Here is a 230,686-nt window from a genome sequence, read left to right on the forward strand (position 1 = left end):
GTGCACTTCTACAAAAGGAATTGCGGTTCCTAAAAGCGCATCTCGTAGCGCAACACTCGTATGGGTATATGCAGCTGGATTAATCACTATTCCATCTACGTCGTTAGCACTGTTGTGTATTTTTTCGATTAATGCGCCTTCAGAATTTGACTGAAAGGCCGATACCTTTACATCGATGGTATTGCCAAGCTCAATTAAATTTTGCTCTATGTCCTGTAAGGTGTGACTACCATAAACGGTTGGTTCTCGCGTACCGAGCAAATTGAGATTTGGGCCGTTTAACAATAATATATGCATTAATGTCCTATTTTGTATCGATTTGTACGGTATTGTGACGCTAAAATGCAGTGAACGTTCAAAATGTGTATTTTTCACCGCTAGCGAACGTCAAAATCCCTTGATTTTTTTCTTCTCTATTAAAATAACACACTTGTATGCACGTTTTCAGCATTTTACTGGTCTAATCAGCGAAGATGGCGTGTTTTTAGTTCTGTAAGGCTTTAACAACTTTAGTATAGTTTTTGCTTAAACTAGTTAAATTACATGATAAATATCAAATATTTTGCCAAATAGGCCGATACCATAATATCACTAGTAGATAATGACTAAGCGCGGAGCTAATTAATGTGTTTACCCGACGGGTATGAGGCCAAATATAAACAAGCCTTGATTGAGCTACGGAAAACTTGGGCTAAATCAAGAAAAAACCAACGAGTAGGGGACATCGATGTATTTAAGTCCTACTGCGAAGACATGTTGGTTGATGCTAAAGACCTATCATTAGACGTATTGGTGAACGTACTTACGAGTATTCTAAAAACTTGCGAACAGTTTAATTATAAGCAAAAGTCTAACAAAGAAGTGATCATTGAAATTGATTGGCTAATGAATCAGATGATCAAAGAAGACGGTGCTCAAGGCAATGTGTTCTTACAAGAATCAAATTCAAAAGAATTATCTGAACAAGCTAGTGCCTACTCCAGTAAGATATCTAGAAATGTCAAACCTCACATAGCTATTATTGATGATCAATTGTCGATGGCGCAATCACTCGCCATGACGTTAAAAGAGTTTTCATTGACCACTAGTTATTTTACCAGTATCGATGCATTCAAAGAGGTTGAAGATAAAGTCTCACCAGATTTAGTTTTACTCGATATCGTTATGCCCGATATTACACAAGAAGGAGTATTTGGTTTTGCTAAGGAGCTAGTGGATAAAGGTATAAAAGTCATAAGTTGTTCAAGTAAGTTTACCTTTGATACACGTCTGCTAGCCGTGCGCGCCAACGTTGCTGACTATGTCGTAAAACCGATTAATACTTATGTATTGGTAGAAAAAATTGGCAGAGTGCTTGGGTTACAAAAACGCAACAACTATCAGTTAGTTATCTTAGATGACCATCCCACTATGGGCTCGTTTTATAAAACAATGCTTGAGCAATTAGGCTGTGATGTAGCTTACTTTAGCTCGGCAAAAGAACTGTTTGAGAATTTATCCGACATTAATCCCGACATGTTTTTTTTAGATTTGATCATGCCTGATGTCGACGGGTTTGAAGTGGCTAAAATGTTGCGCCAAGAGTCAAAATTTGAGTTTTCACCTATTTTATTTGTCACTGCCGATGAGAAAGTTGAAACCCGACTCAAAGCAATCGAAGTAGGGGCTGATGATGTGATAAATAAATCAGCCTCATTAAAAACCATTTCGCATCAAGTAATGACGCGACTTGATAGGGCCTCTGCAATTAAATCCTTTGTAGCAAAAGATCCTCTTACAGGTGTGTTGAACCATGGGCAAATCATTGAAAGTGCCAATCAAGCTATCCGCAACGGTAATCGAAAGAACATTGCGACATCGCTTGTGATCATTGATGTTGACCATTTCAAACGTGTTAACGATGAATACGGTCATGTAATGGGAGATAGAGTGTTGTCAGCACTTGGGCAACTATTTGTAAGCTCGGTACGTGAAACTGATCATGTTGGGCGCTATGGTGGTGAAGAGTTTGTCATTGTATTTGAAGATTGTACTTTGACCGATGCTGCCAATAAAGTACAACTTATCAAAGATTCATTTGGGAAAATGCGCTTTAACCATAAAGGTAATAACTTTGGTGTTACGTTCAGTGCAGGTGTCATTGATTTAAGTGGTTATAAAAGCGTACAGCCTGCGATGGTCAATGCAGATAGAGCGCTTTATAATGCTAAAGAGACAGGGCGTAATAAAGTCGTAAAATTCATATCAAAAGAGCCTAAAAAATAACTATTTAGCTTTTCAGCAACTCGCTACATTCGAGTCCCGCTTCCTCTTTTTTCTATCGCTTGTATGAGTGCTGCAGCCATCTTCTCAAGTGGAATGCTATGCACAGTAGCACCTATTTCCATTGCGGCTTTGGGCATTCCGTAAACGACACAGGTTTTTTCATCTTGTGACATTGTGATGGCGCCAGATTCTTTTAAAGCGAGCATGCCTTTTGCGCCATCTTTTCCCATGCCTGTCAAAATGGTTGTAACCGTGTTTTTGCCGACCGTTTTTGCTAAAGAGTCAAACATGACGTCTACAGAGGGTTTATGGCCACTGACCAATGGCCCATCATCTAATTTCACGCGATAGTCTGCACCATGACGAACAATCGTTAAGTGTTGATCACCAGGAGCAATATAGGCGTTGCCAAGTAATATGCGCTCACCATCAACTGCTTCTTTGACGTTTATTTGGCAAGTGCCGTCAAGTCGTTTGGCAAACGATTTAGTAAATGCAACGGGCATATGTTGTGTGATAACCGTTGCAGGAAACGCGGGCGGCAAAGACTGTAGCACTTCTTTAATTGCTTCTGTTCCACCTGTTGACGCACCAATTGCAACGATTGTTTCAGTGCCAGAGTACTGAATTGGCCTTGTTCGAGCGGCAATTCTTGCCATTGAATTGGGGCGAGGCTTGGATTTCGCAGCAATCCGGATTTTTGCCAAAATCTCGCTTTCATAATCGGCAATATTGTTTGCAACATTGATTTTAGGTTTAGCAATAAAATCTATAGCGCCTAATTCTAATGAACGAATAGTAGCGTCAGCGCCACGCTCAGTTAAGGTCGATATCATCACGACGGGAGTTGGCTTCGCTTTCATTAATTTTTCTAGAAATGTTAAGCCATCAACCTTGGGCATCTCGATATCAAGTGTAATAACGTCTGGATGATGGGCCATGACCATTTCTTTGGCAACATAAGCATCAGGTGCTGCGCCCACTAATGTCATATCGGGCGCATTTTCGATGATTTGAGAAAGCAAGCTTCTGATAAGTGCGGAATCATCAACGACTAATACTCTAATATTCATTCATTACTCATTATGTTTAATGTTTTGATTAGCATTAATCAAACAAGTCAACATCACCTGTGGCAGGTGCTTGACTAACCTTGCTACTGTATTCACTTTCACGTTCCAGAATCGTTTTATTGTGCAGAGATTTCAGCTTTCGTACTTTGACTTCGCCCGTTTCAGGGAAGAAGTACACTTTACGTGGGTAAATTCCAAGCAAGTCTTCTGCGACGACTTCGATGTTTTCGGCCTTTAGATATTCTTTAACAAAGGCTGAATTTTTTTCGCCTACGCTTGTTGATTTGATTTGTTGTAATACGTTACCCCCACCAAACACTTTTGCTTGCAAACGCTGTCTACCGCCACCTATTTTCATTAAGTGGTTAATCAAAAGCTCCATTGCATAAATGCCGTAGCGAGCCGATTCAGAATTAAAGTTTAATTCATCTTTATTGGCTGGCAGTAAAAAGTGATTCATACCAGCAACACGTGTAATTGGGTCACGCAAGCAAACAGAAACGCATGAGCCTAAAACAGTCACTATCATGGTTGAATCATTAGTAGCAAAATACTCACTATAGGCAATATTTTGACAGCATCACTATTGAAATTTTTGTCAAAATAGCGATTAGACGCTAAGTGCTCATCAAATAAAACACTCATGTATTGTCTACCAAGGGACGGTAAATAGTTTTACCTAACGGATGGAGTAACGACTTAATATGCCCAAAATTTTCTGAGTGACCTGCAAAGTACAGACTGTTTTTGTGCATATGGGTCACGATTTTTGCCAAGATATTAAGTTGGGTCTCTTTGTCAAAATAAATCATGACATTACGGCAAAAGACAATATCAAAGCCTTTTGGTAGGTTCCATTTATCATCCATTAGATTGATTTTTTTAAATTCAATTAATGCCCGAAGCTCAGGCACAACTTTTACAAATCCACTATTGCTGCCTTTGCCTCTATGAAAATAACGTTGTTTCATACTGCTTGAAAACTCATCTAGCTGAGCAATTTTGTATATTCCTTTGCTTGCGGTTTCAAGTACGTTTGAATCAATATCAGAGGCAATAATCTTTACCGGAACATTAAATTTACCTAATGCTTCTACCACTGAAATCGCAATAGAATATGGCTCTTCACCAGTTGAAGATGCAGCGCACCATATTTTTAAGGGGCGCTTGGCTTGTGCAACATAGCTCTCAAGCTCAGCAAAGTGGTGTTTTTCTCTAAAAAACGAGGTTAGATTGGTTGTAAGTGCATTAACAAATTCTTGATGCTCGGCCGAGGTATTGTCGACATAGCGAAGATACTCGGCAAAGCTAGCCATTTTAAGTGAACGTATGCGTCTAGAAAGTCGGCTGTAAACCATCGAATCTTTGCTATCGGCAAGGTTAATCCCCGCGATTTTTTTAAGGCGTCTTCGCACTGCTTCAAAATCGGCAGTGACGAAGACAAATTCCTTATTCGATTTATCCTTAGCAGCATCTAAAGGCATTCTTAAAAGCTTTCCCACTCATCATCGTCTGACAAAGCAGGCGCTGCTTTGGTTGTCTTTTTAGGAGACGGCGAGCTTGAAACAGAAGGTAGTTCGTCAAATTGTTGCGATAAAGCATCAACTTTCGGCTTATGTGCTTTTGCAACGACTTCATGTTCATCCAAGGTGAAAGTACCCACACGAGTGCTTAAGTCAGAAGCTTGTCCTCGCATACTCTCGGCAGCTGCCGCTGACTCTTCAACCAATGCAGCGTTTTGTTGAGTCATTTCATCCATTTGCGTGACTGCTTTGCTCACTTCATCAATGCCGCTTGCTTGCTCGGCAGACGCGGCTGCAATCTCACTCATAATGTCGTTTACACGTTGAATAGCGACTACGATTTCTTGCATCGTATCACCTGACTGATTCACCAGATTGTTGCCACTTTCAACTTTTGACACCGAGTCAGAAATCAAGTCTTTAATATCTTTTGCGGCATTTGCCGAGCGCTGCGCAAGAGTACGAACCTCAGATGCTACTACAGCAAATCCTCGTCCTTGTTCACCGGCTCTTGCCGCCTCTACCGCTGCATTTAGAGCCAGTATATTGGTTTGGAAGGCAATACCATCAATCACCCCAATAATATCTGAGATCTTATTAGATGATTCGTTAATCGAGGCCATAGTATCGACAACTTGGCTAATGAGCTCGCCACCACTACCTGCCACTTGTGACGCTTGTGATGCAAGTCCATTGGCTTGGTTGGCATTTTCTGCATTTAAGCGAACCGTACTGGTTAACTCTTCCATACTAGAGGCGGTTTCTTCAAGACTTGACGCTTGTTGTTCGGTACGGGTTGATAAATCAGAATTACCTTGGGCAATTTCAGAAGAGGCATTGTTTATCGTATCGCTCGCTTCACGGATATTGCTGATAATATTAGCTAGGTTTTCTGTTGTGCTGTTTGTGTAGTTTTTCAGATCGTTAAAGGTACCTTGATAGTCACTGGTAACACGCTTGGTTAAGTCACCTTCGCTTAAGGCAAGCATAACGTTACTCACTTCATTTAGACCAGACTCGGTTGTTTTAATGAGCTGGTTTAGGCCTTGTGCTAAAGCAAGTAAGAAATCTTCTTTGCCTTCTTCTTTCGCACGTTTTGTAAAGTCGCCTTTAAGGCTAGCTTCCACGATTTCGGCAATCTCACGCTCTGCTAATACCTCTTTTGTTCTATCTAACCATTCAACAACGGTGCCGATGCGTTTGTTTTGCACATCCATAATTGGGCTGGCAGTGAGTCTGAAAATGCGTGCGCCGATTGTAATTTGTGATACAAACTTGTCGTTTAAGCGTTCAAGCAAAGCTTTTTGATGGCTTGGGTCCTTATGGAAGACATCCATATTTTTACCAATGACATCTTTGGCATTAAAGTGAGGCAATACCTTACGCAAGTCTGCCTCTGAATCGTCAAGCATATCTTGAACAGCGCGATTCAAGTAAATGATTTCGCGATCCGCATTGGCAATCATGACATTTGTCGAAGCAGAATCAAGAGCCTCTAACACACGTGCTACTCGGCGCTCTTCTTCATATATTTCTGTCATATCATACCATTCGACCGAATTACCCAAGTCTTTGCCGTTTTCGTCTCTTATTGGGTTAATCATCAGTTTAAATGAGAAGGCCCCTAAGTCTAACTTGGCTTCATGAACTGTTTTAAGGCCATCAAGTACTGCATGCTGATGTGCAGGATTAGTATGGAAACTATCAATACGGGTGCCAATTAGTGTTTCGACATTAAATTGCGGTAAGTCTTTACGAATCTCAGATTCGCATTTTTTCAGTAGATTATATACCGCATCATTCATATAACGAATGGTGCGATCGTTATCTGACATCATGAACGGTGTTGAACAATTATCCAAGGCTTGTTTAACTTTTGAGGCTTCAAGGGACACCTGAGCACCTTGCTCTAGTTGCTGTGATAATTCAGATAAGCGCGACTCCAAAACACCCATTTCATCTTTACGCGTAGTCGTAAAATCAACTTGAAAGTTTCCTTTGGCTAAGCTAGAAAAGACACCAATCAATTTATTGGCAGAGCTGGTGACCGAACTGACAATAATAAAGCCAATGACACCGCTTATTGCTAAAAGTGCGATAACGAAAAATAGCGTGCGGGTTCGCTCAGCAGCATTGCTGTCAACGCGTTCTTCAATAACACTGTAAAGTAAACCAACACTGCCCTCATGAACAGTGTATAGGGTATTGATAAGAGCGCTATATTCATTGAAAAACTGGTCAGAACCATAACTTGTTGAGGTTTTGTCGAGAATTTCAGCTCTTACCAGTCTTGAAAGTTGTTCTGCTTTATCGTTAAGAGCTCGAACATCATTTGCAAGGGAGTCGAATCGTTTATCAGCGTCAGCAGCTGATTGCATGTTGTATGTTAAATCTTGAAGTGGCGATACGATAGTATTTAAGTAGCCGCTAATAGCTGCTTTTTGGGCGGCTGAAGGTGCACCTGAGGCTAACGCCCCTGCACCTGAGCCGCGCACTTTACCTAATGCATCTGAAAGGCGAGGTAAGTTTTGGAAATTAGCAATAATCACATGATAACTGGCTGCTGATGGGTCATAACTTAATAAGTAGTGCTTTGAAATTTCAGACACCAGTAAATCAGCTTGCTGTATAAGGCCTGAGTGACTTGCAAATGACTCACTAGCAGGTATTTGTTGACTGGGTACACGGTTTTTGATGCCATCCCACTGTGATTTGATGTTGTTAAGTTGAGATTTCAGGCTACCGGTATCTTCGCCTTTGATCAGCCTGCTAACGACATTAAATTGTTCATCTACGGACCGTGATTTATCACCTAATGAAAGCCGAGCATTATCATTACCATTTAGATAAGATGCCGATAGCCCTCTGTGCTCTGCCATGACCTTCTTCAACATTACAACCGCAGAGGCCGGTTCAATGCCTTGTAACTCTATTTTTGATGAGGACTCATTGTCATACGACAACTGAGTATAATAGTAAGTAGGCAAAGCTAGACCGGCAATTGCCAGTACAGCAATCAGACCCATCTTAATGGGTAGTTTGATATTATCGAATATATTAAACACTTTCATTTTACTCTTGCTCCGATTTCATGCTGTTATCAAGTAATCCAAGCTCATCACTTGAAATCAACTTTTGAATATTGACTAAAATAATCATTTGTTCGTTTATTGTGGTTAAGCCATGCAAATAAGCACTATCAAAGGCTACACCAAACTCAGGCGGCGCTTTGATGTCTGATTCATTAACTTTTATGACATCGCTAACCTCATCTACCACAATGCCGACAATGCGTTCTTTGACCATCAACATTATGACGATTGTAAACTCGTCGTAGCTTGCTGTACCTACGTTAAACTTGAGTCTTAAATCAACAATTGGCACTATGTCGCCTCGTAGATTTAACACGCCTTTAATGTAGTCAGGTGCATTGGCTATTTTAGTCACATCTTCATAGCCTCTAATTTCTTTCACTGTCATAATATCCAGTGCATAGTTTTCGTCGCCTAACACAAAGGTCAAGAACTCTTGCTGAGTTTCATTGGTATTGTGTAAATCATGTTGTTGATTTTGGTGTTGTGCGCTAGCTTGCAATGGACACCTCCTGAGGAGTTAAAGATTTTACTTCTGTAGCGATGGATTCAACGTCTAGTATCATCGCGACGCTACCGTCCCCCATAATCGTAGCGCCAGCTACACCAGGGACTCGTTTATAATGTTGTTCAAGGCTTTTAATGACGACTTGTTGTTGGCCCTCAAGGGCATCGACTAAAACACCAAAGCGTTTACGGCTTGTTTCTACTAGCACAACAATCGCTTTGGTGGGCTCACTTATTGCCTTGTCAATCCCCATTAATTTATGCAATGCAACAAGTGGCCAGTATTCACCTCGTACCCACAACAAATGGTCATTTTGTAGTGTTTTGATTTGCTCAGTACTTGGTTGCATCGATTCAATAATATTGGTTAAGGGGATGACGAAGGTTTGATTGGCAACTGAAACACACATACCATCAACAATGGCCAGTGTAAGGGGGAGTCGAATTCTAAATACGCTTCCTTCTCCTTGCGTGCTTTCAATTTCAACCATACCGCCGATTGATTCTATGTTTCGGCGAACTACATCCATACCCACGCCTCTTCCTGAGACATCGGTCACCGCTTCTGCTGTTGAAAAACCCGCTTCAAAAATTAATGGCCAGACTTTTTCATCAGGCATATCAGGTGATACATCCAAACCATTGGTAATTGCTTTATCAAGTATTCGTTCTCGGTTTAATCCAGCACCGTCATCTGTGATAGTGATGATAATGCTACCGCCGCGCTGCTCTGCGCCTAAAATAACAGTACCTTTTTCGGTTTTTCCAGCTGCTTTTCTTACTTCTGGCATTTCAATGCCATGGTCGATACTATTTCTAATTAGGTGAGTGAGGGGATCAACAAGCTTTTCAATCATGCCTTTATCGATTTCAGTTGCGCCACCATCAATCACTAATTCGACTTGTTTATCAAGCTTATCAGCTAAATCTCGTATCACGCGAGGGAAGCGATTAAAGGCAAATGACATCGGTAGCATACGCATTGACATAACGGCTTCTTGGATTTCTCGAATATTGCGAGAAAGCTCGTTTATCGCGCCGTCTAGCTTTTCTTCAGCTTCCCCATGAACATCTTTGCCGACGATCTTTATCATTGATTGGGTGATAACTAATTCACCCACTAAATTGACTAAAGAGTCTATTTTAAGCGTATCGACTCGAATTGATGTAGATTCTTTGGTTTCACTTTTTGGTTTATTTTTAGCGGGAGCTTTTGAGGGTTTACTCGCTGCCGTTGCTTGTGGAGCGGATGCTTTTTTCGCAGATGCCGTTTCGGTCTTAGAAGCTGTTTTGCTAGCTTCTTTTGGTGAAGATTCGGCTTCTAGTGGCTCAAAAAAACCAAAATCTTCTTCTATGTCTTCACTTGCTGCATCTGTCGCGTTTACTGGGCTTTGTTCATTTTCTGAGCTTAGGTCATCTTCAAAAAATCCAAAACTATCTTCTTGCTGAAGCGGTACTTCAACTGCTTCAAAGAAGCCAAAATCTTCGTCTTGGGTATCAATAACAGGGTCTTCAAATAAACCAAAGCCTTGCTCTTGTTCATCAGCATCCGAATGAGCGTCTTGTTCGTCGTTTTTTAACAGTTGCTCAAGTGCTTGGGTTCCTTTTTCGATTGCGTCCCAATCAATGTCATCTTCGTTTTGATAACACTCTAATATTTGCTTTAGAATATCGACAGTAATCAGCAGCCTGTCGACAATCTCTTTTGTCATAACTATTTCTTGGTTTCGTGCTAAATCTAGGATGTTTTCCATCACATGAGTAAGGCCCGTTAGAGCGTCAAAACCAAACACACCGCTACCACCTTTTATCGAGTGTGCGGCTCTAAAAATGCTATTAAGCTCCTCGATGTCAGGATCGTCTAAAGACAGCTCCATAAGGAGATGTTCCATATTGTCGAGGTGCTCTTGGCTTTCTTCAAAAAAGACACCGTAGAATTGACTCATATCTACAGACATCAAATTATCCTTCTAGTGTAGAGCCTAAGTATGAAAGCTCTCTAGTACGTTATAATTACGATAATACTTTGGAAGCAACTGTGAGCAGTTTTTGCGGGTCGAAGGGTTTCACCATCCAGCCGGTTGCGCCGGCTGCTCGACCTTTTGCTTTCATCGCATCGCTTGCCTCTGTGGTCAATACCACTATAGGTGTTGCCCTGTATGAGGGTAAGCCGCGCAAGGATTTGATTAGTGTCAAACCGTCCATTCTAGGCATATTCTGATCGGTAATAACAAAGTCGTATCTCATCCTTTTGCATAAATCTAATGCGACCTGACCATCTTCAGCCGTCGAGACTTCATATTTTGCTGATTTAAGTGTGACTTGTACCATTTGACGGATAGACGGAGAGTCATCTACAACCAATATATGCTTATTCATGAACTATGCTTCTCGCTGTATTGTAATGTTTGTCTTATTACCAGGGCTGACTATTTCGACCTGTTTACATAATTTATTGATTAAGGTCATGCCTCTTCCAGACAACGCACCTTCATTTAATTGTTTAACGGCATCTGCTTCATAACCTGAACCACTATCTTTTATTTTAAATTTTATTTGTTCAGATGCAGGAAAGTATTCCATGCTCATTTCTAGTTTATCGCTATCTTGCAATGAACCTAATCGAGTCTCTTTTTGCTCAACATATTCTGCAAAGCCTGCGATGTCGTCTTTAAGCGCAGAGTCTAAATCTAGAATGCCATGGTCAAGCGCATTACTAATAAGCTCTGCAAACACTGTAAATGCGCGCTGTCGTAAATCACCTACAACATCAGCGGTTTGCATTAAACAATCGAAACTGCCAATGATGTCAGTCACGCCAAGTAATTGACCTTCGATTTCAATTGAAGCAAATAACCTGCCAGTTATTTTATTAGCGCGTATTGGTTTGTTCTCTTTATTGTCTTTGACCAGCATTTCAATTTGTAAATCACAAATAGACAAATCATCATGAAGCTCATTGAGTTCGTTAAATACTGTGAAGTGATTAACCACACGACTTATAAGGGGTTCTTTTGAAGACCAGTCAGATAAAATACTAATGGTGCGATCCATTCCAAAAGCTTCACCAGCGTTGTTTTGCTGTTCTATTAGCCCATCACTAAAGAAAAAGATATTTTGATAAAGACTGGTCGGTATAGTGATAATGCCCGCGTCAAAGTCTTCAGGGTCCATAATCCCCAAAGCCATAGAAGTACTAGATATTTGTTCGCATGCATTATCGTGAGTTAGGCAAATAATATCTGGCATACCACCATTAAAAACGGCCATTTCTTGCCGTAAAAAATTTACTTCAACCCCAATTAAGGCAACAAATTTATCATCAGGGAGCTCACGACAAAGCTTTTTGTTTGCTTCATGAACAATATGCGACAACGATAAGCCTTTACGAATCATCGCTTTGATAGTGCCTACCAGCGGTAAAATACTAATAGCTGCTGACAAACCGTGGCCGGTTGCATCGGCTAACAAAATAAATTTGTTACCGTTAGGGGCAGAGTCACAAATAAACACATCGCCATTAAATGCGCTAGATGCTTGTAAATAAGTATCTACATAATTTGTTGGCACAATTAAATTAGATGCAACATGCTCGTATACATAACGAGCCAATTGTTCTTCTTGCTCTTGTTTATTAAGTAGCTTGGTCAAATCTTTGGTTTGATCAATTAGCTTTTTACCCGATGCATATACTTGTAATGTGCGTTGAATTTTTTGCCACAATAAATCTAATGACAAAGGCTTGGTAAGATAATCATCACAGCCTTCTTTGTATGCTTTGAGCATATCATTTTGATTATCATCACCGGTGATCATGATAACGGGTAGAGGCGTTTTATAAGTTGATTTAAACTCACTGATATGATGCATACCATCGCCATCGGGTAGATGGTTGTCTAGTAAGACCATATCAAAATGGTCTGCGCTTAATTGCTCAAGCGCGCCACGAATCGTTGAACTGATCCAAGATGTGCATTCCATGTCACTTAAAAAGGTTTGCAGGATTTCTGCAAAAAGAGCGTCGTCTTCAACAATAAGAATGCGCATAGGTTGGGTATCTTAACTAAGAAATATCAAACAATCTGTCGAAGTTTGCTATTTGTAAAATCTCTTTAGCGCTTTGTTTAGCGCCGCGTATACGTACTTTAATATTTTTGGCTTTTGCTTTTTTCTGAAACAACACCATCATGCCTAAAGCACTACTATCTAGGTAGTTGACCTTACTAAAATCCAAGGCAATGGCATCGCTTGAATTGTTTTCTAAAATCTTTTGATATTGGTCAGTAAATTCTTTGTGGTAACTAAAATCAAAACGCTCTGGAATTTGAAGTGCACGTTCGGCCATTAGATGTTTCCTTTATAAATTAAAATAATTCTATCTCGCCGGCATCTATCGAATTGGCAGATACTGGATTATGGCTGTCACGTTTGCGCTGTTGAAGTTTTTCAACATGTTCGTGCAATTGTTCGACCACATGCTCAAGATTGTCTATGGACAGCGATTGCGCCTGAGCTTTAATAAAGCTCAAAGCTTCAAGCGTAAATTGTAAGTTTTGTCCATTTATGTCGCCAAATTGCAGGGCTCTAATCGCGTCACTAAGCGCATCGTCTAGTTCAAGTGCGGTTTTTTCAAGTCCCGCGGTTACCTCAGAATCAGCTTCTGCTTTTTCGATAATACTTTTAAGCGCTACATTAATATCTTTTTTGGCATCAATAACATAACTTACATCATAGCTTGCTAATTCACCAACTTCTGAAGTTAAGCCTTCAATTTGAGAAGACATCACTTTGAGTTTTGTTTGTATTTGCTCACTAAATTGTGAAGAACGGTTGGATAACGAACGTACTTCATCAGCGACAACCGCAAAGCCTCTGCCGTGTTCACCCGCGCGCGCAGCCTCTATCGCAGCGTTTAACGCTAGTAAATTTGTTTGATCAGCAATAGAGTCGATGTCTTTAACGGCTTTTAATACTTCTGGGACAGACTCATAGATGCCGGTGACTTGGTCAAGTAGCGCCATTGACGATGCTGACATGTCAACCGTTGATTTAATGAATTTATCTAATGTTTCGCCAGTACTATCAGCAAAAGTCTTCATTTTTTCACTGTACATAACATCATCCTCACCTTCTAAGTGAATCAAATTGTGGATGATTTTTGATTGCACACTAACCAAACCTTGCAAGGTATCAAAGCTATGACTTAGGGTAGCTACTGCATCATCTTGCGTACTTTTGATGTCTGCTATATTGTTTTCACACTCACTAAAGGCAGGCAGAAACTCCTTGCGAAGTTTTTCAAAGGCGGCTTTTTTTTGTTCTAGAGCATGTTGTTTTTGATAATCGTCTTGCGCATGTGTGCTGTTAGTTGCATTGTTATCTGTTTTAAATGCACCTAAATAAACGCTAAAAGATAAGCCAGATATCGCAATGAGCAGACTCATAGACGAATATCCAAGTGCCATGATTATAATGGACAATAAAATGCTACTTACGCTAACAACAAGTATTGGTATTTTTGCGGTGTTCATACGCTACTCTTTACACTGTGAAAACCTTGCTTATTGTTAATTCAAATCAGCTCAGCGTGTCACTGACCTGATTTAACGTAAAAAGCAATTTTGATAAGTAATAAAGGTATCGTATAGATTTTAGAAAAGTTTAATTTTTTGGTAAGGCGCCTCTTGCGTGGGCAGCAAATGCATCAGCTTTCATAAAACCAGTCACTCTAGAGCGGCTAAGTTCTTGTCCTTGTTCGTTAAAAAACATAATCGTGGGTAAACCTACGATATTGTATGCTTCTTGGAATTCAATGTTTTCTGGCGTGTTATCGGTAAGGTCTATCTGCATCCATACAGTTTCCGATAATGCATCAACGACAGCAGGGTCGGGAAAGGTGTATTTCTCAAACTCCTTACATGCCACGCACCAATCGGCGTACAAATCCATCATCACAGTTTTGCCTTGGGTATTGGCTTGCGCTAGTTTTTGTTCAAAGTCGCTTAAGCTTTTTACAACCATAAACTCTGGATGTTCTGAATGTTCCTGCCCGCTTATAGTGGTATTGCCTAGACCGATGTCAACGAGATCTAATTTTTGCAAAGTATGTAAACCATAAATGATGGAAAAAACTAGCCCTATCATCGCTATTAAGGTTCTAACGCCTTTACCTAAACTGGTTTGAGTGCTTTGGTTCATCGTGTACCAGTAAGTAAATAGCGCCATACCTAACAGTGCCCATAATAGCTCGGTCCACTGAGCAACAACAAAGCGCTCGATAAATAAAATAGCGACGGTTAGCATCATAAAGCCAAAGGTGACTTTGATGACGTTCATCCAATTGCCTGCTTTAGGTAGTAATTTACCCCCTGTAACGCCAAACATAATTAACGGAATGCCCATGCCGATGCTCAAAGCATAAAGTGCAAAAAAGCCAAAGACTAAGCTATCACTTTGGGCGACTACAATTAGTATTGCGGTAAGAGGCGCGGTAGTGCATGGCGAGGCAATTAAGCCTGAGATAGCACCCATAACAAATACGCCAAAATAATTACCTTGTTTTTGTTCATTACTTAAATTGTTTAGTTTTTCTTGCCATGTAGCAGGTAGGCGTATTTCGTATAAACCAAACATTGCAGCGGCAAGTAACACAAACAAAATGACAAATACGCTTAATAGGATTTCGTTTTGCAAGGCTGCTTGAAATTGCACACCAGCATATGCTGCAATTAGACCGATGATCGAATACGTAATTGCCATACCCTGTACATACATAAATGATAGGGAAAAGGCGTGTGATGCTTTAATTTCTTTTTTACCTTTGCCAATAACAATGCTCGATAAGATCGGATACATCGGGTACACACAAGGTGTAAATGCAAGCAAGAGGCCAAGGACAATTAAGGTCCCCATGCTGACGAACATATTTCCGGTCAGTAAGGTATCGGCCAAAGAAAATTGCTGTGATACAGGAGATGAATTATCAGCAAGTGTGCTACTGGAGCTGCTGGTGTCTTGGCCTACAATAGGAGCCGATAAATCGACTTTTGTGCTAACAGTTTGGTAGCATAATTCGCTGGTCGCACAACCTTGATGATAAATATCCACCATTGGCGGTGCACCTGACTCGCTATCAATTGAGATAATAGGAAAGTCTACGCGCACATCACCGGTAAATATGTTGACATTCGCACCAGTGGAATCGCTTGCGATTTCAGGCGTTTTTGAGAATGTAGGCTCATCAAGCTCATGGATAAGAGGGTCGGCTTTAAACCCTGACTCAAGTAAATAATACCCGTCGGTAATACGGTAACTTACGGATATTTGACCTCGCCCATTGGCATTTTCAGTTTCTTCAACAGAAACAACGCTAAAGGCCTCTTCAGCACTTAATTTGCCGCTATCAAAGGCATTTAGAAAGACTACTTTGGTGGTCGGTGGATAACACAACCCAGCTTCAGCACATCCTTGATAACGAATTTTGACAGAACCATCTTGTTTAGCCCTGATTAAAGGATAGGACATTTCCATGTCTTCAAAAAACACATCTGATAGACCAAAAAATTCATCCTCTATTTGTTCATGGGCGGGGTAACTAGGCTCACCAACGGCTGCATCTTTGGTTGTTGCTCTAAATTGTTTTTTGTATAGGTAATAGCCTTAGTTCAATATCCCACTTGATAATAAGTTTATCGCCACGCTGCTCATAATCAAAACCAAAAGCTTCATCTACTTTTAAAAATTTAGGGGCATCTGAAAATAAGGACTCAGGTGTGACTTGGGCTTGCCCAGTAATTGACAAAAAAAATGTGCTTATTACTAGTGTTAACGCAAGGCTCAATCGAGCCATAAAGTGTTTAGTTTTAAATGTATTGCATGCGCCATGAGCGAATTTTTTCACGCTAGGTTTCCTTATTTCACAACAAATGTGCGTTGATGTTTATCTACCTGTTTCTAGACCCACTTTTGCAAAGAAAAATTTCACTATGCTCTTTTCTATAGTGAAAATAATCTAGCCACAGCATTTAGCACGGTCAATTTTATACGATATCATACTTTAAGTTGTCATATTTAGATTGAAAAACTCACAAGGTGTCCCAAGGTATACCTTATTGCAACGCTCAATATGTGTTTGCTTTTTTCATCCCGGAGAATTTATGCCTTTTCTTTTTTTGTTGTTTGTTGTTTTACCTATTTCCGAAATCATGTTGATTATTAATGTTTCACAAAACATTGGCGGCGTGAATACCTTCGTTGTGGTGCTTATCACAGCATTTTTTGGTGCTTTTTTTGTTAAACAACAAGGTTTTGCCTTAATAGAGCAGCTAAAACTCAAAACGGCTAAAGGTGAAGCGCCTGGAAGCGAACTTGCACAGGGGATTTTGTTGCTAATTGCCGGCGTGCTTTTGATTACCCCGGGATTTATTACGGATATTGTTGGTTTTCTATTTACACTACCATTTAGTCGTGCACCTATTGCTGCATTTGTAATGTCAAAAATCAAAATAAACGGCGTTATCGGAGGTGATTTTAACTCAACTACATTCCACCAAAACCAGCAAGCTGATTTTGGGCAGCGAGCTAACAGAAGTGCCGATGATGATGTCATTGATGGCGAATACACTGATAAAACCAAAAATGATGAAAAAAATCGTTTAAATTAAGTTTTTTTTCATTTCTCCCCTTGAGTTTATATACCTTATCCCCCATTTACCTATCAACTTTATAATCGCTATGGCATTAACATAGCAAATCCACTTAGTTTGGTTTTATGCTAAAACTAAGCGGTTAACCTTAAACTGATGTGTTTAATTAAATTTTCAGGAGATTTGAAAATGGCAATTCGTCCCTTACACGATCGCGTAATCATTAAGCGTGAAGAAGTAGAAAGCAAGTCAGCCGGTGGCATTGTTCTTACTGGTTCGGCAGCTGAAAAATCAACCCGCGGTAAAGTAATTGCGGTCGGCAATGGCCGTGTTCTAGACAACGGTGATGTACAACCATTAGACGTTAAAGTTGGCGATAGCGTTATCTTCAGTGAAGGCTATGGCGTAAAAACAGAAAAGCTTGATGGCGAAGAAGTCTTAATCTTAAGCGAAACCGATATATTAGCGGTTGTTGAATAATTAACTTATCAAATATTGTCACGTATCAAAATTTGTTTGACGTAAAAATTTAGAGGAAAATAATCATGGCAGCTAAAGAAGTATATTTTGGCGATGACGCACGCACTAAGATGCTTAAAGGCGTTAATGTATTAGCAAATGCAGTAAAAGTAACACTTGGTCCAAAAGGTCGAAATGTTGTTCTAGAAAAATCATTTGGTGCACCTACCATCACAAAAGACGGTGTATCGGTTGCAAAAGAAATTGAATTAGAAGACAAATTTGAGAACATGGGTGCTCAAATGGTTAAAGAAGTCGCTTCTAAAGCAAATGATGAAGCTGGCGATGGCACAACAACAGCTACAGTACTTGCTCAGGCAATCGTAACAGAAGGCTTAAAATCAGTTGCTGCGGGCATGAATCCAATGGATCTAAAGCGTGGAATTGACAAAGCAGTTGCCGCAGCAGTAGAAGAGCTAAAATCGTTATCGACCGATTGTGCTGATAGCAAATCAATTGCTCAGGTCGGTACTATCTCTGCAAACTCTGACACCGTTGTAGGTGAAATCATTGCCGAAGCGATGGAAAAGGTTGGTAAAGAAGGTGTTATAACCGTTGAGGAAGGTCAAGCATTACAAAATGAGCTTGATGTTGTAGAAGGTATGCAATTTGACCGTGGGTATTTATCACCATATTTTATCAACAACCAAGAAAATGGCACGGTTGAGCTTGATAGCCCATTTATTTTATTAGTAGACAAAAAAGTATCGAATATACGTGAGTTGCTTCCTACTTTAGAAGCCGTTGCAAAATCATCCAAACCACTTCTTATCATTGCTGAAGATGTTGAAGGTGAAGCACTAGCGACATTGGTTGTAAATAACATGCGCGGTATCGTAAAAGTAGCTGCGGTTAAAGCGCTAGGCTTTGGCGATCGCCGTAAAGCGATGTTACAAGATATCGCTACCTTAACTGGCGGTACGGTCATCTCTGAAGAGATTGGTCTTGAGCTAGAAAAAGTGCAATTAGAAGACTTAGGTACAGCGAAACGTGTTGTTATCAACAAAGATAATACAACTGTTGTTGATGGTGCGGGTGACCAAGATGCAATCGAAGGTCGTTGTAACCAAATTCGAGCACAAGTTGAAGAATCATCTTCAGACTATGACAAAGAAAAACTTCAAGAACGTTTGGCTAAATTGGCTGGTGGTGTTGCAGTTATTAAAGTAGGCGCAGCAACTGAAGTTGAAATGAAAGAGAAAAAAGCACGAGTAGAAGATGCGCTTCACGCAACTCGCGCCGCGGTTGAAGAAGGTGTTGTACCTATGGTGGTGGTGTTGCGCTTGTTCGTGCAGCAGCGAAAATTGCTGACTTAACAGGTGATAATGAAGAGCAAACACTTGGTATCAAGCTTGCCCTACGTGCAATGGAATCTCCGTTACGTCAAATCGCATCAAACGCCGGTGCTGAAGCATCTGTTGTAACCAATGCCGTTAAAAACGGTGAAGGCAACTTTGGTTATAATGCGGGTAATGATACCTATGGTGATATGCTTGAAATGGGGATCTTAGACCCTACAAAAGTAACGCGTTCAGCATTACAGTTTGCGGCATCAATCGCTAGTTTGATGATCACTACCGAAGCAATGGTGGCTGACGCACCAGCTGATGATGCAGCAGCACCTGCAATGCCTGATATGGGCGGCATGGGTGGAATGGGCGGCATGATGTAAGCTGTCAGTTGTTAAACGAAAAACCGCAAACAGTTTGTTTGCGGTTTTTTTGTGTCTGTTTATCCTTAAAATACCAATATTGGTCGGTATACCATGTCTAATGAACAGCCTCATTTAGTAGACTATAAAACGTCTTTATCATCGTACTACGGTCTATCGGTTTGGCCATATATGCATCCATTCCCGCGTCAATACATTTCTCTTTGTCGCCGACCATAGCATTTGCCGTTAGAGCAGCAATAGGGGTGTTTGAAATATGCTTAAGAGCAGGGTAAGAACGAATGGCCTTAGTTGTTTCATAGCCATCCATTCTTGGCATTTGACAATCCATTAAGATCAAATCGAAATGTGTGTCGTTTTGATCTTTTAATACGTTAAGTGCTTCAAGGCCATCTTTTGCTAAGGTATATTGCATATTCAAATCGTCCAAAATATTAGTAATAATCAAAGTGTTAATTTCGTTATCTTCTGCTACTAATACATGCTTGTTATGCAAGGTATTTTCCATTTGACTTGTTCGTTTTTCATCTTTGTGGTCAATAGTGATGGATTCTTTTTCTTGTAAGGTAAATGGTAAGTTAATTACAAAGCGTGAACCTTTGTTTAGCTCACTACTAAGCTCAATCTTGCCTCCCATAAGTTGAGCAAGCTCATTTGATATAGCTAGGCCTAGTCCTGTCCCCTCTGCTTGCTTACTTGAGCTTGAGTCAAGCTGTTCAAATGGGTTAAACAATTGGGCAATTTTTTGCTCATCAATTCCGCACCCCGTATCGCTAACCGAGCAGACTAAAATAGCAGATGAATCGGATTGTGTTTTTAAACGTGCTTTTAGCTTAACACTGCCCTTTTGTGTGAATTTAAAGGCATTACTCAGCAGATTATATAAAATCTGTTTGAGACGGATAGCATCGCCAAGTACAAAATATTTGTCGGTATCGCGTGTTTCGAAGGACAGCGTTAAGCCCTTTTCTTTAGCTTGAAGTTGATAGCTATCTGACAAGTCATCAAACACGGTTTGCAGCATAAATACTTCATTATGTATGGCGATTTTTCCGGCTTCTATTTTTGAGAAATCAAGAGTATCGCCTATCACCTTTGACAGGTGTATTGATGTTTTTTTCGCAATGTTTAAGTACTCATCGATTTGCTTTTTACTAAATTGTTGCTGTGAACGGCCATCGATTAGAATATCCAATAAGCCAATAATTCCTGAGATAGGGGTTCGAATTTCATGACTCATATTGGCTAAAAAAGCACTTTTTTGCACATCGGCTGCTCGCGCTCGCGTAGCCATTTCTTGGGCTAACAAAGCATTTGATTTCGCTTTATTGATAGCCTCTTGAAGTGCTTTTTTAGTTTTTTCTGATTCAGTTAAATCAATATTAACTCCTGTGGTTTTAATAGGCTTACCATGTTTATCATAACTAGTAGATGCCATTCCTAGCACATATCGGACTTCACCAGAAGGCCTTACGACCCTAAAAGTATGATTAAAGTAGTCATTTTTTTCTACCGATTGTTGAAAGGCCGCTTCTGCAGCGTCTACATCATCTGGGTGTACTGACTTGCGCCAGTCCGCGTAGCTTTGGTCGAAATCCTCTGCTTCAATACCATGAATGTCTAATAGGCGCTTGTCCCAAATAAGGAGGTCGTTGGCGAAATTGTAATCCCATACACCGATTTTAGCTGCCTCAAGGGCAAGGACTACTCGCTCTTCCAAAGATTGCCTTTGCTGCTCATCTTCTTTTATTTGGGTTAAGTCTTTGAATGTACCGAAGTTACGAACCACTCTGCCATTGATTGACTCAGAAAAGCCCCTTGCATTGACAATTAAGCGACGATCTTTATTTGAGCGAAAAAATAATTCTGCATCATAAGGTTTACCAGTTGCTCCTAATTCTTCTAACGCTTCGGTTAATGTAGGTAAAGACTCAGGCTCGTAAAATTTCAGGCCATCTTCTAGTTTTGGCTTATAAGTGTGCTTATCAGTGTCATGAATTTCATGTATTTTGTCAGACCAAAAAAGGACGCCTGTATCAAGATCAATTTCCCAATAACCAGTATCAGTAACTTCCTCCAACGCTTTAAACGCGGATTCGATTCGTTTTGCTTCAGAAACATCTTCACCCATGAAGTAAATAGCAGCGTCATCCGGCGCGATTACTAGCTGCCATTTACACCAAATAAAGCTACCATCTTGTTTTGCGACTCGATGAGTAAATTGTTGGTTTGTTTTTTTATCACTTAAGACTTTTTGTAGATCTGTTTTATCATCACGGTGAAACAAGTCAAGAAGGGTCTTGGTCTGCAATTGCTCATGGGTAAAGCCAGTTAAATCAAGTATAAATTGATTGCTCGTTTGAATATTCCCACTTAACGAGCAACGCATATATAAATACGGCAAGTGTTCAAAAAAGTCTGAAGTAGGCAACATCGAAGATCCAATTTATCTGGTTTACGTTATTGTATCGGCCATGTGTGTGTGAAGATGATTAAAATTAATAAGTCCGTATACCAATATGTAAGTATTGTTCTAGCGGAACCAAATCTGCAATTAATGTGTCACAGCTAACAAGTCTATACAATAGAGAAGATAATGATAAAAAATCTAAAAGCGTTCTTTGATAAAAACAATGACAAAGATACTTCTGTAGATTCTCAAAAAGACCTACAACAGGCGTGCGCCTTGTTATTATTGGAAGTTGCACACGCTGATTTTGATAAAAATATTGATGAAAAGAATGCTATCAATGCCTTATTGCGAGAAAATTTCCAACTAAGTGAAGATGATGTCAAAACATTAGTTGCATTTAGTGAGCAACAAAGTCAAGACACAATATCGGTGCATCCATTTACTACCCTAATGAATGAACACTATGACTATGAGCAACGTTTAAATGTGATTAGTTTAATGTGGAAAGTCGCCTACGCTGACGGCAAATTAGATAAGTTTGAAGACAGTATTATTAGAAAAGTCGCAGACTTACTGTATATAAGACACAGCGACTTTATCAAAACAAAGCTAAGCGAAAATGGTCAGATTTAATTAACTTGCCTGCTCACCAGCAATGCCATCAACGCCCAAAATCTCTGGGCTTTGATAGATAAGGCCCACTCCTCGTTGATTTGCTTCAAACAACAGGTCATCAGCAATCTGGAATAGTTTGTGAGGCTTACCCCCTCCTGCTGGCGCGCCTACAGCACATGCTATAGTGCACGATAAGCCTCGTGCGTTTAATTGCTGATTGACTGCAAAATTTGGACTACGAAACTTATCCATGACTTGATTGGCTTTAAGCAACGATCCGTCTGTGCTGCAATCGGATAGCAAAAGCCCAAAGGTGTCATTTCCCAAAGAAGCAAATAAATCCCCGGGACGGCCACCAATTTGGGAAAAGTCATCTGCAATACTAGCGGTTAAGCTGTAATATTCATCTGAACCATTTTCTTGTTTATATTGCGCCATGTTGTCAATTCGTATCAACAACATTGAAATATGATGCCAGTACCGAGCGCATCTTGACCACTCTTGTTCAAGTACTTCTTTGAATTTGCTTGCATTTGGTAGGTGAGTTAACGGATCAATATAAATTAACGATTCTAAGCGCTTGGTTTTACGGTAAACCTCGATATGACGCCTAATACGGGCAATAAGTTCGGTTACCATTGGCGGTTTTGTTACAAAGTCAGCGCCACCAATCTCAAACGCTTGCGATTTTATAGTAGGACCGGTTAGTGCGGAAATAAAGATAATTGGAATGTCTTTGGTAAACTGGTTCTCTTTTATTCGGTCACATAAAGCTAAGCCATCTTCATTGGGCATCATAATGTCAAGAATAATTGCATCAGGAGGAGGTTGTCTGTTTAATAAATCCCATGCGTCACTGGCCGATTTTGCAAATATCATTGTAAAATGTTTAGCCAAGCCACTAGCATAGAGTTTCAGCTCTAATTCGTTGTCGTCAACTACCATTACCCGGTAAGCTTTGTCTCTTTGTTGTTCACCGCGCGCTAAATCCACTGCTTGCATTAGTTGTGCCTCAAAAGGTTTTTGCCGTAGTTACCGGCAAGGGTAATAACCAAACGTCATTTACCTACTATCACTTATAGCGAAGTAAGCACTGCAAATCAACTAGCTATAAGTACACTATTTACGTAGATTTAACATATTGACTACATTATGGGTAAAACGCTGAGATAAAGCGGATAGAATCGCGTTGAGTTGCTGTTAGCATCTTTTTTATTTGCGGCTTTAGCATGCGAAGATATACTAAACAGCTATTAGTTAATTAAACAGTAATGCGATTGCTGTTAATAAGTAGATCTTGTAAATATGCAAAAAAACAATAAACACAACCCATTGGGCTTTGATGAATGGTCAATAGCCCATGCTGAAAGAACCTATGGCGTTTCGAGCTGGGGCGGCGGTTATTTTAAGATTGGCCAAAGCGGCAATGTTCAAGTTATCCCTGACAATAATAAACCTGATATGAAAATAGATTTTGCTTCCTTGATAAGCGAAATACAAAGTGAAGGTATTCAATTTCCGATAGTGCTTAGGTTCCACGATGTGCTTCGCTCGCAAGTCATTAATCTAAATGAAACATTTGACGAGGTAATAAAAGAAGCAGCATTCACTGGTCAATATAATGGTGTTTACCCCATAAAAGTAAATCAAATGCGTGAAGTCGTTGAAGAAATAATTGATGCAGGCGCGCCTTATGATTTTGGTTTAGAAGCAGGCTCGAAACCAGAATTATTAGCCGTTTTAGCATTTAATACTAATGCTAATGCCTTGACGATTTTAAATGGCTACAAAGATGAAGAGTTCATGCGCTTAGCCTTACTTGGGCGAAAATTGGGGCGCAAGGTCGTTATTGTCATTGAGAAATATAGCGAATTAACCATGCTAATTGAGGTGAGTAAAGCACTAAATATAGAGCCAATCGTTGGTTTGCGCAGTAAAATGCGAGCCAAAGGTCAAGGAAGATGGCAAGGCTCTAGTGGTGATAGAGCAAAGTTTGGTTTGACCATATCAGAAATTATCAAAGCCGCTCGATATTTAGAAGAAAACGATATGGGGCATACTCTTCAGTTGTTGCATTTTCATATTGGTAGTCAGCTACCTGATATCAGAGCGATTAAAGACGCGGTGAGTGAAAGCGGACGTATTTATACTGAGCTACATAAGCTTGGTTTTAATATGAAATATGTGGATGTTGGTGGAGGGCTTGGTATTGACTATGATGGGAGTCAATCCACTAATGATTCTTCACGTAATTATAGCTTGCGCGAGTATGTGGCAGATGTTGTTTATGGCTTACGAGAAATCTGTGACCTAGAAGGGATACCTCATCCAAATATTGTAACGGAAAGTGGCCGAGCAATTACTGCACACCATTCTTGTGTAATTACTGAAGTGGTAGGTGAAATAAAACCTGAAGGCTTAGATATTGATACATCGCCCACGGCAAATGAGCATATTCTGCTTAAGAATATGCGCGAACTACACCAAAGCATTGACGATGAAATGAACTTTCAAGAAGTGTTCAATGATGCCTCACAGTGGAAAGAACAAGCATCCCAAGCATTTACTTTACGTGTAATCGGCATTGAGGAATTGGCAAAAATCGAAACCCTATACTGGCAAATCATGAGAGCTGTGCAATTACGCTATGCCAAGGCAGATTTTGTACCAGAAGAACTACAGGCTTTGGATTTCTCACTTTCTTCGCAGTATTTATGTAATTTTTCAGTTTTTCAATCTGCTGTAGATAGCTGGGCAATAGGTCAACTGTTGCCAGTAGTGCCCGTAGTAGGTTTACATAAGGCGCCTGTTAAGAATTGTTCTTTGGTAGATATTACTTGCGATAGTGACGGCAAAATCGATCAATTTGTCATCGACCATGCCATTTCAAATGTATTGCCTATGCCTGAGTTGGCGCCCCAAGAGAAAACTTATTTAGGCCTATTTTTAACAGGGGCATATCAAGATGTGATGGGAGATATGCACAACTTATTTGGTCGATTAAATGAAGTGCATATTTTTAGCTATGATGATGATCCTGAAGATTTTTACATTGAAGAGGTGATCAAAGGCTCAACGGTAGAGCAAGTATTAGGCATTATGCAATATCATCCTAGCGCAATGGCAATTGACGTTAAACGCATGATAGATAAACAAGTGAGCGTAGGTAATTTAAAGCCCAGAGAAGGTGTTAAATGGACGGATTTCTATGAAGCGTGTTTAGCAGGTTACACTTATCTGAATACGCCTGACTAAGCTAAACTAATTATTGATAAAGCCAGTGTTTTCGAAATGATATACTCTATTTCTGCCTTGTCGTTTAGCTTCATATAAGGCTGAGTCTGCGGCAGAAATAAGTTCTTTATTAGGTACCTTTTTAAAGGGCACCAAATTGGTCACACCCACACTAATAGTAATGCGCTTAAGTGATGTTAGTTTGGTACTTAGATGCTCAATTTTTGTATCTTGAATACTTTGTTGCAGCTTGTTGGCAAACGCCACTGCCCCTTCTAATTCTATGTTAGGTAAAATAATAGCAAATTCTTCGCCGCCGTACCTGCAGCGACTAAATCACCTTTTCGGCTGGCAAGTCGCTGGGCGATGTCAGCCACTTTGCTCAAACACTCGTCACCTGCAACATGACCGTATTTGTCGTTGTATTCTTTGAAACAGTCTACATCAAACATGAGCAAACATAGGGACTGATGATTTCTATTCGCTCTTCCAATTTCGATTTCTAGTACTTCTTCAAAATAACGACGATTAAATAAACCAGTTAAACCATCACGTCTGGAAATATCTTGAAGTTGTTTTTCGACTAATTTTCTTTTCTCTATTTCTTCTTTGTGCTGATAGCTAAGTGTAAGAGCATTTTTATAGGCTTGAGTAACAGGCCTGATTAACAAGAAAACGACAATAGTATAAGCGGCCATTGATAAGGCGATTAGCTTTCCTGTTTGATTACCCATCACGGCTAAAAAAACGGTTGAAGGGATCACCAAGGGAAGAAAAAAGCACATGATGGCATATCGACTAACACCAAAGGCAATCACACACGCAGCGCTAATTGCCACTACAAAAACAGCGATACCAACAAGGTATTCAGGCTGTGCTAAAGGGGAAAAGTAAATAATACCTGCGCAATACAAGCCACCGGAGATAACAGAATTCAAGCCCCATAAGTGAAGCCATATTTTTTGTTCATTTATTCGGTCTTTTTTGACAAAAAAATGATTCAAAACTAAACGAGAAACTACGAAAATCGCAATGCAGGTGCTCCATACTGCCAGTTCAACCTTGTTGGCAACACTGGCAAACCAAAGGCACATGATAACTGTTACGGTTATGTGACTCAAAGTAACACGCAGTGTTTGCGCGTATAGCGTGGCGACGGTATCTCGTTTTACTAATTGTGCAATACTTGCCTGCATATTATTGATTTGCCTTGCTACCTATTAAAAATTACGCGAACGATAGTATATACGATTTACTAAAAACACGAATGGGTTTGTATTTATACAAAGGTCTTAATGTTTAATCGTTAGGATTATTTTCATGGGCAAGTCGCCAAAAAGTGGCGTTCATTTCACTAATTATGCTACTTTCCGCGTTCATTAGTACCGCGATTCCAAGGTCTAAATCAGGTGAAAATGATACGCTGGCCCTGTATCCTTGTACCCAGCCTCCGTGATAATTTACCGTATTACCATCAAAGTTGTAAACGCGCCACCCAAGGCCATAATGAGCAGAGCGTAAATGGGCTCGCCAATGTTTACGGCGCATTTCACCTTTTGTTTGAACGCGCGCTTGCGTCATTTGATCTATCATTTGTTGATTGATAACGTCTGGATACTCTAAAAGTAATGCCCTTATCCATGTTTCCATATCTTTTATACTGGCATTGATGCCAGCAGCAGGGGCAAAACGATAATAGTCTTCTTTGACTGGGACTTTACGCCATCTGTCTCGAGCTAGGGCTGCATGTGGCCTCGCAAAATTTTTATTTTGTTCTAAGGATGCTTTGCCAACGTTAGCTTGTAAGTTCAGTGGGTCAAATAATTCTGTCTGTAGTTGCTGTGCGTACGAGGTGTTTTGGCTTACATAAAACTCCTCTAATACACCAAACAAGGCATTTTGATAAGTGTAACAATATCCTGGTTTGCATAAGCTATCTAAGTTTTCCAAGGCCGCGAGCACGCGTTTTCTATCATAATTTGCCTCAATCAAATTATCATAAGCATTTGGCGTAAAACCAGCAGATTGTCCAATAATGTGACGCAATAAAATGGGCTTTTCTGTATGATTGCTGATATTAAATTCAGGTGTCATGATTTCAACAGGGGTTTGCCAATCAAGTGTCTGATTAGCATGCTGTTTGGATACCAAAGCTGCGGTGAATGTTTTTGAGACTGACGCCAGCCGAAACAATGTGTCTTGATCAATACGTTGCCCATTTTTATATGTGCGACCGTAATAAACAAACATCGCCGGCTTACCTTTTTGCACCACTACCATGGTTAGTCCTGGTACGTTCATTTTCCTAGCATGGTCTGTCACTTCATCAAAGTAGTTTTGCACCCACAAAGAGGTTTCAACTTTCGCATAGCATAGATGATTTACAGTCAAACTTAATAAGGCTACAGATGCAATTTTGCTAAAGGTTGCTATAAAAATTATGATTATTTTTTTCAATACGCTCTCTTGGTAAATCAGTTCTGAAAACAACGTGTTTTAATATCAACATAGGCTATTATAACGCCAGATTATTAGTTTATCACTGTAGGCAAAAAAATGTTATCGCACTCACAATGTCAACAAGCAAGGTTTTCAAAAGATCCTCGTTTTGACGGTATGTTTTTTGTTTTAGTTAAAACAACGGGCATTTTTTGTCGAAACGTATGCAAGGTGCGTGCGCCGCTTGAAAAAAACGTGAGTTATTGTAGCACTTCTCAACAAGCGCTTCTTAAAGGCTATCGACCGTGTCTAAGATGCAGGCCTGACGCAGCACCAAGTTCACCAGCTTGGCAAGGCATTAATACAACGGTTAAGCGTGCTATGAATATATTGTCTTCAGATTTAGGCACTGATCTTAGCAATATTGCTGAGCGTTTGGGGATTTCAAGCCGCTATCTACACAAATTATTTGTTGAGCATTTGCATGTGGCCCCCAAACAGTTTGTATTGTTTCAACAACTGTTAGAAGCCAAAAGTCTGTTGCAACAAAGTCGTTTAAGTATAGAAGAGATTGCACAAGCTGTGGGGTTTAGTTCAAGTCGTCAACTCCAAGTGCATACAAAAAAAGTCTTAAAGTTAACACCAAGCCAAATACGAGCTAAGCAAGTAAAAAAAGCCAATGCTGAAGAGGGCTTAATGCAAAAAATGAATATAAGTCTGCATTACCGCCCTCCATATGACTGGGAAAATGTACGAGATTTTTTCTCAAGACGACAAATTAAGGGAAATGAATATATTTATGATACTGGCATACACAAATATGTGAATATTGATGGTAAGGTCATTTTAATTGAGATTGAGCATTTGCCTGAGCAACATGCATTTATGCTTCGCTTTGATGTTGCTTATTCAAAATATACACTGTTGATAAAGAAAATATGCGCAGACTGGCTTGACTTGCATGCTGACCCAAGCCTGATTGAACGAGCTTTGCTCAAAGCAGGGTTAAAAGCCGAAGAATTAGTAAAAGGGATCAGGTTGCCTTGGTGTAGTGGGTGACTTTGAAGCCGGGTGTCGTGCAATTTTAGGTCAACAAATATCAGTGACTGCAGCGGTAAATAAAGTCAATGAGTTTTATCAAGGGTTTGCAGAGCAAAGTAAACAAGCTTTTCCCCAGCCTTCTTTAGTGCTTAATTCTGATTTACAGTTTTTGAAAGTCCCTCAGGCTAGGCGTGATAGTATACTGGCTTTAGCTAGGCACTTGGTGGCAGTTGAAAAAGCACAAGGTGAAAATGTTAACGTGTGTCAATTTGCATTAAGTGAATGGTTACGCATAAAAGGCATAGGTCCATGGACAGTCAACTATGTAGACTTACGCGCTCGCAATAATACCGATATATTTTTAGAAACAGATTTGGTAATTAAAAAGCAAATGAAGGCAAAATTGGAAAGTGGACAGGTAATTCAGCCTGATAATGCTTCGCCTTGGCGTAGTTATTTGAGTTTAAATATGTGGAGTATAAGCGGATGACATTTGTGAGCGAAGTATCAAGTCCGGTTGGGTTTATCAGAGTATATGCCGATGAGCTTGGGCTGACACAGATTAGATTTTTTGATGAACCTTTGTCAGGCAAGCAATTGAGTAATGAGCATTGCGAACGCGCCAAAATACAATTGAATGAATACTTGCAGGGGAGCAGAAAATCCTTTGATTTACCCTTAGCGCCCAAAGGCACACAATTTCAAAAACAAGTATGGCAAGCGCTGCTAAACGTCAAATACGGTGAAACTTGTGCTTATATCGATATTGCAAAACAAATAGGTAAGCCTACTGGCTCACGAGCAGTTGGCGCAGCAAACGGCAAAAATCCTCTTTCTATTGTGGTACCCTGCCACCGTATTATTGGGGCCAACGGCAAACTAACGGGTTACGCTGGTGGTTTGTCCCGTAAATCCTTCCTTTTATCTTTAGAGCAAACACATTGAGTTTACTACATTTTATTGAGTTGTTATTACTTGGCGCGATTTGGGGCGCTTCGTTTATGCTAATGCAGTGGGCGGTGCCAGAAATTGGTATTTTTGCACTTGTTGAAATAAGGGCAATAGGCGCATTTATATTATTAATGCCTATTGTATATTTTAAACGACAACACAAAGATCTGTTTGTTTATTGGAAGCAATTGCTATTAGTTGGCTTGCTCAATACGGCCATTCCATTTTGTCTATTTAATTATGGTTCATTGCATCTGCAAGCAGGCCTTTTGGCTATTTTAAATGCGACCGCACCAATGTTCGGTGTATTGGTAGCTTATTTGTATTTAAAAGAGTCCATTGGCAAGGCTGGTTTGCTAGGTATTTTATTAGGTTTTATGGGTGTTATGTTAATTAGCTATCAGCAGTCCAATGTAGGAGACAACACGATTTTACCCATATTATGTATTTTGCTTGCGACACTTTGTTATGGCTTATCTGCCAGTTATCTCAAAGCTAAGCTATCTCAAGTCAAGTCCTTTGCTTTAGCCGGTGGCAGTCAATTGTTTGCAGCACTGGCCTTATTACCTATTGCCCTATTAAACCTACCAGATACATTTCCTAGTGCAAAAGCTATCTCCAGTGCGCTTGTTTTATCCTTTATTTGTACCGGACTAGCTTACGTTTTATATTTTGATTTAATTGCAAAGGTGGGTGCATCTAGAGCAATGACTGTTGGCTACTTAGTCCCTTTGTTTGGCATTCTTTGGGGGTATCTCATCTTGAATGAGCATCTATCTTCATTAGTGTTAATGGGGGGCAGTTTGATTTTGTTGGGCGTCATGTTAGCAACAAATGTGCTTAGTGTTTTTCAACGCAAGAAACGCAATGTAGTCTAATTAGAAATGTCATTTTGCTAATAGCAATTGAATATGGCCAAAAGCACGAAAGTAACTGACAAAAAGTCCAATTATTTGTACACTATTGCGCACTGAATTATTGAGGCTGACTTATGTCATTATCCGTTATCATTTTAGCTGCAGGGAAAGGCACTAGAATGAAATCTAAGCTTCCCAAAGTCTTACACAAAATTGCGCATAAACCCATGGTCGAGCACATAATCGACAATGTCTATCCGCTTGGTGCAAATAACATAAATTTGGTTTATGGGCATGGTAAAGATATGCTCAAAGAAGCCTTGAGCTCACATAATGTGAATTGGTGCTTGCAAGCCGAGCAACTTGGCACTGGTCATGCAGTGATGCAAGCAGTCGATAACATCAACGATAGTGATGATGTATTGATTTTGGTTGGGGATGCGCCATTAATATCAACACAAACGCTAGCGCGCTTAGTAAAAGCTAAACAAGATTCGGATTTAGCGCTATTAACCGTGAACTTAGACGACCCTACTGGTATGGGGCGAATTGTCAGAGACCCAACAAATAATATTACCGCAATCGTTGAGCACAAAGACGCTAATACAGAGCAATTAGCCATTAGTGAAATAAACACGGGTATGATGATTATGGCTGGCGCTGACCTTAAGCGCTGGTTAGATAATCTTTCAAGTGACAATGCACAAAACGAGTATTACCTCACTGATGTCATTGAAATGGCAGCAAAAGAAGGTAAGAGAATCAGTTCTGCTCAACCTGATTGGCACCGCGAAGTGGAAGGGGTAAATAACCGAGCACAGCTGGCATCTCTTGAATGCGCATATCAATTGCGTATTGCTCACGATTTAATGGCACAAGGCGTGTCATTAGCTGACCCTCATCGCATCGATGTACGCGGCCAGATAAGTGTAGGTGAAGATGTCTTTATTGATATCAATGCCGTTATCGAGGGTAAAGTCGTACTTGGTAACAACGTCAGCATTGGCCCAAATTGTGTGCTGCGCGACTGCGTCGTTGGCGACAATACGCATATCGATGCCTACTCCTTACTTGAAGACGCAAAGGTAGCCGACGCATGCACAATTGGCCCTTATGCTCGACTTCGTCCTTAGTGCTGATTTAAAAGAGGGCGTTAAAGTAGGTAATTTTGTAGAAATTAAAAAGTCCACTATTGGCAAAGGGGCAAAAGTCAATCACCTAAGTTATATAGGTGATGCCGAAATAGGTGCAGCAAGCAATATTGGTGCAGGTACCATCACTTGTAATTATGACGGTAAAAACAAATTTAAAACTACCATCGGCGATAATGTATTTATTGGGTCTAATTCGTCATTAGTGGCTCCAGTACATATCAGCGATGATGCTACAGTCGGTGCTGGCAGCACAATTACAAAAGACGTTGAAGCAGATGTCTTAGCAGTAGCGCGTGGTAAACAACGAAATATCTCTGGTTGGCAAAAGCCAGTCAAAAAAGACAAATAAAGGAAAACGCATATGTGCGGAATTGTAGGAGCGGTTGCTGAGCGCAACGTCACTAATATTTTATTGGAAGGTTTGCGTAGATTAGAGTATCGAGGCTACGACTCATCAGGCGTCGCTTTATTAGAAGGTTCTAAGTTATCGGTTGTTAGGCGAATAGGTAAGGTCAAGGCCTTATCTGATGCATTAGAGCAAATGACAGATGCCAACAAAGGCAGCACGGGTATTGCACATACGCGCTGGGCAACTCACGGTGGTGTAACTGAAGCAAATGCGCATCCGCATACAAGTGAATCACGTTTTGCGGTTGTTCATAATGGTATTATTGAAAACCATAATAGCTTACGAGCAAGTTTAAAAGCGTCGGGTTATGACTGTGTGTCTGACACAGATACTGAAACAATTGCCCATAGTATTGCGCTAAAAATGCAAGGTACCGATGATTTGTTTAAAGCTGTGCAGCAAGCGGTTAAAACATTTGAAGGTGCTTATGGCACTGTTGTTATGGATAAAAACACGCCTGATAAATTAGTTGTCGCCCGTTCTGGAAGTCCACTGGTTATTGGCTTGGGCATTGATGAGAACTTTTTAGCTTCAGATCAAATGGCGCTTTTACCTGTGACTCGCCGATTTATCTTCTTAGAAGAAGGCGATGTCGCGCAGATTACGCGCACCAGTGTTGAAATTGTCGATGCAAACGGCAATAACGTGGAGCGTGAAATTGTTGAGTCAAATGTAGAACATGACGCTGGTGATAAAGCTGGATACCGTCATTACATGTTAAAAGAGATTTACGAGCAACCTGTAGTGCTGCGCAATACATTAAAAGATAGAGTGACAGCAAACGGCCTAGCGCCCGGTATCTTTGGGGAAGGCGCAGATGAAATCTTTGCAAATACTCAATATGTTAAAATCATCGCCTGTGGTACCAGCTATCATGCAGGTGTGACGGCAAAATACTGGCTTGAGCAATACGCTGGTGTTCAATGTGATGTCGAAATAGCATCTGAATTCCGCTACCGCAAGTCTTTTGTACCAGCAAATAGTTTGTTAGTGACTATTTCACAATCAGGCGAAACTGCAGACACGCTAGCGGCCTTAAAACTAGCAAAGCAAAGTGGCTATATGTCGAGCTTGAGCGTGTGTAATGTTGATGGTTCATCATTAGTACGAGAATCTGCCCTTAAGTTTTTAACACGCGCAGGTGCCGAGATAGGCGTTGCTTCGACCAAAGCGTTTACGACGCAATTAGCCGCTTTGTTAATGCTAACAGTCTCTATTGGCAAACATAAAGATATGTCTGCCCAAACTATTGATAATATTCTTGACGCACTTGTTAGCTTGCCTGCGAAGCTTGAAGAAACCATGAGCTTAGCGGATGAAATTGAAGACTTGGCAGAAGAGTTTTCTGATAAACATCATAGTTTGTTCTTGGGCCGAGGCGACCAATATCCTATTGCGATGGAGGGTGCGCTTAAGCTTAAAGAGATCTCATATATTCACGCGGAGGCTTATGCTTCAGGTGAACTTAAACATGGCCCATTAGCATTGATTGACGCTGATATGCCCGTGATTGTCGTTGCACCGAATAACGAACTGCTTGAAAAGCTAAAATCCAATGTTGAAGAAGTGCGAGCAAGAGGCGGTATAATGTATGTATTTGCTGATAAAGATGCTCACTTTGAAAGTGATGAAACCATGAGAGTTGTGCAAGTCCCTCATTGTATGGAGTCTGTCGCGCCAATTGTATACACCATTCCACTACAATTGCTTTCATATTATGTTGCGCTAATCAAAGGTACGGATGTTGATCAGCCCCGTAATTTGGCTAAATCGGTAACTGTTGAATAATAATATGGCGGTGCGATGGCACCGCTGTTTGCTCATGCTCAAATAATAGTCTTATTAACTGAAACTTATAAATGTTTATATCAAACATGGAATAAGTTAATCATTTGCTCTCAATTTTAAATTGTCCGACGATATTTTGAAGATTTGAACTCAAACGAGTTAAATCGTGACTTGCTTCTGTGGACTGAGCAGAAGACAGTTTGGTTTGTGTAGTAACCGTTTTTATTTTTTCTAGACCGGATGAAACAATACCGAACGATTCTTGCTGCTCATCAGTCGCCTTAGATATATCGATATTACAGTCTTTTATCATTGCAATCTTGGTATTAATTTCGTCTATGCGCTGCTTAGCAATTTTGGCGGAATCGACAGTAGCAAATGCCTCGTTTTTATTTTTAACAATTGAATCTGAAGCAAGTCCAACATATTGATTAAGACTAGATATAGAACTTACAATCTCTTCGGTAGAATCTTTTGTCCTTTTAGCTAAAGTTCTTACTTCATCCGCTACTACTGCAAATCCTCTTCCTGCTTCACCCGCTCGGGCAGCCTCGATTGCAGCATTTAAGGCAAGTAAGTTAATTTGTTCGGTGATGCCATTAATGAGTTCTAAGACGCGCCCAATATTTTCATTCTCCTTTTGAAGCTCTTCAAACACTTTACTTGAATTCTCAAGGTCTGTGGCTAACGAACTAATATGGTTAAATGTTGAGTTCATCGTATTAGATACGTCACTAGCATCTTGAGATGTATCAACTGCGGTTTTAGATGCAACACCTGCTTGACTAGCAACATAGTTAACGCTTTCTACGACAGCATCTTTGGAATTTACAATATCGATTAACGCTGTTTCTTGGTCGATAAGGCCATTGTTGGTTGTTTTTGCCACTGTTGATAGTTCCTCCGCTGCGGAACTAAGTTGTAAGGTAGCGTTAGAAACTTCAAGCATTATATTCTGTATATTAGAAATGAACGCATTGAAATGATTACAAAGCTCACCAAGTTCGTCTTTACTCGAGTACTCAAGCCGCATCGTTAAATCGCCATTACCGCTCGCTATCTCTTGTAGCATTTTGCTTGTTTGTGTAATTGGTTTATTAATAGAACGAGCAACCACAAGCGCCACAAATATACAAATGATCAAAGATAAAACACTCAATATGATAAGTGTTACCTCGTTTTTTGTTACAACTTGACTTATTGCATTGGATTTCTCATCTATAGATAAAAGAGAAGAGGATGCCATTTTGCGTGCAATGGTTGCTACTTCAGGCCCTATCTTATCAAGTCTGTCTATCGCTTCCTTGCGCTCATTTAATGCATCAGCTATGTCGATAATTCCTTGTCGGTACTGGTTAATTAAGTCTGAGGCTTTACTTAGGTAAGAACGACGAGTCGGATTTTGTAATTCACCGTTTAGAATTAAAATTGCTTCAATTGCGATGTCAATCTCTTTTGTCGCGCGCGCTACAGAATCATCGTCTTCAGTAACGATGAACTTGCTGACATAAATGCGAGATAGTAGCAAATGTTGTTGGACAATTGCGGCATAATAAGCTGCCGCAGGGTCGTTATCTTGATATGCGCTTTCCATAATTGCGCTTAAATGCTGCCTTGCCGCTCTCCCCATTTCTGTAATTTTTGTCTCGAATAATTTGTCTTCTTTTTGTTTGTTAGGTAAAACGATGGTGTTAAAAAGTGCCGTATACTCTTTATTTTTTTCGAAAGCACTAGATAGCAGGTCACTTTGTTCAAGTGACATGTCTCTTGCACGAGCGTCCGTAATGGTAGCTTTCATTTCACTGGACATATCATTAAATACATCTGCGTATTTGATGTTAGATGTTTGAACGAAATTCTTCATACTCATTCGTTTGCGATACATTTGGTCTAGAAGCGTGTTTGAAGAAAAAGCGTTAGCAGATAATTTATTTGCGACAATATCAACATCATTGCCAATGTTCACTAAATTAACAAAAGTCACCACACAAATGGCGACCAGAAAAAAGAACGAAATGATAGGAGAAACAAAAGTTTTGCTTTTTATTTTTAGATGACTCAAAGGATTCATGGTGTTCCCTAGGTAAAATTTAATAAAAGACGCGTTAAAGATTAATGCTAATTATCGACTAAGCACCTTAATTCTGCAGAGACTTGTGATTTTAAAAAGTGGGGGACTATATACTCACATAAATCAACTTACATACCCAAGGCAGAGTCTTATATCTTCATAAGCATATGATTTATGATTATTTTTATTTCTAAAGTTAGATGGCGAGAAACTGTCTAAAATAGACAGTGCGACTGCGGGATATTTTCACTTTTTAGTTAGATTAAAAAAATTTAATAAACAAATAAGATAAATACTTTTGGCGTTTTGATATTTATTTATAATACCCAAGGATGAATTTCGCTATAACGCGCCATGGTCCTTGCCAGAAGGGATGATGCGACATAGCTTTAATTAATGATTTTATTCCTTTTTGTTTCCTTTTTTTACCGAATTCATAAACCGCTTTGCGGGTATAAAAGGCACTAAAGCCTCTTCTCCATTGCAGTGTTGATACGGCGTTTGGAAAGCGTTTTCGAAAATTTCGAAGTATATTTTCATTGGACAAAAAACGTTTGTCCTTGTCACTCGAGATTTGATTTTTCATGACCCTGTAATAAGCAATAAACTCATTTATGTATAAAAATTTGTATTGCGTTGACATCCTGAGCCACAAATCATAATCGTCCGCAACTGGAATGCTTGAATCAAGACCGCCCATAACATCAAAACACTTCTTTTTTACCATTGCAGTATTCATTGTAATGTAGTTATCTCGAAGTAAATATTGGGTTATCTGCCCTGAATATCTTGCCATACTTCGTTCTTTGCTAATTTCATTTCCTTGTTCATCAATGGTAACAAATTCCGCGTATACTATATCTATGCTAGGATCACTTTCAAACGCTTTAAGGGTAGTTTCAAGTTTGTGAGGCATCCACTTGTTGTCAGAATCTAAAAAGCAAACGTAATCGCCAGTGCAGATGTCTAGCGCAACATTTCTGGCAGTGCTTTGTCCCTAGTTTTCTTGATAGCGATAAATAATTCGGTCGTCTTTGTACGCATCGATTACTAACTTAGTATCATCGCTTGAACCGTCGTCAATGATAATGAGTTCCCAATTATCATATGTTTGCTCAAGCACACTATCTATGGCTTCTTGAATTAGCTGTGCTCTATTATAGGTAGGTACGATTATCGATACTTTAGCGTTCGCTTTCATGTTGATTTTCATCTGCTTCTGGATGGTTAAAATTTGTATTTATTTAGAGTGTTGATTATTTATTAAAATCACTCCTTACTTATATGTTACGCCATTGGCTTATTAAGCACTAGAGTGTAGCTAATTTATTGTGGGTATTATTTTCCAGCTTATTAGGGTACTTTTGAACAATATTATTTTGCAAGAGAGCAAGAAGTTGCACAAAGCTAGCCCATTAGTATCGATAATCACTGCTACATACAATAGAGCAGACTATTTGCTACTGACTTTACAAAGCGTTTTAAATCAAGATTATCAAAATATCGAGTACATTATTATTGACGATGGCTCGACTGATATGACAAAACATGTCATTTCACCATTTTTAGCCGATACAAGAATTACTTATCGTTATCAAGAAAATCAGGGGCAAGGTGCTGCTAGAAACCGAGGCATCGAAATGGCTAGCGGTGAATACTTGGCCATCCTTGACTCTGACGATTTAATTGAGCCTACTAAAATTAGTGAACAGGTAGCATATTTAGAAGCCCATAAACAATACGATGTTATTCATGCTGACGAAAAATTAATAGACGAAACAGGGGCATTTGTAAGTGATAAAAATATGCGACGTTATTCAGGGATGATTACCGAGCATCTGTTAAAAGATAACTCTGTCAGCATAACAACCGCCTTAATGCGGACGGATGCAGTAAAAGCAATAGTTGGGTTTGATGAAAGAATTAGATATGCGGATGACTATGATTTGTGGTTGAGGCTGTCGGTAGATCATCAATTTGTTTATCAAGCAAAAATAGTTGCCAGTTATCGTGTTATGAGGACACAAATTTCAAGCGATAAAATAGAGCGATTTATTTCTAATGAACAAATTTTAAGAAATTTTAGGGCTAAATATCCAAATGCAGTTTCATTCATAAAATGGAGAAGAGGGTTTAGTGCTTTTTATTCTCGAAAATCGGCGTATGAGTTTAGCCAAAGGTCATACAAAAGCGCTTTGGTAGCGCTGTTAAGAGCACTAGTATATCATCCATTTTGGCAAGGTCCTTGGCGCATAGTCGCAAAGGTAATCCTAGGTCACTTTAGATAGTCGTTAAAGGGATTGATGAAACTAATCCCTTTTGGCCAACGCTCCCAATCGGCCTTGCAAGCCGTCGACTAGATTTCCGTAGCGCTTCCATCGGCCGATAGAGCCTGAATATAATGGTTGTCGAACTTGGACAGAGCTTGCGGTTGACACTGCTGCTGTGTTTTCGTGAAAGCGTAAACAAGCCTCATCCCAATCAAGCCCGCAAAACGACAAGATTTTTCTTGTTTCAGTTTCTTGATTGGCAACGATATCCTCATAATATACTTCCATGAATCTATCATTTGGTAGGCTTTGTCTAAAATATGTCATCAGGCCGTCGAATTCTTTATAGAAGTCGGCTGTATTATCTAAGCTATATGTATAATCATAATAGGCGTGCTCAGTAGTAAGCAATTGCCGATAATTGCTTAAGCAGCTATCCATTGCTCCACGCCTCAAAGCAATGACTTTTGCATTAGGTAATGCTTGTAAAATTAGTCCAGCATAGAAGAAATTTAATGGCATTTTGTCGGTAAAAACCTCTGCATTTGCCCGTAAAGGAAGCGTAGAGGCCATATACTGCTGCCCAACCTTGGCTAAGTCGGTATTGATCGCTGATTCAAGGGTTTGTGCATCTAACACCAAATTCGATGAAGTCTGTGCTATCTTTTTTGTGAGTTCTGCAAAGGTATTAAGCTCACCGCACGATGTTGCATGCTGATGACTAGAAATAATTCTATCAACCAGTGTCGTGCCGGTGCGAGGCAGCCCTACAATAAAAATTGGACGATTATGACTAGGTTTGTCGTCAGAAATATTCTCAATATTGATACCTGTTCGTTTAGCCGCACGACAGATATTATTGTAGTCAAGCGTGCATGAATGTCCTAGTTTTGCCTTTTTTGCTTCTTGTAGATACTTAAAACTAGTTTTATAGTCGCCGAAATCTTCGTATGTTTTAGCAATAGCATGTCCTAAATACAATGTTGCATTTGCGTCATTTTTTATCTTCTGCTTAGCTGCTAATAAAGAATCTAAATGGTTTTGCTCTTTTGTTTGTTTCTTCAGACCCACTAATGACGATAAGGCTTTATAGGCATCTGGATTTTTCTTAAGAGTATTAAGATACGATTGTTCAGCAGCTGTAAAATCACCTAAGAATTGAAGTGAAACTGCCAAGTTATAATGATAGTTGGCAGGTTTTGAATCTATGCTGACGGCTTTTTCAAAAAAGACAACCGCCTTTTTATGATTGCCTGCCCGACTAAATATCACGCCTAAGGTATCAGCAAGATGAGCTTTTGAAAGGGATTGTTTTGCTGCTTTTTCGGCGGTAATGCGCGATTTATCATTTTGCCCAATATGTGAAAGCATTTGAGCAAAATAGATAAGCGTATAGACATTGGTCGGTTCTAATGATAAGGATTTCTCAAAAAGACCAATAGATTTTTCATAATTTTTATGATCAAAACAAAGTTTAGCTAATAAAAAATATGGTACCGGGTTATGAATATTGTCATGAATAAGCTTAATCGCGCTTTGGTGAACTTTTTCATAGTCCCCAATCGACATAAGGTATAAGTTGTTTTCAATAAGTGCTTCAGTTGACAAGGACATTGGATAATTAGTCGCGTTTTTATTATTGACGTTTTGCCAAAACACTATCATAGAGCTTTAGCAATTTGAATTAATAAGGGCCTTATTACACTAACAATGCCATTTGACTCATTTGTGATGTATACAGTAGACTCGATACAACTGCCTAGTTAATGCACACTAAGCTTGGTAGTGAAAGTTCTTACACGTTAGATCTCTACAATAATAATAAAAGCATTACGTGTTAATCAATATATCAACTAGAGACGCTTACATCATGAAAACCCTGAGTTTTACACCCAATATAGTTGCGCAAGCGGTTGCCATTACGCTTGCTAGCAGTGCATTAGTTGTTCCTGCTTTTGCACAGACAGACGAAGACGAAAAAGTTTCACAAATTGAACAAATCACCGTCACGGCTACTCGTCGTGCAGGTTCTGTGCAAGATGTGCCGATTAACATTGCAGCACTTGATGGCAAATTACTAGAACAACAAGGCATTGGTGATATCTCTGAGGCACTTAGGCTGGTGCCCGGTATCATAGCGTTAGACCAAGGCGGTCGAAACGGCAACCCAATTATCGTCAGAGGTATAAATGCTAACCCCCTTGGACAAGGTGATGGCAATACACAAGGCGGCACAGTAGCCACCTATTTAGGTGAGATACCATTAGCGGTAGATTTGCGAATTAACGACCTTGAACGTATCGAAGTATTGCTTGGTCCTCAAGGTACATTATATGGCGCTGGCACGCTCAGTGGCGCGATTCGTTATATACCAGTTAAACCAAAGTTTGATAGCGACGAGTTAGAAGTACGTACAGACTTGTTTAGCACTAACGAAAGTGATGACTTGGGCACGGATATTGGTTTTACTGTGAATACAGCATTAAGCGAAACCTTTGCATTTCGTGCTTCTTTAGACCGATATGACGACCCTGGTTTCATTGACCAGCCTTTTATTGTAAGGGAAATTGGGGTTTCTGAACCCGATTCACCACGGGGCAGTGACCAACTTGCCCCGCAAGAAGACGTTAACGGACAAGAATCATATACGGGTAAAATTGCGCTTCGCTGGCAACCAAATGAGTATGTTGATTCGACGTTGACTTACTACTTCCAAGAGGAAGAAAATGAAGGCAGAACTATTTCGAGCCATCGAGGTGAATTGCCTACTGGTTTGTATGAAAATGCTCAACGTGTGCTCGAGCCAAACGATGAAAGCACCAGTTTACTAGCGTTGGAAATTACAGCCGATTTGGGTTTTGCTGAATTAACCTCTGCTACTGGCATATCAGAATATGAAGAAGTGGGTCAGCGTGATCAAACTGATCTTTTGATCAGCCTTGAATATTCGTATGAAACCTTTCCGACTTTTACGGCTTTTACACTTGAAGAAGAGCGAGAAGAGGTCTTTAACCAAGAAGTAAGACTAGTTTCGACTTATGAATCTGATTTTTCATGGATTGTAGGAGCGTTCTACAACAAATTGGAAAACGTTTCTTCATCATCAGAGTTTACGCCAGGTTACGCGCAGTTTGCAGGCTTTGATCGTCCTGATAATTTAGAGTATTTCTCGGCAGGAGCGACAGATATTACCGAGCAAGCCATTTATGGTGAAGTTGCCTATCAAATTAATGAGCAGTGGCAAGTAACTTTAGGTGGGCGGTACTATGAATATGATATTGAAAGTCAATCAACGGTCGATTTCCCTTTATTTGACCCTGACTTTGTTGCAGCTGATCTTGACACTATCGCCGCGAGAGATTTTGACCCTACTTTGGCAGAAGATGATAGCGGTAGCTTGTTTAAAGTGAATACTTCATATGCGCTTAGTGATGATGTCAATGTATATGTAACAATTAGTGAAGGCTTTAGGATTGGTGGAAGCAATGGCGGTGGTCCATGCCCAGACTTTGACCCAAATGCGAGTCAAGGTAACTGTAATTTAGCCCTATAGCCAGCAATTTGGACCAGGTCCAAATGATTTTGCACAGTTCGACGAAAGAGCTTATGGGCCTGATAAAACTAGAAACCACGAGTTAGGAGTCAAGAGTCAATTGCTTGATGGTACCCTAACCTTAAATGGTGCCGTTTACTATATTGAGTGGGAAGATAACCAACTTTCTTCTGCTACAGTGAATGCATCTATTCCAATTACGATCAATGCAAATGGCGCAGAATCAACAGGGATTGAGGCAACATTTAACTGGCTGGCAACAGACAGTTGGCGTATCAATGGGTCTTTTAGTCGCGCTAAAAGTGAGCTTTCAGCAGATGTCCCATCGTTGATTAGAACAATTGATCCACCTGGTTTTGGTTCTTTGTTTATTGATGGTAGCTCTGGCGATAGGCTTCCGGGTTCGCCTGAAACGCAGATTTCACTGTCTACTACATACTTTCAAGATCTCGACCATGGAGCAGAGTTAAACTACTCGGCTGATTTTGCATGGCAAAGTGATATTTTATCTAGAACTGGTGCTCTTGGTGGCGCTTATACCTTACCTAGCTTTGGTGTGGCGAACGCAAGGGTTGCTTATACATTAGATAATTGGAATGTGACACTTTATGTGAATAATGTGTTTGATAAGTTTGCTGAGACGGGGGTGCAATCCACACCTTTAATCAATCAAACGGTTGAAGGGGCAACGGTCAGAAGCTTTGTTACTAATGTCCTAAGACCAAGAACCATAGGTGTTCGATTCAATTATTTGTTTGAATAAAGCAATTAAGTAAGACGCGTACCATGGTGTTAAGATGGTACGAATTTGGAGCCTCTTTGTCTTGGACCAAGAGGCTTCTTATTACCAAGTTAAAGGGAATTGATTGATGATACAAAAAATAACATCAAACGAGCAGGACAGTTCTGATCCCGTAGCGCCAAAAAAACGTGCTTCATTAAGCAAATATTTTATTCAAAAATATCACGCGATTAGGCGCTTAAATAAAGAAAAATTTTCACAAACGATATTTAAATATAACACTTCTCAAAAGTGCTATTTTATCGCCGCATTCTTATTTTTGATGATCGCTATTTTTTCATCGGTTAGTAGTACTGATATTTGGTTGATTGGCATAATTGCATTTGTAGGGCTCTTTAGAGAAATGCTCAACATGTTCCAGCGTTTGTGGGAGCATAATATTGGTAAAGCTATTGTATTAGTAACATATGCTGGTACCGCTAATTTTGCACTTGCCTTTGCCGCAGTAAAAATAAATGCCATTACTGGCATCGAACCAACTCCGTTTATATTCACCTTAGGTTTCACTACGCTTGTGATGTTACCTTTTTGGATGCTCCTCTCGAACGTCTTTTTTCTTTTGCTTGCTTTGATTTTGGCAAACTTACTTTTGTTTATTAGTATTCCATTTAAACTTGTTGGCATTACGCTTCCTGTCCATTGGGAAGATAAACATCGTGCTGGCACAACAATGGTGCTTAGAATCTGCTTGATCCCAGTGGTTATCTACCTTTTATTCACATTAACATCGCCTTATTTTAAGCAAATAAACATGAATTATGGCAACTCAATAGTCACCATAAATGCAGAGCACGAACAGGCAGCGCAAGAAATCCAAGAAAACAGCAATGAGCCTAGTCTTGGAACAGCATCTGAGGAACCTCATGATTCTGCGTTGTTTGGCCCTCATCGTACATTTGTTGAATCGTTAGAGATGCTCAGTCAAACAATAGAGGAAGCTGAGGCGAGCCAAAAAGAGATAGGAAACACATCACAACCGGAACAGGATGCTGAGCAGACAATACCTGAAGCTCAAAGCAATGCTAATCATATCGCGCAGCTTATTGCTGATTTTATTTTCCATTTTGAGTCTTATAAATTCTCAAGTTGCCACAAACAGGCGCATCAACATTCGGTCATTATTGACGATTTTTCGGTGTTATTAATCACGCCAAATGATGAAGAGCTATTAGGATATACTTATGAAGTCAAAGCGTGTGTTCCTGTTTATAAACAAGTTGAAGAGTAATAATCTTGATATTATCTAACGCCGTCTAATCGTTCAATCAGTGGAGCGAGGTAGGCTTCATAATGCTTCCATTGTTCGACACTTGTTTTAAAAATAGGTTGACGAACTTGTTCTGAGCTAGGTGTTTTGATTACTCGTTTGGTTTTATGAAAATCAACACAATTTTGCTCAAAGGGCAGGCCACAAAAATCCAAAATTCGGCTTACTTGTCCTTCAAGATCATCAATTACGTCTTCGTGTTGAACTTTGAGTACAAACTCAGGTAAAACACTATCCCAATGTGCCATCAATGAAACATAATCCTTATAATATTGGGCAATATCTTCTAATTGGTATGTAAAGTCTTGTCCCTCACCAAATAACTGCTTAAAACCACTAAAACAGCAGGCCATGGGTTCTCGTCTGGCGTCTATTATTTTTGCATTTGGTAGAATTAATTTAATTAGCCCCACGTGCATAAAATTGTTGGGCATCTTATCAATAAAATAAGGCGCCTTGTCACGGTAAACCATAGTATCTTTGATGTACTGCTCGCCAAAGCGCTTATAGTAAGTATCAGGCAAGGTATTTAATAGATCAGGATAAGGCGGATTGTTACCTCGCATGCGGGCAGCTAAGGCCATGATATTGTGTAGCTCCATTGTGCCGTCAACTTGCGAATGAGATGCAAGTATTTGCTCTAATAATGTAGAGCCCGCGCGTGGTAAACCGACAATAAAGATAGGATCGGAGGCGCTGTGTCCAAGTGTTTCATCTGCGTTGAGTTTTTCAAAGAAGCTTTGTGTAAAAATACGCTTTTGGTTAGCGACTTGCTCGCTGATAAATTCACTTTGGTAGCCATTCATGGCATGTTTAATATTATTCCCTTCGGCATAGTGATTGAACGACGACTTAAACGCTTTGTTATCTTCATACGCTTTACCTAAGGCAAAATGCAAGTGAATACGATCATCATCAGTGATGTTAGTATGTTTGAGCTGTGATTGCATGGCTTGTATTTCATCATCAGAAAACGAATATGTTTTGGTATTAGCAAGACTCCAATATGCATCTCCAAAATCAGGTTTCAGGGCGTATGCCTTTTGGTATGAACTAATCGCTTGTTTAACTTTACCTGCCGCTTTGTATGCGTGCCCTAGTAAAAGTGACACGCCCGCTTGTTCGGGGGCTAGGGCAAGTATTTCATTGTAAATTGATATAGCAGTATCAAGCTCTCCAAGTCCTACTAAGGCATTAGCTTTAGCAGTCATTATCTGAGTGTGTTTAGGTGAGTGCTCAAGTAATTTGTTGGCGCACTGATTAGCATCATGAAAGCGACCCATCTTTGCAAGAAGCTTCAAGTACTCTAGTCCAGCAGCTTGATGCTCGGGGTAAAGAGATAGCAAACTTTCCAGTATGAAGTCAGCCTCGTTATATACTTTCAGTGCTATGCCTATCTCTGCAAGTAGTAACATTGCCTCAGGGTGATGTTTATCTTTTTGAAGATAGGAGCGGCATACCTTATCAGCGTCTAATAATTTGCCGTCATACATCAAATCACGTGCTTGTAGCACGGCCTTAGGTAGCCCTGACAAATGTTTAATTTGAGCAGAAGCTATTTTTATTGCGTTTTGATTTTTAGTGTCTTGATAAAACTGTATCAGTGCTTTCCAGCTTGAAATAAGTGCAGGGTTGAGCTGTGTTGCGCTATAAAAGTACTTGGCTGCTTTTAAATTGTTACGCTGTGCTACATAGATGTATCCAAGTTCTTGATGAGCCCTAGCATGCTTGGCTTGCCTTTGAATGATTTGTTCGTTAATCGCGATTGCATCATTGAAATCACCGTTTAATCGATAAGACACAGCTTGCATGTACAATAGCTCAATTTGCTTGTCATGCTTCGATTCCTTGCTCAATGCTTTTTGGGATAAAGCAATCGCATCAACAAAGTTAGCTTGTGATATTGCGTGTCTAATTTGTTGTTCAATCACTAAACTTTGTATCATTTTTACCTATTAATCCTTTTGTATTCAGATGACATTTTACCGTTGATAGCCAATTTTAGATACAAAAAAAGGCAAGCATATAGCTTGCCTTTCATAAGTTAAATCCTAAAAGAAATCGTAAGACAATCGTAAACCGATTGTTCTAGGACGATTAGTCACGACTTTTGGCGTAAATTGCTGAGTATCAATATATAACACTGCGCTTTCGTCAAACACGTTGTCAATATAAAGCTCCGCTTTCCATTCATCATTAGTTACACCAAAAGATACGTTTGAAATAACGTAACTTTCTTGTACGTAACGGCCGCCTTGGAATGGGTTACCATTGGCATCGGTATAGGTTACGCCATCAAATACAGCAGCTTCTTGCTGAATAGGAAGGCCTGAACCTGTGCCATAAATTAGTCGAGTTGCATCCTCTACGACAAAGGCATCCATGTTCATGCCTGCAAGTCTGTCACCCGTATATGACATCGACGCATTTACATAACCTGTTAAACCGCCCGATAACTCATAAAAGTATTGTGCGCGAAGGTTACCAGAAAAACTTGCAGAATAAGGAAGCTCTGCACCAACAGGTAGGGCAATACCGTCTAGCTCTGGGTTAATCGAAGTAAGTTCAGTATCTAAAACGCTAAATGCTCCTGATATTACTAAGTTGTCAGTTGCTAGCCATGTAATATCGGCATCTAAGCCTGTAATTTCAGCATCACCCACATTATCGGTAAATACTAAGAAACTGATATTGGTTGGGTCAAACCTTGATGTTTGTAAATCTGTAATTTCAGAATAAAACGCCGTAGCATTTACGCGCAATATACCTTCTAAGAAATCACCCTTCATGCCCAACTCATAGTTTTTGAGTGTATCGGTTAAGGAGTACACGGGTATTCTGAAGTTCTCAAATGCGCCGCTTTGGTTAGTGGCTAATCCACCGCCTACACGATTGGTAACTGGTGGTCTGAAACCTTCAGAGTAAGTCCCAAAAAACAGGACATCATCTGATGCTTTCCAGTCTAATGAAAACTTAAATATTGTATCATCAACCGTCAGTACGCCATTATCATCTAACAAATCGACTTCTAGTTGACCACTAGCAACCGCAGCATTAACCGCCGCTGGATCAAGTCCAACTGCGCTTAGTTCGTTTGGATCTAAGGTACCAAATGCACGTAAACGTCGGCTAACATCAACCGTACTTGTTGAGCCTTTATATATATCATCGATTTGATACCAGCGAGCGCCAAAGCTTGCCGTTAACGTATCGCTAATGTCATATTCTAACTGTCCAAATAGAGCAATTTGCTCAATGCCATGCCTTACATCATTAATAAAGCTAATCTCAGATGGGAAAGGTCCGCCATCACTATTGATACCTTCGGTACCAACAAGTGTTCTTTGTAAGTCAGTGAAAAAACCTAACTCGGTATTAGCAATGTTAAACAAGCCAATGGTATTAACGTCTTGATCATCATAGAAAATACCAGCTGTAATACGCCAGTCTTTTTCAAGATCGGTGTTTAAACGTAGCTCATGAGTGACGCGCTTAGTTGAAGTATCTTCTTTGTAGAACTTAGTTGGGTCTAGGCAGCGTTCATCGGCAGGTGTAGCCGCTTCATAATGATTACATACGTAATAGGCTGAAAATAAGCCACCATTAGTGTAGCCTGTATAGTCTATTGTTGAATCTATATCTCGATTCAAATAACCACCGGTATACACTACATCTAACTTGGCAAGTCGTCCTTCCAATGTCCAAGTGGTTAAGCCAAACTCATCGTCGTTATCTTCTGGCGTGAAGCGATTTGTTGAGCTGTCGCCTGACAAGTTAGGATCGTATGAGAACACACCTTCTGTTTCTAAGGTTTGTTGAGTGTGTTGAACTAGTAAGGTCCAATCATCATTAATTAAATAAGATAGACTAAAACGCGCACCTGCATATATTGCGTCATTAATATCATCTTCAACCAATAAATCATTGTTTGGTGGGGTGACAGGCGTATTCGCTGGGTCGCTTAGTACACCACCAGAGATGCGATCAATAACAATTGCACTGCCGTTATAACCTCCTTCACTAAGGTCGATTTTGAATATTGTCAATCCAACCGCCTTGTCTAGAATTATATGCAGCCACACGTACAGCTAAATCATTAGTAAGTGCAAAATTCATAAAAGCTTCTACTGTACTGCTGTCTTCACCACCACTGGTAAATGCAAAGTCGGTATCAACGCCGGCTGAAAAACCAAAATGATCTGGTTTTTTAGTAATAAGTCTAACGGTCCCTGATTGTGAACTTGCGCCAAATAGCGTGCCTTGTGGCCCAGGGAGTACTTCAATACGTTCCATATCAGTAGCAAACACATCAAGGTTTCTACCTTGCATGGAGATCGGTTGTTCATCTAAATATAAAGCAACGGAGGGTTGTAGTGCTTGAACTGAAGATACTGATATGTTGGTTTGTGTTGTCGCAGCACCACGAATATAGATCTCATTTTGCCCTGGACCTGTTCCTTGGAATGTCACGTTTGGTAAGAACTCGACATAGTCACCAAAGTTATCAATTCCCAAGTTTTCCAGTGCCTCACCATTTAAGGCGGTTACTGATACAGGTACATCCTGAATTGATTCAGTTCGTTTAGTTGCAGTAACATCGATAGTTTCTATTTTTGCTTTTGCACTTTCATTTGCTTCTTGTGCGTATATCGAAGAACTTGCTAGCGCGGCAATCACGGCTAGACTGATTCTTGATTTAATCATGTGTGTGGACCCTTTTTAGGTTTCGTTATAAGTATTACAATGCAGAGTATTAAACTCAATCTTGCTTGTTGAGTTGATAACTTTCTACAAATTACGTTGTATTCTAACTAAATTTAAGTCCTTTTATTACCTTTATTTCTATTTTTAGCCCATTAAACTGACTTTTGCCATAATAATTGTAATAAAAACTACTTTGATATCTAAAAATTAGTACTGATGTGAATAGCAATTGTTTATAGAGTAAGATAATCTTCTCTTGTTTTTAATTTGTGGGACAAAACGTGCTTTCAACATCTACTTCATCACCTCTAAACAAGATGGTTTTTATCCCATCCTCTATCGCAATTGTATTGATATTGCTGTTTGCGGTCATTGCCCCAAAAACAGCTGACCAATTATTTCAAACGATGCAAGCAAGCATTGTCGTTAATGGCAGTTGGTTTTATGTACTAAGTGTGGCGATTATTCTTGTATCCGTAATATTTTTAGGTGTATCGCGTTATGGCAGTATCCGTTTAGGGCCAGATCACGCTGTCCCTGATTATTCTTTATTAACATGGTTATCGATGCTATTTGCGGCAGGAATGGGTATAGGGCTCATGTTCTTTGGCGTCGCTGAGCCGGTTATGCATTATCTATCGCCTCCAAGTGCAGCACTTAGCTCGACAGAAGCGGTACGAGAAGCGATGAGAACAACATTTTTCCATTGGGGGCTGCATGCATGGGCTATTTATGCAGTGGTTGCACTTATTTTGGCGTATTTTTGTTTTCGACATCAATTACCATTAACTTTGCGCTCTTCTTTGTATCCGCTAATTGGCGATAAAATATATGGTTGGCCTGGACATATGGTCGATACATTTGCCGTTATCAGCACTATCTTTGGTGTTGCAACATCCTTAGGTTTAGGGGCTGCACAAATCAATAGTGGCTTAAGCTATTTGCTAGGACTTGAAGTCAGTGCAACAAATCAAATATTACTCATGATTGGCATAATCGCGATTGCGATTGTGTCGGTTGTTTCTGGTCTAGACAAAGGCATTCGACGCTTGTCTGAAGCCAATATGATTTTAGCTGTCGCCTTACTTGTTTTTATCTTAATTCTAGGACCAACCGTATTTTTGCTACAGGCATATTTGCAAAATACCGGTGCATATTTGTCTGACATTGTTCGAAATACCTTTAACCTATTCACTTATGAAAAAACAGATTGGATAGGAGGTTGGACTATCTTTTATTGGGGGTGGTGGCTTGCGTGGGCGCCTTTTGTTGGGCTATTTATCGCACGTATTTCTCGTGGTAGAACAATACGCGAATTTGTCTTTGGTGTGCTGCTTATTCCCACCGCGTTTACTCTGCTTTGGATGACTGTTTTTGGCAATTCTGCAATCGAGTTCATTATTAATGAAGGCCGAACGGGTCTAAGTAGCATGGTAAACGATGATGCACCGTCTGCATTATTTTTGTTTCTAGCGTATTTCCCCTATTCAGAGTTACTATCGGGAATTGCGATTTTAATGGTCGTTATTTTCTTTGTAACTTCTTGCGATTCTGGCGCAATGGTAGTAGATATGTTGTGTTCACATGGGCGTAACGACACACCTGTTTGGCAACGTATTTATTGGGCATTAGGTGTAGGAATAGTAGCGGCAATATTACTTGCAGCAGGGGGCTTAACTGCATTGCAAACGATGACAATTGCTTCAGCCTTACCCTTTGCATTAATTTTACTAGTCTCGCTTATTGGCTTAATGAAAGCTTTGCGTGTGGATGAATTCAAACGAGAATCACAGCTAATGAATGTCATGACTGCTTATCCTTCTGACAACAAACAAGCATGGCAGGAACGTTTGGGTAACATTGTGGAGTTTCCAAATAAGACGACAGTTCAAAATTACCTTAATAATGTTGTTTGTCCTGCATTTGAAAGTGTCAAAGAGGAATTTATAAAATATGATATACACACCACCATCGAAGTGAACGATGGCGGGGTAGAAATTGTTGTGCATCATGGAGATGAGCAAAGGTTTGTTTATGCTGTGTGGAGGCGTATGCACGTACAACCAGATTTTGCCACAAATGACCAAGATAGTATGCATGATGATGACAATATGTATTATCGTGCTGAGGTGCATTTGAGCGAAGGCGGCCAAGATTACGATATAATGGGATGGTCAAAGCTTGCGGTAATAAACGATGTAATAGACCAATACCATAAGCATCAGCACTTTTTACACTTGTTGAGATAAACCTTGGGGTAAAATATAAGGCAAAGGAATGAAGGTGATAAACCAATGAAAAAAGACGAAGAATTGCTAATAGCAATACGCCGAGTAATACGTGCCATTGATCTACGTTCACGGCAGTTGAACAAAGAAGCCGGCTTGACCGGCCCGCAACTTATTGTCATGCGCAATGTTGGCGCTCAACCAGAGTATTATGATCAAGCAACTTGCTGAAAATATTAATCTATCACCTGCAACCGTCACTAGTATTCTTGATAGACTTGTCGCGAAAGGATTGGCGCAACGAGTAAGAAGCACAGAAGACAAACGAAAAGTTGGGGTGTTTTTAAGCAAAGAGGGCCAAGAAATGCTAACAAAAGCGCCTTTGCCTTTCCAAGAGCACTTTATCAATCGATTTGCACAGTTAGCTGAATGGGAGCAGAGTCAAATGGTTGCTACCATGCAGCGAATTGCTTTAATGATGGATGCTGAAAACATCGATGCCGCGCCTGTTTTAGAAATTGGTAATTTAAAATCAAAAGAAATAGAAGATATAAATTAAACCCAACAGACATACGAAGCCAGTTTTCTATTTTGAGTACTTTGTCATAATTTCACGATACGTTTCGCTTTTTTTGAACTTAGCCATTGACTGGTTAAAAGAGGCCACAAATTGCTCATCGACAGAGTTTTGGCTAAACATGACAAAAATATCACCCGTTTTGATTGTATGTCCATGCATAATTATGAGTTCACTTAAGCCTTTACGCCTTATGATTGATGCACCGACAAAGCTATCTTCTAAAAATCCATCAATATCCATATCAAGCAATCGAGCAATATTTAACTCGCCCATAATGGCAAACTCAAAGTATTTTGAACTTTGTTCATCATCTAACAATATTGAGATATCCTGACCATAAAAATAGTCCTCAACCACACCAATTTTACTTTGTGATTGGATGAAATCTGCAATGTTGGTTTTAGCTAAACTTTTAGTATCATCAGCTCTAATATACAACGCAAATTCTTCGCTTCGGTATGGCAAACTAAAATAAGCAAACTCTTCACGTGAAGGGGTTTTTGATGCGCCTAGCAGCATGTCTACCTCGCCTAAGCGAAGAGATTCTAATAACGATACCCAAGAATCTTGAACATACACTATGGTACAGTCAGTATCTTCAACTACTTTCGATATCAATTCAATATCCAAGCCTCTTGCTTGGCCATCAATATCTAAATATTGATAAGGCTCCCATGTATCAAAACCAAGTGTTAAAGAGCATACAGGAGATGTAGGTAGCGAGGAATTTTCCTCAGAGATGGGGACATTTTGATTGGAAGAAGAAGTCTCTTGTCCACATGATGCTAGGGCAAAAGACAACACTATGACTAACAGGCTATTGAGCGTTTTCATAATATTCGTCCTTATTGTGCTGTCCAGATTGTACAATAAATAAACAAATATTGCGAATAGGTTAACCAAATGTAAATATAATTAACATTTGGTTGTCGTTTCAAAGTTCTATCTTGGTCTGGCATAACTGGATAAAAGAGCCAAGATAAACTATTCTTTTTGTTAAGATTCATCTTTATTTAACGTTTACCATATTCACTAATTTGGAGTGCTACTGCATGCGTATTTGGATATTGCTATGTTTATTAATTACGGTAAGTCACCAATGCTTTGCTAGCACGGTAATTGTTGCTGACGCTTATATTGACGTCTTGAAAGGTCAATACGTTAAACATGCTCGCATCGAAATTGTCGATGAACGAATTGTAAGTGTTGAAAGTTCATCTGAACTCAATACTAAAGAGGGTGATACACTTATTGACCTTCGGGGCCATACTTTGCTTCCTAGCCTAATTGATACGCATACACATTTAACTTCCGACGCAAATGAACATGGTTTGCGTCGGCTAACAACATCACAAGCAAGAAAAGCATTTCGGGGTGTTAAATACGCCAAACAAACTTTGTTAGCCGGTGTTACCACAGTGAGAAACCTTGGCGCGGGCGCTTTTATTGACGTCGCCATGAGAGATGCTATAGCCGCTGAAGATTTTATCGGCCCACGGATGTTTGTCTCAGGGCCTTCACTTCAAATAACAGGTGGTCATGGTGACAATAATTTATTACCTCATGATATGCCTACCTCTACCTTGGGCGTTGTAGACGGGCCATGGTCAGCGATACAACAAGTGCGTGAAAATGTAAAATATGGCGCTGATTTAATAAAAATAAAAGCAACTGGTGGCGTGTTGTCGAAAGGTACAAAGGTTGGTGCACAAGAGTTTTCATTAGAAGAGATGAAGGCGATAGTCAGCGAAGCACATCGCAGAGGTGTCACTGTAGCTGCCCACGCACATGGTACACAAGGCATCTATGATGCTATTGCAGCAGGTGTTGATTCAGTCGAGCATGCAAGCTTTATTGATGATAAAGGAATTGCGCTAGCTAAAGAAAAAGGCACCTATTTATCTATGGATATTTATGTGACCGAATATATATTAGGTGAAGGAGAAGCTGCAGGTATTTCACAAGAGAGTCTAGATAAAGAACGCACAGTGGGACGTATTCAACGTGAAAACTTTACAAAAGCGCTTGAAGCAGGTGTGAATATGGTGATGGGGACAGATGCCGGTGTTTATCCTCATGGCGATAATCTAAAGCAATTATCAAGAATGGTAGAATTTGGTATGACGCCTATCGAAGCAATACAGGCGGCATCTATAAATGCTGCAACATTGCTCAAGCAAGAGGCAAATATAGGCGCTATTTCTTCGGGGAAATTTGCCGATATTATTGCGGTTAAAGGTAACCCTTTAGAAGACATTACCTTACTAGAAAACGTGTCTTTTGTGATGAAAGGCGGAGTTGTGTTTACACAATAAATATTTCAATTTACTACAGTCATACACAAGGATAGGGATGGCTGTATAGACTTAGGGTATATATGACTCAAGAGCAAGATACAGGGCGCTTGGTGACTACTCAAGAGAAGGACTTTCTCCAGCAGATAAGGCGATATCGCCTTATGCAAATCTGTGGTATTACCTCAATAGGTCTTATTGCATCTATATTTGTCGCGCGTGGTCTATCGATTTATGTATTTAGCGCCGGCATTGTTTTCTTACTCATCTCATTTTGTTTTGCATTTGTAAGACATGTCACGATTTCAGCCTACATATTACTAATATCAATGTCAGCGATGCTTTTCGTATTTAGTTTAATTGGTGCAGGTTTATTTGACCTCGCAGTATTGGGTTATCCTGGCATTTTAATTTTTGCAGCCTTATTAGGAGGAGTGGGTTTATTTTCATCGACTCTTGGTTTTGTTATTGCTCAGTGCATAATTATCGCTTGGTTGACCTTAAGCCAGACGATTGAACCAAATGTGCCAAGTTTAAGTTGGTCTCATTTGATTTTCGTTGTAGTCATATTCGTGATTACGGGTTTTAGCGTATATATTTTAGTTAGCGATATCAAAAGGCTCATGTTGTCTTTACATGATGAAAATATCAAAGTACAAAACAGTCGGGCTGAAATTCAACACCTTGCTCATCATGATTCTTTAACGGGCTTGCCCAATCGCTTATACGGACAGAGTCTCTATGATAGCGTTCTCAAACAATGTTTAGCACAGCAACAAGCATTAGCGATATTTTTCATTGATCTTGATAACTTTAAGCCGATCAACGATGTATTGGGCCATGAAGCAGGAGATGAGTTACTGATAAAGCTGACAACGCGGCTCAAATCTGCGATGGGAGCAAATTCTCATATTATACGATTTGGTGGAGATGAATTTTTAATACTTAATCCAACGCTTGGGTCAAAAGAGCAGCTAGATACAGTTGCTCATTCTTTAATTGCACAGTGTGCTTCGTTATTTGAGATACTTGAGACGCAAGTCTTAGTATCCGCATCACTAGGCATTGCCATTGCACCTGAGCATGGCACTGATTTTAAGCAGTTATGCCGCAAAGCAGATCTTGCAATGTATCAAGCAAAAGAAGCTGGTCGTAATACCTATCGCTACTACAACGATACCCTAGATAAAGCTAGTGAGGATAAGTTTGCTATTTTACAACTTATGAGACCTGCACTTGATAACAATGCGTTTAGGGTTTTTTATCAACCTATGGTCGATTTACTTAGTGATGAGATGATCATGATTGAAGCATTATTGAGATGGCCTCAAAGCGATGGATCACTGATCCCACCCGATAAATTTATCCCAGTAGCCGAACAAGGTGGACTTATTAATGAATTAGGACGTTGGGCAATAGAGCAGGCTTGCATAGATTGTCAAAGCATCAGGCAAAAAACATATCCAAACTTGCGTGTTTCAGTAAATTTATCGGTTGTACAATTTAAAGATGGTAAATTATGTACGACAATTAAGCATGCACTTGAAAAGTCAGGGTTACCCCCTCATGCACTGGAAGTTGAACTTACTGAGTCTATGCTATTAGATGAAGCAGAAGCGATTAGACAACAGTTGGCCCAACTGCGTGAATGGGGGTTGACAGTTGCTATTGATGATTTTGGAACGGGATATTCAAACTTAGGTTACTTACATAAATTTAACGCGACAAAATTAAAAATTGACCGCTCATTTGTGAGTGAGTTAGATGGCACAAAACAAAACAAACGACTAGTAAAGGCTATAATTAAAATGGCAGATAGTTTGGGTTTAAAAAGCGTTGCAGAAGGCATAGAGCATGAAGCCACTAGAGACCAACTTCGAAACCTCGGCTGTGATATTGGGCAAGGTTTCTATTGGTCGAAGCCTGTACCAATTGAGATTATCGGTAAGGCCTAATGACCCTACCTGTTTATCATTTTTAATCTTTTATAATAAGTGGTTTAACTTCATCAAACACATTTTCAATTTCAAATTGAATTTGGTAATTACCTTCGGCAAGCGCCTCATTTCGTGCCATTACGAATTCAATTTTATTTTCTATTCGTCCAGCCACTGATTTTTGTGCAATGATATCACCTCGCGGGTCAATTAGGCTCACAGCCATTTGTGCATTTGGGTTGTAATTAAACGTTGCATCGACGTTGATTGACACTATACATGCGAAATTACGCTCAACACGCAAGTCGCAGTATTCAGGTGTTAACGCGAAGTTTGCAAAAGCCAATGGGCCAAGTCTGTCTTTTTCTTCCTGAAGTGCTAGGCTGAGGCTTGTTACTTGTAAGGATAAGGCTTCATTTTCCGCATAAATGCTTTCTAATTCTGCCTCTAAGTCGCCTACTTTTATATCCAAGGAATCAAGGTCGCTTGATGCGCTCTCTAAAGTTCTATTTTGACTTGTTAATGCTGAAACCTTCGCTTTTTCTTCAGCTAAAGATGTGGTACACGCTATGTATTGAGTTTGAGTGTCAATTAGGTTCTTTTGTACACCTAAGACTTCTTCAGATGCTGGGACAACTGGACAATTGCCAGTCGCATCTATTTGGCCGCTTTCGCTGCCTAACAATGCGCTAGTTTCAGCAGCTTGTGCTTGAAGCTGAGCAACCGTCGCTACAAATTCTTCGTTTTCAATTTCGAGCTCTTTGACATTCAGCTCTAGCGCTTTGTTTTCGTCAATTAAACCAAGCACATATTCCTTTTCAAACGCTTGGTCATCACCAGATAGCACAAAAAAATATAATGCGGTGGTAAGCAAAAATACAACAACGCCAACAAGATAAAGCTTGGCGGAACTTTGAGATGCATTATCCATAATAGAAAATCAATCCATACTGTAGTGTTTAAAAACGCTCATAATTGCAATCTCCAATGTAAAAAGAAGGCAATATGCACTTAAAATTTGATTCGCTATACTAGGCTTTTCAATGACAATTTTCCATAGTAATCACCATAAAAGTAGGTAAAAACTGAAAAACATCCAAATCCTTGTAAATTAAGCGGATGTTTTTTACCACTTTAGTATGTTTTTTTGTACCTATACGATATACAAAACCGTTGTCATAGCTTGTGTTAGCTGGCTTTAAGATAGCTATGCACAACTCTATCAAGTTACGACTCCCATGCTAATCGCCTTTTACCTATTTTCCTTAGTAAATTACTACAGTATACTAATAAAGATTTTTGGTGTTATATTATTTTGCTTTGATTCATCTTCCCTAATTTTAAAGTATTGAGCTACTTCAAGCTTAAACTTGTACTGATTTGAGCCGTTACATTATTGTTGTCGGTAAATTCTCAAGTTCTTGTACGGTGGATCGTTTTATTTTTGTTTTTAACCACAATTAATGGTGTCGTAATAAATGGAATTTCAAGCTCGTTTTAGTAAATTTATTTTTGGGTTTATTGCCTTGTATCTGTTGCCAGCTGCGAGCGCCAATGCCTTTATCAGTAACTTGGTGAATACAAAAAGTCCTGATCAGGTAATCAACTTCATTTATTTTTTATTTGGAATACTGACACTCATATTAATTGTTCCCTTGGTTCAGTTCTATTTTGGCTCAGTTCGAGAAAACAATTTCAAAGAAGCACATAAGCAAAATGAAAGTATTTTAGCCCGTGTATCTGTGGGTATCGTACACGTTGCCTTTAATGGCAAGGTCACCTACGCAGACAAAACAGCCATAAATTTATTAGATACACAGAAATCAAAGCTTGTAAATGTCGACTTCATATCACATTTTGACGAGGCCTTGCATGATGAAATTAAAACGCAGTTAGGCTCAAAAAAGCTAGGTGACAAGATTGATGCACCGGCACAAGATTTGACTATCTTGGTTGGCGATTCAATCATCAAAGACGACAAAACAGTCAAAATTGTGACTTTACAGCCATATACCATAGATCCACTAGATGAAGTCGATCAAGATACCTCAAATAGTGTGGATTCAAATAAAGGTATTATTGGTCACGCATACTTAGATGCTCACAAAGATGTTTTTATTTTTAGTCATTTGTTTGATGCCCTGTTAGGCTTAAAGCAAGTAAAAGAAGAAAACTCACTAAGTGGTGCAAAGTCAATTTTAGATTTAGAAAAACTGATCCACTCTGATGACCAAGACGCGTGGACTCAACTACTTGCACAAGCTAAGCAAGGCGGTAAAGCCAGTACAAAATTGCGTTTATCTTCGAAGGCCGAGGGGGCAAGCGAAGAATTCTCTGAATTTGATATCGAGCTTTTAAGCAACCAGTTAGACAGAGCCGAAGCTGCTACCAGTTACGAGCAATTTACCCTTCTTTTAAAAGCGCATATAGATTTTCAAATATTTGCTCCTAGTGAACAATTGCTTATTGAACAAGAAGCCGCGCAGCGTGCTAACGAAGCTTTGGAGAAATCAAATCAGCGCCTAAGCAAAGTATTAGATTTAGCACCAGTTGCTATTGCAACGATGGGACCAGATGATAAAATCATTAGTGCTAACAAAGCAATGTTAGAGCGCCTTAAGTATGACCAAAAATCTCTCAAGAAGGGAAATATTTATAAACTATTCAGTGAGCCAGAAGAAGCTGGTGTTACTGCCAGAAATCTTAATAATAGCGGTTATATACACGACTTCCACGTTCAGCTTGAAGGCAAAGATGGCAACATATATCCAGGCGAGCTAACGATTGATTTAATTGACGAAGATAGTCAAGAGTATTTATGTTGGGTTATTGATCGCTCTGATGAAAAAGTCCAGCGTGATCGCTTTAATAATATTCTGGAAAATAGCGCAAATCCAATGGCGATTATGACCAAGGATGGATTTAGTAGTCTAAATGATGCCGCTTGCAGTTTCTTTGACATCGAAGACGAAGATGAGATGTTAGGGCAATTCATGCACTCCCCTTCTTTAAACATTAATGCTGATGAGGCCTTAAAGTTAGAAAGTTTTTTCAATGATGTGAAAGAAGGCGGCAGAGCAGAATCGACACCTTGGATATTTGCAGTAAATAACGAACAATTTACTTGTGACTTAACTCTAGTTCCAGTTTTTAAAGACCACATGTTTGATTCGTTTATTTGTATGTGGACAGATACTACTGAACTGTTTAAAACAAGTTTAGCTTTGACTAAAGAGCAAGAAACGCGTCAAGAGTTAGAAGCGCACGCGAAAGATACCTCAAGCCGTCTAAATGAAAGTGAGGCTCAAGCCGGAGAACTAAGTGCTGAGCTAACAAAAGCAAAACAAGCTTTGGAAGAAGCGCGCACTGAGCTTAGTGACAATCAAACAGAACTTACCTTGGTTCAGACAGATTTTAATAAGCTAAGTGCAAAATTAGCGGACACTGAACAAACCCTTGAAAAAACGGGTGTTCAATTAAATGATGTTGAATCTCAAAGAGAGACCTTGAATTCTGACAATGCAGCGCTAAACGATGAGATTTCTGCACTTAAGGGACAGCTTGAAGAATCATCTTCAGACTTGACTTCAAAATTTGAAGAAGCGTCCAGTCAACTTAATGACATGAAAGAAAAATACGCAAGGCTTGAAGACTCAGTTAATGAGAAACAGAGTAAAGTAGATGAGGCCAAGGCGACTATTAAAGAGAAACAAGCAGCCATAGACGCCTTAGAAAAGGCAAAAGCAGAACAAGATACTTCACAATCACAAGTAACAGCCTCACTTGAAGCGGTTAACTCTGAATTAGCACAAAAGAACGAGCAGTTAGAAGCTAATGCTAATAAGCTTAGCGAGCTAGAGCTGGCACTTAAAGACGCGAATGAAAAACTAGACAAACATCGTCAAGAGCTAGATGGTCAAAGCGAACAAAATAGCGAAGCACAAGAAGTGTTGACGGCTAAACAATCAGTAATTGATAAGCTTGAAAAAGATCTTTCTGAGCAACTGGCAGCAAATAAAGAGGCCACACAAGCGCTAATGGCAAGTGAAGCCTTAGTCGCCAAAAACGATGAAGCAAGTCAAAAAGCGTCTAGTCAACTTACGCAGCTTGAAGAGTCACTACAAAAAGCTAAGCAAGAGTTAGATGAACATCGTAAAGCCCTTGAAGGCCAGAATAAAGAAAGCAGCGAAGCACAAAAACAACTTGAAACACTTCAAGCCGAGCATAAAAAGGTCAGTGACGATTACTCTGCAAAATCTGAAGAAGCCGACAAGTTGGCAAAAGAGCTAAAACAAATTCAAGAAAGCTTAAGTGAAGGCAATAAGGATGCTCAAGCTCAGAATGCTGCTGTCCAAAAAGAACTAGATCAAACCAATAAAGATTTAGCAAAAGTAAATACCTTATTAGACAAAACCAGTGCAGAGCTTGATAGTGCTAATACTCAACTTAGTGAAGCCCAAAAAGCGCTTGAACAAGCGAATAAAGTTGCCGAACAAGAAAAACTGGGTAAAGAAGGTAATAGCCAACTAATCGAAAAACTGACAGCTGAATTAGCAAGCTTGAAGTCTGAGGCAGAAGCTCAACAAGACTCTTTAAGTCAAAGTGATGAAAAATGGAATAAGCAAAAAGAAGCGCTTGAAGCTGAGAAATCTGCTCTTGAAACTTCACTTGCCGAGGTAAACAAGAAAAATGAATCACTTGAAAAGCAGATTGCTGAAAAGTTAAAAGATTTAGAAAATGCTAAGAAAAATGTAGAGTCCAAAGCTTCAGAGGAATCTCAACTAGCGCAAGAGCTTGAACAAGCTCAGCTAGTGGTGAGCTCTTTGCAACAGAATGTTGCTGATTTAGAAGAAAAAGAAAAGCATTTAGCACAAGAGCTCGAAAAGCAAAAAGAAATGGTTGCTAGTCAAGAATCTGCCATTATCGAAAGCGCACAACAGCAGCAAACTATTTTTGCTGATAAATTAGCGCGAGTTGAAGAAGACTACTCGGTTAGTAAGAGTTCGCTAGAAGAGCAAAGTGCGGCTTTATCAAAGTTAGAGACTCAGCAAAAAGCGCTTTCATGGTCATTGTCGATGAGTCAGCAAAGGTTAGCTGAAAAAACAGGTGCCTTAGAAGAAGTGTCTGAAGAGTTACAAAGCACTAAAACAGAAGTCGAGAAAAAAGAAGAAGAGCTTAAAGCGGCTTCAAATAAATCGGGTTACAACCGCCCTGATATCGAAAAACTGCCTCTGCCGGACAAGCCTGACCTTTGGTTTAACCTAGCGATGTATTCAAAAGCACAAGCGCCTATTGCTTCTTTACCGCCTAAATTAATTAAGTTAATTGAGGACTTGGAGGAGCAAACAAATAAAGCGGAACATGCTATCGAGTCTAATAACATACAGGCAATCCATGCGGTTACTACCGAGCTTTATGTCTTATCAGAGACGATTAATTCAGAACCGCTAATCGACCTGATGAAAAGTGTTAAAAAAGACTGTAGAGCTGGCTTAATTGATAACGTATCTATTAGATGGCCAGTGCTCAAAGTGGCCTTGCAAAGAAGTCTGCGCTCAATATATGCGCATTTAGAAAACTAATACTAATTAAAGGCTAAATCGCTCACGTAAAAAGTGAGCGATACCGTCTTCATGATGATGCCCAATTACCGCTGTTGCTCTATCCTTTATTTCGGTTTTTGCGTTTTGTGGTGCATAAGCCTCGTCAGATAATTCAAACATACTGATATCATTATCGCTGTCCCCAAAGCAAATTACTTTACTGACATTTAGATGAGTTTTTAATTTTTTAATTGCACTACCTTTAGTCGCTTTTTGGTGATGTACGTCCATCCAACTAAACTCTTTTCCTTCAATCGCAGCTCCCGAATAAGCAACGATATTAGAATAGGTATTCAATACTTGCCACATTTGATGAATTACGCTTGCTTCACCAATCATACTAATATTTGTAATCTGTGCATCTTTTGTTAGTGACGAGATTGGCTGTATCGAAGCTTTAGTGCGCGCAAGATAGGTTGAAATAAGTCGTTGTTCAATTTCATGTCGAGGCTCCGGATGGAAAATACTATGCCTATGGGAGTCAATCGTATTGATAAATGGACAAATCCCCTTACTCAAAGCAAGTGCTATAACGCTATCGCTTTCTTCTCGACTAAGGATATTATCAAGGCTAAGAGTATTATCCTGCGGATCCCAAATTGTGACACCATTATTGTAGATATGTGGTAAGTCAAAAACATGTCCGTCTAAGAGTTTTTGCGCCGATAACATTGTCCTACCCGTGGCAACAGTGTACGCAATATTATTATGGCGTAACAATTTCAATGTATCAGCGGTAAATGCTGATATTTGTGAGTCAGCATTGAGCAATGTACCGTCTAAATCAAAGCAAATTAGTTCCATATTAATAACTTAACCTTTGTTAGTGCTATTTTTTAAATACCAAGCTAAATGCGTTATCTAAATCCGCAATTAAATCTTCAGGGTGCTCAAGACCAATAGATAAACGAATTAGTCCATCACTGACGCCAAATTTTTCGCGCAAGTCTTTTGGTACACCTGAATGAGTGGTGCTGCTAAGTGTGGCAGACCAGGCTCTCGCTTCCGCCTAGACTAACAGCAGATTTGAAAATAGACAGATTGTTAATTAGTTCAAAGGCTTGTGTCTTTGTAATATCAAGGACAAATGCGAAGGTAGAGCTTGGTCCGCTGCATTGCTTTTGATATACACGTTGATAGGCGCTATCGGTCACAAAATCAGGATGAAGTACATGAGCTTTCATATACGGATTATCAGATAGCCATTGCGCGACTTTCTTGCCGCTATCTGCCGCTCTGTGCATGCGTATACTTAATGTCTCAAGAGAGCGAGAAATCATCCAACTGGTGTGTGGGTCCAAGTTTAAGCCTATTGCCCCGCGTGTAGAGCGCACGGCACTTAAGACTTCCCGGCTACCACACACAGCGCCTGCCACTAAATCACTATGACCACCGACGTATTTAGTCAACGAATACATGGCCATATCGATGCCTTGCGGGACAACTTGCTGAAATACGGGCCCCATGAGTGTGTTGTCACAAACCGTGAGTGGCCTATGGCCTGTTTTTGTTTCAATCTTGTCTAGTACGCGAGTCAGTGCTTCAAAGTCGACTAAGGCGTTAGTGGGATTTGCAGGAGACTCAATAAATACCATTGCTAGTCGTCCCATTTCTGTGGCTTTTAACGCAGCATCGAGTATAGCTTGCTCATCTAGGCCATCTTGAAACTCAGTGGTTTGAATATCAAATTGTGGTAAGAACTTTCGGATTAAGGTTTCTGTGCCACCGTATAAGGGGGCGCTTTGTACAATGACATCCCCAGGGCGAAGATATGCAAGTAATATAGCACTAATTGCGCCCATGCCACTTGAACATATTACACAACTCTCAGAGCCTTCATAAAGCGATAAGCGATCTTCAATAATTTCAACATTGGGATGGTTGAACCGGCTATAAATTAACCCCCCTACATGACCACTTGGTGCAGGTTTTCGGCCGGCCATAATATCAAAAAATTCCTCTCCTTCTTCAGGCGTCTGATAGGCAAAAGTTGATGTTAAAAATACGGGAGGTTTGACGGAGCCTTCTGAAAACTGGGGGTCATAGCCATAGGACATCATCATGGTTTCAGGTTTAAGTTTATGCTTGCCGATACTATTTTTCTTATAATTGTTGTTATTTGCCATTTGTGAATATTCTATATTTATGAGACCACACATAGTGTAGTCTGAAGCGGCAGATAAAGAAACGATTCAATAATATTGATACGTGTTATGCGCTGATACAATCAGATAAAAATAAGGGTTCATTGGACTTGGCAAGTGCGACAAAGTTATCCAAGCTCAGTGAGCGGGAAAAACCAAACCCCTGCATTGAATTGCATCCACAAGCTTTTAAATATTTCTCTTGCGCGTGGGTCTCTACTCCTTCTGCGACTACTTTGTAACCAAGATTGCTGCCTAGTTTAATCATGGCATCTGTAATGACAGATACATTTGTGTCAGTGCACAGATTCTGAATAAAAGACTGATCAATTTTGATGATATGAATATCGTACTCTGCCAATCTAGATAGAGATGAATACTCGGTACCAAAATCATCAATCGCGAATTTGAATCCCATTTTCACCAATTTTGCTACCATATTTTCACTAATGGTTGTGTTGAGTACTGATTCGGTAATTTCAAAAACGATAGTATCAGGCGATATTTGGTATTGTTTTAGTTGGTTTTCGATAAATTGGGGTAGTTCTAAGTCACATAATTGTAAGCCAGATAAATTGATATTTAATACCAAATTAACGCCATTATTCATGAGCACTCTTTGTGCTTCAAACGCTTTTTGCAATATAAGTTGCCCCAGCTTTCCTATCAAGCGGCTATCTTCTGCAACAGGTATAAATTGATTAGGCGAAATAAAACCAGCGTCTTTGTCATACCAACGACACAAGACTTCTGCGTTTACAATTTTATGTTCATGATCCACTATAGGTTGCAGTTCTATACTGATAATGCTCTCATCAATCGCTCGCTTTAAACCATGATTGATGAAAAGCCGGTGTTCAGTTTGTTTTGACATCATCTCGTTATAAAAGCAGTAATTGTGTTTACCGCCTTGTTTTGCTTGATACATGGCAATGTCTGCTTGTTTTAACAATACATCACCTAATGCTTTTTCTAGTGGGGATGTGCTTATACCGATACTGCAACCTAAATCTAATACAATGTCGTTTATTCGTATGGGGGCTTTAATCGCGTTGAGTAGTTTAACAGCGATACTAGATAAGTCTTTGCGAGGTAAATGACCATTTAGCACGATGACAAATTCATCACCACCTTGCCTAATGATAGGGTCACTCTCTCGGCAAGCTTTGCGTAGGCGATTCGCAAACTCTTGCAAAATTGCATCGCCAATATCGTGACCGAAATTATCATTAACTTGTTTAAAACCATCTATGTCGATGAACAATAAAGCAACTATGTCATTTTTGTTGCTTCCTACATGCTGCTCCATCTTTTGCAAAATAGATGACAAATAGCTTCGATTTCCCAAACCTGTTAAACCATCAGCAAGAGCTTTATATTTCATTTCTTTTTCTGCTTGCGCAATTTCACTGACATCGGTAATTGTCACCAAAATCACTTTTGTATCTTGATTAGCTGCTAGGGTAGTAGCGTTTAAAATAACATTAAAGCCTTCAAGTGAAGGGGATTTCAGCATAATACTCGTGTTCGGGTCATCAGACATTGATAATGCAAATAAGTCAAAACTAGGAACATCCATTTTGCGTGAATGTAAATAGAACTCATCAAAAAACCGACCAATGAGTTGCCCATGCCCACAATTAAATAATTGACATAGTGCGTCATTAGCAAGCGCTATTTTGTATTGATCGTCTAGCACCAAAGCACTCATACGCATCGTTTCTACAAGACGCACAACATTTTTGGGAATATTGTTCTTCATGCCATTGCTAACAGGGAGTTGAGTATTAGCAATGTTAAGTGCTTGATTTATCGTGACCTTGTCATTCACTTTTACATTGATGCTTGCCGGCTTATGATCTAATAGTTTTGGGGTAAGCGAGCACTTACACTTTATAGATTTTAAGTCAGCTGAAGTTGATACGAGTTCTTGATAACGCTGACTACCGAGCAACATGCCTAAATCTGATTTCCCCAAGGTTTTGTTTAAACCATATGTACCACAATGAAAATTTATATGTTGCTCGTCTCGCGTTTCAAAGTTTGAGATATGGTTTTCGATACTAATTTGGCCTTGGCTATCTGTATCAGAAGCATCAAAATTACACGTACGTAAGCTAGTTAACGCCTCTATTACGCTTTTAAGCTCTTGAGCAACAAAGGGAATGGGTAAATGCTTTATTTTACTTGTGTCTGGTACACCACCGGGTATGTATTTTTGTGAAGCAGCAAATAGCACGGGTACTTGTAGCTCTTTATGAATTAAAGAAGCTGAATCTGAGATTGATAACTCTTGTTTTGTATCAAATACAGTGATTAATACTTCATAGTTTTTAACTTCGTCAAGCGCTAAGTGTGACAAAGGTGAAGGCTCAAAAGTGCACAGCTTATAACTGTGATTAATCACCTCAGTAATCTGCTGTTGTAGCTTTTTGTTGCTACATAATATTACCAGTTGTAACTCTGCACTAGCTGCCAATTCATTCGCCTCAATACACAAAGACCAAATCAAACAATAGACTTGGTAAGTTATTAAGTAATAGTACATAAGTCATGATAAGTACAATTTATGCACAGTTATAAAATTGATTAATCTTCATAAGTTTATTTACATCTGTAGCAAACAATTCGGTATCGTTGCAGTTAATGAGTACTTACAGTGATGGTATTCTTTTTGAAGAAGCACTATTGGTTAACACAAAGAAGGCTTCTTAGCGTTTACCTTCTTTACACTTTTGATTATGCTAAAGGTACAACACACATACCCATCACACTATGAAACTATCTTTAAAGTATTTATTCATTTCATGCACCTCAGTATTGCTATTGGGCGCATGCATGCAAACAACATTAGAACCACCAAAGCTTCAAAGCCCAATTCAGCAGCAAATGGCACAAGTCGCACTTGCTAGTGGTAACAGTCAATTGTCTTATGACATTGTCGAATCACTGACAGTTGAAGTTGGCCCTCGTATCCCTGGTTCTAAAGGGGACAAAAGAGCGGTTGCTTGGGCAGAAGCAAAGTTTGCTGAGCTTGGATTTGATAAAGTTTACAAACAGCCAGTAAGAGTTAGAAACTGGGAGCGAGGCTTTGCCGATGCGACTATTGTAAGTCCATATGAACAAAAATTGTCTATTACTGCTTTAGGCGGCAGTGTCGCCACGCCTAAAGAAGGTCTAAAAGCTAAAGTGCTTATGTTTGAATCTTTAGCGGCATTGCAAAGCGCAGATGCTGACACCATAAACGGCAATATCGTTTTTTTGAACAGCAAAATGCAAAGGGATAGAGCGGGCAGGTTTTATGGGCAAGTAGTATCCAATCGAGTTGATGGAGCAGTAGCAGCTGCAAAATTAGGTGCCACTGCAGTCATCATTCGCTCGGTGGGTACAGATAACTCTCGCTTTGCTCATACCGGTATAATGAGGTATAGCGACGATGTAGATAAGATACCTGCTGGCGCCATTTCAAATGCGGACGCCAATACGCTAGAAGTCATGATGGCCAAAGAATCAGATGTGATACTTAATATCAATATGCAAGCCAAAGATGCCGGATGGCAAACGTCCTATAACGTTATTGGCGAATTCACAGGCTCTGAAAAGCCCGATGAGGTAGTGTTAGTTTCAGCTCATCTTGATTCGTGGGATGAGGGTACCGGCGCATTGGATGATGGTGCCGGGGTAGGTATAGTGATGGCGGCAGCTAAGTTGGTAAAAGAAACTATTGGACAGCCCAAGCGGACCATTAGAGTAATTTTGTATGCTGCTGAAGAAGTTGGCTTAGTCGGCGCTTATCAATATGTTCGAGCGAATAAAGATGACTTACCAAATATCATTATGGCTGCGGAATCAGATTTTGGCGCAGGTCAGATTTATCAGCTTGATACGCGCTTTAACAATGATGTTAGAGATAATGCCAGTGACTTATATGACACCTTACAAACTTACGGTATAAACTTAGGCAACAATACAACAAGAGGTGGTCCCGATGTGTCTATGTTACCAAATCATGGGGTGCCCGTAATTGCTTTAAAACAAGATGGTACATACTATTTCGATTATCACCATAGTCCAAATGATACGCTCGACAAAATAAAGCTTGAGGATATTAAGCAAAACCAAGATATTTGGTCAATCGTTATTACCTACATGGCAAACACTAATTTTGACCCTCGACCCGCGCCTTAATTAAATTAACGTGGTAATTTGGAGAATCCCATGGAAGAAAAGAATATTGTCTCAGCAAGTTTTGACCCTAAAGTAAAAATGTATTGGTTGGTATTTTGGGTTTTATTGAGTGTTGTTACGCTCTTTATGATCCCATTAATTCCATTGACGGTGTTGTTGGTATTAATATTTTCTAATGCGATATTAAAAGCGATGTCGGCAGAGTTATTTGAGCGTAAGTTGGTAGTAAAGCGTGGGATAATGTTTAAAGTCGAAAAGTCTATACCGCTTGAAAAAATAACGGATGTGGGGATGACACAAGGCCCCCTTATGCGCGCGTTTGGCCTATACCGTTTGGATTTTGAAACCGCTGGTCAGTCGGGTGCTGGTGCATTAGTTTCTCTTTTGGGTATTATTGATGCTAAGGACTTCAGAGAAGAAATACTGCAACAAAAAGACAAGCTGCAAGGGGTTAGCGAGGCAAAGCCAGCCGATGAAGCATCTTTAACAAGTCCAGCAAATGCGATAAGCGACTTAGTTGACAGCGTTAAACGAATTGAAGCTTTGTTAGTTGAAATTAAGGATAATGCGAAGCAAAAGTAGTTAACATGGATTGAATCTTGCTTAAAAAAAGTACATTTGATTTATAGACTTGTTCCTGACACATGATTAACACTGGTGTTCACAAATCGATTTTTTTGACTTTGTTAGCGGTCATGTGCATTTCGTTTGCACATGCTCAAACAACCCTGACTGGCTTATCTACGGCCGATAATGAATTTGACGTTTATTTATCAACCGATGATGCTGTCGCTGGTACTTATTTGGGTACCGGTAATGATCGTTTCACGACCTATCAATATTCACTTCCATTAAACCAAGGACAAGATTATTTCTTGCATATAATAGGGCGTGATACGGGCAGTGTCGCTGCATTTATTGGTGAATTTAGTCTTAGTACCAGCAATCATACCTTTCTAAATGGCCTTACTACAACAACAACTAACACCTCGGACTGGCGTGTTTCGACATCAGCATGGACGAACTATCAAACCCCTACTTCTTATGGTCCTAATGGCTCAGCTCCGTGGGGAAACTCAACTCCTTTAATCGATGCTAATGCTCAATGGATTTGGACAGACGACAATCAAAATGACAATCTTATTTATTTATCACTGCCCATAAGGGCCGCACAACCTCAAGTCATGGCTGAATATCGATTTGATGAACTAAGTTGGCAAGGTACAGCGGATGAAGTGGTCGATAGTTCAGGCAATAATCATGATGGTGTCGCAATTGGTATGACGACTATCGATACCGGCCAAATTTGTTCAGCGGGTGATTTTAGCTTAATTGGTACAACAGATTACGTCAGTTTAGCAAATACCGCTGTGGATGGATTGACAGATTTTACTGTATCAGTATGGGTGAGGACAGATGATATTGATGTTGCCACGATACTTTCGGGTGCAAATGCTAGTGAAGCAAATGAAATGCTCATGTTCTTCAATAATAGTACAAACTTTAACCCATTCATTGAAGGAAGAGCGGTAGCGTTAAATAATGGTTCAGTAGGCGATAACATCTGGCGTCACCTTTCATGGACCCGTTCAGGTACAACAAACTGCTACTATGTAGACGGTGCGTTAGTGCAATGTGGCACCATCAATAGCACAGGTGAAATCAATATTGATGCCGGTGGTTTAATCATAGGACAAGAGCAAGATTCTGTAGGTGGAAGTTTCGCAAGTCAACAAGCATGGGAGGGATTACTTGATGAGCTCATCATATTTGATCAAGCGCTTACGCAAGCTCAAATCAATACTATTTATAGCAATCAAGATAATGGGCTAAATTTTGATGGTAGCGCCAGAACTTGCCCTGTTCCTCCCCCGCTATTCCAATTGCAGAATACCGATTTGATGAGTGCGAATACACAACAGGTACTAATCAAGTCATTGACCAACAAGGCAGTTTTACTGCCGATGCTGTGGGCACTCAAACTACTAATGATGAAGTGGTCATAAACCGGTCTTTAGATTTAAGTGAGAGTAGTATCAATGATTATTTATCGCTTCCCAATACAGCGATAGATGGCCTTGATGATTTTTCAATTGCGCTGTGGTTTAAAACCGGAGTGACTAAGGCACAACAAGAAATATTTCAAGCCATTGGAACAAGTCAAAGCGATGATCAATTAGAGATTTACTTAGAAAATGCTAACACGGTTGTGGTGAAAGTCAGAGATAATTCTCAAGACCTAATTAGTAGTGTTGCCCTAACTGATGATATATGGCGCCATTTGACTGTCACTAGAATAGGCCAAAACATATGTCTATATATAAATGGTATACAAGAGGATTGCATTACCTCATCATCTGCCGGTGTGCTTTCTGTTCCCAATGCAAATAGTGTCATAATTGGACAAGAGCAAGACAGTTTTGGAGGTAGTTTTAATGCCGCCCAAGGCTTTGAAGGATTGATTGATGAGTTTAAAGTTTATGACCAACGTTTAAGCGCTTCTCAGGTGTTGGAGCTTTATCAAAATGAACTAGCGGGTAACAACTTTGATGAAAGCACACGCGATAGAGTAATCTGCCTTGACGACTGCGGTGAGATTGGCCTGTTTAATGCCGTAGGTTTAAAAATTGGTAGTGGTGGCAGTGATACAAGAATTAACACAACGACTGAGGCTATTGCGATATACGAAGCGTGGCTTGATGCCAACGAGCCTGCCACGGGCTTAGTTGATAGTGGTAATTATGAGATCAGCGCATCTGGCACTAGTCAAGTGGATAGAATTGATTTTGGAGGCAGCAATAATGACTTTAATGGCACCTTACCTTATCCAGGTGCAAGTAACGGCGTAGGTGGGAATGATTTTTTAGTAGCCACTACTGGCCAACTTACATTGCCAGCAGGTGATTACACCATTCATGTAGAGTCAGGCGATGGTTTCAGCCTCACACTTGATACTATTGTGGGGGATTCAATCAACTTTAACAAATTTGGATCGTCTAATGCGGGCAGTGCAAATGAGCTGAGATTTGAAAACCCAAGCTCTAACACCAATACTGGCGGCTCATTTACATTAAGTCAAATGTCAACATTTTCAGTCACGGGCATTTTTTTTGAACGAGGCGGGCAAGACTTTTTTGAAGTGGCCATTTCAAATAGTATTCGCACTAATCGACCAACAAACGGGTATGAAGTTTTAAGTAACGGCGCTTTGGGAGGCCAAGTCGAATTAGGTTGTCCAGCGCCCGCCGCACAAGTCAATCACTATCAAATTATTCACGATGGGCAAGGTCTTACCTGCGATGCAAAGAATGTTACTATTAATGCTTGTACAAATGACTACGATGGCACTTGTACCTTAAGCGACCAGCTAATATCTGTTGAGGTAAATGCAACAGGTTCACAAATAGTAGCCGATACTATCAGTTTTACTGGTAGCGGCAGCGCGTCGTTGCCATACACTGTGGCTGAAACGGCTACACTTTCGCTAACAAATCCTTCTATTTTGCCCACTAACCCAACGGTTTGTGAAGATGGTATGGGTAACAGTTGTAATATTGTGTTTGCTGATGCTGGTTTTCGCTTTCTTAATGCAAGCACTGGAGTTGATACCGCTATTTCAAATCAAGTTGCCGCAGTAAGCTTCCCTATTCGTATCCAAGCAGTAGAAAACAACAACGGTGTGTGTCAGGGGATATTTTCGGGTGATACTGCGATTGATATAGCTCAAGAGAATGTGAATCCAGGCACAAGTGGTGGTTTGAGTTTTGAAATTGATGGTAATGATATTGCTAAATTTCCTTCCCAAACGAACATAACACTTAATTTCGGGGTAGATAGTATTGCACCATTACCCAATGCGCTTTACCTTGATGCGGGGCAAATACGCTTGCGCGCCAACTATAATGTTGGCGGTATTAGTTTAACAGGCAGTAGTAATGCTTTTTGGGTTGCCCCTGCACAATTATCGTTATCAGCACAAAGCGGTTCACTGCAGTTAAATGGTTCCTCAGCTAATGCAAGTGTCACTAAAGATGCAGGCGATGATTTTCAGTTGACGGTGACGGCGCTCAACAATCTTGGCGTGATTACACCAAACTATAATCCGGGCCAAATCCAATTTAGTCTTGCTAGAACAGCTCCTACATTAGCATCTAGTGTAGATGGAGAATTTACCTTTAATACTGCAAATAGTATTACTTCGAGCGTGACTCCTAGTTTTCAAGACGTATCAATTGCTGATTTCGTTGCTGGCGTATCTGATTTTTCTCAAGCTAGATATTCTGAGGTGGGATTGCTCAATTTAGATGCTCAAGACAGTAACTATGGTAATGCAAGTATCGTGGTGTCGGCTGATGCAATAGACATCGGTCGATTTACACCTGATTACTTTGAACAAACAATCGCGCAAGACGGTGTGTTGCAGGCTACCTGCGGATCATCGATTGTATTTTCAGCATTTAGTGGACAACGAGATGCAACAAATGACACTTTAGGAGCAATCACTTATCTAAGTAACCCAGTTTTGGCAATCACTGCTTATAACGCGCAAGGTGGTATTACGCGCAATTACTATCAAGATACTCAAGGTAGTAGCAACGATTTTATGAAACTAGATGAATCAGGTATTCAAATTACCGCGCCTTCGTCAGACGCCTCATCAGCGGGCGTTGATGGCAATAACTTAGCACTTGTTTCTAATATTAATACAGGTAATTTGTCGCAGAATGATTTAGTTAACGGTGGAGTGAGCCCTCTACCTCGGGGCACACTTCACTATCAATTATCATCAGTTGATAACTATTATTATGAACGTTCAGCTAATGCGTTAGTTGCGCCGTTTACCTCTGATATACAAATTGTGCTTGCCAGTATATTTGATACAGATGGTACAGCTGTGACAAGTACAATAAATGCTCAACCTACTGGTGTAGATATAGTATTTGGTCGTATGGTGCTTGAAAACACATTTGGCCCAGAGACAGTCAACCTTGCACAACCACTAAGGTTAGAGGAATTTAATGGCTCTGCGTTTGTGCAATCACTTGATACTTGCTCGAGCTTTGATGCAAGTCTTATGTCGATAAATAATATTAGTTTAGACCCAGCGTTAAGCTCGGTAGTGGGAACAACAGGAGATTTTGTAAACGGCACTACCTTGGGTCTTGAGTTATCTGCACCTAGTAATGGAACACAGGGTCAGTTAGGAGTAATTTACAATGCGCCGCAGTGGTTAAAGTTTGATTGGGATAACGATGGAAACTTTGATGACAATCCAAATGCAATTGCTAGTTTTGGTATATATCAAGGTGACGACCGTACACTTCATTGGCGTGAAATATTTCAAAATGAGTAAGCTAATTGTTTACCTTACTCATTTGACCATAAATCCTTAAATATCAGCAATGCTCATATCATTGTGTAAGGTGATTGCTTGAGTCGCTAAACCATATTTTTGTAGATATTTTGCAATACTGGTAAAGGTAGCCGTTTTAATCTTACCTTTGTGATCTGCGATGCTGATATCTTCTTTTAATGCACTACCTAACATAAGCTTTAGTCGATTAATTTTCACTCGTTGAGGAGTGAAATGTGCAGCTGCATTTACTTTAAGTTGAGCAACATCAGTGGTGTTGTATATAGCTGCATTAATCATATCTAAAGTATGTTCAGTACAATTTTGAAACATGCTATTAAATGGATTGGCAAGCACTGTATATTTAGGGTTATGTAGTGTCGAATTTGCTCCAGTGCTAACCAGTTCAATAAGCTTCGTTTGTATCTGGGGTGTTGGAATAATAATACCGGCTTTTAAATCATGAGCCCCCCAAAAGAAGTCAACAGGGTAGTCCGTGATTAATGCGCTTTTACTCGGTTGCTTGGCATCTTGATATAGATTATGAATTGCATATCCATTGACCTTCTCTCCTGTACTTAAAACAATCTGCGAATATACTGCAATGGCCGTATGAGTGTAATGAATCCCCTTAGGAAGATCACTACTTGGTCTGCCCACTCTGGCAATAATGAATGCTCTAGCGCCTTGAGACGCTGCATAGCGCTCAACATTTTTAGCAAAAAGAGCAATATCTTCAGGCTCATGATTTGCTTGCGTAGTTTGTTGACTACCGGCGTTTACTTGCTGAACGTTAAACAATAGGCCAACTACAAATAACACAATTGTGATCAATGGGGATTTCATAATACTACTCCTTTAAGTATATTTTTACTGCTGCTTTTCTACAGTAGTAGTTGTTACTGTTTTGGTTTGAGTATACGAGCGCTCTATTGTGCTATTCACCTCTTGTTTAGTTGGTATTTGATTTGGTGCGGGGTCTGCTGTGATGGTAATGTCAGTAATAACCAACTCAGCATTATGATGGGCTGTTGAACCTGAGGCATTGGTCGCAATTGAGTCGCCTGCTTCCATTACTACACTGCCTGCAGCAATGCTTACTCCACCTGAAACTATTAATGGGACGGCGACGACACCACTGATAACTTTTGTACTTGTTTGCAACCCAGCTTGAGATGCTAAAGCACTATGTTTACTTGCTTGACTCGTATGATGAGCAGAACCACCTTCCGCTAGAACAGGTAATGCGAAAACAGATAACATGGTACTTACTAAGACAGTTTTGATGTTCATTGTGTTTTTCCTCTTTGTTGTAAACACCCTTACACCTTAATTCAGGTAGCTTATTTGTAAACCGATTAAAAATATGTATTAATAAATGCAACCTTTAGTATATTTTATCGATACCATATAGCCTATGAGTCAAATTTCTCTTGTCAGCAAAACCTTAAAGCAATTGCTTAAACAACATCAACTCACTTATAAAAATGTGGCTCAAGCCTTATCAATGAGTGAAGCAAACATTAAGCGTATTTTTGCCAATAATAGTTTTTCACTGGAGCGTTTGGAGCAAATTTGTGATGTGCTAGAGATATCACTAGCTGATTTATTTAGTCTTACACAAGATCAGGTTGAAAAAATCAGCCAGTTAACTCAAGAGCAAGAAGCTGAATTGCTCAATAACCCTAAACTTTTGTTGATTGCTGTTTGCGTTCGTGATGGATGGCGATTTGAAGAGATTATTGACTATTATGATATTGATCAGCATGAATGTGTGATGTTGATGGCGAAACTCGATAAGCTCAAAATCATAGAGCTGCTGCCTAATAATCTATATCGCTCATTAATAGCGCAGGATTTTAGATGGATACCCGGTGGTAAACTTGAGCAATTTATGCAACAAGAAGTAATGGTGAAATTTATGGCACCAAAACAAAACGAGCCATGGACGTTTCGTTTTTATTTAAGAGGGCGCTATTCTCAGAGTTCTATTGAAATTATCCAACGTAAACTCAATCAGTTAACAAAAGAAGCAGCGCAGCTAAATTTAGAAGACCAAGCGCTACCTCTAGACAAACGTCAACAAATGGGAATGCTTTTAGCCATGAGGCCTTGGGAACCATCTTTATTTGAAAACATGAAAAGGTAAGACCATTTGCAATAGGTAAGACCAATTTTCAAGTGTTTAATAAAATGCTTTGTATAAAAAAGACTTTGTACACTGATTACTGTCAGCAATTAGTTATTCGGGCTTTCTACACTTAGCGTATCTTGTGTGACATGTAGTTTTGATATGCAAATCTGATTTCCACCCGATTCCTTGGCCTGTTTGAGCGCCAAGTCAGCTTGTCTGCACAATTCAGGTATGTCGATTGGCTTGCCATTCACAAACTGTGAAACGCCAAAACTTAATGTGATGTGATCTACCTTGCTAACTTGTGTAGTGGGGTGGGCGATTGATTCTTCGTTAATGTGGTTTTGTAATTTTGTAACAAATTTCATTGCTTGCTGTGCATCTACATTGGGTAAAATAATGGCAAAGGTATCGCCACTAAATCGTGCCAGATATTCGCCTCCACGATGAATTAATGAGGCGATAAGTTGCGCAACTTCCTTTAATACTATATTGCCTGCTTCAAACGAATTATGTTCATTGTATTGCGCTAGATTATCAATATCAGCGAACACAAGCGATAGGTTGTTGCCTGCGCGCTTTGAACGATGCACTTCATTTAAAATAGCATAATCAAAGAAGCGACGATTAAATATACCTAAATCAATATCGTCCATTGCTCTGTTGGCAAGTTCAGCGTTTCGCTCAGATAGCGTAAGCATCTTTTTTTCTAATTCATTAATTTTTATGCGAGCTTGATTAACGATAGCTGCGTTTTTTTGAATATAGAATTTACACAGTGCCATAAACGCAAATAGAACAAGTGCAGTGATGACACTACTTAGGGTAATGTGGACGACAAGTGTAGCAATAGTGGTGCCAAAAACTGGCAAGGCAAAGTAAGCAAAGGCATTTGCCTGACGAGCAAAAACTAATGCATGAAAAGCACCTAATAGCGCGGCAATAAGCGCAATATTAGATAATGAATAAGTATTGGCGTCGACCATCAGTATGGCTAGGGCAATCGCAAAAAGCACCCCTTGAATAAATACAAGTAGATGAGAGTATTTGGCTAGCGTTTCTTTTGAATCATGTGAAAGTATTGGGTTATTTTTGAGCCATACAGATATCATTAATTGGCTTAATGCACTTAAACCAAGAACTGCAAGCCAAATTAAACTGATTGACGATACAATAGGTTGTGCATAGAGCATAATCATAACCAAAGCGATTAGCATCAAGCCAAAGACGTGAATAACTTGATGTCTTAGACCTTCAAACAAAAGGTAATCATTCGTTTGTGTTGGGTTTTTTATTTTTAGTAATCGTTTCATGCACTACTCTGTTATTCGCTCTAAAGTATAGAGTTATATTGCTTATTTATTCAACATCTATTTTATTTTCTGCCTGATACCTATAAATAGTGCGCAGCGGCTTTGGTAAGCAATAAAAGTGTCTGTATACTGTTACATCACGCTATTAATTGTTCATGAAAAGTCGATAGCTTCTTTACACTATCGGAAACACTATGAGGTTACGTCATTGGATACTGTTGAGTTTATTCGTACGCGTAAATTTATTGTCAAACTTGGCAAAATGCTCCACAAGTATGGAACGCCTGCGTTCAGGCTTGAAGCTCATTTAAATGAAGTGGCCACGTATTTAGACGTTAATGCGAGTTTTATTTCTACCCCTACATCTTTAACTTTCGTGATTTGGTCTGACAAACGAGAGGATGAATATAATCATGCCGCTCGTGTTGAGCCTTATGATTTAGATTTAGGTTCATTGGCTAGAACAGATGAACTTGTTAGTTCCTTAATTGCCGGTGAGACAACCTTAATTGAAGCAGACGCTCGTTTAAGCGAAATTGAGGCACAGGTTAAGTTTCTGCATCCTTTAGGCATGATGGTGGCCTATAGTTTTTCTACTGGTGCCTTTGCTGTGCTAATGGGAGCTTCATTGCTAGATGCGATTGCATCTGGGATGATTGGCATCATAATGTATTTGTTTGTGTTTTGGTCTGAGCGCTCAAAACGTGTCCGTTACATGTTAGAGCCAGCAGTTGCTCTGGCTGCAGGGTTGACGGCTTGTGCAATTGCACACTATTTAGAACCTGGGATAAATATACGGCTTGTTACCCTGTCTTCTATTATTATTTTTATCCCAGGATTGGCGCTTGCGATTGGATTAGCAGAACTGTCGTCGCGCAATGTCGTAAGCGGTACTGCGCGGGTCATGGATGCGGTAATGCAGCTGTTTAAGCTATATTTTGGCGCGTTTTTAGGGATATCACTAGGTTTTGCTATATTTAGCGAGGTAGAGCACAATCCACTTATTAAGTTACCCGAGTGGTCGTTATTTGTTGCGGTATTAGTTTTGTGTTCAGCACTTGTCCCTATTTTTAATCTGCGCTTAAAACATGCACCATGGGCAATATCTTGCGGTTTTGTTGGTTATTTTGCTACTTATTGGGCGTCAAAGTATCTTGAGTTCGGTCTTGGTACTTTTGTAGGCGCATTTTTAGTTGGTATATTTGCCAATTTATTTACCCGAATTGCTAAAGCCCCAGCAACCATTGTTCTTATGCAAGGATTAATTGTGTTGGTACCCGGTTCAAAAACGTATATAGGCTTGAATTCTTTTGTTTCTGGGCAAGATTTTGTTCAAGCAGAACACATTGGGCAAGAAACCTTTGTTATTTTCATGTCCTTGGTAGCCGGCTTAATATTTGCTAACGTGGTTATGCCCACGCGAAAAGCGCTATAACTATGTAACTATAACCATATAAACAAAGGATTGTGTATGCCAGAGGCATTTAAGCTTAAACTAAATTCTTCACTTGTGAAGCACTTATCTACCACAATCCAGATGCATTATATTGAATTTGATAAAGTTAGCTTTGATGATGAAGTGTTAGCGAGTTTAGAACAATTAGAGCTTAAAGCTCGTTCTAATTTAATCGTTGCGCATCTTGTTAAATTTATGCCACAAGATCTGCACCAAGTAGATAGGATTATCAGAGCTTCACTTGCTCCCATACAAGATTCGGTGCAGGACAACGAAACCATCATGTTTGAATCGACACAATCTGGTTTAGCAGGTTGGGTGCTAATGCCGGTTGGTGATTATATTGCTAAGGTTTTTTTGGCCAGTGCACAAGAAAATGAATTACATCAATCTCATACTATGGGTATGGCATTATTATTTGAGCTAACACAGCGGTTTTCTGCTGAGTTTGCCATACGCCCATTTTTACTGACTCATCCTCAATTAACCCTAAACCAATTAGACGAATGGACTAATGCGCAAAGTCCGCATGTTAGAAGACTAGTTAGTGAAGGCACAAGACCTTACCTTCCATGGGGGATGCAACTGAAAAAGTTTGCCGAAGAGCCCTCATTTACCTTGCCGCTTTTAGAAAAACTAAAAAATGATCGCTCAGAATATGTAAGGCGCTCGGTTGCTAATCACCTAAATGATTTGGCTAAAGATCATCCAGACTACATAGCAGATATTGCTACCCGATGGTGGAGTGAGCACGATATCAATATGACTAAGCTACTTAAACATGCCTGTAGGACTTTAATAAAAGATGGGCACCCTAAAGTGCTTAAACTGCTTGGTTTTGCGCCAAGCAAACAACTCATGGTTGAACTTAGTATTAACAATCACCTTGTGCGAGTAGGTGAGTCGCTTACAATTGATGTTAGCTTGAAAACCAACCACATAGGTTCCCAAGCACTTTTGATTGATTATGTGATTTATTATCAAAAAGCAAATGGAAGCCTTAGCCCCAAAGTATTTAAGTGGACCAAGCGAGATATTGACGCAGATAAAACCATAAATTTATCAAAACGTCACAGCTTTAAAGTCGTGACGACTCGTCGCTACCATCTTGGTTTACATAGGGTAGAGTTGTTAATTAATGGTCAAGCCATGGCCCAAACGGATTTTGAATTAGGTGAAGCATGACATCAAGAGCAGACTTTATAAATCAACAACTATGTTTGATAGACGGCGCATACGCCGCACAAGGTATCGCTAAGCATAAAAAAATGAGTATTAGCCCGTTTGTATTCTTTAGAGGCAGTTCACAGCTTTTTTACGCCGATTTAGCGGTAAATCATCTTCCAACACTCCCTGCTTTTGATAAGGTGCCGCTAACAACCATCATGGGAGATTGCCATGTATCAAACTTTGGTTTTTTTACTGAAGAAGGATCTCATGGCGATAATATTGTTTTTTCAATAAACGATTTTGATGATGCCTGCATAGGCAAAGCATATTGGGATATATTGCGTTATCTTGTTAGCTTAATTTTGTGTGTTGATCATTGTGCGGGCATAAAAAATCAAACCTATCAATCAGATAAAGATTATCAAGGTAAGGCACTTGTAAGTGATAAACAGCTCACAAGGGCAATGTCGACATTTACCCAATCATATATGGAAGTGCTTAATGATGGATTGACAAAAAAGCCCCTTGATGAAAATTTTTTACAAAAAGGGTTTGATGATTTTATTACGCCCTCTGTGCTTAAAAAACGCTATGCAAAAGCAAAATCAGTTGCCATTGGTGGCGAGCATTTTTTGCATAAAAGCGCACTTGCTAAAGCTGTTGACTTAAGTCACTTTCCACTGCGTTTTGCAAATAGACCTGACAAATTTGTCCGCATCGATAACAAAAAGGCGCAAATTATTGAACACTTACAAGCGTATTTTTTTGAAGATATCCTAGATATTGTTGCGCGGGTAAATTCTGGAACTGGTTCGGTCAATATGGAAAGGCTTTATGTGTTGATAGGCCCTAAAAATATAAAAGATGTATCACAAATACCTCTTTGTCATGTGGTCGAGATAAAACAGCAGCGTACTGCTGCTCCTTTGCACTATTTCGCCAACATGCATCACCAGAACAAGCTTAATCCAGCCCATTTGACCGTTAAATGCCAAAGACGAATGCAAAAACAGCAAGATCACTGTCTAGACGAAGCGTATTTTGATGATGCTCACTGGTTGGTGCGCTCTAGGCATCACGCAAAAGTCGGTATTGATCCTCAACATATTGGCTTAGGTAATATTGCTGCTCATCAAGAGGGATTATCTTTTTATGCAAGTGCATGTGGGCAAGAACTTGCTCGCGCTCATGCAAGGGGAGATAAACGGTCTTTGAACTTCGAAACGGCTATGTTGAGCGCACTAGAGTTGGCAATATCAGGACATGACACGTCAATATTTGATGTTGCACGGCGATACGCTAAACAGGTGATTAAAGATTGGCATTGGTTATGTCAAGAGCAAAAAGTGTAGCTTTGTCACTTATTGTTCATAAGGTATTTTTACAGTCTTCTTTTCCCAACACTTTCTTTTTCAAAACTTCTTTTCGCAAACTAGCGCCCCTGTTTTAACAGAGGCCTTTTGCTGGATGTCAGATGAACCTAGGTCTTATCTTGCTCTGATTTTTCGTGCGCTTTGGTGTCTCTTGTTTGCTGCAATACGCTATTATCTTGTGGATTGTTTGCTTCTTCGATGGCTTGCACGTCGCGCACGTTTTTTTGAACGGTGATTGCTGCGAATAAACTCAATGTAAACGCCATGCCAAAAAAGCCTTTTTCACTTAGTAATAATTCTGCGTTATACAAACCTACGCACAACAGTACTATTGCACTGGTAACGGCTACAATTGAGATCGTATGGTAAATACCAGATGTTTTGATGCCTTCTGCTTTATCTCGAACTGACTTTTGAACTGATACCGCTGAAAACAAACCAAACAAGATCACTGCAAGGTAATAGCCTTTTTCATTTAAGGCCATCTGGGCATTATATAAGCCTATGGCGTAAGATAAACCACCCACAATAAGCGCTGCTATAGCCGCTAGTCTAAATGCTTTGGTTGGACCTTGTTTTTGCGATGTTATGGTATTCATATTTTCTTCCTGTTAACCTGTTTTTTTGGCATCGGTGATGCTTAATAGTATGACTTTACTTTAGAATCTGGTATCAAAATTGTAAACCAAATTATCATATGTATACGATAAGTAGTCTATTGGTTTATTAATCAAATACCAATCGACCTACAATCCATCTGGGCGAGGTAATACAAAGTGACGGTTAGTATGTGTGGGGCGACCAGTTTTTATTGCTTTTGCCATGTGTTCAATACACGGACTTATCACATCTGCTGTGCCAATAAAGTAACTATGTCCTTTGGGTTTATCTAGGCTGTTATTAAAATTGTCACAGTCAACTTCAATGACATTACGCGGGGTTTTACTTAAGTCTTCAGGTCCAGTCATTCCGAGTCTTCTTGAAACACTTTTATGACGCAGGTTAGCGATTTTTGAAGCTGGCATAGCTAAATCATCATTTGCATAATATACAATAAGATTTCTTGTCATATAGGGAACACATTCACCGATTTGATTTGCCTCTAATGTGTGGTTTTCGACATCTGCAGCAAGCATAAAAATATTGTGAAACAAACGTTCAACCTGTTTGCCCCTAGTTCCTGCATAAGTGTTAATCGCATACTGAAGCACATTATTGCCCATACTATGTGCAATAATGCTGATTCGTTTATAACAAATATTGTTAGCAAGCCTACTCTTTGTGTTGTTTTTTTGTGCGTATTCACCGGTCCCCTTTCGCCAGCTATCAAATTTCTCTAATAAACGAGATAATACTAATCCGGTAGCAGTACTTGCTTTTACATCATCCCAGTAGTCATCTGCAAAGTGCAATACGCTGTCATCATCACATGGCCAGATAATGGGCACAACTTGACAGATATCCCCGTATTGCGTTTGATTTAGTCGTGTATCAAGGGCTTGAGCACTCGGAAAAATATCGGACTCGGGGAGGTTATTGAATCCATGCAAATAAAATAATATTTGGGGTTCATGGCTAGGGTTTTGACAATCAGGAGAAAGCGCTTGAAGTTTTGTGAAAAAAGCTTTGGAGCCAATCTCTTGATAAGTCTCTTTACCTGTGCGTTCGCAAAAATAGATTCTTGAGGAAACATCTGTATTTTTGGGATTAAATGAGACTTTGCGAGTTTTACTAAAAGTAGCAGCTGCGCCTTGCTCTGGTATTCGAGAGGTAATAAATAGCATGCTTGTATCCTTACACTGATAAGATGATTGAGTAAACATCGCACTGACTACTTTTTAGCATGACGTCAAAAGTAACTACATTTTTATCATAGCCAAATAAAAAAGCCACTTAAACTAGTAAGTGGCTTTTTATTAATTCTAAGCGAATTACACTGATTTTTTGACCGTTTGGGAAATTTGCCCAAATATCGATTCGCCTTTATCATCAAACATTTCGATTGCAATATGATCACCAAACTTCATAAAAGGCGTAGTTGGAGAGCCATTTTGGATCGTTTCAATCATTCTGATTTCCGCAATACAGCTATATCCAACACCACCTTGCCCTACGGGTTTGCTAAGGACCATCGTCTAGTTTATTTGATACAGTGCCTGACCCAATAATGGTACCGGCACATAAGGGGCGTGTTTTAGCAGCATGAGCTACTAACTGACCAAAATCAAAGGTCATGTCTACACCAGCCTGAGGTTCTCCAAATTTGTTACCGTTTAGATGTGATACCAACGGTAAGTGCAATTTGCCTTGCTTATAATGTTCGCCAAGTGCCTCTGGCGTGACACACACTGGACTAAACGCACTAGATGGCTTGGATTGAAAAAAACCAAAGCCTTTGGCAAGCTCTCCAGGAATCAGGCCTCGTAAAGATACGTCATTGACGATCATAATCAACTGAATATGGTTTAAGGCATCTTGAGCGCTAACACCCATTGGCACGTCATCGGTGATAACCGCGACTTCTGCTTCAAAGTCGATACCAAAACCCTCGTCTTGCGGCATTACAATATCGTCTTTGGGTGCTAAGAACGCATCAGAACCGCCTTGATACATTAAAGGATCCGTCCAAAAGCTAGCAGGAACTTCAGCATTTCGTGCTTTGCGAACTAATTCAACATGATTTACATATGCGCTACCATCAGCCCACTGATATGCACGTGGTAAAGGAGAATGGCATTGTTGTTGGTCAAAATCTAACGCAGATAAACCTTCATTTAATGTATTGTTTTCAAGTTGTTCGAAACGTGTTTGTAATTGCGGCTTTATTGCGCTCCAATTATCAAGTGCATCTTGCATCGTCGCTGCAATATCACTTGCATCAACCATATGCGTCAATGCTGTATTAACGATAACGAGTTGACCATCACGACCATTACGTAGGCTAGCTAATTTCATAAAAATACCTTTTTACTTCGCGTTGTTAAGTAATTTGCACTTATTGAGGAACGTTTTCCCCGGTGTGCAACCAAGCTGCATGCTTGGGCGCTTTCTTAGTTTGTGACCATTCTTCTAGCATCTGTGGCGCGACTCTTTTCAGCTCAGCCACCATTGCATCAGTGCCAGTGTTAACCGCTAATTCGATGCGGTGTCCATTGGGATCAAAGAAGTATATTGATTGAAAAATACCATGATCGGTAGGTCCTAAGACATCAATATTGTTAGCTTGTAATTTATCTTTTGCAGCTAGAAGGTCATCCATGCTAGCGACTTCAAATGCAATATGTTGCACCCATTGTGGCGTATTACCATCATGCCCCATTTCTGGAGAGTTAGGTAACTCAAAAAACGCAAGCACGTTTTGATTCCCTGCATCTAAAAATACATGCATATATGGATCAGGTGCTTGAGTCGAGGGCACTTTGTCTTCAGCAATCGCTAACTGGAAGTCCATGTTGAGCATAGACTGGTAAAACTCAACGGTTTCTTTGGCATCAATACAGCGATATGCGACGTGATGTATGCGTGACAGTTTCATGGCTAATCTCCTATTGCAACAACATCAAGACGCTTAAGCATCTTGGCCAGAAATCACACCTCTAGAGACTTGATCTCTTTCGATGGACTCAAATAAGGCTTTGAAGTTACCCTCACCAAAACCTTCATCTTCTTTACGCTGTATAAACTCAAAAAATACAGGACCAAGTTGTGGCGCAGAGAAAATTTGTAAAAGTAGTCTAGGTGTACCGCCTTCAGTGGTGCCGTCAAGCAAAATACCGCGAGACTGAAACTCTTCGACAGGTTCTCCATGTCCTGAAGCCTCTCTTCTAACATTTCATAATAGGTAGCTGGTGGAGCAGTCATAAACTCCATGCCAAGTGCTTTTAGTTTATCCCAGCAAGCTGGTAAATCATCACATGCAAACGCAATATGTTGGATACCTTCACCATTATACTGCATCAAAAATTCTTCTATTTGACCGCCGCCGCCACCACCGGCTTCTTCGTTAAGTGGGATGCGTATTTTCCCATCAGGCGCAGTCATTGCTTTTGATAGTAGGCCAGTATATTCACCTTTAATATCAAAATATCTAATTTCACGGAAATTAAATAAACTTTCGTAAAAGTTCGCCCAATAATCCATTCTGCCACGATATACATTGTGCGTAAGATGATCTAGGGTGTGGAAGCCGCATCCCTCAGGATGCTTATCAACGCCCTCTATCCATTCAAAATCGATGTCATAGATGGTCTCGCCTTCTTTATAACGATCAATAAGATATAAGGCTGCACCGCCGATGCCTTTAATGGCAGGCAATTTCAATTCCATAGCGCCAGTTTGCATATCCATTGGCTGTGCGCCATTTTCTAATGCTAGTTTGTATGCGTGCTTGCTATTTTTAACTCTAAAGGCCATACCGCATGCAGAAGGACCATGTTCTTGAGCATAGTAAAATGCAGGACTATTTGGGGTGTAATTGGTAATGAAATTGATATCACCCTGCCGCCAAAGCGCCACTTCTTTAGATTTGTGATTAGCGACATGAGTGAAGCCCATCGCAGTGAATACGGTTTCTAAAATACCTTTTTGTGGTGCAGTGAACTCAACAAATTCAAATCCATCTAGCCCCATTGGGTTTTCAAACAAATCAGCCATATCTATATCCTCTATAAATGCATATGCAATTGTGACAATTAATACACGCTGAACGAGTATTTGGGTCAGCATTAGTTGTAAGTGCAACTAAATTAGTTGTTAAAACAACTAATGTCAAGTTAAACTAATGCATATGTATTTGAAAATTGGCAATGAAAAGGTAGAACGTAGTGGATGAGTCAAACAATAATGTCGATAAGCATGATCAATATGCCTTGCTGCAACTTGAAAAGTTTGTGCCTTACCGTTTGTCAGTGTTATCAAATAAAATAAGCTCTTTAGTAGCACAAGCTTATAAAGACAAATTTGCGTTATCTATCACTGAGTGGAGGATAATGGCTGTATTAGGCGAGTACCCCGGCGCATCTGCCGATGAAGTATCCGCAAAAACGCAAATTGAGAAATCCTTAATCAGCCGAGCGATTAGTAAACTGCTTAATCGTAAACTCATTGAGCGAGAGCTTTCAAAAGAAGATAAACGTCGTTCACAGATCCAGTTATCAAGCACCGGCTATGCTGTGTATAGCGAGATTGTGCCTTTGTCATACGAATATGAGCGTAAAATATTAAGTTGCTTAGATGAGCAGGAGCAAGCAAACTTGGCTGAGCTAATCAGTAAATTGCAAGGCCATGCAGATACACTTCGCTTGTAGTTATGTTTTACTTTTGTATATGTGCTATTAAAAACCAACCCATACTTTCGATATAAGCTGATACAAGATACGCTAGGGCTGGTTCAGATTCTATCTCAATTAGTTTGGTGTTATGGTTTGAATCAATCAAGCTATTGAAGGTTATTTTGGGAAATAAATCTTGTAAGTTGGTGTTTCCCGCAGTTTTGGGGTCAGCATGCACCTGAACTTTCCCATCGCTATCGACAATATATAACGAAACACTTTTTCCTAAATCGGATTTAGCAAGGTCTGAATCATTTATTTGTGAAAGCACTGAGTCAAATGATGTTGCAATACCTGATAAACCAGCTCCGTCAGTTTGTTGGTAATTGACGTAAATATCGACGCGTTTTTTATTTTTGTCATGATATACGCTGATCAGGTCTTGTTGTTCACTTGCTAAATAAGCAAAATACCAAGTGTCAATTTCAGGCTCTAATACACGTAAGAAACCTTCGTGATTCCAATATTGATTACTCGGTTTATGTGCATATGATGCGCTGGTCAAGTCATATTCTTGAACAAGAAAATTCAGTTTTTCTAATAACAATTGCTCTTTTGATTGCGCAAAGCCAGTTGTTGCCCACTCTTGGATAAAGCTATCATTAGCAATTGATTTAGCAATAAGCTTCATATTCGATACGCGGTTGTTTATGCTCAGCGCTAAATTTTCGGCTTGTGCGCTTAATAATTGATGTTCAATTGGCGGTTTATTGCCGGGCTCATAGGCAAGTGCATATTGTAAAAGCATAAAACATGCTACTGCACTTAACAAAAATCGCTTAACGATGGGACGTGATATTTCCAAAGAGGTGATCATCTTATTCACTGCAAAAATAAATAGTAAAAGTTAAACGCATCTTAAACATTTTTAGATGTTAATTCATTGCAAAAATCTTAATTACTCTCCCCAATCGTTTATTTAGATTAAAACAATCGCAAAAATCCATTTTTAACGATTAAGCCTTCATAGTATGTTTGTGCTCTGGATAACACTTATTTAAGATAAAGGTGAACAAAGACATGAAATTACTTAGCTTGCTACACATCAAACATTGGGTTGTGATGAAAGACTCAGATAAAACGCGTATTTGTAATTATGGGGATGACTATTATGGCGACCAAAGATGCTTGGATATTGCACGCAAACCTGCGCGCCGAGCAGTAAAATAGCACGTGAAGTTAGTGTATACCTTGCTCTAGTAGGTCAGTAAATTTTTGCGGGTTGACGGCATGGCTGTATAAGAACCCTTGAAACAATTCGCAATTCATTTCGAGCAAGGCTTGACTGTGTGCTTTAGTCTCAACGCCTTCTGCTATTAGCGATAAATTAAGTTTTGAGGCCAAACTAATAATGGTTTCGATGATAGCTTTATTGATATTTTCATCAAGCATTTGTTTGACGAAGCTTTGGTCAATTTTAAGCACATCTAATGGAAAGTCTTTAATATATGATAAGCTTGAATAACCTGTACCAAAGTCATCTAGGCACAGCTTAACCCCAAGTCCTCTGAGGGCATTAAACGTCGTTTTGGCGTCGCGCTTATTAATCAGTACGGTTTCTGTGATTTCCAATTCAAGCAAATCTGGCCGTATTTGCGTTTCAACCAAGACATTTTTGACTTCAGCAACTAAGTCTGCGACAAAGCGAAGACCAGAAATATTCACAGCCATGGTGAGTTCGGGATTAATTTGGTGCCACTTCTTTGCTTGTTTGCAAGCTTCTTCAAGCACATTTTTACCTAAAATTCCGATAAGCCCAGTTTCCTCAGCTAATGGGATAAACTGATCAGGATAGATAACGGTACCGTCTTGTTTTACCCAACGAACAAGGGCTTCACAACCATAGATAGCTTTTGTTGTCCCGCACACTTGTGGTTGATAGAAAACCTTTATTTCATTATCGATAATCGCCTGTTTTAATTCGCTAATATCTTTATAGCGAGTGTTTATTTGTTCTTCGATTGCGCTTGAGAAAAATCGAAAACTATTTTTCCCGCAGGCTTTTAGCTTGATGTAAAGCAGTATCCGCTCGTCTAAATAAGGTCTCGACGTCTTGTCCGTCGTAGGGGAATATGGCAATACCCATGCTACTTTGAACATGATCCTTTGCCGTTTCATGAGGCATTATTTGTGTTAGGCATTTTTGAATGCCCCGACAAATATGCGTAATGTGAGAGTGAGAATCGATATTGGTTAATAATATTGCAAATTCATCACCCGAATATCGTGCAAGCGTGTCTTGTTGTCCGATAAGCGTACTTAAGGTTTTGGATATATTAAATAATAGTTTATCGCCTGCATCATAACCATAGGAGCGATTCACTTCCCGAAAATTGTCAATGTTAACGATGATTAACGCACTTTGTTTTGCATCGACTTCATTTGCCTGAACAATCTCACGTTTTACTCTATCGATAATCAGATTTCGATTAGGTAGCCCCGTCAAATGGTCAAAGTCAGTATTTTTTGTATTTTGCAGTAAGCGACGGGTTCGCGCGATTATACTTAGATGATGCTCAACACGCTTTGCTAATACAGCAGGGTCGATAGGCTTTGAGATAAAATCCAAAGCGCCATAGTTAAAGGCATTTAACTGAAGTTCCGGCTCGTTTAAGGCGCTGACAATAATAACTTCGCTTTTCAAGTGATTAGCGCGTGATTTTAAATATTGGCATACTTCTAAACCGCTGATGCCCGGCATGGCGATATCTAGCAATATTAAATCAGGTTCTTGGGTTTGAGCTATTGAAATGGCCGTTTTGCCATCGGTTGCAATCAGTACCGTGCCAAGCGAGGCAACGGCTTGACTCATAATGCCGACATTTGTAGGGATGTCATCAACCACAAGTATTGTATACTTGGTATTAGAGAGGGTCTCACCAGACATTACTTCCATTACTTGGCTCTTTTGACAACAAAGTCGACTCACCGATAACAATATGCCGGATATAGCGATAAAGCAATTAGATCAAAGTATTAAATTTTTGTTACTTAAGCTTGTTTAGCTACTTTTTTGATGCAATCATGCAAGAAATAACACAAAAAGAATACATCATGCTTAATTGGGGCATCATTGGCTGTGGGCATATTGCTCATGAATTCATGCGATCTATTTCGCCGCTGGAGAATGCACAAGTCATTGCATGTGCAGCAAGCAATGACAAAAGGTCCAAAGATTTCGCGCTGAAATATGCGATTAATGCGAATTTTGATAATTATCAATCCATGCTAAACCAACGCAACATTCACGCAGTGTACATTGCGACCACTCATAACTTTCATTTTGACCATATCATGATGAGCTTAAGAAGTGGCAAGCATGTGCTATGTGAAAAGCCACTTACCTTAAATGCCGATCAGGCTCGCCAAGCATTTGCGCTGGCTAAACAAAACCGCTTATTACTTATGGAAGCTGTTTGGACAAGGTTTTTACCAGCTATATTGGATATATCGGCACAAATCAAACAGGGTGTTATTGGTAATGTAAGAGCAATTCAAGCAAATTTTAGTTTAGCTCGTGATTTTGATGATACCCATCGTTTGCGCAATAAACAGTTGGCCGGTGGTGCTCTTTTAGATCTTGGAATTTATCCTATAACGCTTGCTGATATTATCATGGATGATGTGCCTGAATCAGTTCATGGGCACGCCGCAATGACAAAAACAGGTGTCGATGAAAGCTCTTTTTATACGCTGATATATAAAGATAAAGTAATCGCCCAATTGTCTTCCAGTATTGATATGTGTGGCCCCATTTTTGCAAATATAATGGGAGATAAAGGCAGCATATATGTAGAACACTTTTTAGGTGCTAAGGAGTATCAACTTAAACTGAAGGACCAAGAAATGCGATTGTGCCAATTTGGTGAAATAGACGGTGGTAACTTCACACCAGAAATCAATCATTTTTGTGAGCTACTGGATAGGCATTATGCCAGTGGTGGCCACAATATCGAATTTAGCCAAATCATGCCGCCAGAAGCTAGCTTGCGAGTGTTAGATATCATGGATCAACTACGTGGACAGTGGGGCTTAGTATACCCTGGTGAAATTACCGACACCCTGAACTAGCTTACTATTTTGTTTGTGGAATTTCTTGTTTCAAGTATTGAAATAACTCTCTAGCAGCGGCAGGCGGTTTATTCTCACTTTCTTGTTTTTGTATCGCTCTTAGCAGTTGCCTAAGTTTTTGCCTTTCAAGCTGCGGATATAGTCCGACTACTTCATTTACGCCATCGTTTGTTTTTTCAATAATCAGATCGCGCAAACGCTCTAGGTTATGAAAATGACGATTAGCCATTGTGTCTGATGTTTTAAGCTGATTGAGCGCAGTCTCGATAGGTTCTACGTCCCTTACTCTAAGTTTTTTGCCAATCAGTTGGAGTTGACGTCTAAAGCCGTCTTTTTTACGATTAATTTTGGTACACAATTCAATGATTGTTAATAGCTCTTCATCTAAGGGAATTTTATCTCGCTCACCTTTGCTAAGGTCAACCAAGGCTAGGCCAATTTTTTTTAGCCGCTCTGCTTCTTGTTTTAGCTGAGTTTTACTGACGTAATGTTCGTCTTCGTTATTCATTTCAGGCGCTTTTTCAGCCTTGTTTCTACTCATCTGCAGTTTTTCATTTAATTAGTGTTAAACTAGGCTAATTGTAATCCCATCATCATCATAATCATAGTGAAACTTATTATATGCAAGTAGACCAGCACTTAAGCGAAATTCAAAATATTGTTGACGATACTCTTAACTTTGCAAAATCTAAAGGCGCCACTGCTGCAGAAGCAAGCATGTCTAAAGTCCAAGGTTTAGCGGTTAGTACACGGCTAAAGGAAGTCGAAAATATTGAATTTACAAATGATGGGGGCCTTGGCATTGTCGTTTACGTCGGAAAAAAGAAGGGCAGTGCATCTACCTCAGATTTATCTAAGGATGCTTTGGCGTTAACAGTGACAAAGGCGATTGAAATAGCTAAGTACACAAGTGAAGACGAGTGTTCAGGTGTTGCTGATGCTGATCTGATTGCTACCGACTTTCCCGATTTAGACTTATATCACCCTGAGAAACTAGACGCACAATATGGGCTAGAGCAAGCGCTTGAATGTGAAAGTGCGGGTCTTGAATATTCTGACTTACTAAGCAATTCAGATGGCGCGTCTTATAATGCTAATTTGGGTGTGCGTGTCTATGGCAATACGCATGGCATAAACGCAGGCTATCCAAGCAGTCGTTACAGTTTGAGTTGTGTATTAATTGCCCAAAAAGAAGAGGACATGCAACGTGACTATGCGTATTCAGTATCACGAATCGCTTCGCAGCTTGATAGCCCTCAAACGATTGGCATTGAAGCTGCAAAACAGACACTTTCAAGATTAGGTGCCCAAAAGCTTGGCACGCTTAAAACCCCGGTTATTTTTCACCGCGATATCGCATCTAGTTTATTTGGCCACTTAATTGGAGCAATCAGTGGTGGTAGCTTATATCGTAAATCCAGTTTTTTACTGGATAGTTTGGGAGAACAGCTATTTCCAGATTGGTTCAATTTGCAAGAGCGTCCATTGATTAAGCAAGGTTTAGCTAGCTCATCTTTTGACAATGAAGGCGTACGCACCAGTGATATGGATATTATTCAAGATGGGGCTTTGTGCCACTACTTGTTAACAAGCTATTCAGGTCGAAAGTTAGGTTTGCGTTCAAATGGGCATGCTGGCGGTATTCACAATTGTATTGTAAGTCATACTGGGCATTCAGAAGAGGCATTGTTAAAAGAAATGGGCACCGGACTATTGGTCACCGAATTAATGGGACAAGGTGTCAATATTGTAAATGGCGATTATTCACGAGGTGCTGCAGGTTTTTGGGTTGAGAATGGGGTGATTCAATACCCAGTTCACGAAATCACGATTGCGGGTAACTTAAAAGAGATGTTCTCAAATATTATCGCCATTGGTCAAGAGCGAGAAGTTAAAGGGGCATTGCAAACAGGTTCTGTGTTAATCGACAGCATGCAAGTCGCTGGTAGCTAAGGACTATTTACGCCAAGATTATTATTTCTATGTAACAACTAAATTTTAATATAAAAAAAGAGAGCCTAGGCTCTCTTCTTTTTGAGGGTTTATTGTTAATCGACTGCGCCACAAAAGCGATAGCCTTCCCCATGAATGGTGACAATTAACTCTTCTTCGTTAGGTTCTGATTCGAAGTGTTTACGGATACGCCTGATGGTAACGTCAACTGTACGGTCGTTAGGTCGTAATTCGCGTCCGGTCATTTCCATTATTAGCTGTTCGCGAGTCAGTATTTTGCTAGGGTTACTTAGAAACAAATGCAAGGCTCTAAACTCGCTACGAGGCAATCTAAACTCTTTACCTTCTGGTGAGATGAGGCTGCGACTATCGCCATCAAGCGTCCAACCATTGAAGGTTACTTTGCTTGGTAAATCGTCATCTTCAGCTGAATTGCTTGTGCGAGATAAAAGATTGCGCGCACGGATGGTTAACTCACGTGGATTAAAGGGTTTGGTAAGATAATCATCTGCACCAATTTCTAAACCAAGGATACGGTCAACGTCGTTATCTCGGCCAGTTAAAAATATAAGACCAACGTTTTTGCGATCTCTGACTTCACGGGCAAGAATCAACCCGTTTTTGCCAAGGCAAATTTATATCCATGATCACAAGATTAATATTATGGTTTGCAAAAAAGGTATGCATTTCTTCGCCATTTTCGGCTTCAAACACATTATAGCCTTCGGCTTCAAATAAGCTCTTAAGCGTGGTTCTGGTAACTATTTCGTCTTCGACGATTAATATATTGGGCGTTTGCATAGGTCTCTACACTTTCATAAGCTAATAAGGGCTTGCATAATAGGTATTGCAGAGTTTGAGTGAATGGTCACGTAAGACGTTTTTATTAGGTGACCATAATTGATAAAAGCAAACCCGCTACCACAATAGAGTATTTCAAAAAAACGCGCAGTTTGAAAGTAAATTTTATGTGAACACGACCAAAAGTGTATATTTATCAGTGTTTTTGATTTTATATATAGTTTGAGATGTGGAATCTAACATATTTATCACGATTTAACGTTTTTATCACAAGTGAAATAAGGTGAAAGGGACAAAGGTCAATATGTACGAATTACAATTGATAAAGGTGTTTGAATAACATGCGTAACATACACATACAAAATCGAGTCTCACAGTTTCCACAAGCGTTTTTCATACTGGTAGTAATCACATTAGGAGGCTGCGCATCAGCAAATTCTCGAATTGAAGGCGCTCAAGCACATGTAAATAAAGATATTCAATGTGAACATGCTCATCATGACGTGGCTATTTTAGAGAGTGAAAAAGCAAAAGACGGTGAACAGTTCGTTAATTCTGTTGCGAGTATTTTGCCAACTTCAATTGTCTACAACCTTTTGATTGGAGAACTTGGGGCAAGGCGTGAAATTGCCTTTGGTCAGCACAATGATACTTTGCAGATGAAAATTGATGATATCAATGAAACATGCGCATTGAATAAAGACGAAGCAGCAAACTTACCAAAAGAAGCAACCGACACTTGAGGCCTTAATGTTGATAAATTTGCTCGTAAGAGTCTGCAGCTTGTTCCCATGTGAAGCGTGTTTTCATTCCTGCCAAGCGCATCAATTGAATGGTTTTCGGAGATTCGTTATAGGTCAATAATGCGCCTCTGACGCAACTTAATAGTGCATCACTAGAAGGCGTCGTGAAAGTAAATCCTGTAGCGCCCTTGTCACTAATATCTATCACTGTATCAGCAAGTCCCCCCACTTTTCTTACAATAGGAATAGTGCCATAAGCAAGGCTATACATTTGATTTAAGCCGCAAGGCTCGAATTCAGATGGCATCAAAAAGAAATCAGCGCCAGCTTCAATCAGATGCGCAAATTCAGGCCTAAATGCTTCTAAAAAACAAAATTTCTTTGGGTGTAGCTTAGCTATTTCGTGAAGTTTCTCGGTAATATATTGCTCGCCGGTTCCCATTATTACTACTTGCACTTTATGCATAAGCAATTCATTTAATACTGGAAGCAAATAATCAAAGCCTTTTTGACGAGTTGCGCGGCACACCATTCCAATTAACGGGCTTGATTTAAGTGATGGCAACTTAGCAGTTTGCTGTAATGTTTTTTTGCATACGGCTTTGCCACTTAAATCTTGCAACGAATAATGGGCTGGTAAATATTCGTCGTTTTCAGGGTTCCATTGACTATAGTCGCAGCCATTTAGCACGCCAATTACTTTTTCAGGATGCTGATTGATGACATCACACACACCATGGCTACCAATAGGATCTTTTATCTCGTTTGCATAGGTGGGACTAACTGGGCAAATTTTGTGGCTAAAGTGCAGACCTGTTTTCAACATATTCACATGATAATTATCGACAAAGATTTGGTGATAATCGATTTGGTCTAACAAAGGAATATTGGTGATATTTTCAATTCCTTGAAATGCTGCATTATGCACAGTAATAACGCTTTTGGATTGTGCAAAGAAATCGTTTTGAGTCAGTAATTTATGACGCTGCATAAAGTCACTATGCAAAAAATATGGCGCCATGGCGGTATGCCAATCATTGCAATGCACTATATCTGGCGCGAAATCAATATTTTCAGCTAAATGAAGTGCAGCAACACAAAAAAATGAAAACTTTTGCGCATTACTAAATCTACTTTCATCCCCATAGGGAGTGTCAGATTGAGTAAAATAATCATGTTCAATGAGCAAGGTTTTCATGCCATGAAAGGCTAATTCTTTCACTTGATAATGGTAGGTTCGTTTATTTATCTCAAATCGCTGCGCGGGTATTGCATCAATTAGATTCATTTTAGCCGCGATGTCTTTGTAATGGGGTAAGACAATAACAACTTCGTGTCCCTTTGCTTGAAGCGCAATAGGTAGGGCTTTACCGACGTCAGCTAGCCCGCCGGTCTTGATGATGTCTTCCACTTCTGAAACGATAAATAGTATTTTCATTTGTTATCAACGCTTACTAGTACGATTAACAGCTTGGTAGACTTTATACTTTGTGCTGCTGCTAAGTTCTTCAAAACCTTTGTATACATCTTTTAGAACCGCCTCATAAGGCAAGAATTTGTTTGCTACCAACATGATAATCGCAAAGGGGTTTGACGCATTTTGCGTCTTTCTTATAAAGCTTTGTGTAATGCTGTAGTCATTTTTTAAGCCGTCATGAAAAGGAGGGTTAGTAATGATTGCGTCAAAAGGCTCATCGATATTTTGATCACTACCGGCAAGACCATCGCATGCAACAACGCGCGCATTGTTTAGTAAATCGGATAATTTGTCTTGATTATTTAACGATATTGTTTGCTTGCTTGAATAAACAGCCAATGCTGAAACGTCACTAAAACTTAATTGAGTGCGTTTTTTTCACCCAATGCCAAGCCAATATAGCATCCGATTACACCACTTCCACATGCAAAATCATATATATGACCTTTTAAAAAGTCGAGTTTTTGTGGGGTAAATTGCTCAAGTAAGAGCGCGGTGCCTGGGTCTAGTTGCTTGTGACCAAAGACGCCCTGGCAGCGAATATACCTTTAGGTCAATTCCATTAATTGTATAACTTCGAGTCTGAGCAAAATCATCAATGTTAAACTGCTTTAAGGGCTCAGCAATTGTCACCGCAATCAATCCGCAATGCTTGGCACTATCGAGTTTGTTTACATTGTTGCCTACTTTTTCAAGCAATTTTGGCACACTCTTGATACCACCTTTGTTTTCACCTACAACAAGAACGACGCCATTTGGCTTCATCAAATAACTTGTATTTGCAATGAGCATTTCAAGCTGTTGTTTTGATTTGGGCATATAAATAACAGCCCCATCTAAGGCTTGGTTGTCAATATGCGCGTGTTTAAAACTTGCGTCAAACCGATGATGGTGCGAAGAAGCCCTGCGTATGCACTCTTGGTAATGGTGATAATACTGATGCAGGCTTATTAGGTTTTTGTTGCGTATTTGGCTAAATAAATCCGCATCTACTGGGTTAATAAGCGCCCACTTACCTGTTTCTAAATAGTCAAGGTTGCGCATAAGAAGCTGCGTTTGAGGACTTGCCATTACGCGATTCGCTTGTAGATAATATCCCAGACACCATGGCCTAGCTTTTGACCGCGAACCTCAAACTTAGTAATAGGTCTATAATCGGGTCTAGGCACATAGTCACCGCTTTGCGCAATGTTTTCATATCCACTTGCATTATTCATAACTTCTAGCATGTGCACGGCGTATTCTTCCCAATCTGTGGCCATGTGAAATTCACCGCCTATTTTAAGCTTTGTTCTTATTTTTTGAACAAATTCTGCTTGAACAATTCGACGCTTATGATGGCGTTTTTTATGCCAAGGGTCAGGAAAAAACAACTGTAATCTGTCCAAGCTTTCATCATTAAAACATTTGTCTAGCACTTCTACTGCGTCATGTTCAAACACCCGCAAATTGTCCACATTTGCTTCTTGCGCAGACGCTAAACAAGCACCAACACCTGGTCTGTGGACTTCAATGCCAATATAGTCAATATCTGGTTCATTTGCTGCCATTTCCACTAACGACTTACCCATACCAAAACCGATTTCTAGCACGCGTTTTGATGTCCGTCCAAATACAGCATCTAAATCAAGTAAACCTTGAGCAATATCTAAACCCTTATGCGGCCAGTTTTCTTCAATGGCGCGTGCTTGTGCGTTTGTTAGACGACCCTCGCGTTTGACAAAACTTTTGACTTTAGACACGTATACACCGGCTGCGCGGGCTTCGTCGGCAGAATTAAAACGACTCATTTTACTATGAATTCCATAAAGGGATTGATGCTGTATTGATGCGCATTATCCTACGCCTATCGTTAATTGCAAACTTACATTCGTATTCATTGGCGATTAATCATGGCGCATATGGCATCAGCGATTTGTTTTGCGCGAGTTAAAGGGGTCATATGTCCGGTATTTGCCAATGTAACACATTGACTGCTAGCTTGATTTTTAGCGAATGTTTCAATCTCGTGGCATGATGCGATTTGATCATCTTGACCTGCAATCCATAATTGTTTGCAAGTTAATTGACGAAGCGCACTTGTAAGGTTTTGCCTTGGGGTAGTTGCTTGAATTTGATGCATTAGAACGCTATTGCCCAAATCGTTTTCCATATCGATAACTGGGCTTGTTAGAGTCGCGTTAGCGATTTCTTGTTCGTTAAAATAGCGCTTAAGACGAATCTTGCTTAAACTTGCGGTTTTATTGGATTTTAGTAATTTAAGTACTTGTTGTCTGCTAGATTGCTCTTGTTGTGATAATCCATTAGGGCTATAGGCAATCAATGAAATACTCGCAATTTTATTAAATATAGATTTATGTTTGTGATTTTTTGCAGCTTCTATCGCTGCAAGTGAAGCAATATAAGCGCCCATCGAAAACCCAATTAAGTGCACTTTTTCATCGCTTGGCTTGCTTGAACTTTCATGTATGACTGCGTTTAATGCATCTTCAATTGCGCAATAAGTAAGCGCTAGCATTTGATCTAAATCTTCCGCCCATTGCAAGGGCACATAGCTTTTGTTGTGAAAATCACAGCTATCCCAAATGGGTAACCAAATTCTTTCGTCACAAAGAGTGCTAAGGCAAAAAAATGCAAGGTTCGGTAATGATTGGGCGGTCTACTTTTGTCATGGGTATACAACTTATTTAAAAATCTGGCCTTAACGAATTATTATGGTCTATGTCCATAGTATTTGGGTATCATACACGTGTTTATATTCTGATGAGATTTTTGTGCATGGTTAAGATGGCTGATACGGGCTTTGATTTTAGTCGACACTTGCTGTCATGGTATGACGAGCATGGTCGTATAGATCTGCCATGGCAGCAAAACAAAACACGCTATAGTGTTTGGGTCTCTGAGATCATGTTGCAACAAACTCAAGTAGCAACAGTCATACCTTACTTTCAGCGCTTCATGAGCACATTTCCTAGCATTACAGATTTAGCCAATGCGCCTCAAGACCAAGTACTTCACCTATGGACGGGCTTAGGGTATTACGCACGTGCACGCAATTTACACAAAGCTGCAATTAAAGTGCGTGACGATTTTGCTGGAATATTCCCAAACGCATTTGATGATGTTGTTGCGTTACCCGGTATTGGCCGTTCTACCGCCGCTGCAATTTTATCCTTGGCTGATAACCAAGCTTACGTAATTCTTGATGGCAATGTTAAGCGAGTATTAGCTAGATACTTTGCCATTGAAGGGTGGCCGGGCAATAAAAAAATAGAAGATAAAATGTGGGAGTATGCAAATAGCCTCAGGCCAGAGTCTCGATATAATGCATACACACAGGGTATCATGGATTTGGGGGCAACCCTATGTACGCGTAGCAAACCAAAATGTGAGCAATGCCCGATACAAGCGCATTGCTTAGCATATGTACAAGGTCGACAAACAGAGCTACCACACAAAAAACCAAAAAAACAAATACCAACGAAATATACACAAATGTTTATCCCTATGCGCCACACTAGTGTTTTAATGCATAAACGCCCCTCTAGTGGCATTTGGGGAGGATTATTTGGTTTTTATGAAACGCCATATTTTGAAAACGAACAACTCATCAACCTTGATGATGAACTTGTTCCACAAACGCTCAGGACTATATTGGCAAATTGTGATTATCAATTGATTGAGTTGCCTGAATTCACTCATACTTTTAGTCATTTTAACTTGCATATAAAACCATTGCTTATTGACTTTAATCCTCAGTCAAAGGTGAGTGAGCCATCAATAATGAATAAGAACGAGCAGGCACAAATCTGGCTAGATATTCATCAGCCTAGTGAGGTAGGTTTGTCAACACCGACTACCAAAATACTAAAAGAGCTTAAAAGCAGGTTTTGATAGTGCGAAGCTTGATATTTCCATTATAATGTAAATATTACAGTGATTTGATGTGGCGCATAAGTCACTATCAACAATTATCCAAGAGGCATTAATGAGTAGAACTGTACAGTGTGAGTATTTAAAAAAGAAGAGCCTGGATTGGATTTTCAATTATATCCAGGCGAAGTAGGCAAACGAATTTTTGATAACATATCAAAAGAAGCATTTGGTATGTGGCAGAAAAAACAGACAATGTTAATTAATGAAAACAAACTAAATATGATGGAGCCAAACGATCGTAAATTCTTAGAAGAAAAAATGATCGCATACTTGTTTGAAGGAATAGAGCCTACGATTGAAGGATATGTTCCGCCCACAAAATAAACAGATTCTGCTTTTTTGTAAGACAAACTTATAAAAACAGCAAAAATCAGTTGACTTAAGGGCTCAAAATCCGTTTAATACGCACCCACAGCGAAATACCGTGCTTGCAAAAGCCACATTTCCTGCCTCGATAGCTCAGTTGGTAGAGCAGCGGATTGAAAATCCGCGTGTCCCTGGTTCGATCCCGGGTCGAGGCACCATTTATACCTAAGCCCTGCAAGAGATTGCGGGGCTTTTTAATTCTACGCCCCAATTCACATTTCCAAATAAAACCATTTTTTCCAAAAACTAAGCTTTGCTGCCAAATGGGTTTACTCTATCTGCAAGCATACAATAATGTAGCTTGGTTACCAACGGATTTGTGTGTCCAACCGTTTTGCTGGCCGTTTCTAAGTCAGATGCATCGGTTACCGCTTTGTTTCTGAGATACCTTTCTGCAAATGGTTTTTCAAGCTCATGCTCAGTCGCTTTTTTCATAGCACGCTGCCACGCGCTTTTGAATGAACTGGCGTTGTGTGGCTGACCAGTTTCGCTAACGAACAGATACTCTGATTCAGAATTGGATAATTGACATATTTTTGACAGAACGGCTTTCAAATCGTCAGTCCACGAAAATGTAAGCGCACCACCATTCTTTGATATGTCTTTCACATAGAAACCATCTTCTATGATCATCGATTTTTTCAATTTCAGCATGGCAGATTGTCGCAAACCAAGTATAAGTTTTAATTCTACGTATAGAGCCATCCAGTTCTAAGCATACGTTTTAAAAATTTCGACCTGCTCATCTGTAATGTACCTTTCTAGTTTCTTTGCAGCTTTTGCAGGTAATTCACTTTTTCGGCGTATGCTGGAAGTTGGGTTTACGATTGGCACACCCCAGAACGGTGCTTGCTTGAAGATGACCGACAACAGACTCATTTCTCGATTAACTCTAACAGGAGCTTCGGCGTGCCTGAGATTGTAATACTCGGCAACATCCACAGAAGTGACCTCTGTCGCATATAAATGACCCAGCCTATGACGAAGTTGCCTTGCAGACTTAAGCTCGTCATCGTGTGTTGTGGACGCCTTTTTAGGTGATTCTTCAATCATGTAGCGGTCAATTAAATCTGCCAATGTCATCATTCTCTTCTGTTCAGGCATTAACTTGTAATAATTGGCCATTGCTAAGCTAAGTTCTCGCCCTAATTGATGATACTTATTGTCGATATCGACAAAATAAAACATGTTCGATTTTTTGTCTTGGTATACCTTCGGTGGGAGATGATTGTTTGAAGTACGTGGTCTACCCATTTTGATTCTCCTTAATTTTATTGAGCGGAGTGAGGTTTACTCGAACTTGCCTTTTCGATGTCGTCGGTGCAGTTATCGTTGACGCTGAAATTGAATTGACCAGAACCTGTGGGTAGCCATTTCGATCTTGTTTGAATGGGATGTTGGATTTTACTAAATGTTCGATTTGAAGCTTTCTGATTTTTGTACCAGTAAGTTTTTCGATATCGTGCTTTTCGATAAAAATTGAAGTTTGCATAACATTTCCTAAGTTAACGTATTCCAAAAAGTAATTAAACTTCCCACGTTAACTTCAATAAGGCCGGGAAATGCCGCGATTCCATTTAAAAGCTAGGCTAAACGAGCAAAAGATGCAATAGCTTGAGCTATTCAAAGTATCGAATAAACATTTATCACGGTCTCTAAAAAAGCCTATTTTCTGTACCAATTTGGCCCACCCTCAGCCCAATAAAAACAAGGGAAAAGCCAAATAGTGTATGGATTCCTACACACGTTTTTTGTATGCACTCAATACCAATTTGACCCACCTTGAGGCCACGCCGTTGCTGGATTGTGGTAAGAAAAGATGGCATCCATCGGGTGTACAATAAAAAAGGACATGATAAAAAAGTTGAAAATAAATTAAATTAATTTTGAAAAGTAGCAAAATTGGTGTGCTTTGAGCGCTGAAAAGCGAATTTATCCACCCATATTAGGTGGATAAATTATATGAAACATGTCGATTTTTAAATTATGAAGTATATCGCTGCGACTAATATTGATGAGTAAACGAGTGCCAAAATCCATTCATCGCGGCTTTCTTTTTTTGCTTTTTGCTTGTAGTCATTCCAAGTTTTCATCGATTTCACCATTTCAATTTGTCTGTGGGTCAGTAAAGCCTTATATTTATTCCATACTTCATAACTCTGACGGGATATACGGTTCGATGTGACCGATAGTCGTCGTGACTTCTGTTAAAAAGCGAGCTGCTTAAATAATACTATATGACTAACTTTATACAAGAGAACAGTAATCAGATTCCATGGTTTACAAGCCTTGTGGATGTCTTTGATTGGCTAGAAATAAAAGCTGAAAATTTCGATTGGCATTTTTCAGACATTGACGGTGGTTGGGCAGAATTAGATGATCCAGCTTGGGTTACAGGGACAGATTTAGCAAAAAAGCTAAAGGAACATGATTACCAATTCGTGTGGGCAGTAATTTCGGCATATCCAAAAGGTACGTTTCCGTTCACAAATCATAGGCCTTTTTCAGATGGAAATCGCGAATTGTGGACAGGTATTCCCAAGAAGCAATTAAGTGATTCACTGTTTGAAGTGATATGCTGGGACAGCAGCGCTACGCTGTTTATTGATTTACCCAAAGAGCTTGGCCATAGCTTATTAAATAATGCCCCTGGCATAAAAGATTTGAATGAAGAAAACAAACGTAGGAATTAGTAATCAAAATTTGAAAGATGTCGAATTAATTTATTTCAAGCTAGTTTCTCGTGAAATCGAATTACACGAATTTGAGGATTGGGTTTATTCGGAACAACAGCTCGAAGAATTATTAAATTCAGACGATTATCTAGAATTAATTTCAATAAACTTTAAAACGCCCCACAGGTTTATACGAAGCAGAGAAAATACTTTCTAGTTATTTTTCTATTGCCAAATATCATGAATGGAATATTCGCAATGTACTTCAAAAAATAGTCGAAAAACCTGATGAGGTTCATAAGTATATTAAACAGTGTTATGACCTGTATTGTGACGGTTTTCACTTTATGGATAACCTTGGTTTAGGTTATGGTCTAGTGCTCACTTGCCCCGATGACTTTAACGAAAATGTTGATGATTACTACCCACAAATATTAGATGAAGTTGATAAGTTATTGAGTTGGTTAGACACTGGCAAAATAGTTATTACGGGGTCTAGTGGCGAGTATCAGGGGATACAGTTTGATGACAATCGTAGTCCTAATGAGAAGCAGCCGACAGGTTATAAAAATCTGAAAAAGAAAAAATGGTGGCAATTCTGGTTGTGAATCTAGTCCCTTGAAACCAGAAGTTAGTACTCTTTTCACTTTTTCGATAATGATACTAAATTGGAATATATACTGTATGTAAATACAGTTCATATTGACTATTCCCCATTAGTGTGCAACATTAATTAGGAAATAAAAAAAGCGCCTACTGCAGGGAGAGTTATAAGGAATGTTATGAATAAGCTCAAAAAAAGTATTACCGTGAGGTTTTTCTCTATTGACGCGCAAGGTTCTTTTTTCAATGAGTTTGTTTCAAACTATCAGGCTAATCAGATCACTGAAAATCGAAATAGAGTAGTTAATATTCGCAACAAAAAACACTTAATAAAAGCTTCAGAAAGCTTTGAAATTTCTGGTGTGGAGGTGTTTCAGCTAACAGTAGTTCGGGAAAGAAATACTTGGCAAACAAAAGCTACTAGCGATGGAAAAATTTCATCAATTGCTGTGAATCAAGGGATCATTGGAGACCCATATTTTTTCTTGGTATTACCAGAGGCTAAAGTGATACTTGGTTTTACTTCAGGCCCTAGTGTCAGTTTGAAAAGTGTAGGCACATCTCTTTTAGAACAATTTTGTAATGACCGTGCTAATCAAATTAAACTTGACCTTATACCTAAAGAAGAAGAGTTTTCGCGTTTATCAGAAGTTGAAGATTACAGCAGTCTCCACTTTAAGATTGGAACCTCCTCACTGTCAGACGTGTCGGAGCATGCACCTCAATTAATTAAAGATTTGAGCAGTGCACCATACTTAGCAAATAACATGCAACTTGCGTTGGACTTCGACATAGATGAGAAAAATAGCTTAGGCCTTTCAAAAGAAAACGTTATTGAAATTGTGAGTTATTTATCAAACCATGATGATTGTACAGTGCTAAAAGTGAAAGGTAAAAAAGAGGACGGCTCTAGTTTCCATCTGGATTTTGGCAATGCATTCTTGAACTTTAAAACAGATATCACAACACGACAAAAGTTTATAGAGGAGTCAGTAGCTAAAAAAGTACTAGCACAAGCTACTGTTAGTTACTTTGGAGAGAATTGACGTTTTCTTTCAACATTTATTCATTTAGATTTAATGAATTTATAATCAAATTTGTTTTAATTGTTTATTTTGTTGGCCATAAACAGTAATTCTTTCCTAGTTATTGAATGAACATTTTCTAAACTTCCGTTTTCATACAACTCTATTAAATTTTGTAACGAATCAATTGTAATATTACTAGCAATTTTGTCGTTTAACTCTTTTGCGGATTCTCTAGTTAGCCCAATGTTAATTAGATTTATCATTCTTTCGTCACTAGCCCCTATTTCCATGTACGTATGTAGCTTTGTAGTAGAGATATCAAGCTTTTTTAACGCGATAACGTTAGACATAAGAACATGATAGCACTTGAGGGCGTTAGCCATTCTAAAGCGTATATCGTTGTTGATAACCTTTATAACGTCTCTAACTGCTTTGTTAGGATTTACTTCAACTTCCATGGTCGTTTTTGTTACGTTCCATCCATGCAATTTGCTCAGTTATAATACTCTTTAAGCTATCACCCTGAATCCATTTGGCGGCAATCACGCACATATATTGAGTAAAATATTCACCGGTTGGTGTATAAACACCAAACAGCTCAAGCTTATCGCAGACTGTTACTAAAGTTTGATAAAGTTGTGTTGATTTTGGGTGCGGTAACGCCCACACCTCAAGATTTTTGGTACTAGTTAAAAAGTTAAAAAGTTTGTTCTGCTGTATGTAACCGATCGTAGGACTCGCTTCTAATGTAAAGGGAGCTACTTTTAATCCCTGATGAGCAGTTTGTGCTGCTTCAGCTAACAAAGATTTTTCTGTATCCGTTAAATCCAATTCAGGCGCTGAAAGTGTCTTTGCTAAATTGCCCTCAGCAATTTCCTTTATCAATTTATTCGCGATAGTGTAAAATTTATATTGGTTTTCTCCGTCATGCGCATAAACGCCCTCTAATGCTTCTAAAACTATGAGTAAGTCTTCGTTCAAAGCTTTAAAATATGTAGGGATTTTTTCTTCCTCATCGTCCTTTTCATCAAAGTAATCTTGAATTTGCCAGTCTTCCGGCTCAAAAATAAAAACGTTACCAGCAAAGTGCTCGAGCATTCTTCCTGCTCTACCTGTTATATTGTTGAGTTTTACATCTTCTAGCCTTTCTGGCGCTTCTCTTCCCTTTGATTGCATAGGTTTATGAAGAAATAGATTTTTTGCAGGTAAGTTTACTCCTTCAGCTAGTGTACTAGTGCAAGCAATAAAGCTAACTAAACCTTCCTTTACTAGGTTTTCAATCATTACTCTCAATGAGCTTGGTAACGGTCCATAATGGAAAGCAACTCCTTTCCGCAAGTTAGAAGCTAGAGTGAAATCTTCGTGAATGAACTCTTCAACATAGCTTGCTGCCTCTTCTAGCTCTGCGGTAGGTTCAAAGTCAATTATCTTATTTGCTATTGCCTGCGCCATATTTTCACAGTAATTAGTCTGATTCCTGTAGATAATATTGCTACTTCCTTGCCCGAGTTTATATGCGACGTCCGACAAATGCTTTCCTGTAAATCCTTTCGTGATTATTGCCTGATTGTTTGTATTAAGTCTTTTTAAAACAAGTTCTTTCTTAACAGCTCTCACTTCGATTAATATTTTTGCTACTGGTGATAAAGTCGTAATTGCTTTTTTAAATTCAATGTTCTTAAATACAGTAGAGAAGGAGTCTTGATAGCTTGGAGAAGGCATGCTGATTATTACTTGAGGTAGACTATCTTCTAATAACTTTTCTATTGTTAGATGCAGCAGAACGCCTCTACTTTCGTCCGCAATATTATGTGCTTCATCGATAAATAAATAGTTAAACGTTAAGTCACCAATCTGCAGTGCATCAAACAATCGCTCTTGTGTCATGACAAAAAATGTCATATCGGCGTACCCAGTATCCTTAGGGACAGTGCAGATCTCTATTTCTTTCTCGTAGTTTTGTTCTTTAGCAATTTCATATAATTTGTTTGCGACTTCGCTAATTAAAGCTCTGGTTGGCACCACAATAGCGGTAAATGCACCATCTGATTCAATCATTTCTCTAATTAAATAACTTAAGATTATATGAGTTTTACCTGCTGAAGTAGGTGCGACAGTTATAACATCTTCTTCCGATGTCAAGTCCTCCCAAAGTGTTCTTTGAAAATTAGTCAGTGGAAAACTTAAATGTTCAACGGTATTAAGTTCTTGCCTAAATTCTGCTTCTGCCTCAGCCACAAAACTGTATCTAAAATTCAGCTCAGGATATGCATTCCCCAGTAGCTTGAGGTTTGGAAAGTCGCCAGCTACTGAGAAAACTTTGTTAGCTATCACTAATATTTCTGGGTAACTGTTACCGCATACATCCAGAAGCATTGAGAGGATTGTTGCGCCTTCTATTCGGAATTTTGCGTTATTAACTCGATAAAGGTACTGCGCTATCAAAGCAATTTGAACAGCATGCTTACGATCTAGAGATATTTCGCTTCCAACCATCTTATGAATATAAGATTGAAATAAGGCTCCGCTAGCTTGTTTATAATCATCACTTAAAACCGCCTTGCTGGAAAGCTTTTCAATAAAATTGCTCATGGTTGAATATTCATATAGTCAACAAATTGTTGTACAAGGTCATCAACACAATTAAACGGTAATATCATCAATATAGTTTTATTGATATCTAAGCCTTGTTTTTCTATCTTTGTATAAAAGTCTCCAACGTATTCGTTAGCAATATCTATATACATTTCTTCAAAATTTTCAGATGGACACTGGACTAGATCGGGTTGGGTAAAACCTATAAAACATGAATTATTTAAAACTTGATCGATATCATTGTTTATCAACGGGTTTAGTATATCTAACAATTGGTCTTCCAAATGTGGCTCTAAATTAGGGAAATCCATATCACTTTCAATCAGATCAAATTCTATCTGATATTTATCGGTTGCAGATTTAATAGATTTGGCTGCATCTGATGCAGCGCCTTTGAAATTTTTATAAAGCTTTGATTCACCAAGGAATAATTTAAATTTGTTGTTGTAGAACTGGCCATGCACAGCATCAGCACCGAAAACAGGAATTCTTGGTGCTTGATTGCTCGAAAGTTTGCTGATTAATTTGGGAGCTTCTAAATAAATATCAATCAGTGTAAATAAAATTAACTCCCCCAATTCACCTTTAGCAGTGTGTTGACTTAGCTTACGAATTGCTTTTTCAAATAGTCGCTCGGCTGCTCCTTCCTTTTTGCGACCTAGTTGTTTCTCAATTTCAGAGCACTTTAAGACAAAGTTAACCATTATTTCGCTTTTGATAGCTTCAAAAAATTGAATTAAAGGTTCTGGATTTGTTTCTAAAGGTAAATATATTAAAAGAGTTTCGACATCTCTATTGTCTGCCAATTGATAGCTTACGTTGATTTTCCGAAGTACTTTTTTTAAAGCTTCGCCGTTTGTCAATTGAGGTTGAAGTCTGATGTCCATAAAAACTCTTTTCCATGTCTTGTTAAAGATAGTACCAAAACCCTCATAACTTTCAACGTATAGAAACACTTAACAGTTGGAAGCTATAGATGATAATCCAATCTTGTTTAGGATAGAAAAAATATGATTTCAAATTCGCGCTGTCACGAGAAGGTTTGAAGATACATAAAACGGCCAAAAGCTTTTTTCTAGGCTCCGCCCTCCTGCCGAATTCACCATAAAAACTGATGTTCTAAGCAAGATAGGCGAAACCAGTACTGGGCTTAAAGATCCACCGTCTTTCGTTGGTGTCGCTCCCATCTGCGCGCCCCAGCATCCTGTCGTATCCTATGTGTTCCTCTTCGCTGTTATTGGCCGCGTTTTCTCATACCACGCCTGAAACTCCACTCAACCTTAGACAGTTCGCTCCACGCTGCGCCCTATGCAAACACTCCCCGTTAGGCGCAACATCTAGAACTATTTTGCAACAAACACATGCTTCCAATCAAAATAGCTACGCTAATGCGAAAATCTAGATGCATTTTACGAAGCGCATGATTAATTGCGAAGTGATAGGTTTTGCTAGACACGAGTTTGCCCCTCAGTTAATAATTAACTGATTTTTAGAGATTAGTTATAGTCTGGCAACTACGACTGGTGAGGCGTTATTGGTTCGTTTACCTGTAACTTCACAATCAACATTAATCCGAGTTCATAGCTCGGTTTTTTGCTTTATGCGCTTCGTGAACGTGATTTTTCGATAAAACCTCCTTAAAAATGATTTCCAAATACGCAAGTCTGGTTGAACCAAAACATGCGGTCTGCAAGTCAGTTTTTGGAAGTTCTATTTGGAAGGGTTTTCAGTGTAACGCACTGAAAGTTATGTGAATTGTCGATTTGGGTTGGCGGATTGAAAATCCGCGTGTCCCTGGTTCGATCCCGGGTCGAGGCACCATTTATTCTAAAAGCCCTGCAGGAGATTGCGGGGCTTTTTATTATCCGTTTGGGACACGCGATGCGTGTCCCTGCCCATCCGGTGAGTCACGATCCCGGGTCGAGGAACAATTATTTTAAGAGCCCTGAACAGAAAAGTACGGTTTTTGTCGTAAAGTAATAAAATTAATACTAAAGGACCAAATTAGTCATTTTGGCGTGTTAATCACCTACCATCTTTGCACTTGTCAAATCACGCAAATCACCAAATACGCGATTCAAATGCACATTTTTACTAACGAAAATTACACAAATGACGAATTGCTCCTTATAAAAAGTGAGCATAGGTCTTCATATCTCAAACTATTCAAAAGCACCTTGGTAGTGCAGTTTTTCTTTCCCATTGCGTTATTTTTAGTCTTTTATGAGTATGTCTCAAAGGAAGTATTATTAACCTTAGTTAGCGTTACTTTTGTGTATCACAATACTCAGAGGTTTGCTTACTTTTGGTTGGTATAATAAAGGGCGCGACCAAAAGGAAACCTTTGTATTTGAATTAAGCTCCCAGATATTAACATTTTGTGCGGCGATACTGTGGGGGAGTACAGTCTTTATTGTAGATTTTACAGCCTATCCAGAAGCATCGGTTCTCTTAAACATAGTTATAGTAGGATTATCAGCCGGCTCTGTTGGGATCGGTAGTTATTGGTTTGGATATTTTCTTGTTTACAACATTACCGTTATATCAATTTACATTGCTGGCTACTTGTTTTCATTGGCCGAGTCATATGTGCTATTGCCAGTATCATTTGTCATGTTCTTTATATTCTTAGTACAAATAGCGCTAGAGTTTCATCGGGGTAATGCACAAAATATTTGGCTAAGGAAGAAAACGGAGAAACTCGCAAACAGTTTAGATTTGAAAAAACAAGAAGCCGAAAAGTATGCTTCGTCAAGAGCTAGATTTTTATCTTCTGCAAGCCATGATTTAAGACAACCGCTTCAAGCCTTAAGTTTTTTGCTTTCGGCTTTACTACCGCACCTAAAAACCCAAAAATCACTTAATCTATATGGTCAATTAGAAAAATGTTCAGAAAGTATGAACGAACTTTTAAATTCGATACTTGATGTTTCAAAACTCGACGCAAATATAATACCAGTTGATAAAACACCAGTGTGCATAAATAGCTTACTTAAAGATCTTTATCAACAATTTCTTATACAAACGAATAAAAAAGGCCTAATACTTTCGTTCGATAGTAGCGAATATTATGTATATACTGACAGCCTTCTTCTAAGGCGGATTTTAAGTAATTTGTTGGCAAATGCGATCACGTATACTAATAATGGAAAGGTAGAAGTTAATTTAACATTAAGACACGATAACCAACTTGATATCAGTATTAAGGATAATGGCTTAGGTCTTACGGATGAAGAACAGATAAGAGTCTTTGAAGAATTTTATCAAGTTGACAACCCCGAGCGCGACAAACAAAAAGGTTTGGGGTTAGGTTTGTCAATTGTTAAGCGACTTTGCGATATGCTTGATATCTCGCTTTGTGTTCAATCAATCAAAGGACTTGGCAGCAGCTTCACCTTAACATTACCAATTATCGACAAACCAAATGAAGGTTTCGCCCCTGCAACAACATGTTCTACTCAATTCTCGACTTCGCGCAGTATCGGAAAACGAATTTTTATAATTGAAGATGATATTTCAATAAGAGAAAGCCTAAGTCATCTGCTAGCGCAATGGGGTTGTAAAGTAATGACTTCAGCTTCATCAGAGGAAGCTTGCAAAACTATACAACAGTTCACATTTTATCCGGATTTAATTATTTCGGACTATCGTTTACGTGACAACAAAAATGGTATTACGGCGATACAAAGCGTGAAAAATTTCCTTGATAATCCAAATATCCCAGCGTTTATTATCTCTGGCGACACTGCGCCTGATCGATTAAAAGAGGTTTTATCGAGCGGTTATCATTTTATGCATAAGCCAGTTAAGCCAGCAAACTTGCGAAGCGCCATCCAAAAGGCATTCGGTATTTCATAATTACACTGTATCGCTTTGTATCGATATTTAATTCGTTCGGTCAAAAAAGCTCTTTCTTTACTACATAGCTATTAAGAGCTGCTCTTAACTTGGATGGCTTAAGTGGCTTTGTTAACAGGCTATATCCACTATTTGAAATGAGGTTGATTAGCTGTGAACCGGTGTCGCCTGACAATATTACACCTAGTATTTCTCGATTTAATTGAGCGTTAATTTGCTTTATTGTTTCGATTCCGTTTTCTTGATTTTGTAATCGGTAGTCTGAGATGATGATATCCGGTTTAAATTCACTATGAACAAGGATGTAGTCAATTGCTTTGTTAGCACTGGAAAAGCTTTTTACATTACAACCCCACGAATTAACAGATAACGTTAGGCTATTTCTAATTTCATCATCATCATCAATAAATAATATTTCTAAACCAGACAATATTGATAGTTCAGGCGCTGTAAAAGAACTTTGTACTAGTTCAGGGTTGCCTTTTGGAACCTGTATACTAAAAGTAACTCCCTTATCTTTATTGTTCGAGATATCAATATCCCAGTTTTGTAAGTCACATAATTTTTTTACAATAGCTAAGCCTAGACCTAGACCTTTCTTTTGTTGTCTTTCAGGGTTATTCAATTGATAAAAAGGCTTAAAGATATTATCTAATTCATTATCAGGAATACCCACTCCACTATCACTGACCCCGATAATGACTGTATCTTCGTTTTGTGAGGCACTTATGTTGATCTTTCCTTGGCTTGTATAACGCAAAGCATTACTTAAAAAATTGCTGAGCACTTGCTTAAGCAAAACCTTGTCAGCAAAGACAGTATTGGTATTGTAAATAGTAGAAAATCGCAATCCTTTTTGCTTGAATAGTGGATCAAATTCTTTCGTTAATTCGGTAAAAAAGGGAGCAATCAAGATATGTTCAGGCAATGGTTTTACCTGTTGTGCCTCTAGTTTAGAAATATCCAATAAGCTTTCCAATATACTAGACATACTCAAGGCACTTTTTTCAAGCTGAGCAACTATTTGCGTATCCAATGTTTGCTGAACGGGGTGTTTGAGTGTGTCGATATAAAAAAATATCGATTGAAGAGGTTGTCGCATATCATGACTAGCAGCAGCGATAAAATGGGATTTTTCAAGATTAGCTTGCTCTGATTCTAATCTAGCTTCTTCTTGCTGTTGCTTAAATATTAAGGTGTTTAACAAGTCTCTATTGATAGTAAATGAAAAAATAAATGATGAAAGCCAAAGGAACATAATAATAAAAATTAGTATTACGAAATCGTCTGGTTGAACATAATATAGTTTGATCACGAGCGAAAGCATAGGTAGTGTCAAAAACATTGTTTGACGGGACAAATAATAACTCAAACCATAAGCCGTGGTGCCGGTTAGTGAGATCAGGCAAACTAACATGGTATAGATAGGTAAAGGGCCATTGTTTTGAATAAATATCCATGGCGCAATTGTCAACGCAATAATATAAAACGCTAATGGAGTGTAACTAATCTGAAACCAAGTTCTGGAAGAAAATAAACTGGGTTGTCTGTTTATTAGTGTATATATAATCAGCGTACTGATACCCATCAAACTGCTTAGGGTAAACCATAAGGTGGTTTCCTGCAGATTCGCACTTTGTCGGAGTAAATAATAAATAAATGGTGTTGCCGTGAATACCCCCCAATGTAATTAGGCAACATTGCTTTATTGTATGCTTCAAAAACTTTCTCATTCGCAAGTTCTGACGAGTCGTTAGTAAACAGGCTTTTTAGTCTAGTTTTATTAGAATAATTACGGCGTGGATTATGATTTTCAATCGTCATTTGATACAAGTTGGAGTTCAAAAATAATTAAGGTTACAGTTTACACAATATAGGGAGTCTTGTTTTGCTACTAAGGAACTATTTATCAAATGTTGATACATTTTTGTGTAAGTATGTTACATATCATTTTATCTTTAACAAAGTCTGATACCTTAAAAAGTGAACTCAAATTTTAATATAGTCAGTATTGATGATCATCCAATGTTTGGATTTGGCTTAAGGCAATCTCTAGAAACGATAAATGAAGATTTCAGAGTAAAGACTATTTCAGATCCACAAAAAGCTCTCGACTATGTGGTAAACAATCACAATATCGATCTGATATTGTTAGATTTATCTATGCCTAGATTTGACGGTACCGCCTTTCTTCGGGCCATGCATTCAAATGGAATTCAGGCACCGGTTGCGATTTTGTCTGCGCAAGAAGATATCGATTTGTTAAGAGATGCATTGAGCTTGGGCGTACTAGGAATCATATCTAAGAATAGAAGAGTGGATGAAATTTCATTGGATATTAGAAGAATATTGACGGGTGAAATTGTCATTCCAGATCATTTATCGAGGTCAATCAGTGCCATCTCAAAATTTGCACAAGAAAATACGCAAACTGTATTGAGCAAACGTCAATTTGAAATTTTAAAAATGGTTCAGGCGGGGTTAACTAATAATGGTATTGGGTCAGTCTTGTACATTAGTGAATTAACGGTTAAGTCGCACTTAAGGACTATTTTTAAAATATTAGGTGCTACAAATCGTATTGATTGTGTGCGTAAAGCTGAAAATCTTAATATATTAAAAAAAACGACTATCAGGCGCTGAGACATATTTTGCTCAGCGCTTGATAACGTTAGCTAATTTCAACTAGCTGTTTTTCTTCTAAATAGTATAAAAAGCGCTACGCCTAGAATACTAAACACTGCTGGCGACGATACGTGGTCGATAACGTTAGAGCGTGTGTTAGTAAATGAAAAACTTAAATCATTATATAGAAATGGACCTTCAAACAGATCTTCAAAACTAACAAGTGTCTTTCCTGGTTGCCAATTCTGTTCAACTCTTGCATGAGTAGCTAAATCGGGATTTCGTGACGCTGCTCCTGTGAAATAATTTCTTCGTTCATTTTGCACGTACAGTCTGAAAATCAGTTCTGTATTTGGTGCAAAAGATCCTAAGTTAAATGTACTTCCTACCGCAGATGCTTTGTTATTGAAGATAAAAATATCATTTGAAAAATCCCCGTCATCTCCAGGATTCCCGAATGCATCAACTATTAAATAAAGATCGTTTACAAAACTGGCAGTGTTTCCTTCGTATGTTGCAATAACGTCAGAACTACTATTAACTCTTACTTGCAATCCTTCTGTTCCCGATACAGCAATGGGAATACTGTGTGATTTAAAAGATACTATGACAAGAATAAGTACCGTTAATATTGTTAAGCGCATGATTTTACTTCCTTTTATAGTTTGATTTTTAGACCACTTTGAGTCGACCGTTTGTTAATTAACGATTTTCCATCCAGTAGCCAAGTGGTAGCCTGAGATATTAGATCTCAGGCCAAAAGTTTAGTTTGTAGATTAGTTTAAGCAGGAGGTAGGCGATTCTTAAGAACAATCACAAACCCACTAGCTGCAACACCAAGTCGATCGGTTTTAGGTATGGCAAGGATATGGTGCGAATTACCAATGGGCGTCACTGAAATATCCTGATTATTTAATATAGTATCTGCGTCACCTTCAAAACTTTGCAATACAGTCCCATCAACACCACTATATACATCAGCTCTGCCAGCACTGGTAACACCATTTTCATCACTCCTAGTATCTACAACGACATAAAGGTTATTTGGTAGGGGAAAGACGCCGTCAATACCCAAAGTGCCATTGATCTTGTTAGAAGTAAGTGGGCTGCCTATTGCTGCTCCTGTTGTGCCATCAAATAAACGCACTGAACCATCGTTGACTTGGTTTACATCATCAAGAGGTGAAATAACTACATAGTTATTATTATTGAGGACAAGGCTTGGTTGACTTGCTGTATCTGAATCTTCAGAACCTACGAAAGTACTAATTGTCGCGCCAGAGTCGCCATTTACAAGCGCGACTGCGCCCCGGTCTCGATTAAAACGAGGTGAGTTAATGATATAATTATTGTTAGGTAAAGCATAAACTCCCGCACGACTAATACTATCTTGGTCTTGACTACCAACTATAGCATCACCAATAGTTCCAAAGGTTGTTCCCGAAAAAAGCTGAGAAAATCCAGCATTGGTGATACCTTGAATTTCGGTCAGCGCCGCGCTTACTACAAAGTTACTATTAGCAAGGGGAACAATACTGCTACGAGAGCCACTAACAGAAGAGCCTAGCTGTGAGTCATCAGATGGACCATCAAACTTAGAGATGACTAAACCTGTAATTCCGTCTACCAGTGTAACAAGGCCGTTATCTTGTAATCCTTCTGTGCTAGCTAATCTCGAACCAATTACGAAATTACCGTTGGCTAGTAGCTTGCCACCATCTAAGCCAAAGTTGTTTTGCGCATCACCAAAAATCGTTTGTATAGGTTGTCCGCTGCTACCGTTTACCATCGTGACCGAACCACCATTATTGACATTTGGAGCAGAAGCATCAGGTGAAAAATAAACGAAATTATTGTTAAGTAGCGCCAATAAACCTGCAGAACCAATACGGTCTTGAGCATTTCCTGTCAAACTAGTACCGATTAAAGCCCCCGTAGACCCATCATGCAAGTTAACTATTCCTGCGTTTATCCCTGCGCCATTTGGAAGATCAGCAATTGGAGAAGCGACTGCATAATTACTATTGTCTAAGGCTAAAACCCCTCCACTTGACAAAAAGTCTTGGGCGACAATTCCTGTTTGCCTAGTGCCAATCAGCGCACCACTTGTTCCATTTCTTAATTGATAAGCACCCAGATTAAGATTGGTCCCGTCTGTATAATCTGGAGAACTTATAACAAAATTACCATTAGCTAATGGATAAATACCCCCGCTACCTAGACGCTCTTCTCTAACAGTACCTTGTATCGTAGGCTGAATTATTTGTCCAGTTTCGCTATTGATAAGCATAACTAAACCAACATTATCGACTCTAGATCCACCCAAAGGCCCCTGACTTAACTTATCTGCAGCTGGAGAGCTAATTACTACATTGTCGTTACTGAGGACTTTAATATTTTGCTCAGCATTAGACCCAAGCCTTTCGTTTGATGTCGCTCCATAGAAACTGGTAATTATGTTCAGTGTCTTCCCATCATATAAATGTACTGCGCCTGCTCTGGTTCCATTAGTTGAGTCAAGTGGCGAAGTAACAATGATGTTATTATTTGGCAGCACTATAACGCTTTGTCCAAAATTACCGTTGTTAAATGGACTTGGATTAATTAATTCGCCTTCAGCTATACCAACGTCAATAGTATAACTTTGCGTGTCTGATACTGTTATTTCACCAAGACTATTGCCTGTAGTAGTAGTCGCACTAACATCGATGGTAGAGTCTTCATCGTCTACTAGATCTGATACGGGCACCAAAAAAGTAAATGCATTATTCGCAATGGAAGTTTGCAAGTTTGTGTTGTTGACTGATAGTACTGCTGTATCGCCGTCTCTAAGGTCACCACTGGTAGTGCCACTAACCGTTATTGGATTGCCTGTATCTATTTCAGATTGGTCTATAACGTTATCATCTGTAATCGATGAGTCTAGAAAAATCTGCGCTTCTACTTCAGGTTCCAGCGTGTAGCTCAAGGAAACATTTGCTGTTTGTTCTCCACCGGTATTCCCTGTCGAGGTGGTCACACTGGCTTCAATTGTCAAATCCGCATCATCTTCAAGCTCATTGCCCAATACGTCAAAAGTAAAGATGCCGCCGCTTGAGGTACTTGTTAATGTCGAACCATTTACCATTAGATTGATAACATCACTATCAATGACGTCACCACCTACTGTTCCGGTGATAACAAATTCTTTATTATCATCTAGCTCTTTTCGAGTGAGAAAGTTATCTGAGGTGACATTCTCTAGACTAATTTGTGCCGAAATAGCTGGTTCAACAGTATATGACTCTGAGTCGTTAGCAGTAGCTTCTCCATTAACATTCCCAGTACTGGTAGTAACGGACGCTTCTATTGTTGTGTCGGAGTCGTTTTCTAACGCGTCCACAGGCACGTCAATACTAAACGTATTTGTATCGACACTTCCCGTATAGGTCTGTGCATTTACAGTCAAGGTAACAACATCTCCGTTTGCTACGTCACCCCCGGGTGGTTCCGCTAATCGAAATAGGAGTGCCAGTATTTATTTCGGCACGTGAGACGATATCATCATCGGTAATATTATCGTTAAGACTAATTGATGCTGTTGCAGGTGGAATAGGGTCGGGTTTTGGTGGCTCGGGCTCGCTACTACTTCCTCCGCAAGCTGATAAAATAGTTACCGCGCTTAAGCCGGCAAAACAAACACGTAGACATGACGTTCTAAAGATTCTCTTCATTTTGTATCTCTTTTCATTACACTCTAAAATAATGCTTGAGTATATTGATTAGAGCTGACAAGTGAGCGTAATTCCTTCTAATGAACTAGTAGCTGGTACTATTGTGTTTCGCGCCTTTGATACATCCCTCAACAGTGTTGAAAACTTTTAGATAATTTAAGTCTCATTTTTTATTATTGAAAGTCGTCAAAAAGCAGAGGTATTTAACTCAATCAAAAATAGGTTTTAAAGCCTAGTTCAACGGTTTGTTGTGAAACAAGATCAAATGGCAATCTGCCCGAGGAATATGACGCAAAAATTCCCGATGGCGTCGATACACTAAAGGTGCGCAAGTGATATTTATCTAAGTTAGCCGTTTGCACGATGGCTGATGGACTAAGTTCTTGATGGGTTTGATAGCTAAAACCAAGAAAGTATGGCTTTTTTGTGAGTTGCGCAATTGGCATCCATAACGATACTTCTCCTGATAATCTAGAATACGATGAGCTGTCTCCTGCTATTGCACGCGGGGTTTCTGAATTTGGATTAACCTCATCAATAGCGATGCGCACGGAAGGAACGACACCTAAGGACCCTATGAATGAAGTGTTGTCCCAAGACTCGTATCTAGCAAAAGCAAAGGCAGAAATAATACTATTTTGTGCATCAAGTGCTTGGTCGCTTTCAAAGCTTGCATCTATTCCATATTTATAAAAGGTAAAGCCTCCTAGAGGTTTTGTAACATCATCCATGACCGCCCAAAATTCGTCCCGAAGTGCTTGATTATCGATATCTTGTGCAAAACGATAAGCTGCTTGGGTGACAAAATCAGGTTGGATAGGCACTTTGGTGTACGAGCCTCCTAAAAAGCTTAATTTAGCTTCTATTAGGTTTCTAGGATTGCTTTTGGCATCTTGTGTAATAAATCCCTTTGAATTAAACGAAAGAGACCAATATTTAACCATGTCACTGTTTTCGTCATCGGCCAAATAATTTCTATTAAACTCTTTGTCATAGTTAAAACTTAAACCGACAACAGAGTCTGCGTCTTTAACATCAACTACTTTAAGTTCTAGCAATAATGACTCATCTAGCTTCGATTGTAACAAGCCAGAAGCGTTTATTAGCTCTACCCACATATCTTTTGACTTCAAATTTTCTTGTAAATTTTCAACCAAGATACTTTCAAATTCAGCCAGTCTTGATTCACTTTCTGCTTGTTCAATTGAATCAAAAAAGGTCTCAACAAAGCTTTCACATAAGATAGTCGGTAAGCGATAGTTTTCACATGTTTCTAATGCTTTATTTTTTACGTTCTCGATAGTAGGAAAGGCTGGATTCTGCGCATTGACTTGCAAGCAAAAAAGCATACCAACAAAGCATGACAAATATGCAAAGCGTTTCATTATGCAAGCTCCCCTTTAAACAAGTAATGCGAGTCTACGATGTCACCGGCACTTTTTAGTTTTTCATCCGCATTAGCCAAAATATTGGTAAGTGCTTCAATGGCATTTGCTTTGGCTTGTTCTTTGTTTATGTCTTCGCTTATTTGCTCGTAAGTTGTTTTGTAAATGCCAACAAAAAACATATCTAGTTGCATAGCAACCGCTTCGGCATTACCTTTACGCATAGTTTGTGATGACCATAGGTGCAGTTTTCGTGACAACATCCATATCCCAGTCACCACCTTGTGCAAATTTTACAAAAGGTGCATGTTGCAAGGTGTCTTTATGCAGAAAGGTGATAAGTGCCCATAAAGATGTATGGGCGATATTATTTTTGCTCCAACTCATTTTGTTCTCCCTGTTTAAACGCAAAAATCCTGTAAATTTTGGTGACAAGCCGGCTAAACCACGAACAGCTAATGTGAAATTAGCCTGTCAAATCTATGGTTTCATTCTCTTGGCGTGAAGTCACAATAGAATAAATTTTATACAGTGTAAAGGATGTTAAATAGATGAGAATTAAATGATAGATTTGACAGGGTTTCACATTTGTGTCAAATCTACTTTTGGTGCGTTTATTAAATAGAGATAATCATGAATAAGGAAATCAAGGCTCCGGCCTTAAGCGATGATTTAGCTTCGGCTGTAGTGACGGTAAAGGTAGAGCAAGACACCGTCTTTAAAGCGCATCAAGTACTTTTTGAAATCGAAACTGACAAGGTTGTATTGGAAGTTGCTGAACCCTATGAAGGCCAGATACAAACGTTATTGGTTAAATCCGGCGACCAAGTTGCCAGTGAACAAGTGATGGCTATTGTTAAACTTGATGAAAGCACATATCAGCCTCAGCAAGACCGCCTAGCGCCGCCGACGGATAATAAGTCCTCCACAATGATGGGCTTTGTAGCTGGTGGGATTGCGCTAATGATGTTGATAGCGCTTATTGTAACGACTATAAAGTCTTAGCGCTTACACCTAAACAGATTGAAGTAAAGCCTTACATTGCAAGCGCTTAACATCACTGACTATGAACAGTTTTCATTGAATACTTGATCAAGAGAAGGCATAGTCGATGCTTAACTTAAATTCTCTTTATACTTGTGGTTGCGTGCATGTCCTTACCTGTTTATCAAAACTTCATTGATGGTCAATATTTGTCTAATCAAAGTGGTCAGTGCTTTGATGTTGTAAATCCTGCTACGGCGAAGGTTATCTATCAAGCTGAAATAGCAGATGAATTTGTCAAAAATCAGGCAATGAAAAGTGCGCAAAAAGGCTTTGCGCAGTGGTCTGCGATGACGGGTATTCAGCGAAGTCGAATTTTACTACAAGCCGTATCTATTTTACGTAAGCGCAACGATGAACTAGCTGCGATTGAAGTCAATGATACAGGTAAGCCTTGGCAAGAGGCTTGCGTTGTTGATGTGCACTCTGGTGCTGACGCAATTGAGTTTTTTGCAGGTCTAGCCCCTTCAATTGAGGGCAATCAACAGCAATTGGGTTCGGATTTTTACTACACTCGACCAGAGCCTTTGGGAATTTGTGCAGGTATTGGTGCTTGGAATTACCCTTTACAAATAGCGTGTTGGAAAGCGGCTCCCGCGCTGGCCTGCGGCAATGCCATGATTTTTAAAGCTTCTGAAGAAACGCCGCTTGGGGCGCTTAAGCTTGCTGAAATACTCCATGAAGCTGGTGTTCCAGCAGGCGTTTTTAATGTTGTTCAAGGTGATGGGGAGCTAGGTGAATGGCTAAGTCATCATCCAGATATTGCTAAAGTATCTTTTACCGGAGAGGTAGAGACAGGTAAAAAAGTGATGAAAGGAGCGGCCTCTAATCTTAAGGAAGTCACGATGGAGTTGGGCGGTAAGTCACCTTTAATTGTGTTTGAAGATGCAGATATCGAAAATGCTATATCAGCGGCAATGTTGGGAAATTTTTATACACAAGGTGAAATATGTACAAATGCAACCAGAGTATTTGTGCATGACTCTATTCATGACCGCTTTGTTAGTGAGCTGCTAAGCCGAGTTAAACGCAATATAATTGCAGGCGATCCGATGAATCCAAAGACCAATTTTGGCGCCTTAATATCAGCTAAACATCAAGCAAAAGTGTTATCAGATGTCACAAAAGCAAGCAGCGAGGGTGCAAAGCTTATTTGCGGAGGTGACACAATGAAGCCCGATGGCGCGCGCAATGGCTTTTTCTTTGCGCCAACCGTGTTTATTGATTGCCATGATGACATGAGTCTCTGCAAGCAAGAAATATTCGGGCCCGTTATGGCTGTATTGCGTTTTAATCACGAAGATGAAGTTATCCGTCGAGCAAATGACACTCATATGGGCTTAGCTGCAGGCGTTTTTACAAAAGATATTACAAGAGCACACCGAGTTATACATCAATTACAAGCAGGTATATGCTGGATAAATAGTTATGGTTTATCACCCGTTGAAATGCCGGTGGGAGGCTATAAACAAAGTGGTATTGGCCGAGAAAACGGTATGGCAACACTTCGTCAATACACGCAGTTAAAATCAGTCTATGTTGGGCTACAAGCTTTAGACAGTCCATTTTAAGCGATGGTTTCTTCATTTGACTACATAATTGTTGGTGCCGGTTCTGCAGGTTGTGTAATGGCAAATCGGCTTAGCGAGGATAGCCATACTCGCGTGTTATTGGTTGAAACAGGGGGTAGCGATAAAAGTATATTTATCCAAATGCCCACTGCCTTATCTATTCCCATGAATACCAGTAAGTACGCTTATCAATTTGAGACACAAGCTGAACCTTTTTTGAACAAGCGAAAGATGCACTGCCCTAGAGGTAAAGTGCTAGGTGGTTCATCGTCTATAAATGGAATGGTATATGTAAGAGGGCATGCAAAAGACTTTGAACAATGGGAAGCATCTGGTGCCAAAAATTGGGGATATGCTCACTGCTTACCCTATTTTAAAAAAGCGGAAAACTGGGCTTTTGGTGGCGATGATTATCGCGGGGATCAAGGTCCATTGGGCGTAAATAATGGAAATCAGATGCAAAACCCTTTGTATCAAGCATTCATTGACGCCGGTTATCAAGCTGGCTATAGCATCACACAAGACTACAATGGTAAAGAACAAGCTGGGTTTGGTGCGATGCACATGACGATAAGAAATGGACGACGCTGTTCCACGTCAAATGCTTATTTACGACCCGCTATGAAACGCAAAAATTTAACTGTATTGACTCGTACAATTGTTCATAAAGTGTTGATGAAAGATAAAAAAGCAATGGGAATTCGAGTACAAAAAGGTCGCAAATACCAAGACATCTATGCTAACAAAGAAGTCATTTTATGCGCAGGTTCAATAGGTTCTCCTCAGTTGTTACAACTATCTGGAATAGGCCCTAAAAAGGTGCTCGAACACGCTGGTATCGCCTGCGTCCATGAGCTTGCTGGTGTGGGAGAAAATTTGCAAGATCATCTTGAGTTTTACTTTCAGTTTAGATGCAAAAAGCCTATTACACTTAACGCAAAACTAGACTGGTGGAGCAAGTTTAAAATTGGACTGAGGTGGATACTGACAAAACAAGGCTTAGGTGCGACCAACCATTTTGAGTCTTGTGGTTTTATCTGCTCTAACAAAGATATCCAATGGCCTGATTTACAATACCATTTCTTACCAGCCGCGATAAGGTATGACGGCAAAGAAGCATTCAGTGGGCATGGGTTTCAAGTCCATATCGGACACAATAAACCTACAAGCCGCGGTGTAGTAAGAGTAAAGTCTTCATCAATACATGACAAACCAGTAATACAGTTTAATTACTTATCGACAACAGAAGATATCAAAGCATTTAGAGCTTGCGTTAGACTAACTCGAAATATCATCCACCAAGAAGCACTAGGTGACTATCGTGGAGATGAGATTCAACCCGGTAGTAATATTGTAAGTGATGAGCAAATTGATGCCTTTGTTAGGCAAAATGTAGAAAGTGCTTATCATCCAAGTTGTTCCTGTAAAATGGGGGATGACGAAATGTCTGTTGTGGATCACGAAACAAAAGTACATGGTATTGAGAGTTTGAGGGTGGTGGATGCATCTATTTTTCCAACGATTCCTAATGGTAATCTCAATGCACCAACAATCATGGTTGCTGAGCGCGCAGCAGATATCATTAAAGAGCAAGTGCTTGCGCCCCTTGGCACACCATAAAGGGTAAAAGAATGAAATATATAATACTATTGAGCGTGCTGATATTAGGCGGATGTAAGGCCACTGAAGGGATTTCAGTATATTCCTTAAATAATAATGATCTAGAGTCTGTACTCGCTCGACAGGTCCCTAAGTTCAACAATGATTTGAGCTTAATGGGCTTGCCAGTAGAGTTTGCAGTCACAACATTGAATGTTGAAATAGGGCCACAGCAACGCGATGTCGTTATGCTGGATATTGCAGCAAATGCAAACATATCTGCACTGGTCTTTAAATATCCAATCACAATGGCATTAAAAGTTGAGGGGAGCCCTTTTTTTGATAGCAAAGAAGACGCTATATATTTGCGTAATATGAAGCTAATTAATGCTCAACTTGATGCTGGGAATTATAAGGGTAATCTAGCGGCCCTTAATGAGCAAGCGCTTGCATTTATTGATGAATTCTTGAGCCAAAATCCTGTTTACCGTTTAGACAAAAACAATCCTACGATGGCTGTGTTAACTGCGATACCTTTAGACTTACAAATAAACGAAGGCGCATTGAGGCTTGTACCAAGGCTATAGGAAAGTGCAAGGTTTGGTGTATAAAAAAGGCTTCTGGATAAGAAGCCTTTTGACTTGGTCTAGGGAGTTATTAAATTAGGTAAGTAGGTACTAAGTGGTGCATACATTGCCACCATAAATAGCACAATGATCATGCTGACATATAACGGCAGCATTGGTTTAACCATCTTTTCAATCTTTGTTTTAGACACTGCACAGCTTACAAATAAGATAGCGCCCACTGGCGGAGTACATAGGCCAATACATAAGTTAAGTATCATCATAATGCCAAATTGTAAGGGGTCGATACCTAGTGAAACTGCAATGGGTAAAAAGATAGGGGTGAAAATCAACACAGCAGGTGTCATATCCATAAATGCGCCAATTAACAGCAGTATTAAATTAATGATAAGCAGTATCATTAATGGATTTTCGCTGATAGTTAATAGGGCATTTGTCAGGTCTTGTGGGATGCTTTCATACGATAACACCCACGATAAGGCCGATGAAGTAGCAATTAGAAAAAGCACAATTGCTGTGGTTTCAATCGTTTTACTTAAAATCTCACTGAATTTTGTTAAGTCTATCTCGCGATATACACCAGCGGCCAAGATAAATGCATAAATAACGGCTATTGCGCCTGCTTCTGTTGGTGTAAATACACCTGAGATAATGCCACCCATGACAATAAAGATTAGCGCTAAGCTTGGTACTGCTTGCCATACATAAGTCAAAACGGTTTTAATCGGTAAGCGTTGTGAGCTAGTAAAGCCTTTGCGTTTTGCATAAATTACACAGCACACCATTAAGGCAAGCGCTAACAGTAATCCAGGAATATACCCAGCTAAAAACAAAGCAGATATTGAAACGCCGCCACTGGCAATAGCATAAATAATTAAAATATTACTAGGGGGTATCAACAAGCCTGTTGTGGATGCCGCTGCGGTAACAGATGCAGAAAATTCTGGACTATACCCCGCTTTTTTCATTTGCGGCACCATAAAACTCCCTATTGCAGATGTCGCAGCAACGGCAGAGCCAGAAATAGCGCCAAACAGTGTACAAGATAGCACGTTTACTAGCGCTAATCCGCCAGGGAAAGCGCCTAACAGAGCCATCGCGCAATTGATTAAACGTTTCGCAATCCCACCTTGTGCCATGATTTGACCAGACAAAATAAAAAACGGAATTGCCATTAAGGCGAAGCTATTTACCCCGTTAGTCATCCTTTGCGCAACGGTTGCGGCTGCAGGGAAAAAGTCGATGGAGCTTACCATGAATATAAAGGTAGATAGACCAAGCGCAAATGAAATTGGCACGTTGATAAAAAGTAGTAGAAAAAATAGACATAAAAGAAAAAGAACGGTCATTACTGCTGTCCCTCTTGAGTAGACGCTTGTATATCATTTGATGGTTGTGCTTCAAATGGCGTTACAATTCCAATGATTGAGTAGAATAAAATCAGCACTCCGCTGACAGGTACAACCGAATATATCAAACTGATATCGATACCCATAACAGGAGATGATTGGCCAAGTTGCTCAGTCATATTCATGAGCAAGTACCCTCCAATAATCATCACACATAGTGCAAAAAAGCCTACACATAGATGAATAAATTTATACATCCACCTTTGATAAGTCTCACTTGCTTGGGAATACACCATATCTAAACCAAGGTGGCTATTATGGCGATATGCATATACACATCCCAATAAGGTGATCCAAATAAGCAAGAATCTAGCGAGCTCTTCGGTAAATGAGCTAGGATCATTGAGCACATAACGAGAAACCACCTGCCATGTAACAACAACAGTGACAAGCAACAACAGAGCTTGTAAAAAGCGAATTAGGCATAGATCAAGGACCTTAAGCGCTGCATTAAGTTTGTTCATCGTTTGGCCTCAATTTTATCCAAAATCTCACCAACAGGAGTACCAGTAAAGCTATTCTTGAATTCTTGTACACTGTTTTGGAAAGGTGTTTTATCTGGGTATATGATATTAATACCAGCCGCATCCAGTGCGTCTAGTGCCACTTGTGTTTCTGACTTCCACAAAGCACGTTGATAAACTGTTGTGGTCTTCATTGCCGTTTCAATCCACTGTTTTTCTTGTTCGCTTAGTTTGCCCCACACTTTTTCACTAAACATGACAATACTCAGGAATAGTATTGTGCTCATCTAGCGTGAAGTTTTTACATATTTCGTAGTGTCTTGCTTTGTAGTAAGTAATAGGACTATTTTCTGCGCCATCAACAACGCCTTGTTGCAATGCTGTATACAGTTCACCAAAAGAAATTGGCGTGGCAGAGGCTCCTAATGCTCGCATCAAAGACACCGCCGATTGGCTTTTCATCGTTCTAATCTTCATGCCTTCTAAATCAGTTGGCGATGAAATGGGTTTAGGGCATGTATAAAAGCTTCGGCTGCCGGCATCAAAGAATGCTATTCCTCGTAAATCTACCGCCAATGGAGATAGTAGTAATTCTTTACCTAAGTCGCTTTCAATTGTGCGCCAAAAATGAGCTTCGTCATCAAAAACATAAGGTAGGCTAAATACTTGCATTTGAGGAACAAATGCTTCTAATGGGCCAACTGATACTTTGGCCATCGCTAAGCTTCCAATTTGCAGCAGTTCTATTAAGTCGCGTTCAGTTCCTAATTGACCACTAGGGTATATTTCAAGATCTAACTTACCTTGTGACACCTTAGAAAGTTCATCTTTAAAATACACAAGTGATTTGTGAACAGCGTGTTCTAAATCAACTGCATGACCAAGTCTAAGAATTCTTTTTTCATCAGTTTGCGCCTTTGAAAACACTAGTATTCCAGTGGCAAATGCACCTAAAAAAAGAAACACTAAGAGGATTTTATAGCGAGCCAACATGGGCATTATCCTTACAATAAGCAAAATTCAGTGCAAAGACTGAATCGTATAAATAAAAGCTCAAAAACAACAGAGCATCGTTTTATCTATGAAAACAATAAGCCGCCATTAATGTCGATATTGGTACCCGTCATATATGATGAATCATCACTGACTAAGAAACTTACAAGCTTAGCCACTTCTTCTGAGCTGCCTTCTCGTTTTAAAACAGTAGAAGCAGCTACATTCACGCGGACCTCATCTTTTGTAAAGGTATCGTGAAAACCTGTGCTGATCATTCCTGGGCAGACACTATTGACTCGAATATCAGGTCCAAGTTCTTTTGCTAAGCTTCTTGTAAATGTTGTAACGGCACCTTTTGATGTTGCATATGCAACCGCTCCCGGCCCCCCGCCATCCCTGGCAGCTTGGGATGAAAACGTAACAATACTACTACCTTTATTTAAATAAGGTATTACGGCTTTAGACATTAAAAATAATGATGTTAAATTAACGTCCATTACTTTAGTCCAGTGTGAAACATCCATATCACTTACCGTATAGCGTCCGACTAATCCACCTGATACATGCACTAAAGCGTCAATTTTGCCAAAGCATTCAAGAGCAGTGTTCACAGTTCTATTGACATCGTCTAATTGAGTTAGGTCTGCTTGTAGCATCTGTGCGTCAACACCTAAGCCCTCAATAATACCCAACACCTTGTTAGCTTCAGATTCGCTTGAGTGATAAGTAAATACAATTTTTGCACCTTGTCGGGCTAAGTCTATGGCACAGGCTGCACCGATATCACGACCGCCTCCCGCTACAATTACTACTTTATCTTTCAATGACATATTGGTCTCCTACAAGAATCAGACCAAGCAAGATTAGAATCTTACTTGGATACCAGCAAACACTCTTGGTCCATAGACATTAATTTCAGAAAAATTATCGCGAGCTGGATTAGATTGCTTTCTTGGCTCGTCAAATAGGTTTATTGCTTCAAGTGATACCTTAACATTTCGATTTACACGATAAGACATACGTGCTTCAAATACTTCAGTGTCATCGATATATCGCAAATTACCTTAGTGTGGATATGAACTGTTGAAAGTACTCGTCTCTATACTTATAGTTCAATGAAGCATTGAATCCACCGTCTGAGTAATATAACTGCGCAAACATTACGTGCTTGGATAATCCAAACAATTCAGCTGGGTCAACAATACCAACACGCTCTATTGCAATGCCGTCATTTACAATGGTAGAAGCACCAAACTGTGCATCTTCAAACTCAAAGTCAGACTCAGCATAGTTATAGCTGATTTTGACTCCTAAATTATTGAAGTACTCTGGCAAGTATGTGAATGCATGAGTGGCAGTAATTTCAGCGCCATATATTGCACTGGTCTCGTTAGTGGTTTGAGTGGTTGTCACAATCGTATCAATTGCTTGACCATCTACGGTAAAGGTTTCTGTTTGAGAGGTATTTTCAAAGCCACCTTCAAAGCTCTTGTAATAGGTACTAAGTGCTAACAAGGTATCTTCATTAGCATACCATTCTATCGCCAAATCGGCATTCCAAGCAGTTAGTGGTTGTAGATTTGGGTTGCCGTTAGCATTCGCTAAACCAATAGCGGTAATTAAAGTATCACCAGAGGCTTCTTCATCAAGACCTGAAAAAGAGCGACCAAAACCTAAGTCTGATGGGTCTGGACGAGAAAGCGTTCTGTATAAAGCGCCTCTTAGCAAGACGTCATCTGACAAATCGACGATAACATTTACACTAGGCAATATTTCAGAATAGTCACTGCCACCAGTTACTTCAACTAGCTCACTATTGTCAGGGACGATGTTTGTTAACGCCCCTTCAGTATCAAACACTGCAGTTAGTGTGCCTCTTAGGCCAACTGAAGTGACTTTGGTATCTACAAAACGCACACCAAAGTTGCCTCGTACGCCATAGTCACCGACAAAAGTGTCATAATCTGCTTGTAAGTAAAATGCGGTTGTTTCTTCTTCTACGTTAACATTTGAAATCTGTTGATTGGGCTGAGGAATGACAATATCACCACCAATGACTCCTTGGGCTAAACACGCCGCATCAAAGGTCGCGTAAGTATTGCCTGTACCAGCAGAAATAACGTTTCCGTTATCATCAACATTGGTAATCAAAGGTTGGCCACCTGAAACGGATGATAAAAAGTTAGCTTCTGGGAAAACATTATTACGACATTCTTGACTGATTGCAGCAATGTCCGCATCAGCAATGGTGTACTCGTCGCGAACCCTTGGCACACTGTCAAATTCAAGCTTAGATACGCGAACCCCCGCTTTAATCTGGGTAATTACCTGCATCTGTGGGATGTATTCTAAGTCAGTTCTAAACGCATCTATTTTGTTATTTCTAAATTGGTTTAAGTCGACGCGTGTTCTTGCTGCATCAGCATATAAATCGTGATTATTTACATCAAAATTTTGTACAGTAAAGATAGGAATATGAGAGCCGTTCTGGCCTATTTCAATCGCTGTTTCTACTCGGCCATTATTTGCGGCGCTAAGGCACATCGTTTCCGTTAATGTCTACCGGTTCAGACTGTAAACGCGTTTGGAATATGTTTTCTCTACGATTAGTTTCAGAGCTTGATATATCAGCGCTTATTTTTAAGCTTTCATTTATGTCGTAAGCAAATGAGAGGCCACCGCCTGTATATTCTTCAATTCTTTCTTGGAAAATAGAATGAGTTTCAATTCGTTGTTCATTTGTTTTTGATAACACAGCGCCGCTTTGGGTGACGATCAAATCGCCGGGTAAACGGTCGCTTAATGGTACGTCTGGTGAATCTATGCGTCTGTTTTCTGCAAATACAAGATCGTTTCGATTCTCCTGGAATGTTCTATCAGAACTTTGGTAATCCAAGTTAAATTCCATATCTTGATTTGGCTGCCATTGCAAAGCAACAAATATTGATTCTCTGTCATCATCAGTAATGTTCTGGCGATATGAATATGAGCTTGGCACAAATACTACTGGCGTGTTTGCATCTGGTGCTACACCAGAATCAGGATTGACGCGTAAATCAAGTCCATTAGAGTCACAATTGCCAGTTGAGTATACGCCTCTGCCAGGTTGTGAAGGGTCATTTGCACAATCTCTCCAACCACTAGTTGTTCTGGCTTCTTGTTCTGGGTTGGTCGCTTTGTTCGATTGAATGCCGATAGAAATACCGATTTCACCTAACTTGTCTGTTTCAAATTGATCAATGTAACTTGCAGTAAGACGAGACCCCAAGTCTCTGGCTGGATTCTCTAAGTTGTCAGAGTCAGGGTTCCAGTTACCTTTAAATTCCGCTTGAATTCTGCGCTTACCGAAATCTAAAGGCTTAACCGTTTCAAGTTGTATTTGCCCAGACACGCCACCTTCAATAAGGCTAGCTTCTTGAGTTTTATATATCGCAATTTTGTTGAATAACTCAGATGGAAATTGTGAAAAGTTGACAGAGCGGTCACCACTACCATTAGCGGCCTCTCGACCATTCATCACTGTGCTACCAAGATAAGGGCCTAAACCACGAATTGAGATTTCTGTCGCGCCGCCTTGTTCTCTATGAGATGAAGCACCAGTAATGGATTCGATCGCTTCACCAATTGATAAAGCAGGCAGTTCGCCTATATCGTCAACCGATAGTCCATCTACGATGGTAGTTGACTCTCGCTTTATATCGATGGCTTTTTGAATAGTACGACGCGCTCCGGTAACCTCAATGACTTCGGTTGTTGCATCATCAGCTTCTTGTGCAGTGTTATTTGTTTCTTGTGCATAAACAGCACTGACTGACAGCAATGCACTTGCGCATAGGCCTGAGCTAAGTAAAGGTTTCATTTTTGATGATCTAATTGCTTGATAGAGTTTGCTCACGGGCGTGTGTATTTTCATTATTTTCCTCGTCCTAGTCCTTGTAAACAACTTGCTATCAGTATGTAAACAATCATTGCGACAATTGTCAACCTTTAAAAAGACCAATAGTTAAATTAATTATTACCAAATGTTAAAATATTGGTAATACAAAATTTTTTATGGCATATTGATTTTGGTCTAAATGGTGTCTCAAAAGGAGAAAGGCTCTCATGAACTTGGAAGTGAAAAAAGATTGTCTGGCGTGCAGCAAGATATTTGTTAATAAAGTTTTTACATTTACGCCAATCCGAGGTCTTATTTTAAGTGCATTTTTAGTCTTAATTTCAACAGCAACGTTTGCAAGTGTTGATGTGGTAGACAATGATTTAAAAGATGGCGTTTTACTAGGCGATATCGATGCATTAGATCCAAGCTTAAAGCCTTCAGAAAATTTCGATTTACTTGAATGGCATCTTACACTTCCCATCGACTCAAACAAAGATGACAAAGCCGACACTATACATGAGCCCTATCTTGCCAATGGTTTCGAATTAAAGCCGCTTTTCTTTACCGCTGAAGATGGTGGTTTGGTATTTGTCGCGCCAAATTATGGCGCCAAGACGTCAAAAAATACTAAGTACACTCGAACGGAATTGCGAGAGATGTTGCGCAGAGGCAATACACGCATAAAAACTCAAGGCGTAAATAAGAACAATTGGGTGTTTAGTTCGATGCACCGTAAAGGGCAAAAAAAGCAGGGGGAGTCGACGGTACGCTAGATGTCACTTTATCGGTAAATAGGGTATCAACCACCGGTGACATTAAAAAAGTTGGTCGCGTTATTATTGGCCAAATCCACGCAATTAAAGATGAGCCTGTGCGCTTGTATTATCGCAAGCTGCCTGATAATGAGTTAGGTTCGATTTACTTTGCCCATGAAATTAATGGGGGAGACGACCAATGGGTGAATCTTGTTGGTTCTCGTTCACACACACTTGAAAACCCAATCGATGGTATTGCTTTAAACGAGCTGTTTAGCTACCGCATAAAAGTAGAGGGTGATTTGTTATCCGTCACATTGATAAGGCAAGGAAAACCAAATGTGACTCAGACATATGATATGAGTGACAGTGGCTATCACCGCTCAAATCAGTACATGTACTTTAAGGCTGGCGTATACAACCAAAACAATACCGGGGATAAAAATGATTTCGTTCAAGCTACTTTTTATCACATTGAAAACAAACATCATGGCTATGAATTTTAACACGCTTATTCGTAAACAAAGAGCGTTTAACCAGTTTCAGAATTAAGTACAAGTAAATAAATGTTAATAAAATGTATTTTTTTCTGGTAATAATTTAAATGACATGTTTACATACCAATTATTAACAAAATCTCGTTTTTGGTAATAATTAAAATTAATATTTGGTAAGTTTATAATTTAAGTTTACCCACTATTTGCTAAAGATACCTCATGGAGAACATTATGAAGAAGGTAAGCACACTGACTTTATGTGCATTAAGTTTCGCGCTAACTGCCTGTGGAGGCAGTGATTCAGAAGAAAACCGAAGAGGCAGCATCAGTATTTCTGGTACTGCTTTGGAAGGTGAAACACTCACTGCTAGAGCAAGTGATCCAGATGGTATCCAACAATCAACCCTCGTATATAGGTGGCTTGTAAATGGGCAGCAAATAGAAGATGCACAAGGGGAAACCTTCGTCCTAACTGCAGCACAAGCAGGCGAGCAAGTTTATGCTTCTGCGGTATATACCGACACCAAAGGATTACAAGAGTCACATACGTCAGCCTTAAGTGACGTTGTAGAAGCATTAGCAGTAAATTCGCCTAAGTGTGCTTAGTATTCAAGGTGCTCCGACGGTCGACCAGACCTTAAGTGCACAATTAACAGATGGAAACAACATATCTGGTGACATCAGCTACCAGTGGGCTGCAGATGGCAATGACATTGATGGCGAAACATCAAGTACCCTAGTCTTAACAAGTACGCTTGAAGGTGCACAAATTACTTTAACGGTTAGCTACATTGATGATGATGAATTTAGTGAAACAATTACCTCAGACCCAGTTGGCCCAGTTGTTAGTGCAGCAGTAAATACGCCGGCGACCTTAAGTATTGCAAATTCAGATGTGCTAACAGTTGGCGCGCAAATAGACCTTGATTTAGTTGATCCCAATGGCAGCAGTACTGCGGTTTACGTATGGATGGCAGACGGTGAAGTTATTGCTGATGCTGTTTCATCAAGCTTTACGCCAACGGCAGATCAATTAGGTAAAGTATTGTCGGTATCAACAACATACACTGATGACGACGGTTTTAGCGAAGATGTATCGTTTGAAGCACAGGGTATAGTATTTTCTACTGTTGTGAACAATCTTGCTGAGCTCATCTCTACCAGTGCATCTGCTCAGGATGGCGATATTATTGGGCTAAATAGCGGTGACTATGATAGTAGCGATGATGTTGCTAATGAAATTACGTTAGCGGCGAATAACAGTTCAGTAGTGTTAGTGAACGATAGCACAGCTAGCCTGTCTGGGAACTTGTGCTTACACGTCTCAGGTGATGACATAACACTTGATGGTTTGTCATTTTCAGGAATTTCTTTACTCGACTCTTCTACTTGCTCAAGCAACGGCCCAAGCGCCATATATTTGTCTGGTAGCAATATTGTTTTTCAAAACAACAGTATTATTGATGAAGCAGCAGCTAACGGGCTTAGTGATTTTGTTTGGATTGGCGTAAAAGGGGTCAATAACTTGATCACTCGCAACCTTTTTTCTGACACAACACAACAACGTGACAAAGAGAAAGGTGCCGTAATCTCTATCTACAATAATGATGATGCAGATAGTCAAGAAAACCATGTTGTAAGTTATAATTTGTTTAAAGACTTTGGGTTTGCGGGCTCCGATAGTGACGGTTCAAGAAGCAGCAGTTCATATATGATACAGGTGGGTCGCTCAACAGGTTCTTCTTCTCAAGCTGATGGTTTAAACACGGTTGAATTTAATTTATTCACTAACGTTAATCTTGACCGTCGATATATGCGCGTCCAGTCGGGTAACAATGTCATCTCTAATAATACCTTCTTAGATGGCTCCGGAATGATTGCCTTAGAAGACGGTAACAATAATACAGTGAGCAATAATATTATTATTAATACCGGTGAAAATTCTGACGATGGTGGCATCAGCTATGGTCCATATGGACATACTATTACCAACAATTACATTGCAGGCTTGCGCACAACATCGGGTGACCGTGGTGGTATTTTTGCCAATAGTGACATATTAGATGGCTCAGGTAATAGAACTGCAACCCCAGCGGTCGTTACTATTGCCAACAATACAATTCTTAACAGCCGTGAAGCGATTGAATTTGCCTCTAAAGAATGTCTTGATTCACAAAACCCAGTTGCCTTTCTTGTCGACTTTGATGACAACCTAGTGGCAAATGGCGAAACGGGTGCGCTTACCGGTAATGAAAATAACGGTGTGGGTCGTGAAGCGTTTCAAGATGACTGTGATATAGACCCTGCGTCTGATTTTGATGGAAATAATATCTACTCTTCTGTTTACACAAACAGCGGCAACAATTTTATGGAATCATTTACAGGTAGCAGCAACAACGTTGTTGGTGCTGAGGGCGGCGCAGATATCGTGGCTGCTAGCAATGGTTTATGGGTTGGACAAAATGCTGATGCAGGCAAAGGTGCTGATGCAAGCGAGTTGATTTTGCTCAGCGAAGATGATGTTGGTCCATATTCTCAAGACTAAGGTTCATACTGTGCAGCTACAGCAATTGCTGTAGCTCATTTTTACCCAAAGGATAAACAATGCGCAGTCTGATTAGCCCATTGATAATCATTAGTTGCTTGTTAAGTGCTTGTGGCGGTTCAAGTGATGAGCTTGAACCACCACCAGCAATACAACCAGATCCTCCAGTATCTGTTGAGGTGCCTACCGCCGAGCAATGCTCTGCAATGCCTCTTAGCATATCTAGTGTAAGTGATGAAGGTGATTTTACTCCTCCATATGTTCCGTCAAACGTTATTGACGGTGACACAGGCGCAAGCTCACGCTGGTCATCACGGGGGATGAATAAATCGCTAACTTTAGATCTTGGTGAAATAAAGCAAGTCGGAGCATTACAAGTCAAGTGGTATCAAGGGAGTACACGACAAGCGAAATTCATCATTGAGGTTTCTGATGATCAAACAAGCTGGGAAAATACAACAAATGATGCCTTATCTAGCGGCAGGCATAGCGGGTTTGAGCTGGTGTCCTTTGAGCAAACTGATGCAAGATATATACGTATTGTTGGTTTGGGTAATACTGATAATGATGTGAACAGTATAGTAGAAGTTGAGGTGTTTAATTGTGTTCAGGGCAATGGTTTAATTTCTCAAACCTTTCCTAATGAATTAGGCATTGATTTACAAGATTGGTATTTGAGTGTGCCTAGTGATGATGATAACTCGGGCACCGCCGACAATATTTTTGAAGATGAATTGGCAAACGGTTATACCAATTCTGAATATTTTTATGCTACCGATGACGGTGGTATTGCAATGCGCTCACCCACTCAAGGCTTTAAAACATCGCAAAATACAAGCTATGTTAGAGTCGAGCTAAGAGAAATGCTTAGAAGAGGTGACAATAGCATCCGTACGCAAGGAGTGAATCCAAATAACTGGGTTTTTGGCAGTGCTCCTGCTCAAGCTCAGAATTCAGCAGGGGGTGTTAACGGTAAACTCAGCGTAACGCTTGCCGTGAACGAAGTTACGCAAACAGGTGAAAGGTTTCAGGTTGGTCGATTGGTCATTGGACAAATTCATGCAAATGATGATGAGCCAATCAGACTTTATTACCGAAAATTACTAAGGCAATGATCTCGGTGCTATCTATTTTTCTCATGAAAGCAGACAAACCGATGGCAGTGGCGACAGTATTGAAACATGGGTAGAGATGATTGGGTCTAGAAGCAGCAGCGCGTCTAATCCTCAAGATGGAATCGCACTTGATGAAAAGTTTACCTACCACATAGAAGTCGTCGCAAATACGCTAGGCGTCACTATTTCAAGGGAAGGAAAGCCGGATGTGACGTCGGATTTTGATATGTCTGAAAGTTTGTATGATGAGGATGATCAGTACATGTACTTCAAAGTAGGTGTTTACCACTTAAACAATTCGGCAGTCGGCGAGTTCGCAAAAGCGACCTTTTATGAGATAAAAAATAGTCACAATGGTTATGCCGATAGTGAATAATAATTCACACATAGCAAAATGGTTAACTAATTTTATATAATTGGTTGACAAATTGGATAGTAACAAATACTGTTAAGAAACAATAAATGTCGAGATCATCGTAGCTTATGCTCATCTGTGTTTTAAATGCCGGTTGACTGATGTTAGAAACGATTTCACAAAAACACACTTAAAGACGTTAATTATTTTTATAAAAAAGACTACCTAAGCGTCTAGACGAACACATCGAGGAACTAAATATGTCAAAACCAACAATCGGGTTTATCGGATTAGGATTAATGGGTGGAAATATGGTTGAAAATCTCCAAAACAGGGGATTTCAGCTTACCGTTATGGATTTAAACAAAGAAGCGGTCGATGCGTGTATTGCGCGCGGAGCAACTACAGCAAATACGCCCAAAGAGTTAGCACAAGGCGTCGATATCGTCATGTTATGTCTAACAACCTCCGCTATTGTCGAAAAGCTAGTGTATGGCGCACAGGGTATATTGGAAGGTATCAAACCTGGCAGCGTATTGATTGATTTTGGCACTTCAATACCCGCTTCTACCTGCAAAATTGGTAAAGACCTTGCTGAAAAAGGTGCTGGAATGATTGATGCGCCTTTAGGTCGGACACCAGCGCATGCTAAAGATGGTTTGCTCAACATTATGGCTGCTGGCGATAAAGATACTTTTGAGAAAGTCTTACCTATTTTGGAGCAGCAAGGCGAAAATGTTTTTCACCTAGGTAAGCTTGGTGCTGGTCATACGACCAAACTGATTAATAACTTCATGGGGATGACAACAGTTTGTACCATGTCTCAAGCATTTGCAGTGGCCAAACGCGCAGGCGTTGATGGTCAACAGCTCTTCGATATTATGTCTACTGGCCCTTCTACATCGCCATTTATGCAGTTTTGTAAAAACTATGCTGTAGACAACGTTAGTGATCTTGGGTTTTCGATTGCTAACGCAAATAAGGACTTAGCGTACTTTTTAGAAATGGTAAATGATCTGGGAACGCAATCACAAATAGCTGAAGGTTCATCTGCTAATCTCAAAGCCGCATTTGATGCAGGCATGGGAAACGGTAACGTACCAGAGATTTTTGATTATTTTCTTGAATTAGATAAATAGACCACTTCGTACTGACCAATAAAAGAGAGCGTGAAAGATGTGCCTAAAACAAACAATTTCATTTTGTATACTTTCGCTGATATTTGCGTCAAGCCAAGCATTTGCCAAGCAGCATTTTGTAGACTCAGTAGAGGCATATCAACAAATCGCAGGTTCTCTTGAGGCTGGTGATACGATAACGCTTCAAAATGGCGAATGGCAAAATTTTGAAATTTTACTAAGCGGAACAGGAACCAAAGAGCAACCAATTACACTACAAGCTCAAGATAAAGGACAGGTTATTATTACTGGCCAATCAAACCTTCGGTTAGCGGGTAAGCATCTTATCGTTTCAGGTTTGGTCTTTAAAGATGGTTACACGCCAAGTAGCTCGGTAATTGAATTTAGGCAAAATAAAAACAACTTAGCGTTTCACTCTCGCGTGACAGAAGTTGTTATTGATAACTTTAACAATCCTGACAAGCAAGAGTCAGACTATTGGGTTGCTTTTTATGGTCAATATAACCGCTTAGACAATAGTAGTTTGATTGGTAAACGCAATAAGGGCGTAACAGTTGCTGTTCGCCTTAATGACGAACGAAGCCAACAAAATTATCATAAAATAGATAGTAATTATTTTGGATACAGACCGGTTTTTGGCTCCAATGGTGGAGAAACACTAAGGATTGGAACAAGTCATTACTCGCTTACCGATTCATTTACCTTGGTTGAAAATAATTTATTTGAGAAAACCAATGGTGAAGTTGAAATTATTTCAGTCAAGTCAGGTAAGAATACTGTTAGAGGCAACCTTTTTTACGAAGCGCGCGGCACACTAACAATGCGTCATGGTAATGGCAATATCATTGAAAACAATATTTTTCTTGGCAACGGTAAGGCACATACCGGCGGTATACGGGTGATTAACGAAGACCAAGTTATTCGAAATAATTACCTTCAAGATTTAACTGGTTATCGTTTTGGTAGCGGTTTTACAGTCTTAAATGGCGTGCCAAATTCACCTATTAATCGCTACCATCAGGTGAAAAATGCAAACGTTACGAACAACTCATTTATTAATATCCAGCACATACAATTAGCCGCAGGTAGCGACGCAGAGAGAAGCGCAGTGCCTATCGATAGCATCATGAAAAACAACTTGTTTTATAATGACAACGGTCAACATCCGTTTACGACTTTTGATGATGTCTCTGGGATCAAATTTGTTGGTAATGTCGCTAATAACAAGCCTCTTGAAGAGCTTTCGTACGGGATAAAAGTAAGCGATGTTGTTTTAGAGCAAGCGCAAAACGGCCTTAATTACCCTCAATCCCAATACAGTAATGTAGGTGCAAAAGGCTCGCTAAAACTCGTTGATAGAGATTCGGTAGGTGCTAGTTGGTACCCTAAGAAGCCCGCAGTTATAGAGTTTGACTCAGGTAAAATGATTGCTGTTGAAGCATCCGCAGATAGTTTATTAGCTGCGATTGAATCAGCAAATGATGGCGATGTTTTATCGCTAGCCGATGGTGAATATATAGTGCCAAAAATAGCAAAGATAAATAAGACACTTACTATCAAATCTGCAAATGCCGGCGGCGCAAAATTAAGTTATGAAAGAACAACACTTTTTGAAATTCAGAACGCTGGCAGCTTAAAGCTAGAGAGTCTTGTTATCTCTGGACAAGCGAGTCCAGATGGCGCAGGCAATAGCGTAGTTCGTACTCAAAAGTGGGGAATGATTGAGAACTACCGTTTTGTTATGCAAGACACAACGATTCAAGACTTAGATGTTAATCACAGTTTTCACTTTTTTGTGACAGGTAAAGGTGCTTTTGCAGATGAAATAACCCTGACCAATAATAGCTTTAGCACAGTGACCGGCGATATTCTATCTTTGAGCGCTGAAATTGAAGATTTAGGTATCTATAACGCTGAATATATTAACCTTGAACAAAATACTTTTAGCGATGTTCAAGGTGCTTTAGTCAAACTATATCGTGGTGGCACTGACGAAAGTACCTTCGGGCCCCATCTTTTAGTAGCAAATAATACATTTACTAATATTGGCTTGGGAAAACGTAACAAGACAAGTGCGAGTTTTTATCTTCACGGTGTTCAAGTAACAGATATTAGCAATAATGTGTTTACATCATCTGCTCCTATTATCGTTGAGCATACGGTAGGTGAACCCCAAAGCCAGATAACGAACAACGATTTTATGATGACAAATGCCCCACTGGTAACAGAGTTACGAGTAGAAGGGCCACACACTGCGGTACTAGAAAATAATCGAATAATCATGAGTAATTAATAGGGTAAATTTATGTCATTTTTAGTTAATACATTTGCGCGTAGTCTATTAATCATCACATTCTTACTTGCACTTGTTGCCTGCAGTGTAAAAGCCCAATCGCCTAATTTGGTTATCACCCAAAGTGCTGTTGAGTCGATGCGTGCGGCTATTTCGCAAGAAGGCCGGTTCAAGGATGCATTTTTGCGTTTACAATCTCAGGTAGACACACAAATGCAAAGTGATATAGATGTGCCTGTTCCTGCAGATGGTGGTGGTGGATACACCCATGAAAGGCATAAAAAGAACTATCAACTAATGTACGACGCTGCTTTAGTGTTTCAGCTTACCCAAGACCAAAAATATGCCGACTTTGTTAGTGGCCTATTAGTTGAATATGCAAATCTTTATCCAAGCTTACCCGTGCACCCAAAGCGGAAAGTCAAATCTCAAAATCCAGGGAAGCTATTTTGGCAAAGTTTAAATGAAGCCGTATGGTTGGTTTACACAATTCAAGCATATGACTTGGTCAAGGCCTCGTTAGATAGTGATACTGCTACTAAAATTGAAAACCAACTACTCAAGCCTGTTGTATTATTTTTATCTGAGGGACAGCCTTCTACATTTAATAAGGTTCATAACCATGGTACTTGGGCAACCGCTGGTGTGGGCATGGCCGGTTATGTATTAGACGAACCCGAGTGGGTTGAAAAAGCGCTCTATGATCTAGAAAAATCTGGGAAAGGGGGATTTTTAAAGCAACTTGACGTATTGTTTTCGCCGCAAGGTTATTACAACGAAGGCCCTTATTACCAGCGTTATGCACTGATGCCTTTTGTTACTTTCGCAGCAGCAATTGAGAATAATGAACCACACCGCAAAATCTTTGAGCACCGAGATGGCATTATGCTCAAAGCCATCGATACGACTATCCAATTGAGCTATGCAGGTCTATTTTTTCCTATTAATGATGCGATAAAAAGTAAAGGTATCGATACAATTGAATTGGTGCATGGTGTAACAGTTGCCTATGGACTGACTGGCGATGCTGGATATTTAGATATTGCTCAGCAACAAGGTCAAATTATCCTATCAGGGGATGGCCTAAAAGTGGCACAAGCTTTAGACGCAGGAAAAGCCGAATCATATCAGTTTAAATCCGTTGCCTATGGTGATGGTAGCGAGGGTCAAGACGGTGCCTTAGTCATTAAACGAAGCCAGTTGGATGGCGATCAGACTGTTTTATTTAAACCTGCAGCACAGGGCTTAGGGCATGGACATTTTGATAAACTGACGTGGCAATTTTACGATCTAGGTGAAGAAATAATCAGCGACTATGGCGCTGCTAGATTTCTAAATGTTGAAGCCAAATTCGGTGGAAGATATTTGCCTGAAAATGAAACATATGCAAAGCAGACTGTTGCTCATAACACCGTCGTTGTTGATGAAACTAGCCATTTTAATAGTGATGTAAAAATAGGGAATCAACACTCCCCAACCTTACATTATTTTGAGCACAATGAGTCTGGGACGATTTCTAGTGCTAGCATTGATACAGCATATGACTCAGTAGTACTAAAACGTACATTAGCATTAATTAACCTACCTGAGATTGAAAGTACCGTCACACTTGATATTTTCGATGTCCAAGGGGCATCTGAACATCAGTTTGATTTACCACTACATTATTTGGGTCAGTTAATTGATACCAATTTTGAGATCAATAGTGCCACTGAGACCTTAAGCGCCCTAGGTCGTGAAAATGGATACCAACATTTATGGTTAAAAGGCACAGCTACGCCTGAACAAGGGCTAGCAAGGGTGACTTGGTTGAATGATAACGGACGCTTTTATTCTCAGACTTCACTGGTTGATGGTGACGAGTCATTTTTGTTTACGCAAATAGGGGCAAATGACCCCAATTTCAATCTGCGTAACGAACAAGGATTTATCAGAAGGGTTTCCAGTGCTGCTACGCATAGTTTTATTTCCGTACTTGAACCTCACGGAGAATACAATCCAAGCAAAGAGTTCACGTTAGAAGCAACTAGTAGAATTAGAAATGTTGAGTCTATTAAACAAGACGAATTGCATATTGTTCGCTTAGACATTGCTGAACAATCGTACTTAATTGTGATTAATCAAACATCAGATATGTCATCCATTGAAGGTGCCCAGTTCACTTATCAAGATATGACCTTTAAAACAGATAGTCGACTAGCTGTTTTTTTATTAGAACAAAATTAGGAGCGCCTTTAGACAATGAACAAACAAAGTGAACACTTTTTATTTGGTGATAAAACACCTATTGAAGACCTCGGTGGAGGTTTAAAAAGGCAAATGCTGGGTTTCAATGATGAACTAATGGCAGTAAAGGTATGGTTTGATAAAGGTGCTGAAGGTTATGTACATAAACATCGACATTCCCAAGTGACCTATGTGGAAAGCGGCGAATTTAAATTTAATATAGGCGGAGCCGTCACCTTGCTTAAAGCAGGGGATAGCTGTTTGATTCCGCCTAATGTTGAACACGGCGCTATTTCGCCAACAGGTGGTGTGTTAATCGATACATTTAGTCCTGCTCGAGAAGATTTTGTTTAAGCTACTTTATGATATGCCAAGACTACTAACTATGAGCAAATGTATATGAATCATATTGTGTTTGCAGGCGAATGCATGGCTGAACTTAGGCAGCGAGATACTAATACGCTTAATCGCGCCTATGCCGGAGATATTTACAATTCAGCTTGTTATTTAAAACGATGTTTTAATGGTATTACCTCATCTGTCTTTAGTGCAGCTGGTAGTGACCTCCTTAGCACTCAAATGCTTGAATGTTTCAAATCAGAGCTGGTCGATATTGATTTTGTTTTTACCGATGAATCAAAATCAATTGGCATGTATTTAGTTGAAAATGACGATACCGGTGAACGCAAATTTACTTATTGGCGAAATGATTCAGCTGCTCGAAAAATGATGCAGTTTGCAAGTGACGAAGTCGTTGAACAGCTTTGCTAAGGCTGATGTATTTTTCTTTTCTGGAATTACCTTAGCGGTAATTGAAGAAACATCCAAAGAACAGTTTTGGAATATGATTGAAACACTTAAACACAAGGGTGTGAAGATAGTATTTGATCCCAATTTTAGACTTAGACTTTGGCAAGATAAAGCGCAAGCAAAGCAGGCTTTTGACAAAGCCTTTACTCTTTGTGATATTGCAATGCCAGGCGTTGAAGACTTTGACAATCTATATGGTATCAATAGCGCTCAAAAAACAATTGAGTTTTGCATGGCATACTCAATGACTGAGCTGGTAGTCAAAAATGGCCCTGAGTCAGTTGTCACTGTGTATAAAAATATTACTCAAGAGCATAAAATTATTCCTGTTACCAATGTGGTTGATACTACTTCAGCAGGAGACGCTTTCAATGGCGCATACTTAGGGGCAAGAATGTCAAATTATTCACTGGAAGATGCTGTTGCACTTGGCGCAAAAGCCGCTGCCACGGTTATACAGCATCCTGAGTGCGATTACCCCTAAGCATATATTTTTAGAAGCAATGGAGCGTTAATGAACGCCTTTTTGAGCAATATAGTGGAAATTGATTGAAAATCTGAAGCATCGCTAGTTTTTTTATTACCAATTTTGTGTATATTGGTAATAGAATCAAGATTTGCATAGTTACTTGTAGGTCCACACAAGAACCATCAACGTGCTTTCATATTTGCACTATAATATTTTTAAAATGGTGCATTTATGCTTTTAAGGAACGAGAAATGAAAAGTCGTCGCATGTTTTGGCATATAGCCGAAAAAATTGAAGCCTTAATTGAATCGGGTTTATATCCACTAAGGCAGTCGTTTACCACCTGAGCGCGAATTAGCTGAGACATTTAGTGTTAGTAGGCCAACAATCCGAGAAGCCATTATTGCGCTAGAAGTTATGCACTTGGTTGAAGTTAAAACAAGCTCTGGTGTTTATGTGCTTGAGAAAAACCAAGAAGTCGATGAAACAAGTGGCACTAATATTAGCGCATTTGAATTGACTCAGGCACGTGCTTTAGTAGAAGGTGAAGCAGCTGCACTTGCAGCTGTTTCGATTTCAAGTGTGGAGCTAGAAGCATTAGCCGCTACCTTATCTGCAATGGAATCAGGCATCGAAGCTGAAAAGGCTGATAGGGAATTTCATCTGATCATTTCTAAGGCAACTAAGAATAATGCTATTTTGTTATCAGTGAAAAAGTTTTGGGCTCTACGGGACTCACTGCCTCATATCAAATTGGCATATTCAAGCGTTTGTAGCCAATCTGATACCGACCGTTTAAATGAACATAAGGCAATCTATCAAGCGTTATTGGACGGTAATGCTCCGGCTGCTCGTTCAGCAATGCATGCGCATTTCAATCGCTTGATAAATGCGCTATTTGCAATGAGCGAAGCTGAAGCACTTGAAGAGGTGCGCAAGAAGACAAGCCAGACTCGAGATTTGTATTCGTTAAACCATTTAGTTGGGTAGTCTGTTAGATAAGTCTTAACGCGCCCTTTTGTTGCTTTATCGATACTCAAACAAGTCAGTGCTGTAATAGCGCTCTGCAGTGTCAGCAAAAATAGTCACTATTTGTTTTGCTTTATTTTGATTTCTCTTTGCTACTTGCATACATGCATACATAGCGGCTCCGCAACTAATGCCGACCGCTAGACTCTCTTTTCTGGCTAATAAACGCGCATATTCGAAAGCATGCTCATCACTGACACTGAGTATTTCATCAATCAAATCTACATCAAGTGTATCAGGTACATGCCCGGAGCTTAATCCTTGTATTGCGTGAACACCTTTTTTGCCTTTTGATAATACAGGACAATTAGCAGGCTCTACCGCGATGATTTTGACATCGGGTTTAAACGCTTTTAGTGCTCTACCGACTCCGCTTAACGTGCCGCCCGTACCTACACCAGCAATAAATATATCGATGTTACCTTGGGTGTCTTTAATAATTTCTTGTGCGGTGGTCGCCGCATGTTGCTCGGGGTTTGCGAGGTTTGAAAATTGATCTAGCATAACGGCGTGCGGTGTTTGTGCCAAGAGCACTTTTGCATGATCAATTGCACCTTTTGTGCCTAATTCTTTTGGTGTTGTCACAAGTTTTGCCCCGTAGTGATGAATCATTTTACGGCGCTCAATAGACATATGTTCAGGAATCACAATGGTTAATGGGATCCCAAAATAAGCGCAAATCCAAGCACAACTGACTCCATTATTCCCAGACGTAGCATCTATCACTTGGGTGTGTTCGTTAAATGCATCACTTTGCATCAATTTGTTGATCATCGCGAAGGCTGGTCTGTCCTTTATTGACCCTGCTGGATTAAAATATTCAATTTTAGCCATTACATCTGCCTTCAATGACAAGTGTTTTGCCATTTGCTCAAGACGTACCAATGGGGTATTACCAATAGTCTGCAAAATATTGTTATATATTTTTGCTTCTGTTGTAGGCGTAGCACCATCGTTGTTGGCTTCTATGTGGCGAGATTCAATCATCATGTTCATCGTGGGGTGTCCTATCAATAATATGTGTCAATCTTGACATAGAGGATATGAAAAAAGTTTCATTAAATTTATATAAGGGCTAATATATTGGAAATAAAAACCGCTGAAACCAAATATGACAAAAAATATTACTATCGATAAGTTAGATAAAAGAATATTGGCCTTGTTGCAAGATGATGCTACACAGTCAATTGCCGAGATTGCTAACGAAGTTGGTCTAAGTGTTTCTCCTTGTTGGAGAAGAATACAAGTACTGGAAGAAAAAGGCGTTATTGATAAAAAAGTCACCTTGCTTAATCCAGCTGCTTTGGGGCTTTTTATGACGGTTTTTGTCCAGGTAAAAGCAGCAAAACATGATAAAGCTTGGTTAGACAAATTTGCTGCTCACGCGAGTGCGTTTTCACAGGTCAGCGAGTTTTATCGCATGAGTGGCGCTTATGATTATTTGTTGAAAGTACAAGTAGCCGATATGACAAGTTTTGATCACTTTTATAAACGTTTTATTGCAGGCATAGATTTACTCGATGTCACTTCAAGTTTTGCAATGGAGAATATTAAGTATTCAACAGCTATGCCGCTTGATCACCTCTAATCTGACATAATCCAATCTGTTTGAAAGGGCGTATAAACACCCATTAAATCTTTTGTTTAGGGCTTTTATGTCAATGTTTAAAAGACTTCTTTTCGTCACCTTCATCAGCCTTTTACTAAGTGCTTGTGCATCGTATCACTACATCGGTACTTTAAGCGTAGGAGATACTATGATATCGGTAGACGGAGAGAGTCTCGACGGCAAATCCGTGAGTATCCCTGAAGACTTTGCCGGTAATAAAACCCTATTGTTGTTTGGATTTATACATAAATCGCAATTTGATATTGATAGGTGGCTCATCAGCTTAGACATGACATCTACTCAAGTGGCGGTATACGAAATCCCTACTTTGCAAGGTATGGCCGCTCAAATGTTTAATACCCAAATTGATAATGCAATGCGTGAAGGTATTCCACAAGAGATGTGGAAAGGCGTCATAACTGTTTATGCTGATGGTGACGATATTCAACAATTCACTGGGAACCAACAACCTAAAAACGCGAGAGTTGTTTTGTTAGATGAGGATGGGACGATTCTGCATTTTTATGACAGAGGTTTTTCGGTTGATGCACTTAACCAGCTTAGAGGCGTTTTAGCACGGAGCCAGCAATGAAAAACAAGGTAATGATTTATTTAGGGCTTTTTTTCGTTTCGTTTTTTAGCATTGCTGAGGAGCTAATCATGCCTAGTCTTGATTTTGCCAATGGGGAAGAACATAAAAACTGGGTCATTGTTAACGACACGGTGATGGGCGGGCGATCTCGTGCGCAAACTGTTGATGCTGGTCAGCATATGGTATTTGAAGGTTACCTGTCACTTGAAAATAACGGCGGTTTTGCCTCTACTCGCAGAATATACGAACCTGTATCTTGGCAACCTGGTAAAGCACTTAAAGTCCAAGTGGTGGGCGACGGACGCCCATATCAATTTAGACTACGAACAAACAAAGGCTTTGACGGCGTTGCTTATTCGGTTAGCTTTCCAACCAAAAAGGGAGAATTAACCAGTTATGAGTTTGTAGAACAAGATTTTAAGCCTGTTTTTAGAGGTAGACTTGTCCGCAATGCGCCTAGTCTATCGTTTGATAACATTACACAGTTAGGCTTTATGCTAGCAGATTATCAAACCGGTAATTTTTCATTACAAATCCATAATATTGAACAAATTAATAACGATAACTAGACAATTGATATAAGTATGAAATAGATGAAAATATACGCCCTCAAACGCCACAAAATAATGAAGCACACCAAGCAATGTTATCACGCCTTTTTAGTTGGTTTTTTACTTATTTTTACACTGTCATGTGCGCAACAAACCACAAGCCCCACGGAAGCTAATAACATGTCAAAAAGTGTTCGCTTTGCGCAATTTAATGTTTCATTTGCTCATGATGGCGACCCACAAGAACGCTATGAACGCTGGGTAAAATTTATGTCTTTTTCTGCAAAGCAGCAAGACGAATTAATACAAAAGTGGAAAGCGGGTCAACTTGATAGCGATAACGTTAAGTTAGCTGAACGCATCATTCAAATACGCAATATTGCAGCGATTATCCAAGTTGTTAGGCCAGATGTATTGCTGTTAAATGAATTTAATAATGATGGATTTGGTAAAGATTATCGAGCACTTGAGGGTTTTCAAACGAATTATTTAGCACACTCACAAAATTTAGGCAGTGTTGATGGCGGACAAAGCTTATCACCAATTCATTACCCATTTGTCCAAAACTATGCCACAAATACGGGACTAAATTCCGGCATGGATTTAAACAATAATGGCTTTAGCGAAACTGATCCTAATGATGCATATGGTTTTGGTTTTTATCACGGACATTACGCATTTGCTTTAATGTCTATGTATGAAATTGACACAGACAATACTCGAACTTTTCAAGCGTTTAAACGAAAAGACTTACCCGACGCTGTTATACCTATGGTAAACGTATGTGAAAGTGAACGCACTATGCCGGAAAATCGGCAATGTGGTGATACTTGGTTTGACCAAAAGCAGTGGAATGAATTGCGTTTATCATCAAAAAATCATGTCGATGCACCTATTATGATCCCCACATCTAACGGGACCAAAACTATTCATGCGCTTCTTTCTCACCCAACACCACCAGCGTTTGACACAGTCAGCGATAATAACAAGTATAGAAATAGCGAAGAAAATGCATTTTGGTTGCATTATATTCAAAAAGAAGCATTTATATATGATGACAAAGGCCAAAAAGGAGGGTTGTCTGGAGAGCATTTTGTCATTATGGGGGATTTAAATGCTGATGCTCAAATCAGAACTGGGGCAGACCCTCGCTTCAATGGCATTGCCCGATTAATGTCAAACCCTTTAGTTAATCAATCTGTTTCACAGGCTAATGGTGAATTTGCACCGATATCAATTGGCGCGGCGCAAGCAGATACAAGACGGCCTCATCCAATGCCTTCTATACGCACATCAACCTTTGGTGCGCGTGCGGACTACAGCGTGCCCTCAGCGACGCTTTCAGTTGTAGATTCGGGTGTCTACTGGCAGGCGCAAAATGAGCCTGGTCGTTTACTATTTAATGATGAGCGAATTGGTGAACGAGGAACAGATAAAGAAGTTTCATCGGACCATCGCCTAGTATGGGTCACCGTTGAAATTGATTAAAAAGTACTGACTTGCTAAGTCATTTCAACATGGCATACTTTAGTTTAACTTTACTACAAGACTGATAAATTTTATGTCCAAATTATTACCTGTTTTGCTACTGTGTTTTTCATTTATTGTGCCTGCCCAAGAGTTTACTCAAGGCAGAGTTATCGATGAATTACCCGACGTTTTGTCATTTAAAGACCGTGTTGAGCCAATCAACGATATGGTCGTTGATCGTTTGGATAATTTGCTGCCTTTATTAATGAATGAAGCTGATTTAGATATGTGGTTAGTGATTAACCGTGAATATGGTGAAGACAGATTGTTTTACACGCTTGTTCCTCAACCTACGTTTGCTGCACGACGCACAACGTTATTGGTGTTTTCAAAGCAAGCAGACGGAAGCGTTGAGCGATTTAGTGTCAGTCGTTACCCAATAGGAGATGTATACCCAACGGTTTGGGAAGGCGGTACAAAAGATGAGCAATGGGACAGACTAGCACAAGTGATCGCTGAGCGTGACCCTAAACGAATTGGTATTAATATTAGTCAGGATTGGGCTTTAGCTGATGGCTTAAGTGTCGGTTTACATAAAAAATTACTTACACATCTACCAAAGAAGTATCAAGAACGCCTTGTTAGTGCGCAAGATTTGGTTATTCGTTGGCTAGAAACACGCAGTGAAAAGGAAATGCATGTGTATCCTCAAGTGGTGACCCTTGCAAGGGGTGTTATCGCAGAAGCGTTTTCGAATAAAGTTATTACACCAGGTGTGACAACCACTGATGATATAGCATGGTATTTGCGAGAACGTTTTGAAGCGCTGCAACTGCGCCCTTGGTTCCAACCTTACGTCAATATTCAACGTAAGGGGGATAAGACAAGTAAGGAAGATGTGTTCATGGGGAAAGATGGGCGCACCGTTTTACCTGGCGATATACTGCATACAGATGTTGGGATTTGCTACCTTAACCAGTGCACTGATACCCAAGAAATGGCCTATGTGCTTAAAATGGGTGAAACTGATGCGCCTCAAGGTTTAAAAGAAGCGTTAGCGGTTGGTAATAGGTGGCAAGATATTCTAACGGGCAATTTTGTGACAGGCTTAACGGGCAATCAGATCTTAGCAAACACCATCAAACAAAGTGAAGATGAAGACATTTTAAGTAGTACCTATACACATCCCTTAGGATTTGTGGGACATGCTAGTGGCCCGACAATTGGCATGTGGGATAACCAAGGTGCAACGCCAGTTCAAGGTGATTGGAAACTATATCCAAATACAGGCTATGCAATTGAAGGGAATATTAGTACTCAATTACCAGAATGGGACAATCAATGGATACAAATAAAGCTTGAACAAAGTGCAATATTTGATGGTAAAAAAGTGTGGTATTTAGCCGGTAGACAGACCAAATGGCACTTAATTCATTAAGATTGTTATAAGGTGAGCAAGATAGTTCTTAACGACTATCTTGCATTAGGGCATTTAGCGTAACTTGTGCTTGTTTGGGCTTTGACATATCGCTTAGTTCAATCATTTCACAACCATCAGTAATCATTTCTGATACTAAACTGGGATAGTGTCGACAATCCTCAGGGCGATTTTGGTAAATACCACAAGTGTACCTTAAGGGCGTGTTTGGCTTAGTTTGCGAGACGACTTCTAAAAACGGACAAGTCGTTAATCTAACACCTGTTTGAGGATCGAACCAAATCTCTTTCCCTTTTACGTATTGATGTATTTCAGGATTGAATAAAGCCCACATCTCGATGTCATCTTGACTGGCTGATAAGCCACCATCGCCATATTTAATACAGCATTTTCCGCATTGATTACACTGTTTCATCGTGCACTTAAATTGTGAGTGAAGTGACCATGATAACATTATTAGGTATTTTAAGTTTCGTTTAAGGCGAAGTCGTTCTATTATATGTCTCTGATTTGTTAACAAGTAACGTTTATTTTGTCATCGATTATTCGCCAGATTATTGCTTATGATATTCTCATGCAAGAGCTAGAGGACTTGCTTATTGATGAATTATCAAGTGATAGTATAAGCGAGCAACAAAGCGATTTACTTGAACAATGCGTGGTGGCAGGAAATGCATTGATAAAAGATTTAGCTGTATTTTCAGAGTATGATTTTACAAAGTTATTGCTAGAGCTTGAGTTAGACGCAAAGCTCTCTAGTAAAAAATTATTCAAAATTCATATCAAACTGATTAAGTGGGTAATAGACTACTTTAACGCTAAAGACAAAGTAGCCAGCATCATGTCAGTAGACTTTTCCGAGCAGGCAGAAGTGCGTCTTGATTTATGGCAAACCAAAGCGGCTAAAGCGAAAAATCAAATTAAAACTCTTGCCAACGCTTTAGGTCAGCAAGAGTACAGGGACTTTCTTAATATTTATCGTTTAGCACATTCTGATTTAAATATTTATTAACCATGCACAGCAGCAAAGCCTAGTTCATCATCAAAATTATAAAGATTTTCTGTTTTTACAACATCGTATCCCGCATCATGCAATCGAGTTTGTAAGGCTAACAACTCAGCAAAATCTAAGTTGTTGTTAGGTGAAACAAAGCGACAGCGCCAATGGTCAACACAAAAAGTCTCAGGAAAACCTTGAGGCCAGACTTTCACACCTCTGTTGGTAATTAATTGCAACTTGATATTTTCACGTGATAATTGGTTAAGTTTTTCGCCAAGTTCGTTTGCTGTTCCATCTCGCCATTGTAAAAATATGTCTATTCCCACAAGTTCTTTGCTTTCAGCTTCTTTACGCTCAACTCTAGGCAATTTAAGTGGCTCAGAATTTTTATAACTTGGCGCATTGAGTGTCACAGGCGTCTTGCCAATGCGCGCAATCAGCGCATCCGTAAACTCATCAGTATTTACAAGTTGTTGGCTGTTTTGGGGCGTAAATATATCAGCAGTATGCAGACCATCTTCAAGCGTACATAACCATGCTCGGTGAATTTTTTCGGCAACCTCAGCTTGACCGATATGTACTAACATTTGAATAGCACCGTGTAATAAGCCTGATGGATTAGCAATGTTTTTACCCGCTAAATCCGGCGCTGAACCATGAATAGCTTCAAACATTGCACATTGGTCGCCAATATTTGCAGAGCCGGCCATGCCTACCGAACCTGCAATTTGTGCCGCAACATCAGATATAATATCGCCATATAAATTTGGCATAACGATCATATCAAAATCTTCGGGAGTATCGGCAACTCGTGCCGCACCGATATCTACAATCATGCTATCGCTTTGAATATCAGGGTATTGAGCAGCGATTTCATCAAAGACCGTATGAAACAGCCCATCAGTAAGCTTCATGATGTTATCTTTTACAAAGCATGTAATGCGCTTGCGGCCTTGTTGTTTGGCATATTCAAACGCATAACGGACTATTCGTTCGCAATCAGGACGCGTGATCAATTTTAAACATTGATATACTTCTTGAGTTTGTCGATGCTCAATGCCTGCGTATAAGTCTTCTTCGTTTTCGCGGATAATAACAATATCCATGTGTGGGTGTTTTGTTTCGACAAACGGTGAATAAGCAATACAAGGTCGTACATTGGCGTATAAGCCAAGTGCTTTTCGCATGCTGACATTTAAGCTTTTATAACCCCCGCCTTGAGGTGTGGTAATAGGTGCTTTTAGGAAAACTTGAGTGCGTCTTAAGGATTCCCATGCACTTTCGTCAATACCATTAGTTTGGCCACTTAGATAAACCTTCTCTCCTATTTCGATAGTTTCTGGCGCAATTTTGGCACCCGCAGCGTCCAATATCTTTAAAGTAGACGCCATAATAGACGGGCCTATACCATCCCCATAGGCAACCGTAATGGGTACATTAGTTTGTGTCATTTAAACTCCAAAATATTAGATAAAATTATGGAGGGAAATTGTAGAGAAAAACCTTTAGAGTAAAATGCGAAATAAACAAAGCTAATCATCGAAAAAAATTGCGGTTTCTTTCAAAGGCATCGAAATAACTGTAAATTGGTCTTGTGAGCAGACCAGTGGTTTTTCTTGCATCATAGTGTATCTAATTCGGCACACTAGCAGGACAAGTGAAGATTGCTCGTGTATCATCCGTTTCGGACTAATTAAGTACAGTGAAATATGCCCAACGCTAACCATACTTTCCTAAAACTGTTTTTTTTATTCATTATCACCTGCTCATCGTTGGTGTCACTCTCAAACCAAGCTTTTGCAACTGCAATTGATGTCCCCAGTTTACAAAATGAAGTCATTATTGATGGCATCATTGACGAAGCCGAATGGGAAGGCGCCAACGAGCTTGATTTAAACTACATCAGCCGCCCATTTGAAAACCTTCCTGTACCAGTAAACACTCAAGTTAAAGTGTTTGAAAATGGGACAGAGCTGCTTGTTTTATTTATGGCTGAAGATGACCCCTCTCAAATAAGAGCATTTTTAAGAGACCGAGATGGTAGCCGCGGTGAAGATTTAGTGGGCGTCAAAATAGATACCTTTAATGATGGACGTCTTGCATATCAATATTTTGTGAATCCTTTGGGTGTGCAGACTGATGCGATTGAAAACGAAATGACGGGGTCTGAAAGTGCCAGTTGGAATGGCATTTGGGAGTCGGCAGGGAGTATCACAGACAGTGGTTATGTAGTCGAGATGCGTATTCCATTGCGTTTAATGAATTTTGAAGAAACAGATGGTGTTAAGAATTGGGGCATAGAATTTGTTCGTTTTTATCCACGTGTGGATAATTACCGCCTGTCGCATGTACCATTTGATCGCGATAATTCGTGCGGTTTGTGTCAAATGGGGCAGGCTAATGGTTTTGCTGATGCCAAGCAGTTACAAAATATTTCTGTTGTTCCCACTTTAGTGCTTGGTAGCGCAAGGAATCGAGATCCCCAAAGCTCATTAGATTGGGACTACGAACAAAACCAAGAACTCGGACTTGATTTGAATTGGGGGATCACACCTGAGATAGGCTTAGCGGTCACGCTTAACCCTGACTTTTCACAAGTAGAGTCAGATGCAGGGCAGTTAAACATTAACAATACATTTGCCTTGTTTTTTGATGAGCAGCGTCCGTTTTTTGTTGAAAACGCAGAATACTTTAGTTCTGTTGCTAATCTGGTTTACACACGTAACGTCAATGCACCTGATTACGGCGGTAAAATAACAGGCCGAGTTGATGAGCATTCATTTGGTATGTTTGTGGCAAATGATGAGACAACGCAATTTTTGGTGCTAAGGAAATCGTGGGTCTCAAGTAGCATTTATTGAAGAAGAGTCAACTAATGCCGCTGGACGGTATCGCTACGATTATTCTGACGACTTATCATTAGGGATACTAAGTACATTTAGGGAATCCGATTCTTATTCTAATTTTGTTACCGCAGTTGATACACGATACAGGATTAGTGATAAAGATACTGTAAGAGCTCAATTCATGCGCTCGCAGACCCAATATCCTGAATTTCTACAAGCCACGTTTTGTGATGACGAGCGTTGTGAGCAGCGCCAAGATTTTAGTGAAGCTGCGCTTCGTACTCAAAACACAGAAAGCTTCAGCGGTAAGGCCTATCGGATTAACTACAATCGTAATACCGATGAATACTTTATTAATGCGAGTCGCAGCGTAACTGAGTCTGATTTTAGAGCAGATTTGGGTTTCATCTCTAATGTTGATCATCAACGTTATGTATTTGGCGGTGGATATAATTGGCGTAATGAAAATTACTGGTGGAATCGTATTCGAATTAATGGCGATTGGGATATTACGCACAATGATAATGATGAACTCATTGAAAAAGAGCTTGAAGCCTATATAAGCATCAGGGGCGACTATCAAACCTTTGCTAGACTTGGTTCAGATAAGCGCACTCGAGTTGGCCTTAGGTTTGACCCCTCAAGTTTGGACATCGAGGGCAATACAAGTCGCTTTGAAGAGACCTCGGATTCATTCTATTTTGAAACAACACCTAACCAATTGTTTGATTATGAATTTTTTATTCGTCAGGGTGATAGAGTCGATTTAGCAAATAATCGATTAGGCGAACAATTACTTGTTGAACATGAGTTAAGCCTTAATGTAGGTACTCATTTAAGGGTTGATGTAGACTACGTCAGAAATAAACTTGACGTAGCTCAGCAGGCACTCTTTTTAGCTAATCTAGTTGATTTTAGAGCAACATATCAGTTTGATCCGCGTCAATTCATTAGGCTAATCGTGACGTATTCTGATATCGAGCGTAATCAAAGTAATTATACGTTTGATGTAGATGCACAATCACAAGATATAGGTTTACAATTTTTGTATTCATATAAACTGAATCCTTTGACAAAGTTTTTCGTGGGATATTCTCAAAGTGCCTTTGATAATGATGCTTTACAAAGCATAAGAGCTAATAATCAGTCGGTATTTATGAAGTTTAGCTATGCTTGGTTGCCTGAGGTGTAAGGCATTGAAATCAAACCACTATAACGCTATAAAAATTTAGCATAATCGTGGCCTTCGTTTAAAATAAGCGTGGTGGTTGGTTCATCTTCAATGTATGCAAAGTCTAGGAAATCAAACCCAGGTGCAACACTACATCCAACAAAAGAGTAGTCACCGGTTGACTCTGCTGCTTGGTAGTGGTGTGCTGTGATTACTTTGCAATAATCATTACCGCCTTCACCATTGCCAATTTCTTGTTCACGCACGCATTCGTCCCTTAACTCTAAGATGCGTAAGGGGGCTCCTTCATACACGTTCCAAATTTCATCGTGACTAACGCGGTGCCAACGACTTAGCTGCCCTTTACATAGTAAAAAGTAGATATGGGTAAGACTAGGTCTTATTTGGCCATTTTCAGGAGACCTTAATGTTGATGAACTGCGATATACCTCAGTATAAAAACCGCCCTCTGGATGCGGTTTCATATTAAAAGCTTTAATAAGGTAATCAACTCGTTTTTTACTTGTTGCAAGCATTGCTTTTTCCTAGTGGTTTTTATACGCCTATGCTAACCTAACCACTAGTCATTAATAAAACAAGGAAGTCTAATTTTGAATGTATTATTCGATTATATTTTTACTGTAGAAGTTGCTTTTATCGTTTTAGTCTTAGTGCTATTGCGAAGCAGTATTAAATTTGTTCCCCAAAATAGAGCCTTTATCATTGAGCGTTTTGGTAAGTTTCAATCCACTAAAGAAGCTGGTCTAAATTTCATTATGCCTTTTATCGACCGTGTTTCAGCTAATCGGTCATTAAAAGAACAAGCAGTTGATGTTCCAGAACAAAGCGCAATCACCAAAGACAACATTTCATTAATGGTTGATGGTGTTCTATATTTTCGTGTGCTTGACCCTTATAAAGCAACTTATGGTGTTGAAGACTACGTATTTGCTGTAACGCAACTTGCACAAACAACAATGCGTTCTGAACTGGGTAAAATGGAGCTAGACAAAACCTTTGAAGAGCGTGACATGCTTAACGCAAACATAGTTGGTGCCATCAATATTGCGGCTGGTCCGTGGGGTATTCAAGTGATGCGTTATGAAATTAAGGATATTATCCCGCCTAGTTCTGTCATGGAAGCGATGGAAGCGCAGATGAAAGCCGAGCGTGTCAAGCGTGCACAAATATTAGAATCTGAAGGGGACAGGCAAGCCGCAATTAACCGAGCAGAAGGTGAAAAAGCATCTGTTGTCCTAGCGGCTGAAGCTGATAAATCTGAACAAATTTTGCGAGCTCAAGGTGAAGCCTCCGCGATTGTGTCAGTTGCTGAAGCACAAGCAGAGGCATTGAAAAAAGTTGGTGAAGCGGCCAATACAGACGAAGGTCAAAAAGCAATAGAACTTGATCTGGCCACAAAAGCTATTGAAGCAAAACAAGCCATAGCAAAAGACTCGTCAGTCGTCTTATTACCAGACTCCGGTACTGAAGCCGCTTCTGTTGTTGCTCAAGCGACCAGTATTATTAGTGCGTTGACAAAGTCAAAAGGAGCATAAAAATGAATTGGTTTGCAAATAACTTATTAGAAACGATATTAATTTTAGGCATAGTTTTACTCATTATTGAAGTACTTGTGTTGGGATTTAGTACCTTCTTTTTGTTTTTTGCAGGCCTTGCTGCTGTTGGCACTGCTGTACTGATGTGGGTTGGACTAGTCCCCGAGACATTTTTATATGGTGTGTTTTCAATTTCAATTCTTACAGCTGTTTTTGCAGCATTATTGTGGAAGCGCCTTTCAAATTTGCAGCAAGATGTTGATACAACGCGGGCATCAAGTGATTTAATTGGTCACACATTTGTACTACCTGAAGACCTCGACGCTGCAGCACAACTTGCCAATAAGCCCGACTACGATTTTTCAGGTATTACCTCGAAGCTCAATGCTCACACCAGTCTTGTCAAGGGCACGGTAGTAGAAGTAGTACAAACTGATGTTGGTGTATTGCTCGTAAAAGCAAAATAGCAAAACGAAAAAACACAGTAAATTCTTAAAAGCCACTCATTGAGTGGCTTTTTACTTGCACTGGCATGGTAAGTTCTGTATTATTCGCGCCCTTGCAGCTAACACCCAAACTCCTTGTCTTTATGATAGACAGCTGCACTATCCGAGACTACAACCGTAGGGAGCAGTAATGCGTCATTACGAAATCGTATTTATGGTTCACCCTGATCAGAGTGAACAAGTACCTGGTATGATAGAAAAATACAAAGGTATTCTAGAAACTGACGGCGGAACTATCCACCGTTTAGAAGATTGGGGTCGCCGCCAGTTGGCTTATCCAATCGAGAAACTTCACAAAGCACACTATGTTCTTATCAATGCTGAAGCAACTGCTGAAGCGGTTGAAGAGCTAGAAACAGCTTTCCGTTTTAACGACATCATTTTGCGTAACCTTGTTATGCGTACCAAAGGCGCTGTCACTGAACAGTCTCCTATGGCAAAAGAAGAACGTCGTGAAGAGCGTCGTGAAAGACCTGCTCCGGCAGCTGCTCCAGAAGCACCTGAAGCTGTTGAAGCACCAACTGAAGAACAAGGAGACAACTAATGGCTCGATTTTTTAGACGTCGTAAATTTTGTCGTTTTTCAGCTGAAGGCGTAAGCCAAATAGATTACAAAGATATTGCTTTGTTGAAAAACTACATCACTGAGAGTGGCAAGATTGTACCTAGCCGCATCACCGGAACTAGTGCTAAGTATCAGCGTCAGTTGTCAACTGCCATCAAGCGTGCGCGCTTTTTAGCATTGCTTCCATACACTGATTCACACAAGTAAGATTGGCCATTTAAAGAGGTAGCAAAGATGAATATCATTCTACTAGACAAAATCGCCAATTTAGGCGGATTAGGTGACAAAGTCACAGTTAAGTCTGGTTATGCTCGTAACTTCTTATTCCCACAAGGAAAAGCAGTTCCAGCAACCAAAGCTAATGTAGAGAAATTTGAAGCGCGCAGAGCTGAGCTTGAAGCAAAAATTGCTGAACAGCTTAAAGCTGCTCAAGCACGTGCAGAAAAACTTGACGCGCTAGAAAACGTTACTATCGCAGCTCCAGCGGGCGACGAAGGTAAGTTATTTGGTTCTGTTGGCACGCGTGACATTGCAGAAGCAATCACAGCAGCAGGCGTTGAAGTGACAAAAGCCGAAGTTAAATTACCTGACGGTACGTTAAGAGATACAGGCGAATATCAAATTGATATTCAAATCCACTCTGATGTAACGGCTAATGTAACATTGGTAATTATTGCTGAAGCATAAGTTTCAACAATACTAATACGTAAAATACCGCCAGCAAGGCGGTATTTTTTTGCCTGCTTTTTGGCAAGCTTAACCTTGAATGACTAATAATTGTAAATAAGTATTAAAAAGTATCAAATTACTCACTATTCACTATTATATAAAATAGACAAACGTTACTGTTAAAAGAGGTCATTCATGAAAGAAGCTGTAATCGTATCAACCGCTAGAACCCCTATTGGTAGAGCCTTTAAAGGCGCATTTAATAATACAAAGTCGCCCACAATGACTGCTCATGCTATTAAGCATGCGGTTGAAAGAGCGGGTGTTGAAGGTGCCGAAATAGATGATGTGATCATAGGTTCGGTACTCAATGCAGGTAGCGCAGGCGGTAACATAGCTCGCCTTGGAAGCTTGGCTGCGGGTTTACCTTATTCGGTTTCAGGGCAGACAATTGATCGCCAATGTAGCTCAGGGGTAATGGCGATTGCAACAGCAGCAAAACAAGTCATGGTAGATGGAATGAAAGTTGTTGTCGCTGGTGGTCAAGACAACATATCAGAAGTCCAACAAAAATATTTTGAATGGGCAAGTAAAAGTATGGATGAGAATGTCACTAAGTTGGCACCACATGCATATATGCCAATGTTGTATACGGCTGAAAATGTTGCAAAAAAATTCAATATATCTAGAGATTCACAAGATGAATATGGTTATCAGTCTCAGATGCGCACTGCAAAAGCACAGGCCGATGGCAAATTTGATGATGAAATAGTACCGATCAGCACCACAAAAGCAAACTTCAACAAAGAAACCAAAGAAATAACATTTGAAGATGTTACCTTGTCAAAAGATGAGGGTAATAGACCATCTACTACGCTAGAAAGTTTACAAGGTCTAAAGCCTGTAATTGAAGGCGGCTGCATTACAGCAGGTAATGCAAGCCAATTATCTGATGGTGCTTCAGCTTGCGTTGTAATGGATAGGCAATTAGCTGAACAGCGTGGGCTTGATATCCTTGGTACATATCGTGGCATGGCTGTAGCGGGCAACGAACCAGAAGAGATGGGCATTGGTCCGATATATGCGATTCCTAAACTATTAAAGCTACATGGTTTATCAATAAACGATATTGGTCTTTGGGAGCTTAATGAAGCATTTGCTTGCCAAGCGTTATATTGTCGCGACCATCTTGGAATTGATCCTCAGATATACAATGTAAATGGAGGTGCTATTTCTATAGGACATCCTTACGGGATGACTGGTGCAAGAACAGTCGGACACGCATTGATTGAAGGCAAGCGCCGAGGCGTGAAATATGTCGTAGTTACTATGTGTGTTGGTGGCGGAATGGGTGCAGCTGGGCTATTTGAAATCAACAATTAGTCTACAAAACTCAAATATTGTCACACAAAAAAATAAGCGCACTGTGCGCTTATTTTTTTGTGTTAAATAAGAGACCTGCTAAGCTAAAAGATGTAAAATAATGCACTTAAAAATGATTCACAAACATACATACTTTACTTACATATTACATAATAGATAGCACATAAAAACACGGAGTCAGTTTTTGTGCTAGAGGCAATAAATGCAAGCAAATCTTGAGACTTCCTCAATCGACATCACGTCAGCCCAACTAAAGGGTATGTACATGTTACCAGAAGAGTCGACTCCAATTTTTACTACTCATATGGAAATGTTATCTGCGCTTTGCCAAACTGACAATGCCTTTGTATATTTGCGGTCTTCTAATATCACATTGCATCATGGTGAAGACGCTACTCATGCAAAAGCAGACTATTTAGCTATTGTTAATTACTTACAAAGCAAATCAAAAAAGTTACATCTGATTGAGCAATCAATGGATGGTATTGTGTCGTTAGATAAATACAAACTACTGATATTGTCAGCAACCAACGCAGATGGTCAAATCGAGGCCTTGTTGGGATGTTTTATCGATGTGCTTTCAAACGCTTATAAAGATTCTGAATCGTTATTAATTTTATTACTAAATGAATTTGAAACGCAGTTAAGGCTCAGAGTAAAGGTGCAAGACGCCCAAGAGCTTAGAGCACGACATTTACAAATATCTGAATTAAATCAAGACTATATTTGCGTAAAAGATGCTCATCAAACAGTTGTATACGCAAATAGTGCCTTACTCAATACCTTTCCCATTGGTTTGCGTCATCAAGTTATTGGTCAAACTAGCGATTATTTTTATGATGATCAAACTTCTGCAACGTTAAATGAAACAGATCTTGCTGCCTTTACCGACGAAATAAGTCTTACGACTAACAAGGTAGTAATGGCAAATGGAGAAGAAAAAATACTCCATTTAACTAAAAAGTCCTTCGTGGGTTCTGATGGCAAAACGTATCTTCTGATCGTGGGAAGAGATGTAACTGAAAAAGAAATTCTAATAAATGACTTACGTCGTTCAAATGCTGATTTGGATAATTTTGCATATGTTGCTTCACATGATTTGCGCTCACCGTTAAATGTAATTAAACGCCTTGTTAGTTGGGTAAGCGAAGACTGCGAATCGATTTTGCCACAAGATAGTAAAGAAAATTTATCCTTAGCGCTAAACAGAGTGACGCGCATGGAAAAATTGTTAGTGGATTTATTGTCATACTCAAGACTGGGTAAGGAGTATCAGGAGGCAAGTGATGTCAATTTGCGCGAGCAAGTAGTTGAGCTTCTGTCTTTGATCGATTTACCCATGGGATTTGTGGTGAATTGCGATGATATTGATATTTGTGTCCCTTCAGTACCATTTAATATAGTCATGCTAAACCTTATATCAAATGCGATAAAACATCATGATTCTGGTAATGCAAAAATTCAAATCAAAGGCAAACGAAGCCTAAAGGGAGCCACTATCACTGTCCAAGATAATGGACTAAGGTATTGAAGAAAAGAATCGACACAAAATTTTCCAGTTATTTGAAACACTTAAGCCTCGTGATGAGGTAGAGGGAAGTGGAATGGGACTAAGTGTTGTGAAAAAAATTGTTGAACATTACGGTGGAAGTATTAAGGTGAAAGATAATGAACCACGAGGCACAAAGTTTATTGTGTCTTGGCCCATTACTAATATTGCTCGAACCGTATTGGCAAATCTGCACAAAGAAGCGTAACGAAATGCTCATTGCAAGCGAGAATGCTCTATGGAATTAAGAAGAAGTCTAAGTGTCTTACTGGTGGATGATGATATCGCTGATAGAAAAATCATCAAACGAACACTTGCTCAAAATACAGCCCAAATAAAAGTGGTTGAAGCAAGCTCTGTGCCTGAGGGGCTTGGTATTCTTCAAAGTCAAAGTTTTGATGTTATTTTATTGGACTATCGGATGCCTGACGTTAGCGGCATTGAGATGGTTCAAGCACTGCGCGCAAGGCCTGATCTTGGCAGCGTCGCTATTGTAATGATGAGTGCGTCAGAAAATGAATCTCTAGCGGTAAAATGTATTGAAGCCGGGGCGCAGGATTTTATTCAAAAATCAGACCTGCAGCGGCTTAATTTACATAGAGCGATTGTACATGCGCAAAAACGTTTTGAACTTGAACATAAGCTTCATCAAAATTATCTTAGCGTAAAACATCTTGCTGAAAAAGACCCTTTAACTGGCTTGTCTAATCGTCATCACTTTAACGAGATCATGGATATGATGGTGGCGGGAAATGACAAGTCAAATACTGATGCAGCATTGCTTGTCATGGATTTAGATGACTTCAAACACATCAATGACACTTTGGGTCATGATGCCGGCGATCGTTTACTAATAGAATTTGCAACGCGCATAAAGAAGCTGTTGCGCCGCCATGAAAGTTTCGCACGATTAGGTGGTGACGAGTTTGCTATTATCTTAACGGGTATACGATCAAGTCAACAAGTACGGCTAGTTTGCCAACGGATTCAAGATGCTTTATCGGTCCCAGTAATGATTGGCGACAATGAAGTGGTTTGCAAATCAAGTATTGGAGCGGCTATTTATCCATCTCAGGCTAGCTCAAAAGAATCGCTTATTAAGTGCGCTGATATCGCTATGTATCAAGCCAAGGAAGATGGCAAAGGCCAAATTCGTCTTTATGATGAAAGTATGAGTACCAAGTTTGCGCGTTTGTCGAAGATACAATCTGGACTCAAACAGCACCTAAAAGCATCCGCATTTGATATTTTCTTTCAACCAGTGATTGATTTGGTGAGCGACCAAAAAATTGGTTTTGAAGCACTAATTAGATGGCCGACAGCAGAAGAGCAATTTGTACCTGATGAGTTCATCCCCATCGCTGAGAAAAAAGGGGATATTCACGCTATTGGTGAGTGGGTAATCGATGAGGCAATTAAACAGATTTCAGTGTGGCAAAAGACTTATGCCCAAGAACGTTTTATTGCGATCAATATATCCCCTGTTCAACTTCAAAATCACTCAGTGGTGGAACATATTATAGAGCGTTCACAGGCATATTCGGTGAATCCAAATAACATCGTGTTGGAAATCACAGAAACCGCATTATTTGAAAATGAAAAAGTAATTAGAGAATCGATAGATACTTTGTCAGAGTATGGCTTTTTAATATCACTTGATGATTTTGGTGTCGGTTATTCGTCCATTTCACACCTAATTGAATATCCCATCAGTATTGTAAAACTCGACAAATCTTTATTCACCGTTGAGCATGGTGAGCAAAAGCGTCAAGCTGTGTTTGAGGCCTTAGCGCATATGCTTAAGCGCCTAGATATGACAGTAGTTGCTGAAGGTATCGAGACACAAGCCCATCTTGATATGTGCAAAGCTTTGCAGATTGATCATGGGCAAGGTTTCTATTTAGGAGAGCCTAAAGATGCAAGCAAAACAGCTGCTTTATTAATTGATACAGATCTAGCTTCTTAGTCCGCAAATTTGGTTTATCTTGTCAGTTTAAAAATAGCCGTTGCAACTCTGTGCATATGGGCTTGCCATTCAGGTGATAACGAAGTGTTATTGACTGCACTGTCAGCTATATCATGAATATACGTAGCAAACGCAGTTGTGCTTTCATCTTCTGGCTTATTTATGCCGCTTTTGACTGCGATGTCGTCAAGTGTAGAGATGGTTTTTAACTTTCTAAGCTGCCAAATCAGTTCTACTGATAAAGGGTCACTTTGACGCTCAACTAAGGCGATATTGTCATTTGTGCTTATTACGCCTTCTTTTATCACTTTATAGTACCAACCTGTAATATTCTCTTGGGCAACAAATTGGTCTATTCTATTCAAACCGTAGCGATAATTGATTTTTGAACAAGGCGCTCTAGGAGAAACCACTTCTAATATGCAAGAGCCTATTTCAAATTTATCGCCGATAAATACATTTTTTTCATGCATGTCAGGTGCTGAAATGTTTTCGCCTATGGTACCGATTGAAAAGGTAATTAAATTTGCAGTAAATTGCTTGGCCAACAAAGCATAACTTCTTTGTGCATATTGATGAATAGCCATAAAAGGGCCACCATGGAGCTTTTTGTTGCCTTGCTCATCTTCACGGGCACCTTCCCATTCAATATGTAGCTGTTCATATTCGTTTTTAATAATACTACTTGGAGCACCTTTAGCACCAAATGGCATGGGTTTACCGGCAAAAAGATGACTTACTTGCATATTGAGTCCTGCAAATGAGTAAAAAATTTATAGTAGTGCGTAAATTACAATAGCGCAAAATAAACCTACTACTGTTTTTAAAAAACATAAACAACAACAGGTATTTACAAAATGCGGCAAATTCTAGGGCGACAAAATTATTCAATTGTCGCATAATATTATGATTGATTGTTAAGTGGATGATAGCGTGGAAAACGCAGGTAACGATAATTATTCAAGCGCAAATGGTGGCGCTAGAGCAGACTCAAAAAGTAAGAAAAGTGACGACATTGCTCATTTAAATACACCTCCACATTCGCTTGAAGCTGAGCAAGCAGTCCTAGGTAGTGTCATACAATCAGTTGATGCATGGGATAAAATCGCAGAAATATTGATACAAGAAGACTTTTATAATCGCGCACATCGTACACTTTTTAGTGCAATAACCCGTCTTATCTCAAAAAATAGTAAAACTGACCCTGTAACTTTGAAAGCTGAATTAGAACTGCACAATGAGCTCGATGAAGTGGGTGGTTTTGTATACCTTGTTAACCTTGCTAGAAATACACCCACCTCTTCGAATATTGTTGCTTATGCCAATATTGTGAGAGAAAGAGCCATTGTCAGGGAACTCATTGGAGTTGCCAATGATATCTCTGATGCAAGCTTTAACCCAGAAGGTCGTGATAGCAAAGATTTATTAGATTTTGCTGAAACCAAGGTATTTGAGATAGCCGAGAAACGCACAGCTGCAAATGAAGGGCCGATCTCAGTTGGTGGTGCCTTGCGCAAAACGATAAGCCGAATTGAAGAGCTTGCCAAGCAAGACAAAGAGGTAACAGGTGTATCTACTGGTTTTACCGATTTAGATAAAAAAACCAGTGGTATGCAGCCATCTGATTTAATTATTGTCGCAGCACGACCATCGATGGGAAAAACCACTTTTGCAATGAACCTAGTTGAAAATGCTTTGCTTCTAGAGGAAAAGCCTGTGTTGGTATTTAGTCTTGAAATGCCTGCAGAACAAATAATGATGAGGATGCTAGCTTCCTTAAGTCGTGTTGATCAAACGTCTATAAGAACAGCACGGCTAGAAGACCAAGATTGGGCGCGCATACAATCTAGCGTGAAAATGTTAAATGATAAAGATAACTTGTTTATTGATGATTCGTCAGGTTTAACGCCAATGGAAGTAAGAACCAGAGCGCGCAAGTTAGCCAGAGACCGCGGTGGAATTTCAATGATCATGGTCGATTATCTTCAATTAATGCGTGTACCAAGCTTACAAGACAATCGAACGCTAGAAATTGCCGAGATATCACGCTCGCTCAAGGCGTTGGCAAAAGAGTTAGAGTGTCCTGTAATTGCATTATCGCAGCTTAATCGTGGCCTAGAGCAACGTGCAGACAAACGCCCAATCAATTCAGACTTACGTGAGTCAGGTGCAATTGAACAAGATGCTGACTTAATTATGTTTATTTATCGTGATGAAGTGTATAACGAAAATAGTGACTTAAAGGGAATTGCTGAAATAATTATCGGGAAACAGAGAAACGGGCCGATAGGAACTACAAGGTTAACGTTTCAGGGACACTTTTCGCGTTTTGATAATTACGCAGGTCCGGCTTACGATGAAGAATAAACATAAGAGCTTGATTAGAATATGAATGATGCAATGAAAAAGCTTGGAACGATAAGTATTCTAGTCGTTGATGATATGGAAGCTGTTAGAAGCATGATCAAGGCAAGCTTACGCGAGATTGGTGCACAAAATATCACATCTTGTTATGATGGAGAAAACGCTTGGAAGAGTTTGCATAATAAGCAATATGATTTGATTATCTCGGATTGGGATATGCCAAAGATGACCGGCATCGAATTGCTACACAAAGTTAAAGAATCTGACCTTCATAAACATATCCCTTTTTTATTGTTAACTGCAACAACCGACAAACAATTGGTATTATCAGCAATAAAGGCCGGTGTTAATGATTACTTGTCTAAGCCATTTCAGCCCAAAGAGCTTAACTTTAGAGTGATAAAACTCTTAAGTAAAATAGTGAAAGATTAATATAGTCATAAAAAAGCCCGCGTTTTGCGGGCTTTTTTTGCCAAAAACTAACTATCTTTCGACTGTTGTTTCAACAATCGTAGAAACGGTTGCTTCAATGCGACGGTTAATACGGTGTGCTTCAGCCGTGTTAGATGTGTCTTTAAGGCGAGTTTCACCAAAACCTACAGCTTCTAATCTGTCAGCGGCAATACCATAATCATCAATTAGCAATTGACGAACTGATTCAGCGCGTTGTTGTGATAATTGTAAGTTGTAGTTTGCATTACCTACAGCAGAAGAATGCCCTTCAATGACTGCTTTTGTATTTGGGAATCGAGCCATGAAATCTGCAAAATCGCGGACAATTTGCGAATCAGTATTCGATATCTCACTGCTGTTGTTGCCAAACAAGAGATCAAGTGCAACCGACACTTCTTCTTCTTGTAAAACACTACACCCTTTTTCATCTACGCTGTCTGTAGAAGGTGTGTTTGCACAGGCATCATTTTCGTCTGCTACGCCATCATTGTCAGTATCCAAAACGACCACAACTGTACAACCACGAGCGTCAACCTCGTCGCCCGCAGGCGTAGCTGGACACTCATCTTGTGCATTAAGGACACCATCGCCATCAACATCTACATTACAGCCTGTTGCATCAACTTGTGTGCCTACAGGAGTCGCCGGGCAACGATCCAGTGCATCATATACACCGTCATTATCGCTATCTAGTTGTACCTTAGGTGCAGCGTTTTTGCCGAAGATATATGCCAGACCAAGCTTGGCACTATATTCATTGTGTCGTTGACCAAAATCATAGTAACCAGCAAGCTCAGTAATTAAACGCCAGTTTTCAGCAACTTCCCAGTGTTTACCAATACCTGCGGTAGCCATACGATAGCTATCGGCAAGTGATTGCTCACGAAGACCACCAAAAACATAAGCGGCATCGTCTTCAAAGAAGTACATGACATCCGCACCCAATTGTGTGCCATCATCTGCTAGGGTCCTAGGATTATCAGAGTCAATTAAGACACGGCCTAACTCAAAACGCACAGCCCATGCTGGGTCAAATCTAAAACCTAGCTCAGCACCAAAACCTTTACCGTCATCTAGTCCACCAATTGGCTCAGGCTTATTGCCATCAGCCGCATAGTATTGATAAAAGCCACCAACCCAATTTTCATAAGCTGGTTTTTCTTCTGCTTGTGCAGTCATCGCTACCGAGCCTAATGCGGCAGCAACTAATAGTGTTAATTTTTTCATAAGCGTAGTCCTCTCCATTATTGGAATATCAACAGGTTTATTATTATTTAACGTCTAAAAAGAGGATTGAAATGATTTAATCGTCAAAGCAAATCTCTAAATACGCGTTTCCTTTCTCACTTTCAAATGTGAGTATTATTTTTGGTCCATCCACCTTATGTTCGATGGTATGATTCTCGCCCGAAACCACAACAGGGGTTGCCATTTCGAATTGATAGTTTTGCTCAGATAATGCGTTTTTGGCACCACCACAAACCATATTTGTAATTTCGCCAACCATGTCACCAGTTTGCTCTGCGGCTTCATCCTTTGCTAGCCCCAGCATCTTTTGCATTATAGCATCCACAAGTTCAGTATCAAAGGTTATCGCCATCGAACCTTTTACCTGAGGCCCAATCATGCCGATAATTCCAGAATAATCTCCGCACGCTTTTGCATCTGATTTTTTTTGAGGTTTATGGGCTGTTAAATTAATTTGAGCCATCGTGCTGATGACATGAGTTAACGAGATAATAAAAGGATTAATGAAAGCTACATTCACTCACTTAACTCTTCTTTTTGACATTGAGCACAAATACCATGTGCCTCGATGGTTTGACTAATAATTTGAAAGGTATTTTCTTTTGCTTGAGCCTCAAGAGTTTCACTTACACCATCAGAACTTATTTCTTGGACGTTGCCACATGCATCACAGATTAAAAACTGCACAGGGTGAGAGCAGCCAAAATGATGGCAAGCCTTAAAAGCGTTTGTTGATTCTACTTTATGCACAAGGCCTAATTCTAAAAAGAAATCCAAAGCTCGGTATACCGTAGGTGGTTTAGCAGATTCTTCGACTAATTTTAGCTTATCAAGTAAATCATATGCACCTATTGACGAGTCTTCTTGCAATAGAATCTCGTATATACGGGCGCGCAAAGGGGTAAACCTCGCTCCTTTCTCTTCGCAAAAGCTCTGAGCTTGCTTAAACAGTATTTTTTTACTGGGTGAAAGTTGGCCACTCATAATTGCGTGCTTCCTAAAAAAATCTATAGATAAGTATATCACTGACATATTTGTGAACAAGTCACAAAACGCGTAAAGTTGCCGACTTATTGATAAGTTATTCCTAAACGAGCAAAGACACCTAATGATTAGCAAAACCTCTAAACAAGTCATATTTATTTTTATTGACAATAATTTGTTGGTCAAAAAAACATAGAAAATACGTTCACGCTTGCAGACTTACCTGAATTACCCAATCAACTGGATGATTATTTTGACCATGCGCGGGATTTAAATGTGTCTAGTGAGTTTGGTAAACACAGCTTAATTGATATTCATCACTATGAAGAGCAACTAGATACACAATCATATGCATTAATTGACTTGCGGACGGCTTTGGCCTCGTTCTCTCATCAAACTTTTCAATACATTGCACAAGCTTGGCAATATGCGTTATTTTTAAGAACAAATCGGTATTGTGGTCGATGCGGATATGAGCTTCGTAAAGTGTCATGGGAAATGGCAATGCATTGTGATAAGTGCAACCATAGAGTATATCCTAGGGTATCGCCGTGCATCATTGTCGCAATTCATGACGGTAAAAGGATACTGCTTGCACAAGGAGCGCGCCATACCACACGAGGTTTTTATTCTACATTGGCAGGCTTTGTAGAAAGTGCGGAAAGCCTTGAACAAGCAGTTCATCGAGAGGTGTTTGAAGAAGTGGGCGTTAAATTAAGTGAGCTTGAATATTTTGACAGTCAAGCTTGGCCTTTTCCTCACTCGTTAATGGTTGGGTATATTGCAAAGTATCAATCTGGCGATATCACTATCGACAAACGAGAAATCCACGATGCACAATGGTTTGATATAGAGAATTTGCCTAATACGCCTCCTACGCTTTCAATCGCCGGTCGCTTGATTGAAGAAACCCTAAAGCGATTGGCAAAAAAATAAAGCGATGTTAAGCATCCTCTAAAAAAATAGCGTAATATTAGCGCTAAATTTTACTTCAATATAACCGTCTAAGAGATAAAGTAATTCATGACAGCATTAAAAAACGACCGTTACTTACGCGCATTACTTAAGCAACCCGTAGACACCACACCCGTATGGATGATGCGCCAAGCAGGGCGATATTTACCAGAATACAAAGCAACTAGAGCGCAAGCGGGTGATTTTATGGCTTTATGCACTAATCCTGAGTTGGCGTGCGAAGTCACTTTACAACCCTTAAGACGTTTTCCCCTTGATGCTGCTATTTTGTTTTCTGATATATTGACTATTCCTGATGCGATGGGACTTGGTTTATATTTTGAGACCGGGGAAGGGCCAAAATTTGAACGTCCACTTCGCACCATGTCAGATATTCAAAAGTTGCCCAATCCAGATCCTGAAATTGAATTAGCCTATGTCATGAATGCGGTTAGGACTATTCGGAAGAATCTAAAAGGTGAAGTGCCATTAATTGGGTTTTCAGGTAGCCCATGGACATTAGCAACCTACATGGTTGAAGGCGGTTCAAGCAAGGCTTTTACCCGCATTAAAAAAATGGCATTTAGTGAACCACAAGCGCTACATTTGTTATTAGATAAGCTCGCTGACTCAGTGATTTTATATCTAAATGCACAAATTGCGGCAGGCGCTCAATCTGTGATGGTGTTTGATACTTGGGGCGGTGTGTTAAGTCCGCGCGACTACAAATTATTTTCATTGCAATACATGGAGAAAATAGTGGCAGGTCTTACACGCACTTATGAAGGCCAAAAGATACCAGTAACTTTATTCACTAAAAATGGCGGCATGTGGCTAGAATCTATTGCCGCGACTGGTTGTGATGCACTTGGACTAGACTGGACTATTGATATTGCTGATGCAAAAGCTAGGGTGGGAGATAAAGTCGCTTTACAAGGTAACATGGACCCATCTATTTTGTACGCGCCTAAAGAGCGCATTGAGCAAGAAGTAAAAGATATATTAGCAGGTTTTGGTGAAGGCGAGGGGCATGTGTTCAATCTTGGGCATGGTATTCACTTAGATGTCCCGCCTGAAAATGCAGGGCATTTTGTTAATGCGGTGCACAAGTACTCTAAGCAATACCATCGTTAATAAGTCATAAATGATAGGCTTACGCGTCTCTGGGTAAGCCTTTTTCTACAATTCTAATTAATCGTTGATGCTGACGCGTGCTTGCGCCTGTCTGATATGGTTTATTTTGTTTGGCTTGCTGTTGCTCAATCGCCCATTGATAGTGCTCTTGCAAAGTTAATGATTGTGTTTGCTCTAAAGCACGCATTAAACTGGCCAAAATATCGGCATCATAAGATGCATTACCCATCGCAATTGATAAATTTCGACGCCATCTAATTATGCCGATGCGCCTAATAGGAGAGCCTTGTGTTTTTAATAAAAAAGCATCTTCGCTAAGCTCGAACAAGTCAATTAATCGTGCATTTTGTAAAAATTCCCGCGCAAAAAAATCTTTTTCGGCCGTTACCTCAGCATATCTATTCCATGGGCAAACTAATTGACAGTCATCACATCCATAGACACGATTTCCCATTGCTTGCCTAAATTCAAGTGGTATTACTCCCGCATGCTCAATGGTCAAATAGGAAATACATCGTCTAGCATCCAACTGGTAGGGCGCAATAATCGCTTGAGTAGGACAAATACTGATACAAGCGTTACAAGTGCCACAGTTTTCTTTGACCGGCTGGTCAACGGGCAGTGGTATATTGACAAAAAGTTCACCTAAGAAAAACCAAGAGCCATCTGATTCATTTAACGTTAGTGTATGTTTGCCCGTCCATCCCAAACCAGCTTTTTCGGCAATCGCATGTTCAAGCACTGGTGCAGAATCAACAAAGGGCCTAAACTTAAGCTCCTTACAATGTTCTGTAATTTTTTCGCCCAGTTTTTTAAGCTTTTTACGCATAACTTTATGGTAGTCTCGACCCAAAGCATAGCGGCTAATATACGCATTTTTATCATTAGCTAGGTTATTCGCAAATTGTGCATTTGGTGGTAAATAATTCATCCTAACACTGATTACTCGACAAGTATTTGGGTGTAATTTATCGGGATGTAGGCGCAAATCCACATTGTTAGCAAGATAGTCCATTTGGCCATGATGCTCACGCGCTATGTAATCTGAAAGATATTGTTTGTGTTGACTAAGGTCAATATCTGACACGCCAACTTGTTGAAAGCCTAGCGCCTGACCCCAAGCCTTGATATGGTTAGCAAGTTTATGAAAATCAATCGAATTAGACGAGGACATGGATTCATGTTGCAAAAGAAACTTGCTACTAGCTTAACACAAAAATTATATCGTGCTGACCAAGTTAGCTTACATGAAAAAACGGCAGCAGCGACAATGAATGTTGATATGTATAGTTTAATGCAAAGAGCTGGTGCAAGTGTTTTTCAACATTGTGTTTCCTTGTTTCCTAACATTGACAACTACTTGGTTTTAGTTGGCACAGGGCATAATGCTGGTGACGGTTATATCGCTGCTCTTTGTGCAGCAAATGCAGGAAAGTCTGTGGTAGTTTGCTCTGTTGAGCCCCAACGCGAATTAAATGATGATGCAGCCAAAGCAATGGATGCATGGAAGGCGTCTGGTGGAAAAGTAGTACCTTTTGAACAAGTGCATGCACAACGAGCCCAAATCATTATCGATGCATTGTTAGGTACTGGCTTAAATGGCCATGTCAGAGCTGAATACCTTGATATTATTACTGCTGTGAATGCGCTTGACGTGCCTGTTGTGAGTGTTGATGTTCCCAGTGGGCTTGATGCAAATACAGGTGAATCAATGAGTGGTTGTATTCAAGCAGACACGACAATTACCTTTGTTGGAATCAAACTTGGCTTAACAACAGGCGCGGGCAAACAATCATGTGGTCGCTTAATTTTTGAAGATCTTGGCATTGGTAAAGCCTTTTCTGAGGTAGCTAGAAGCGACGCCAGTGCACTTGATTTTAAGCATTTTAAAGGTTTAGCACCGCGTCCCGTTCATAGCCACAAAGGTAGTTATGGGCGCTTATTGTGCATTGGCGGCAATAAAGGTATGTCAGGCGCTATTCGCATGAGTGCAGAAGCAGCGTTGCGCACAGGAACAGGCTTGGTAAAGGTGTTTTGCCACGAAGAGTCTATTCTACAGATTTGCTCGGGTAGACCTGAACTTATGGTGTCTAGTGAAGGTCTTAAATCTGCTTTAGAATGGGCAACATGCATCGTAATTGGGCTATGAGCTTAGGACAAGACGAATGGAGTAAGCAGATATTTGATGAGGTGATGGAATATTGCAATGAGCAGCCAAAACCTATAGTCATTGATGCCGATGCGCTAAACTTAAAAGCGGTTAATACTACCTTTGTCGCGCTACCTGATTGTGTGATGACGCCCCATGTTGGAGAAGCGGCGAGACTTTTAAATGTGTCAATTGAAGAGATTGAAGCGAATCGTTTTAATTTTGCTCGTCAGTGCTCTCAACGTTATGACGCTATTTGCGTGTTGAAAGGCGCTGGCAGTATTGTCGATAATCAGAGTCATTCATGGGTCTGTCGCCATGGTAATCCCGGTATGGCAACTGCTGGAATGGGAGATGTATTAGCAGGTGTATTAGGGTCGCTGATGTCACAAGGTCTAGCGCCTGAAATGGCCTGTCAATATGGTGTCTCGATTCATGCTAAAGCAGGTGATATAGTAGCGAACAAGTTTGGACAAAGAGGCTTACTTGCAAGTGACCTTTTTGATACTGTACGACTGTTAATTAACGAGTAAAGTAGTCTATTTTAAAAAATGAAGATTCAACAATTTTGTAGTGATGAAAATGCTACCAGTCATCTAGCCACCACTTTAGGTAAAGCCTTTGTTCAATATGGTTATGGTGGTAGCTGTTGTTTTTTGCAAGGTGAGTTAGGCGCAGGAAAAACAACGTTCTCGCGCTCACTATTACATGCTTTGGGCCATGTAGGAAACGTCAAAAGCCCAACGTACACCTTAGTTGAACCCTACGAACTTGGCGAAATTACTTTATTCCACTTTGATTTATATCGACTAGCTGATCCCGAAGAGCTTGAGTTTATGGGAATCCGCGATTACTTCAACGCCCAAACCGCTTCTTTAATTGAGTGGCCTGATAAAGGTCATGGTTTGCTCCCTCAAGCTGATATTGTAATCAATATTTCGTATCAAGCCGGAGGGCGCCTTTTTCAATTTGAGAGTTTTTCAGACTTTGGCAATCACTGTCTAACGAGCATAGAAGCTGCGCAACAAGACTTACAAAGCTCGGTGAAAGTATAAATGAACGCAAATTACACGATATTAAAATATCTCTTTATTGTTGTTTTTGCTGTATTAACGACGAAGGTTGCTAATGCTAATGATGTCTTGGATATTCGATTTTCAGACAGCGGTGATACTTCGCGTTTGGTGCTAGAGTTCACAGATGAACCTACTTATTCATACTTTACTTTAAAGAATCCTAACCGCGTGGTGTTTGACATCCAGGGTATTCCCCAAGGTTATGACTTAAACAAACTCAATATTAAAGGCTACAAGGTTGATAAGGTTAGATACAGTACACCAAAAAGTAGCGATGACAAACGCATAGTTATTGAGACAAGTGACGCATATACCCTTAAAGTGTTTCCTGTTGCACCAAATGGTGATGCAAACCACCGCCTAGTTATTGAAGTGATCGATCCAAATCCAAGGCCAGTTAGGCAAAACACGAATGCATCTTCTGTCAATAACGAAGGCCCTGATCGCGACCAGGATATCATTGTTGTGATAGATCCTAGTCATGGTGGAGTTGATCCAGGGTCAATAGGACCTGCAGGTACATACGAAAAGCATATTGTATTGTCTATCGCCAAGATGCTAGCCAAGCAAATAAATGATGAACCTGGCATGCGCGCTGTTCTTACTCGCAATGGTGATTACTATATATCGCCGAACGACCGCCCAAAAATAGCGGCCAGAGAACAAGCTGATTTACTAATTTCTATTCATGCAGATGCATTTACCTCACCCCAGCCTCGTGGGGGGTCTGTTTGGGTACTATCTAAAGGCCGTGCAGACAGTGAGTTGGGTCGACTATTAGAGCAAACGGAAAGAAGCTCTGAGATGCTAGGTGCTGCCGCCGAGGTAATTGAAGATCGTGATACGGAACGATATTTTGCCGAAACCATATTTAATATGTCGATGGAGTTCTCGCGTGCATCGAGTTACGAGATTAGCAATGAAATGATAAAAGACATGAAGCAAGTAACTAAAATGCATAAAAGAACACCACAAAGTGCAAGTTTCGCTGTGCTGACAACTCCCGAAACGCCTTCTGTACTAGTTGAGGTGGGTTTTATATCTAATCCAGAAGAAGAAAAAAATCTGAATTGGGCAAAACATAGAGAACGGCTTGCAGATTCCTTGTTTTCTTCAGTAACACGTTTTTTTAAACAAACACCACCTGATGGAACTCTTTGGGCAAAGTGGAAAAATAGTGAGCCTATTGTGCACATCGTATCGCGAGGAGAATCATTGTCTTTAATCGCTCAGCGTTATGGTATCAGTGTAACTGAGCTTAAAAAACGCAATAATTTACGCTCAGATTTAGTCAGAATTGATCAAAAACTTACCATCCCTAATTCTTAACATAGAGCGCGCATGTGACGCAAAAACAATTAAGTACAAATACAACACAAACCATCAAGATACTGCCTGCACAATTAGCAAATCAGATTGCTGCTGGGGAGGTAGTTGAGAGGCCAGCGTCGGTTGTCAAAGAGCTGGTTGAGAATAGTCTTGATTCAGGCGCGAACATTATTCATATTGAGATTGAGCAAGGTGGGCAAAAGCGCATTTTAGTGCGAGATAATGGAAAGGGGATAATTAAAGCCGAACTTGCATTAGCTTTATCTAGACATGCTACGAGTAAAATTTCAAATATTGATGATCTTGAAGCAATCACTAGCATGGGATTTAGAGGAGAGGCTTTAGCCAGTATTAGTGCTGTATCTCGCTTAAGTTTAAGCTCTAAACCAGTTCATCAAGAAGATGCTTACAAAGCACATACTGAAGGTTTGCAAATGGATGTGACAGTCGAACCTACTGCTCATCCAGATGGCACGTCTGTTGAAGTTATTGATTTGTTTTTTAATACCCCTGCTAGACGAAAATTTCTGCGCACAGGCAAGACAGAGTTTCAGCATATTGAACAGATTGTAAAGCGTATTGCTTTAGCACGCCATGACGTCAAATTTATTCTGATTCATAATAAAAAGACGATTTTCAATTATCCAATCCAGCAAGACTTAGCTAAAAGGATTGAACAAGTATGTTCAAAGAAAATGCTAAGTAATACCGTAGATTTTTCATACGAATACGATGATATTAAGTTTTCAGGATGGTGCAGCAGATTGGGAGAAGGCGTAAACAATCGAGATTGGCAATTTACCTTTGTTAACGGCCGAATGATGAAAGACAAACTATTGTCGCATGCTATTCGACAAGTATATGAAGAAACACTGCCCCCTCAAACGTTCCCCTATTATGTACTGTATCTTGATTTGCCCCCTGAACAAATAGACATCAATGTTCATCCAGCTAAACATGAAGTTAGATTTCATGAATCCAGAAAAGTCCATGATTTAGTATTTAAAGCGATTAACGAGGCACTAAGTGATGAGTTATACAGCGGTGTAAACCTAGCCAATGATGTTGTTGATGGTGCTAACATTGAGCAAGAAAGTCCAAATAAGCATGACTATATTCAGCCTTTGCGGCAAGAAACATGGTCACCTAAAGCAAACGTGAGTTCACGACATATACCTAGCAAACATGCATACGCTAATGACAAAGTGAGCCAAGCTGCAATTAGTGCTACTGAGCAGTTTTATCAAAGCTCAACAGTGCAAACTAAAAAGCAAGCCAGTACAGTTGATTCTCTTTATACTAATCAAGGCTTTTTATTATTTCCAGAACACGTCGTATTTAAGCAAGAAAATACTCTGTTGGTCCTAGAAGTATCACATGTTAAAAAGAGCTTTATTGAACATAGACTTGCTAATTCAAGCATAGCTCAAACCCTATTGATGCCAGTATCTGTTGCTTACGATAAACAATTAAGTCAAGCTTCGATCGACTTCTTAGCTGCGCAAAATTTTCATCTTGAGTATAAATTTAATAAACTTGTACTGAAAAAAGTTCCTTCTTTATTACGAAGCTTGCCGTGGTCAAGCATCATGAGTATGCAATTAGTTTCTTTATTTGAGCATTGTGCAGACTATCCCGAAGAGCTGACTCTAACAAGCCTGCGTGATGCCATATACGAGGTATGGTTAAGCAAAGATAGCAATGCGACGGAACATTTACTTGATTATATTAATGAAATAGACGCGCAAAGCCTTGATAAGCTTATGCGTCATTGTGGACGCTCGATACCATTTGAGCAATTGTTGTCTTTGGTAAGCAAAACGCAATGTTGAAAACAAACAATCAAAATAGCTCATACGACTGCAAAGAAGTTCCCAAGGTAATATGTATCATGGGCCCAACAGCATCAGGTAAGACTTCGCTATCTATCGAGCTGGCAAAACATTATGAAAGCGAAGTGATTAGTGTAGACTCTGCGTTGATATATACTGGCATGGATATTGGCACAGCGAAACCAGACGCCGAAGAACAATCGGGCATTAAACATCACTTAATTGATATTTTGTCTCCGATAGAAAGTTTTAGTGTGGCAGATTTTTTGTCTTATGCTGAAAAAGCGATTAAAGATGTGGTGGCCAAAGGGAAAATCCCAATATTGGCCGGTGGCACAATGATGTACTTTAATGCGCTAGTAAATGGCTTGCATCAAATGCCAAGTACGACAGAAGCGTCTAGAACAAAAGTAAAAGACTTAATAGCGGAAAAAGGCCTTTATCAAGCGCATCTTTTGTTGTCGGACGTTGACCCTTTAAGTGCCCAAAAGATAAACCCTAACGACTCTCAACGCATCACACGTGCACTTGATGTATATTTTTCGACAGCCAAGCCATTAAGCTATTTTCAAGCTCAAGAGAAAATCAAACTCCCCTATCATTTTATACAATGCAGTGTTATGCCCAAAGAACGCGCTACCTTGCATAGGAGTATTGAACGTCGTTTTGATATTATGCTTGAAAAAGGATTTGTTGATGAAGTAACTTCATTGTTGCAAAAGTATGATATTAAAGATGATATGCCTTCTTTTAGAAGTGTCGGATATAGGCAAGTCTGGCATTATTTACAAGGCGATTTAACTTATGCGCAAATGCGCGATAAAGGTATAATCGCTACTAGACAATTAGCTAAACGCCAGTGCACGTGGCTAAGAGCTTGGGAAAAACTGCTTCAATTGGACTCAAATGATCCGCAAAAGCTTCAAAACATAGTTGAAAAAGTAAGTGCAACCTAGGATAAATTTGTTACACTGAATATGAAAGGTTATTAACTATGACCCAACAATAAAAATAATAAGCACTTACTAACAGTAAGATTCCCATGTTACTTATAATAATAATTAAGGACGACTAATGGCAAAAGGTCAGTCTCTTCAAGACCCATTCTTGAATGCACTAAGAAAAGAGCGCATCCCCGTGGCAATTTATCTTGTTAATGGGATAAAATTGCAAGGCCAAGTTGAGTCATTTGACCAATTTGTAGTGCTACTTAAAAATACAGTTAGTCAAATGGTATACAAGCACGCGATATCGACAGTTGTTCCATCTCGTGCGATCACAATGCCTACGAACCATCCAGACGACGGTTCACAAGACTAAATTTAGTGGAGTAAATATTTGTTTGATCGTTATGAAGCCGGTGAACAGGCTGTATTAGTTCATGTTGATTTTTCAGACGAGCAAGACAAAGAAGATATTCAAGAACTGCAGATGTTAGTGTCTTCTGCTGGCGTGAATAACGCTGGTATTGTTACTGCATCGCGCAGTGCGCCTACCGCAAAATTCTTCGTTGGTACAGGAAAAGCTGAAGAAATTGCTTCAACAGTTCAAGCTTTATCAGCAGATGTTGTGATATTCAATCATTCCTTAAGTCCATCTCAAGAGCGTAATTTAGAAAAAATATGTAAATGTCGTGTTTTAGATAGAACCAGTCTTATTTTGGATATTTTTGCCCAACGCGCTAGAACACATGAAGGTAAATTACAGGTTGAACTTGCGCAATTACGTCATTTATCAACCCGCTTAATTCGGGGCTGGACACATTTAGAGCGTCAAAAAGGTGGTATTGGTCTTAGAGGTCCGGGCGAAACTCAGTTAGAGACCGACCGAAGATTACTAAGAGGTCGAATTAAAGCAATATTGCGTCGACTTGAGAAAGTTCAAAAGCAACGAGAGCAGGGGCGACGCTCTCGCAAACGTGCCGAGATTCCTACGCTGTCGCTAGTAGGCTATACAAATGCAGGTAAATCTACTTTATTTAACACGATTACAAATGCGGGTGTTTATGCTGCAGACCAACTTTTTGCAACTTTAGATCCCACACTACGTAAACTGGAATTGCCTGAAGTAGGACAAGCAATATTAGCGGATACAGTTGGGTTTATTAGACACTTACCGCACGATTTAGTGGCAGCCTTTAAAGCCACCCTTCAAGAAACGCAAGAAGCTACGCTTTTGCTTCATGTGGTTGATTATTCAGACGAACAATATGCGCAGAATATTGACCAAGTCAATGAAGTCCTTGCGGAGATTGATGCTGATGAGGTACCACAGCTGACCATTTGTAATAAGATAGATAGGTTAGAAGGCGTTGTACCAAAAATTGATAGGGATGAAAGTGGGCGGCCAATAAGAGTATGGCTTTCTGCTCAAGAGGGGCAAGGACTTGATTTATTAAAAGTTGCCCTCACTGAATGTCTTAGAAAAGAAATGGTTAATTATGAACTCAAAGTTCCGCCTTCTGACGCAAAGGTGAGAGGTGATTTGTTTGAACTTAACTGCATTAACCAGCAATCATACGCAGATAATGGTGATTGGCTAGTAGATATTACGATGCTCGAATCAGATTGGAATCGCCTAGACAAAAAGTTCGACAACAGGCTCTCGAGCTATATTCAAGCATAAAGGCGTATATTTAGAAACTTCCTACATAAGCTTGAACAATTGACTATACTTTATGTCAAATATGTTAAAAACGTCACTAACTAAGAAATGTGTTTAGTGCTTTACAGATTTAGTATTTTTTTAAATTGTCCGTAAATCTGATTGCTAACGGACATAGTATAAAACAGTGTAATTACAAACTTCGGAGTAAAATTATGGCTTGGAATGAGCCGGGTGGTAATAATAACGACCCTTGGAAAAATCGTGGTGGGAAAGATCAAGGACCACCAGACATTGATGATGTGCTCAAGAACCTTTTTGGTAAATTTGGGGGCAAAGGCGGTGGTTCTGGTGATGGTGCCGGCGGCCCTGCATTATCTGGCAAAATGATAGGTTTGGTAGTTGCTCTTGCCGCTACTATATATCTACTTAGTGGGATTTACACAATTAAAGAAGCAGAACGAGGTGTTGTACTTAGGTTTGGTGAGTTTTACGCCTTGTCTGAGCCTTAGTTTACAATGGCGTCTTCGAGGCATTGACCAAGTAATTCCAATTAATATTCAAAGTGTAAGAACCCTTGCATCGTCAGGTTCTATGCTAACTGAGGATGAAAACGTCGTTAGTGTTGAGATGGAAGTGCAATATCGAGTTATTGATCCTAAACAGTTTATTTTCGCGGTTGTTGACCCTGAACAAAGCTTAAGTCAGGCTTTTGATAGTGCTATTCGATATGTTGTTGGTCATTCTCGTATGGACGAAGTATTAACTGACGGTAAAGAAGTTGCTCGTCAACGCGTACTTGAAGAATTACAGGGTATTATTGGGCCATACAGTATGGGTATCGATATTATTGACCTTAACTTTTCAAACGCAAGACCACCAGAAGAAGTAAGAGCCGCTTTTGATGATGCGATTGCAGCACAAGAAGATGAAGAGCGTTTTATAAGAGAAGCAGAAGCGTACGCCCGTGAAATCGAACCACGTGCTCGCGCTCAGGTGAATCGTATGAACGAAGAAGCACAAGCATACAAAGAGCGCTCAATCCTTGAGGCTCAGGGTGAAGTAGCACGGTTTGAGGTTTTACTTCCTCAATACGAAGCAGCGCCTGTTGTTACTCGTCAGCGTATCTACCTTGAAACGATGGAATCTGTATTTGCCAATACGACAAAGGTAATGATTGACGTCGAAGGCGGAAATAACATGATGTATCTACCATTTGATAAGATTATGGAACAACAGAATCGCGGTAATAATACAAATAATAACATATCGAATACTTTGCAAGGTTTACAAAACCAAGGTGCTGATTTGCAGCAACAGTTGCCACAATCATCTGTGACACGTTCTTCAACTAGACGTCAAGGGAGGAACTAAAAATGAAAAACTTAACAGCAATTGTGATTGTTTTATTGGCAATTCTTACCTATAGCTCTTTGTTCGTCGTCTCAGAGGGACAACGCGCCATTGTTATTACCTTTGGTAAGATTGCACAAGATGCGCAAGGCAATACCAAAGTTTACGAGCCTTAGTCTTTATTTTAAGATACCAATTTTCGATAGAGTCCAGTCCTTAGACGCACGGATCCAAACATTAGATGAAAGACCTGACCGTTTCGTTACTAGCGAAAAAGAAGATCTCATCGTAGATTCATATGTGAAATGGAAAATTGAAGACTTCGGACGTTACTATCTTTCGACGGGTGGCAATAAATTGCAAGCCGAAACACTACTAAAGCAAAAGGTGAATAATGGTTTACGTGCAGAATTTGGTACACGGACTATTCAGCAAATTGTATCTGGTGAACGTAGTGAGCTAATGGATGATGCGATGAATCAGGCATCTGGTAGTTCAGATGAACTTGGTATTCGCATTATTGATGTTAGAGTTAAACAAATTAACTTACCTACCGAAATTGAAGACTCTATATTTAACCGTATGCGCGCAGAGCGTGCCGCGGCGGCTAGAGAGTATCGTTCACAAGGTAAAGAGCAAGGCGAGATCATCAAAGCGAACATTGATGCGCGTGTTGAGGTAATGCTTGCGGATGCCGAGCGTAATGCTAGACAACTGCGCGGTGAAGGTGATGCAGAGGCAGCTCAAATATATGCACAAACATATAACAAAAACCCTGAGTTCTATAGTTTCTTAAGAAGTATGGATGCCTACAAGGCAAGCTTCAACCAGAAGCAAGATGTATTGGTTGTAGAGCCTAATAGCGATTTCTTTAGGTATCTTAATGCATCAGGTGGTTCTAACTAGTCTAAGATATTAGTTTGCATTAAAAACGGGACATATGTCCCGTTTTTTGTGCTTGTCTTATGACTTGTGTTTAGCTAGAGTTTGGATCGCCTGACATTGGTTCAGCAAGCCCCTTATTTTGCATTTGCTTAAATAAAACCTTTGAATACTTTACTGGCGCACTGCGTGCTAATAAGTCTAAAGCTTTAGCGTCGATTCCCACTAAAATACGTTCTTTTTTAGTTTCGATTCCGTTAGCGATTATTTTAGCGGCTTTTTCTGGAGGCATGCTTAATTGACGTTTAAATGCGGATATTTCTTTTTCACGCTCGGCAGGTGTTCGATGACCTGCTTCAATAGCTGCATCTGCAATTCCTGTGTTAACACCACCAGGTTGAACAAGGCATACGGTCAAGTTCGGGTAAAACCGTAAGGCTTCCATTCTTAAGGATTCAGTGAACCCTTTTACGGCAAATTTTGATGCGCAATAAGCGCTTTGCATGCCAATACCGACCGTGCCAAATATAGATGATATATTGATAACATAAGACTGTTTTTGCGCTGCTAAAAGTGGCAAAAATATTTGCGTTCCATTTACTACACCATAAAAGTTTATATCCATTACTTTTCGTAGTACTTCAGTTGATAACTGTTCAATAGCAACGGCTTCGTGGGCTATCCCTGCATTGTTTATAATTCCATCTATACATTGATACCGAGTTTGGACTTGATGTTGAAATGTTTTCCATGCGGCTAAGTCATCTACTGAAAACGCCGCTAATAAAGCATTTTGCTTCAACTTTTTATTCGTTTCTTCCAATTCATGTTTATTAATATCACATAAGGCTAGTTTGAAACCCCTTTTATCTAACTCACAAGCAAGCGCTCTACCAATCCCTGAGCTTGCTCCTGTTACTACAAAAATCATGTCTTTTTTGATCTTGTTATTTTTATTTTCTGTGAGCACGTTCGTTGTCCTGATATTTACAATTTAACTTTGATGGCGATATAAAGTGAAAAAACTTCGTAATTTAGGTATCATTTAACATTAAAGTAACATAAATAAATAATGCGTTTTGCTAAAATTAAAGTTCAATGCGATCACATGTCAATGACTTGCAAAACAGATACTTAATGTAACGGGGCTATTTTGTCTAATATAGAACAACAACCAAATACACCTGATAATTCTCCAGAAACACAATCTGGTTGGTTTTCAAAGTTTTTATCAACAGTAGAGTGGCTTGGGAACTTGCTTCCTCACCCCATTACGCTGTTTGCATCATTAGCCGTTTTTATTGTTATTTTAAGCGGTATCTTAGGCTACTTTGAAATGAGTGTTGCTGACCCAAGACCGATTGGTTCGTCAGGGCGTGAAGCAGATGGCATGATTGAAGTGATCTCCTTACTTAATGCTGAAGGCTTGCGAAGAATTGTCACAGGTCTGGTAACAAACTTTACTGGTTTTGCTCCTTTAGGGACCGTATTAGTGGCCTTGCTGGGTGTCTCCCTAGCTGAACATTCTGGCTTGTTGAGCACTATTATGCGCTCTATGGTCATGAATGCTTCAAAACGTTCAGTGACCGTTGTAATTGTGTTTGCTGGGGTAGTATCAAATACTGCTTCTGAGCTTGGCTATGTGGTAATGATCCCACTTGCAGCCATGATATTCCATTCATTAGGTAGGCATCCCTTAGCAGGACTTGCTGCTGCTTTTGCAGGTGTATCAGCAGGATATAGTGCAAATATACTTATTGGTACAGTTGATCCTTTACTTGCAGGCTTTACTGAATCATCAGCCCGTATTATTGATCCCGAATATACAGTGAGTGCAGAAGTAAATTGGTACTTCATGATCATAAGTACCTTTGCCGTTGCTGCCATGGGTGCATTTGTTACAGAAAAAATCGTTGAACCTCGTTTGGGTAAATATAATCCGCAAGATGCGTCTATAGATTTAGGTAAACAACAACTTGATAAACCCACTGCGCTAGAAATGAGGGGAATGAAATGGGCCGGCGTTACCTTTGTCGTTTTACTAGGGCTCTTGGCGCTTACGGTAGTGCCTGAAAATGGTATTTTACGTGACCCTGAAACAGGTTTGGTAAAAGGTTCTCCGTTTTTAAAAGGTATTGTTGTGTATATCTTCGTGACATTCGCTATTCCGGGATTTGTTTACGGTAAAATTGTTGGAACAATGAAAAACGACCGTGATGTCATTGATGCAATGTCAAAGAGTATGAGCTCTATGGGTCTATATATTGTATTAGTGTTTTTTGCCGCACAGTTTGTTGCCTTTTTCAAATGGACAAACCTAGGAACTGTATTAGCCGTAAAAGGAGCTGCATTTTTACAAGCTACTGGCCTAGATGGCCCAGAAGTATTTGTTTTATTTATTTTGATGTGTGGGTTGGTCAATTTATCATTAGGTAGTGCGTCTGCTCAATGGGCAATTACTGCTCCGATTTTTGTACCTATGCTTATGCTTATTGGCTACGCGCCAGAGGTGATTCAAGCTGCATATCGTATAGGTGATAGTGTGACAAATGTTATTACGCCAATGATGAGCTACTTTGGTTTAATATTGGCCATTGGAGTGAGGTATAAAAAAGACTTAGGTATTGGAACGCTTATTTCAACGATGTTGCCATACACACTTGTCTTTATCGTTGGTTGGACTACCCTGTTCTATTTGTGGGTATTTGCATTCGGTTTGCCAGTGGGTCCAGGTGCTCCAACATATTACCCTGCAATACCTTAAGGAAAATGTAAACGCTTGCCAATATGGACTAGCACTTGGCTAGTCCAAATTGTGAGTATGTTCGTAATACCTATTAACATTTAATAACTTTGACGAATTCAACTTTATGAAATATCAGTCTCAGACTGCATTTACCCACAAGCAAGCTGACAAAATAGGGGTGTTAGTGACCAATCTTGGCACACCACAAGCACCTACTAAAAAAGCCCTAAAGCCCTATTTAAAGCAATTTTTATCCGACCCTCGTGTTGTAGAGGTTCCTAAATTGATTTGGTGGTGCATTCTTAATCTTATTATCTTAAATTTTCGTCCAAAACGCTCTGCCCAAGCTTATGCTACGGTATGGAGTGAACAAGGTTCGCCTTTGTTGGTGCATACGCAAAATCAATCAAAAGGCATTGCTAAGCGCTTCGCAAACAAGTGGGGAGATGATGTTATCGTTGATTTTGCGATGCGTTATGGGCAGCCAAGTGTTGATAAAGCGCTCAATAATCTACTAAATGAAGGAGCGCGCAAAATCGTTGTGCTGCCATTGTATCCCCAGTATTGTGCGTCAACCACAGGATCTACCTTTGATGCCATTGCGGCAGATTTCACAAAGCGTAGGTGGCTACCTGAACTACGTTTTATTAATCAATATCATGACCATCATGCATATATTGAGTGCGTTGCTAAATCGATTAAAGCACATTGGGAAAAGCATGGAAGAGCGGACAAACTAGTATTTTCATACCATGGGATTCCAAAACGCTATCTACTAAATGGTGATCCCTATCATTGCCAATGTTATAAAACTACTCGTTTGGTTGCCCAAGCACTTGACCTAAACAAAGATGAATATATGACGTGTTTTCAATCTAGATTTGGTCGTGAGGAGTGGCTCAAACCTTATACTGATGAAACTTTGAAGGGCTTGCCTGCCCAAGGTGTAAAATCTTTACAAGTCATATGTCCTGGATTTAGCGCCGACTGCCTTGAGACGATTGAAGAAATTGGTGAAGAAAATCGTGAATACTTTATGGAAAATGGTGGTGAGCGTTACGAATATATTCCCTCACTAAACGACAGCGATGAGCATTTAGATATGCTGTTTGAATTAATTGAGTCACATATGCAAGGCTGGAAAGTAGGAGACGATTATCAACAGCGAGAGACCCTAGCTAAAGCACTAGGCTCGTCAAAATGACACAGTCTTCTTCTGACGAATCAAAGAGTAAAGACGGTGTTGTGCATTACAAGCACTCTTTGCCTTCGCTCGAAGAAACAGACGTGCTACCTGACCCAAATTTTAGAGCGCCTGATGAGTTGTTACAAGCCCAATCCTTAGGGCACCTTTTAGATACAGCTGTTAAGTTGCCTATTATTCCAATTAAAGTTGGCTTGGACTCATTGGTTGGGTTGATACCGGTAATAGGCGACTCCATCATGTTAGCAGCGTCTTTAAGAATCGTATATTTAGGGCACAAAATTGGTGTCCCAAAAGCGCTTAGAAACAAGATGTTAAGAAACTCCATGATTGATTGGGCCTTAGGTTTCTTTCCAGTTGTGGGAGACATCATTGATTTATTCTTTAAGGCCAACCAACGTAATGTCCGTATAATGGAATCGTGGTGGGTTGCTCAAAATAAGTCTCAAATTGATGCACTGGCAAAGCAAAAAGTACAGCAATGGGAAAGTGAACAAAACAAGTAGTATGCTAAGGTTTGTACTCATAGGTTTTCAGTACTTCAAGCGATACAATATCTAAAGCTTTGATATTTGTTGCTTCTAGCACTATAGGAGGAGCAACTCCCGCTGCGATGGCATGATACCAACGAATGGCACATAAACACCATTTGTCTTTGGCTTGCAAACCTTTAAACGAATAAAGAGGGTTAGGTGTGATCAGGTCATTTCCTTGGGCTTTTGAAAACTGTAAAAATTCATCGGTCATAATTGCGCAAACACTATGATTTCCAAAATCAGATTCGGGAACATAACAAAACCCTTCACGGGTATATCCCGTATTACCACAACATAGTTGCAAAGGTTTGCCCAATACATTGAGTTGATTTGCCATTAATTAATCCTTACATGATAAACGTTAGACGAAAAGATACGTTTATTTATCGTTAAAACAGAGGTTATAGATATATACGATGTTAGACAAAAGTAAGCTTAGTAGTATTAATAATAATTCAGAAAATTCCTCATCGGGAAATTTTAGCGCCAAAGAGGTGGCCAAATTTAATGCCTTGGCTGAAAGTTGGTGGGATCCAAATGGTGCTTATAAAACAGCTTTGGAGTTTAATCGAGCTAGAGTGGAATATTTTATTGAGCAAATTTGCGCTTTTTATGGACGTGATCCCAATAAAATTAGATGTTTAGAAGGACTCAGTGTATTAGATGTTGGATGTGGCGGAGGTTTGGTGTGCGAACCACTGGCAAAAGCAGGTGCAAAAGTAACTGGCATAGATGTGAGCGAAATGAGCATTGAAGTGGCAAAGAGACATGCTCATAAATCCAAATTAAATATAACTTACATTCATGAGCACGTTGAACAAACCGTTGAACGCGAAAAAGGCCAGTTTGATATAGTCATTAATGCAGAAGTTATTGAACACGTGCCGAATCAAAAAGAGTTAGTTAAAAATTGTAGTAGCCTTTGTAAAGTCGGTGGTTGTGTTGTAATGGCGACATTAAGTCGGACATTGAAATCCTTTTTAGTAGGAATTATTGGAGCAGAATATATTATGCGATATTTGCCAATAGGTACGCACAGTTGGCATTTGTTTGTGACGCCTTTCGAGCTCAATAGTATGGCGTCTATTGCACGTATGAAGTTAGTCACTGAAATGGGCATGAAGTACAACTTGTTGACTAAACAATGGAAAACGACAAAGTCTACTGCTGTGAATTATGTACAAATCTACCAAAAACTTGGCAGTATTAGAGATTAATAAATAAGGAACTAAGATGAAAATTTACGATACAAGCACTGCCCCTACACCTCGAAGAGTTCGTATTTTCTTAGCCGAGAAAGGTATTGATATAGAATATGTACAAGTTGATTTAGGCGCTGGCGAGAACTTAAGTCGTGAAATGCGTGCCAAAAACCCTATTGGCAAAATTCCTGTATTGGAGCTCGATGATGGTACCTGTATCAGTGAAAGTGATGCGATATGTTTATATTTTGAATCTCTTCAACCTGAGCCATCGCTGATGGGCACAAGCCCACTGGAAAAAGCAACTATTGCAATGTGGCAACGTCAAATTGAGTTGTGTTTGTTCAATCAAGTTGGGATGTGTTTTCAGCATTCTACAGGTCATTTCAAAGATCGTATGACGCCAGTACCTGAATATGGAAAAGTAGCAGGTGAAAATGCAAGTAAGTACCTTCGTGTCCTTGAAAAAAGACTAAATGACAATGAGTTCATGGCAGGCGATGCGTTTTCAATTGCAGATATAACGGCATTATGTGCGATTGATTTTGCCCGAGTAGTTAACATTCGTTTGACACAAGATCACCTTAACCTTAGTCGTTGGTACAAGCAGGTGAGTGGGCGCCCCTCTGCAAAAGCCTAAACGCCTTTTATTGTTTATCAATAATGTTGTTACGATAACGTTTAGTCAGTGCACTCAAGCGAAGTTGGTCTTTAATTAAACTAAACAAAGCGGCGCTATTTTGCCTTAGGTGGTTTGCCTTTACCTAAACGCTGTAATTGGCGTTTTACAAGTGCCATAGTTGCTAGGGCGGCCATCGTTTTATTACGCCAATTTACAGATGGTATAAAGCCCGCATGCTCGCTTGAATCTTGCCACCTATTGACTAAATCTGGTGTATAAGCCAAGGCACTAGCAATTCCCACTAGTGAAACACCTTCATCAATTGTTTTTTGGGCAACCGCTAGGCGTCTAATGCCGCCTGTTGTCATCACAAGCATACTAGTATTTGCCGCAATATCCTTAGCAAACTCTAAAAAATAGGCTTCTCTTGCTAAGGTTCTTTCATCTGCAGTTCTGCCTTGCATAGCAGGTGCTTCGTAACTTCCGCCTGATAGCTCAACAAAGTCTAGATCTAAAGGCGCTAACAAAGAGACTACTTGTTTGGCATCATCGATATCAAACCCACCACGTTGAAAATCAGCAGAATTAAGCTTGACTGATATGCTGAACTCATCGCCTACCTCAGCTTTGATAGCACGTATTATTGTGAGCAATAGACGCGCTCTGTTTTCAAGGGAACCGCCCCATTGGTCATTTCGTTTATTGACTAAAGGCGACAAAAACTGAGACAGTAAATATCCATGAGCTGCATGCACTTGCACACCATCAAAGCCAGCTTCTTTTGCTAAATTGGCACTGGTAACAAAACGCGATACCAAGTCATTAATTTCATTCTCATCCATGGCTTTTGGTTGTGTAAATAAAGAAGAGTGCTTGCCTAAATCTAAGGCGATATTTGATGGTGATAGTACTTTTCCACCCATACGTTTATATACTTGGCGCCCAGGGTGATTTAGCTGCATGATCATCTTGGCACCACCTGATTTACCTATTTGAGCCCACCTAGTAAATTGTGATAGGTCTGATTTTTCAGTTAATGCTATGCCGCCCGGACCTGTCATAGCCATAGGATCAACCATGACATTTCCTGTGATAATAGCGCCTACTCCACCATTGGCCCATGCGCGATATAAATTAAAAATGTCATCACCTTGGTTCTTGTTTCACGGTTGCCATATTCTCTTCCATGGCGGCTTTGACAATACGATTTTTTAGTGTGATTTGAGAGGGCAGCTCAAGAGCGCTAAAGACATGTTCGTTATTCATAAGTGGTACGTAATATATTTACAAGGTTCAGTACAATAGTGGATAAGTATTTAACTAGCAAGGTTGTGTTGTTAAAGGTAATCACAAGGTGATTAAACAAGCCAGTAGCAAAGCAGCGCTGCTGGCTTGTGTGATTACATTACTCTTTAGGTTGGGTTTGCGAAGTATTGTCGCTATCAGGTGCTTTGGGAGGTAAAAATACTTTTACACCACATAGCGCGATGATTGTAAAGATACCGACCAATAGCCCAGCCCAAGGCTCAAACAAACTAAATGCCATTGCTGTGATCACCATCGCGCCTCGTTCGGTCGCATCACTCACTAGTGATAAAGCAAGTGTTGCGCACGCAAAAGCCGTTAAAATTAAGGTCACTGCTAACGCAACAGGAAGCAAGGGTTCAAGCAAGGTCACTAATGGCAAGAAAATAAATAAGATTGGTAAGCCAAATAAGTAAAAGCTACCAATGCTATCGTAAAAAGAATTTATCTTCCCTTTGCTTTCTGCCCAACGTTTAAGCAGAACAACTTGAATACCGGTCCACAAAACCCCTTGGGTACTAAAAAATGGCGCTACTATGCCCATTGCTGCATTCCTAATACCAGTTGCAATATGGGCTCTGCTGCTGTTCACATCAAGCTTCTCATCAGGACGTGCAGGTTGCGCTTGTTCAATCATTTCATTGCCCGTAACGACATCACCAAAAAACAATATGTATGTGATTAGTGCTAATGGAAAGGATGCTAAAAAGACATCAATAGATGGCCAACCAATCATAAACGGAGATGCTTTCGCCCATAAAGAAGCTGCTCCAGCTGTGACGTCTAAAATTTCCCATCTAATGTTATATTCAAATTCACCGGTAAAATAACCTACGACACCAGCAATAATAAACCCAGGTAGAAGACCTAAGCCTAAGACTTTTGCCAAGCTTGCGTTTCGCACTGCGATAGCTTGCAGAGGTTTAGAAAAAGCAAATATTAAGCAAATGACAACCCCAAGTGTGCCGGCGATGGGGGCAGACTCAAATACATTAGCCGCATCACCTTCTTTAGTGACACGCATAAATGCAGCAATTGCAGCACCTAAAATGATACCGCCTTTAAATACATTGGGGACACTTTTAATCAGCTTAGCGCCTAAACCCGTGACCCCCAGCACGACTAATATAAAGGCAAAGTTAAGGCTTAATGCAGTCATTGCTTGAAATTGTGCTGTGTGATCACCTAGGTAGGCAGGAGCTGTGATAAAAGCAACAACAAATGGAATGGCAGGTGTCAGCCATCCTGGTGCATATGGGTCGCCAAATAGCATCCACGAAAACGAAATCAACATACTATGGAACATTGCCATTACAACGGCTTCTTCAAAACTTAAGCCTAAAAGGGCCATAAAGTAAGGGACTAAAGCTAAGCCTGTTGCTCCAGCTACAGCGAAACCTTGCAGCATATCAGGTAAAGAAAACCTCATATGCACGAAGGGGATTCGCATAGTAAATGGTCCCCATTTAAAACCGGGCTGAACTTCTCCATCAACTCGTGTTTTCGCCATTGCATTATCCTCTTATTATAGTGATTGGTATTTACATCTATATTAATACATAAATTTTACACTTTAGTCTCAAAAAAATAACAAAAATCATCATTTTTGACGTCCAAATTTAAAATATAACGACAATAATTAAGGATTCTTCAAAATATGCCCACATTTGGGCTATTGACCTAATAAACAAAGAGCGGTGGCAAATACCTTATATGTAATAACTTTTTAACATTTATTTTACATACGTATTCAATAGATTAATTAATACAACAAGCATAGTTTACATAAAGCGAAGAGACACAAGTACTTCGCGCTTATTGCCGTGCAGAACCTTACGTTGATGTCGTTCGGCTTAATTTAACTATTATTTTAGTAATGAGTACGAACATGAAATCAACGTTTTTAATGGCATCAGCGCTGCTATGTGCTAGTGCTTTTCAAGTCGCGAAAGCTGAACCTACTACCTTTGTTCATTTGTTTGAGTGGTCATGGCAAGATGTTGCTACAGAATGTGAGACATTTTTAGGGCCTAAAGGGTATGCGGCGGTGCAAGTATCACCGCCTAATGAGCATATTGACGTACCTCAATGGTGGGCTCGCTATCAGCCTGTCAGTTATGCACTTGAAAGTAGGGGTGGTAATCGCGCAGAATTTATTGATATGGTGCAACGATGCGAAGCGGTAGGCGTTGATATTTATGTTGATGCGATTATCAATCACATGGCGTTTGGAAGTGGAGTAGGCACTGGAGGAAGTAGCTTTGGAAACAAACAATATCCCAATTATTCACCGCAAGATTTTCATTCAAGCTGTTCAATTTCAAGTTATAACAATCGATGGGAAGTTCAAAATTGTACTTTAGTTGGTTTGCCCGATTTGGATACTGATGCCCCTTATGTTCAAGCGACCATCAGTGACTTTTTGAATGATCTTATCAACATTGGAGTTAAAGGGTTTCGCTTGGATGCGTCAAAGCATATGCCATCATCTGATATCGCCAGCATTAAATCTAGGCTAGTAGGTTCGCCTTTGATTTTCCAAGAAGTTATCGACCAAGGCGGTGAAGTCATTGGCGCAAATGAGTATTTTGGAAATGGTTTAGTCACAGAATTCAAATACAGTGTTGAAATAGGAAATACCTTTAGAAATGGGCAGTTAGCTTGGCTAAGCAACTTTGGAGAAGGTTGGGGCTTTATGCCATCGATAAATGCGGTCGTATTTGTTGATAATCACGACAATCAACGAGGACACGGCGGTGGTGGTAATGTAATCACCTATGAAGATGGAAGGCTGTATGATTTAGCCAATGTCTTTATGCTTGCTTATCCCTATGGGTATCCAAAAGTCATGTCAAGCTATGACTATAAAGGAGATACTGATAGAGGCGGCCCCAATCAGCCTGTTCATAACAATGGACAACTAGCATGCTTTGGAAATGATTGGCAATGCGAGCATCGTTGGTCTTATATCGCAGGTGCGGTAGATTTTAGGAATAATACCCACGATGCTTTTAGCAAGCAAAATTGGTGGAGCAATGGTGTCAATCAAATTGCATTTAGCCGCGGTACAAGTGGTTTTGTCGCAATAAACAAAGAGCAAAGTCAATTAAATACTAATCTTCAATCGTCGCTGAGCCCAGGTGTTTATTGCAATGTGTTAAAGGGGCAGCTTGCTCAGGATAAAAAAAGCTGTTCGGGTGAAACGGTAACTGTAAACAACGCTGGCGAAGCTCAATTAAACATCGCCCCTTGGGATGCAATAGCCATTCATAAAAATGCAAAAATACAAGAGCCTAATGTTGGCCCAGATTGGCAACGTACAGTCATATTTATCGAGGCGCAAACACAAAGTGGTCAAGATATGTTTGTTAGAGGTGGTATTGACCATCAATATGCAGCTACTGCGCTTGGGAAAGTTTGTACACAAAGCAACCGTGAGTGCACTATCCCCATTATTCACAATAATTTGCGTAATCAAACAACCGCGCCTTGGAAGGAAGCTGACTCCGAATTGGATTGGTATGGTGTGCAGGCTGGACAAAGTCAACAAAGTGAAGGGACAGCACTTGACTGGACTACGAATAATTGGCCAAGTACTTGGGGTTTGTTACGATCAGTGATAAATGATGGATTTGGTGAAGAATCTCTAAATATTTGGGGACCACATCACTGGATGCTTGATGTTGAGATGGATTGCAGTAAAACGGTGAACGGCTGGTTCGAACTAAAGGCCTTTGTTAAAAATGGTCAAGGCTGGGAGTCTGATATTAATCAAGTCGGTAAACCTTATCCGTCAAATAATCATTTTGCACAATGCGGCAAAGTAAATCGTTTCCGCTTTAGTCAAAATGAAGCAAGTATTTCAAACTTTTAAGCTGTTTGCTGAGCGAATTTGCATGCGAAAACGGGGTCATTTTTTGGCCTCGTCTTTTTTGTTTGTCGTATGAGGCGATAACTTTATACCAGTCTACAGGCAATCATGGTAACTTACACATATCAAGACATTATTAAAATTTGTATATGACTATTGTCTATGAACCACTGTCGCAACGACATTTTGACGAGCTAATTGTGTTAGCAAATCATGTTCACGGCGAAAACTACCTAAACCATGAAAGCCTCAAAAATTTATACGAAAAGAGCTTCTATAATAACATCAACGCAAGTTGGGTTGCGCTTGCATCTTATGCGAGCAAACAAGTACTTGTTGGGTTTCGACTTACCATAGCAGCCCCTAATTGGTCATCGGACAAATGGTGCTCTCCACGTTTGTGGAACTACCAAGAGAATCAAGTTTGCTATTTCAAGTGTAACACTGTGGATGAGAGGCTTCGCGGCAACGGAATCGGTAAAGGACTTCTTAATCATTCCATACAAAGTGTCAAACAACAAGGTGCTAGCGCTGGCCTTGCACATATATGGCTAAATAGTCCCAAAAACTCAGCTTTTGCTTACTTCAGTGCTTGTGGTGGCAAAGTGATCAAAGAACATCCTAACAAGTGGCAGTCATTATCCATAGACGAGGGTTACGAATGCCCTGTATGTGAAAGTTTATGTATATGCACTGCTGCTGAGATGTTGCTGACATTTGAATGAGCATTAGCCATGTATGACCCTTTAGTTGATAGTATCAGTGCTGCAAAAGGAAACGTAGCTGATAGCTTTTGGGCGCGAACAAAGCTACCTATATTCTATCCGCCTGTTCAAAAGAATATAAACACTAAAGTTGCCATAATCGGCGCAGGCTTTACAGGTTTATCTGCAGCACATCACCTCAGTGAGCACTATGGTCTTGACTGTACTGTGATAGACGCCAAGCAACCGGCGTGGGGATGTAGTGGCAGAAACGGAGGCTTTGTTCTGCCTGGGACAGGGCGTTTAAGCGTGCCTCAATTAAAGCAAAAATGGGGAGAGGAGACTGCCAAGGCAATTTACGCTGACTATTTAGATTCTGTTGAACATACTAAGTCCGTTATTGACTCAGGTATAGAGTGTGAACAAGTAAACGGTGGGTATTTGAAAGTGGCGCATAAGCCTTCTTTGGTCAATCATTTACACGCACAATCAACGATGCTTCAACGTGATTATGGAGATTCAAGTATTGCAGTGGATCAAGCCGATATCCGGCGTAACTACTTAAGTTCTGTGAAATCCTTTGGCGGTGTTTACTATCCAAAAGCAGTTGGCATAAACCCTTGGCTGTTGTGCCAAGGCATGGCAAAAAAGGCGCAAGAAAATAATATAAAGATTTATGGGGACTCTCCCATTGTTAGCAGTCAGAGACAGCAAGGTAAGCATGTTTTACGCACAGCACAAGGTATGACAGTGACTGCTCAACATCTTATCATTGCCACTAATGCATATGCTCCCAATGCGACTTTTCAAGCCCTTCAAAATAGATTGTTTCCAGTGTTATCCAGTATTTTGGTTACTCAAGTACTAAATGCCGAGCAATTATTGCAAGCAGGCTTTCAAAAGCCCGGACTAATGGTCATGGATACACGTGCGCTAAAATACTATTATCGTTTATTGCCGGACAATCGTTTGCTATTTGGTGGTCGAGGGGCAATTGCTGGTAACAAAGCAAATAACACTCGTTATCAGCAAGCCTTATTACAAGGGCTAAAAAATACCTTTACCTCTTTGGATGCAGTCAAACTCGAGTCCTTTTGGAGTGGTTGGGTTGGTGTATCTTATGATAATTATCCTCGCATTTATCATGATAAGGACAACGATATTTTATATGCTGGAGGATATTGCGGTGCTGGCTTAGCATTTTCTATCCAATCTGGTAAGAGGCTTGCGCAACTTTTATGTGAACCACAATCGTTACCCAAACTTCCCTATTGGCAAACACCCTTGCGACGATTTCCTTTCCCATCGATGCGTCGACCAGTTTTGTCTGCATTTTACCAACTCGAGGCCTTTAAAAACAAACTAGGGATTTGAACGTATACATCGCTACAATAATAGCAAACTTCCTAGGCCTAAAAATGCGACAAAACCTACAATATCTGTCACAGTGGTGAGAATAACTGAGCCTGAAAGCGCAGGGTCAATTTTTAAACGAGACAAAATCAAAGGTAATAAAACGCCTGTCACTGCGGCCGAGATAATGTTAAGTAATATGGCAATAGCAATGACTGCGCCTAGTAGATGGCTATCAAACCAGATAAATGCGATTAAACCTACCACAAAGGCCCAAATGAACCCGTTTAGTATGCCGACTTTTAGCTCTTTATCTAACAAGGCTTTGCGGTTGCTTTTGGTGACTTGTCCTAGCGCAAGTCCCCTGACAATAAGGGTTAATGTTTGACTCCCTGCTATGCCGCCCATACTAGCTACAACCGGCATCAAGACAGCCAAAGCAACGACCTCTTGCAAGGTCGCTTCAAACAGGCCGATAAACCAAGATGCTAAAAATGCAGTGACAAGATTAATACCTAACCAAACTGCCCGTTTTCTTGCACTTAACCCTACAGATGAAAATAAATCTTCATTTTCATCCATACCCGCTGACGCCATTACTTGACGTTCGTAGTCTTCATTAACAAGCTCACAGGCCGTCACTATATCCACTCTTCCGATTAACTTGTTGCTATCATCAACAACCGGCAAAGAACTAAATCCGCTGCTTTGTACTTCACGCGATGCTTGCACGGTATCCTGCTCAGCTTTGAGTATTTCGATATATTCTTCACATAACTCTACTAGCGGAATATGATCAGGAGCGCCAAATAAACGGCTTAGTTTCACGGCACTAGAAAACTGTCCAGCTCTGTTTATCAAATAAATACATTGAGTTGAATCAGGGATATTTCTTCTTAGTAGGCTCATGCCGTCTCGGACTTTTGCATTTAGGGGTAAAATTAAAATATCGTGATTAACCCAGTGGCCTATTTGCTCATCTTTGTATTGACTGGCATCTTTAAAATATTGGCGTTGTTGCTTTCCCATTGCTGAGAGTGCTAAGTCAACAAGCTGATTAGGTAATGTGTCAGATATTTCTAAAAGTTGCTCTGAATCTACGTCTTGGAATATTGTTTCCCATTGTTCCATGGGGGTTGATTCGATGACGGTTGCTCTAGGGTCGCCACGCATTTCGACCAATACATCAAGTTTTTTAGCATTAGGAACTTGTTGCCAAGACTCTATACGTTGCTCTAGGGGAATAGATTCTAATAATAGGGCCAAATCCTCGGCGTCGGTCGCTGCAATTGTACTAGCAATCGCCGCATCTTCATTTAAGTTATCACATGCAACAACTTCTTCGATGAGTTCAGGTAGCGCTTGATCAGCCATTATCGTTTTTGTTCCCTATATTGTTACTGTGTATGCTAGGCAAATATTGAGTATTTGTAAAAGAAAAGGCTTATAAATTTAGGTTTGTCACGTTCAATTGATTAAGGCTTTGAGGGTCTCGAGTTGATCAGCATCATTTGCTGGTTTATCCCATCTAATTCTTTTTATGCGAGGAAAGCGCATAGCGACTTTTGATTTGTGTCGGTTTGATTCATGTACAGAATCAAATGCTACTTCAAATACGAGCTCTTTTTTTACCTCTTTGACTGGCCCAAAGCGACCTATACTATTTCGTCTTACCCAGGAGTCTAGCTTTTTTAGTTCTTCATCTGAAAATCCAGAGTAAGCTTTGCCAACGGGTAACAACTGGCCATCATGCCAACATCCAAAGGTAAAATCAGAATAAAAACTAGAGCGTTTACCATGTCCTCGTTGAGCATACATAATAACAGTATCGATGAGCAAAGGTTCACGCTTTAGTTTATACCATTGACCTTTAGGTCGCCCGGCTACATAAGTCCCCATTTTATGTTTGATCATCAAGCCTTCGATGTATCCTTCACCGATTTCACTGGCACTGGTTTTTTAAAGCCACTAGTTCATCAGTATCTTTAAACGCTAATGGTTCAGACAATCCCAGCCATGAATCCAGCGCTTTACAAGATATTTTTGCCATATATTGATGTATGTCATGCCCTCGTGCTTGCAGCGGTTTTTCTCGGATGTCTTTATCTTCAATTTGCAATGCGTCATATATCAGCATGCCGGTAGGGTGCGTTTGTAAAATCGCTTTTGAAGGTCTTTTTTTGTTCAATCTTTGTTGAAGTTGGTTAAATGAGCCAATGCGCTCAAAAATATCAGTATCGTTGTCAACAACATTGGGCTTCAATGCAATTAATTCTCCATCAAAACGCCCAAAAAGATTTGCAGATTTAGCATTATCAATAATATCAGGAAAGCTTTTAGAGATATCATCTGCGTTTCGACTAAACAAGGCTACGCCATTTTCATTGCACACCAGTTGTGCGCGGATACCATCAAATTTCCATTCTACTTGCCATTCGTTGGGTGTAATTGTGCTCAATTTATTTTCTTCTAAAGGATGAGATAGCATCACTGGCGCAAAGGTTAGGCGACCGCTGACATCGGGAATGGCTTGTTTACCATCAAGCCATGCAAACATATCTAAGTAAGGAGGCGATACACCGTGCCATACTCGCTCTATTTGCTCAATTGTAATATCTGTTTGCCCCTTTTGTTGCGCGTACTGTGCTAGGATTTTCTTTAAAAAACGTGCCGATACGCCGATACGAAGTCCTTTTGTCCCCAATTTAAGCAGGGCCCAACGTTGAGTGGGCGTCATAATATCTAGTAAGTTGGATAGATAATCGGGCACTTGTTTTTTGGGCAGGCTTTGAAAATTTGTAACCACTTCATTCAAACTCTCAAGTGTGCGTTGGCTTTCAATATTCTTTTGGGCGGCAACGCTTGACCATAGATGAGCAACGGTTTCACTCATTTCGCCCACATAGTCATAACTTAAGTCAAACAGCGTAGGGTCTATATGAGTCGTGATCAGATCTTTGATGACCTTTCGTTTAAAAAACTCAAAATCAAGGGTACCTGCAATTGCCGCAATAGCCCAGCCGCGATCTGGATCTGGGCATGACGAAAGATATTCAATTAGTACACTTGATTTAGCGTTGTTACTATTTAAGAAGTACAAGGTATCGACGAGTTTAGAGAACGCTTCCATATTAGCTTTCATCCTCTTCATACCCGATCAGACTAAGCGCTTTTGCTTTGTAGCCCATTAACTCTACTTGATGCACTAAGGCGGCTTCGCGGCCATGTGTTACCCATACCTCCTGAGGATTAACTTGTTTAATGGTATCGAGTAAATCTTGCCAGTCACTGTGATCAGAAATAATAAGAGGGAGCTCTGCGCGACGCTGTTTACTGCGTGCTCTAATTTGCATCCATCCCGATGCCATTGCGGTTAATACATTTGGTAATTTTCGTGACCACCTATCTTGCAGTGCAGAAGGGGGCGCAAGCACTATTTCGCCAGCCAAACTGTTTAGATCCTCAACCTTTGAAACTTCAATCAGTTCGCCCAGATGGATCCCAAAGGATTCGTATAGGTGACACAGGTTTACTAGTGCTCCGTGCAGATATATTGGCCGGTGGTAGCCTAAAGCACGCAAGGCCAATATCAGTCGTTGACATTTCCCCAATGCATAAACCCCTACCAAATGACAAGAGTCAGGCAGCCTTGTGAGTGAATCAAGTAGTTTTTGCGTTTCATCTTCGATATCGGGGTGTTTAAACACGGGCAAACCAAAGGTTGCTTCGGTAACGAAAACGTCGCAAGGAACAACACTAAAGGGCTCGCAGCTTGGATCAGCTTGGCGTTTAAAGTCGCCAGTATGAACAAGTCTTGCACCTAAATATTCAACCAATATTTGCGCTGAACCTAAAATGTGACCAGCAGGATATAGCGTAAACTTTCCTTCATGCAATTCAAAAGTCTGCTCATACTCAAGCGCTATCGTGTGCTGAGCATGATCTTCACCATAACGCACCGCCATTATCGCTAAGGTTTCTTTGGTTGCATAAACAGTTGTGTGTCCGGCCCGCGCATGGTCGGCATGCGCATGAGTAACAATTGCATGTTCGACTGCTTGCATTGGGTCTAAATAAGCGTTTAGGGGCTTAATATATAAGCCTTTATTATCAGTTTTAATCCAGTTCTGGGGATGCAAAAGAAACTTATCCTTAGGCTTGCTTATGACGGTTTTCTTAAAATGGGTACGTTGCTAAGCCCATAATTGATTAGCGCTTATTCAAATTGGCTAATCTAATGTAGCTAATCAAGAGTATTGATACTGATAACTAATTTAACCAGTACATGTTTTTGATATTAGGGTCTCGCTTATCGCAATGCTTTTTAAGACTAACAATTCGCAGACAAACAATTTGCAGACCAAAAAGCGCGGGCATATTCCGGCTAAGTTCAAAGCATGGTTCGAATACAAACAATGGCGTATTAGGCCCTATCAGCAAAAAATGGTTAGCGCGTTTGCACAAAAACAATCTACTTTACTTATTGCGCCAACAGGAGCGGGCAAAACACTATCTGGATTTTTACCTTGTTTAATTGATATCGATAAACAAAGGCTAGCGGGCAAAAGTGAGAAACAAGTAGGCTTACATACCTTGTACATTTCACCACTTAAAGCGCTTAGTTATGACATCAATAGAAATCTTGAAGTTCCCATAAATGACATGGACTTAGATATAAGTCTTGCTACTAGAACCGGAGATACCAGTAGCTATCAACGTCAAAAGCAGCGTAAAAACCCGCCAAATATTTTAATGACAACCCCTGAATCTCTTATGTTGATGTTATCTTATGTGGATGCTCGGCAATTATTTTCAAAACTCAAATGCGTCATTATTGATGAAACTCACTCGTTTGCACATACTAAACGAGGTGATTTTACCTCCTTGGCTTTAGCTCGCTTAAGCGCACTAAATCCCCATTTTATCCGTGTAGGTTTATCAGCTACGGTCGCTCACCCTGATTCACTTGCTGCATGGTTAGGAGTAAGTGGCGAGCCTACCAATGTGATTGTGGCAAAAACGAGGGTTAAACCCAGAATAAATATTCTAACTAACAAAAAACATATCCCCTTTGGCGGATATATGGCCAAATACGCAAAAACTGAAATACTAGATGCCATCACCCAAGCTCAAAACGCCCTAGTTTTTGTCAATACGCGAGCCCAAGCAGAGCTTATTTTTCAAGCATTATGGGAAGTCAATACAGATGCATTACCCATTGCAATCTATCATGGGGCACTGAGCAAAGAACAACGCCTTAAGACCGAGCAAATGATGGCCGATGGCTTAATCAAAGCGGTTGTGGCGACTTCAGCGCTTGAGCTTGGTATTGATTGGGGTAATGTCGATTTAGTTATTCAAGTAGGCGCACCTAAGGGGGTTAGTCGCTTATTACAAAGGATTGGACGCTCAAACCACCGTATGGATGAACCTTCAAGAGCCCTGCTTGTACCAGCAAATCGCTTTGAATCTTTAGAATGTTTGTCGGCCATCACCGCCATTAAAAACGGTGAGTTAGACGGTGAAGCGCCGGTAGCAGGCTCATTAGATGTTATTGCTCAGTTTATTATGAATTGCATATGCAGCGAACCTGCCGGTAAAGATGAAATATATCAGCAGATACTTTTGTCGAGTCCATATTCTGGACTTGATGCCGCTACATTTGATCAATTGTGGCGCTTTACTCAAGATGGCGGCTATGCACTTCAGTCGTACGAACGATACCATAGACTCAGTGACGACAATGGTGTGTTTAGACCCGCCAACAAGCGCGTTATTATGCGTCACCGACAAAACATAGGCACCATTGTAGAAGCTGGACGTTTGCGAGTTAAACGCTTGCGGCGCGCTCATTCTGGCAAAATCATTGGAGAAGTCGAAGAGTATTTTGCGCAACAACTAAGTAAAGGCGATAGTTTTTATTTTGCTGGTGAGACCCTTATATTTGAAGGGATAAAAGATATGATTGTTGAAGCGAGAGCTAGGAAAAGCAAAAGAACCTAAGATTCCTAGTTTTATTGGGGGCGAAATGCCGCTATCAACATACTTAGCTGAAGCGGTAAGAGAATTGATTAATCAACCACAAAGATGGTCCACCTTGCCGAAACTGGTGAGAGACTGGTTGGGATTGCAGCAAGCGTTCAGCCAGTTACCTAGCAATGATAAACTACTAATTGAGCATTTTGCTTATCGAAAAGCACAAAGTACGTTGTTTTATACGTTTGAAGGAAGAAAAGCTAATCAAACCTTGGGGATGTTGATCACTAGAAGAATGGAGAAGTTAAACCTTAAGCCCCTTAGTTTTTCAGTGACAGATTATGGTTTGTCAATCTCTAGTGTTTACTCAATACAAGAGCATCATATAAAAGGTTTGTTTAACCCAGATGTGCTAGGCGATGAACTGGAAGATTGGATGTTGGAAGCGAGTATGCTTAAACGTTCGTTTCGGCAAGTTGCTGTTGTTAGTGGGCTGACAGAGCAGCAATATCACAGTAGCAAAAAGACAATGAAGCAAGTTACTTTTTCAACAGACTTAATTTATGACACTTTAAAAGAGTATGACCCTGATCATATCCTATTGAGGGTCACCCGAGAAAATGCGCAGCGAGAATTACTGGATTTAGATCGAACAAGTGACCTTTTGTTTAAATATTACGATAATTTCAATTTTGTTGAACTAGAAAAGCCATCGCCGATGGCCATTCCTATTGTGCTTGGCGTAAGAAGTGAAATTGTTGCAGGTTCTGGTACACAAGCATTACTTGAACAAGCAAGTCTTTATCAAGAGGCCGAGATGATGCTTGAAGATGTTAGGGCGCTCTTGTCCGAAGGCGACATTAGCGCAACTTCACAAGACACCGGTCGCGTATGATTGACGCTAGTGTATTGCAGCAACGTATGTTGAGTCACCAAGTTATTCCAATCAGGTTTTGTGGAAATAAGTTTTTGCTTGATGCAGCAGGAGTGCTAGTTTGGCCAAAATATGACTTACTAATATTTAGTGACTTACATTTGGAAAAAGGCAGTTTCTTAAGTCAATTTGCTCATCCATTACCAAGATTTGATTCGTCTGAAACCATTAAACGTATGGCCGGGTTAATTGACAAATACCACCCACAACATGTTGTTTGTTTAGGCGACAGCTTACATGATCAAAACGCGCATCGTCGCATGCAAGGGCATGACTTAAATATGCTAAATGAAATGGTAGGTAACTGCAAAAGATGGACATGGATTTTAGGCAACCACGACCCACAGATTCCACCAGAGATATTTGGCGAGCAATTACCTTATTTGCAACTTGATAATATACTACTTGTGCACGAACCTGAAAATATTAGCACTTTTGACACTTCTCAGACTCTAGATGGTCAAATTATTGGACATTATCACCCAAAAACAAGACGAAAAATAGCCAGTCGACTAGTAAGCGGTAAGTGTTTTGTATGTGCTGAAAAAAAACTGCTGATGCCTGCCTTTGGCAAGTATACAGGGGGGTTAGACATTAATGACAAAGCCTATAATGAGCTGTTTGATATTCAACATATTAGCGTATTGCTAATTTTTAATAAGCGAATTTATAGTTTGTAAAAATAGCATAGCGCCCTTTGTTAAACTCAGTTTTTTGTTATGTGTCATTCACCTTTTCTCTCAATAAATTCATAGAGATACCGCCAAGACTCGGAATCCTACCGTCATCAAAAAAAGAGGTGCTAATTTGTGTTGCTGGATTTCCAGTCATGAAAACTATGGCTCTTTTTGGTATTTTTGGTACTGACAACTCTTCATCATAGATGTCACCAACTGCGTAGTACAGCTCTACTCCTTCGGCTTTTTTCAGCACTTCCTCAACAGTACTGACATAGAAGTTTTTTTCAATTTCTTCGATTCTTAATATCAGTATCGCTGTTGAAGACGCGACTTTTTCATCAACTGTCATTTCATGAAAGTCTGTTGACGGGTAAAGCAACTGTGATGAACTTTTTGTACCTATCCCCACGGTTACTGGCTCTTCTACAGGCTTCATAAATGGAGGAAGTATGTAGAGTATCCAAATTGTGTAAAGAAAAATCGCTGATAGTGAGAAACCAGCACCGAAAAACAGGCCAGAAGTAAATTTCTTAAACACTTATTCTCTCCAAAGTCACATAACACCATTTTAAGATACGCTGCTCGCTCTTGTTTTTAGCCGACATCAATCGTTTGCTATGCAGCGTTTTCACTTTCAACATCCCAACCAGGGAACTCAAGAACCGCAGGATGACATCTTAAAGCTCTAGCTAAAGATTTGGCTCTTTCTATGCCAAGATTAAGGCGGGAAGAGCGAAGTCTTTTCCAATTTCCATACTGCTATTGGATTTCAATTGGTGCATTCGATAACTGCTTATCTAGCTTTTTATGTTCAAGTATTGTTCACATTTTCAAAAGTATATATCTTTTTAGGTATATCAAACCTTGAACCTAACAGTTTGGATTGTCTCATTCAAAGAATAAGGCTGAATTACCAAAATTAATTCGCCATCGTTTATATGAATTTCGGCTTCTGACGCCTTATATTTATCGAAGATTCTGTCAACAGCATTTAAATCAAAAACCAATCTGGATTCCTTTCGAAGCACCAATCCATAGGAGGTAGTGGCTCCGCCATTCGTTCGGTATAGTCTAAAAAATTTTCTTCAACAACCACCTCATCAATAAGCTCGAACGAAAAGTCTTGGCCTGTCTGATATGTCTTAATACCATCGGTATAAGCAAAATATCCAACTATACAACAAAAAAATCCCAAAGATGCTGAAGTTTCAAATGCAACAAAAAATCTCTAACTTATCTTTAGCATTAGAATTTTAATCATTAACAGGATTGGTAACGCAGCACACAAGCTTGCTATAAAGAAATAATTTCGGTGGCTTTCTTCAAATCTTAACTCAACAGGCCATCCAATCCAATTTACAATTGCAAATCCAAAAAAAAGTAAAATAAAACATCCAGAAGCTTCCGCATAACTCTCATGGCATATAACACCAACTTAAGCGGCGCTGCCGGCTCTTGGCAATGTCCGCTTTAATTTTTTTGTTAGGCATACTCACGCAAAAATACCCTGAAAGTACAAGCCAACGACTATCCAAATTGTTAAGCCCAATAAAGCACACAAAACACCCGAATTTTCTTCCTCGCCCCAATAATTTTTCCCTTTGGGTTTAGGGTAGTGACCGAACGTAATGATTTTACAAAAAGGCCAGCCTGTCCAATAACAGATAAACCAAAAAAAGACATCAGCCAATATATAGCCAATACCTCTTAAAAATCCTTTTACTATTTCGCCTCCAATATCTTCCATCGTTACTGTCTCATCCCGTATGCATAACACCTGATTAAGCGGCGTAAAACCGCTCTTGTTTTATGTGATCTTGACCCGATTTAAAGGACACCTTATTTTTCATCCTATTGTTCGCTCATATTCTAGGGGCGATAAATAGCCCAGACTCGAGTGTAACCTCACTCGATTATAGAATCCATTAATGTACCCCTTCAAAGCATTACGAAGCTCTTTAACAGACTTATAGCGGGCTTTCCTTATCAACTCTCCTTTCAGAGAATGGTAAAACGATTCCATAAACGCATTATCTGTGCAGTGCCCAGCTCGATTAAAGCTTTGCTTAATACCATGCTTTTTCAGTTCATCCCTAAATTCATATCCTAGATATTCAATGCCACGATCTGAATGAAAAATTAATGTATCTGATATTTTCCGTTTCTTCACAGCATTTCTGAGAACCGCAACTGTTAAGCAAGCTTTGCGGTCTTTTGATAAAGACCAACTCAATATTCGTCGGGAGTATACGTCCATTATGGTAGCCAAATATTGCTAAGGCCCCGTTCACTTTTAAATAAGTTATGTCACCTACCCACACTTGGTCAACCCCCGTGGGTTTATTCAACTTCAGAAGCAAATTATCACCACTTCGTTGAAAGCGTTTAAGGACAGGCTTTCGCGGGCATACTCTTGCACAACGACCCACTAAACCAGATGCTTTCATCAGTCTCGCTATGCGTTTTTTCCCCACATCAAGCCCTTGTCTTTTGAGCACGTTGAAGACCCTTGGACTACCATATCGTCCTTGGCTCTTTTGATAAATCTCTGTGATTTTCATCAATAGCTCCTTATCCGATTTGCTCCTATTTGATTCGTCTCGCGTGCACCAATTGTAGTATCCGCTTCTTGACACGTTTAACCACTTACAAAGAGCTTTCACGCCTAAGTGTCGGTATCTTTGGATGAATCCAAATCGTTCTGATGCTGCTCCACAAGATACCGTTGCCACTTTTTTAGTAGATCATTCTCCTGCTTTAGCTTTTGGTTTTCCTTTTGCAGTTTTGCCAATTCTGTCAGCTCTTTCCGTGAAGGTGTTTTTTTACTTTTAGTCACCGAGACTCTCCCTTGTGGATCAGACTCTATCTTGCCCTCTCGATACCATTTTCGCCAGCGTGAAAGCATAAGTGGGTGAATATCAAGCGCTTCAGCGACCTGCTTACTCTGGATCCCTTCTTGAAGGCTAAGTTTTACCGCTTTGACTTTGAAGTCTGCTGAATATTTCCATGTTTTTCTAGGTTGTGTATATTTTGGCATTGGCCATCTCCAGTTAGTTGGAGGTGTCCACTAAAACGGGGGAACTACAATGTCCGCTTGAATCATTTGTTATGTGCAATCGCACAATATGCCTCCTTGCCGACTTTTAGCACACCATAGAGACATACAGCAACGAGGCCAACTATTGCTCCTGCTTCTACGCCAACCATATCCCCTATAAAAGCAGAGATAATACTGATGATTGCTGTAGAGGTCGGGGTTACCGCCTCATCTAACTGCGTTCGTAATTTCTCATAGCGTTCATCATCAGTACAAAAAAACAGATGAAACTCACTTTTTACTGAAGTCCAATATGATTTAGGAGGACGCTTATCCGCAGACCTTTGATGGATGGTACCCTTTATCAATCTTAATTTGTCTTCATCTTTTAAGGCAGCAAAATATCTTGGACTATCATTTAACATCAAGTGCGCGGCATCATCGATAGTATATTCATCACTCCAATCCAATATTTGTACTGGCGTGGCGTGCAACATCACTTCCTCTGCGTGTAAATGTTCAACCCATGTCAATGGAACCTCCTTGCACATAACACCAGCTTAAGCGGCGAAAATTGCTCTTTATTTTTGTCCGCTTAAAGCTTTTGTTATTTGCTGGTTTATCTAACAACATCTTTCTTGCTCAAAGCCTTTTTTTTAATATTTTTCAATTTTTGTTTATATTCGCCGAACATTATTTCCACTCCGTCTTCGATCTCATCATAAACAGGCAGTAGCTCAGATATCCCCTCAAATAACCATTGAACAGGGACGCCTTCGTCGCCTCCTTTATAGGGTTCAGTTGCTAATTGTGCCTCAGACTCGACTTTATCGTAAGCTTCATTGATGTCATTCGCTTTTACTAATATTGTATTTTCCCAAACAGTGAACTGTTTTTCTTCATCGTAATTACCTTCTTCGTTCAATTCTACAAATCGAAGTAAGTAAGATGCTATATACCAGCCAACTGGAGAATGGTTTGGGTCACTCATGGATTACTCTTCAAGCAAATAACAACTTGCATAAGCGGTTTGGCAGCGCTTTTCTGACAAATCCGTCTTCATGCTTTTGTTAGTTTCCATATTCCACCTCGTAACCTATTTCTAACGATTGTGGTAGCTCACCAATGACTAAAGATTCGAAATTCCCAGCCTCAGAAAATAAACATTGTACATACTTGCCACCAAATAACCGAACTTTGCGAGTAAAGGACCAAGGCCCCAAATCAGCAGTGGCCATAATTACTTTTCGACCTTCATCAACACTCAGTATTTTCTTCGAAAAATCGATTTCAGGAAGTGCTTGCTTAACTACGTCGATATCTATATCGAATTCATCTTTCACAAATTTATCTAGTATGGTCTTTTTCATTGAATCTATTTCGCCGGACTCTATGAAGCCTTCAACAAGTGATAATTCAACCTCGCAGGTGTTACTAATATTCAATCTAAACTTTAATTCATTTCTAGGCAAATTAGCCAATATGGATCCACAACCTACCAGTAGTATTGCTAAAAAAATCACAAATTTTGACATGGAAACTAACACCAACTTAAGCGGTGGCGCGTTAGCGACATCCGGTGACCGAAGGGAACGTACTTTAAGTTTTTGTTAGTTGCTAATTTAACCTGTTTTCTTATTGGTAGCATCCTTACTCCTAAAACAACGCTTTATACTCAGTGGTGGATGTCGGTGAACAGCCCAAACATCAATATATCACTTAAATGTGAGCTTTACCTTATGCTCAAACAACCTTGTCCATGTCAACAACATACCATGAAAAGTCATTTACCATATCAATTCTGCATGCTAATGCGTGAAAAATAGTTTTGTCAGAAAATCCTAGCAGGCTAACTGACTCAACATCCTCGTTTAACATGTCGGTATGCAAACCGTTGCGAAACCTTCGACTAATTGATCAGAAGACAATGCAACTAACACCATTTTAAGCGGCGCTGCCTGCTCTTGGCAGTGTCCGCTTCAAAATTTTTGTTATGTGTCATTTAAACCTCGTTTTCCCTGAGCATTGCATCTCGCCACTCTTTAACAGTTTTCCATTTCTCATTTGTAGCTCCATTGTGCGACCAAAATACAACTTCACCCCAATCTGTTAGGCAATAATAATCACCATTATCTTCGCAAATCGGCAAAAACTCTTCCGGTAAATCGTGATATTCGCGAGCGTCTTCTAACACATGATAAATATTTGCGTAACTCGGCGGGTTTACAATTTCAAGAACTTCCATAGCCACGTCACCCAAATCATAACCCGATTTCAAAAAATCGATATATTCCTTTGAAAAGTCGAACCCTAACTTTTTCTCTGCATCTTTTATTTCAGAGTTAGTTGGCGGATCGATCTTAAATTCGTCCAATGTATTTACCTCGCCTCAAACACATAACACCAACTTAAGCGGTGGCGCGTTAGCGTCATCCGGTGACCGAAGGGAACGTACTTTAAGTTTTTGTTAGTTGCTAATTTAATCTGTTTTTTTATTGGTAGCATCCTTACTCCTAAAACAACTCTTTTTACTCGGTGGTGGATGTCGGTGAACAGCCCAAACATCAATATATCACTTAAATGTGAGCTTTACCTTATGCTCAAACAACCTTGTCCATGTCAACAACATACCATGAAAAGTCATTTACCATATCAATTCTGCAGCCTAATGCGTGAAAAATAGTTTTGTCTAAATAGCTTATCAAGCTAACTGGCTAAACATCCTCGTTTAACATGTCGGTATGCAAACCGTTGCAAAACCTTCGACTAATTGATCAGAAGACAATGCAACTAACACCAAATTAAGCGGCGTTGCCCGCTCTTGGCAATGTCCGCTTCAATTTTTTTGTTATACATCAATGACCTCTGTTGCCAACAATTTGATCACAGAGAATGATTTCCAATTTGCACAAAGACTCATACTATTGCCTTCAATATCACTAAAATTGTATGAACCGACTAGTCTAGCCTCACTTAATAGAGATTCGTTAATTGAGACCTCTGCCAAATAGTAACCCATGTAAGAATCAGATAAAGTGAAGCTTAGATCAACTGTCAATTTACTTGGTACGTGCAGTGCTAAACTACCCAAATACTTGGGAGAAGCTGATTTATCATTAATCGGAAAGAGTACTTTCATTTCGACTAATCCATCAATACTCGATACTTCTATTGCAAAAGGTTTAAAGTCCTCTGCAGCTTCAATCGAGCAAGCATGCGACTCGAAGACGCAAAGTAGAAGAATCGCTAAAATTAACCTCAATGTTTTGCCTTTGATGTATAACACCAACTTAAGCGGTGGCGCGCCAGCGACATCCGGTGACCGAAGGGAACGTACTTTAAGTTTTTGTTAGTTGCTAATTTAACCTGTTTTCTTATGGGTAGCATCCTTACTCCTAAAACAACTCTTTGTGCTCGGTGGTGGATGTCGGTGAACAGCCCCAACATCAATATATCACTTAAATGTGAGCTTCAATGTATGCTCAAACAACCTTGTTCATGCCAACAACATATCATGAAAAGTCATTTGCCATATCAATTCTGCATGCTTTAGTGTGAAAAATAGTTTTGTCAAAACAGCTTATCAAGCTAACTGGCTAAACATCCTCGTTTAACATGTCGGTATGCAAACCGTTGCGAAACCCTCGACTAATTGATCAGAAGATAATGCAACTAACACCCAAATAAGCGGCGCGCTTGCAATGCCAAGACAACAACTAGACTCAAGCCGCGTCCGACTTGATTTGCTTTGTTATGTACCATTATATGCACTCCAAACCTAAACCACATAAAAGCATTAGCATCCCGATTGGCCACGCTGCCATATAGAAAGCAGACGTGGTTAAAGCAAAAATCACTTTTAATCCCAACGGAGTGTTGCGTGAAAAATGAATGACTGCAAAACCCAAAAGAATTGGTAAGCTATAAATTATTAAGACAAAACTACCAAACTTCAATGCATCGTCCGAAGAAACACTTTTATGGTGATTAAAGAATGAAACTATAATAAATATCAAAAATACAATGGCACTAAATATCTCGAGAGCTCGTTTTCCGAAAAAAGCATGGCAAGCATAACCTAAGGTAAACAAACACAAACTCACAAAGAAGATATCGAAAAACATACTCAAAAACGAGTGTCCCCTTTTGGTACATAACACCTGCTTAAGCGGTGGCGCGTTAGCGTCATCCGGTGACCGAAGGGAACGTACTTTAAGTTTTTGTTAGTTGCTAATTTAATCTGTTTTTTTATTGGTAGCATCCTTACTCCTAAAACAACGCTTTATACTCGGTAGTGGATGTCGGTGAACAGCCCCAACATCAATATATCACTTAAATTTGAGCTTTACCTTATGCTCAAACAACCTTGCTCATATCAACAACATACCATGAAAAGTCATTTACCATATCCATTCTGCATGCTAATGCGTGAAAAATAGTTTTGTCAAAACAGCTTATCAAGCTAACTGGCTAAACATCCTCGTTTAACATGTCAGTATGCAAACCGTTGCGAAACCTTCGACTAATTGATAAGAAGACAATGCAACTAACACCAACTTAAGCGGTGGCGCGCCAGCGTCATCCGGTGACCGAAGGGAACGTACTTTAAGTTTTTGTTAGTTGCTAATTTAACCTGTTTTCTTATGGGTAGCATCCTTACTCCTAAAACAACTCTTTGTGCTCGGTGGTGGATGTCGGTGAACAGCCCCAACATCAATATATCACTTAAATTTGAGCTTTACCTTATGCTCAAACAACCTTGCTCATATCAACAACATACCATGAAAAGTCATTTACCATATCAATTCTGCATGCTAATGCGTGAAAAATAGTTTTGTCAAAATAGCTTATCAAGCTAACTGGCTAAACATCCTCGTTTAACATGTCGGTATGCAAACCGTTGCGAAACCTTCGACTAATTGATCAGAAGACAATGCAACTAACACCCGCTTAAGCGGCGAAAATCGCTCTTCATTTTTGTCCGCTTCAAGCGTTTGTTATTTTCCGTTGTCATACTCTTCCCTGAGCTGTTTCCACAACTTTTCACCTTCACCTATATTATCGAATTCAGGATAATGTTTCTTTAAATAAAACTGCAGGCCAGTTGCCCCAGATAAAAGCTCTTTTGTGGATTGCTTTACGGTTTCTCTATCTAAATCAGTTAATGAGTCATCATCTTTGATAGTATCAATCGCTCTTTCACATACTCTCTCAATAGGTGACATCACCTTTGCAAGTGCATGAAACAGATTACTGGCTTGTTCTCTATCCATTGACATATCCTCTAGGACAATAACACCCGATTAAGCGGTAAAAACCGCTCTTGTTTTTATCCGTCTTCAATCGTTTGTTATTTGCCATCTAAATTTAACCACCCATAACTAGATTAATAAATTCGATAAAAAACTAAAATAAAGATTAGAACTGCAATCCAATTCATAGCAATAGCCTGACATTTGCGCTGCCGCATGACGTTAAGCATCTCTTCAACTGAACCTCTTTGCGCCCCGAGTTTATTTAATTTAAATTTACTTTGCCCATAGACCGCTGTCGCAAATTCCTTATTGGATTTTAAAAATGACCGTATCTTTGATTTACTGATACCAGTTTCCAAGGATAAAGAGATAATTCCACAGCCTTTACTGCCATGTGTCGCAAGCGCCTCCAGAATAATTTTCGCTGTATCTATGCTAATTCTGTGCATCGTATTATCGATTTTCCTTTGGCAAATAACACCAAATTAAGCGGCGTTGCCCCGCTCTTGGCAATGTCCGCTTTAATTTCCTTGTTAGGCTTAGCAACGGTCTTCATAAATCCGCATATTAGTAATGTGACCTTTCCCATCAAATAGGTCGCCGTCTTTAAGGTCGATTTCGATACTTTTCCCCTTCTGCAGTTCAGCGCGAAAGTCATCATGTACACAAATCAGATTTAGAATTTCTATTTTCCACGCCTCAGCGATCTCCTTTTTATTTGGTCTTACGAAATCAAATTTCTTTAACTCAGTCCCATCCGAGTAACTAAAATATAGCTTTACAGAGTTATCACTACTCCACATGCCGATATAAGTAACATTTTCGATCAAGGGATCAAAATAACTTTTCAAAGCTTTGTCGTATGATTCCTGTTCCCACTGTGGATAGTTACCAAACAAAGAGACAAAAGCAAAACTCCCAATAAAAACAAAAAGAATAACCCAAGCCCCCTTGGCATCCCAAAAAGTTAAAAATTTTAGCATTATTTTTTCAGCGCGATTAACTTTCAAGGAAGCCTAACACCTTACATAACCGGTAGCTGGGCGCTCTTCCCAGATATCCGTGTTCATGTTTTTGTTATATTTCATTCGTCGACCTCAAGTAGAGAAAAGCCATACTCGTCGTTCACTACATCCTCAGAGGTATCAACTTTAACAGAGAGGTCCATGGCAAACTCCCAATCGAAGCGCTTTCGATATGCACAATGCTTTAGTGGAACAATTGTCCCTTTTGGAAAGACTATGCCGTTCTCAGACACCATATCTTCTGTAAGTACGTGCGGACTTGGCGAATCACATAGAAAATCGAACTCATTGTAAAAGCTCCCAATAAAAGCTCCTGAAATAAATATTGCGCAGGTCCCTATGGATAAAACTACGTACTTTTGAAATTTCCTCATAACTTCCCTGAAATATAACACCTGCTTAAGCGGCGAAAATTGCTCTTTATTTTTGTCCGCTTCAAGCTTTTGTTATACACGCGGTCTTAATTTATTCGAACATGTACAATAAAGTAAACGTGAGTATGGCTGATAAATACCCTAAAAATAGAAAAAAACCTCGTGGAAATAACTTACCGACTGATGTCGGAGACCATTCGTTGTATTTAGCTACAAAATAATTTGGCATAAACAAAAGCACTATTGAGCAAACGGCTGTTATGTAAACGTAGGCAAATCCTCTGCCAGCTCTATGCGAATAAACATCATACTCGATAGCGGTTGCTTTTTGATAGCCGACAAAATAGTCACTAACACCTAAAAATACGCTACCAAAAAATACAATTAAAACAATGGATACTAATTTGTGAAACATCAGCTTGTATAACACCAAATTAAGCGGCGTTGCCCGCTCTTGGCAATGTCCGCTTCAATTTTTTTGTTAACTCTTTCCACGATTGTTTATAAACTCCATTAATTCATAATGTCCATTTAACATGTTAGAGCACCATACTTTTCCTAAATCTTTGACAACAATATAATCGGCTTGTAGCAACCATGAATAGCCGACTTCCTCAAAATTAGACCATGGCACGGTTTTGTCGCCAGCAATCGGACTCTTAAAATATATATTATCGTCGTCATATGAAAATTTAATTAAAAATGCTTGATAAGGAAAAAATATGGAAGCGGCAAGAAAACCTACGCCGACCAGAATTGCAGCGACTTCTTGACCGTCAAAAGATTGGAACATCGCATAAAGAATGAAGATCGTGAAAGGTATTAGTAATGCTGAGAACGTTTTGAATAATATGCCAAATTCCAAAACTCGCACGTCCCCAATTCTTTTGCTACTTGAGTTAGTGAGAAATACGATTGCAAAGACTACTAGACCACCAATTAGACCGCTGTAGATTGGACTCCATACAAAACCTGATTCTTCCACTTTCTCTCCCTAGAGTTAACAACCTTATTATCTGCACTGCCGAATAAGTCCATTTGGGTAGTTTTCGGCGGTGATGAATTTTTGTATCTTTTTACAATATATCAAGGGTTTGGCTAAGTCTAGATGTCTTTGCGCTTCGTTATTGTATGTGATTTCCGAGCGTAGCGACTTAGCGTGAGGTCTCGGTTTGCCTATTTTATTTAGTAAGCTCTCTAGAACAGTAGTTGCAGCTACTTTGTATTAAAGCTTATGCCTATCCGGTATGTATTTAACGATACCCAATCCACTAATTTGCACTATTGTCATTATACCTATTTGATTTATAGATTCATAAAAGGAATTTATGTCTGAACTAGCAGCATTGCTATTTCCCAGGATAGCAATGCTCTTTTTTGGGAATATGGCCAAGTTTTTCACTCACTCGGCACTCTCATTGACCGATTAATTGGCGTATGCTAACTTCAAAGGGTACCAATTCGGTGTGATGCGTCGGGCCCTTGCGTTAGTGTCAACATTGCTTTTATTAGACAGGTTCAATATATGTCCGCTCATCACTTGTTCTATGTATTCACTATTAATTTTATTTTGAGCGTAAAAGGAAAAACCATGCAATTTAAAACTACACGAATAAATCACAAAATCAGTCGCATTAGTTGTTGTGCAATATTTATCGGCTTTTTGGCTGGCTGTGCAGGAATGCCCGGCTCAGTAACTTCTGAAAACGATGCGACATTGGTCAATTTTAACGAGCTTGATACGATAACAATACAGCAACAAGAAAGTGTTAATCAAGCGCGTTGGGCGGGCCGTATCAGTGAGGTATATTTTCAAGAAGCATCGACCATTATTGCTATCGATTATTTTAGCGGTGATAGCACGACTAAGCCCATTACAACAGCACCCAGCCAAGGGCAATTTATTGCTATTATCCCAGAGCTTGTAGACCCAAGCATTTACCGAAAGGGTAAATTAATTACAGTGTTAGGTGAGATATCAAGTTCGTTGTCGGCACAAATTGCATTGCCAACACTAGCTGCGCAGGGCGTTTATGTTTGGAAAGATTTAAACAGCATTAATACCGATCCAAACGGCCTATTGGCGGTTGGGCTAGATTCTAATGTACAAAACACTGATGCTAGTACATATTCTCCCTGGAACCAAAATGCAGTTGGTATTAATAGTGATATTAGATTTACGATAACAACAAACAATGGCAAAAGTGACAGCGCGACCTATGACTAGCTTGATTGGTCTGTATTCTAATTAGTTAGCTCTTTTATGTGCCCAGTGCTCTTTGAAGTGCTGGGCTGCCCATTTATTATGTATACGTAATACGGGATTTATCAGCTAAATCATTCTTACATGAGCAACGATATCGCAAGCGATGCCATAATAACACCCACGAAAAACTCTAACACTTTCCAAGCCTTTGGTTTTTCGAATACGGGGGCAAGATATTTGGCGCCGAATCCTAAGGCAAAGAAAAACACGAGCGAAGCGCTTATTGCACCTACTCCAAATGTTACATGATGTGGTTGATACTGGGTTGATATTGAACCAAGCAATATTACTGTATCAAGGTATACATGGGGATTTAGCTAAGGTAAAAGCAAGGCACATCACAACGGCGTTAAACAGTGAACCTTTGGGTTGTAAATTTGAATCTAAAGCATGATTGTTTGTGAACGCTGACTTAAAGCTAATTAAAGAATAACATGTTAAAAATATCGCGCCGCCGTATCGCGCAATGATTTCTATCTCTGGGAAACGACTGACAATGACACCAAATCCAGCTACGCCAAAGCTAATCAAGATGGCATCGGAGACCGCGCATACAAGGCATACTGCAAATACATTTTGACGCTTAATACCTTGCTTTAATACGAAAGCGTTTTGTGAACCTATTGCTAGAATAAGTGATAAGCCTAAAGAAAAGCCGGCGGTAAAAATTGATATGTCATTTAACAAGCGATCCTCCCTTAATTATAAATGGTGTAGTCCCATCGTTATATTAATCACTTTGTCGAAACAAATTTTAACAATCTTTTGCTTTACTACGTTTTACCGCTCCTGCATGATAAAAAAAATGATGAGTCATATTCAACATAAAGGATTATTTATGAAGTCTGCAAATGCAGTTAACGCTTTGGTCTATATTTACATCAGTCCCACAAAAGCATTTAATGCCATCAACGAAGCCAAGGCTTGGTCTTGGTTGGCGTTTTTAAGTGTAGCCTCAATGTCCGTAGCCAGCATCTTGGTATTTTATTCAATGGTCGATATGCAGTTTTTTATAGACGAACAAGTTGCTATTGCCGGTGCAGACGAAACCAAAAGTGTTCGCGAAGCTATTCGGACCAATATCGAACAGACTGCGCCAATGATGAAATGGTTTGGCGTAGGCGGCGCAATCGTTGGTATTGCAATCATCAATGCGCTATTTGCCTTATATTATATGTTAGTTGCAAAACAAGACCCAGAGTCTGTTCAAAGCTATGGCGATTGGTATGGTTTTTCTTTTTGGACGATGATGCCGTCAGTGGTGAACTCGCTTGGCGCAATTATACTAGTGCTCACTGCGGGAACCGACCAAATTTCTCAGTCAGTGCTTAATTATGCTTCCATAAATCAAATAGTGATGGGTTTTGACTCCACACATGCGTTTTATTCTTTCTTTGAAGGGCTCAACTTGTTTACGTTCTGGTCTATCGCATTAGGCGCTATTGGTTTGAAAGCGTGGACTAATTTCTCGATGAATAAAGCAATATTGTTTTCAGTCTTACCTTTCCTCGTCATATTCGGTATTTGGGCAATATTTATTATCATTTAATTTGTCCAACAATTATCAGGTGATCATGCCGTGATGGCATGGTCATTTATTCATATTATAAACATATAAAACGTCTTATTAATACGAGCTAAAGCATGAAAAAAAGTATCATTATTACTCTTGTGGTTATCGGTTTTGTTGCCTTGTTGGTCACTCGACAAGTCAGTAATGTAAATGAATTACCGAAAATGAATGTTGCAATTGCACAAGAAGGAAGCATTGCTGATTCAATTCTAGCTTCGGGTAACCTTGTATTTAATACTCAAGTGCAATTGCGCTCAGAAGTTACCGGGCGGGTAGACAAAGTATTTGTAGAAGAAGGGCAAAGTGTTGAGCAAGGTGATGTGTTAATGCGCCTTGATACAACAGCATTTGAATCAGAGGTGACCCGTAACAAAGCAATTTTGCGTGCTACCGAGATTGCAATAAAGCAAAGTAAAATTCGGTTAAGTAATTTAGAGCGTCAACTTAAAAGACAAAAAAACTTATATGAAGATGGTCTTGGTAATGAAGAGACCTATGAAAATTTAAAGAGCTCACGTGATCTAGCAAAAATCGATATTGAATCAAGCACGGAGTCTTATAATCAAGCCTTAGCTTCCTTACAAATCGCACAAGATAGACTCAACAAAAGTGTATTTTTGGCACCCATGAGCGGATTATTAGCGTCAGTCAATATTAAAGAGGGCGAAACAGTTATTGCTGGTACGACTAATATTATTGGCTCGGACTTAATGTTAGTAGCTGACCCAAGTGCGATCTTAGCTGAATTAAGAGTCGATGAGACCGATATTGCGAGCATTAAGCTTAATCAAAAAGCAGATATTTATGCAGCGGCTTATCCAAATGCGCCATTTACTGGTACGGTGATTAATATTGGCACCTCTGCCAAAAACCAACCAGGCTCCCAAGGCTTATCGTTTAAAGTCAAAGTGTTACTTGATAGCACAGAGCGTCAGTTATATGCAGGGATGAGTTGTCGTGCTGAAATCGCGACAAATGTGGCTGAAAGTAGCCTGAAATTACCAATAGAAGCGGTTCAAAAGGATGGTGATCGTACGTTTGTTTGGCGTTTAAATACCGACAATACGGTAACGAGTGTTGATGTGAGTGTGGGTATTTCTTCAGATATTGAACAGGCAATTACTTCAGGTCTAGAAGCAGGAGATAGGGTTGTTATTGGTCCGGCAAGGCCAATTAGCAAACTTAAAAACAAAGATGAAGTTGAAGTAAATGCATCAAGCGATAATGAGGATGTGGGCTAGATGTCGGCGGTTATTAAGTTAGAAGGGATTAATAAACACTACAAAATGGGCGATCAAGTCTTTAAAGCGCTTGATGATGTCAATATTCAAATTGAACTTAATGAATATGTAGCGATTATTGGACCGTCTGGCTCTGGTAAATCAACGCTAATGAATCTTTTAGGCTGCCTCGATACACCTACTAGCGGCGATTATTACTTGAAAGATAAGCTAGTTAAAAAAATGACTGAAACTGAGCTTGCCCATCAACGTAACGAAAGCGTAGGCTTTATTTTTCAAAGCTTTAACCTTTTACCGCGCGCCTCTGCCTTAGAAAACGTGATGCAGCCTTTGGTTTATCGTTTTATACCAAGTAAAAAGCGCAAACAAGACGCAACTAAAGCACTTAGCCGAGTTGGTTTAGCCGATAAAGTCGATCATCTTTCAAGTCAACTCTCTGGTGGGCAGCGCCAGCGTGTGGCTATTGCTCGCGCACTTGTGACCAAACCTCATATTTTGTTAGGTGATGAGCCTACTGGTAATCTTGATAGCAAAACCACTAGCGAGATTATGGCCTTATTTGACGAATTACATAATGAAGGGCATACGATTATTCTGGTCACTCATGAGCAAGAAATCGCTGATCATTGTCATCGTGTTATTCGTTTGGTAGACGGTAAAGTCGTCAGCGATGTGCGAAAAAAGATGGAGAGCGCCAACATGTTTAAATCGGCCCTTGCAGTTGTTGAAGGAACTAAGGCAGCATTATCAGCCATTAGAGCCAATGCAATGAGAAGCGCATTAACCTGTTTGGGGATAATTATTGGGGTTGCAGCCGTCATTACGGTTGTAGCAGTTATGCAAGGGTTTACCAAGCAAATCAATGATCAGCTAGCTGATATGTCTCCAGATGTGACCAATATCAAACCCTACACCAGTAGGGAGCAAGAGATGTTAGGTAAGCGGGCGAAGTTGACGTATGACGATTTTCTTGTACTTAAAGCCCGAATCAAAGAAGCCGAAACGATGACCGCTTTGATGTTTACTTGGCGATTTTCAGGTGGAGCTGAATACGGCAATAAAAGCCATTCATCTCGAGTCATCGGTACGGAGCAAGATTACCAAAAAGCTTATCGTACTTACCCTGAATTAGGCCGTTTTATTCGTGCTGAAGACGATGAAAAGCGCCGCAGGGTTGCGTTTATAGGCCCGTCCATCATTGATAAGCTCGATTTGCCCGAGAATCCTGTAGGCGAATACATAAAGCTAGGCGGTGAATGGTTTAGAATCATCGGCGTAGCCGAAAAACAAGGTAGCTTGCTAGGCTTTGATCAAGATGATTATATCAATATTCCTATTAGCACGATGAGCGCACTAGAAGGAGCAAGCTCGCAAAGTAACGTACAAATCATGTTTAGGCTAAATGACGATGCTAACGAAGAGCAAACTCTTGCGAAGATGACGAGAATATTACGCCAACAACACAAACTTGAGGCAGACGAGCCTGATGATTTTGAATTTGAAACAGCAGAAAAAGCACGCGAGCAAATAGACACTTTTACTAATAGCGCGACGGCAATTACTGCAGGCATTGTAGGAATTAGTCTGGTGGTTGGTGGCATTGGTGTGATGAATATTATGTTGGTATCGGTAACTGAACGTACGCGTGTAATCGGCACATTAAAAGCGCTTGGGGCAACACCCGGTTTTATCATGTTACAGTTTTTGGTTGAAGCGGTTGTTTTATCATTGTTTGGTGGTTTGATTGGACTAGCTATTGGCTATGGTTTGTCGGGTCTTGTGTCCTTTTTAGTACCCAGTATGCTCAGGCACCTATATTCCTGTTTGGGCGGTTATGCTTTCATTCGGTTTTACGTCGCTTATTGGAATTGTATTTGGCTTAGCACCGGCGATAAAGGCAGCTAGACTCAATCCAATTGATGCCTTGCGCTACGAGTAAAATTTATCCCCGTGCGAAGGCATAACTATGACAAATCGAGTCATTAGGTGTCGCGCCAACGCTTAATTATATCGTCATACGCATCAATGCGTCGGTCTCTAAAGTATGGCCAAATTCGTTTGATGTTTTCGCTACGTTTCATATCTAAGGTGACAAGCAATGTCTCTTCTTTTCCATCGCTGGCCATAGCCAAGATTTCCCCTTGAGGACCCGCTACAAAGCTATGCCCCCAAAACAAGATACCGGGTTCTTGAGTGTTTGGAGAGGCTTCAAATCCTGTTCTATTGGCAACGACTACTGGTATAGAATTAGCAACGGCATGAGAGCGCTGAATAGTTACCCAAGCTTCTTGCTGTCTTTCTTGTTCCTCTTTGCTATCGGTCGTGTCCCATCCAATCGCGGTTGGATAAAATAGAATATCAGCTCCTGCCATTGCCATAAGTCGAGCGGCTTCTGGGTACCATTGATCCCAGCAAATGAGTACGCCTAATTTACCGATACTGGTTTGAATCGGCTCAAAACCTAAATCTCCTGGCGTAAAGTAAAACTTTTCATAAAAGCCTGGGTCATCTGGAATATGCATTTTACGATATATACCCGCAATTTTGTCGTCACAGTCAAATACCACTGCCGTATTGTGATACAAACCAGATGCCCGCTTTTCAAATAATGATGTAATTAGGACGACACCTAATTTTTTAGCTATGGAGCCGAAGTAAGCACTAGCTTCACCTGGTATCGGTTCGGCAAGCTCGAATTGATTGACGTCTTCACTTTGACAAAAATATTGTGTTGAATGCAGCTCTTGCAATAGCACGCATTGGCAGCCTTGTTCGGCTAATTCAGTTATTTTAGCCGCACTGGCTTGCCAATTTTTTTGTTTATTGTTGTCAGCGATAGCTTGTTGGACAATACCGACTTTTAAGGTTTGAGCTTGTGATGACATTGCTTTACCTATGTTGAATATTCTAAATCGTAGACTTTAATTGGTCTGCATAAACACTTCTGGTTTGAGTGTATCAACTGGAATTTGCATAGTCACGCAATGCAAAGAACCATTTTGTTCAACAAGTGCCCGACAATTAATGGGCACAATAGTGTAGTTTGGAAATGCTTTTTGCAGCACATAAAGCGCCTCTTCATCTTCAGCTTCGCCATAAATAGGGGCCAAAACATGTTGGTTTACAATCAAAAAGTTTGCATACGATGCTGGCAGTCGTCTCTTGTCACTGTCGGTCACAAAAGGCAATGGTAAGCTATACAGTTTATGTTTTGGTAAGGCCTTAGCAATCTCTTGTTGCATAGCAAATAAGGAAGTAAAATGTGGATCGTTTGGCCGGTTGTCACAACCTTGTGCAACCACTCCCATTAATGGTGTAAACCTAGCTAGGGTGTCAATGTGACCATCTGTATCGTCCCCTTCAAGTTGCCCTTTTGTCAGCAATGTTACAGACTTAGCACCTAAGGCTTTTTGAAAAATTGCTGTGTAGTCGCTTGTGCTCATATCGCCATTTCGCATGGGGTTCATAAGACATGAAAATGTACTGAGGATATGCTGATTTTCATCTATCTCTATTGCACCACCTTCAAGCACAACATCGCTAGTCAAAATAGGCAAACGGCATAAGTGGCGCAGACTTTTATTTACCGCATTGTCTTGGTTGGCAGCATACTTTTGGCCCCAAGCATTAAATTCAAAACTTATCCCTTGATTTCCTTTTGGCCCACTGCATGTCAAAAATCCATAATCACGCGTCCAAGTGTCATCATATTCGCATTCAAATATAAAGATATTAGCTTGTTTGGGAAGCTTCATTTTGACTTGTTCAACAAGCTTTGCTGGACACAAGAGCAGCACTAGGCATTCGCAGCGATTAATTGCATCAATCAGTTCAAGATAAGTAGCTTGTACCTCAAGTAAATTATCCACCCAATCAGTATCCTGATGAGGCCAAGCTAGCAAAACTGCTTCTTGTTCGGCCCATTCAGGTAGCAAGGTTATCATTCTAGTATGTCCACTTTATGTTGGCAAAAACACGCCGAGGCTGTCCTACAAAATAACGGTATCCACCAAATGCAAAATCAGCACGTTCGGCATAATCAGTATCTGTGATATTTAAAATATTAATCCCAACTTTTACGCGTGGACTCACTTGATAATTTATATGTAAATCAAGTAATTCATGGCCTTCATATTTGGCAGAGTTTTGAGGATCTAAATAGTAATCGCTTAAATATTGAAAACTCAATTGTGCTTCTAGCGCGTCTATCCCAATATAATTAAGGTTAAATTTTGACATAAGCTCGGGCGAAGTATCGATTCTGTTGCCACTAATAGGGGCATTAGATGATAACGCGTTATTTTCGTATGTATGTTTCGCTAAGCTAATGTGCCCAGATAACATCCAACTAGTATTCAATACATGAGACATTTCAAGTTCAATACCTTGATGCTTTGTTTTTGCGCCTGTTACATTTTGACGATTACTATCTTGAAAAATAACATCATCCTTTGTCATATAAAAGGCGGCTAAGTGAAGACTAGACTGTTCGTTTGTATGTCTGACACCAAGCTCGATGGCATCCATGTTTTCATTGTCAATATCGGTAATTTGTTGATTATTTTGTAATCGAAATAACTCTGTAGCCTGAGGGGCTCTAAAACCTTGTGAATATTTAGTATATACAAGCATATTGGGTGCAAATTGATACTGTATACTGGCACTTGGTGATATTGCATTAAAGCCTTTTGATTGGCTGTCAGGTGGTGTAAATCGACACAAAGCAACACTGATGTCACATGCGCTGTTAAAGCCAGCTAAATTATCATAATCATAATAATTTCGTTCTGCTCTGGCGCCAAACAAAACCTTCCAATCCTCATGGTTCCATGTGGCTTGGCTGTATAGTGCTAACTGATATGCCCTAACAGTATAATCATAATGCAAACCTGCTGGTATGGATGGTGAGAAGTCTTCTGCTTGCGTTTCTGTTAACTTGCCTTGAGTGCGGTCATAGTCGATACCACTGACAATATCCCATTGGCCGATTTGTTGGCGCAACGTAGACTGTATTCCAATGCTTGTATGGGTATTTTGTTCTAGTGCTTGCCAAGGCAAAAAATGCTGCAAAAAGCGCATGCTATTGTATCTAAAGTACGGTCGAAGGCTTAACTCTCCGGTATCGGTGTCGCGCGAAAAGTCGCTATAGGCACGAAAAGACTGAACATCTCTGAACGCTTCTGGATTGGGGTTAATGCGTCTAAACTGTTTGTCTTTGAACGCTTCAAAGCCTCTAATAAAGCCCGCTGTTTCTTGGTTTAAATTACTCATGTCGACCAGAGTTTTATTCTGCCATACATCACCCGCGTACTGATAAATACCAGTAATCTTTTGTTGGTCATAACCGCTTTGAGTTTGGTAGCCATTTTCTTGGGTCATGTTGAACAAACCTAGCCAAGCATGTTTTTTATCTTCACTTTGTTGTCCATAAACCTTAGATATGCGCGCAAAATCATATGCACCAACCTCGATACCAAATTGATTATTGTCATGACTAAAAGCATTAGGACTAATAATATTGATTACACCGTGAAGTGCGTTAGCACCATACAAGGTGCTAGCAGGTGAGCGCAAGACATCCACTCGCGCCGCTTGTTCATAATTTATATCAAACAATTGATTCGTGTTACAAAAGCCTGGAGCGCGAATCGATATGCCGTCTAAGCCCATAAAAAAAGCACCGCAGCTCCCTGCACCTGTTAGCACCGGAGAACGGATAGCGGTAAGATGTTCTTGTCCGTTACCGCGACTGATCCATGTACCTGGAATATTTGATAGAGCTTGATTGATGTGTTGCGAAGAAATTAATGCTATTTGCTCATTTGTAATGGTGGCAATGCTATCTGCGGTTTGATTGATTTGTTGGGCTTGCTTAGTAGCGGTGACACTAATAGTCTCTAATTGTGTTTCATCATCGTTTTGTTTAGCAACACTATAGGTATTTAAGGTAGTAACAAGAACTGTTAAAAAAAGTGTCGGTAGTGTCAATTGTGCTTTCATTATTTAAGATGCCTCCCACCATTTAGGTGTAAAGTTTGGCCGGTGACATAGTCACTGCTGAGCAAAAAGTCTACTGCTTTTACTGCTTCTTGTGCGCCTGGGCATATTCCTAATATGGATTTTGATAAGGCTTTTTGTTTATATTCAGGTGAATCACCTTCATTGAACATCAATAAAGATGGTGCGATTGAGTTGACTTTGACTTTGGGTGCTAACAAGCTTGCAAACGATAGTGTTAAATTGTGCAAGGCAGCTTTACTGGCGGCATACGCAATGTGTTTGTTACTGCCTTTGTCCTGGACAAAGTCAGTCATATGAATAATATCTGACCCATCAATCAGCATCTCTTTACATGCTAAATTTATTTGGTAAGGCGCGCTTGCATGCACTTGCATCATTTTTTGCAATAGTTCAGCAGGACTTGGATGATGCTTTTCGCTATCCCAGTCACTCGCATTGTGAATGATCGCGCTAAGGCTTGAAGTGACGTCTTTGAGCTGTGAAATGAATGCGCTAATACCTTGGTTATCAGCAAAATCTGCATGAAGCGCGATTGCTCCTTTTGCAATTAATGTGTCAATCGCTGGCTTTTTCGTACGATATGTTATAATTACCTTAGAGTGTTTACTAAGTAATGACTCTGCGATGGCCAAACCGAGTCGCTGAGCGCCACCGGTTATTAAGATAGGAGCGGTCATATGTTTGTCGTTTTCCTGTACGCCGAATGAAAGAATAAAAAAGTACGTAAAATGAATAAGCTAGGATCCAGTTCATTTACTTTTTATCCATTCATTGTAAACCAGCTTGGTTTTTCTGCGTATAAAATTCAAAATAATTCATTGGACACAGAATGTTAGCAAACGAAAAAATTGTAATGCATGGAGCCAATCATAACATCGCTTTATCACCTCAGGCCGTTTTAGTGCGCGATGCACTTTTAGCTAATGGTCTAGAAACGCCTATGGTGGATAATGGCTTAAGTGCAGAAGAAAAACGTACTATCATTAAAGCAAAAATGACCGAAGTGATGCAGGCATTGGGTCTAGATTTGAACGATGATAGTCTTCAAGACACGCCTAATCGAATTGCAAAGATGTATGTAAATGAGATTTTTTCAGGACTCGATTATAGCAATTTTCCTAAAATAACTCAGATTGAAAACAAAATGAGTATTGAACAGCCTGTTCAAATAACCGACATTAGCTTAACGAGCACTTGTGAGCATCATTTTGTAACGATTGATGGCACTGCTACAGTGTCTTACATCCCAAATAAAACAGTTATTGGTTTAAGTAAAATTAACCGATTGGTGGCGTTTTTTGCACAACGTCCGCAAGTACAAGAACGGCTCACACAGCAAGTAATGGTAGCTCTACAAGCCTTAACTGGTACAAAGGATGTTGCAGTATCAATCAATGCGACGCATTATTGTGTAAAAGCGCGTGGTATTAGAGACACTAACTCTTACACAAAAACATCGTCATTAGGCGGAGCCTACAATACTGACCGAGACTTAAGAAGAGAGTTTTTTCAATCCTGATACAGCTGACTTCATGAAAGCCCGCATATTTTGCGGGTTTTTTTATGTAAAAATTTGATAAATGATGCCGATAAATATGTACTTTAAACACAATTAGAAAACTCAAATGTTTAGTATTATTAAAGGCAAAGTTAACTATGTTCACTATATTGGGCTAATGGTGGCATCTACAGTCTTATTAGCAATGGTGGTATATGCAACGACGGTCCTTCATTACAATGAAGGCATTATTCAAGTGCTAGTGCTTTTTTTATTTGGCTGCTCAACGGTATCTAGTTATAAAGTAATTAGTCATCATTTAAACTATTCAAAATAGTGTGGATTGGCCTTGTTGAAATAATACTACTACGGACTAGAGAACAAGCTACATATGTTATATTACTGCGTTTTCCAGCGCAGTGCGCAATGCCCCTTCAATTGGAACTGGTTTGTTGGTTTGTCTATCGACAAACACATGCGTCATTTTGCCAAGCGCAGCAGCATGATCGGCGTTGTTTTTAAAAATACCTAGTTGGTATTCGACCGAGCTATTACCTATTTTATTGACACTAAAACCGCCAACAAATTTTTCTGGATAAGCAATACTTGAATAATATTGGCAGCTTGAACTAACCATTAATCCTATCGTTTTACTTGTGTGTATATTGAGCCCTGCATGCTCAATGAGATACCAATTAATAATAGTGTCAAAGTAGCTGTAATACACAACATTATTAACATGACCATAGGCATCATTATCGTTCCAACGAGTATGCATGTTGTAGGTATAGTGAAAATCATTGATGTGTATTTTCGATTCATTGCGCATAAGCGTTCTTGTTTCCTTAATAGGCCTGTTGATACAAACTTAGTGCTTGAGTATATGAAACATCTTTTGGATTATTAACCAGTAAACGTGTTTGTTTCATGGCTTCTTCGGCTAAGGTGCTTAAATCATCTTCAGTAACATTAACTTGTCGTAAACGAGTGGGTAATGCTAATTGTTTAGCCAATTCATAAAAGTGACTAGCAAGCTGACTTGTAAGGTGCTTGTCGCTGCTTGATGCAGATACTTTATTGATGATATAAGGCGCAAGCTGAGCGTACAAATCACTTGCATGACTTGCATTAAACCGAAGCACATGGGGTAACATTAGTGAGTTACTCAAGCCATGGGGAACATGAAAAATTCCGCCAAGAGGATAGGCAAGTGCATGTACGGCACCTACAGGCGCGTTAGCAAAAGCTTGTCCAGCTAGTGATGCTCCCAGCATCATATTTTCTCTTGCATTGACATCTTTGCCATTAAATGTGGCTTTAACAATATTGTCACTTAGCAAGCTCAAAGCGTGGGTTGCCAATAAATCGCTGTAACGATTCTTTTTCAGTTTGCTTGTATATGCCTCAATAGCATGAACCATTGCATCAATTCCGGTTGCTGCGGTCACGTTACTTGGTAAATCTAGTGTCAAACTGGCATCCAATAAAGCAATGTCAGGTAATAAAATAGGCGAAACAACACCGGCTTTTGTACTTTTTCCCGTTGTGACGATTGAAATTGGGGTAACCTCAGACCCTGTGCCAGCGGTAGTTGGTATTAGGATCAAAGGAGCTCTTGTAGAATGAATGCAATTAACGCCATACAGCTCTTGTAAGTTTTGAGTTTGCTGCATTAAAACAGCAACTAACTTTGCACAATCCATAGAACTGCCGCCACCAATACCTATGACACAATCAGCACCTTCCTCTATGGCTAGGGCAACAGCTGCTAGAATAATCGCCTCAGGAGGATCTGCAATAACCTCATCAAATACAATGGCGCTGATCTTGGAACGCAATAAATATTCGTTTAATTGGTCAATAATACCCAAGCCAACAATGCCTTTATCTGTCACGATAATGGGCCGTTTACCTCTTAAGGAGCTGCAGTACTCCGGGCAATTCGATAAGCCTCCAAGCTCACATATAATTCTTTTTGTAGTAGAAAACTCAAATGATTGCATATGGTCCTTTTACTCAAGTTTTATAGCTGTGCCGATTAATGTTATCGATTAATTTCGATATCACGATAATCAAGTAATGTTTATTAACTATAGAAACTATGCCAGAACATGCAAGAAGTCGAGGTGCAAACCTTGCATTCGCTTTACTCATTGTCATATTATAAATACGAAACAACTGGAGAAACGTATTTGTTAAAGATAAAAGCGATGCTGATTATCCCATGCTTGCTAAGTTTAGGAGCATGCTCATCTAGTCATGTCTTCCATGAAGATGCTTTAGCGGTGGGGGATGCTGAATCATTGTTTTCGGCCAACAAAGCCGACCACAAGAAAGCAAACTATGCACACATCGAAAAGCCTTTGGTAGCGCCGACTGTTCATAGTGAATTGTTCTCTTTAAGTGTTCCATCAAAGGATGATATCTATACATTAAGCGATGAACAAAAAGACGATTTTTTAAGTTATTTTAATCATCCTAAAAACGCTTCAATTAGGCCTCATCAGCGCGTTGCTGATTATCTTTTGGCAGTAGGCCATGATTTTTCATACCACGGTAAAACCTACAATGCATCTGATGCCTTAGCAAAGCGCGCAGGCAATTGTATGTCATTAGCTGTTTTATCAAGTGCGCTTGCCGAGTTAGCTGGGCTTAAATACCGGTATACAAAAGTGCATAGTGCCCCTGTTTTTGCTGAGCAAGCAGATATTCAATTAGTCTCAAGCCATGTCAATGTGAGACTGTTTGATACTTACATGGCACAAGACAAGGTAACAAAAGTCTTTGGGTCCATTATCATTGATTATTTTAGGGATGCTGGAAATGTTCGCTCTTCTAGGATCTCCACACAAGAATTTGAGATTATGTATTGGCATAACAAAGCAAGCGAAGCCTTGTTAGAGGGACAAGTAGATTTGGCATATCGTTATGTCATGCGTGCTAATACATTAGATCCTCGTCACCCAGAGACGCTTAATATTCTCGCTATTTTGTACAAGCGAAAAGGGCATGAGCAGTATGCATTTGATATTTACGAGTTTATGGAGAGTGAAAACATTGCTTCGTTTACATCGGTAGATAATTTTGCCGCTATGCTAGAGCAAAGAGGTGACGTCGAACGAGCTGCAAAGCTTTACGAGAGGATTAAGGATATTAGCGATCAAAATCCATACACTTGGATAAACAAAGGCAAATTACTTTGGGAACAAGGCGACTTGCGCTTGGCACAAAGCTACTTCCAAAAATCGATCGAAAAAGCGAATTATCTCCACGAGCCTTACTTTTACCTTGCCAATGTTTATGCACAACAAGCAAAATATGGCATGGCGCGTGAAGCGCTTGAGCAAGCTCAAGCTTTAGCTAATTTGCCTGAAGATCAGAAACGCTACCAAGCTAAGCTTAATGGGCTGACATCTAGCTTATAACCTTGTTTTGTGCAGACACCATCCAAATTGCTTAAGGTAATGTGAATTCTAGAAGGAGATTTTGCTACCACTGCGGTTGTTTGGCAATTTCATCTTTACGCAAATATAATAATCGTTAACGCGATGATGCAATTGGCAATCGCAATTCCCCATACCAAAGGTAGATTTGTACCTTTATCATTGTTGGATTGTTTACTTTTGCTGACAATAAGCGGTACGCCCAAAACACAGAGCGCACCAATTATCAACAAGACTGTTGATACTGTATCCATTAGTTATTGAGATCCCACACATCGTTGCCTGAAAGGCCACTGCCAATAAGTGTTCCGCCAAAGTAGGAAAATGCTGCTGCGCCGGCCATGCCTATTAATCCCACAGGTGTCGCTGCAACCGCTACTGCTATGCCTACTGCAGCAAGTCCTGCCCCAGCTTCGGCCCAATTTGCTTCACCGCCAGTCACACTTTGCATTTCGTTGATACTTAACTCATTTATATGGTTCATGATAATTCCTTTTATTGAAACCGTTAATTTGAGCTTAAATAATACTCCAATTTCGTATCGTTTAGCACTGAACAAAAGGCCAGTATTTTAGACATAGCTCAAATTAATTACGCTTATATTCTACAATGCAAAGGACTGACTAAGCTGTTGACCAAGATGATTAGATGCCGCTACCTCTATCGCTGCTAATTGAGAAAATTCTTCAGGTGTGACGATAAGTCGGTAAGGCGCACTGGTATCATATGCAATTCGCTTTTTCTCACCGTTATCATTAACCGAAAAGATATCAATTTGCGCCATGTTAAATACATTTTTGTTGCTAAACTCAACATCAAATGGCACAACCACGCGCTCGTTTTCTTCGTAGTGAGATAACATCGACACTTTCAAAATTTCACTACTAGCAAGTGGTTTTGTGGCCTGCAGAATGACAAAGTCTAATGGATTTACATCTACCCGTAATTGACCGTCTGCGTTTATTTTACGCTTGTCTTGTTTTAAAGATAAATATGTACCGTTCACCTGATTAAGCGTGACCGATTGCACTTGATCAGAAAAATTAAAGACAAGAATATGGTCAATTAAGTCTTCATGCATAATGCGGCTAAATGCATAGACCCTGTTATCGTCATCGACAAAGCGATTAATATGCTCACCTTTTCGTAGTGCTTTGTATTGAGTTCTCATAGATGAGAGATTTTGTAAAGAACGATAAAGCGGGTGTTTCATGTCAAAATTGCTTTGAGCGGTAGTGGCATCTGTGCCGATAAGATTATTATCGTTATAACTGGCTACTTTTGATGCATCCATATTTTCACGAGCATCTACATCACCACCGTCACCTGTAAAGCCTTGCTCATCACCATAATAGACAACAGGTATACCACGCGACATGTACATTAGTTCATGAGCAACTCGGCTCAAAGCCAGTTTCTTATCTTCAGATACATCAAGTTGGTCAATCATATTACCTGGCCTGCCAACATCATGATTACCAATGAAGTTCAGTAAATCGTTAGGGCTTGTGTCGGCGTCTCGATAATAATCGTCGTCTTGAAACACCCTAAACACGTTACTGACAGCGTTGTTCTCAAATAAAACGCCACGAGTATTAAATGCAAAATTGAAATCTAACACTGACGGCATTTTACCTGCACTTGTAAATTTACTTAATCCAGCTGGGTTACCATCAAAAACCTCCCCAAAGATAAAAAACTCTGGCAAGCCTATTTCTTTGGCATGGGCGGTAATGGCAGGACCAAATTCTTGCCAGAACACTAAATCTACATGTTTGACTGTGTCAATTCTGAAGCCATCGGGCTTAAATTCACTAATTAGATCTTTGAACACCTCGGTGAGCCCTTTGATCACATCGGGATGTTGAGTATTTAAATCATCTAGCCCAACAAAGTCACCGGTTATGACACTCTCGCCTTGCCATATTGAGTCACCTTGATTGTTGTAGTACTTGGGATCGTTTAACCAAGCTGGGACTTTAACTTCTTTTTCTTCAGGTAAAAGAAAAGGCGTATATCGGTCACCCTGTGCCAGTTGAGATTTGGTTTTAAATTCACACCCTGTTTGGTCTTTTAATAAAAATGTCCCATCTTGCTTATGACACTCTTCGTACTTAATGACATCTGCGGTGTGATTGGTGATGATATCAAAAAACACTTTGATATCTCTTGCATGCGCTGCCTCTATTAATTGCTTAAGGTCGTCATTACTGCCAAAGTGAGGGTCGATTTCAGTGAAATCAACGACCCAATATCCATGATGACCAAAACCATCTTGTTGAATTGCTCGGTTACGCAAAATGGGTGTCATCCATATTGCGCTTATCCCAAGCCCTTCAATATAATCAAGCTTAGCTTCAACTCCTGCAATATCACCACCGTGGAATGCCCATTTTGAGCTTGTATCTAATCCACCATATGAAATCGGTCTACTAGGGTCGCCATTATCATTGTCTGTTTTACCATTGTGAAAACGGTCTGGCATTACAAAATAAAAAACCTCATCTTGAATATCGCGAGTTAAATAGTGTCCCAAATCAGTTGGTGACGACACGACTGAAGTGGGCTTTTGTTCCAAAGCTCGTGGTGCTTTTTCTTTGTCAGGATTGGAGCATGCACTTAATAGCGGGATGACGATAAGTAATACAGTGAAAATGTCTTTTGGGTAAATTTTTTTATTCGTCGTGCTCACAAAGGTTTCCTTAACTTTTTATGGAATGGGTTGTCCGCGACTGGTCTCTAGTAATTGATACCACTGATGTCTGGTCAATTTAATATCGATAGCCGAAGCGGCATCACTTATACGTTCTGGTTTTGTTGTGCCTATAACAGGCTGTATGTTACTTGGGTGTTTCAATAGCCATGCCATCATAATAGCGCTAGCTGACGTACCATATTCTGTCGCTAACGCATTTAACAAATCAGCGGTAGCTAGGGTGTTTTTATCACTACTTTCATCAGGTGAAAAATATTTAGCATTTGCCAATGGACTCCAAGCTTGAATTTGCATTTTGGTTTGTCCACAAAACTCAATTGTCCCTCTTGGGAAGCCTTGCTCAGAGTTTATTCTCATGTTGGTTGTAATTGCATCTTCGACAAAATCGTGATGTGCTAAGCTCATCTCTAGCTGATTAGCGATGATAGGTATACTAAGTGCGCTTTGTAACCATGCAATTTGTCCAGCGTGCATGTTTGACACCGCAAGGTATTCAAATTTCCCTTGTTCATGCAACTTGGTCAATGTTGCAGCGGTTTCATCAAGTTGCATTAGCGGATCAGGGCGGTGTAAAAATAAGATATCTAAGGGATTGTCGTGCAATCTTTTTATACTTTTTTCAACAGCAGTTTGAATCCACTGTGCTGATAAATCATATTGCTGAACGCCATATTCTTAGCCAAGCTTTATGCCAACTTTTGATTGCAACAATAAATGTGGTCGCAGCGAGCGCTCTCGTTTGAAAAGCTCACCTAGCACTTGTTCTGATTTTGAGAAAGTATATATGTCAGCGGTATCAACAACGTTAATGCCTGACTCTAATGCTTTGGTGACGACATCAAAGGCTTGATTCATATCTTGTGTAGAGACGGGTTCTTGGTTCCAACCACCTCCTAAATGCATCGTACCAAGTATAAGGCGACTTGCTTCAGGATAATATTGATGTAAGGGTAAGCTCATGAATAATTGTCTCTATTTAAGTGAATTAACTTTAACAAAGTATATCATTTTTACCTTGTAGAATACGTATGCATAGCTACATTTATCCTCTAAAATCTATTTAAACACTGAACAAAGGAGTTTGTTTATGAGCGTATCGACCTTCGCTTTTTATAAAAAGCAAGGGTGCTTGATTAGCATGTTATTGTTTTTGAGCGCTTGTACGGGTATACCTAAAGGAGTTGAACCCGTATCTAACTTCAACAAAGCCCAGTATTTAGGAAAATGGTATGAAATAGCGCGACTTGATCATAGTTTTGAAAGGGGGCTAGAGCAAGTTACCGCGCATTATTC

At 39.9% G+C, this 230,686-nt stretch carries 196 protein-coding genes, 1 tRNA gene and 22 pseudogenes (2 of these 219 cut by a window edge); 107 read left to right on the forward strand and 112 right to left on the reverse strand.

The genetic code is table 11. The annotated features are described in order from the left end of the window. Nucleotides 1-297: the 5' portion of a type II 3-dehydroquinate dehydratase gene (gene aroQ / locus ACZ1G6_RS00565; RefSeq protein WP_472617602.1), read on the reverse strand. 138 nt of this gene lie to the left of the window's left edge; only the first 297 of its 435 coding nucleotides appear in the window; it begins with the start codon at nucleotides 295-297; its stop codon lies beyond the left edge, outside the window. Nucleotides 298-624: 327 nt separating this feature from the next. Here aroQ and ACZ1G6_RS00570 point away from each other — a divergent pair, with 327 nt between their 5' ends. Then, on the forward strand, nucleotides 625-2,265 hold the full coding sequence (locus ACZ1G6_RS00570) for a GGDEF domain-containing response regulator (RefSeq protein WP_472617603.1): 1,641 nt from the start codon (nucleotides 625-627) through the stop codon (nucleotides 2,263-2,265). A 23-nt stretch (nucleotides 2,266-2,288) separates the two neighbouring features. Here ACZ1G6_RS00570 and ACZ1G6_RS00575 read toward each other — a convergent pair whose 3' ends face one another. From ACZ1G6_RS00575 to ACZ1G6_RS00630, 12 genes and pseudogenes are all read right to left on the reverse strand, one after another. Continuing rightward, the gene (locus tag ACZ1G6_RS00575) at nucleotides 2,289-3,338 is read right to left on the reverse strand and encodes a protein-glutamate methylesterase/protein-glutamine glutaminase (RefSeq protein WP_472617604.1); all 1,050 of its coding nucleotides are present in this window, start codon (nucleotides 3,336-3,338) and stop codon (nucleotides 2,289-2,291) included. 34 nt (nucleotides 3,339-3,372) lie between these two features. Further along, nucleotides 3,373-3,983: pseudogene (gene cheD, locus ACZ1G6_RS00580) on the reverse strand (chemoreceptor glutamine deamidase CheD). Further along, complete coding sequence (locus tag ACZ1G6_RS00585) at nucleotides 3,980-4,822, reverse strand: CheR family methyltransferase (RefSeq protein ID WP_472617605.1); 843 nt, start codon at nucleotides 4,820-4,822, stop codon at nucleotides 3,980-3,982. The pseudogene cheD and the gene ACZ1G6_RS00585 overlap by 4 nt, the downstream one beginning before the upstream one ends. Nucleotides 4,823-4,824: 2 nt before the next feature. After that, nucleotides 4,825-7,932, reverse strand: a complete 3,108-nt coding sequence (locus ACZ1G6_RS00590; RefSeq protein WP_472617606.1) for a methyl-accepting chemotaxis protein — start codon at nucleotides 7,930-7,932, stop codon at nucleotides 4,825-4,827. 1 nt (nucleotide 7,933) lies between these two features. Continuing rightward, nucleotides 7,934-8,383 (reverse strand): chemotaxis protein CheW, encoded by a 450-nt coding sequence (locus tag ACZ1G6_RS00595; RefSeq protein ID WP_472619013.1) that lies wholly within the window; start codon nucleotides 8,381-8,383, stop codon nucleotides 7,934-7,936. A gap of 61 nt (nucleotides 8,384-8,444) precedes the next feature. Continuing rightward, complete coding sequence (locus ACZ1G6_RS00600) at nucleotides 8,445-10,418, reverse strand: chemotaxis protein CheA (protein ID WP_472617607.1); 1,974 nt, start codon at nucleotides 10,416-10,418, stop codon at nucleotides 8,445-8,447. 55 nt (nucleotides 10,419-10,473) lie between these two features. Continuing rightward, complete coding sequence (locus ACZ1G6_RS00605) at nucleotides 10,474-10,839, reverse strand: response regulator (protein WP_472617608.1); 366 nt, start codon at nucleotides 10,837-10,839, stop codon at nucleotides 10,474-10,476. Nucleotides 10,840-10,842: 3 nt separating this feature from the next. Beyond that, on the reverse strand, nucleotides 10,843-12,507 hold the full coding sequence (locus tag ACZ1G6_RS00610; protein ID WP_472617609.1) for a SpoIIE family protein phosphatase: 1,665 nt from the start codon (nucleotides 12,505-12,507) through the stop codon (nucleotides 10,843-10,845). Between the two features lie 16 nt (nucleotides 12,508-12,523). Further along, nucleotides 12,524-12,805 carry an STAS domain-containing protein gene (locus ACZ1G6_RS00615; RefSeq protein WP_472617610.1) on the reverse strand — a complete coding sequence of 94 codons (282 nt, stop codon included), beginning with the start codon at nucleotides 12,803-12,805 and terminating at the stop codon, nucleotides 12,524-12,526. Between the two features lie 19 nt (nucleotides 12,806-12,824). Beyond that, entirely contained in the window at nucleotides 12,825-13,991 is a 1,167-nt protein-coding gene (locus tag ACZ1G6_RS00620) for a methyl-accepting chemotaxis protein (RefSeq protein ID WP_472617611.1), read from the reverse strand. 130 nt (nucleotides 13,992-14,121) lie between these two features. Further along, nucleotides 14,122-16,059: pseudogene (locus tag ACZ1G6_RS00625) on the reverse strand (protein-disulfide reductase DsbD); the annotation flags it as partial. A 31-nt stretch (nucleotides 16,060-16,090) separates the two neighbouring features. Beyond that, the gene (locus ACZ1G6_RS00630; RefSeq protein ID WP_472617612.1) at nucleotides 16,091-16,360 is read right to left on the reverse strand and encodes a hypothetical protein; all 270 of its coding nucleotides are present in this window, start codon (nucleotides 16,358-16,360) and stop codon (nucleotides 16,091-16,093) included. Nucleotides 16,361-16,616: 256 nt separating this feature from the next. Between ACZ1G6_RS00630 and ACZ1G6_RS00635 the strand changes: the two genes are divergently transcribed. The 3 genes and pseudogenes from ACZ1G6_RS00635 to groL all read left to right on the forward strand — a co-directional run bounded on the left by ACZ1G6_RS00635 (nucleotide 16,617) and on the right by groL (nucleotide 19,296). Continuing rightward, on the forward strand, nucleotides 16,617-17,123 hold the full coding sequence (locus ACZ1G6_RS00635) for an FxsA family protein (RefSeq protein ID WP_472617613.1): 507 nt from the start codon (nucleotides 16,617-16,619) through the stop codon (nucleotides 17,121-17,123). A 171-nt stretch (nucleotides 17,124-17,294) separates the two neighbouring features. Continuing rightward, on the forward strand, nucleotides 17,295-17,585 hold the full coding sequence (locus tag ACZ1G6_RS00640) for a co-chaperone GroES (RefSeq protein ID WP_472617614.1): 291 nt from the start codon (nucleotides 17,295-17,297) through the stop codon (nucleotides 17,583-17,585). A 65-nt stretch (nucleotides 17,586-17,650) separates the two neighbouring features. Further along, nucleotides 17,651-19,296 (forward strand): annotated as a pseudogene (gene groL / locus ACZ1G6_RS00645) (chaperonin GroEL). A gap of 97 nt (nucleotides 19,297-19,393) precedes the next feature. Here the strand turns inward: groL and ACZ1G6_RS00650 are convergent. After that, a complete protein-coding gene (locus ACZ1G6_RS00650) occupies nucleotides 19,394-21,730 on the reverse strand; it encodes a PAS domain-containing hybrid sensor histidine kinase/response regulator (protein ID WP_472617615.1) in 2,337 nt (778 codons plus the stop codon). Nucleotides 21,731-21,892: 162 nt separating this feature from the next. Between ACZ1G6_RS00650 and ACZ1G6_RS00655 the strand changes: the two genes are divergently transcribed. Beyond that, a complete protein-coding gene (locus ACZ1G6_RS00655) occupies nucleotides 21,893-22,342 on the forward strand; it encodes a tellurite resistance TerB family protein (protein ID WP_472617616.1) in 450 nt (149 codons plus the stop codon). Here ACZ1G6_RS00655 and ACZ1G6_RS00660 read toward each other — a convergent pair whose 3' ends face one another. Continuing rightward, nucleotides 22,343-23,326, reverse strand: coding sequence for a GGDEF domain-containing response regulator (locus ACZ1G6_RS00660; RefSeq protein WP_472617617.1), 984 nt, complete (start codon nucleotides 23,324-23,326; stop codon nucleotides 22,343-22,345). A 303-nt stretch (nucleotides 23,327-23,629) separates the two neighbouring features. Between ACZ1G6_RS00660 and speA the strand changes: the two genes are divergently transcribed. Continuing rightward, nucleotides 23,630-25,579: a biosynthetic arginine decarboxylase gene (gene speA / locus ACZ1G6_RS00665; RefSeq protein ID WP_472617618.1), complete on the forward strand. Its 1,950-nt coding sequence runs from the start codon at nucleotides 23,630-23,632 to the stop codon at nucleotides 25,577-25,579. Between the two features lie 6 nt (nucleotides 25,580-25,585). On the opposite strand, the gene ACZ1G6_RS00670 is transcribed toward speA, so the two are convergent. From ACZ1G6_RS00670 to ACZ1G6_RS00680, 3 genes are all read right to left on the reverse strand, one after another. Then, nucleotides 25,586-25,825, reverse strand: a complete 240-nt coding sequence (locus tag ACZ1G6_RS00670) for a GGDEF domain-containing protein (protein WP_472617619.1) — start codon at nucleotides 25,823-25,825, stop codon at nucleotides 25,586-25,588. A 14-nt stretch (nucleotides 25,826-25,839) separates the two neighbouring features. After that, entirely contained in the window at nucleotides 25,840-26,754 is a 915-nt protein-coding gene (locus ACZ1G6_RS00675) for a GGDEF domain-containing protein (RefSeq protein WP_472617620.1), read from the reverse strand. 103 nt (nucleotides 26,755-26,857) lie between these two features. Next, nucleotides 26,858-28,015: a serine hydrolase domain-containing protein gene (locus ACZ1G6_RS00680; RefSeq protein ID WP_472617621.1), complete on the reverse strand. Its 1,158-nt coding sequence runs from the start codon at nucleotides 28,013-28,015 to the stop codon at nucleotides 26,858-26,860. Between the two features lie 99 nt (nucleotides 28,016-28,114). On the opposite strand from ACZ1G6_RS00680, the gene ACZ1G6_RS00685 reads away from it, so the two are divergent. The 6 genes and pseudogenes from ACZ1G6_RS00685 to glmS all read left to right on the forward strand — a co-directional run bounded on the left by ACZ1G6_RS00685 (nucleotide 28,115) and on the right by glmS (nucleotide 34,197). After that, nucleotides 28,115-29,056, forward strand: coding sequence for a DNA-3-methyladenine glycosylase 2 family protein (locus ACZ1G6_RS00685; protein ID WP_472617622.1), 942 nt, complete (start codon nucleotides 28,115-28,117; stop codon nucleotides 29,054-29,056). Then, nucleotides 29,049-29,528 carry a DNA glycosylase family protein gene (locus ACZ1G6_RS00690; protein WP_472617623.1) on the forward strand — a complete coding sequence of 160 codons (480 nt, stop codon included), beginning with the start codon at nucleotides 29,049-29,051 and terminating at the stop codon, nucleotides 29,526-29,528. Before ACZ1G6_RS00685 ends, ACZ1G6_RS00690 begins: the two co-directional genes overlap by 8 nt. Beyond that, nucleotides 29,525-29,983, forward strand: coding sequence for a methylated-DNA--[protein]-cysteine S-methyltransferase (locus ACZ1G6_RS00695; RefSeq protein ID WP_472617624.1), 459 nt, complete (start codon nucleotides 29,525-29,527; stop codon nucleotides 29,981-29,983). The genes ACZ1G6_RS00690 and ACZ1G6_RS00695 overlap by 4 nt, the downstream gene beginning before the upstream one ends. Beyond that, nucleotides 29,980-30,867, forward strand: coding sequence for a DMT family transporter (locus ACZ1G6_RS00700; RefSeq protein ID WP_472617625.1), 888 nt, complete (start codon nucleotides 29,980-29,982; stop codon nucleotides 30,865-30,867). Before ACZ1G6_RS00695 ends, ACZ1G6_RS00700 begins: the two co-directional genes overlap by 4 nt. A gap of 113 nt (nucleotides 30,868-30,980) precedes the next feature. Beyond that, a pseudogene (gene glmU / locus ACZ1G6_RS00705) lies at nucleotides 30,981-32,349 on the forward strand (bifunctional UDP-N-acetylglucosamine diphosphorylase/glucosamine-1-phosphate N-acetyltransferase GlmU). Between the two features lie 12 nt (nucleotides 32,350-32,361). Next, the gene (gene glmS / locus ACZ1G6_RS00710; RefSeq protein ID WP_472617626.1) at nucleotides 32,362-34,197 is read left to right on the forward strand and encodes a glutamine--fructose-6-phosphate transaminase (isomerizing); all 1,836 of its coding nucleotides are present in this window, start codon (nucleotides 32,362-32,364) and stop codon (nucleotides 34,195-34,197) included. 100 nt (nucleotides 34,198-34,297) lie between these two features. Here the strand turns inward: glmS and ACZ1G6_RS00715 are convergent, their stop codons facing one another. Next, nucleotides 34,298-36,268, reverse strand: coding sequence for a methyl-accepting chemotaxis protein (locus ACZ1G6_RS00715; RefSeq protein ID WP_472617627.1), 1,971 nt, complete (start codon nucleotides 36,266-36,268; stop codon nucleotides 34,298-34,300). A 313-nt stretch (nucleotides 36,269-36,581) separates the two neighbouring features. Further along, nucleotides 36,582-37,481, reverse strand: a pseudogene (locus ACZ1G6_RS00720) (glycosyltransferase). Between the two features lie 151 nt (nucleotides 37,482-37,632). On the opposite strand from ACZ1G6_RS00720, the gene ACZ1G6_RS00725 reads away from it, so the two are divergent. After that, complete coding sequence (locus tag ACZ1G6_RS00725) at nucleotides 37,633-38,556, forward strand: glycosyltransferase (RefSeq protein ID WP_472617628.1); 924 nt, start codon at nucleotides 37,633-37,635, stop codon at nucleotides 38,554-38,556. 21 nt (nucleotides 38,557-38,577) lie between these two features. On the opposite strand, the gene ACZ1G6_RS00730 is transcribed toward ACZ1G6_RS00725, so the two are convergent. After that, on the reverse strand, nucleotides 38,578-40,197 hold the full coding sequence (locus ACZ1G6_RS00730) for a tetratricopeptide repeat-containing sulfotransferase family protein (protein ID WP_472617629.1): 1,620 nt from the start codon (nucleotides 40,195-40,197) through the stop codon (nucleotides 38,578-38,580). A gap of 211 nt (nucleotides 40,198-40,408) precedes the next feature. On the opposite strand from ACZ1G6_RS00730, the gene ACZ1G6_RS00735 reads away from it, so the two are divergent. From ACZ1G6_RS00735 to ACZ1G6_RS00745, 3 genes and pseudogenes are all read left to right on the forward strand, one after another. Then, nucleotides 40,409-42,091 carry a TonB-dependent receptor gene (locus tag ACZ1G6_RS00735; protein ID WP_472617630.1) on the forward strand — a complete coding sequence of 561 codons (1,683 nt, stop codon included), beginning with the start codon at nucleotides 40,409-40,411 and terminating at the stop codon, nucleotides 42,089-42,091. Between the two features lie 55 nt (nucleotides 42,092-42,146). Beyond that, nucleotides 42,147-42,854: pseudogene (locus ACZ1G6_RS00740) on the forward strand (TonB-dependent receptor domain-containing protein); the annotation flags it as partial. Nucleotides 42,855-42,960: 106 nt separating this feature from the next. After that, a complete protein-coding gene (locus ACZ1G6_RS00745) occupies nucleotides 42,961-44,121 on the forward strand; it encodes a hypothetical protein (RefSeq protein WP_472617631.1) in 1,161 nt (386 codons plus the stop codon). A gap of 11 nt (nucleotides 44,122-44,132) precedes the next feature. Here ACZ1G6_RS00745 and ACZ1G6_RS00750 read toward each other — a convergent pair whose 3' ends face one another. After that, a complete protein-coding gene (locus ACZ1G6_RS00750) occupies nucleotides 44,133-46,106 on the reverse strand; it encodes a tetratricopeptide repeat-containing sulfotransferase family protein (protein WP_472617632.1) in 1,974 nt (657 codons plus the stop codon). 105 nt (nucleotides 46,107-46,211) lie between these two features. After that, nucleotides 46,212-48,864 (reverse strand): annotated as a pseudogene (locus ACZ1G6_RS00755) (TonB-dependent receptor). A 281-nt stretch (nucleotides 48,865-49,145) separates the two neighbouring features. Between ACZ1G6_RS00755 and ACZ1G6_RS00760 the strand changes: the two are divergent. Together ACZ1G6_RS00760 and ACZ1G6_RS00765 are read left to right on the forward strand one after the other, a co-directional pair. After that, nucleotides 49,146-51,113: a BCCT family transporter gene (locus ACZ1G6_RS00760; protein ID WP_472617633.1), complete on the forward strand. Its 1,968-nt coding sequence runs from the start codon at nucleotides 49,146-49,148 to the stop codon at nucleotides 51,111-51,113. 45 nt (nucleotides 51,114-51,158) lie between these two features. Next, nucleotides 51,159-51,651: pseudogene (locus ACZ1G6_RS00765) on the forward strand (MarR family winged helix-turn-helix transcriptional regulator). Nucleotides 51,652-51,678: 27 nt separating this feature from the next. Here ACZ1G6_RS00765 and ACZ1G6_RS00770 read toward each other — a convergent pair. After that, entirely contained in the window at nucleotides 51,679-52,506 is an 828-nt protein-coding gene (locus ACZ1G6_RS00770; RefSeq protein ID WP_472617634.1) for a substrate-binding periplasmic protein, read from the reverse strand. Nucleotides 52,507-52,724: 218 nt separating this feature from the next. Between ACZ1G6_RS00770 and ACZ1G6_RS00775 the strand changes: the two genes are divergently transcribed. Further along, complete coding sequence (locus ACZ1G6_RS00775) at nucleotides 52,725-53,987, forward strand: Xaa-Pro dipeptidase (protein WP_472617635.1); 1,263 nt, start codon at nucleotides 52,725-52,727, stop codon at nucleotides 53,985-53,987. Nucleotides 53,988-54,049: 62 nt separating this feature from the next. Further along, entirely contained in the window at nucleotides 54,050-55,921 is a 1,872-nt protein-coding gene (locus tag ACZ1G6_RS00780) for a putative bifunctional diguanylate cyclase/phosphodiesterase (protein ID WP_472617636.1), read from the forward strand. 22 nt (nucleotides 55,922-55,943) lie between these two features. Here ACZ1G6_RS00780 and ACZ1G6_RS00785 read toward each other — a convergent pair whose 3' ends face one another. Then, nucleotides 55,944-56,834 carry a hypothetical protein gene (locus tag ACZ1G6_RS00785; protein WP_472617637.1) on the reverse strand — a complete coding sequence of 297 codons (891 nt, stop codon included), beginning with the start codon at nucleotides 56,832-56,834 and terminating at the stop codon, nucleotides 55,944-55,946. A 547-nt stretch (nucleotides 56,835-57,381) separates the two neighbouring features. On the opposite strand from ACZ1G6_RS00785, the gene ACZ1G6_RS00790 reads away from it, so the two are divergent. After that, nucleotides 57,382-61,485: a PAS domain-containing protein gene (locus ACZ1G6_RS00790; protein ID WP_472617638.1), complete on the forward strand. Its 4,104-nt coding sequence runs from the start codon at nucleotides 57,382-57,384 to the stop codon at nucleotides 61,483-61,485. 6 nt (nucleotides 61,486-61,491) lie between these two features. Here ACZ1G6_RS00790 and ACZ1G6_RS00795 read toward each other — a convergent pair whose 3' ends face one another. The 3 genes and pseudogenes from ACZ1G6_RS00795 to ACZ1G6_RS00805 form a co-directional block, all read right to left on the reverse strand. Next, on the reverse strand, nucleotides 61,492-62,310 hold the full coding sequence (locus ACZ1G6_RS00795; protein ID WP_472617639.1) for an HAD family hydrolase: 819 nt from the start codon (nucleotides 62,308-62,310) through the stop codon (nucleotides 61,492-61,494). 25 nt (nucleotides 62,311-62,335) lie between these two features. Further along, nucleotides 62,336-63,632 (reverse strand): annotated as a pseudogene (locus tag ACZ1G6_RS00800) (cystathionine gamma-synthase family protein). Nucleotides 63,633-63,717: 85 nt separating this feature from the next. Next, nucleotides 63,718-66,129, reverse strand: coding sequence for a putative bifunctional diguanylate cyclase/phosphodiesterase (locus ACZ1G6_RS00805; RefSeq protein ID WP_472617640.1), 2,412 nt, complete (start codon nucleotides 66,127-66,129; stop codon nucleotides 63,718-63,720). Nucleotides 66,130-66,425: 296 nt separating this feature from the next. On the opposite strand from ACZ1G6_RS00805, the gene ACZ1G6_RS00810 reads away from it, so the two are divergent. From ACZ1G6_RS00810 to ACZ1G6_RS00825, 4 genes are all read left to right on the forward strand, one after another. Beyond that, the gene (locus ACZ1G6_RS00810; RefSeq protein WP_472617641.1) at nucleotides 66,426-67,838 is read left to right on the forward strand and encodes a M20/M25/M40 family metallo-hydrolase; all 1,413 of its coding nucleotides are present in this window, start codon (nucleotides 66,426-66,428) and stop codon (nucleotides 67,836-67,838) included. A gap of 30 nt (nucleotides 67,839-67,868) precedes the next feature. Beyond that, nucleotides 67,869-68,420 carry a PH domain-containing protein gene (locus ACZ1G6_RS00815; protein ID WP_472617642.1) on the forward strand — a complete coding sequence of 184 codons (552 nt, stop codon included), beginning with the start codon at nucleotides 67,869-67,871 and terminating at the stop codon, nucleotides 68,418-68,420. Nucleotides 68,421-68,533: 113 nt separating this feature from the next. Next, nucleotides 68,534-69,844 carry a LamG-like jellyroll fold domain-containing protein gene (locus ACZ1G6_RS00820; protein WP_472617643.1) on the forward strand — a complete coding sequence of 437 codons (1,311 nt, stop codon included), beginning with the start codon at nucleotides 68,534-68,536 and terminating at the stop codon, nucleotides 69,842-69,844. Beyond that, the gene (locus tag ACZ1G6_RS00825) at nucleotides 69,835-73,191 is read left to right on the forward strand and encodes a DUF6701 domain-containing protein (RefSeq protein WP_472619014.1); all 3,357 of its coding nucleotides are present in this window, start codon (nucleotides 69,835-69,837) and stop codon (nucleotides 73,189-73,191) included. Before ACZ1G6_RS00820 ends, ACZ1G6_RS00825 begins: the two co-directional genes overlap by 10 nt. 36 nt (nucleotides 73,192-73,227) lie before the next feature. Here the strand turns inward: ACZ1G6_RS00825 and ACZ1G6_RS00830 are convergent, their stop codons facing one another. Then, complete coding sequence (locus ACZ1G6_RS00830; protein ID WP_472617644.1) at nucleotides 73,228-74,037, reverse strand: DUF2145 domain-containing protein; 810 nt, start codon at nucleotides 74,035-74,037, stop codon at nucleotides 73,228-73,230. Nucleotides 74,038-74,061: 24 nt separating this feature from the next. Further along, nucleotides 74,062-74,484, reverse strand: coding sequence for a hypothetical protein (locus tag ACZ1G6_RS00835; protein ID WP_472617645.1), 423 nt, complete (start codon nucleotides 74,482-74,484; stop codon nucleotides 74,062-74,064). A 124-nt stretch (nucleotides 74,485-74,608) separates the two neighbouring features. Between ACZ1G6_RS00835 and ACZ1G6_RS00840 the strand changes: the two genes are divergently transcribed. Then, the gene (locus ACZ1G6_RS00840) at nucleotides 74,609-75,340 is read left to right on the forward strand and encodes a helix-turn-helix domain-containing protein (protein WP_472617646.1); all 732 of its coding nucleotides are present in this window, start codon (nucleotides 74,609-74,611) and stop codon (nucleotides 75,338-75,340) included. 89 nt (nucleotides 75,341-75,429) lie between these two features. On the opposite strand, the gene ACZ1G6_RS00845 is transcribed toward ACZ1G6_RS00840, so the two are convergent. Beyond that, the gene (locus ACZ1G6_RS00845) at nucleotides 75,430-76,638 is read right to left on the reverse strand and encodes a GGDEF domain-containing protein (protein WP_472617647.1); all 1,209 of its coding nucleotides are present in this window, start codon (nucleotides 76,636-76,638) and stop codon (nucleotides 75,430-75,432) included. A gap of 208 nt (nucleotides 76,639-76,846) precedes the next feature. Here ACZ1G6_RS00845 and ACZ1G6_RS00850 point away from each other — a divergent pair, with 208 nt between their 5' ends. Genes ACZ1G6_RS00850 through ACZ1G6_RS00860 form a run of 3 tightly spaced genes read left to right on the forward strand, consistent with a single transcriptional unit; the run spans nucleotide 76,847 to nucleotide 80,616 of the window. Then, nucleotides 76,847-78,073: a threonine/serine exporter family protein gene (locus ACZ1G6_RS00850; RefSeq protein ID WP_472617648.1), complete on the forward strand. Its 1,227-nt coding sequence runs from the start codon at nucleotides 76,847-76,849 to the stop codon at nucleotides 78,071-78,073. 36 nt (nucleotides 78,074-78,109) lie between these two features. Then, entirely contained in the window at nucleotides 78,110-79,279 is a 1,170-nt protein-coding gene (locus ACZ1G6_RS00855; RefSeq protein ID WP_472617649.1) for a DNA alkylation repair protein, read from the forward strand. Further along, complete coding sequence (locus ACZ1G6_RS00860; protein ID WP_472617650.1) at nucleotides 79,276-80,616, forward strand: DUF2252 family protein; 1,341 nt, start codon at nucleotides 79,276-79,278, stop codon at nucleotides 80,614-80,616. The genes ACZ1G6_RS00855 and ACZ1G6_RS00860 overlap by 4 nt, the downstream gene beginning before the upstream one ends. Before the next feature lie 128 nt (nucleotides 80,617-80,744). On the opposite strand, the gene yiaA is transcribed toward ACZ1G6_RS00860, so the two are convergent. From yiaA to hppD, 5 genes and pseudogenes are all read right to left on the reverse strand, one after another. Continuing rightward, nucleotides 80,745-81,236: an inner membrane protein YiaA gene (gene yiaA, locus ACZ1G6_RS00865; protein WP_472617651.1), complete on the reverse strand. Its 492-nt coding sequence runs from the start codon at nucleotides 81,234-81,236 to the stop codon at nucleotides 80,745-80,747. 147 nt (nucleotides 81,237-81,383) lie between these two features. Beyond that, nucleotides 81,384-82,421, reverse strand: coding sequence for an alpha/beta hydrolase (locus ACZ1G6_RS00870; protein ID WP_472617652.1), 1,038 nt, complete (start codon nucleotides 82,419-82,421; stop codon nucleotides 81,384-81,386). A gap of 147 nt (nucleotides 82,422-82,568) precedes the next feature. After that, a pseudogene (locus ACZ1G6_RS00875) lies at nucleotides 82,569-83,592 on the reverse strand (fumarylacetoacetate hydrolase family protein). Between the two features lie 40 nt (nucleotides 83,593-83,632). Beyond that, nucleotides 83,633-84,172, reverse strand: coding sequence for a VOC family protein (locus ACZ1G6_RS00880; protein ID WP_472617653.1), 540 nt, complete (start codon nucleotides 84,170-84,172; stop codon nucleotides 83,633-83,635). A gap of 33 nt (nucleotides 84,173-84,205) precedes the next feature. Next, nucleotides 84,206-85,290 (reverse strand): annotated as a pseudogene (gene hppD, locus ACZ1G6_RS00885) (4-hydroxyphenylpyruvate dioxygenase). 170 nt (nucleotides 85,291-85,460) lie between these two features. Between hppD and ACZ1G6_RS00890 the strand changes: the two are divergent. Further along, complete coding sequence (locus ACZ1G6_RS00890) at nucleotides 85,461-85,943, forward strand: MarR family winged helix-turn-helix transcriptional regulator (protein WP_472617654.1); 483 nt, start codon at nucleotides 85,461-85,463, stop codon at nucleotides 85,941-85,943. 7 nt (nucleotides 85,944-85,950) lie between these two features. On the opposite strand, the gene ACZ1G6_RS00895 is transcribed toward ACZ1G6_RS00890, so the two are convergent. Next, nucleotides 85,951-86,715, reverse strand: a complete 765-nt coding sequence (locus ACZ1G6_RS00895) for a cache domain-containing protein (protein ID WP_472617655.1) — start codon at nucleotides 86,713-86,715, stop codon at nucleotides 85,951-85,953. A gap of 272 nt (nucleotides 86,716-86,987) precedes the next feature. Here ACZ1G6_RS00895 and ACZ1G6_RS00900 point away from each other — a divergent pair, with 272 nt between their 5' ends. Then, complete coding sequence (locus tag ACZ1G6_RS00900; RefSeq protein WP_472617656.1) at nucleotides 86,988-87,137, forward strand: hypothetical protein; 150 nt, start codon at nucleotides 86,988-86,990, stop codon at nucleotides 87,135-87,137. 9 nt (nucleotides 87,138-87,146) lie between these two features. Here the strand turns inward: ACZ1G6_RS00900 and ACZ1G6_RS00905 are convergent, their stop codons facing one another. Both ACZ1G6_RS00905 and ACZ1G6_RS00910 read right to left on the reverse strand, forming a co-directional pair. Next, the gene (locus ACZ1G6_RS00905; RefSeq protein WP_472617657.1) at nucleotides 87,147-88,067 is read right to left on the reverse strand and encodes a putative bifunctional diguanylate cyclase/phosphodiesterase; all 921 of its coding nucleotides are present in this window, start codon (nucleotides 88,065-88,067) and stop codon (nucleotides 87,147-87,149) included. Next, nucleotides 87,952-88,863, reverse strand: a complete 912-nt coding sequence (locus tag ACZ1G6_RS00910) for a GGDEF domain-containing response regulator (protein ID WP_472617658.1) — start codon at nucleotides 88,861-88,863, stop codon at nucleotides 87,952-87,954. Before ACZ1G6_RS00910 ends, ACZ1G6_RS00905 begins: the two co-directional genes overlap by 116 nt. 128 nt (nucleotides 88,864-88,991) lie before the next feature. On the opposite strand from ACZ1G6_RS00910, the gene ACZ1G6_RS00915 reads away from it, so the two are divergent. Further along, nucleotides 88,992-90,038: a Gfo/Idh/MocA family protein gene (locus ACZ1G6_RS00915; RefSeq protein WP_472617659.1), complete on the forward strand. Its 1,047-nt coding sequence runs from the start codon at nucleotides 88,992-88,994 to the stop codon at nucleotides 90,036-90,038. Between the two features lie 4 nt (nucleotides 90,039-90,042). Here the strand turns inward: ACZ1G6_RS00915 and yjgA are convergent, their stop codons facing one another. Continuing rightward, nucleotides 90,043-90,579 (reverse strand): ribosome biogenesis factor YjgA, encoded by a 537-nt coding sequence (gene yjgA / locus ACZ1G6_RS00920; protein ID WP_472617660.1) that lies wholly within the window; start codon nucleotides 90,577-90,579, stop codon nucleotides 90,043-90,045. Between the two features lie 80 nt (nucleotides 90,580-90,659). Between yjgA and pmbA the strand changes: the two genes are divergently transcribed. Then, nucleotides 90,660-91,991, forward strand: a complete 1,332-nt coding sequence (gene pmbA, locus ACZ1G6_RS00925; protein ID WP_472617661.1) for a metalloprotease PmbA — start codon at nucleotides 90,660-90,662, stop codon at nucleotides 91,989-91,991. Nucleotides 91,992-92,086: 95 nt separating this feature from the next. Here pmbA and arcA read toward each other — a convergent pair. Then, a pseudogene (arcA, locus tag ACZ1G6_RS00930) lies at nucleotides 92,087-92,792 on the reverse strand (two-component system response regulator ArcA). A 341-nt stretch (nucleotides 92,793-93,133) separates the two neighbouring features. Here arcA and ACZ1G6_RS00935 point away from each other — a divergent pair. Then, nucleotides 93,134-93,535 (forward strand): hypothetical protein, encoded by a 402-nt coding sequence (locus ACZ1G6_RS00935; protein ID WP_472617662.1) that lies wholly within the window; start codon nucleotides 93,134-93,136, stop codon nucleotides 93,533-93,535. Nucleotides 93,536-93,539: 4 nt separating this feature from the next. Here the strand turns inward: ACZ1G6_RS00935 and ACZ1G6_RS00940 are convergent, their stop codons facing one another. From ACZ1G6_RS00940 to ACZ1G6_RS00965, 6 genes and pseudogenes are all read right to left on the reverse strand, one after another. Next, complete coding sequence (locus ACZ1G6_RS00940) at nucleotides 93,540-94,973, reverse strand: glycogen synthase (protein ID WP_472617663.1); 1,434 nt, start codon at nucleotides 94,971-94,973, stop codon at nucleotides 93,540-93,542. Nucleotides 94,974-94,979: 6 nt separating this feature from the next. Beyond that, nucleotides 94,980-95,372, reverse strand: a pseudogene (locus tag ACZ1G6_RS00945) (class I SAM-dependent methyltransferase); the annotation flags it as partial. Next, nucleotides 95,372-95,554, reverse strand: coding sequence for a methyltransferase (locus ACZ1G6_RS00950; protein ID WP_472619015.1), 183 nt, complete (start codon nucleotides 95,552-95,554; stop codon nucleotides 95,372-95,374). The pseudogene ACZ1G6_RS00945 and the gene ACZ1G6_RS00950, both read right to left, overlap by 1 nt. Next, a complete protein-coding gene (locus tag ACZ1G6_RS00955; protein ID WP_472617664.1) occupies nucleotides 95,493-96,083 on the reverse strand; it encodes a hypothetical protein in 591 nt (196 codons plus the stop codon). The genes ACZ1G6_RS00950 and ACZ1G6_RS00955 overlap by 62 nt, the downstream gene beginning before the upstream one ends. After that, on the reverse strand, nucleotides 96,083-96,802 hold the full coding sequence (gene trmB, locus ACZ1G6_RS00960) for a tRNA (guanosine(46)-N7)-methyltransferase TrmB (RefSeq protein ID WP_472617665.1): 720 nt from the start codon (nucleotides 96,800-96,802) through the stop codon (nucleotides 96,083-96,085). The genes ACZ1G6_RS00955 and trmB overlap by 1 nt, the downstream gene beginning before the upstream one ends. Nucleotides 96,803-96,888: 86 nt before the next feature. Continuing rightward, the gene (locus ACZ1G6_RS00965) at nucleotides 96,889-97,563 is read right to left on the reverse strand and encodes an alpha/beta fold hydrolase (RefSeq protein ID WP_472617666.1); all 675 of its coding nucleotides are present in this window, start codon (nucleotides 97,561-97,563) and stop codon (nucleotides 96,889-96,891) included. Nucleotides 97,564-97,790: 227 nt separating this feature from the next. On the opposite strand from ACZ1G6_RS00965, the gene mutY reads away from it, so the two are divergent. From mutY to ACZ1G6_RS00980, 3 genes and pseudogenes are all read left to right on the forward strand, one after another. Continuing rightward, nucleotides 97,791-98,906: an A/G-specific adenine glycosylase gene (gene mutY, locus ACZ1G6_RS00970; RefSeq protein ID WP_472619016.1), complete on the forward strand. Its 1,116-nt coding sequence runs from the start codon at nucleotides 97,791-97,793 to the stop codon at nucleotides 98,904-98,906. 94 nt (nucleotides 98,907-99,000) lie between these two features. Further along, a pseudogene (locus ACZ1G6_RS00975) lies at nucleotides 99,001-99,272 on the forward strand (oxidative damage protection protein). Nucleotides 99,273-99,396: 124 nt separating this feature from the next. Beyond that, a tRNA-Phe gene (locus ACZ1G6_RS00980) sits at nucleotides 99,397-99,472 on the forward strand. Between the two features lie 88 nt (nucleotides 99,473-99,560). Here the strand turns inward: ACZ1G6_RS00980 and ACZ1G6_RS00985 are convergent. Genes ACZ1G6_RS00985 through ACZ1G6_RS00995 form a run of 3 tightly spaced genes read right to left on the reverse strand, consistent with a single transcriptional unit; the run spans nucleotide 99,561 to nucleotide 100,806 of the window. Then, entirely contained in the window at nucleotides 99,561-100,019 is a 459-nt protein-coding gene (locus ACZ1G6_RS00985; protein ID WP_472617667.1) for a tyrosine-type recombinase/integrase, read from the reverse strand. A gap of 6 nt (nucleotides 100,020-100,025) precedes the next feature. Next, nucleotides 100,026-100,568, reverse strand: a complete 543-nt coding sequence (locus tag ACZ1G6_RS00990; RefSeq protein WP_472617668.1) for a hypothetical protein — start codon at nucleotides 100,566-100,568, stop codon at nucleotides 100,026-100,028. Beyond that, a complete protein-coding gene (locus ACZ1G6_RS00995; RefSeq protein WP_472617669.1) occupies nucleotides 100,561-100,806 on the reverse strand; it encodes a DUF4224 domain-containing protein in 246 nt (81 codons plus the stop codon). The genes ACZ1G6_RS00990 and ACZ1G6_RS00995 overlap by 8 nt, the downstream gene beginning before the upstream one ends. Nucleotides 100,807-101,551: 745 nt before the next feature. On the opposite strand from ACZ1G6_RS00995, the gene ACZ1G6_RS01000 reads away from it, so the two are divergent. The 3 genes from ACZ1G6_RS01000 (at nucleotide 101,552) to ACZ1G6_RS01010 (ending at nucleotide 103,638) form a co-directional block, all read left to right on the forward strand. Next, nucleotides 101,552-102,007 carry a hypothetical protein gene (locus tag ACZ1G6_RS01000; RefSeq protein ID WP_472617670.1) on the forward strand — a complete coding sequence of 152 codons (456 nt, stop codon included), beginning with the start codon at nucleotides 101,552-101,554 and terminating at the stop codon, nucleotides 102,005-102,007. Between the two features lie 329 nt (nucleotides 102,008-102,336). Further along, nucleotides 102,337-102,597 (forward strand): hypothetical protein, encoded by a 261-nt coding sequence (locus ACZ1G6_RS01005; RefSeq protein WP_472617671.1) that lies wholly within the window; start codon nucleotides 102,337-102,339, stop codon nucleotides 102,595-102,597. 174 nt (nucleotides 102,598-102,771) lie between these two features. Beyond that, nucleotides 102,772-103,638 (forward strand): DUF6731 family protein, encoded by an 867-nt coding sequence (locus tag ACZ1G6_RS01010; protein ID WP_472617672.1) that lies wholly within the window; start codon nucleotides 102,772-102,774, stop codon nucleotides 103,636-103,638. Nucleotides 103,639-103,694: 56 nt separating this feature from the next. Here the strand turns inward: ACZ1G6_RS01010 and ACZ1G6_RS01015 are convergent, their stop codons facing one another. From ACZ1G6_RS01015 to ACZ1G6_RS01025, 3 genes are read right to left on the reverse strand one after another with little or no spacing between them, the layout of a single operon-like run. Continuing rightward, nucleotides 103,695-104,078 (reverse strand): hypothetical protein, encoded by a 384-nt coding sequence (locus tag ACZ1G6_RS01015; protein ID WP_472617673.1) that lies wholly within the window; start codon nucleotides 104,076-104,078, stop codon nucleotides 103,695-103,697. Continuing rightward, entirely contained in the window at nucleotides 104,068-106,212 is a 2,145-nt protein-coding gene (locus ACZ1G6_RS01020; protein ID WP_472617674.1) for a DEAD/DEAH box helicase, read from the reverse strand. Before ACZ1G6_RS01020 ends, ACZ1G6_RS01015 begins: the two co-directional genes overlap by 11 nt. Continuing rightward, on the reverse strand, nucleotides 106,209-107,102 hold the full coding sequence (locus ACZ1G6_RS01025) for a HamA C-terminal domain-containing protein (RefSeq protein ID WP_472617675.1): 894 nt from the start codon (nucleotides 107,100-107,102) through the stop codon (nucleotides 106,209-106,211). The genes ACZ1G6_RS01020 and ACZ1G6_RS01025 overlap by 4 nt, the downstream gene beginning before the upstream one ends. 1,384 nt (nucleotides 107,103-108,486) lie before the next feature. Here ACZ1G6_RS01025 and ACZ1G6_RS01030 point away from each other — a divergent pair. Further along, entirely contained in the window at nucleotides 108,487-110,073 is a 1,587-nt protein-coding gene (locus ACZ1G6_RS01030) for a hybrid sensor histidine kinase/response regulator (protein WP_472617676.1), read from the forward strand. Between the two features lie 40 nt (nucleotides 110,074-110,113). Here ACZ1G6_RS01030 and ACZ1G6_RS01035 read toward each other — a convergent pair whose 3' ends face one another. After that, a complete protein-coding gene (locus tag ACZ1G6_RS01035) occupies nucleotides 110,114-111,331 on the reverse strand; it encodes a hybrid sensor histidine kinase/response regulator (RefSeq protein ID WP_472617677.1) in 1,218 nt (405 codons plus the stop codon). A gap of 725 nt (nucleotides 111,332-112,056) precedes the next feature. On the opposite strand from ACZ1G6_RS01035, the gene ACZ1G6_RS01040 reads away from it, so the two are divergent. Continuing rightward, the gene (locus ACZ1G6_RS01040; protein ID WP_472617678.1) at nucleotides 112,057-112,716 is read left to right on the forward strand and encodes a response regulator; all 660 of its coding nucleotides are present in this window, start codon (nucleotides 112,057-112,059) and stop codon (nucleotides 112,714-112,716) included. 38 nt (nucleotides 112,717-112,754) lie between these two features. Here the strand turns inward: ACZ1G6_RS01040 and ACZ1G6_RS01045 are convergent, their stop codons facing one another. The 6 genes from ACZ1G6_RS01045 to ACZ1G6_RS01070 all read right to left on the reverse strand — a co-directional run bounded on the left by ACZ1G6_RS01045 (nucleotide 112,755) and on the right by ACZ1G6_RS01070 (nucleotide 118,183). Further along, entirely contained in the window at nucleotides 112,755-113,342 is a 588-nt protein-coding gene (locus tag ACZ1G6_RS01045) for a hypothetical protein (RefSeq protein ID WP_472617679.1), read from the reverse strand. Nucleotides 113,343-113,479: 137 nt separating this feature from the next. Further along, entirely contained in the window at nucleotides 113,480-116,146 is a 2,667-nt protein-coding gene (locus tag ACZ1G6_RS01050) for a beta strand repeat-containing protein (RefSeq protein WP_472617680.1), read from the reverse strand. A gap of 25 nt (nucleotides 116,147-116,171) precedes the next feature. Next, complete coding sequence (locus tag ACZ1G6_RS01055) at nucleotides 116,172-116,411, reverse strand: hypothetical protein (RefSeq protein WP_472617681.1); 240 nt, start codon at nucleotides 116,409-116,411, stop codon at nucleotides 116,172-116,174. A gap of 212 nt (nucleotides 116,412-116,623) precedes the next feature. Next, nucleotides 116,624-117,796: a hypothetical protein gene (locus tag ACZ1G6_RS01060; RefSeq protein WP_472617682.1), complete on the reverse strand. Its 1,173-nt coding sequence runs from the start codon at nucleotides 117,794-117,796 to the stop codon at nucleotides 116,624-116,626. After that, entirely contained in the window at nucleotides 117,796-118,020 is a 225-nt protein-coding gene (locus ACZ1G6_RS01065; RefSeq protein ID WP_472617683.1) for a hypothetical protein, read from the reverse strand. Before ACZ1G6_RS01065 ends, ACZ1G6_RS01060 begins: the two co-directional genes overlap by 1 nt. Continuing rightward, entirely contained in the window at nucleotides 118,013-118,183 is a 171-nt protein-coding gene (locus ACZ1G6_RS01070; RefSeq protein ID WP_472617684.1) for a hypothetical protein, read from the reverse strand. Before ACZ1G6_RS01070 ends, ACZ1G6_RS01065 begins: the two co-directional genes overlap by 8 nt. A gap of 246 nt (nucleotides 118,184-118,429) precedes the next feature. Here ACZ1G6_RS01070 and ACZ1G6_RS01075 point away from each other — a divergent pair, with 246 nt between their 5' ends. The 4 genes from ACZ1G6_RS01075 (at nucleotide 118,430) to ACZ1G6_RS01090 (ending at nucleotide 122,597) form a co-directional block, all read left to right on the forward strand. Then, the gene (locus ACZ1G6_RS01075) at nucleotides 118,430-118,801 is read left to right on the forward strand and encodes a biotin/lipoyl-containing protein (protein WP_472617685.1); all 372 of its coding nucleotides are present in this window, start codon (nucleotides 118,430-118,432) and stop codon (nucleotides 118,799-118,801) included. Nucleotides 118,802-118,947: 146 nt separating this feature from the next. Next, complete coding sequence (betB, locus tag ACZ1G6_RS01080; protein ID WP_472617686.1) at nucleotides 118,948-120,411, forward strand: betaine-aldehyde dehydrogenase; 1,464 nt, start codon at nucleotides 118,948-118,950, stop codon at nucleotides 120,409-120,411. A 3-nt stretch (nucleotides 120,412-120,414) separates the two neighbouring features. Beyond that, nucleotides 120,415-122,031: a choline dehydrogenase gene (gene betA, locus ACZ1G6_RS01085; protein WP_472617687.1), complete on the forward strand. Its 1,617-nt coding sequence runs from the start codon at nucleotides 120,415-120,417 to the stop codon at nucleotides 122,029-122,031. Nucleotides 122,032-122,042: 11 nt separating this feature from the next. After that, nucleotides 122,043-122,597 carry a YceB family lipoprotein gene (locus ACZ1G6_RS01090; RefSeq protein WP_472617688.1) on the forward strand — a complete coding sequence of 185 codons (555 nt, stop codon included), beginning with the start codon at nucleotides 122,043-122,045 and terminating at the stop codon, nucleotides 122,595-122,597. 59 nt (nucleotides 122,598-122,656) lie between these two features. Here ACZ1G6_RS01090 and ACZ1G6_RS01095 read toward each other — a convergent pair whose 3' ends face one another. The 8 genes from ACZ1G6_RS01095 to ACZ1G6_RS01130 form a co-directional block, all read right to left on the reverse strand. After that, nucleotides 122,657-123,946, reverse strand: coding sequence for a TRAP transporter large permease (locus ACZ1G6_RS01095; RefSeq protein ID WP_472617689.1), 1,290 nt, complete (start codon nucleotides 123,944-123,946; stop codon nucleotides 122,657-122,659). After that, complete coding sequence (locus tag ACZ1G6_RS01100; RefSeq protein WP_472617690.1) at nucleotides 123,946-124,470, reverse strand: TRAP transporter small permease; 525 nt, start codon at nucleotides 124,468-124,470, stop codon at nucleotides 123,946-123,948. The genes ACZ1G6_RS01095 and ACZ1G6_RS01100 overlap by 1 nt, the downstream gene beginning before the upstream one ends. After that, the gene (locus tag ACZ1G6_RS01105) at nucleotides 124,467-124,727 is read right to left on the reverse strand and encodes a hypothetical protein (RefSeq protein WP_472617691.1); all 261 of its coding nucleotides are present in this window, start codon (nucleotides 124,725-124,727) and stop codon (nucleotides 124,467-124,469) included. Before ACZ1G6_RS01105 ends, ACZ1G6_RS01100 begins: the two co-directional genes overlap by 4 nt. Then, nucleotides 124,720-125,463, reverse strand: a complete 744-nt coding sequence (dctP, locus tag ACZ1G6_RS01110; RefSeq protein ID WP_472617692.1) for a TRAP transporter substrate-binding protein DctP — start codon at nucleotides 125,461-125,463, stop codon at nucleotides 124,720-124,722. The genes ACZ1G6_RS01105 and dctP overlap by 8 nt, the downstream gene beginning before the upstream one ends. An 86-nt stretch (nucleotides 125,464-125,549) precedes the next feature. After that, nucleotides 125,550-126,296 carry an SDR family NAD(P)-dependent oxidoreductase gene (locus tag ACZ1G6_RS01115; protein WP_472617693.1) on the reverse strand — a complete coding sequence of 249 codons (747 nt, stop codon included), beginning with the start codon at nucleotides 126,294-126,296 and terminating at the stop codon, nucleotides 125,550-125,552. 33 nt (nucleotides 126,297-126,329) lie between these two features. Next, nucleotides 126,330-126,524: a hypothetical protein gene (locus ACZ1G6_RS01120; protein ID WP_472617694.1), complete on the reverse strand. Its 195-nt coding sequence runs from the start codon at nucleotides 126,522-126,524 to the stop codon at nucleotides 126,330-126,332. A gap of 1 nt (nucleotide 126,525) precedes the next feature. Continuing rightward, the gene (locus tag ACZ1G6_RS01125) at nucleotides 126,526-128,010 is read right to left on the reverse strand and encodes a TonB-dependent receptor domain-containing protein (RefSeq protein ID WP_472617695.1); all 1,485 of its coding nucleotides are present in this window, start codon (nucleotides 128,008-128,010) and stop codon (nucleotides 126,526-126,528) included. After that, a complete protein-coding gene (locus tag ACZ1G6_RS01130; protein ID WP_472617696.1) occupies nucleotides 128,000-129,379 on the reverse strand; it encodes a TonB-dependent receptor plug domain-containing protein in 1,380 nt (459 codons plus the stop codon). Before ACZ1G6_RS01130 ends, ACZ1G6_RS01125 begins: the two co-directional genes overlap by 11 nt. 191 nt (nucleotides 129,380-129,570) lie before the next feature. On the opposite strand from ACZ1G6_RS01130, the gene ACZ1G6_RS01135 reads away from it, so the two are divergent. The 13 genes and pseudogenes from ACZ1G6_RS01135 (at nucleotide 129,571) to ACZ1G6_RS01195 (ending at nucleotide 142,540) form a co-directional block, all read left to right on the forward strand. Beyond that, a complete protein-coding gene (locus ACZ1G6_RS01135; protein WP_472617697.1) occupies nucleotides 129,571-130,119 on the forward strand; it encodes a polysaccharide lyase family 7 protein in 549 nt (182 codons plus the stop codon). Between the two features lie 41 nt (nucleotides 130,120-130,160). Beyond that, nucleotides 130,161-130,607: a polysaccharide lyase family 7 protein gene (locus tag ACZ1G6_RS01140; protein WP_472619017.1), complete on the forward strand. Its 447-nt coding sequence runs from the start codon at nucleotides 130,161-130,163 to the stop codon at nucleotides 130,605-130,607. Between the two features lie 222 nt (nucleotides 130,608-130,829). Then, a complete protein-coding gene (locus ACZ1G6_RS01145; RefSeq protein WP_472617698.1) occupies nucleotides 130,830-131,204 on the forward strand; it encodes a hypothetical protein in 375 nt (124 codons plus the stop codon). Next, nucleotides 131,197-133,143 (forward strand): chondroitinase-B domain-containing protein, encoded by a 1,947-nt coding sequence (locus tag ACZ1G6_RS01150; RefSeq protein WP_472617699.1) that lies wholly within the window; start codon nucleotides 131,197-131,199, stop codon nucleotides 133,141-133,143. Before ACZ1G6_RS01145 ends, ACZ1G6_RS01150 begins: the two co-directional genes overlap by 8 nt. Before the next feature lie 59 nt (nucleotides 133,144-133,202). Next, nucleotides 133,203-134,258, forward strand: coding sequence for a polysaccharide lyase family 7 protein (locus ACZ1G6_RS01155; RefSeq protein WP_472617700.1), 1,056 nt, complete (start codon nucleotides 133,203-133,205; stop codon nucleotides 134,256-134,258). Between the two features lie 58 nt (nucleotides 134,259-134,316). After that, on the forward strand, nucleotides 134,317-134,634 hold the full coding sequence (locus ACZ1G6_RS01160; RefSeq protein ID WP_472619018.1) for a polysaccharide lyase family 7 protein: 318 nt from the start codon (nucleotides 134,317-134,319) through the stop codon (nucleotides 134,632-134,634). A 224-nt stretch (nucleotides 134,635-134,858) separates the two neighbouring features. Further along, on the forward strand, nucleotides 134,859-135,752 hold the full coding sequence (locus ACZ1G6_RS01165; RefSeq protein ID WP_472619019.1) for an NAD(P)-dependent oxidoreductase: 894 nt from the start codon (nucleotides 134,859-134,861) through the stop codon (nucleotides 135,750-135,752). Nucleotides 135,753-135,789: 37 nt separating this feature from the next. Beyond that, complete coding sequence (locus tag ACZ1G6_RS01170; RefSeq protein ID WP_472617701.1) at nucleotides 135,790-138,045, forward strand: chondroitinase-B domain-containing protein; 2,256 nt, start codon at nucleotides 135,790-135,792, stop codon at nucleotides 138,043-138,045. A gap of 12 nt (nucleotides 138,046-138,057) precedes the next feature. Continuing rightward, the gene (locus ACZ1G6_RS01175; protein WP_472617702.1) at nucleotides 138,058-140,271 is read left to right on the forward strand and encodes a heparinase II/III domain-containing protein; all 2,214 of its coding nucleotides are present in this window, start codon (nucleotides 138,058-138,060) and stop codon (nucleotides 140,269-140,271) included. A 15-nt stretch (nucleotides 140,272-140,286) separates the two neighbouring features. Further along, nucleotides 140,287-140,625, forward strand: a complete 339-nt coding sequence (locus ACZ1G6_RS01180; RefSeq protein ID WP_472617703.1) for a cupin domain-containing protein — start codon at nucleotides 140,287-140,289, stop codon at nucleotides 140,623-140,625. Between the two features lie 45 nt (nucleotides 140,626-140,670). After that, nucleotides 140,671-141,042, forward strand: a complete 372-nt coding sequence (locus ACZ1G6_RS01185) for a PfkB family carbohydrate kinase (RefSeq protein ID WP_472617704.1) — start codon at nucleotides 140,671-140,673, stop codon at nucleotides 141,040-141,042. Continuing rightward, entirely contained in the window at nucleotides 141,014-141,565 is a 552-nt protein-coding gene (locus tag ACZ1G6_RS01190) for a PfkB family carbohydrate kinase (protein ID WP_472617705.1), read from the forward strand. Before ACZ1G6_RS01185 ends, ACZ1G6_RS01190 begins: the two co-directional genes overlap by 29 nt. Nucleotides 141,566-141,801: 236 nt before the next feature. Beyond that, nucleotides 141,802-142,540 (forward strand): annotated as a pseudogene (locus tag ACZ1G6_RS01195) (FadR/GntR family transcriptional regulator). A gap of 36 nt (nucleotides 142,541-142,576) precedes the next feature. Here the strand turns inward: ACZ1G6_RS01195 and cysK are convergent. Continuing rightward, nucleotides 142,577-143,575, reverse strand: a complete 999-nt coding sequence (cysK, locus tag ACZ1G6_RS01200; RefSeq protein ID WP_472617706.1) for a cysteine synthase A — start codon at nucleotides 143,573-143,575, stop codon at nucleotides 142,577-142,579. Nucleotides 143,576-143,690: 115 nt separating this feature from the next. Here cysK and ACZ1G6_RS01205 point away from each other — a divergent pair, with 115 nt between their 5' ends. The 5 genes from ACZ1G6_RS01205 to ACZ1G6_RS01225 all read left to right on the forward strand — a co-directional run bounded on the left by ACZ1G6_RS01205 (nucleotide 143,691) and on the right by ACZ1G6_RS01225 (nucleotide 148,239). Beyond that, nucleotides 143,691-144,167 carry an Lrp/AsnC family transcriptional regulator gene (locus ACZ1G6_RS01205; protein ID WP_472617707.1) on the forward strand — a complete coding sequence of 159 codons (477 nt, stop codon included), beginning with the start codon at nucleotides 143,691-143,693 and terminating at the stop codon, nucleotides 144,165-144,167. A gap of 67 nt (nucleotides 144,168-144,234) precedes the next feature. Beyond that, nucleotides 144,235-144,780 (forward strand): hypothetical protein, encoded by a 546-nt coding sequence (locus ACZ1G6_RS01210; RefSeq protein ID WP_472617708.1) that lies wholly within the window; start codon nucleotides 144,235-144,237, stop codon nucleotides 144,778-144,780. Beyond that, the gene (locus ACZ1G6_RS01215) at nucleotides 144,777-145,349 is read left to right on the forward strand and encodes a CIA30 family protein (protein ID WP_472617709.1); all 573 of its coding nucleotides are present in this window, start codon (nucleotides 144,777-144,779) and stop codon (nucleotides 145,347-145,349) included. Before ACZ1G6_RS01210 ends, ACZ1G6_RS01215 begins: the two co-directional genes overlap by 4 nt. A 162-nt stretch (nucleotides 145,350-145,511) precedes the next feature. After that, nucleotides 145,512-146,819 (forward strand): endonuclease/exonuclease/phosphatase family protein, encoded by a 1,308-nt coding sequence (locus ACZ1G6_RS01220; RefSeq protein ID WP_472617710.1) that lies wholly within the window; start codon nucleotides 145,512-145,514, stop codon nucleotides 146,817-146,819. A gap of 73 nt (nucleotides 146,820-146,892) precedes the next feature. Then, entirely contained in the window at nucleotides 146,893-148,239 is a 1,347-nt protein-coding gene (locus ACZ1G6_RS01225; protein ID WP_472617711.1) for a M24 family metallopeptidase, read from the forward strand. Nucleotides 148,240-148,267: 28 nt separating this feature from the next. Here the strand turns inward: ACZ1G6_RS01225 and ACZ1G6_RS01230 are convergent, their stop codons facing one another. After that, nucleotides 148,268-148,654, reverse strand: coding sequence for a YkgJ family cysteine cluster protein (locus ACZ1G6_RS01230; RefSeq protein WP_472617712.1), 387 nt, complete (start codon nucleotides 148,652-148,654; stop codon nucleotides 148,268-148,270). A gap of 117 nt (nucleotides 148,655-148,771) precedes the next feature. On the opposite strand from ACZ1G6_RS01230, the gene ACZ1G6_RS01235 reads away from it, so the two are divergent. Continuing rightward, entirely contained in the window at nucleotides 148,772-149,251 is a 480-nt protein-coding gene (locus ACZ1G6_RS01235) for a hypothetical protein (protein WP_472617713.1), read from the forward strand. Here the strand turns inward: ACZ1G6_RS01235 and ACZ1G6_RS01240 are convergent. Beyond that, complete coding sequence (locus ACZ1G6_RS01240; protein WP_472617714.1) at nucleotides 149,248-150,690, reverse strand: NADP-dependent isocitrate dehydrogenase; 1,443 nt, start codon at nucleotides 150,688-150,690, stop codon at nucleotides 149,248-149,250. The two genes, ACZ1G6_RS01235 and ACZ1G6_RS01240, sit on opposite strands and share 4 nt — an antisense overlap. Nucleotides 150,691-150,948: 258 nt before the next feature. Between ACZ1G6_RS01240 and ACZ1G6_RS01245 the strand changes: the two genes are divergently transcribed. Both ACZ1G6_RS01245 and ACZ1G6_RS01250 read left to right on the forward strand, forming a co-directional pair. Continuing rightward, a complete protein-coding gene (locus ACZ1G6_RS01245) occupies nucleotides 150,949-152,100 on the forward strand; it encodes a carbohydrate binding family 9 domain-containing protein (RefSeq protein ID WP_472617715.1) in 1,152 nt (383 codons plus the stop codon). A 166-nt stretch (nucleotides 152,101-152,266) separates the two neighbouring features. Further along, the gene (locus tag ACZ1G6_RS01250) at nucleotides 152,267-153,277 is read left to right on the forward strand and encodes a TonB-dependent receptor (RefSeq protein WP_472617716.1); all 1,011 of its coding nucleotides are present in this window, start codon (nucleotides 152,267-152,269) and stop codon (nucleotides 153,275-153,277) included. A gap of 26 nt (nucleotides 153,278-153,303) precedes the next feature. Here the strand turns inward: ACZ1G6_RS01250 and ACZ1G6_RS01255 are convergent, their stop codons facing one another. Then, on the reverse strand, nucleotides 153,304-153,792 hold the full coding sequence (locus ACZ1G6_RS01255) for a cupin domain-containing protein (RefSeq protein WP_472617717.1): 489 nt from the start codon (nucleotides 153,790-153,792) through the stop codon (nucleotides 153,304-153,306). Nucleotides 153,793-153,867: 75 nt separating this feature from the next. Here ACZ1G6_RS01255 and ACZ1G6_RS01260 point away from each other — a divergent pair, with 75 nt between their 5' ends. The 9 genes from ACZ1G6_RS01260 (at nucleotide 153,868) to ACZ1G6_RS01300 (ending at nucleotide 161,449) form a co-directional block, all read left to right on the forward strand. Further along, a complete protein-coding gene (locus ACZ1G6_RS01260; protein ID WP_472617718.1) occupies nucleotides 153,868-154,812 on the forward strand; it encodes an SPFH domain-containing protein in 945 nt (314 codons plus the stop codon). Between the two features lie 2 nt (nucleotides 154,813-154,814). Further along, entirely contained in the window at nucleotides 154,815-155,279 is a 465-nt protein-coding gene (locus tag ACZ1G6_RS01265; protein WP_472617719.1) for an NfeD family protein, read from the forward strand. A 169-nt stretch (nucleotides 155,280-155,448) separates the two neighbouring features. Further along, nucleotides 155,449-155,862: a 30S ribosomal protein S6 gene (gene rpsF / locus ACZ1G6_RS01270; RefSeq protein ID WP_472617720.1), complete on the forward strand. Its 414-nt coding sequence runs from the start codon at nucleotides 155,449-155,451 to the stop codon at nucleotides 155,860-155,862. Beyond that, nucleotides 155,862-156,089: a 30S ribosomal protein S18 gene (gene rpsR, locus ACZ1G6_RS01275; RefSeq protein WP_311369661.1), complete on the forward strand. Its 228-nt coding sequence runs from the start codon at nucleotides 155,862-155,864 to the stop codon at nucleotides 156,087-156,089. The genes rpsF and rpsR overlap by 1 nt, the downstream gene beginning before the upstream one ends. Nucleotides 156,090-156,116: 27 nt before the next feature. Then, the gene (rplI, locus tag ACZ1G6_RS01280; RefSeq protein ID WP_472617721.1) at nucleotides 156,117-156,569 is read left to right on the forward strand and encodes a 50S ribosomal protein L9; all 453 of its coding nucleotides are present in this window, start codon (nucleotides 156,117-156,119) and stop codon (nucleotides 156,567-156,569) included. Nucleotides 156,570-156,746: 177 nt separating this feature from the next. Next, nucleotides 156,747-157,934, forward strand: a complete 1,188-nt coding sequence (locus tag ACZ1G6_RS01285) for an acetyl-CoA C-acyltransferase (RefSeq protein ID WP_472617722.1) — start codon at nucleotides 156,747-156,749, stop codon at nucleotides 157,932-157,934. Nucleotides 157,935-158,136: 202 nt separating this feature from the next. After that, the gene (locus tag ACZ1G6_RS01290; protein ID WP_472617723.1) at nucleotides 158,137-159,465 is read left to right on the forward strand and encodes a sensor histidine kinase; all 1,329 of its coding nucleotides are present in this window, start codon (nucleotides 158,137-158,139) and stop codon (nucleotides 159,463-159,465) included. A gap of 19 nt (nucleotides 159,466-159,484) precedes the next feature. After that, the gene (locus ACZ1G6_RS01295; RefSeq protein ID WP_472619020.1) at nucleotides 159,485-159,691 is read left to right on the forward strand and encodes an ATP-binding protein; all 207 of its coding nucleotides are present in this window, start codon (nucleotides 159,485-159,487) and stop codon (nucleotides 159,689-159,691) included. Nucleotides 159,692-159,721: 30 nt separating this feature from the next. Continuing rightward, on the forward strand, nucleotides 159,722-161,449 hold the full coding sequence (locus ACZ1G6_RS01300; protein WP_472617724.1) for a putative bifunctional diguanylate cyclase/phosphodiesterase: 1,728 nt from the start codon (nucleotides 159,722-159,724) through the stop codon (nucleotides 161,447-161,449). A 14-nt stretch (nucleotides 161,450-161,463) separates the two neighbouring features. Here the strand turns inward: ACZ1G6_RS01300 and ACZ1G6_RS01305 are convergent, their stop codons facing one another. Then, nucleotides 161,464-162,195, reverse strand: a complete 732-nt coding sequence (locus ACZ1G6_RS01305) for an MOSC domain-containing protein (RefSeq protein ID WP_472617725.1) — start codon at nucleotides 162,193-162,195, stop codon at nucleotides 161,464-161,466. A 268-nt stretch (nucleotides 162,196-162,463) separates the two neighbouring features. Between ACZ1G6_RS01305 and dnaB the strand changes: the two genes are divergently transcribed. Continuing rightward, the gene (gene dnaB, locus ACZ1G6_RS01310; protein WP_472619021.1) at nucleotides 162,464-163,816 is read left to right on the forward strand and encodes a replicative DNA helicase; all 1,353 of its coding nucleotides are present in this window, start codon (nucleotides 162,464-162,466) and stop codon (nucleotides 163,814-163,816) included. Nucleotides 163,817-163,837: 21 nt separating this feature from the next. Further along, on the forward strand, nucleotides 163,838-164,245 hold the full coding sequence (locus ACZ1G6_RS01315) for a response regulator (RefSeq protein ID WP_472617726.1): 408 nt from the start codon (nucleotides 163,838-163,840) through the stop codon (nucleotides 164,243-164,245). A 51-nt stretch (nucleotides 164,246-164,296) separates the two neighbouring features. Here the strand turns inward: ACZ1G6_RS01315 and ACZ1G6_RS01320 are convergent, their stop codons facing one another. The 3 genes from ACZ1G6_RS01320 to ACZ1G6_RS01330 all read right to left on the reverse strand — a co-directional run bounded on the left by ACZ1G6_RS01320 (nucleotide 164,297) and on the right by ACZ1G6_RS01330 (nucleotide 166,498). Beyond that, nucleotides 164,297-165,493, reverse strand: coding sequence for an OmpA family protein (locus ACZ1G6_RS01320; RefSeq protein WP_472617727.1), 1,197 nt, complete (start codon nucleotides 165,491-165,493; stop codon nucleotides 164,297-164,299). Between the two features lie 76 nt (nucleotides 165,494-165,569). After that, entirely contained in the window at nucleotides 165,570-166,034 is a 465-nt protein-coding gene (locus ACZ1G6_RS01325; protein WP_472617728.1) for a chemotaxis protein CheX, read from the reverse strand. Beyond that, on the reverse strand, nucleotides 166,031-166,498 hold the full coding sequence (locus ACZ1G6_RS01330; RefSeq protein WP_472617729.1) for a transcriptional repressor: 468 nt from the start codon (nucleotides 166,496-166,498) through the stop codon (nucleotides 166,031-166,033). Before ACZ1G6_RS01330 ends, ACZ1G6_RS01325 begins: the two co-directional genes overlap by 4 nt. A 276-nt stretch (nucleotides 166,499-166,774) precedes the next feature. Between ACZ1G6_RS01330 and nudC the strand changes: the two genes are divergently transcribed. Continuing rightward, nucleotides 166,775-167,434, forward strand: coding sequence for an NAD(+) diphosphatase (nudC, locus tag ACZ1G6_RS01335; RefSeq protein WP_472617730.1), 660 nt, complete (start codon nucleotides 166,775-166,777; stop codon nucleotides 167,432-167,434). Nucleotides 167,435-167,521: 87 nt separating this feature from the next. Beyond that, nucleotides 167,522-168,586 carry a uroporphyrinogen decarboxylase gene (gene hemE / locus ACZ1G6_RS01340; RefSeq protein WP_472617731.1) on the forward strand — a complete coding sequence of 355 codons (1,065 nt, stop codon included), beginning with the start codon at nucleotides 167,522-167,524 and terminating at the stop codon, nucleotides 168,584-168,586. Between the two features lie 19 nt (nucleotides 168,587-168,605). Here the strand turns inward: hemE and queG are convergent, their stop codons facing one another. Further along, complete coding sequence (queG, locus tag ACZ1G6_RS01345; RefSeq protein WP_472619022.1) at nucleotides 168,606-169,760, reverse strand: tRNA epoxyqueuosine(34) reductase QueG; 1,155 nt, start codon at nucleotides 169,758-169,760, stop codon at nucleotides 168,606-168,608. A 6-nt stretch (nucleotides 169,761-169,766) separates the two neighbouring features. Here queG and ACZ1G6_RS01350 point away from each other — a divergent pair. The 9 genes and pseudogenes from ACZ1G6_RS01350 to hflC all read left to right on the forward strand — a co-directional run bounded on the left by ACZ1G6_RS01350 (nucleotide 169,767) and on the right by hflC (nucleotide 179,835). Next, nucleotides 169,767-171,268, forward strand: a pseudogene (locus ACZ1G6_RS01350) (NAD(P)H-hydrate dehydratase). 18 nt (nucleotides 171,269-171,286) lie between these two features. Next, nucleotides 171,287-171,790, forward strand: a complete 504-nt coding sequence (tsaE, locus tag ACZ1G6_RS01355) for a tRNA (adenosine(37)-N6)-threonylcarbamoyltransferase complex ATPase subunit type 1 TsaE (RefSeq protein ID WP_472617732.1) — start codon at nucleotides 171,287-171,289, stop codon at nucleotides 171,788-171,790. Further along, nucleotides 171,791-173,140: an N-acetylmuramoyl-L-alanine amidase gene (locus ACZ1G6_RS01360; protein WP_472617733.1), complete on the forward strand. Its 1,350-nt coding sequence runs from the start codon at nucleotides 171,791-171,793 to the stop codon at nucleotides 173,138-173,140. 14 nt (nucleotides 173,141-173,154) lie between these two features. Further along, nucleotides 173,155-174,972: a DNA mismatch repair endonuclease MutL gene (mutL, locus tag ACZ1G6_RS01365; protein ID WP_472617734.1), complete on the forward strand. Its 1,818-nt coding sequence runs from the start codon at nucleotides 173,155-173,157 to the stop codon at nucleotides 174,970-174,972. Next, on the forward strand, nucleotides 174,966-175,928 hold the full coding sequence (miaA, locus tag ACZ1G6_RS01370; protein WP_472617735.1) for a tRNA (adenosine(37)-N6)-dimethylallyltransferase MiaA: 963 nt from the start codon (nucleotides 174,966-174,968) through the stop codon (nucleotides 175,926-175,928). The genes mutL and miaA overlap by 7 nt, the downstream gene beginning before the upstream one ends. 118 nt (nucleotides 175,929-176,046) lie before the next feature. After that, nucleotides 176,047-176,292 (forward strand): RNA chaperone Hfq, encoded by a 246-nt coding sequence (gene hfq / locus ACZ1G6_RS01375; protein WP_472617736.1) that lies wholly within the window; start codon nucleotides 176,047-176,049, stop codon nucleotides 176,290-176,292. A gap of 18 nt (nucleotides 176,293-176,310) precedes the next feature. Continuing rightward, nucleotides 176,311-177,597: a ribosome rescue GTPase HflX gene (gene hflX, locus ACZ1G6_RS01380; protein ID WP_472617737.1), complete on the forward strand. Its 1,287-nt coding sequence runs from the start codon at nucleotides 176,311-176,313 to the stop codon at nucleotides 177,595-177,597. 194 nt (nucleotides 177,598-177,791) lie between these two features. Beyond that, nucleotides 177,792-178,950: pseudogene (gene hflK, locus ACZ1G6_RS01385) on the forward strand (FtsH protease activity modulator HflK). A gap of 2 nt (nucleotides 178,951-178,952) precedes the next feature. Then, nucleotides 178,953-179,835 (forward strand): annotated as a pseudogene (gene hflC, locus ACZ1G6_RS01390) (protease modulator HflC). 70 nt (nucleotides 179,836-179,905) lie between these two features. On the opposite strand, the gene ACZ1G6_RS01395 reads toward hflC, so the two are convergent. Further along, nucleotides 179,906-180,781, reverse strand: coding sequence for an SDR family NAD(P)-dependent oxidoreductase (locus ACZ1G6_RS01395; RefSeq protein ID WP_472617738.1), 876 nt, complete (start codon nucleotides 180,779-180,781; stop codon nucleotides 179,906-179,908). 192 nt (nucleotides 180,782-180,973) lie between these two features. Between ACZ1G6_RS01395 and ACZ1G6_RS01400 the strand changes: the two genes are divergently transcribed. From ACZ1G6_RS01400 to ACZ1G6_RS01410, 3 genes are all read left to right on the forward strand, one after another. Next, nucleotides 180,974-182,575 (forward strand): AbgT family transporter, encoded by a 1,602-nt coding sequence (locus ACZ1G6_RS01400; protein WP_472619023.1) that lies wholly within the window; start codon nucleotides 180,974-180,976, stop codon nucleotides 182,573-182,575. A 106-nt stretch (nucleotides 182,576-182,681) separates the two neighbouring features. Then, nucleotides 182,682-183,761: a ferrochelatase gene (hemH, locus tag ACZ1G6_RS01405; protein WP_472617739.1), complete on the forward strand. Its 1,080-nt coding sequence runs from the start codon at nucleotides 182,682-182,684 to the stop codon at nucleotides 183,759-183,761. Further along, a complete protein-coding gene (locus tag ACZ1G6_RS01410; RefSeq protein ID WP_472617740.1) occupies nucleotides 183,758-184,267 on the forward strand; it encodes a DUF4112 domain-containing protein in 510 nt (169 codons plus the stop codon). Before hemH ends, ACZ1G6_RS01410 begins: the two co-directional genes overlap by 4 nt. A gap of 4 nt (nucleotides 184,268-184,271) precedes the next feature. Here ACZ1G6_RS01410 and ACZ1G6_RS01415 read toward each other — a convergent pair whose 3' ends face one another. Continuing rightward, nucleotides 184,272-184,634: a DUF2237 family protein gene (locus ACZ1G6_RS01415; RefSeq protein ID WP_472617741.1), complete on the reverse strand. Its 363-nt coding sequence runs from the start codon at nucleotides 184,632-184,634 to the stop codon at nucleotides 184,272-184,274. 79 nt (nucleotides 184,635-184,713) lie between these two features. Here ACZ1G6_RS01415 and ubiG point away from each other — a divergent pair, with 79 nt between their 5' ends. Both ubiG and ACZ1G6_RS01425 read left to right on the forward strand, forming a co-directional pair. After that, on the forward strand, nucleotides 184,714-185,514 hold the full coding sequence (gene ubiG, locus ACZ1G6_RS01420; RefSeq protein ID WP_472617742.1) for a bifunctional 2-polyprenyl-6-hydroxyphenol methylase/3-demethylubiquinol 3-O-methyltransferase UbiG: 801 nt from the start codon (nucleotides 184,714-184,716) through the stop codon (nucleotides 185,512-185,514). 16 nt (nucleotides 185,515-185,530) lie between these two features. Beyond that, nucleotides 185,531-186,139, forward strand: a complete 609-nt coding sequence (locus ACZ1G6_RS01425) for a glutathione S-transferase family protein (RefSeq protein ID WP_472617743.1) — start codon at nucleotides 185,531-185,533, stop codon at nucleotides 186,137-186,139. 7 nt (nucleotides 186,140-186,146) lie between these two features. Here ACZ1G6_RS01425 and ACZ1G6_RS01430 read toward each other — a convergent pair. After that, a pseudogene (locus ACZ1G6_RS01430) lies at nucleotides 186,147-187,387 on the reverse strand (NADH:flavin oxidoreductase/NADH oxidase family protein). 139 nt (nucleotides 187,388-187,526) lie between these two features. Then, on the reverse strand, nucleotides 187,527-188,936 hold the full coding sequence (locus ACZ1G6_RS01435; RefSeq protein ID WP_472617744.1) for a xanthine permease: 1,410 nt from the start codon (nucleotides 188,934-188,936) through the stop codon (nucleotides 187,527-187,529). A gap of 378 nt (nucleotides 188,937-189,314) precedes the next feature. Here ACZ1G6_RS01435 and ACZ1G6_RS01440 point away from each other — a divergent pair, with 378 nt between their 5' ends. The 3 genes from ACZ1G6_RS01440 (at nucleotide 189,315) to ACZ1G6_RS01450 (ending at nucleotide 193,375) form a co-directional block, all read left to right on the forward strand. Continuing rightward, on the forward strand, nucleotides 189,315-191,300 hold the full coding sequence (locus ACZ1G6_RS01440; RefSeq protein WP_472617745.1) for an alpha-amylase: 1,986 nt from the start codon (nucleotides 189,315-189,317) through the stop codon (nucleotides 191,298-191,300). Between the two features lie 146 nt (nucleotides 191,301-191,446). After that, nucleotides 191,447-192,022, forward strand: a complete 576-nt coding sequence (locus tag ACZ1G6_RS01445; RefSeq protein ID WP_472617746.1) for a GNAT family N-acetyltransferase — start codon at nucleotides 191,447-191,449, stop codon at nucleotides 192,020-192,022. A gap of 9 nt (nucleotides 192,023-192,031) precedes the next feature. Then, nucleotides 192,032-193,375 carry an NAD(P)/FAD-dependent oxidoreductase gene (locus tag ACZ1G6_RS01450; RefSeq protein WP_472617747.1) on the forward strand — a complete coding sequence of 448 codons (1,344 nt, stop codon included), beginning with the start codon at nucleotides 192,032-192,034 and terminating at the stop codon, nucleotides 193,373-193,375. A 12-nt stretch (nucleotides 193,376-193,387) separates the two neighbouring features. On the opposite strand, the gene ACZ1G6_RS01455 is transcribed toward ACZ1G6_RS01450, so the two are convergent. The 4 genes from ACZ1G6_RS01455 to ACZ1G6_RS01470 form a co-directional block, all read right to left on the reverse strand. Continuing rightward, nucleotides 193,388-194,728 (reverse strand): magnesium transporter, encoded by a 1,341-nt coding sequence (locus ACZ1G6_RS01455; protein WP_472617748.1) that lies wholly within the window; start codon nucleotides 194,726-194,728, stop codon nucleotides 193,388-193,390. A gap of 93 nt (nucleotides 194,729-194,821) precedes the next feature. Beyond that, nucleotides 194,822-195,268 (reverse strand): ATP dependent DNA ligase, encoded by a 447-nt coding sequence (locus ACZ1G6_RS01460; protein WP_472619024.1) that lies wholly within the window; start codon nucleotides 195,266-195,268, stop codon nucleotides 194,822-194,824. A gap of 28 nt (nucleotides 195,269-195,296) precedes the next feature. Continuing rightward, complete coding sequence (locus tag ACZ1G6_RS01465; protein ID WP_472617749.1) at nucleotides 195,297-196,484, reverse strand: ATP-dependent DNA ligase; 1,188 nt, start codon at nucleotides 196,482-196,484, stop codon at nucleotides 195,297-195,299. Nucleotide 196,485: 1 nt separating this feature from the next. Continuing rightward, the gene (locus ACZ1G6_RS01470) at nucleotides 196,486-197,493 is read right to left on the reverse strand and encodes a ligase-associated DNA damage response exonuclease (RefSeq protein ID WP_472617750.1); all 1,008 of its coding nucleotides are present in this window, start codon (nucleotides 197,491-197,493) and stop codon (nucleotides 196,486-196,488) included. A 178-nt stretch (nucleotides 197,494-197,671) separates the two neighbouring features. Here ACZ1G6_RS01470 and ACZ1G6_RS01475 point away from each other — a divergent pair. After that, nucleotides 197,672-200,225 (forward strand): annotated as a pseudogene (locus ACZ1G6_RS01475) (ligase-associated DNA damage response DEXH box helicase). Next, complete coding sequence (gene pdeM, locus ACZ1G6_RS01480; protein WP_472617751.1) at nucleotides 200,222-200,944, forward strand: ligase-associated DNA damage response endonuclease PdeM; 723 nt, start codon at nucleotides 200,222-200,224, stop codon at nucleotides 200,942-200,944. Before ACZ1G6_RS01475 ends, pdeM begins: the two are co-directional and overlap by 4 nt. A gap of 37 nt (nucleotides 200,945-200,981) precedes the next feature. Here pdeM and ACZ1G6_RS01485 read toward each other — a convergent pair whose 3' ends face one another. The 15 genes and pseudogenes from ACZ1G6_RS01485 to ACZ1G6_RS01555 all read right to left on the reverse strand — a co-directional run bounded on the left by ACZ1G6_RS01485 (nucleotide 200,982) and on the right by ACZ1G6_RS01555 (nucleotide 211,620). Further along, on the reverse strand, nucleotides 200,982-201,482 hold the full coding sequence (locus ACZ1G6_RS01485) for a hypothetical protein (RefSeq protein WP_472617752.1): 501 nt from the start codon (nucleotides 201,480-201,482) through the stop codon (nucleotides 200,982-200,984). A 954-nt stretch (nucleotides 201,483-202,436) separates the two neighbouring features. Beyond that, nucleotides 202,437-202,691 carry a hypothetical protein gene (locus ACZ1G6_RS01490; protein WP_472617753.1) on the reverse strand — a complete coding sequence of 85 codons (255 nt, stop codon included), beginning with the start codon at nucleotides 202,689-202,691 and terminating at the stop codon, nucleotides 202,437-202,439. A gap of 99 nt (nucleotides 202,692-202,790) precedes the next feature. Next, a pseudogene (locus tag ACZ1G6_RS01495) lies at nucleotides 202,791-203,981 on the reverse strand (IS3 family transposase). 62 nt (nucleotides 203,982-204,043) lie between these two features. After that, entirely contained in the window at nucleotides 204,044-204,514 is a 471-nt protein-coding gene (locus tag ACZ1G6_RS01500) for a hypothetical protein (RefSeq protein ID WP_472617754.1), read from the reverse strand. Nucleotides 204,515-204,600: 86 nt separating this feature from the next. Further along, the gene (locus tag ACZ1G6_RS01505) at nucleotides 204,601-204,972 is read right to left on the reverse strand and encodes a DUF4288 domain-containing protein (RefSeq protein ID WP_472617755.1); all 372 of its coding nucleotides are present in this window, start codon (nucleotides 204,970-204,972) and stop codon (nucleotides 204,601-204,603) included. Between the two features lie 79 nt (nucleotides 204,973-205,051). Beyond that, on the reverse strand, nucleotides 205,052-205,516 hold the full coding sequence (locus ACZ1G6_RS01510; protein ID WP_472617756.1) for a hypothetical protein: 465 nt from the start codon (nucleotides 205,514-205,516) through the stop codon (nucleotides 205,052-205,054). Between the two features lie 208 nt (nucleotides 205,517-205,724). Then, nucleotides 205,725-205,871, reverse strand: a complete 147-nt coding sequence (locus ACZ1G6_RS01515) for a hypothetical protein (RefSeq protein WP_472617757.1) — start codon at nucleotides 205,869-205,871, stop codon at nucleotides 205,725-205,727. Nucleotides 205,872-205,983: 112 nt separating this feature from the next. Then, a complete protein-coding gene (locus ACZ1G6_RS01520; RefSeq protein ID WP_472617758.1) occupies nucleotides 205,984-206,355 on the reverse strand; it encodes an SMI1/KNR4 family protein in 372 nt (123 codons plus the stop codon). A 474-nt stretch (nucleotides 206,356-206,829) separates the two neighbouring features. Further along, nucleotides 206,830-207,243: a hypothetical protein gene (locus ACZ1G6_RS01525; protein ID WP_472617759.1), complete on the reverse strand. Its 414-nt coding sequence runs from the start codon at nucleotides 207,241-207,243 to the stop codon at nucleotides 206,830-206,832. A gap of 1,735 nt (nucleotides 207,244-208,978) precedes the next feature. Then, complete coding sequence (locus ACZ1G6_RS01530) at nucleotides 208,979-209,254, reverse strand: hypothetical protein (RefSeq protein WP_472617760.1); 276 nt, start codon at nucleotides 209,252-209,254, stop codon at nucleotides 208,979-208,981. Nucleotides 209,255-209,367: 113 nt separating this feature from the next. Continuing rightward, nucleotides 209,368-209,685 carry a hypothetical protein gene (locus ACZ1G6_RS01535; RefSeq protein ID WP_472617761.1) on the reverse strand — a complete coding sequence of 106 codons (318 nt, stop codon included), beginning with the start codon at nucleotides 209,683-209,685 and terminating at the stop codon, nucleotides 209,368-209,370. A 90-nt stretch (nucleotides 209,686-209,775) separates the two neighbouring features. Beyond that, the gene (locus ACZ1G6_RS01540) at nucleotides 209,776-210,246 is read right to left on the reverse strand and encodes a hypothetical protein (RefSeq protein WP_472617762.1); all 471 of its coding nucleotides are present in this window, start codon (nucleotides 210,244-210,246) and stop codon (nucleotides 209,776-209,778) included. A gap of 74 nt (nucleotides 210,247-210,320) precedes the next feature. After that, the gene (locus tag ACZ1G6_RS01545) at nucleotides 210,321-210,635 is read right to left on the reverse strand and encodes a hypothetical protein (RefSeq protein ID WP_472617763.1); all 315 of its coding nucleotides are present in this window, start codon (nucleotides 210,633-210,635) and stop codon (nucleotides 210,321-210,323) included. A gap of 91 nt (nucleotides 210,636-210,726) precedes the next feature. Further along, the gene (locus ACZ1G6_RS01550; RefSeq protein ID WP_472617764.1) at nucleotides 210,727-211,050 is read right to left on the reverse strand and encodes a hypothetical protein; all 324 of its coding nucleotides are present in this window, start codon (nucleotides 211,048-211,050) and stop codon (nucleotides 210,727-210,729) included. A gap of 66 nt (nucleotides 211,051-211,116) precedes the next feature. Next, nucleotides 211,117-211,620 carry a hypothetical protein gene (locus tag ACZ1G6_RS01555; protein ID WP_472617765.1) on the reverse strand — a complete coding sequence of 168 codons (504 nt, stop codon included), beginning with the start codon at nucleotides 211,618-211,620 and terminating at the stop codon, nucleotides 211,117-211,119. Nucleotides 211,621-212,226: 606 nt separating this feature from the next. On the opposite strand from ACZ1G6_RS01555, the gene ACZ1G6_RS01560 reads away from it, so the two are divergent. Next, the gene (locus tag ACZ1G6_RS01560; RefSeq protein ID WP_472617766.1) at nucleotides 212,227-212,862 is read left to right on the forward strand and encodes a Slp family lipoprotein; all 636 of its coding nucleotides are present in this window, start codon (nucleotides 212,227-212,229) and stop codon (nucleotides 212,860-212,862) included. A 116-nt stretch (nucleotides 212,863-212,978) separates the two neighbouring features. On the opposite strand, the gene ACZ1G6_RS01565 is transcribed toward ACZ1G6_RS01560, so the two are convergent. Further along, entirely contained in the window at nucleotides 212,979-213,185 is a 207-nt protein-coding gene (locus ACZ1G6_RS01565; protein ID WP_472617767.1) for a LysE family transporter, read from the reverse strand. A gap of 10 nt (nucleotides 213,186-213,195) precedes the next feature. Further along, the gene (locus tag ACZ1G6_RS01570; RefSeq protein ID WP_472617768.1) at nucleotides 213,196-213,588 is read right to left on the reverse strand and encodes a LysE/ArgO family amino acid transporter; all 393 of its coding nucleotides are present in this window, start codon (nucleotides 213,586-213,588) and stop codon (nucleotides 213,196-213,198) included. A 151-nt stretch (nucleotides 213,589-213,739) separates the two neighbouring features. Here ACZ1G6_RS01570 and ACZ1G6_RS01575 point away from each other — a divergent pair, with 151 nt between their 5' ends. The 3 genes from ACZ1G6_RS01575 to ACZ1G6_RS01585 all read left to right on the forward strand — a co-directional run bounded on the left by ACZ1G6_RS01575 (nucleotide 213,740) and on the right by ACZ1G6_RS01585 (nucleotide 217,620). After that, complete coding sequence (locus tag ACZ1G6_RS01575) at nucleotides 213,740-214,450, forward strand: YIP1 family protein (RefSeq protein WP_472617769.1); 711 nt, start codon at nucleotides 213,740-213,742, stop codon at nucleotides 214,448-214,450. Between the two features lie 95 nt (nucleotides 214,451-214,545). After that, on the forward strand, nucleotides 214,546-215,715 hold the full coding sequence (locus ACZ1G6_RS01580) for an efflux RND transporter periplasmic adaptor subunit (protein WP_472617770.1): 1,170 nt from the start codon (nucleotides 214,546-214,548) through the stop codon (nucleotides 215,713-215,715). Beyond that, nucleotides 215,716-217,620: an ABC transporter permease gene (locus tag ACZ1G6_RS01585; RefSeq protein ID WP_472617771.1), complete on the forward strand. Its 1,905-nt coding sequence runs from the start codon at nucleotides 215,716-215,718 to the stop codon at nucleotides 217,618-217,620. It begins immediately after the preceding gene. 77 nt (nucleotides 217,621-217,697) lie between these two features. Here ACZ1G6_RS01585 and ACZ1G6_RS01590 read toward each other — a convergent pair whose 3' ends face one another. Genes ACZ1G6_RS01590 through folM form a run of 4 tightly spaced genes read right to left on the reverse strand, consistent with a single transcriptional unit; the run spans nucleotide 217,698 to nucleotide 222,413 of the window. Beyond that, on the reverse strand, nucleotides 217,698-218,600 hold the full coding sequence (locus tag ACZ1G6_RS01590) for a carbon-nitrogen hydrolase (protein WP_472617772.1): 903 nt from the start codon (nucleotides 218,598-218,600) through the stop codon (nucleotides 217,698-217,700). 36 nt (nucleotides 218,601-218,636) lie between these two features. After that, nucleotides 218,637-219,659, reverse strand: coding sequence for an agmatine deiminase family protein (locus tag ACZ1G6_RS01595; protein ID WP_472617773.1), 1,023 nt, complete (start codon nucleotides 219,657-219,659; stop codon nucleotides 218,637-218,639). A gap of 1 nt (nucleotide 219,660) precedes the next feature. After that, nucleotides 219,661-221,715, reverse strand: a complete 2,055-nt coding sequence (locus ACZ1G6_RS01600) for a TonB-dependent receptor (RefSeq protein WP_472617774.1) — start codon at nucleotides 221,713-221,715, stop codon at nucleotides 219,661-219,663. Next, nucleotides 221,715-222,413 carry a dihydromonapterin reductase gene (gene folM / locus ACZ1G6_RS01605; protein WP_472617775.1) on the reverse strand — a complete coding sequence of 233 codons (699 nt, stop codon included), beginning with the start codon at nucleotides 222,411-222,413 and terminating at the stop codon, nucleotides 221,715-221,717. The genes ACZ1G6_RS01600 and folM overlap by 1 nt, the downstream gene beginning before the upstream one ends. A 152-nt stretch (nucleotides 222,414-222,565) precedes the next feature. Here folM and folE point away from each other — a divergent pair, with 152 nt between their 5' ends. Then, nucleotides 222,566-223,255 (forward strand): GTP cyclohydrolase I FolE, encoded by a 690-nt coding sequence (gene folE / locus ACZ1G6_RS01610; RefSeq protein ID WP_472617776.1) that lies wholly within the window; start codon nucleotides 222,566-222,568, stop codon nucleotides 223,253-223,255. A gap of 106 nt (nucleotides 223,256-223,361) precedes the next feature. Next, nucleotides 223,362-223,571 carry a hypothetical protein gene (locus ACZ1G6_RS01615; protein ID WP_472617777.1) on the forward strand — a complete coding sequence of 70 codons (210 nt, stop codon included), beginning with the start codon at nucleotides 223,362-223,364 and terminating at the stop codon, nucleotides 223,569-223,571. A gap of 57 nt (nucleotides 223,572-223,628) precedes the next feature. Here ACZ1G6_RS01615 and ACZ1G6_RS01620 read toward each other — a convergent pair whose 3' ends face one another. Next, nucleotides 223,629-224,063, reverse strand: coding sequence for an acyl-CoA thioesterase (locus tag ACZ1G6_RS01620; protein ID WP_472617778.1), 435 nt, complete (start codon nucleotides 224,061-224,063; stop codon nucleotides 223,629-223,631). A 16-nt stretch (nucleotides 224,064-224,079) separates the two neighbouring features. Next, nucleotides 224,080-225,237: an iron-containing alcohol dehydrogenase gene (locus ACZ1G6_RS01625; protein WP_472617779.1), complete on the reverse strand. Its 1,158-nt coding sequence runs from the start codon at nucleotides 225,235-225,237 to the stop codon at nucleotides 224,080-224,082. 108 nt (nucleotides 225,238-225,345) lie between these two features. On the opposite strand from ACZ1G6_RS01625, the gene ACZ1G6_RS01630 reads away from it, so the two are divergent. Then, nucleotides 225,346-226,659: a tetratricopeptide repeat protein gene (locus ACZ1G6_RS01630; protein WP_472617780.1), complete on the forward strand. Its 1,314-nt coding sequence runs from the start codon at nucleotides 225,346-225,348 to the stop codon at nucleotides 226,657-226,659. Nucleotides 226,660-226,754: 95 nt separating this feature from the next. Here the strand turns inward: ACZ1G6_RS01630 and ACZ1G6_RS01635 are convergent, their stop codons facing one another. The 4 genes and pseudogenes from ACZ1G6_RS01635 to ACZ1G6_RS01650 form a co-directional block, all read right to left on the reverse strand. Continuing rightward, complete coding sequence (locus tag ACZ1G6_RS01635) at nucleotides 226,755-226,931, reverse strand: hypothetical protein (RefSeq protein ID WP_472617781.1); 177 nt, start codon at nucleotides 226,929-226,931, stop codon at nucleotides 226,755-226,757. Continuing rightward, on the reverse strand, nucleotides 226,931-227,161 hold the full coding sequence (locus ACZ1G6_RS01640) for a bacteriocin (RefSeq protein ID WP_472617782.1): 231 nt from the start codon (nucleotides 227,159-227,161) through the stop codon (nucleotides 226,931-226,933). Before ACZ1G6_RS01640 ends, ACZ1G6_RS01635 begins: the two co-directional genes overlap by 1 nt. A 120-nt stretch (nucleotides 227,162-227,281) precedes the next feature. Further along, nucleotides 227,282-229,369 carry an alpha-amylase family glycosyl hydrolase gene (locus ACZ1G6_RS01645; protein ID WP_472617783.1) on the reverse strand — a complete coding sequence of 696 codons (2,088 nt, stop codon included), beginning with the start codon at nucleotides 229,367-229,369 and terminating at the stop codon, nucleotides 227,282-227,284. Between the two features lie 18 nt (nucleotides 229,370-229,387). Continuing rightward, nucleotides 229,388-230,353: pseudogene (locus ACZ1G6_RS01650) on the reverse strand (aldo/keto reductase). Nucleotides 230,354-230,480: 127 nt separating this feature from the next. On the opposite strand from ACZ1G6_RS01650, the gene ACZ1G6_RS01655 reads away from it, so the two are divergent. Then, nucleotides 230,481-230,686, forward strand: the start of a protein-coding gene (locus tag ACZ1G6_RS01655; RefSeq protein WP_472617784.1) for a lipocalin family protein. 343 nt of this gene lie beyond the right edge of the window; only the first 206 of its 549 coding nucleotides appear in the window; it begins with the start codon at nucleotides 230,481-230,483; its stop codon lies beyond the right edge, outside the window.

Source organism: Glaciecola sp. HA4-3 (genome assembly GCF_055693685.1).

Coding starts and splice junctions, on each gene's coding strand:
- ACZ1G6_RS00570 (WP_472617603.1), top strand. CDS start 625: ATGTGTTTACCCGACGGGTATGAGGCCAAATATAAACAAGCCTTGATT.
- ACZ1G6_RS00575 (WP_472617604.1), bottom strand. CDS start 3,338: ATGAATATTAGAGTATTAGTCGTTGATGATTCCGCACTTATCAGAAGC.
- ACZ1G6_RS00585 (WP_472617605.1), bottom strand. CDS start 4,822: ATGCCTTTAGATGCTGCTAAGGATAAATCGAATAAGGAATTTGTCTTC.
- ACZ1G6_RS00590 (WP_472617606.1), bottom strand. CDS start 7,932: ATGAAAGTGTTTAATATATTCGATAATATCAAACTACCCATTAAGATG.
- ACZ1G6_RS00600 (WP_472617607.1), bottom strand. CDS start 10,418: ATGTCTGTAGATATGAGTCAATTCTACGGTGTCTTTTTTGAAGAAAGC.
- ACZ1G6_RS00605 (WP_472617608.1), bottom strand. CDS start 10,839: ATGAATAAGCATATATTGGTTGTAGATGACTCTCCGTCTATCCGTCAA.
- ACZ1G6_RS00610 (WP_472617609.1), bottom strand. CDS start 12,507: ATGCGCATTCTTATTGTTGAAGACGACGCTCTTTTTGCAGAAATCCTG.
- ACZ1G6_RS00615 (WP_472617610.1), bottom strand. CDS start 12,805: ATGGCCGAACGTGCACTTCAAATTCCAGAGCGTTTTGATTTTAGTTAC.
- ACZ1G6_RS00620 (WP_472617611.1), bottom strand. CDS start 13,991: ATGAACACCGCAAAAATACCAATACTTGTTGTTAGCGTAAGTAGCATT.
- ACZ1G6_RS00635 (WP_472617613.1), top strand. CDS start 16,617: ATGCCTTTTCTTTTTTTGTTGTTTGTTGTTTTACCTATTTCCGAAATC.
- ACZ1G6_RS00640 (WP_472617614.1), top strand. CDS start 17,295: ATGGCAATTCGTCCCTTACACGATCGCGTAATCATTAAGCGTGAAGAA.
- ACZ1G6_RS00650 (WP_472617615.1), bottom strand. CDS start 21,730: ATGTTGCCTACTTCAGACTTTTTTGAACACTTGCCGTATTTATATATG.
- ACZ1G6_RS00655 (WP_472617616.1), top strand. CDS start 21,893: ATGATAAAAAATCTAAAAGCGTTCTTTGATAAAAACAATGACAAAGAT.
- ACZ1G6_RS00660 (WP_472617617.1), bottom strand. CDS start 23,326: ATGCAAGCAGTGGATTTAGCGCGCGGTGAACAACAAAGAGACAAAGCT.
- speA (WP_472617618.1), top strand. CDS start 23,630: ATGCAAAAAAACAATAAACACAACCCATTGGGCTTTGATGAATGGTCA.
- ACZ1G6_RS00675 (WP_472617620.1), bottom strand. CDS start 26,754: ATGCAGGCAAGTATTGCACAATTAGTAAAACGAGATACCGTCGCCACG.
- ACZ1G6_RS00685 (WP_472617622.1), top strand. CDS start 28,115: ATGTTATCGCACTCACAATGTCAACAAGCAAGGTTTTCAAAAGATCCT.
- ACZ1G6_RS00695 (WP_472617624.1), top strand. CDS start 29,525: ATGACATTTGTGAGCGAAGTATCAAGTCCGGTTGGGTTTATCAGAGTA.
- glmS (WP_472617626.1), top strand. CDS start 32,362: ATGTGCGGAATTGTAGGAGCGGTTGCTGAGCGCAACGTCACTAATATT.
- ACZ1G6_RS00715 (WP_472617627.1), bottom strand. CDS start 36,268: ATGAATCCTTTGAGTCATCTAAAAATAAAAAGCAAAACTTTTGTTTCT.
- ACZ1G6_RS00735 (WP_472617630.1), top strand. CDS start 40,409: ATGAAAACCCTGAGTTTTACACCCAATATAGTTGCGCAAGCGGTTGCC.
- ACZ1G6_RS00745 (WP_472617631.1), top strand. CDS start 42,961: ATGATACAAAAAATAACATCAAACGAGCAGGACAGTTCTGATCCCGTA.
- ACZ1G6_RS00750 (WP_472617632.1), bottom strand. CDS start 46,106: ATGATACAAAGTTTAGTGATTGAACAACAAATTAGACACGCAATATCA.
- ACZ1G6_RS00770 (WP_472617634.1), bottom strand. CDS start 52,506: ATGAAAACGCTCAATAGCCTGTTAGTCATAGTGTTGTCTTTTGCCCTA.
- ACZ1G6_RS00775 (WP_472617635.1), top strand. CDS start 52,725: ATGCGTATTTGGATATTGCTATGTTTATTAATTACGGTAAGTCACCAA.
- ACZ1G6_RS00780 (WP_472617636.1), top strand. CDS start 54,050: ATGACTCAAGAGCAAGATACAGGGCGCTTGGTGACTACTCAAGAGAAG.
- ACZ1G6_RS00785 (WP_472617637.1), bottom strand. CDS start 56,834: ATGGATAATGCATCTCAAAGTTCCGCCAAGCTTTATCTTGTTGGCGTT.
- ACZ1G6_RS00790 (WP_472617638.1), top strand. CDS start 57,382: ATGGAATTTCAAGCTCGTTTTAGTAAATTTATTTTTGGGTTTATTGCC.
- ACZ1G6_RS00795 (WP_472617639.1), bottom strand. CDS start 62,310: ATGGAACTAATTTGCTTTGATTTAGACGGTACATTGCTCAATGCTGAC.
- ACZ1G6_RS00810 (WP_472617641.1), top strand. CDS start 66,426: ATGAAACTATCTTTAAAGTATTTATTCATTTCATGCACCTCAGTATTG.
- ACZ1G6_RS00815 (WP_472617642.1), top strand. CDS start 67,869: ATGGAAGAAAAGAATATTGTCTCAGCAAGTTTTGACCCTAAAGTAAAA.
- ACZ1G6_RS00820 (WP_472617643.1), top strand. CDS start 68,534: ATGTGCATTTCGTTTGCACATGCTCAAACAACCCTGACTGGCTTATCT.
- ACZ1G6_RS00830 (WP_472617644.1), bottom strand. CDS start 74,037: ATGAAATCCCCATTGATCACAATTGTGTTATTTGTAGTTGGCCTATTG.
- ACZ1G6_RS00835 (WP_472617645.1), bottom strand. CDS start 74,484: ATGAACATCAAAACTGTCTTAGTAAGTACCATGTTATCTGTTTTCGCA.
- ACZ1G6_RS00840 (WP_472617646.1), top strand. CDS start 74,609: ATGAGTCAAATTTCTCTTGTCAGCAAAACCTTAAAGCAATTGCTTAAA.
- ACZ1G6_RS00845 (WP_472617647.1), bottom strand. CDS start 76,638: ATGAAACGATTACTAAAAATAAAAAACCCAACACAAACGAATGATTAC.
- ACZ1G6_RS00855 (WP_472617649.1), top strand. CDS start 78,110: ATGCCAGAGGCATTTAAGCTTAAACTAAATTCTTCACTTGTGAAGCAC.
- ACZ1G6_RS00860 (WP_472617650.1), top strand. CDS start 79,276: ATGACATCAAGAGCAGACTTTATAAATCAACAACTATGTTTGATAGAC.
- yiaA (WP_472617651.1), bottom strand. CDS start 81,236: ATGAATACCATAACATCGCAAAAACAAGGTCCAACCAAAGCATTTAGA.
- ACZ1G6_RS00870 (WP_472617652.1), bottom strand. CDS start 82,421: ATGCTATTTATTACCTCTCGAATACCAGAGCAAGGCGCAGCTGCTACT.
- ACZ1G6_RS00880 (WP_472617653.1), bottom strand. CDS start 84,172: ATGAAACTGTCACGCATACATCACGTCGCATATCGCTGTATTGATGCC.
- ACZ1G6_RS00895 (WP_472617655.1), bottom strand. CDS start 86,715: ATGCTTTTACAATATGCACTTGCCTATGAGCCCGGCAATAAACCGCCA.
- ACZ1G6_RS00900 (WP_472617656.1), top strand. CDS start 86,988: ATGAAATTACTTAGCTTGCTACACATCAAACATTGGGTTGTGATGAAA.
- ACZ1G6_RS00905 (WP_472617657.1), bottom strand. CDS start 88,067: ATGTTCAAAGTAGCATGGGTATTGCCATATTCCCCTACGACGGACAAG.
- ACZ1G6_RS00910 (WP_472617658.1), bottom strand. CDS start 88,863: ATGGAAGTAATGTCTGGTGAGACCCTCTCTAATACCAAGTATACAATA.
- ACZ1G6_RS00915 (WP_472617659.1), top strand. CDS start 88,992: ATGCAAGAAATAACACAAAAAGAATACATCATGCTTAATTGGGGCATC.
- yjgA (WP_472617660.1), bottom strand. CDS start 90,579: ATGAGTAGAAACAAGGCTGAAAAAGCGCCTGAAATGAATAACGAAGAC.
- pmbA (WP_472617661.1), top strand. CDS start 90,660: ATGCAAGTAGACCAGCACTTAAGCGAAATTCAAAATATTGTTGACGAT.
- ACZ1G6_RS00935 (WP_472617662.1), top strand. CDS start 93,134: ATGCGTAACATACACATACAAAATCGAGTCTCACAGTTTCCACAAGCG.
- ACZ1G6_RS00940 (WP_472617663.1), bottom strand. CDS start 94,973: ATGAAAATACTATTTATCGTTTCAGAAGTGGAAGACATCATCAAGACC.
- ACZ1G6_RS00955 (WP_472617664.1), bottom strand. CDS start 96,083: ATGGCAAGTCCTCAAACGCAGCTTCTTATGCGCAACCTTGACTATTTA.
- trmB (WP_472617665.1), bottom strand. CDS start 96,802: ATGAGTCGTTTTAATTCTGCCGACGAAGCCCGCGCAGCCGGTGTATAC.
- mutY (WP_472619016.1), top strand. CDS start 97,791: ATGGTTAAGATGGCTGATACGGGCTTTGATTTTAGTCGACACTTGCTG.
- ACZ1G6_RS00985 (WP_472617667.1), bottom strand. CDS start 100,019: ATGGCTCTATACGTAGAATTAAAACTTATACTTGGTTTGCGACAATCT.
- ACZ1G6_RS00990 (WP_472617668.1), bottom strand. CDS start 100,568: ATGGGTAGACCACGTACTTCAAACAATCATCTCCCACCGAAGGTATAC.
- ACZ1G6_RS00995 (WP_472617669.1), bottom strand. CDS start 100,806: ATGCAAACTTCAATTTTTATCGAAAAGCACGATATCGAAAAACTTACT.
- ACZ1G6_RS01000 (WP_472617670.1), top strand. CDS start 101,552: ATGACTAACTTTATACAAGAGAACAGTAATCAGATTCCATGGTTTACA.
- ACZ1G6_RS01005 (WP_472617671.1), top strand. CDS start 102,337: ATGGATAACCTTGGTTTAGGTTATGGTCTAGTGCTCACTTGCCCCGAT.
- ACZ1G6_RS01010 (WP_472617672.1), top strand. CDS start 102,772: ATGAATAAGCTCAAAAAAAGTATTACCGTGAGGTTTTTCTCTATTGAC.
- ACZ1G6_RS01015 (WP_472617673.1), bottom strand. CDS start 104,078: ATGGAAGTTGAAGTAAATCCTAACAAAGCAGTTAGAGACGTTATAAAG.
- ACZ1G6_RS01020 (WP_472617674.1), bottom strand. CDS start 106,212: ATGAGCAATTTTATTGAAAAGCTTTCCAGCAAGGCGGTTTTAAGTGAT.
- ACZ1G6_RS01025 (WP_472617675.1), bottom strand. CDS start 107,102: ATGGACATCAGACTTCAACCTCAATTGACAAACGGCGAAGCTTTAAAA.
- ACZ1G6_RS01035 (WP_472617677.1), bottom strand. CDS start 111,331: ATGTTCCTTTGGCTTTCATCATTTATTTTTTCATTTACTATCAATAGA.
- ACZ1G6_RS01045 (WP_472617679.1), bottom strand. CDS start 113,342: ATGCGCTTAACAATATTAACGGTACTTATTCTTGTCATAGTATCTTTT.
- ACZ1G6_RS01055 (WP_472617681.1), bottom strand. CDS start 116,411: ATGAAGAGAATCTTTAGAACGTCATGTCTACGTGTTTGTTTTGCCGGC.
- ACZ1G6_RS01060 (WP_472617682.1), bottom strand. CDS start 117,796: ATGAAACGCTTTGCATATTTGTCATGCTTTGTTGGTATGCTTTTTTGC.
- ACZ1G6_RS01065 (WP_472617683.1), bottom strand. CDS start 118,020: ATGCGTAAAGGTAATGCCGAAGCGGTTGCTATGCAACTAGATATGTTT.
- ACZ1G6_RS01070 (WP_472617684.1), bottom strand. CDS start 118,183: ATGAGTTGGAGCAAAAATAATATCGCCCATACATCTTTATGGGCACTT.
- ACZ1G6_RS01075 (WP_472617685.1), top strand. CDS start 118,430: ATGAATAAGGAAATCAAGGCTCCGGCCTTAAGCGATGATTTAGCTTCG.
- betB (WP_472617686.1), top strand. CDS start 118,948: ATGTCCTTACCTGTTTATCAAAACTTCATTGATGGTCAATATTTGTCT.
- betA (WP_472617687.1), top strand. CDS start 120,415: ATGGTTTCTTCATTTGACTACATAATTGTTGGTGCCGGTTCTGCAGGT.
- ACZ1G6_RS01090 (WP_472617688.1), top strand. CDS start 122,043: ATGAAATATATAATACTATTGAGCGTGCTGATATTAGGCGGATGTAAG.
- ACZ1G6_RS01095 (WP_472617689.1), bottom strand. CDS start 123,946: ATGACCGTTCTTTTTCTTTTATGTCTATTTTTTCTACTACTTTTTATC.
- ACZ1G6_RS01100 (WP_472617690.1), bottom strand. CDS start 124,470: ATGAACAAACTTAATGCAGCGCTTAAGGTCCTTGATCTATGCCTAATT.
- ACZ1G6_RS01105 (WP_472617691.1), bottom strand. CDS start 124,727: ATGTTTAGTGAAAAAGTGTGGGGCAAACTAAGCGAACAAGAAAAACAG.
- dctP (WP_472617692.1), bottom strand. CDS start 125,463: ATGTTGGCTCGCTATAAAATCCTCTTAGTGTTTCTTTTTTTAGGTGCA.
- ACZ1G6_RS01115 (WP_472617693.1), bottom strand. CDS start 126,296: ATGTCATTGAAAGATAAAGTAGTAATTGTAGCGGGAGGCGGTCGTGAT.
- ACZ1G6_RS01125 (WP_472617695.1), bottom strand. CDS start 128,010: ATGTGCCTTAGCGCCGCAAATAATGGCCGAGTAGAAACAGCGATTGAA.
- ACZ1G6_RS01130 (WP_472617696.1), bottom strand. CDS start 129,379: ATGAAAATACACACGCCCGTGAGCAAACTCTATCAAGCAATTAGATCA.
- ACZ1G6_RS01135 (WP_472617697.1), top strand. CDS start 129,571: ATGAACTTGGAAGTGAAAAAAGATTGTCTGGCGTGCAGCAAGATATTT.
- ACZ1G6_RS01145 (WP_472617698.1), top strand. CDS start 130,830: ATGAAGAAGGTAAGCACACTGACTTTATGTGCATTAAGTTTCGCGCTA.
- ACZ1G6_RS01155 (WP_472617700.1), top strand. CDS start 133,203: ATGCGCAGTCTGATTAGCCCATTGATAATCATTAGTTGCTTGTTAAGT.
- ACZ1G6_RS01170 (WP_472617701.1), top strand. CDS start 135,790: ATGTGCCTAAAACAAACAATTTCATTTTGTATACTTTCGCTGATATTT.
- ACZ1G6_RS01175 (WP_472617702.1), top strand. CDS start 138,058: ATGTCATTTTTAGTTAATACATTTGCGCGTAGTCTATTAATCATCACA.
- ACZ1G6_RS01180 (WP_472617703.1), top strand. CDS start 140,287: ATGAACAAACAAAGTGAACACTTTTTATTTGGTGATAAAACACCTATT.
- ACZ1G6_RS01185 (WP_472617704.1), top strand. CDS start 140,671: ATGAATCATATTGTGTTTGCAGGCGAATGCATGGCTGAACTTAGGCAG.
- cysK (WP_472617706.1), bottom strand. CDS start 143,575: ATGAACATGATGATTGAATCTCGCCACATAGAAGCCAACAACGATGGT.
- ACZ1G6_RS01205 (WP_472617707.1), top strand. CDS start 143,691: ATGACAAAAAATATTACTATCGATAAGTTAGATAAAAGAATATTGGCC.
- ACZ1G6_RS01210 (WP_472617708.1), top strand. CDS start 144,235: ATGTCAATGTTTAAAAGACTTCTTTTCGTCACCTTCATCAGCCTTTTA.
- ACZ1G6_RS01215 (WP_472617709.1), top strand. CDS start 144,777: ATGAAAAACAAGGTAATGATTTATTTAGGGCTTTTTTTCGTTTCGTTT.
- ACZ1G6_RS01220 (WP_472617710.1), top strand. CDS start 145,512: ATGTCAAAAAGTGTTCGCTTTGCGCAATTTAATGTTTCATTTGCTCAT.
- ACZ1G6_RS01225 (WP_472617711.1), top strand. CDS start 146,893: ATGTCCAAATTATTACCTGTTTTGCTACTGTGTTTTTCATTTATTGTG.
- ACZ1G6_RS01230 (WP_472617712.1), bottom strand. CDS start 148,654: ATGAAACAGTGTAATCAATGCGGAAAATGCTGTATTAAATATGGCGAT.
- ACZ1G6_RS01240 (WP_472617714.1), bottom strand. CDS start 150,690: ATGACACAAACTAATGTACCCATTACGGTTGCCTATGGGGATGGTATA.
- ACZ1G6_RS01245 (WP_472617715.1), top strand. CDS start 150,949: ATGCCCAACGCTAACCATACTTTCCTAAAACTGTTTTTTTTATTCATT.
- ACZ1G6_RS01250 (WP_472617716.1), top strand. CDS start 152,267: ATGCGCTCGCAGACCCAATATCCTGAATTTCTACAAGCCACGTTTTGT.
- ACZ1G6_RS01255 (WP_472617717.1), bottom strand. CDS start 153,792: ATGCTTGCAACAAGTAAAAAACGAGTTGATTACCTTATTAAAGCTTTT.
- ACZ1G6_RS01265 (WP_472617719.1), top strand. CDS start 154,815: ATGAATTGGTTTGCAAATAACTTATTAGAAACGATATTAATTTTAGGC.
- rpsF (WP_472617720.1), top strand. CDS start 155,449: ATGCGTCATTACGAAATCGTATTTATGGTTCACCCTGATCAGAGTGAA.
- rpsR (WP_311369661.1), top strand. CDS start 155,862: ATGGCTCGATTTTTTAGACGTCGTAAATTTTGTCGTTTTTCAGCTGAA.
- rplI (WP_472617721.1), top strand. CDS start 156,117: ATGAATATCATTCTACTAGACAAAATCGCCAATTTAGGCGGATTAGGT.
- ACZ1G6_RS01285 (WP_472617722.1), top strand. CDS start 156,747: ATGAAAGAAGCTGTAATCGTATCAACCGCTAGAACCCCTATTGGTAGA.
- ACZ1G6_RS01290 (WP_472617723.1), top strand. CDS start 158,137: ATGCAAGCAAATCTTGAGACTTCCTCAATCGACATCACGTCAGCCCAA.
- ACZ1G6_RS01300 (WP_472617724.1), top strand. CDS start 159,722: ATGGAATTAAGAAGAAGTCTAAGTGTCTTACTGGTGGATGATGATATC.
- ACZ1G6_RS01305 (WP_472617725.1), bottom strand. CDS start 162,195: ATGCAAGTAAGTCATCTTTTTGCCGGTAAACCCATGCCATTTGGTGCT.
- ACZ1G6_RS01315 (WP_472617726.1), top strand. CDS start 163,838: ATGAATGATGCAATGAAAAAGCTTGGAACGATAAGTATTCTAGTCGTT.
- ACZ1G6_RS01320 (WP_472617727.1), bottom strand. CDS start 165,493: ATGAAAAAATTAACACTATTAGTTGCTGCCGCATTAGGCTCGGTAGCG.
- ACZ1G6_RS01330 (WP_472617729.1), bottom strand. CDS start 166,498: ATGAGTGGCCAACTTTCACCCAGTAAAAAAATACTGTTTAAGCAAGCT.
- hemE (WP_472617731.1), top strand. CDS start 167,522: ATGACAGCATTAAAAAACGACCGTTACTTACGCGCATTACTTAAGCAA.
- queG (WP_472619022.1), bottom strand. CDS start 169,760: ATGTCCTCGTCTAATTCGATTGATTTTCATAAACTTGCTAACCATATC.
- tsaE (WP_472617732.1), top strand. CDS start 171,287: ATGAAGATTCAACAATTTTGTAGTGATGAAAATGCTACCAGTCATCTA.
- ACZ1G6_RS01360 (WP_472617733.1), top strand. CDS start 171,791: ATGAACGCAAATTACACGATATTAAAATATCTCTTTATTGTTGTTTTT.
- miaA (WP_472617735.1), top strand. CDS start 174,966: ATGTTGAAAACAAACAATCAAAATAGCTCATACGACTGCAAAGAAGTT.
- hfq (WP_472617736.1), top strand. CDS start 176,047: ATGGCAAAAGGTCAGTCTCTTCAAGACCCATTCTTGAATGCACTAAGA.
- hemH (WP_472617739.1), top strand. CDS start 182,682: ATGAAATATCAGTCTCAGACTGCATTTACCCACAAGCAAGCTGACAAA.
- ACZ1G6_RS01410 (WP_472617740.1), top strand. CDS start 183,758: ATGACACAGTCTTCTTCTGACGAATCAAAGAGTAAAGACGGTGTTGTG.
- ACZ1G6_RS01415 (WP_472617741.1), bottom strand. CDS start 184,634: ATGGCAAATCAACTCAATGTATTGGGCAAACCTTTGCAACTATGTTGT.
- ubiG (WP_472617742.1), top strand. CDS start 184,714: ATGTTAGACAAAAGTAAGCTTAGTAGTATTAATAATAATTCAGAAAAT.
- ACZ1G6_RS01425 (WP_472617743.1), top strand. CDS start 185,531: ATGAAAATTTACGATACAAGCACTGCCCCTACACCTCGAAGAGTTCGT.
- ACZ1G6_RS01435 (WP_472617744.1), bottom strand. CDS start 188,936: ATGGCGAAAACACGAGTTGATGGAGAAGTTCAGCCCGGTTTTAAATGG.
- ACZ1G6_RS01440 (WP_472617745.1), top strand. CDS start 189,315: ATGAAATCAACGTTTTTAATGGCATCAGCGCTGCTATGTGCTAGTGCT.
- ACZ1G6_RS01445 (WP_472617746.1), top strand. CDS start 191,447: ATGACTATTGTCTATGAACCACTGTCGCAACGACATTTTGACGAGCTA.
- ACZ1G6_RS01450 (WP_472617747.1), top strand. CDS start 192,032: ATGTATGACCCTTTAGTTGATAGTATCAGTGCTGCAAAAGGAAACGTA.
- ACZ1G6_RS01455 (WP_472617748.1), bottom strand. CDS start 194,728: ATGGCTGATCAAGCGCTACCTGAACTCATCGAAGAAGTTGTTGCATGT.
- ACZ1G6_RS01460 (WP_472619024.1), bottom strand. CDS start 195,268: ATGATCAAACATAAAATGGGGACTTATGTAGCCGGGCGACCTAAAGGT.
- ACZ1G6_RS01465 (WP_472617749.1), bottom strand. CDS start 196,484: ATGGAAGCGTTCTCTAAACTCGTCGATACCTTGTACTTCTTAAATAGT.
- pdeM (WP_472617751.1), top strand. CDS start 200,222: ATGATTGACGCTAGTGTATTGCAGCAACGTATGTTGAGTCACCAAGTT.
- ACZ1G6_RS01490 (WP_472617753.1), bottom strand. CDS start 202,691: ATGGAAGATATTGGAGGCGAAATAGTAAAAGGATTTTTAAGAGGTATT.
- ACZ1G6_RS01505 (WP_472617755.1), bottom strand. CDS start 204,972: ATGAGTGACCCAAACCATTCTCCAGTTGGCTGGTATATAGCATCTTAC.
- ACZ1G6_RS01510 (WP_472617756.1), bottom strand. CDS start 205,516: ATGTCAAAATTTGTGATTTTTTTAGCAATACTACTGGTAGGTTGTGGA.
- ACZ1G6_RS01530 (WP_472617760.1), bottom strand. CDS start 209,254: ATGGATAGAGAACAAGCCAGTAATCTGTTTCATGCACTTGCAAAGGTG.
- ACZ1G6_RS01535 (WP_472617761.1), bottom strand. CDS start 209,685: ATGCACAGAATTAGCATAGATACAGCGAAAATTATTCTGGAGGCGCTT.
- ACZ1G6_RS01545 (WP_472617763.1), bottom strand. CDS start 210,635: ATGAGGAAATTTCAAAAGTACGTAGTTTTATCCATAGGGACCTGCGCA.
- ACZ1G6_RS01550 (WP_472617764.1), bottom strand. CDS start 211,050: ATGTTTCACAAATTAGTATCCATTGTTTTAATTGTATTTTTTGGTAGC.
- ACZ1G6_RS01560 (WP_472617766.1), top strand. CDS start 212,227: ATGCAATTTAAAACTACACGAATAAATCACAAAATCAGTCGCATTAGT.
- ACZ1G6_RS01575 (WP_472617769.1), top strand. CDS start 213,740: ATGAAGTCTGCAAATGCAGTTAACGCTTTGGTCTATATTTACATCAGT.
- ACZ1G6_RS01580 (WP_472617770.1), top strand. CDS start 214,546: ATGAAAAAAAGTATCATTATTACTCTTGTGGTTATCGGTTTTGTTGCC.
- ACZ1G6_RS01585 (WP_472617771.1), top strand. CDS start 215,716: ATGTCGGCGGTTATTAAGTTAGAAGGGATTAATAAACACTACAAAATG.
- ACZ1G6_RS01590 (WP_472617772.1), bottom strand. CDS start 218,600: ATGTCATCACAAGCTCAAACCTTAAAAGTCGGTATTGTCCAACAAGCT.
- ACZ1G6_RS01595 (WP_472617773.1), bottom strand. CDS start 219,659: ATGATAACCTTGCTACCTGAATGGGCCGAACAAGAAGCAGTTTTGCTA.
- ACZ1G6_RS01600 (WP_472617774.1), bottom strand. CDS start 221,715: ATGAAAGCACAATTGACACTACCGACACTTTTTTTAACAGTTCTTGTT.
- folM (WP_472617775.1), bottom strand. CDS start 222,413: ATGACCGCTCCTATCTTAATAACCGGTGGCGCTCAGCGACTCGGTTTG.
- folE (WP_472617776.1), top strand. CDS start 222,566: ATGTTAGCAAACGAAAAAATTGTAATGCATGGAGCCAATCATAACATC.
- ACZ1G6_RS01615 (WP_472617777.1), top strand. CDS start 223,362: ATGTTTAGTATTATTAAAGGCAAAGTTAACTATGTTCACTATATTGGG.
- ACZ1G6_RS01620 (WP_472617778.1), bottom strand. CDS start 224,063: ATGCGCAATGAATCGAAAATACACATCAATGATTTTCACTATACCTAC.
- ACZ1G6_RS01625 (WP_472617779.1), bottom strand. CDS start 225,237: ATGCAATCATTTGAGTTTTCTACTACAAAAAGAATTATATGTGAGCTT.
- ACZ1G6_RS01630 (WP_472617780.1), top strand. CDS start 225,346: ATGCAAGAAGTCGAGGTGCAAACCTTGCATTCGCTTTACTCATTGTCA.
- ACZ1G6_RS01635 (WP_472617781.1), bottom strand. CDS start 226,931: ATGGATACAGTATCAACAGTCTTGTTGATAATTGGTGCGCTCTGTGTT.
- ACZ1G6_RS01640 (WP_472617782.1), bottom strand. CDS start 227,161: ATGAACCATATAAATGAGTTAAGTATCAACGAAATGCAAAGTGTGACT.